This is a genomic window from Tautonia sp. JC769 (assembly GCF_040717455.1).
GTDB lineage: Bacteria > Planctomycetota > Planctomycetia > Isosphaerales > Isosphaeraceae > Tautonia.
Genome location: NZ_JBFEFH010000011.1, coordinates 1 through 188489, shown reverse-complemented (window position 1 = coordinate 188489; position 188489 = coordinate 1). Strand labels below are relative to the sequence as shown.

The window sequence follows — 188489 nt, the reverse complement described above, 5'->3', positions numbered from 1 at the left end:
GCCTTCGCGAATCATCCATGACTTCGCCAGGGCGTCCGGATAGAATCGCGCGGAGCGATGCCACGCGGGCCGCTCCCCACGTCGGGAGATCGCCCTTCGTCGACGCAACCGCTTGCCCGGGAGATGACCGCGATGAGACTCCGATTCCCGATCGCCGCCGCGTGCGGCACCGGCCTGATGGCATTCGTGCTCGGCCCCCTCGTCTCGGCGACCGGCCAGGACGAACCGCGCCCCGAACCCAGGCTCGAACTGCCCGGCGACCAGGCGAGGCCCGATCGGGGCGGGGATCGAGAAGGCCCCCCGGTCGATCGCCTGCAGGCCGAGCTGGCCGAGCTGCGCCGAATGCTGGAACGAGAACGCGACGCCCGCCGCCAGGCCGAGGAACGGCTCGAACGCTCCCGGGGGGAGGAAGATCGTGCCCGGCGGGGTGAAGGCTACCAGGGTGATCCGTTCGGCCCGGGGTTGCGCGAGCGCACGGAACGCGTCGAACGGGAACACGTGGAACGCGTCGAACGGGAACGGGAACGGGAGCAGGACCGCGATCGGGAACGGGAACGGGAACGGGGCGATCGCCGAGAGACGCCGGGGATTGTCGCCGTCGCCGAGGCGAAGGTCGAGGCGGCTCGGGCGGTCCTGAACGTCGCGGAGCTTCGCCTCGATGTCGCTCGGCGGAAATCAGCAGACGCGGACGGACCGGGGGGCCGCCAAATCATGAGCGACGAGCAGGCGACGATCCTTCGCCTGGCCGTCGCCGAGGCCGAGGCCGCCGTCGCCGAGGCCCGCGTCAGGGTGCTTGAGTCCGAGTACAACCTCGGCCAGGTCGCCCGGGCGGCCGAGGATTCCGGCGAGGACGCGGTCGTGAAGGTCGAGTCGGAATTCCGAGTGGACGATGCCCTGGAGACGGCCGAGCAGGTCATCGGCATCATCCGCCGCTTCCAGGCCGAGGGGCGTCCTCGCTGAGTCGACCTTTGTTTCCCAAATCGCCCGCCCTCGGCTCCCGGACGCGACAGGCCGGGGCGGGTGACGGGGTTGTCCCGGCTCGTCCCCAATCGATCCCCCCCTTGCTCCGATGGCGCAGCACACCCTTCCCGACCTCGGAGCCGAGGGCAAACCCCGACGCGACCCGGCCGAGCCGTTCGTCCCCGGCTGGAGAGGGACGCCGGGCAGGGTGCCTCCGCTGGCCCCGGTGGCCGTCGCGCTGGCGTCGGGGATCATCCTCGATCGGTTCGGCGCGTGGTGCGGGACCGCGACCTGGGCGGCGATGGCGTTGTCGGCCTCGCTCGTGGCCCTGGTCGGCTTGAACAGGAAACGGCTCTGCTACCCTGCGCTGCTGCTGGCGATCGCGGCCCTCGGCGGGGCCTGGCACCACTGGCGGTGGTCGGACCTGGCGGCGGACGACCTGGCGAGGGTCGTGACCGAGGAACCGAGGCCCGGCTGGGTCCGCGGGATCGTGTTGACCGTCCCCGAGCATCGGGCCGGCTCGGTCGCCGAGGAACGCCCCGGAGACGACGGCTACACCCGGTTCGAGCTGCGGATCACCTCGGCCAGCGACGGCCGGCAGTGGCACCGCGCCTCGGGCAAGGCGCTGGTCACGCTGGGAGGACGGGACGATCGCCTGTCGATGGGGGACGCGATCGAGGCGGCCGGCTCGATCGCCCTGCTGCCCGGACCGCTCAACCCCGGCGAAACCGACCCGAGGCTCGCCCCTCGCGCCCAGGGGGTCCGCCTGAAGCTGTCGACCGAAGGGCCGGACGGCGTCAGGATCGACCCGGAGGGGGCACCGTCGCTCCGGCTCCGCTGGCTCGGCCGGGTCCGGGCCGCGAGCGAGGCGCGCCTGGCCGATCTGCTCAGCGATCGGACGGCCCCGGTGGCGGCGGCCCTCTTGCTCGGCAGGCGGGGGGGGATCGACGGCGAGACGTCGTCCGCCTTCTCCCGGACCGGGACGGCGCACCTGCTGGCGATCTCGGGGTTGCACCTGTCGGCCGTGGCCGGGGTGGTGGGGCTGCTGGCGGTCGTCCTCGGGTTCAATCACAAGGATGCGGCGAAGATCGTGCTGGCGGCGACGATCGCCTATGCGACGCTCGTCGGCTGGACCCCTTCGGTCGGTCGGGCCGCGGCGATGGTGGGGGCCGTCTGCGTGGCCGCGATCGTCGATCGGAGCAGCTCGCCGGCGAACACGATCACGCTGGCGATTTTGGCGACGATGGCGATCAATCCGGCCTCACTGTTCCGGATCGGCTGGCAGCTGTCGTTCCTGGCCATCGCGGTCCTGATCCTCGGGGTGCCTCCGCTCGTGCGATGGATCGAACGCAGGTGGTTCGCCCCCGACCCGGACGACGACCCGCTCGATGCCCTGGAGCGCAGGCTCGAACCGGCCTGGAAAGGCGTTGCCCGCCGCCTGGCCCTGGTCCCGGTGCTGGCGCTGGTGGCGTCGGCGGCCGTCTGGCTGGCGACGATGCCCCTGATCGCCTGGCGGTTCAACGTGGTGGCGCCGATCGGCATTCTCTTGAACCTGCCGATGATCCCGATGATCAGCGGCGCCGTCATCCTCGGGGGATTGGCCCTGATCGGCTCGATCGCCTGGCAACCCCTGGCGATGCCCGCGGCCCGGCTCTGCGACGGGCTGCTGGGCCTCTCGCTGGCGATCGTCGACCGGTCGGAGGCAGTCCCCTTCGGTCATGTCTTCGTCCCCACGCCGCCGACCGGCTGGGTGATCGCGGGTTATGTGATGCTCGCGATGGCCTGCCGGGCGTCGGCGGCGCGCTGGCCGTTGCCGATGCGTCGCGCGGCCTGGATCGGCGTCGTCGTGGTGGGGTCAATCGGGGCGGTGGTGACGATGACCCCGCGGCGGCCGTCGTCGTTCGAGGTCGAATTCCTGGCCGTCGGCCACGGGCTGGCGACGGTGATCCGGGGGCCGGACGGGTCGGCCTCGCTCTACGATTGCGGCCGCTCGGGCGACCCGAGCGTCGGCCGCCGGATCGCCGCGCCGGCGCTCTGGGCGCGGGGCATCCGTCGGATCGACCGCCTGGTGATTTCCCATGCCGACGCGGACCACTACAACGGCGTTCCCGACCTGATCGATCGGTTCGCCATCGGCGCGATTGTGGTGCCCGACGGGCTCGACGAGCGGAACAATCCCGGGGCCGGGGCCTTGCTCGATCAGGCCCGATCGCGTCGGATTCCCATTCACGAGGTCGCGCGCGGCGATCGGTTCGAAGTGGTACCGGGCCTGGTGGCGGAGGTCCTCCATCCGGCCCGGGGCTGGCTGCCCGACGCCGCCGACAACGACCGGAGCCTGGTGCTCGACCTGGCCGTCGGCCCCGATCACCTGTTGCTGACCGGCGACCTCGACGGGGCGGGGCTGGCCGAGCTGCTGGCGATGCCTCGCCGGCCGATTGCGGTGATGCTGGCCCCCCACCACGGCGGCCGGTCGGCCAATCCCCCCTGGCTCTACGACTGGGCCAGCCCCTCGGCGGTCATCTCCAGCCAGCGGGCGACCCGGCCGGGGGCGTCGGATGCGCTGGAAGGGCTGGAGGATCGGGGGATCTCGGTGTTCCGGACCTGGCAATCGGGGGCCGTCCGCGTCTCCTGGGACGCCGATCGGATGGCCGAGGGTCCGAAGCTCTCGGGATGGAAGCCTCCCGACCCGCCGCCGGTCCCGGGTGGCGGAGGTTCCGAGCCGAAGCGGCGGATCGTTTCGGCCGCGATCCTGCCCCTCGGGTCGTCCTGGATCGTGCGGGGGTTGGTCTGCGTCGGGGGAATCCTGCTCGGTGTCTGGCTCTGCGGGGCCTCGGCGGTGGTCGTCTGGGGAGCATGGTCGCTGGTGCTCCCTGGGCGAGGGAACGGGAGCGGCCAGGAAGTCACGTTCCCGGCCCCCTGGCGGTCGGTTTCGATCGTTGCCCGGGATGGGGTCCGGCTCCGGGCCTGGCAACGGGGGCCGAGGGAGGGCGTCTCGGCCCTCGGTCCTGGCCGCGTCGCGATCATCGTGCATGGCCTGGCCGAAGCCTCGCCGAGCATGCAAGGCAGGGCCGAGGCCATCGTTCAACGCGGTTGGGCCGTCTTGCTGCCGGATTTGCGGACCTTCGGACGGAGCGAAGGGGACCGCGCCTCGTACGGGGCCAGGGAGGCCGGGGATCTGGTGGGCTGGGTCGACCTCTTGCGCGACGAGGATCCGGGCGCCCGGGTGGTCGTCTGGGGCCGATCGATGGGGGCGGCCGTCGCCCTGCGCGCCGCGGTCGAGGACGACCGGATCGAGGCGGTCGTGCTGGAGGCGCCCTACGACGATCTCCGCGAGGCCCTCTCGCTGCGGTTGAAGAGGCTCCGGTTCTCGGGCGCCGCCCGGCTCGGCGGGCTTGTCCTCTGGCAGGCCTCCCGGATCGCCGGCGCCCGGATCGATCTCCCCCGGCCGATCGACCTGGCCCCCCGATTCCAGCGGCCGGCCCTGATCCTCCGGGGAGAGGCCGACACCGTCACCCCTGCCCCGGCCATCCGTCGGCTGGCGGACGCCTTCCCCGACGATCACCGCCCCGAGGTCGTCCCCGTCGCCGAGGCCGAGCACGCCGAGGTGTTCGACCGGGGGGGCCCGGCCCTGGTCGCGAGGATTCTCGGGTTCCTCGACCGGTCGCTCGATCGACCCGGGCTTCGATCGGCCGATCAGGAGTCGGTTTCCCCGAGCGTCGAGCGGAGCGACCGGATCTGATCGGCCGGGCCGTCCCCTTCGAGGTCGGACCACTGGCCGAAGACGAGGACCGTGCGGCGAGGGGTCCGATAGCATCGGATCGAGCACGAATTGGTCGCGTCGAGGCTCATGAACTCGACCTCGTGGCCGACCGCCTGGTGCCCGTCGATCGACTCGATGACGGGGAAGGCATCGAGATCCGGATACTCCTGCTCCATCGCGTCGAGCGCCTGGCCGGCGACCTCCGAGGGCTCCGGGCAGGTCTCGTCGATCGCGACCAGGGCGAAGGCGACGCCGTTCGGCGAGTGGACCGAGACGGTCGTCTTCTCGCCGTCGGAATCGACCTCGACGTTCCAGTCTGCCGGATACTCGAATCGGATGCCGTGTTCGTCGAAGCGGCCCGTCATGAGCAAGGGGTTCCTTTACTGGTCCCGGCCCCGGTCTACGAGACGCCCTCTTGCATCTCGACTCAGGCGGCCCGAGCGTGATCCAACTGCTGCCCTGATCCTATCGTATCGAGCTCCGGCCCTGACCGCGACCTCGCCCGCGGCCTCCGGTGCCCTTCGGTTGGCCGGTCGAGGGGGAGGCGGCGGGGTGTTGATCGGCGGATCGCGTCCGTAGAATAGCCACCGTGATGCAGCCAGGCGGCGAAGGGGGCGACACCATGCAAATCACCGTTCTCGTCGAACCGATTCCGGGAATCGGTTTCCGCGCCTCGGGTGGGCCGTCGATCGGCATGGAAGCCGTGGGGGCGACTCGGGATGAGGCGATCGGGAACCTTCGTGCTTTGATCGCCAAGAAGATCGTCGCCGGAGCCGAACTGGTGCCGCTGGAAATGGAGGGGACCGACCCCGGTGAGAACCCCTGGAACCAGCATGCCGGCGTCTTTCGCGATGACCCGCTGTTCGAAGTCTGGCAAGAGGCCATCGCCGAGGCCCGCCGAGACGAGGATCCGGGGCCGAAGCGGTGATGAGCCTCCTTGTCCTTGATACCGATCTCTTGTCGCTCTTCCAGCGTGGTCATCCCTCGGTCGTAAGCCGATGTCAATCTCACCCGCCGAATGCCCTGGCCGTGACGATTATCACGGTCGAGGAGCAGCTTTCGGGCTGGTACACGCTGCTCCGGAAGGCAACACGCCCCGAGCAACTCCCGGCGGTCTACGCCCGACTTCAGACCAATGTGCAATTCTTCTCGGCAGTCACAATCCTCCCATTCTCAGCCCAGGCTGCGGACCGCTACCGTGACCTGCTGAAGGACAAGCTGGGGGTAGGTCGCATGGATCTGCGCATCGCATCGGTCGTCCTGGAGCATTCGGCGACCCTGGTCACGAGGAATCGTCGGGATTTCGGACGCGTCCCCGGCCTGACGATCGAGGACTGGACGACCTGATCGCCGCTCCGGAAGTTGGCCGATCGGGGGCGAGCCTGCTAGAGTAAAAGGCGGTGGCGCGTCGGCCGGGGCGGCCGACCCGGTCGGAGTGCGCCCCGGCCGTCGCGGGTCGGATCGCGGACGACGTTCGTTTGACCTGATCGATCGAAGAGAGCCAAGCACCGATGCGAGTCCTGTCGGGAATCCAGCCGTCTGGCCCGTTGCACCTGGGGAATTACTTCGGGGCGATCCGCCAGTTCCTCGAACTGCAGAAGGGCAACGAGGTCTTCTACTTCGTCGCCAACTATCACGCCCTGACCAGCACCCGAGACGCCGAGAAGCTGCGCGCGTACACCGACGACGTGGTCGTGACCCTGCTCAGCTTCGGCATCGACCCCGACGCCGTCACGCTCTTCGTCCAGTCGGACGTGCCCGAGACGACCGAGCTGGCCTGGCTCCTGACCAGCGTGACGCCGATGGGATGGCTGGAGAAGTGCGTCAGTTACAAGGACAAGGTGCAGCAGGGTATCCCGGCCGAGCACGGGCTGTTCGCCTACCCGGTCCTGCAGGCGGCCGACATCCTGCTCTACGACGCCGACCTCGTCCCCGTCGGGCAGGACCAGAAGCAGCACCTCGAAATCACCCGAGACATCGCCGATCGGTTTAACAATACGTATGGCGAGACGTTCAAACTTCCCGAGCCGTACATCCTGAAGGATGTCGCCGTCGTGCCCGGCACCGACGGTCGGAAGATGTCCAAGAGTTACGGCAACACGATCGACCTGTTCGACGACCCGAAGCTCATCACCAAAAAATGCAAGCGCCTGATCACCGACAGCCGCCCCCCCGAAGAACCCGGCGACCCGAGCAAGCTCGACGAGTTCCCCCTGTTCCTCCTCTTCCGGCTCTTCGCCCCGGCCGAGGAGTGGGAGGACATCAAGCGGCAGTACCTCGAAGGCGGCCTCGGCTACGGGACGGTCAAGGTGCGCCTGGCGGAGCTGATCATCGACCGCTTCGCCGAGGCCCGCGAGCGCCGGGCCGAGCTGCTCGCCCACCCGGAGCGACTGGCCGAGGTGAAGGCCGCCGGCGCCGCCAAGGCTCGCCGGGCCGCCCGGGCCGTCCTCGACCGCGCCCGGCTCGCCTGCGGCATGGCCTGATCGGCGGGCGGGTCGATCCGGGGGCCGGCGGCCCGATCCCCGGGACGAGCCGCCGGCCTCGATTGCCGGTCAGGCGACCCGGCCCCGACGCCCCCGCCCGGCGACCGCGACCACCCCGGCCAGGCCGAGGCCGAGCAGGGCGAGGCTCGCCGGCTCGGGGATGACCGCGTATCGGATCGCGAAGTCATCCATGGCGAAGTAGGCCGGCGTGTTCATGCCGAACGTCCCGACGTCCGAGGACGTGAGCCGGAAGCCGAGGCTTTGCGCCCCGATCAGGGACGACAGATCGACGGTGGCCCAGTCCTCGAGAATGTAATCGAGGCTGTTGTCGTCGGACCGGAAATCGGCGAGGTAGAAATCGACCTCGCCGAGGACGTCTCCCGAGGCGCCTGCCCCCGAATAACCGACGATCGTCAGCAGGAAGAAGTCGGGATCGTTCCCCGTCGGCCCGCCGAACGCCTTGCCGAACTGGTCGCCATCCCGCATCGAGAGCGCGGTATACGTCGTGTTGGTGAACCTTGCGGACATGCCCACCGGGGCTCGGCCCGGGGCCGGCTCGGGCAGGTCGAACCGGACCGAGGACGGCGACTGGCCGTAGGCGACGGCGTAGTTCCCGTCTCCCGAGGCATCCCCGCCGGCGAAGCTGCTGAACTGATTGCCGAAGCCCGCCGTCGTGTTGTCGGTCCGGTTCGAGTAGGACCAGCCCGACCAGGTCTGCCACGTCGGGTTGTACGAGTTGCGGAAGAAGACGCCCTTGCTGGTGAAGCCCCCCGACCCGTCCGAGCCGTTGTCGAACGACTCGCTCCCCAGCGTCAGGTCGCTGAAGTCGACGGACAGGCTCTCGGCCCGCGCCGACGGCGCGGAGAGCAGGAGCATGAGGGCGAGGGACGGCAGAACACGCGTAGTCATCATGGCAAATAGACTCCTTGATCCATCAGCCCGGGCGGCGGGACCGATCCGCCCCGGGCTGACCGCGATCGCTCGAGAGATGGTCAGAATTCGTCGGCCGAGACGACCTCGCCGCCGGCCCGGGTGCAGATGGCGGCCAGCGGCCGGGGCGCGATCGTTTCCTTCAGGAATCGCGCCGACCCGTCGGCGAACAAGGCGTTCGCGCCGCCGGGGTGCTCGCTGCGGATGTCGTTCTCGAAGGCGGGTGCCTTGTTGATGGGGAAGGCCTGGTCCATCACGTTCCGGGCGTGGAGCCACTGGCCGTCGCTGAAGGCCGAGTCCTCGGAGACGAGTAGGGTGCCCGACGTGCCATCCCGGATCATCGGGATCGAGACGGGCGAGTCGTAGAGCATCGTCCCCTTGGGCGGGTTGTTCGGGCTGGTGATCCGCTCGCCGTAAATCCCGCCGTAGTCGCACCCGCCCCGCCCCTCGACCCGAGGCTCGGGCCGCGACGAGCTGGGGCAGAGGTAGACCGACAGCACCGTCGCGCCGGCCGTGGCGTTGGTCGGGTCATTGTAGGGGAGGTCGATGTTCAGGCTTTCATAGAGCGATGCCTGCTCGATGTGGGGCAGGAGCAAGGCCGACCAGGCGATCCAGCGCAGGCTCGGGGTCGAGGCCCGGAGCCAGCCGCCCGGGGCGAAGGTCCGATGGGCGTCGTGGTAGCCGTGGAAGGCGATCCCCATCTGCCGGAGGTTGTTCAGGCACTGGGCGCGGCGGGCCGCCTCCCTTGCCGATTGCACGGCCGGCAGCAACAACGCGATGAGCACGCCGATGATCGCGATGACCACCAGCAACTCGATGAGCGTGAAGCCACCAGCCCTGACCGGGTGCATGCGGGCACCGCGGCGAAGGTCACGTCGGGTCATGGGCGGTGATCCGGGGGGATCGATCGGCGGGCGCCCTGCGTGAGAGTCGACCTTGCCCGATTCGCGAAGCCATGCCACGATGGCCCCGGAGGCGAGTCACAGGCGATCCCAAGGCGGGCGGATCCGGCGGTCGAGACCCCGGTGGGTCCTCGGAACGGGGGTCGAATCGGAAAATCGACGCATTCCGTCCGGCGGGCTCGTCCCTCGCAGAGCCTGGGCCGGATTCGACGCAAGGTAGGTCTTCTGACTCCCGGGCCTTGCGGATCCGAGCCTTCTCATCGGGCCGATCGGCGCCGCAACGCCGAATGGGCCTCGACAATGGCTGAAGGAGGGGTTGGATCCGCTTTGGAACGCCCGGTCACAGCGGCGGGGCCGTCCCGGATTCTCACCGGGTTCCCTGTTCACCGCTCCCGCAGGAAGCGGGATCGGTCACCTTGGGCCTGTCAACGGAGATCGGATGGTAACGCCGATTCTAGGCGCGCGTCAACCTCCCGGCCAAAATCGCGCCGAGCGGGAGGCGGGTGCTCCCCGATCACGCCTCCCGGAAATTCCCGAACAATCCTCAAGATCCCCCGTCGTTCGGGTCGATCCAACCCGATGAACCCGAAATGCCCAGCCTTCGGATCGGGGCGGGAGGGCGGTTCGATCATCATTCATCGCGGACCCTTCGCGGGAGGAACCAGGATGCGGCGGTCGGTCGTGGGCGTCGGGTGGCTCGTGATCGCCGTCTCGGGCTGCGCGGCGATGGGGCCGAGGGCGGGCCATGGCCCCGATTCCGAGACCTGGGAGCTGCGCCGAGAGCTGAGCCGATCGGCCCGGCAGGCGACCGAGGTGCACGACTTCCCCCGGGCGCTCGGCCTGCTCGCCCGGCTGGCCGAGCTCGACACCCGATCCGCCGACGCCCCCGCCCGCATGGGACGCATCAACGAGGACCTCGGCCAGCTCGACCGGGCCTCCGAGGCGTTCCAGAGGGCCCTCGATCGCGACGCCGACGACATCGATTCCCTGATCGGCCTGGGGAGGGTCGAGCTGGCCCGGGGGAATGCGGCCGAGGCGGTCGCCCGCTTCGACGAGGCCATCGAGATCGACCCGGGCCAGGCCACGGCCCACATCGGTCGGGGCCAGGCCCTGGAACTCCTCGGCCGCGGCGACGAGGCGCTCGCCGCCTACTTCCGGGCCCTGCGGCACGAACCCGACGCCGTCCGGGCCCTGAGCCGGGTGGCCACCATCCAGCTCGACCGCAACCAGCCCGAGTCGGCCCTGGCCCGGCTCGATCACCTGGTCGAGCTCTCGCCCGAGGACCCCGAGACCCGCCACCAGCGGGGGCGGGCTCGCCTGGCGCTCAACCTGACCGGCGAGGCCGTCGCCGACCTCCGGTTCGCCTCGGAACACCTGCCCGATCGGGTCGACGTCGCCTATCTGCTCGCCCTGGCCTACGAGCAGGCCGACCGCACGGAAGACGCCCGGGCCGCCGCCGACCGCGCCCTCGAACTCGACCCGAACTCGACCCTGGTCCGCGAGCTGGCCGATCGCCTGCATCGCTGACCCGATCGACCAGGACCGCCGCGCCTCGAACCGAACCGGAGGCTCCCGTGGGCTGGAAGGCGTCTTGCATCCTCGTCAACGACCGGGAGCCGGGCTACCTGGGCACCCTGCCCGCCCATGACGCCGAGGCGACGCGACGGCTCATCGACGACCTCGGGCTCGGCCCGGCCCGCAGCAAGGGGATGACCTCGTTCGACGAGGGGATGTATCCCCGGGACCTGGTGATCGGGGCCTACGACGGGGCCGCCGTCATCGGCTCGCCGACCGTCGGGGAGCACTGCTTCACCCTCGGCGACGACCCCTTGATGCGTCGGGTGCTCGACCGGTTCCCGGAGGCCGAGATCGCCCGGATCGGCCTGCACAGCGTGGTGAACTTCTGGAGTTACGAGTTCTTCGACCGCGGCCGATTGCGCCGAGCCTACGGCGGATCGGCCGACGACGGCGTGCTGGTCGACCTCGGGGAGCTCTTGCCCGAGGAACGCCCGCACTTCGAGCGATCGGCGATGCGGGACGGCGAACGCGTCTTCCTCGTCGAGGTCAACGGCACCACCGAGGAATTCGACCCGTCGACCTACGGCGAGGAACTCGTCTTCGACGTGATGGGGCGATTCTTCGGCGCCAACATCGCCCGGTCGACCGGAGAGCACGATCCCTTCGCCCTGGTGATGGAAGCCTTCGAGCCGCCGAGGCCCCGGCGCTGGTGGTGGCCCTTCGCGAGGGCCTGACCCGGCGGAACTCCTGTTTTTCCCCCTTCGATCAACGAGCACTCGAGACCCGGGGCATCCGGAGAATCCGGTCGTGCCCGGTATCGACGATGTACAGCCAATCCCCCTCGACGCACACCCCGTGCGGGTGCAGCAAGGTCAGCGAGGGGTGGCCGACGCCCCGGCCCAGCACGGTCGAGAGGGTCTCCGTTTCGGGGTCGTAGCGACGGATCGCGCCATTCAGGTCGTCGGCGATGTAGACCGAATCGTCGGGCCCCACGGCGAGATGCTTCGGCCCGTTCAACCGGGCTTCGAGCGCCGGCCCATCCCGGAACCCGGCTTCCCCCGTGCCGGCCACGGTCCGGATCGTGCCGTCGGCCTCGACCACGCGCAGGGCATGGCCGCCTCGCTCAAGGATATAGACACGCCCCTCGGAGTCGGCCGCGACCGCCCGGGGGTCGACGAGCGGCGAGGAGGCCGCCGGTTTACCATCGGTCGGAACGCCTTTGCGACCATCTCCGGCCACATTGGAAACGTTTCCCGAAGCCAGATTCACGGCCCGAATTCGGCGATTGTTCAGGTCGGCAAGATACAATGCCTCATGATCGGGAGAGAAGGTGATGCACATGACGAAATTGAACGTTGCGTTTGAGGCCGGGCCATCGTCTCCCGAATCTCCGACCGTTCCCGTCCCGATCACGGTGTCGATGGTCCCGTCGTCGGGGTCGATCCGCCGCACGCAGTGGTTCCAGCTATCGGAAATGTAGATGGCGTCATCCGGCCCGACGGCGACGTTGTGCATTCCGTTGAATGTGGCCGCGCGGGCCGGCCCGCCATCGCCTTTGTATCCGGTCGAGCCGTCTCCGGAGATGGTCTGGAAGTCTCCCTCTTGCGTGAGGCGGTGGACCCGACCGCCCCCGAGTTCGACGATAATCATCGTCCCGTCGGCGAGGAAATCGACGCCGAACGGCTCCTCCAAGGGGCCGGGGTCGGCCTCGGGCGGGGCCCCTTCCTCGGGCAGGAGGCGGCCGAGGATCAACTCGACCGCCGAGTCCGATCGAGTCGGCTCGTCGCTCGCCATACCGGTCAATCCCAACATGACGATGCCGAGAACGGCCAGGACGTCCAGCTTGCGGAATCGCATCAACGGTGCTCCGGATCCATCGGGGAAGAGGTGTCGAACGGAGGAAGCCGCAGGTCAGACATCACACAACGCCACGGCCTCGGCCAGGCTCGTCAAGGGGTCGCGCTTCGGGATGAATTCCTGGGCAAGATAACCGTCGAAGCCGGTGTCCACGATCGCCCGGCAGATGGGGGGATAGTTCAACTCCTGGGAGTCGTCCAGCTCGTTGCGCCCGGGGTTGCCCGCAGTGTGGTAGTGGCCGAAGTACGGGTGATTGGCCTCGATGGTCCGGATGATGTCGCCCTCCATGATCTGCATGTGATAAATATCATAGAGCAGCTTGAAATGATCGGACCCGACCCGCTTGACCAGCTCGACGCCCCAATCGGAACGGTCACACATGTAGTCGGGGTGATCGACCTTGCTGTTGAGCAGCTCCATGTTGATGATCACCCCCGCCCGCTCGGCCTCGGGGACGACCTCTCGGAGGGCCTTGGCGCAGTGCTCCAGGCCGGCCCGGTCGTCCATGCCGTTGCGATTGCCGGAGAAGGTGATGACATTGCGCCATCCTTCTTTGGCGGTCGCCTCGATGGCCTCGTGAATCGCCTTGAGGCAATCCTCGTGGTTCTTCGGGTCGTTCAGGCCGACGGCCAGGCCGTGGGTCGAGGTCATCGTGCAGACGAGGCCGTGGCGCTTGAGGGCGTCGAACTCGTCGGGGCGCATCAGGTCCAGCCCGACCAGGCCCATCTCGCTGGCCGCCGACGCCAGCTCGTCGATCGGGAGCCGGCCGTAGCACCACCGGCAGGCCGACTGCTTCAGCCTCCCCCGGGAGACCGCCGTGCCGCGAGGGGGGTCGTCGGCCCCGGCGGCCCCGGACGGGTCGATCGCCCCGACCGTCGCGGCGGCGGCGGCCGTCGATCGCAGCAGGGACCTCCGGGTCATCGGCACGCGGTTGCGGTCGTCCTGGCGACGCATGGTCATCTCCCTCGATGGCTCGGGCGGACGGCTGACTCGGCCACGCACGACCCGCGGCCTCGCGCATCCGACCGCCCCAGTATAGCCGTGGCCCATGGCGCCGCCACCCGTCGATCACCCGGCGGGGGATCGGGCGGTTCGCGAGTCAATCCTGGCAGGCGTCGACGGGTTTCAAGGCGGGGTCGAGGTCTTCGGGGTGCCGATCGACGAAGGCCCGGTAATCGTCGGGGCTTGGGTCCCGCGCGCAGGCGATCCCCTGGCGGTAGGCCGCCCTGACGAGCAGGTGGATCGCGGCGGGGGCGGTCAAGGCGAGGAAGAGGAAGGCGAGCACGGCCTTGGTGATCGTCGCCACGTCGGGCGACTCGATCCCCAGCGCGATCAGCAGGAACAGCAGGCCCAGGGTCGACGACTTCGCGGGCGGGTGAACCCGCTGGAAGAAGTCGGGCATCCGCAGGACCCCGAGCGAGGCGACGACCATCAGGAACGTCCCCACGACCGTCGCGATCATGATCAGGAGGTCACTCACCGAGCCGGCCCTCAAGATACGCGGTCAGCGTGATGGTCCCCAGGAACCCGAGCAGCGCGATCACCAGGACCACATCCATGAACACGCCCGTATCGAAGAGGATCTCGACCAGGAGGATGGCGCCGATCACGTCGAGCCCCGCCGTATCGAACGCGAGCACGCGGTCGTAGATCGTCGGGCCGATGATCATGCGGACCCCGCTGAGCACCACCCCCACCGTCAGCGCCACGATGGCCGCCATGATGACGACTTCTTTCATCGACCTGCCTCGCGAATGGCCTGGGGCGGTTCTCGGTCCATCAGCCGGAAGACCTGGCGGGCGAAGCGCCGATAGTCTCGCTTCATCGTGTCCACGTCTCGGGCATAAAGCGTGTGAATATACAGGGTCTCGCCATCGGGGTCGAAGTCGATCACGAGCGAACCGGGGGTCAGGGTGATCAGGTTCGCCAGCAAGGTCGTCCCCGCGGGCCCCAGCCCGGGGACGTTCAGCGCGAAGATCGCCGGGCTCAATTCGGGTGATGGCCTGAGCACGTCTCGGGCCATGACGACATTGCACGCGATCATCTCATACGAGTAATACCAGGCCAGCTTGAACGCCGACCAGACGCGTTGGAGCAACCCGACCCGGCGCCGCCCTTGGTCCCGGGCATTCGGTTCGAGCCGATCGCTCCCGAAGACCGATCGGCTCAGCGCGAGGGCCCCGGCGCCGACCAGCAGGCCCAGGGCGAAGGTCAGGGCGTCGAACCGGCCGAACAGGAGCATCCAGAGTCCCGAGAGGAGGAGAATGCCCAGCAGTCGTCTCATCGGCCAAGCTCCCCGGGTTGCCCACCCGACGTCGGACCAAGCACGGCATCGACATAGGGCGTCACCGCCAGGAGCTGCTCGGCCGCCCGCTCGCAGCAGAGCATCAGCGGGATGACGCAGAGGCCGATGGCCACGGAGAGCCCGGCCAGGCCGAGCACCCCGGCCAGCATGCCCGGGTCGCGCCCCAGCTCCGGCCGCCGCTGCCCCTCGGGCTTCCCCCAGTAGACCGACTGCCAGATCTTCAGCATCGAGGCCAGCGTCAGCAGGCTCACCACGATCGCCGTCGCGGTGGTGACCCAGTATCCCTGCCGGAACCCCGCGATCGCCAGGAAGAGTTTGCCCCAGAACCCGCTGAACGGCGGCATCCCGGCCAGCGCGAGGGCGGGGACGAAGAACCCGGCCGCCGCCCAGGGATGCGTCGTGGCCATCCCACCGACCCCCTTCAGGCGATCCGACCCGCCGACCCGCTCGGCGATCCCCCCGGCCAGGAATAATCCCGACTTGACCACGATATGATGCACAACATAAAAGAGGCCCGCCGCCAGCCCGGCCGGGCTGAACAGCGCCAGGCCGAAGGTCATGTATCCCACCTGGCTGATGATGTGGAACGCCAGGATTTGCCTGATCCGGTCTCGCCCGAGTGCCCCCAGCACTCCCAGGAACATCGTCACCGCCGAGACGCCCGCCAGCAGGCTGAAGAACCCGGCGTCCGCCTCGGTGAAGACCAGCGGGACGACCCGAAACAGCGAATAGACGCCCACCTTGGTCAGCAAGCCGGCCAGCATGGCGCTGTTGGGGATCGGCGATTCCGGATACGACTCCGGCAGCCAGAAGTAGAGGGGGACCAGCCCGGTCTTCAGGGCGAAGACGGTCACGACCAGCCCAATCCCCCCCCAGAATTGCGGCGGCAAGTCCCCCTCGGCGATCAGCCTCGAAAGCGACGCCAGGTTCACCGTCCCGCTCGTCCCGTAGATGATCCCCACGCCGGCCAGGAACAACAGGCCGCCGACGAAATTGACGACGACGTACGGGAACGCCTTCCTGAGCTGCCCCGGCCGAGCACCCATCGAGATCTGGACGTACGAGGTCGTCAGCATGACCTCGAAGAAGACGAACAGGTTGAACAGGTCGCCGGTCAGGAAGCACCCCTCGACCGCGGCGACCATCACCTGATGCAGGACGAGGAAGAACGGCGATTCCCTCGGCGGCTTCAACCCCCCGGGCGCGTAGACGAGCACCGCCAGGCCGACGACCGCCCCCAGCACGGTCATGATCGAGCTGAGGCCGTCGGCCACCCAGACGATGCCGACCCGGGGCGCCCAGCCCCCCATCGAGAGGGTCAGGATCTCGCCCCGCCAGGCGGCGAGGTAGGCCAGCAGGCCCACCACCCCGAGCAGGATCACCTGGCCCGCGAGCGTCACCCCGAACCGGACGCGGGGCCATCGCCCCAGCACCAGGGCCAGCAGCGCCGTGACCAGCGGGATCAAGACCGGGAGGCCGACCAGATTCGTCACGAGCCCGGCCCCCCCTCGACGGTCTCCGACCCGGTCTCCCGGGCGATCCGGGACGCCAGGACGATCAGGAAGGCCGCGTTCCCCAGCCCGATCACGATCGCCGTCAGGACGAACGCGTGCGGCAGCGGGTCCGCCAGCTCCTCGACCGGGAGGCCGTGCAGCAAGGGCGGCATCGCGTCGGCCGAGATCCCGGACGAGACCAGGATCACCAGGTTCGCCGCGTTCGAGAGCACCACGAACCCCATGATGATCCGCTGCAGGTCGCTCGACATCATCAGGTAGAGCGACACCGACGTCAGGATCGCGATGAACAGCGCGCCGAATCCGATCATGGCACCGCCCTCGTCCGCTTCAGGCCGATCATCACCACCAGCGCCGTGCCCATCGACCCGATGATCACCAGCACCACCCCCACGTCGAACGCCAGGGTCCCGGAAAGCTTCAACACATGATCTCCCGGCAACCGGTAGGAGACACTCGAGAACGTCAACGGCGGATGACCCCAGAACATGGGCGCCAGCCCGGAGCCCAGGGCGATCGCCAGGCCGAGGACCAGCGCCGGCCGCAGCATCAGGCGGTAGCGTCGCCGGGCCGCCTCGGCGCCGAAGGCGAGCGTCTCCAGCACCACGGCCATCGTGAGGACCAACCCGGCGACGAACCCGCCGCCCGGCTCATCGTGCCCTCGCATCAGCAGGTGAAGCGAGAAGACGATCGCCGCCGGATAGACGGCCCGGGTCACCTCCCGGAAGATCAGCGAATTCACGGAGCACCCCCCCGGGCCGTCGCCCGCCCGCTTCGGTCCCGGCCCGACCGCCGCCGAGCCCGGTACAGGACCACCACCCCCAGCGCCGCGAGGGCCAGGACGAGGATCTCCCCGAGCGTGTCCATGGCCCGGAAGTCGGTCAGGATCACGTTCACCACGTTCTCACCCAGCTTCTCCGATTCCGAGAGCCTCAGGTGCTCGGCGCCGGCCCGGTCGGGCCGCGATCGCGAGGCCGCCCCCCAGGCCAAGGCCGCCAGGGTCAGGCCGACGAGCGCCGAGACCGCCGCGTGCAGCACCCTCCGGGGCACCGGCCTCGGATCGGGCCCGAGGTCGGGCAGCTGCCGGAAGATCATGAGCAGGAGGATCAGGGCCACCGCCTCGGTCAGGATCTGGGTCAGCGCCAGGTCGGGCGCCTGGTAGATCATGTAGACCACCACGATCCCGTAACCGGCCACGGTCAGCATGATCAGCTTCGAGATCCGCCGCCGCAGGGCGATCAGGAAGACCGCCGCCGTCAGGATCATCAGGGCCGGGATCAGGCCGACGAACGTGTCCGGCCCCCAGGGCCCGACCAGGTCGGCCGGGGTCGCCCGTCCGTAGCCGAGCCCGGCCACCCCGCTCGCCACGAAGGTGAGCAGAATGACCGCGAGATACCGCGGGTGCCCCCCCGCCTGGGCCACCCGGGTCCACCACTCGGCAATCGCGACGACACCGCCCGCCAGGGCCTCGGCGATGACCTTCGGCCCGGGGACACCCGGCAATCGCCTGGCCGCATGCCAGCCGAAGAACAGGACCAGGCCCGCGGCATAACTGATCAGGCTGATCACCAGCAGCGCATCGACATAATGCCAGATGGCCGGGCTCGACGGCCACTCGTGCCCCGGGGCGAGCACCTCGCTCAGCAGCCAGTGGGGGACCAGGCCGCCGACGACCTGCACCGACAGCAGGATCCCCGGCACGACCAGCAGCCAGGCCGACCGCTTCTCGGGCGGCGTCCCTCGCCCGGGAGAGGGGACATGACTGCCGAGGAAGACCCCGATGAAGATCTTCAACGAATAGGCAACCATCAGGGCGCTGCCGACGATCACGGCCGCCAGGGCCGGCGTCAGCCGTTCGAACTCGCCCCCCATCACGATCCCATAGAATTCTTCCTTGCTCATGAACCCGAGGGTCATCGGCAAGCCGGCCATCGCCAGCGTCCCGATCCCGAACAGGACCGCCGCCGGCCGGCTCCGGCTCCACCACCGCTGCGATTCCAGGAGCCCCAGGTCCCGCGTCCCCGACGCCTTGTCGAGCCAGCCGACCAGGAAGAAGAGCGCCGCCTTGTAGGTCGCGTGATTGAGGATGTGCAGGAACTGCGCCTCCGACCCCTCCCGCCCCGCGTAGCCGTAGAAGGCCGTGATCAGCCCCAGGAACCCCGCCGTGCTGAACGCGAGCAGCTCCTTCAGGTCGGTCGCCCGCAAGGCAAGCCAGCCGGTCACGACGTAGGTCGTCAGCCCGACGGTCGCCAGCAGCGGCAGCCAGACGTCCGACTCGCCGAAGACCGGCAGCAAGCGGCCGATCAGGAGGATCCCCGCCTTGACCATCGCCGCCGAGTGCAGGAAGGCGCTCACCGGCGTCGGCGCGGCCATCGCGCCGGGAAGCCAGAAGTGGAACGGGAACTGGGCCGACTTGGTCAACGCCCCGAGCAGCATGAGCACCAGGCCGATCCGGTGGACCGGGTCGGCCAGGATTGTCTCCTTCTGCGCCGCCAGGGCCGACAGGTCGAACGTCCCCGCCCGGCCGCCGATCAGGGCGATCCCCGCCAGCAAGGCCAGGCCGCCGGCCCCCGTCACCAGGAACGACTGCACCGCCCCGCGCCGCGACCCCTCCTCGTCGTAGTGCATCCCGATCAGGAGGAACGAGGTGATCGTCGTCACCTCCCAGAAGACGAACAGCAGGACCAGCGAGTCGGCCAGCGCCAGGCCGATCATCGCCCCCATGAACGCCAGCAGGGCCGACCAGAACAGCCGCGACGATTTCTCGCCGAAGTACCCCCGCGCGTACTGGACCGTCGCCAGGCCGACCCCGGCGGTCAGCAAGACGAAGAAGATCCCCAGGTGGTCGACCCGCAGGTCCAGCGAGAAGAGGCCCGGCAGCCCCCCCATCGGCACGACCCGGGGCGCCCCCCCCGCGACCTCCGGCCACGAGCGGGCCGCCAGCGCGAAGACCCCGGCCGGGGCCAGCAAGGCCAGGACTCCCGCCCACCGCGGCGGGACCATCAACGCGATCAGCGCGGCGCAAAACGGCAAACCAATGATCGCAACCAGGGTTTCTGTCATGATCAAATTTGCTTGCGAACCAGGTGGGTGAGCCGCGAGGCCCGTATCCTACAGCATTCCCCGTGCCAAGGCGAGGGCCTCGCCCCGTCGGCCCGGGGCGATCGGCATTGACGACCGGGGCCTCCTCGGCCATAACGCTCTTTTGTCTGCGCACGGCAGCGTGCCGAGGATGCCGGCCCGAGCCGTTCCGACAGGAGGCAAGGATGCGAACCCTGTCCCGACCGCACCGCCAGGTGCTGTTCACCCTCGGGATTCTCGTCGCGACGATGGTGCCGACGGCCCTCGTCGCCTTCACCGCCTGGCAGGTCAACCGGCCGGGCCACCGCCACGACGTCGAGGCCGAGCTGGGCCGCCAGCTCGGCCTGAAGGTCACCCTCGAAGGGGTCCGATACCCCAAACCCGGCGAGATCATCTACTCCGGGGCCGTCCTCTGGCAGCGCGAGCCGAGGCGCGAGAAGCAGCTCGTCGAGGTCGCCCGGGCCGAGACCCTGAAGCTCTCCCGAGAAGGCCGGCGGCTCGTGCTCCGGGCCGAGGGCCTCGCCCTGGCCGCCGAAGGGCCCCGGCACGCCATGGAGCAGGTCGGCGAGCTGCTCAGCCGGGCCGCGGCCGACGAGGCGTGGGACCACGTCGCCGTCTCGGCCGACTCTTGCGCCATCGACCTCGGCGACGGCCTCCAGTACGGCCTCCGCGACCTGGCCGCCTCCTTCCGGATCGACGCCGGGGCCCCGACGGTCGAGGCCAGCTACCGCGTGGTCACGCCCTCGGGGTCGGCCAATCGTTGCGAGCTGGTCCTGGTCCGGGACCGCCGCGGGAACGAGCCGGAGACGATCCTGACGCTCCGGACGGCCGAGGGGTTGCCGCTGCCCGCCTCGGTCCTCGACCCCTTCTTCTCCTCGGCCGATTGGATCGGCTCCGCTGCCCGGATGCAAGGGGAACTGCGCCTGTCCCGGATCGGAGCAGGGGACTGGCGGGCGAGCTTTTCGGGAGAGCTGATCGACGTCGATCTCGCCACGCTCGTCTCCGGACGGGTGACCGAGCACCGGCTCGACGGCCTGGCGCACCTGATCATCGACGAGGCCGAATGGGGGCCCCAGCCCCTCGGCCCCGGTTCCGGCTGGCGATCCGTCTCCGGGGAACTCCGGGCCGGCCCCGGGGCGATCAGTTCCGGATTGCTCCAGGCGCTCCAGGCCGAGATGCGCTTCCCGCTCGCCGAGCGGTTCCAGCTCCTCCGCACCTCGACCGCGGCCGACCAGGCCATCGCCTTCGGCGACCTCGGGGTGCGCTTCGCGATCGAGCCGGACGGGTCGATGCTCGTGGCCGGGGCGCTCGGCGATGCCTTCGAGCAGGATGCGATCATGATCGAACCCGAGCGGCTGGAGCCGATCGCCTTCGCCCCGGCGACCGAGGCGGACGTCTTCGGGCTCCGCCGCACCCTCGGCCCGGTCGACCCGGGCAACGCGGTCCTCGTCCCGGCCGACCCGGCCTTGAAGTTCATCGACTACCTGCCCCAGGGGGGCGCCGGTGCCGACCGGTCGGAGGTCATCCGGGCCAACTGAGCCGGCGCGGGGCGCTCACTCGTCGTCGTCGAGCGGGACGAGATCCCCGGGGATGATGTCCGGGGATTGCTGCGCCGCCGACCTCGGATCGCCGGACACCTGGGGCCACTCGAGCCGATAGACGATCGGGCCGATGGCGACCTCGTCGCCGTCGGCGAGCGCCGCCTCCTCGATCCGCTCGCCATTGACCCGGACCCCGTTGCGGCTGCCGAGATCCCGGATCACCAGCCCGCCGGCGATCTGGGCCACGCAGCAATGCCGCCGGGAGATCCGGGCATGGACCACGGGCGCATCGCATTCCTGGTGGCGGCCGATCAGGACCACCGGCCGCTCCAGCGGGATCGGTCGGATCAGCCCGGAGACGAGGGGGACGAGTCGGGCGGGCGGCATGACGCGTCGGGCTCCGAGGGCTTCGCATCCAGGGGGACATCCATCGCGGCGTCATGATCGCCGTCGTCCGGGGGCACCTGCACGATCACCTGGATCCGGCACCGGTCGGCCATCGAGGCGGGCAGCATGTCGCGGACCGCGGCGGCCAGGCGATGCTCCGACGGGGTCGGCGCATTCGGGGCGGCGACCGGGCGGGACGAGGGCGAGTCGAACGCTGCCGAGAGTTTCACCTGCTGCTCCGCCGGGATCGTCTCGGCCAGGGTCAGTTCCTCGGAATGCCCGGCCTCCATCCGGTACCGCAGGTGGGCGATCGAGAGCTCGTCGCCGGGGCGCAGCGTCCCCTTCTCGATCCGCTGGCCATTGATCCGGATGCCGTTGGTGCTGCCGAGATCTCGGACGATCACGTCGGCGGTGTCCTGATCCTGGATCATGCAGCAGTGGCGCCGAGACACCCGAATCGATTCGAGCCGGGCGTCGCATTGCGGATGGCGGCCCACGATCACCATGGCCCGATCCACGAGAATGTCGGAGCCCTCGTCCAGTGCGACCAGTCGTATGGGCATGAAATAAAAGCCCCCGGCCACCCGGCCTGTCGATTCGAGAACGTCCCAAGCCCGGGAGAAATGGCCGTTTGCGATCACAGAACAACGGCAAGGGACCGGCCGTCATTTTAGCCCGTCCCGATTTCCAAGTCCAAGTGGAAAGGGGACGCCGGGCTCGCGCGACGGCTCGGGTGTGGAGTCGGCGAAACGCGGCCTCATCCGGGTCCGACGCGATCGTTTCAAGAATCTTGCATCGCCGGAGCAATCCGTCAAGAAGATTCCGCGGACTTTTCGAGCAAATGGTGTGCCGGAGCATCTCCTGTCGGCCCGAGGGTCCCTTGCCCTCGGTGCCAGGCGACCGCGTCCGCCAGCGACGCCCGGATCGGCCGGGGGGCCAGGCCCAATTCCCGGAGCGACCGGCCCGCGTCGAAGTGCATGGCCCGGCGGGTCAGCCGCACGCCGGTGACGGTCGCCTGGGGCATCTGCCCGCTCACATGATCAGCCCAGAACTCGCTCACATGGGCCGAGGCGATCGCCAACGCGTAGGGGACCCGCAACCGGGGGGGCCGCACCCCGGTCAATTCCCCCAGGATGCCGAGCAGGCCGAGCAGGGTTAGGTTCTCGGCCCCGAGCAGGTATCGCCTCCCCGGCGTCCCGCGCCCCATGGTCCGCATCAGGCCCTCGGCCACGTCCCGGACGTCGATCAGGTTCAGGGTGCAGTCCATCACCGCCGGCAGCCGGCGGTTGCAGAAGTCGAGCATCAACCGCGTCGGCGGCGAGATCCCGCGGTCGCCCGGGCCGACGGGCATCGTCGGGTTGGCGATCACGACCGGCCGGCCCTCGCGGGCCCGGCGCATCGCGGCCTGCTCGGCCCGGAGCTTCGAGAGGCAATAGGGCCCGACCGCGTCGTCCTCGGTGACCTCCACGTCCTCGCCGATCGGCCCGCTCGATCGGGCCCGGGTCAGGATGCTCTCGGTGCTGCAATGCAGGACCCGCTCGGCCCCGGCCGCGAGGCTGGCGTCGAGGACGTGGAGCGTCCCCCGGTAATTGACCTCGTCGAACGTCGACCGGTCCCGGGCCCACAGGTTCGGATTGGCCGCCAGGTGGTACACCCATCGCCCGCCGACGACCGCCCGATCGACCGCCGATCGGTCCCTGATGTCGGCGAAGACCACCTCGACCCCGCCGGGCAGGTGCCCGACCGCCGCCCCCGGCCGCTCGACCACCCGGACGCGGCGCCCCTCGGCCGCGAGCCGATCCACGAGGTGGCTGCCGATGAACCCGGCGCCTCCGGTCACGATCGTCAGGTCGTCCATCGTCGTCGTCAAGCCCCCGGGGTCGTGATCGGCCGGCCGGGGGCCGATTGCGTCATGGGGCCCCGGCCCCTGCGCGCCAGCAGGGCCTCGATGGCGTCGGCCGCCTCGGCGGCCCCGTCTTCCTGCCGGACGAGGCGGCCGATCTCGGCCGCGCGACGGGCCGGGCCCGGGTCGTCGAGCAGTTCCCGCAACGCCCCGGCGACCCGGGCCGCCGTGTACCGCTCCTTTGGGATCGCCCGGGCGATCCCGAGCCGCTGCACCCGGGCCGCGTTGTCCTGCTGGTCGAACCCGAACGGGACGACCACCATCGGCCGGCCGGCCCGCATCGCCTGTGCGGTCGTGCCGACTCCCCCCTGGTGGACGATCGCCGCGCAGCGCGGGAAGAGGCTCGAATAAGGAGCATAGCCGAAAGCGGCGACCCCCTCGGGCAAGTGCTCGGGGAGGGCGTTGACCCCCTCCGGCCCGATCAGGAGGATCGCCCGGGCACCGATCCGACGGATCGCCTCGAGGCTCTCGGCATAGAACGACCCGGGAGACCAGACGGCCGCCGACCCGAGCGTGAAGGCCACCGGGGCCGGCCCGGCGTCGAGGAACCGCTCGACCTCCTCCGGCGCAGCCTCCTGCGGGCCGTTCCGGTCGAAGTCGCAGAACCCGGTGACGACCGTTTGAGAAGGCCAGTCAACCTGGGGCCGGGCGAGTTGGTCCGAGAACAGGGCCAGGACGAGATCGGGGGAATGCTGCCCCTCGAAGATCGGGTTTTCCCCGGTCGGCGGCAGGCCCAGTTCGGCCCGGAAGGCGTGCCAGGGTTTCGCCCAGGCGATCGTCTGCCGACGCCCCAACCGGAACAGGGCCCTGTGAAACCGGGGACCGAGCCATCGGAACCGTTCCAGCCACGACATGATCGGCAAGACCGGAGGGTCGTGGCTCGACATGAACGAGAGCGGTGCCAGGACCGACGAGGTCCAGGGGATGCCGTCCCTCTCCGCGAGGAGCCGGACCGCGAAGGTCAGGGGGTGCGCGACCATCAGGTCGGCCCCCTCGACAGCCCGGCTCGTATCGTCGAAGCTCTCGCGGAGCGCGGGCATCATCAGCTCGGACAGGACGACCTTCGCCCCTTCCCGCGAATCAAAAAGCCGGGCGAGGAGCGCCTTGCGCTCGTCCAGGTCGGCGGCGGCGTCGGGCCGAACCGGGGCGAACTCCAGCCCCTCGGCCTCCACTTTCGTCCGCCAGTATTCGCTGGTGGCGATGACCGGCCGGTGCCCCCGCCGCTTCAGTTCGAGGCCGAGGGCCATGTAGGGGTGCAGATCGCCGAGCGAGCCGAACGTGACCAGCACGATCCGATTCCCAGGCGATCGGGACGCCGGGGGTCGATGATCGGCGTCGGTCTGATTCGGTCGCTCGGTTTCGACGTTCATGACGAGGGGGCATCCTTGGGGACTTGGGCCGGCGGCTCGACCACCCGGTAGAGCAGGTGGTTCGGCCCCATCGGGACGGGGGGGGTCAGCACCCGGCTCGACACGAGGCCCTCGAACAGGGTTCGAGTCACGACCGGCGAGAAGCCGTAGCCGCCGGCCTTGCGGTGCCGCTCGACCTCGGACCAATCGACATAGACGTGCGTGATCCCCTGGCGGCGCAGCTCGTCGAGCACCTCGGCGGGGGACCGACCGGCGACGATCCCGGCCAGGCGTTCCCGGTTGAAGACGGTGTTGTACCGGATCTCATGCCGGAGGGAGAAGACCCCCGCCTGGCCGACGACCAGGGTCGTCGAGCCGTCGGGCAAGGTCGCGTCGAGCCGGGCGAGCGACGGCGTGGCCATTTCCATGGCCTCGCGCCGCAGGCGGTCGAGGTCGCTCGTCCACTCCGTCGGCCCGCAGAGGGGGGTGGTCAGGAAGACCAGGTTCGTCGCCGTCGCCAGTCCGATCACCCCCGCCATCCAGGCCGGCCAGGGACGCGAGCGGGTCCAGTCGGCCCCGATCCCCGCCAGCACCGCCGCCGCCGGCAAGAGCGGCAGCCAGAAGCGGTCGAGCCGGTGCGTCAGCAGGAACCAGGTCGCGAACAGGTAGAGGACATAGGCCGAGAGGGCAAGGATCAACCCTTTCGGACTTCGCCGCAACAGGGCCAAGGGAACGAGCAACGCATAAAGCGGCGAGTTCCAGTCGGACCGGCCGATCACGTCCAGGGTCGAGGACAGGAAGGCCGCGGCCGTGATCGGCCGGGGGCCGTGGGCGCCTTGCCAGCGGGCGTCGAGTTCCGCATCCCACTCCGAGCCGCCGAAGACCCCATAGGCGAGCGGATAGACCGGGTTCCCGGTATCGGCCACGTTCCTCGCCAGCCAGGGGCCGACCGCCACGACCACCCCCAGGCCGAACGCCACCGGCAACCGCCACGACCGCCGACGCCACCCGTCGGCCAATGCCACCAGGCCGAACGGGACGACCGCCGACACCAGGCCCGGGTACTTGCAGGCCATCGCCCCCCCGGCCAGCAGGCCGACGAGCAGCCAGCAGGCCGACGACCGGCGGGCCTGCTCCTCCTGCCGGGGGATCGTCCAGGCCATCGCCGCCACGAACACCAGGGCCGCATGGTACGAGCAGAGCGGCCCCTCGACGAACGGGAAGGTGGCCAGGCGGAAGACCCAGGGGGTCGTCAGGTAGACCAAAGCCGCGACCCAGGCCGATCGGCCCGAGGCCCAGCGCCAGGCCGTCGCGGCGATCAGGGCCGCCGTCGCCGGGGCGAAGGCGGCGATCAGGAGCTGACCGGCCAGGGCCCCGAGCCACCAGTCATCCAGCACGAGCATCCCGAGCAGGTGGAGCATCTCGACGGCCGAGGGCATGCTCGTATAGACATTGTGGGGCAGGAAGGCGATCCGGCCCGCCTCGTACGCCTCCTTCGGCCCCTGCAGGTGGTATTCCAGGGCGTCGTACTCGATCGTCGGCTGCATGGCCCCGAGCGCCATCAGGGTCAGGACCGGGGCGAGGAGGACCGCCAGGGCGATCGGGAAGGGTCGGCCCGGTTGGTTCGGCCGGCCGGGGGATTTGCGGAGCAGGTCGCGGCCCCACAGGACCACGCCGACCAGCAGCAGCCCGGCCAGTCCGATCCGCACCGGCCAGGGGGCCAGCCCACCGACCCGGCCGAGGCCGAGGGTCAATGCCGCCAGCAGGGTCGCCCCCGAGACGAACGCCAGGGGCCACCGGGCCAGGGGAGTGAGGCCCCAGACCAGGCCCAGTAGGCGGAGGGTCCCATCCCCGACCGCCACGGCCGCCCCGGCGATCAGGAGGGCGGCGAGGACGATCGGGAGACGCTGGCCGAGGTGCTCGGGGTCGGCCAGGTTGGCCGCGGCCCGGGCCAGGTGCTCGTCGGCGGCGAGCAGAAAAAAGGCGCGGCGGAGGCTCTGCAGGGTGGCGCCGCCGGGGTCGCCGGCCGCCTCGGCGCGGGCCTGGGCGTCGAGCCGCTGGGCCTCGATGCTCGGCAGGGGGACGACCATCAGCCAGGCCAGCGCCGCGGCCTGCGCGGCGAGGACCAGGGCGATCGTCCAGGAGGCCCGGGGGGCAGGGGTCTGCGTCAGAGTGTCGGCCCGATCGACCACGGAGCGAACTCCTCCTCACCGACGCCCTGCAGCTCGCTCTTGGTGGGGGAGCCGTCGGCCACGTCCAGGATCAGGTCAAACAAACGCCGGCCGACCGCCTCGACCGGCTCTCCGGCCAGGACGGTCCCGGCATCGAGGTCCATATCGTCGGACAATCGCTCGAACATCGGCGTATTCGTGGCCACCTTGACGCACGGCGAGGGCTTCAGGCCCGAGACGCTGCCGCGGCCGGTCGTGAAGACGAGGACGTTGCAGCCGCCGGCGACCATGCCGGTCAGGCTCGCGGGGTCATATCCGGGGGTGTCCATGAACACGAGGCCGGGGGTCGTGACCGGTTCGGCATAGTGGAGCACGTCGACCAGGGCGGTCGCCCCCCCTTTGGCCACGGCGCCGAGGGACTTCTCGTAGATCGTCGTCAGGCCCCCTTCCTTGTTGCCGGGTGAGGGGTTGTTGTTGATCTCGGCCCCGAAGACGCCCGTATACCATTCCCACCACTTGATGCGTTCCAGGAGCTTGCGGCCGACATCCTCGTTGACGGCGCGGCGGGTCAGGAGGTGCTCGGCCCCGTAGATCTCGGGGGTTTCCGCGAGCACGGCCGACCCGCCCTGGGCCACGATCAGGTCGGCGGCCACGCCGAGGGCCGGGTTGGCCGTGACGCCAGAGTTGCCGTCGGAGCCGCCGCATTCGAGGCCGACGACCAGCTTCGAGGCCGGTTGATCGGTCCGTTTCCAGGAATCGGCCGCGGGCATCAGGCGGCTGACGGCCTCGACCGCGGCCTCGACCGTCCGGGCGATGCCCCCTTGCTCCTGGATGTTGAGGACGCGGGGCGGCCCCGGGCCGTTCGACTCGCCCCGGGACCGGGCGCCGCCGAGCGTGACCAGGTGGCGCGACTCGACCAGGTGGCCGGCGAAGCCGACCTCGCAGCCGAGGCCGATCAGGACATAGGCGGCCACGTTCGGATGGGTGGCGAACCCGGCCAGGACGCGCTGGAGCTGCTCGTGGTCGGGGCCTTCGAATTGGAGGCCGCACCCCCCCTTGTGGGTGATGGCGAAGACGCCGTCGATGTTCGGGTAGTCGCGCTTCCAGCTTTCGTCGCGGAAGCGGTCGGCGACGTACTTCGAGACGCTGGCCGAGCAGTTGACGGTGCTGATCACCGCGACGTAGTTCCGGGTGCCGACCCGGCCGTCGGGCCGGAGGATGCCGCGGAAGGTCCGGGGGGCCTCGTTCGCGGGGGGCTCGGGCCGCTCGGTGGCGAAGGCGTAATCGCGTTCGAACAGGTCGGCCCGCAGGTTGTGGACATGCACCCAAGTCCCGGCGGGGATGTCGGCCGAGGCGAAGCCGATGACCTGGCCATACTTCAGGACCGCCTGGCCCTGGCGGATCGCCGTCAGGGCGACCTTGTGGCCGGGCCGGATCGGCTCGGCCGTCTCGACCGCCAGGCCGTCGAGCGTCAGGAGCGTCCCGGCGTCGATCCCCCGGGCCGCGACGGCCACGTTGTCCTCCTCGCGGAGCCGGATCACCGCCGGTGCCCGATCGCCGATCGCAGTCGCCATGCCGAGGTCCTTCGAGGGTCCGTTTCGATCGCCGATGACGACCCGAAGGGGATCGGGTCCGATCGTTCGGGCGAGACGCGGGATCTCAAGTCTATCGCCCCCGGCCCCTCACCGCGAGGGCGCCATGGATCGGCCTGGGGAGTTCCCCGGGCCGATCGAGGGTCCGCCCCGCCTCGCTCCGGCACGCACCCCCCTCCGGTCCTGCCTGGTGCGCCCGGGTGCGCCCGCGAATCCGGGCATGGTGCGCCCGAGGTGATCGCCAAAAACGCATTCACGCCAACGGGTTCCGCCCGATCTCTCGATTCGTTTCGGGAACCCGTTTGTCTCGGGGACGAGCCAGTTCGGGGAGGGTTGCGCCCGATCGGTGCGGACCCGTGGTCAGGGTCGGTGCGCCTCGGTGCGCCGGAAAGGTTCGGCGGAATCGCTTCTCTGGAAACAGGTTCCGAGGAGTGTGGCCATTCGTTTCGGTGATTCCTGCCCTCATGGGACGTCTCGGAGGTTCCGGGACGATCGGTCCGGAACTCTCTCTCGTGGCCGGTGCGCCCGGGGTGCGCCGCCTGGTACGCCCCGGGCGCGTCCCGCAGGAAACCAGTAACTCGTTTCCGAAAAAGAGATTGCGGCGATTGGTCTCGGTCCGTTTCGGGAGCTGCGCTCCTCACCGGCGTGGCAGTCAGGGCACGCGTGATCGGCGGCCGCGGCGGGGGGCGGGGCGCTCGGGGAACCAGCGGGGGGAGGTGATCCCGAGCCATCCCAGGACGTGATCGTCGAAGGTTGGGGGGCGGAGCGCACGCCAGAGGCGGCCGCGGGCCGACCCCACCGGGTATCGGCGGGCCTTGCGCCCGAGATCGGTCGATCGCCGGTGCGGGCCGGGTCGGGGAGGGAGTGCCTCCGGCGGGATCGTCATGGCGGATCCTCTCGTCTGAATCGGGATCGGTTCGATCGCGACGCCCGGGAGGTTGGACGCCTCGGCGTCGCCGGAGTTCCCGGCCCCCTCGGGGACCGCCTCGGACGTCGCCGGTCGCGACCGGGAGGGGACCCGGCATGGCGGCGGCCCTGTCGGTTCGAATTGCCAAGGAGCGCGGGACGGGGGCGAGCGAGCAAGAAACGTCGAAAGTCGTTTGACCAGAAACGCTTGCAGAGTGCCGTCGAGTCCTCCAAGTCGCGACGCTGGGCTTCGCAAAACGGGTCGGAGCGGCTTCGAGGACTCGACGGCACCCTGCTGCTGCTTCCACCCTCAACCGAGGCGATGCGTTTTTCCCGGGCGGCCCCGGTGGCTCGCCGACCGGGGTCGCGGGGCGACGAGAGAGCTCAGTGCGGTCCCCGTGGCCTCGTGCGGCTGCGCCGCCCCGATTGGCGAGCAATCGGGGACACCCAGGACGCGCCAATCGAGGGTGGTAGAGGTCGTACGAAGAGAAAAAAATAGGGAGGCGGGGGTCGAATCCGAATCGCCCCATGATGAGAAGTATCGAGAAAATGGGCCGCGCCAGTCACACAAAATGGCGAGAAAGGGCGAGGGCGAGGGGCTGGGTGGCGTCGGAGGCGGAGTCGAGATGCGGGTCGTCGGCGGCCATCCGGGCGAGGAGGACGTGGACGGCGCCCCAGAGCAGATCGAAGCGGACGAGGCGGAGGGAGGACTCGGAGGCGTCGGGGTCGTCTCGGTAGCGGCGGCAGACCTCGACCTCGACCGAGTTCTCGCGACGGCAGTTGACCGGGCGGGCCTCGTAGGCGAGGCATTGCCGGGTGGCCTCGTCGAGCAATGGGCAGGGCTGCCGGCTGCGGGCGAGGGCGGCGCGATGGGCGTCGGCGGTGGGGGCCTCGGCGGCGAGCTGTCGGAGTCGCCCCGCATCGCGATCGACCCGATGGCGGAGGGCGGCCTGTTCGCCCGGGTCGAGGTGTGCCTGGACGTGCTGCGCGAGGATCTCGGCCTCAAGCTCCGTCACGGCGACGTGCTGGTAACAGCAATGATCGCAGCCGAGTTGACAGGCCGGCTCCCGGATGATCGCCAGCCCCTGAGCCTGACGCTGCCGACGCCAGGCGCCGTCTCGGTCGCCGACCCAGGCGTCGAGCACCCGGTAGAGCCACCGGCCCATCGGCTCGTTGGGGTGCTTCGCGGCGGTCGCCGTCACCCGGTCTTCGATCTCGGCGACCAGGACGTCGAGCGACCAGGGGTCGGGCGGCGGGAGGCCGGGGGAAGGTCGGAGGCGTCGGGCCGGGGGGCGTGTGGACCGACGTGGAGCGGGGCGAGTCGGGTCGGTCATGGCCGGGGAATTCCATCGATCACAGGGACGAATCGCGAGCGGACTTCTCCCAGGAAGGCAGTGAGGCCGGTACCTTCACCTCGTTCCAGAAGCCACGATAATGTTACGTTTCGGAGGCAATCGGCTTCGCGGTCGGGGTCGATGCCGAGGGCTTTGAGGATGCCCTTTGCGTTGTGAGTCGCCCCCGCTTTGGCCGCCGTGAGTCGCTCGGGGGATCGTCGCGGGTCGTACCCAAGCTCCTTGCGGACGTCCTCGATCAAGCCTTGCTCGCGATCGTCGGCCGGTTCGAACGCCGCGAGGATCCAGCATTCACGCTTCGTGACCGGGAGGCCGATGACGACCGGCACCACGCCGAGCGGAGAATGCTGCCGGGCCTGTTCCAGCCCCTTCTTGCGTTGATCGGATTGAGCATCGCCATCGCGCACCAGGAGGACTCCCCCGGCGGGGATCCGGAGGTGTTTGATGAGGCGGAGGGCATTGCGCGGTCCGGGCATCGAACGCGGCCGGTTCGCCGCCGAAGTGCCCGAATTGGGGAGGCAGGCCATGATCGCGGGCGAGTCGATCGACCTTCGACCATGGAACAAAGTCGTCTTGCTCGGCGAGGCCTCGCCAGTGCCGGACGAAGGGCAGATTCTCCTCATCGATCCATTCCACGGCGTCGATGATGACCCGGTCGGCCAGCGATCCGGCCGTCACGAGATCGGCGCGGGCCTCGCAGACGACCACGATGTCGAGGCGGCTCACGCCGATCCCTTTCCGATGGGCAGGTCGCGTACCCATTGCTCGCCGACGTAGCTCCAGAACTCGCCAGGGGCCATGGAATCCTTCCATTCCTCGAAGTCGGGATGGTCGGTCATCCGGGCGCAGGCGGTCGTGCCGTCGGGGTTGAGGGAGGTGAGGCGGACTTCCTCGGGGCGGAGATAGTTCAGGAGGATCGGGGAATGGGTGGTCGCAACCAGTTGAACGCTCGGATTTTCTTCCAGGAAGAAACGTAGGGCATTAATCAACTCGTGCTGGGCCCGAGGGTGAAGCCCGCGGTCGAGGTCATCCACAAGGAGGATCGAATCCCGGCCCCGACACCCTGCCACGGCAGCGAGGATTCCCAGGGTGAGTAAAGTCCCTTCACTCGTCGCGGCCGCCTCGATATTGTCGCCCGATTCCATGTCGAAGACGAGGACATCGAGCGGGTAAGGAGCGGGGCCTACGGTCACTTTCCGATCGAACCGGATTCTGCGAACCGCAGGGACGATTGTGCGAATGGTTCGCTGGACCCAGCTGAAATCGTCGGGGCGATTGAGGGCCATGTATGCCAAAACACTCGCAAGGCCGTAACCATTCCGGGGCAGGAGAGGTGGAAATCGATCGCTCCGAGAGGACATCGCCAATGTGTCGGCTTCGAACCGAAAGAGGGCGGAGGTCATGGAGAAGGGCTGATCCCCCTGGAATTCGATCGACGAATCCCAGGGGAACGGCTCGACTTTGCTGTGGGCATGTCGCTCCGGTGGGTTCAGCGAGAACGTCCAGGCACCGCCCATCCCGCCGCAGATGACGCGGATCGAGCCCTCAGAGTTGACGTAGCGAATGACATAAGGATCAACCGAATCGTGGTCGGGGTCGTTCGGTGGGATCCGTTGGCACGCGGCGTGGATCGCCTCAAGGATGCTGGACTTCCCGGAAGAATTCGGCCCCACGATCACGGTCAACTGGCCGAGATCGAGTTCAATCTCGCGCAATGCCTTGAAATTTTCGATGCGGACCCGTTCGATCATGGGGAACACTCATCAGTTCCTGAGAGTACCGACATTTCCATGTGACGGGGTACCCGGGGGCCGGTGAAGGGCTATGTGGGCCCGCATCAACGGCTCCCTACGCCAGGGGGGTTTCGGTGTAGAAGATGGCGCGGAGGCGGCCGGGGGCGGTGTCGTCGGGGACGAGGCGGTCGACGATGAGGTCGCCGGAGCGGCCGTCGGAGAGTTCGAGGGTGTAGAGGACGCCGGGCTCGACGGCCGAGGCGTCGGGGACGAGGAGGTAGCCGTTCCAGTTGGAGCGGGTGCCGTCCTGGGGGCCGAGGTATTCGATGTAGACGTTGGCGGGGTCGAGCCGGGGCTCGGAGCCTTCCTTGAGGATGCCGCGGAAGTGGTGCATGGTCCGATCCTCCGCCGGTCGGGCGGGGCTCCCGACGCGGTGAGGGGCCGGGTCGGGAGCGTCGCGGGGCCGGGTGGTGAAGCCAGGCGGTCAGTCGGTCAAGTCGGTCGGGGTCGGGGTCAGGATCAGAAGGAGTCGCACTGGATATAGGCGTTGATCACGGCCAGCTCGCCCTCCTTGCCGGGCAGGGAGTTGCCGTGCTCCATGCCGATCACGCCGTCGAACCCCTTGGCATGGATGTGCTTGAAGATGTTGGTGTAGTTCATCTCGCCGGTGGTCGGCTCCTTGCGGCCGGGGTTGTCGCCGGTCTGGAAGTAGGCGACCTCGGGCCAGGCGGCGTCGATGTTGGGGATGATGTTCCCCTCGCTGATCTGCTGATGATACAGGTCGAAGAGGATCTTGCACGAGGGGTGGTCGACGGCCCGGCAGATCATGTAGGCCTGGGGGATCTGCCAGAGGAACATCTCGGGATGGTCGCGGAAGTGGTTCAGGGGTTCGAGGACCATGATCAGGCCGCTCGGCTCGCAGATGTCGCAGCAGCGGCGCAGGAGCTCGATGGCGTTGGCGGTCTGGTAGTCGAGCGGGAGGCGGTGGTCGAAGATGCCGGGGGCGATGGTCGTCCACTTCGCGTTGACCCGCCTGGCGACCTCGAGGGCGTCGCGGACGTCGGCCAGGACCTTCTCAATGTGCTCGTCCTTGCCGGAGGTGAAGATCGGGTCGGTGAAGCTGGCGGTGGTGACGAAGACCCCCATCTCCATGCCGAGCCGCTCCATCTCGCGGGCGATCGCCTCCTGCTCCTCGACCGGCCGGCGCATCATGCCGTTGTCTTCGAGGGCGCGGAAGCCGACGTCGGCCATGAACTTCAGCTCGTCGAGCACGCCGCCCGGAGCATGGTTGCGGAACATGCCGAAGTGCGGGGCGTACTTCAGGCGGAAGTCGCGGCGGGGGACGTCGGGGGATTCGTCCTGCGAGGCGGCGCGGGCAGGCGAGACCGCTCCCAGGGCTGCCCCGGCGGCCAGGCCGGCGGCGACGAAATCACGGCGGTTGAGGGGCATCGGTGCTGTTCCTTTCCGTCGATCGGCCGAGGGGCTCGTCGGCGATCCGGACCCGAGCGGATCGGCGAGCGAGGCGGCCATGATCCTCGTTCCTTTTGAATGTACCAGGACGATCGGCCGCGACAATGGGCCGTCGGGGGAGGGGGGCGGGGATCGGCCGGCCCGGGAATCGGCGGGCCGCGGGGCGGCGGAGACTCGCCTTGGCAAGATCGAGGGTTCGGCTATGATCGCGGGCAACCGCCGATCGAGCCCGTCTGCGAGACGGCGGGCCGACTCGTTGTTCCGTCAGGGAGGACGGCATGAAGGCCCTCGCCCTGGTCGAGGCCCCCGACCACGTCTGCTGCCGATACCGCGTCCGGGCCTTCGCCGAGGCCCTGGCGGCGGCCGGATGGTCGTTGACCATCGAGGGGCTGGCCCGGGGGGCACTCGCGCGGCCCGGGCAACTGCGCACGGCCCGGCAGTACGATGCCGTGATCCTGCAACGCAAGCTCCTGAGCCCGTGGGACCTGGCGGTGTTGCGGCGATCGAGCCGCCGCCTGGTCTTCGACCTCGACGACGCGGTCTTCTGGCGCGATTCGTACCACGCGAAGGGGGTGCGGAGTCCGGCCCGCGAGCGGAGGTTCGCGAGACTCGTCCGCCAGGCCGACGCCGTGACGGCAGGGAATGACTTCCTGGTCGGCCGGGCCTTGCTGGCCGGGGCCGACGCCGAGGCGGTGCGACGCCTGCCGACCTGCGTCGATCCGAAGCCGTGCCCGACGCGGACGCATGGGGCGGGGTCGCCCGCACGCCTGGTCTGGATCGGGTCGTCGAGTACGTTGCGGGGTCTGGAAGAACGACGGGGCCTTTGGGACCGGATCGGCCGGGAGGTGCCGGGGGTGGTGATGCGGATCATCTGCGACCGCGTGCCCGAGTTCGGCGCCCTGCCGGTCGAGTTCGTCCCCTGGTCGGAGGCGACCGAGGCGCAGGCTTTGGCCGAGAGCGACATCGGGATTGCCTGGACGCCCGACGACCTGTGGAGCCGGGGCAAGTGCGGCTTGAAGGTCTTGCAGTACCTCGCGGCGGGCCTGCCGGTGGTGGCGAACCCGGTGGGGGTCCATCCGGAAATGATCGCACAGGGGCATTCCGGGTTCCTGGCGGCGACCGATGACGACTGGGTCGAGGCGGTGGCGCGGCTGGTCGGCGATCCGGGCCTGCGGGGGCGGATGGGGGCCGAGGCGAGGGGGATCGTCGAGGCCGATTACGCGGTGGATCGCTGGGCCTCGGCGTTCGTGGAGGCGGTGACGGGGTCGTCGGGAGGCATGCCGGCGCGACCGCATTTCGATGCGATCGGCGGCGGGCGGTCGCTCCCCTCGGGCCGGGTCGAGGGGGCGGGACGATGAGCACGGTCGATCGCGGAACCGGGTCGCGGCGGATTGCCGCCGACCACCAGAAGGCACACGGCCCGGAGGGGCGGATCTTCCAGCCGCCCGACTGGGTGTGGGCCCATGCCGGCGAGGTGGGCTGGTGGGTCCGGCCCGACTGGCGATCGGTCTTGCTGACGCCCGAGGGGGCCTTGCGGATCGAGGAATGGCGGGCGGACGGCCAGGTCGAGACGATCAAGACGGGGCCGCACCGGATCGTGTCGAGGGTGGCCCTGCCGACCGGGCCGGTCTACGTGAAGGAATTCCTCGTGCCGACCTGGCGGGAGGTGCTGCGCCAGTGGTTCCGCCGCGGGAAAGGGCGCAACGAGGCGAAGCAGGCGAGGAAGCTGGCGGCGATCGGCGTGCCGACCATCCGGCCGGTGGCGCTGGGCGAGCGACGCATTCGGAAGTTCCTGTTCGAGAACACGCTGATCTCTCCGGAGATCCCGGACGCGATCCCGCTCGATCGGTTCCTGCGCGAGGCCTTGCCGACGATGGATCGGCGGCGCGCGGTGACGGTCCGGCATCGCCTGACCGAGGCGCTCGGTGCCCTGACGGCCCGCCTGCACGCGTCGGGGATGAGGCACGACGACTTCCACCCGGGGAACGTGCTGCTGCGGCTCGACGAGGGAGACCGTCCCTGGCTGGCGATGATCGACCTGGATGCGATGCGAGTGGGCAAGCCTCTGGGCGCGAAGGCTTCGGCGGCGAACCTGGCGCGATTGAACCATGCGTCGCTCCTGCTGGCGACCCGGACGGATCGACAACGGTTCTTGCGGGCATACGTCGAGGGGCGCGGCGCGGTGATCGGCGACCTGGGGCCGTTCACGAAGCGCGTGGTGGGCCTGACGCGGCGGTGGGCGGAGCGACTCTGGAGGCGTCGGGCGCGGCGCTGCGTGGGATCGAACACGGATTTCCAGGCAGTCCGGGGGCGGGACCGCTGGGCGGTGGCCTCTCGGGCGATCGACCGGGAGACGTTGGATCGCCTGACGGGAAACCCCGACGGGCCGTTCGCCGATCCGGATGCCGTGTTGCTCAAGCATTCGAGGACCACGACGGTGGTCGAGCTGACGCTGCCGGTCGACGGGGTGCCGACGCGGGTCGTCTACAAGCGTTTCAACCGGAAAAAGAGGCTCGAAGCGTTGCTGACGGCGGTCCGGCCGTCCCGGGCCTGGCGGGCCTGGCGGGCGAACCACCACCTGAGGAGCCGGGGGCTGCCGACGCCGCCGGACCTGCTGGTGATGGGGCGCGACCACCAGGCGGGGCAGTTCCGCGTGCCGTCGGGGCCGAGCGAGACGTACCTGATGACGGTGAAGGCCGAGCCGTCGGTGACGTTGAGCGATTACCTGATCGCGGGGCTGCCCGGGCGGCCCGAGGGGGATCGGATCGCCGCCCGCCGCCGCCTGGCGGGGGCGCTGGGGAGGCTGCTGAGGGATCTGCACGACCGGTGCTTATCTGATCGGGATCTGAAGGCGTCGAACATCCTGATTGAAGGGGACCCCGATGCGATCCGGCCGCAGTTGAGCCTGATCGACCTGGTGGGAGTGCGACTGATCAGCCCCCTGCCGAGGAACCGCCGGGTGCAGAATCTGGCCCGATTGCTGGCGAGCCTGGCCGAGCATCCCGAGTGGACCCGGACCGACTCGCTCAGGGTGCTGCGGGCCTACCTGCCGCAGCACGAGGCGGCGGCCGGGCGCTGGAAAGGCGTCTGGAGGCAGATCGACCGGCGCATCCGCCGCAAGCGGGCCCGCAACCTGAGGCGGGGGCGACCTTTGTCCTGACCCCCGCATCTCCCCCTGATTGAGCATCTCTCGACCACAACCCGACGAAGGAGGCATCCATGACGCAGAACTCGTTGACGCAAGCACGTTTCGTTTGGAAGCGTCGCGGTGGGGGCCTCCCGGGCGTGGTGGGGCTGGCGGTCGTCGTGCTGCTGGGCGGGTGTTCGACGCTGGCCAACCGGCACGGGGGGGCGAGCACGTCGGGGAATCCGCTGATCCCGACCCGGTATCAGGCCGAGGTGGGGGCGTTCCGGGTGGCCTCGAACCTGCCGATGAGCGAGGATGACCCGGCCTTGCTCGCCCTGGCGGGGCTGCAAGGGCGCCTGGAGCGGGTGCTCGGCGTCCGGGTGGGTGAGGATGAGCCGCCGATCGACGTCTACATTCTCGATGACGACCAGGCATTCACGACCTTCTTGACGTTCCACCACCCGGAATTGCCCAATCGCCGGGCGTTCTTCCTGGCGGTCGGGGACGTGGCCGCGGTGTACACGGCCAGGGGGACGCACCTGGAGGAGGACCTGCGGCACGAGGCGACCCACGCCCTGCTGCACCGGGCGGTGGGGCACCTGCCGCTCTGGCTCGACGAGGGGTTGGCCGAGTACTTCGAGGTGGAGCCGCAAACCTTGCCCGCCGAGGCGGTCGCGCGGTTCCGCAAGCTGGCGGCCTCGTACCGCGAGGGGTGGCGACCCGACCTGGAGCGGCTGGAGTCGGTCGAGAATGTCGCGGTGATGTCGCCGACCGACTATCGGGAGGCCTGGGCCTGGTCCGTCTTGCTGCTGCACGGCCCGCGTCGGCAGACATTGGTGACGCACCTCGAGACGCTCCGGACCGAGGGGGAACGGGCCCTGTCCATCTCGGAACGGTTGCGCAACGACCTGCCGCAACTCAATCGGCAGTTCCTGGCCCAGGTCTCGCCGGGGGGCCGGGGGGACGCGACGCGGTTGACGCGGCTGCAAAGCCCCCCGACCTCCTCGCGATCGGCGCCGAGCGGCGGCGGGGCGCTGGGCACGCCCCGGGTGATCGTCATCGAGCCGACCGAGGCCGGGCGACCCTTCGCGGTCGAGCCGCCGAGGGGCCCGATCGGCCGGTTGCGGGAAGGGATCGGCAACTTCTTCGACCGGCTCATCCCTTGAGTTCGATCGGGAGCTGATTGATCTTCGCCGCGAGGATGAAATCATTCTCCGAGAGGCCGCCGATGGCGTGGGTGGTCAGCTCGATGGTGATCTTCCGGTAGCCGACGAGGTGCAGGTCGGGGTGGTGCCCGTCATCCTCGGCCAGATCGGCGACCGCGTTGATGAAGGCCATCGCGGCCTTGAAGTGTTTGGCCGTCCACTCGCGGCGGATGAGCTTGCCGTCGGGGGAGATCGACCAGCCCTCGACCTTCTCGACCAGGGCGTTCGCCTCGTCCGGGGAGAGCGGGGGGACGCCTCCCTCGCAGGGGAGGCAGCGTTTTCGGGTCAGTTCCTCGGCGCTGGTGGGTGTCATCGGGATCGGCTCCGTGGGGCGCTTGAAGGTCCGGGATCGACGGGATTGATGGCATTGATCCGAATCGGTCAACGCGCGGGTCAGGGGGGCGTTGGCCGAGCGATCGCGGCGCGCAGGTCGCTGGCCGCCGCGTAGGGTGGCTTCTTGTCCTCGTCGCGATCGACGAGGGAGTTGGCGAATCGCATCCGCTGATCGTCGATCGATTCGATCAAGGGGGTCAAGGCGGTGACGATGTCATCGCGCTCGGCGGCCTCGGGAGAGAGCAGGAGCAGGGCATCGTAGGGGGGGATGGCGCCGAGCGGGTCGTCGAGGAGCACGAGGTCGTAGGTGTCGATCCGCCCGTCGGTGGTGAAGGCGGAGATGACGTCGACCTCGCCCCGGTAGGCGGCCTCGTACATGAAGGTCGAGTCATACGTGACTTCGCGTCCGAAGTCGAGGCGATAGCGTTCTTGAATGGCGAACCATTCGGGGCGTTCGAAGAACTCGTAATCGCCGCCGATCTTGAGCGACGGGGCGTGGCGGGCGAGGTCGGCGATGGTCGTGATGCCGAGGGCCTCGGCCTGGTCGCGCCGCATGGCCATCGCATAGGCGTTCTCAAATCCGAGGCGGCCGAGGGTGCGGATGCCCAGCTCGGTCGAGAGCCAGGTGGAGACCTCGTCCAGCACGGTCTCGCGATCGGCGGAGCCGGACCGATTCATGGCATTGGCCCAGATGGTCCCGCTGTAATCGACGAAGACGTCGATCTCGCTCCGGGCCAGGGCATCGAGGCCGACGCTCGACCCGAGGCTCTCGTTCCGACGCGCCGGGATGCCGGCATCCAGAAGGACCTGCTCGAACAGGGATGCCAGAATATACTGCTCCGTGAACGTCTTCGCGCCGATGCCGACCTGGTCGGACCGGTTGACCCCGCGCCAGTGGGCCAGCAGGGTCGGCGCCACGAGCCCCCCGCCGAAGACGAGGGCCAGGGCCAGCATCGAGGCGACGGCCAGGGCCCGGCGACGCTCGGCGGTGGCCTTCTGCAGGGCGCCGATGAGCACGTCGAGGATCACGGCGAGCACGGCGGCGGCGACGCAGCCGAAGAGCACGGCCACGCGGTTCCGGGTCTGCAGTCCGCTGAAGATATAATTTCCGAGCGATCGCTGGCCGATGGGGGTGGCCAGGGTGGCCGTGCCCACGACCCAGACGGTGGCCGTCCGCAGGCCGGCGACGATGACCGGGGCGGCCAGCGGCAGCTCGACGCGGAGGAGGGTCTGGCGGGGGGTCATGCCGATCCCCTTCGCGGCCTCGGTCAGGGTGGGGTCGACCCCGAGGATGCCCGTCACCGCGTTGCGGACGATGGGCAGGAGGCTGTAAAGCGAGAGGGCGAGGATCGTCGGGTAGAAGCCGAAGAAGGAGAAGCCGGTGCCCACGGTGCGCTCGGCCAGGTCGCTGAGCATGGCGAGCAACGGGACCATCAGGGCGAGCAGGGCGAGGCTCGGGACCGTCTGGATCACGCCGATGACGGTCAGGACCGCGTAGCGCAGCCGAGGCCGACGGGCGATGAGGATCGAGAGCGGCAGGCCGACCAGCACGCCGATCGCCAGGGCGATGACGGTGATCTTCAGGTGGTGCGACAGGTTCAGGGGCAGGATTTCCAGCTGCCGGGCGAGGTTCTGGTTCATGAGGGGCTCCCGGTCTGGCCGATCAGGTGCCCGAGCCGGTCGGCCTGGCGCCGGGGGGTCTCCATGAGCTGGGCGACGTAGGGGTCGCTCGGCTCGGCGATCAGGTCGGCGGGCTCGCCGAGCTGCCGGAGCGTGCCGCTGCACATGACGGCGATCCGGTCGGCGAGCAGGAGCGATTCGGTGATGTCGTGCGTGACCATGACGGTGGTCAGGCCGAGATCCCGGTGGATTTTCAGGTATTCGAGCTGGAGGTGGTCGCGGGTGATCGGGTCGAGCGCGCCGAACGGCTCGTCCATCAGGACGATCTTGGGCCGACCGGCCAACGCCCGGGCGATGCCGACCCGCTGCCGCTGGCCGCCCGAGAGTTCGGCGGGGGGTCGGGAGCGGTAGGTGGCCGGGTCGAGCTGCACGAGCGCGAGCAGCTCGTCGACGCGGTCGGCCCGATCGGCCCGGGGCCAGCCGAGCAGGCTGGGGACCATCGCGATGTTCTCGGCGACGGTCAGGTGCGGGAACAGGCCGATCCCCTGGAAGACGTAGCCGATCTGGCGGCGGAGCATGACCTGATCGACCGAGGCGATGTCGCGGCCGTCGACGACGATCGACCCCGAGGACGGGGTGATCAGGCCGTTCATCATCTTCAAGGTGGTCGTCTTGCCGCTCCCGGATTCGCCGAGGATGACCAGGAACTCGCCGGCCCGGACGCCGAGGTCGAGGTCGAGGACCGAGTGCGAGAGGCCGTCGTCGAAGGACTTCGAGACGGAGGCCAGCGCGATCATGAACGTCGGATCAGCGATGATACGGACTCCTTCGGCGGCCGGGGCCGATCGAGCGGGGCGGGGGTCGGCGGGGCCGGCTTGGACTTGATCAATACCAGCCTGGATCGTATGGTTTCGCCCATCGTGGAACAAGCCGGGATCGATTTGCGCGATCGAGTCGGGACAGGGAAGGCCCATTCGAAACGTTGCGATGCGCATGAGAGCGGAACGGATTGCAGGTCGGTTGCGGGGCGGCAGCCTCGTCGTCGCGACGCTGGCAGCCTGCGTGTTGGTGGTCGGGATGTCCGGATGCGCCTCGATGAGGCGATTGAACGTCAACCGCGACCTGCGCCCCTGCACGGACGGATTCGCCCAGACCGCCGACGGCTGGATGCTCGGGATCCGCCACTATCACCCGGAGCGGCCCGACCCGGACAAGCTGCCGGTCGTGCTCTGCCACGGCCTCGGCCTGAACGGGACCTTCTGGACGATCACCGACGGCCACCTGCCGTCGAAGCTGATCGAGCGGGGGTATGAGGTCTTCGTGGTCGACATGAGGGGATCGGGCGGGAGCTATCGGGACGGGACCCTCGGCTGGGTGAACTCGGGATTGCGCCAGACCTTCATCCCGGAGCTGGGGAACGACGAGTGGACGATGGACCACCAGGCGTTCTACGACGTCCCCGCGATCCTCGACTACGTGCAGCAGCAGACCGGGCGGTCGCGGGTCAACTGGATCGGCCACAGCCTGGGCGGCATGCTCATGTTCGCATTCCTGGAGAAATCAGACCAGGCCGAGCGGATCGCGAACTTCGTGGCCATGGGGAGCCCGGCGTGCGTGGCGAAGTCGACGGAATCGCAGCGCATGCTGCGGGCGAACCGGGGGCTCCGCATGCTGATGATGGCCATCAGCACCGGCCGCATCGCGCGGCCGATGTCGATCGCCCGGCCGCCGGGGCTCGACCAGATCGACCGCTTCTACTACTCGGCCGACAACGTGGACCGCGAGACGGTGAACCGCTTCTACGGCTCGACGCTGGAGGACCCGGGGCCGGGGGCGCTCAAGCAGCTCGACACGTACCTGGCGACCGGCCGGCTGATGTCGGCCGACGGCTCGATCGACTACTTCGCCGGCCTGCCCGAGGTGACGACGCCGACCCTGTTCGTCGCCGGCGACGGGGACATCCTGGCCGACCTGCACTCGAAGTGGCGGACCTATCAGGAGCTCGGGAGCAGCGACAAGACCTTCCTGCGGTTCGGGCGATCTGAGGGTCACGTGGCCGACTACGGCCATTGCGACCTGGTCTGGAGCCGTCACGCGACGAACGAGATCTTCCCCGAAATCATCGACTGGCTCGAACCGCGACAGTCCCGCGTGCAGGCCAGCCCCCAGCAGTGAGGGGATTTGAGCCGAGCTCGCCCCAGGGAGGTGTTGCATGTTCCTCGCCGCGGCCGTGCAGATGAATGCGACCGCCGACCCGTCGGCGAACGAGGATCAGGTGGTCCCCCTGATCGAGCGGGCGGCGGCCCATGGGGCGCGCTTCATCGCCACGCCCGAGCACACCCGGATGCTCGCGCCGATGGCGGAGATGGTCCGGCTGGCCGAGCCGCTGGGCGGGCCGACCTGCCGGCGGTTCGGCGCTCTTGCGCGGCGGCTGGGGGTGGTGCTGCTGATCGGCTCGATCAACGAACGCGGGGGCGACCCGGACCGGTGCTCGAATACGAGCGTCCTGTTCGGTCCGGACGGGGCGATTGCGGCGGTTTACCGGAAGATCCACCTGTTCGACGTCGATCTGTCGGATACGGTGCGGTCGAGGGAGTCGGACCGGGTGATCCCGGGGTCGGACCCGGTGGTCGCAACGACGCCGCTGGGGAGGATGGGCCTGTCGATCTGCTACGACCTGCGGTTCGGGAACCTGTATCGGCGCCTGGTCCGGGACGGGGCCGAGGTGCTCTGCGTGCCGTCGGCGTTCACCCTGACCACCGGCCGGGCACACTGGGAGGTCCTGCTGCGGGCGAGGGCGATCGAGTGCCAGGGCTTCGTGATCGCGCCGGCCCAGTGGGGGCGGCACGAGGACGACAGCCTCCGCGAGACGTTCGGCCATGCGATGATCGTCGACCCGTGGGGCCAGGTCCTGGCCACCGCGGCCGATGGGCCGGGGCTGGCGCTGGCGGAGATTGACCTGGAAACGGTCACCCGGATTCGACGGGCCGTCCCGGTGAACAACCATTTCCGGACCGATCTCTGATTCGTCGCGATCGTAGCGATCGCACCAATGCTGAGGGCGATGCGAGTTCGACCGCCGGCTCGTGCCGGGCGGGCGGTCGAGGATTGGACGCGCGAGGGGAGCGCGGTCGAACTGATGGAGGGCGATCGTCCACGGTTACGATCGACCGACGGTCCTGGGGGCAGGGGGATCACCGTGGTGGTGATGGCCCGGCCGCCGGTCGCTCGGGGGCGATCCGATGCGCCTGCTTGCGCGAACAAGCGTCATCAGTGCCTACATCGCCGGGCTGATTTACGCGACCCTGGTCGTGAGTCCGCAACCCAACCCCGAGCCGAACCCGGAACTCTTGCGGACGATCGCGGCGTGCTGGGCGATGGGCGGTGAGACGATGGTGGTCAACCTGCTCGGGAACCTCGCCCTGCTGGCCCCGCTGGGGATCATCGGCCCCTGGTTCTGGGGGGCGGCGAAACGGTGGGAACTGCCGGGGGTGCTCATCGCCGGTTTTGTACTGAGCGTCAGCATCGAGGCAACGCAGTATGCCTGCGGTCACCGGATGGCCGATGTGGATGATGTCCTGCTCAACACGATCGGGGCGGGGCTGGGATGGGGGCTGGTGAGAGGCGTCGACTCGGTGTGCCGGGCCGGGACCGAAGGGGCGGTGTGGCTGGTGGGGGGGAAGCCGGCCCGAATGGGGATGGGGGTGCGACCATCGACCCAGGCGATCGCTGATCGTTGATCTCCCGAGCGACCGGGAGATCAACGATCGTACAATCGTTCCGATCAGTCGAGCGGCAAGACTTCGATGCTTCGGAACTGGGTCGGGTGGCTCTCGGCCTGGATGGCGATGTGCCCCGCGGTCAGGACGAGGTCGTCCCCCTCGATGAGGCGCCGGGCGTCGGGGTCGTCGGGGTCGAGCTGGGGCTTCTCGTATTCGAGGACGAGCTTGCCGTCGACGAGGTGGCGGATGACCTCGCCGCCGCGGACCTCGATCTCGACGGTGACCCACCGGTCGCCCCGGTAGGTGTCGGACGAGGAGTCGGTGCAGTGGCGGGTGAGCAATTCGCCGTCCATGACGACGTGGGTGCCGGGGGTGCAGAGATTGGCCGTCGGGCGTTCGCCTTCGTCGGCTCCACCAAGGAGCTGGACCTCGATCGAGACGGGGAAATCCTGATCCCTGTCCATGCTCGCGGCGGGTTGGGAATGGAGCATGAGACCGTTGTTTCGAATGGCCCAGCCCGGCCCGCCGGGGCACTGGTCGCCGACGAAGCGATACTCAGCGCGGAGGCGATACTTGGAGAAGGATTGATCGGAAATGAGGTGGCCGAATCGATTATCGAAATCCTCATAATCGTCATAGGAGACGGTGAGCAATCCATCGACCACCTGGAAGGTGTTCTTGAAGTTGTCTCCGGCGTCTGACCCGGCGAATTTGGGGGTCCAGCCCTCCAGGTCGGTGCCGTTGAAGAGGGGGATCCAGGCCTCCTCGGGCGTGGGCTCGTCCGCGATCGAGGGGGCTGAGGGCATCCCGCCGAGGGCGAGCGCGAGCATGAACGCGATGGTCGGAGCGACGGAGCGTGACATGATGGGCCTCGGGGTCAGAAGTCGAACTGGTCGATGTTGTCGGTGGTGAAGATGAACGGCTCGCCGAGGAGGATGTTGTCGCCCCGGAGGCTGACCGGGCCGAGCCGACCGGCGTCGAACTGCTCGTCGCCGGGCGAGAGGGTCCCTTCCTCGAGCGCCTTGGCGGCCTGGACGGTGAGGTAGCCGAGGTCCATCGAGTTCCAGAGGATGACCGCCTCGGTGATCCCCTCGTGGACATAGCGGCGGTTGTCGTTCGGCAGGCCGAGGCCGATGACCTTCACGTCGTCGCGGCCCGACTGCTTCACGGCCTCGGCCGCGCCGGGGACGGCGGGGGTGCAGATGGCCATGATCAGCTCGACATCGGGGTAGGCGTTCATGATGTTGTTCGCCTCGTCGTAGGCCTTCTGCTGGAGGTCGTCGCAGGGGCGGAGCACGGCCATCTCGATGTCGGGGTACTCCTCGGCGCGGCGCAGTTCGATCTGTTCCTGCCAGGAGATCATGTTGGCGGCGGTCAGCGAGGCGGTGATGATGGCGAACTTGCCGGAGCCGCCCATGATCTCGGCGGCGGTGTCCATCAGGGCGCGGCCGATCCCCTCGGGGGTGGCCTGGTTGACGAAGAAGGTGCGGGCGTCGGTGGCGGCGTCGGCGTCCCAGGTGATGACCTTGATGCCGCGGTCCTGGGCCTTCTTGAGGACCGAGGCGATGCCGTCGCGATTCTCGACGGCGACGGCGATGACGTCGACCCCCCGGGTGATCCAGGTGTCGATGATCTGGTTCTGGCGGGCGGGGTCGGGGTCGGTGGGCCCGTCCCAGATGAGGTCCACGCCGAGTTCCTTCGCCGCCTCCTCGGCCCCCTGGCGGCAGGCGATGAAGTAGGCGTTCCCCTTGCTCTTGGGCATCATGGCCACGGTGATCGGCCGATCGGCGGGGCGCGCGGCCTGGCCGCCGGCATCGGCAACGGCCCCACCGGGGCCGACCAGGCGATCGGTGAGCGATCGGACGACATAGATATTACTGGCCGCGATGATGACCCCGGCTGCGAGGATCACGCCGCAGATCACGGCCACCTGCGAGTTCTTCACGGTCCACTCCCCTTCGGAATCGACGTTGGATTGATCGTTCAACGGTGGCGTCCGGGCCGGCCGGCGATCGAGGCCGATGGCGGCCAGCAGCAGCACGCCGGTCAACACCCCCGAGAGTTCGCCGGGCTGGTCGGCCAGCCTCATCCCATTTTGCAAGACGGCGATGGCGAAGAGGCCGAGCAGGGTGCCGAGCACGCTGCCCCGGCCGCCGAAGATCGACGTGCCGCCGAGCACGACGGCCGTGATCGCCAGCAGTTCGTAGCCAAGCCCGGCGTCGGCCTTGGCCTGGCCGAGGTGGGAGACGTAGATGATCGCCGCCAGGCCGGAGGCGGCCCCCGAAAGTACATAAACACTGAAGACGAGCCGATCGACCCGGACCCCGGCATGGCGGGCCCCCTCTGGCGAATACCCGATCGCGACCAGGCCGCGGCCGATCGTGCTGCGATGCAGGAGCACCCAGAAGCCGACCGCCACGGCGAGGAAGATCGGCACCTGGGTCGGGATGCGGTCGAACACGTATCCCTGGCCGAGGAACAGGAACGACCCGGGGAACTGGGTGAAATTATCGACGCCCCCGGTCATCCCCTCGGCCAGGCCTCGGAACAGGGAGAAGGTGCCGAGCGTGACGATCAAGGGAGGGATGCGCAGACGCGTGATCAAGACGCCATTCAACGATCCGGCGAGCGCGGCGAGGGCCAGGGTCAGGGCCGCGGCCACGGGGATCGGCAGGCCGGCATCGCGCCAGAGTTTGCCGAAGACGACGGCCGAGAGGCCCATGAGGGAGCCGACGGAGAGGTCGATTCCGCCGCTGACGATGACCGGCGTGAGGGCGACGGCGAGCAGGCCGATCTCGACGCTGAGGCGAAGGACCTCGAAGCCGTTGGCGATCGTGAAGAAGTTGGTCCCGATCAATCCGAAGATGATCACTTCCACGGCCAGCAAGATGAGAAGGGCAACCTGGGCCGGTTCCAGCGCATTGGGCCGGGGGAGGCGATCGCCGCCGCTGGTGGATTCGGTGGTCATGGCCATGTCAGCGTCCTCCCCGATCGAGGGCATCGGTGGCAACGGCCAGGAGAATGATCATCCCTTGAATCGCTTTCTCCCATTGAGGCTCGATCCGAAGGAAAACCAGAGCAGGGCCGATGATGCCGAGCAGGGCCACTCCGATCAGGGCACCGAGCGGCAACCCCCGGCCTCCCGAGATGGCGACGCCACCCACGACCACGGCGGCGATCACTCGCAGTTCGAGGCCCATCCCGGCATTGGGATCCACATCCACAAATCGAACGGCGCTGAGCAGGGCAGCCAGGCCGGTTAATGCCCCCATGATCGTGAAGACGCCGAAGACGACCCAGGAGGGCCGGACCCCCGCCAGGCGGGCCGCCTCGGGATCGGAGCCGGTCGCATAGACCGCCCGGCCGGCCGCGAGGTTACGCAGGGCCCAGGCGAAAACGAGGAAGACTGCCAGCGCCGCGCCGAGGATGATCCACTGGCCGGCCTCCTGGCCGGCGCCGAACCACTGGAACGCGTCGGGCAGGTTGCGGACGAAGGCCCCCTGGCGGCCGTACCGCAGGGCCTCGCGACCGATGACGAGGGTGGCCAGGGTGACGACGATCGAGGGCAACCCCACCCGGGCAATCAGCCAGCCGTTCACGGCCCCGAACGACGCGCCGACGAGGAGCGTGCCGACGACGACCAGGGGGATCGGCAACCCCGCCTGGGCCATCAACCCCGCGGCAATCCCGCACACGCCGAACTGAGAACCGATGGAAATGTCGATCTGGCGGCAGAGGATGACCATGGTCATGCCCATGGCGGCCACGACCACGGGGGCATTGCTGACGGCCATGGCCATGAGCTGTTCCGCCCGGAAGAAGCGCGGGGCGGCCAGGGCGAGCAGCGCCAGCAGCCCGAGGAAGGCGACGGAGACCGACAGTTCTCTCCGGTAGCGTCCGAGCCTCATCGCGACGCGGCCTCCCCGACAGGGTGGCCGAGGGCGAGGTGGAGGAGGACTTCCTGGGTGGCGTCGGCGCGGTCCAGGGTGCCCACGATGGTCCCGCCGTGCATGACGGCGATGCGGTCGCTCATGCCGAGAATCTCGGGAAGTTCTGAAGAAATCATGATGATCGCAAGCCCCGACTGGGCGAGCTCTCCCATCAGGCGGTGGATCTCGGCCTTGGCACCCACGTCGATCCCCTGCGTCGGCTCGTCGAGGATGAGGACGCGGGGCTTGCACGACAGCCAGCGGGCGAGGGCGACTTTCTGCTGGTTGCCGCCGGAGAGATGGCCGACGGGGGTGGCGATCGACGGCGCCTTCACGCCCATCCGGCGGGTCATGGTGGAGGCAAGCTCTCGCTCCAAGGCCCGGTCGATCAGGCCACCCCGGGAGAGGGTCCGGAGGGTCGCCAGGGTGGTGTTCGAGGCGATCGTCATCGGCGGGATGACGCCGTGGTGGCGGCGATCCTCGGGGACGTAGGCGATGCCCAGGGCCACGGCCTCGTCGGGGGCCTTGATCGCTTCGGGGCGACCGGCGAGGCGGATCGTCCCCTGGTCGGCCGGGGTCAGGCCGAACAGGACGCGCGCCAACTCCGTCCGGCCCGCGCCGACGAGGCCGGCGATGCCGAGGATCTCGCCCGATCGGACGAGGAACGTGACGCCGTGGACCCCGGACGCCCGGCATCCCAGCCCCTCGGCCGATAGCACGACCTCGCCCGGCGTCACCTCGACCTTGGGGAAGACGGCGTCCAGCTCTCGGCCGACCATCATGCGGATCAAGGCGGCCCGATCGACCTCGGCCATCGGCTTCGTGCCGACGAGGCGGCCGTCTCGCAGGGCCGTCACCCGGTCGGCGACGAGGGGGAGTTCTTCCAGGCGGTGAGAGATGTAGATGATCCCGACCCCTTGCGCCTTGAGCTCTCGGATGACCCGAAACAGGTGCTCGACCTCCTGGTCGCCGAGCGAGGCGGTCGGCTCGTCCATGATGAGGATGCGGGCGTCGGCCCCGAGGGCCCGGGCGATCTCGACGAGCTGCTGCTCGGGCATCGTCAGGCGGCGGACGTCGGCGTCTGGGTCGATGGCCGCGCCGATGCGGTCGAGCAGGAGGCGGGCCCGCCGGTGGCGTTCTCCCCACCGGATGCGGCGCCAGGGGCCGCCGGGTTCGAGGCCGATGGCGATGTTCTCGGCCACGGTCAGGTCGGGGAAGAGGGCCGGCTGCTGGTAGATGGCGGCGATGCCGAGGGATCGGGAGCGGACGGGGTCGTTCTCGACGACGAGCCGGCCGTTGACCTCGATGGTCCCCTCGTCCGGGTCGTGGGCGCCGGTGATGACCTTGATGAGGGTCGACTTGCCCGCGCCATTCTCGCCGACGAGGGCGTGGACCTCGCCGGCCCGCAGGTCGAACGAGACGCGATCGAGCGCCTGCACCCCCGCGAACGATTTGCTGATGCCGCCGAGGCGGAGCACGGTCTGCACGGTCACCCCCTCGTCCCGGCTCGATGAACGAGCACGTCCCGTTCGTACGATCGGATCAGGTCCAGCCAGTCGAGCCCGATCGGGACGCCCTGGCGGAGGCAGTAGGCATCCCAGACGGCCCCGGAGGGGAGGAGCTTGCATTCTTCCATCAGGGCCAGGCGGCCGGTCAGGTCTCCGGAGGCTTCCAGCGATCGGAGAAGCTCGATCGGTTCGAGCAGGGCCCGGAGCAGGGCTTTCAGGAGGTTGCGGGTGCCGATCACCCAGGCGGCCACGCGGTTGATGCTGGCGTCGAAGAAGTCGAGCCCGAGATGGACGCGGTGCAGGTAGTCGCCGCGGACGACTTCCTGGGCGATCGCGTCGAGTTCATCGGAGAGGGTGACGACATGATCGCTGTCCCATCGGACGCCTCGGCTGACGTGGAGCAGGGCCTCGTCGAGGAAGCTGAGGACGGCCGAGATCTTGTCGGAGAGGACCTCGGTCGGGTGGTAGTGGCCGGCGTCGAGGCAGAGCAGGATCCCCCGGCTGACGGCATAGGCCAGGTAGAACTCGTGCGAGCCGACCGTATAGGCCTCGGCCCCGATGCCGAAGAGCTTCCCCTCGACGGCGTCTCGGTTGAAGGTCGGGGCGATGTGATCGGCGAAGATCGCGTCGAGCGATTCGAGCAGGCGTTCGCGGGGGGCCTTGCGGTCGGCGGGGGTGTCTTTCGAGCCGTCGGGGATCCATAGGTTGGTGATGCAGGCGGACCCGGTCGCCCGGCCGAAGGCGGCGCCGATGTGCCGGCAGGCGATCCCGTGGTCGATCCAGAAGCGGCGGACGGTGATGTCGGGGTGGGCGAGCGTCAGGCCGTCGGCGGCGAAGGGGTGGGCGAAGAAGGTGGGGTTGAAGTCGAGGCCGATCTTCCTGTCGCGGGCCCAGTCGATCCACCGGGCGAAGTGATCGGGCGTCAGGCCGTCGCGATCGACGGGCGGGCCGGTCTGCTCGGCGTAGCTGGCGTGGAGGTTCAGGCGGTGCGAGCCGGGGATGAGGCGGAGCGCCTGATCGAGGTCGACACGCAGCTCGTCGGCGGTGCGGGCCCGGCCGGGGTGGCGTCCGGTGACGGCGAGGCCGCCGCCGATCTCGCCGGAGGTCCCCTCGAACCCGGCGACGTCGTCCCCTTGCCAGCAGTGGAGCGAGACGGAGAGGCGGCCGAGGACGTCGAGCGCACGCTCCACGTCGACGCCCAGCTCGGCGTAGCGTTCCCGGGCGATCGAGAACGCGTCGTCAATCTTCCGGTCCATCGGCCCGACCCCTTCGCACGAACGACTCTCAAGGAGAAGAGCCTCAGTGTAAGGGGATCGGGCCGCCGATGCGAGCAGTCAGGCCGATTGCGATTGAATCAGGCGAGCAATTCGTCGACAACGTGGCCGTGGACGTCGGTCAGCCGGAAGTCGCGGCCCTGGAAGCGGTAGGTCAGGCGTTCGTGGTCGAAGCCGAGCTGGTGGAGGATGGTCGCCTGCAGGTCGTGGACGTGGACCGGCTTCTCGACGATCGAGAAGCCCAGCTCGTCGGTCTCGCCGTGCGAGTAGCCAGGCCGGACGCCGCCACCGGCCATGAAGATGGCGAAGCAGTCGGGGTAGTGGTCGCGGCCGAGGATGTTGCCGCCGGAGGTCCGCCCTTCGCGGAACGGGGTGCGGCCGAACTCGCCGCTCCAGATGACGAGCGTCTCGTCGAGCAGGCCGCGGGCCTTCAGGTCCTTGATGAGGGCGGCGACGGGGCGATCCATCGTGGCGCACTTATTCGTGAGGCCGTCGCGCAGATCCTCGCCGGGGCCGGTGCCGTGGAAGTCCCAGCCCCAGTCGAAGAGCTGGACGTAGCGGACCCCTTGCTCGACCAGGCGGCGGGCGAGGAGGCAGTTGTTGGCGAAACTGGCCGCGCCGGGCTGGGCGCCGTAGGCGTCGATGGTGGTGGGAGATTCGCGGCTGATGTCCATGACCTCGGGGACGGACATCTGCATGCGATAGGCCAGCTCGTACTGGGCAATCCGGGTGCTCGTCTCGGGGTGGCCGAGTTCCTCGGCCTGGAGCGCATTCAGCTCGTTCAGGGTGTCGAGGCTGCGACGGCGGAGCGAGCGGTCCATGCCGGGAGGGTCGGAGACGTAGAGGACCGGATCCCCCTTCGATCGGCACTGGACCCCCTGGTAGACCGACGGGAGGAAGCCGCTGCCCCAGGCCCCCTGGCCGGCGCTCGGCTGCACGCCGCTGGAGATGAGGACCACGAAGCCGGGCAAGTCCTGGCTCTCGGAGCCGAGGCCGTACGTCACCCACGAGCCGAACGACGGGCGCCCTTGGCGGGGCGACCCGGTGAACAAGAGCAACTCGGCCGGGGCGTGGTTGAACTGCTCGGTATACATCGACTTGACGAGGCAGATCTCGTCGGCCACGTCGTGCAGGCGGGGGATGGCGTCGGACATCCAGATGCCCGACTCGCCCCGGGGGGCGAAGGTGCGCGGGGTGCCGAGCAGCTTCGGCGTGCCCGAGGTGAAGGCGAAGCGGCGGCCTTCGAGGAAGCGGTCGGGGCAGTCCTGGCCGCTGTGCTTGACGAGTGCGGGCTTGTAGTCGAACAGGTCGAGGTGCGGCGGGGCGCCCGACATGTGCAGATAGATGACGTTCTTCGCCTTCGGGGCGAAGTGCGGCGGGCGGAGGGCCATCGGGTCGCCCGACGAACGGTCGCGGGCCTGTGCCCCGTCGTTGAGCAACGAGGCGAGGGCGACCGCCCCCAGGCCCGCCGGCATCTCCCTGAGGAAGTGCCGCCGGGTGACGTGCTGCAGGCGTTCGGTGCGGGGGTCCATCGCGATCGTCCTCCGGGCTTCGGCGCGGCCGATGTGATTAACGCTTCAAGACCATTTCATCGAGGTTCAGCAAGACGTTGGCCACCACGGTCCAGGCCGCCAGCTCGTCGGGGGCAGCACCTTCGGGCAGGGGGCCGAGCGGGTCGGTGGCCATCGCCAGGGCCGCCTCGGGGTCGCCTGAGAAGGCGAGGCGGGCATCCTCGACGAGGGCAAGGAGGTGCTCACGCTCGGCCTCCGAGGGGTCTCGGGCGAGGCAGAGCTGGAAGCCGCGGCGGATGCGATCGTCGGCCGTCTCGCCCCCCTCGCGGACCATCCGGCGGGCAAGCGCCTGGGCCGCCTCGACGTAGACCGGGTCGTTCAGGGTGACGAGGGCCTGGAGCGGGGTGTTCGTGCGCTCGCGCCGGACGGTGCAGACCTCGCGGTTGGGGGCGTCGAAGGTGGTCATCGACGGGTACGGATTCGTACGCCGCCACTCGGTGTAGAGTCCGCGGCGGTAGCGATTCTGGCCGGTGCTGGTCTCGCGGTCGATGGCGCTGCCGAAGGCGGCGTTCAGGCCGGTGGCCGGCCGGGGGGGGTTGACCGGCGGTCCGTGCATCTGCGGGCTGAGCAACCCGGAGACGAACAACGCCTGGTCGCGGATCATCTCGGCCGAGAGGCGGAAGCGGGGGCCTCGGGCCAGGAAGATGTTGGCCGGGTCGCGTTCGAGCAAGTCCGGATCGACCCGGGAGGATTGCCGGTAGGTGCTCGACGTGACGAGCAGCTTGAAGAACGCCTTCAAGTCCCAGCCGGTCCGGACCAATTCGGTCGCCAGCCAGTCGAGCAATTCGGGATGGGTGGGGGGTTCCCCCTGCGAGCCGAACTCCTCGCCGGTCGGAACCAGACCCTGGCCGAAGACCTGTTCCCAGCAGCGGTTGGCGACGACCCGGGCGGTCAACGGGTTCTCGTCGGCGACGAGCCATCGGGCCAGGCTGAGCCGGTCGGGCGCGGCCCCATCGGGCAGGGGGTGGAACGACTCGGGGACGCCCGGCGCGACTTCCTCGCCGAGGTCGAGGTAGTTCCCCCGGAGCTGCACGCGGGTCGTGCGGCGATCGTCGCCGGCCAGTTCCCGCATGATCGGGACGGTCGTATGAGGGGCGAGCTTCCCCTTGAGTTCGGCCAGCCGCGAGCGCTCCGCCTGCAACAGGGGGGTGACGCCGAGGAAGTGATCCGCCAGTTGCTTCGCCTGCTCGTCCGAGCGTTCCGACGCATCGACGCGCAGGATTTCGAGGATCGGCTCGGGGACCTTCGGGGCATCCGGGAAGGGTTCCTCCCCGGCGAGGACGGCCCGCTCCCAATCGTGCTGGGCCTCCTTCAACTCGGGGGTCGCCGTCGCGAGCGTCTCGCGGAGCGAGGCGGCCTCCTGCTCCCACTCGGCCTTGTGGGCGAGCTGTTCCTCGGTGAAGAGGGGAAGCAATGGGGCCTCGTCGCGGAGGTCGGCGTCGGCGGTGTTGTTCAGAATGGCATAGAGGCGGAAGTAATCGACCTGGGAAATCGGGTCGTATTTGTGGGTGTGGCACTGGGCGCAGGCCATCGACGTGCCCATCCAGACGGTCATGGTCGTGTTCACGCGATCGACAATGGCGGCCGAGCGGAATTCCTCGTCGTCGGTGCCACCCTCGCTGTTGGTCATCGTGTTGCGGTGGAAGGCGGTGGCGACGAGTTGCGACTCGGAGGGGTCGGGCAGGAGGTCGCCGGCCATCTGTTCGAGGGTGAACCGATCGAAGGGCATGTTGGCGTTGAAGGCGTCGATGACCCAGTCGCGGTAGGCCCAGATCGTCCGGGACGGGTCGTCGGCGTAGCCGGCCGAGTCGGCATAGCGGGCCAGGTCGAGCCAGAGCCGGGCCTGGTGCTCGCCGTAGGAGTGCGACGCAAGCAGGCGGTCGACGAGCCGTTCGAACGCGTCGGGGGCGGGGTCGGCCAGGAACTCGGCCACCTGCTCGGGGGTGGGCGGCAGGCCGGTCAGGTCGAGCGCAACCCGGCGGATGAGGGTGGCCCGATCGGCCTCGGGAGAGGGTGCGAGCCCCTCGGCGTGGAGGCGGTCGAGGATGAAGTGGTCGATCGGGTTGCTCGGCCAGGAGGGGTCGGAGACCTCGGGGAGGTCCGGCCGCTCGGGCTTGGCGTAGGACCAGTGGACGGCGTACTCGGCCCCTTGCTCGACCCATCGGCGCAGGAGTTCGGCCTCCTCCTCCGTGACGGGATTGGCGACCGAAGGGGGGGGCATGACGTCGAGGTCGTCCTCGGATTCGACGCGGTAGATCAGCTCGCTCTCGTCCGGATTGCCCGGGACGATCGCGGCGTATCCCTTGCTGGCGTCGAGGGCATCGTCTCGCACGTCGAGCCGCAGGTCGGCCTTCCGTTCCGCCTCGTCGGGGCCGTGGCAGAAGAGGCATTTGTTCGAGAGGATGGGCCGGATGTCGCGGTTGAAGTCGATCGGCCCGTCGGCGGCAAGGGCCCCGGAGGTCAGGGCAATGGTGGCCGTCAACGTCCCGATGAGTGAGCGAACGATCATGCGAGCAACTCCTCGACGACATGGCCATGGACGTCCGTCAGGCGGAAGTCGCGCCCCTGGGTCCGGAAGGTCAGGCGTTCGTGATCGAGCCCGAGCAGGTGGAGGATCGTCGCCTGCACGTCGTGGACGTGGACCGGGCGGTCGACGACGTGGAAGCCGAGGTCGTCGGTCGCGCCGAGGGTCAGGCCCGGTTTGACCCCGCCGCCGGCGAACCACATGGTGAAGGCCTGCGGGTGGTGGTCGCGTCCCAGGCTGCGGCCGAGCGTGGCGTTTGACTCGACCATCGGCGTGCGGCCGAACTCGCCCCCCCAGACGATCAGGGTGTCCTCCAACAGCCCCCGGCGCTTCAGGTCGAGCACCAGGGCCGCCGACGCCTGATCGGTCTGGCCGCATTGGGAGCGGAGGCCCCCCTCGACGTCGGAGTGGTGGTCCCACCCTTCGTGGTAGAGGTTGACGAAGCGGACGCCGCGCTCGATCATCCGCCGGGCCAGCAGGCAATTGTTGGCGAACGACGCCTTGCCGGGGGTGACGCCGTACAGGTCGAGCGTGTCCTGAGACTCGCCCGAGAGGTCCATCAACTCCGGGGCGCTCGACTGCATCCGGTAGGCCATCTCGTACGAGGCGATCCGGCTGGCGATCTCGGGGTCGCCCACGCGGCCGAGCTGGCGGTCGTTGAGGGTCCGGATCAGGTCGAGCGAGTCGCGCTGCAACTGATCGTCGAAGCCGGGGGGGCTGGAGACGTTGAGGATCGCATCCCCCTGCGACCGGAAGACGACCCCTTCATACGACGTGGGCAGGAAGCCGCTCGACCAGTTGGCCGCGCCTCCGCTGATGCCGCTGCCGGAGGAAAGCACGACGAAGCCGGGCAGGTCCTCGGCCTCGCTGCCGATCCCGTAGGTGACCCACGACCCCATGCAGGGGCGGCCCGGCAACGGGGAGCCCGAGTTCATGAAAATCTGGGCGGGGGCATGATTGAACTGGTCGGTATGCACCGACCGGACGATGGCGATGTCGTCGACCACCTTGGCCAGGTGCGGGAGCATCTCCGACAGCTCGGCGCCGCTCTCGCCGTGCCGGGAGAAGCGGAAGCGGGGGGCCATCAGGCTGGCATCGGGCCGGATGAAGGCGTAGCGCTGGTCCTTCACCACCTCGGCCGGGACGGGCTGGCCGTCGTACTCCGCCAGGGTCGGCTTGGGGTCGAACAGGTCGAGCTGGCTCGGGGCGCCGGCCATGAAGAGATAAATGACCCGCTTGGCCTTCGGCGCGAAGTGGGGGGGCCTGGGGCTCAGGGGGTTGGTCACGTCGAAGGCGGGGACATCGGAGCCGATCGCCCGAGCGCCGCCGGCGAGCATCGACGCCAGGGCGATCTTGCCCAGGCCGACGCCGCAATCGCGGAAGAAGTGGCGGCGGGTGACGGCCCGCAGCGTCTCTCGGGCGGCAAGAGGTCGGAGGTCGCGGTTCCGCGAGGGCATGAGTCACTCCACGGTGATGGTTTCGTCGAGGTTCAGCAGGGCCCGCGCCACGGTCGCCCAGGCGGCCAGCTCCGCCGCCCGATCGGATTCGGAGGTCCCGGCGAGGGCCTCGGCGTCCAGCTCTCCCGCCGCGATCCGGTCGTGCTGGGCCTGGTAGAAGTCGAGGATGGCGGCAAGCTCCGACGCATCGGGCTCCCGCGAGAGGCAGAGGCGGAAGGCGCGGGCGGCTCGGGCCTCGGCGTCCGCTTCGGGCAACTCCGAGACGACCCGCCGGGCGAGGGCCTGGGCGGCCTCCAGGAAGACGGGGTCGTTGAGCAGCGTCAGGGCCTGGAGGGGGGTGTTCGAGCGCTCGCGGCGGGTGCAGGTCACCTCGGAGGTCGGCGCGTCGAAGGTGGTGAACGCGGCGTAGGGGGCGGTGCGCTTGGTGAAGGTGTAGAGGCCGCGACGATAGCGGTCGGGGCCGGTGCTGGTCGGCCAGCCGGGGCCGCCGTAGGCCAGGGCGGTCACCCCTGCGGGCTGCGGCGGGTACACGCTCGGGCCGCCGACGGTCGGGTTGAGTAAACCGCTGGCCGAGAGGGCGAGGTCGCGGACCAGCTCGGCCTCCAGCCGGAAGCGAGGCCCCCGGGCGAGCAGGACGTTTTCGAGGTCGCGATCCACGAGCGACCGATCGACGGCGGACGATTGCCGGTAGGTCGCGCTCGTGACGATCAGGCGATGGATCGCCTTCTGGCTCCAGCCTTCATTGACAAAGGTGACGGCCAGCCAGTCGAGCAGGTCGGGATGCGACGGGGGCTCCCCCCGCGTGCCGAAGTCGTCGAGCGTGGGGACGATCCCGCGGCCGAAGTGGCCGGACCAGAGGCGGTTGACCGTGACCCGGGCGACGAGGGGGTTGTCCTCGCTGACGAGCCATCGGGCCAGGCCCAGGCGGTCGAGAGGCTGGTCGTCGGGGAGCGGATGCAGGACCGAGGGGACCCCCGGCTCGACCGCGTTGCCGGTCGGCTGGAGGAACTCGCCCCGCTGGTGGATCTGCGTCGTCCGCGAGTGCTCGGGCCGACGCTCCTGCATCACCATGGTCGTCGGGAGTTTGGGCATCGCCTTGCGGAGGGAGGCGATCCGCTGGTGCTGCTCCTCCAGCTCGGGGGCGACCGACAGGTAGTAGGCGGTGATCTGATCGGCCTGTTCCGGGGTTCGCTCGTGAGCCGGGATGCGGGCGATCGCCTCGATCTCGGCCGGGAGCCCGGAGGCCCGCACCGACCCGGAGTCGGTTGTGGTCGAGAGGCGGAAGCGGCCGATGGTCATCTGGTGGATGTATTCTTGCCGGAGCGTGAGGACGAGGCGCGTCTTCTCCCCTTCGCCGATCGGCTCCGCAAACGCGAAGACGGCGGCGTGAGGCTCGCCGATGGCCCCCTTGACGTTCCAGCCGGTGTCGTACACGCCGTCGATCGCTTTTGCGGCCGGGTGGCCCTTCTCGGCGTAATCCTCGGAGGCCTGGGCGATGGCGACCCGCTCCGGCGTATCCTCACCGGATGACGCCTCGACCTCGAACTCGGTCAGCAGGAAGTCGCCGACCGAGAACAAGGGGGCACGGCCCGGGCCGCCGTCGGGAAGGCTCTCGTGGGGCAGGACTTCGAGGCGAAGCCCGGTGATCCCTTCCAGGTCGGTTTCCAGCTCGACCGTGTACACGTCCTGATTCGGCGTGTCGCCGCTGACCAGGACCGAGCGGTCGTCGAGCACCTCCATCGTCGCGCCGTTCTTCGAGGCGAGGGAGGAGGGGGCGATCGGCGTCCAGTCGAAGGTGGTGAGATCGGCTTCCCAACGGGCCATCGAGGCGGCGCGGTGCTGCCGACGGCGTTCGTCTTCCGTCAGGGACTCTCCCCCAGGGGCGTCGTCGGGGACGGGGAAGAGAAAGGGGAGGGAGGCGACGACCGCGTCGATCTCCGCCTGCAGCTCGGCCCTGCGGCGGAGGATTTCCGGGTCGGGCAGGGCCAGCTCCGGCTCGTCGGCGTTGTTGAGGAAGGCGAACAGTTGATAATATTCGCGCTGGGTGATCGGGTCGAATTTGTGGGTGTGGCACTGGGCGCAGGCGACCGTCAGGCCGAGCCAGGTCGAGCCGGTGGTGGCGACGCGATCGACGACGGCGGCGTAGCGGAATTCCTCGACGTCGATGCCGCCTTCCTCGTTGATCATCGTGTTCCGGTGGAAGCCGGTGGCCACCCGCTGGTCGATCGAGGGGTCGGGCAGGAGGTCGCCGGCGAGCTGCTCGATGGTGAACTGGTCGAAGGGCAGGTCGTCGTTCAGGGCATCGATTACCCAGTCGCGGTAGGGCCAGATGGAGCGCTCGCGGTCCTTCTCGTAGCCGTTGGTGTCGGCGTAGCGGGCCAGGTCGAGCCACCTGCGTCCCCAGCGCTCGCCGTAATGCGGCGAGGCCAGCAGGCGATCGACCAAATTCTCATACGCCTCGGGCGATGGGTCGTTGACGAAGGCGTCCACCTCCTCGGGGGTCGGCGGAAGTCCGATCAGGTCGAGCGCGAGGCGGCGGATGAGGGTCGTGCGGTCGGCCTCGGGGGCGGGGGAGAGCCCCTCGGCGTCGAGCCGGGCGAGGATGAAGTGGTCGATCGGGTTGCGGGGCCACGACGGGTCGCTGACGCTCGGCAGCTCGGGAAGCTCGGGGGCCTGGAAGGCCCAGTGGTCGCTCGACGGGGCCTCGGCGGGGTCGTCGGCGTCGGGCCAGTCGGCCCCCTGGTCGATCCAGGCCCGCAGGAGGCCGACCTGATCGGGCGTGAGCGGGTCGCCCGAGGGGGGCATGGTCGAGAGGGGGTCGAGCCCGGCGACCTTCTCGATCAGGTAGCTCAGGGCGCTGTCGCCCGGCTCGATCATGGGGCCGGAGTCGCCCCCGGCGAGGCCGTCGGCCCGGTTATCGAGCCGGAGCCCGCCCTTGCGCTGGTCGGCGCCGTGGCAGTTGATGCAACGGGCCTCGAAGAGGGGCCGGATGTCCGTCTCGAAGTCGATCGGCCGATCGGCGGGCGGCGGGAGGGCCGGATCGTCGTCCTGGGCCGGGGCGGGCAGGCCTGCCACCATCGGGACCAGCAACGTCGGCGCAACCGAAAACCGTCTGAGCCAGTTCAGGACCATCGGACCACCATCGTTTGGTTCAATGCGATTCGAAGACGACGCGCACGAGGCGGGACGAGGCGTGGGGTGGTTCGAGCCGGGCAGGGGGGAGGCTCGCGACCTCGCGATTGTGGGGGTCGTGATTCATTCGTGTAACATTGTCGAACAAACGGCCGGGAGATTCAATGAGAAATCCCTCGGTTCCGGGATCGAGCCGGGTGGCACATGTTCAGGATCCGGCCAGCGTCCCGCACGCGGCCCGGATGTCGGCCCCCCCGGAATAGCGGCGCACGACCGGCTGGCCGAGGTGCCGGGTGAGGGCGTCCCGGAATCGGGAAAGCTCCTCGGGGGAGGGGGGCCGGAAGCGGCCGGTCGGGTCGGTCACGTCGATCAGGTCGAGCCGGATCGGGGTATCGCCCACGACCTGCGCAAGGGCCTCGGCGTCCTCCTCGCCGACGTTGACGCCGGAGATGCAGACGTAGGAGATCATGACCCGTCCCTTGCGGGCCTCGGCATGGCGTCGGGCGGCGGCCATGACCTCGGCGACGGGGGTCCGGGCGGCGACCGGGACGAGCATCTGGCGTTTTTCGTCGATGGCCGCCCCGATGCTGATCGAGAGCCGCATCGTGCGCCGCTCGGCCGTGAAGCGGTCGATCTCGGGGACGAGGCCGACCGTGCTCACCGTCATCGCCTTGGCCGAGAGGGAACCGCCGAAGGGGCAGCGCAGCAGGTCGGCGGCGGCCATGACCCGGTCGTAATTGAGGAACGGTTCTCCCATGCCCATGAACACGGTGCCGGTGACGCGGCGGCCTTGCGATCGCGCCAGGTCGCGGGCCTGGACCCACTGGTCGATCATCTCCCAGGTCGCCAGGTTGCGGCGGCGCTCCATGCGGGCGGTGGCGCAGAAGGCGCAGGCCATCGGGCAGCCGACCTGGGACGAGAGGCAGATGCTGACCGCCCCCGGCTTGTGCAGGGGGATCAGGACCGTCTCGACGGCGAGTTGGTCGTGGGTTCGGAACAGGATTTTCTGGAAACCATCGGCCGGGGACGTCTCGATCCGTTCCCGGGTCAACCGAGGCAGCGGAGGCCAGCCCTCGAACAGGCGGCGGGGGAGCTGGAACCGCCGGTTCCAGGCGATCGGGTCGTGTTCCCCGTGCCCGATGATCGCCGCCAGGAGGCGACGGGCGGCCTCGGGGGTCGTTTGACGGGTGGCGGCGTGGGCGACGAATTCCTCAGGAAGGCCGTTGCGAGGGTCAACCATCACCGAAGGGTCGCTCCCGGGGATCGAACATCGTTCCGAGGTTCCTTCCACATTGCTCATCGAGCCGATCTTCCTATAAGTATGAGGAAGTGGAGGCCAGGGGATGAATCCCTCGGAGTCCCGTTTCTCGAAATCGATTGCCGATCAAACCTTCCTGGATCGACGATCGTAACCAATGAGAACTGGCGTCATGAAGGCCCGTCCAGTGCCGGGGTCTGGTTTTCGGCGTGAAACGAGGTCTGACACCGACCGTGCCGCTCGATCCCGAAGGTCCGGATTGGATCGGGGTCAACGAGGCCGATCGCCAGCATTCGATCATTCAGGAGAACTCAGCGTATGAAGCGGAACACAGTCGCCTGGGCGGCACTGGTCGTTTCGACCGTCGCCCTGATCGGGTCGCAGAACTGGTCGCGCACCGTCCCCGCCGGCCCTCAGATGCCGCAGGAAGGGCTGGAAGAGGCCAAGAAACTGTCGAGGGCCTTCGAGTCGGTGGCCGACTTCGTCAGCCCCTCGGTGGTGCAGATCAGCGTGCAGCGCGTCCCCCAGATGCGCCGCGAGGGGAACAACGGCCGCCCGCCCCGGGGAGAGGGCGGCCCTCGGGAGATGACGCCCGAGGAGATGGAAGAATTCATGGAGCGGTTCCGCCGCTTCTTCCCGGAAGGCGGCCCCGGGATCCCCGAGGACTTCTTCCGGTTCGAACCCCAGCAGATGCCGATCGAAGGCACCGGCTCGGGCTTCATCTACGACGACCAGGGGCACATCCTGACCAACAATCACGTGGTCGAGGGGGCAGGGGAGGGTGACATCCTCGTCAGCTTCTCCGACGGCAGCAGCGCGCAGGCGACCATCGTCGGGCTCGACCCGGCGACCGACGTGGCCGTGATCAAGGTCAATCCGGCCGAGCTCCGGAACGAGCCGCGCCCCGCGCAGATCGGCACGAGCGAGGATCTGCACGTCGGCCAGTGGGTCCTGGCGATCGGCTCCCCCTTCGGACTGAGCCAGACGGTGACGGCCGGGATCATCTCGGCGACGAACCGGCAGGCGGTCGGCATCCTCGACCCGAGGGAGGGGTATGAGGATTTCATCCAGACCGACGCGGCGATCAACCCGGGCAACTCCGGCGGCCCCCTGGTCGACATCGAAGGCCGGGTCATCGGCATCAACTCGGCGATCGCCACGCGAAGCCGGGCCAATGCGGGTGTCGGCTTCGCCATCCCGATCAAGCTGGCGTCCTACGTCGCCGATGCCCTGATCGAAGAAGGCAAGGTGCAGCGGGCCCGCCTCGGCGTGGCCATCTCTGCGTTGACCCCCGAGCTGGCCGATTCGTTCGGCATCGACCCGGACCTCGACGGCATCCTCGTCAACGAGATCGTCCCCGGCAGCCCGGCGGACAAGGCCGGCTTGCGGCCCGGCGACGTGATCGTCGGCTTCAAGGGGCGAGACGTCCGCAGCGTCCCCGGCTTCCGCCTGGAGGTCTCGACCAGCTCGCTCTCCCAGGGGCACGAGCTGACCTACATCCGCGAGGGCCAGGAGCAGACGGCCGTCATCAACCTGGCCCCTTCGGAAGAGGTCGAGATCGCCGGCCTGTCGCGGGCCCCGAGCCGGGGAGGCCCTCGGGAAACCCCGGGGGTCGAGCTGAACCGGTTCGGCCTGGAGCTCCAGGATCTCTCGGCCGACCTGGCCGAGCAGTTCGGCTACGACGCCGGCACCCAGGGCGTCCTCGTCCGCAACGTCGCCCCCGACTCGCCGGCCGCCGCGCAGGGGATCGAGGCGGGCGACCTGATCACCAAGGTCATCAAGGACCGCAAGCCCCAGGACGTGACCAGCCTCGACGACTTCCAGGCCATGCTCGACGACTCGGACAGCCTGGCCGTTTATGTCCAGCCGGCCGACGCCGCCGGCCGATTCATCGTCCTGAAGGCGACCGAGCCGGATGGCGATGGCGACGGTGAGGGCGAGGGCAACAGCGACAACTGATCCCTCGGCCCGGGGCGGGAGGCAGAACCCCCCGCCCCCGTGCCCCTCGAAGACGCCCGGCCGGTCGCGCCGATCCGGACACCCCGGATCGGCGTTGACCGGCCGGGCGTCTTGCGGTACCTTCCGCCCCCGGATCCGGAAGCCCCGGCGTGCTGAAGGCTTCAGGACCTTTGAGGAGTGTCCCCCCGATGTGCACGGAAGCGACGGCAGCCCGGCGATCGGCCAGGGTGATCCTGGCCCTCTCCGGACTCGTCCTGCCCCTGGCCGTGGGCTGCGGCAGTACCCGGATGACGAACACCGCCCGGACCGGGACCGAGCAGCTCCTGCTGACCAACTCCTGGGACCAGGCCCTGCGTCAGGTCGACTTCCGCCCCCTGATCGGGGTGCCCGTCTTCCTCGACACGACCCACGTCGAGGCCGTGGACAAGGGGTGGGTGACCTCCAGCCTCCGCCAGGCGTTACTCTCCCAGGGGGTCTTGCTCCGCGAGACGAAGGAAGACGCCCAGTGGGTCGTCGAGGCCCGAACCGGGGCCTACGGCACCGATGACTCGCAGTTGCTCATCGGCGTGCCGCAGATGAACGTGCCGATGACCATCCCGGGCATCCCGGCCGGCAACGTCCCGGAGATCCCGCTCATCAAGAAGAGCGACCAGCAGGCGGTCACCAAGCTCGCCCTGTTCGCCTACGACCGCGCCAGCGGCCAGCTCGTCTGGAATTCGGGGACCGTGCTGGGGACCTCGGACGACAAGAACGTGCACATCGGCGGCCTCGGCCCGTTCCAGTCCGGCTCGCTCCGCGGCGGCACCGAGTTCATCGGCATGACGATCCCGCTGACCGAGGCCGAGCAGGACCTCCCCCCGCACGAACGGACCGGAGGGGCCGTCCCGTTCACCGATCCGGCCATTCAGGTCCCGGTCGGCGTCCTCGATCGCGGTGATTTCCTCCCTCGATAACCCACCTTCCGCCGCCTTCGGGATCGCCATTCCCCTGGGCGGCCCGAGACGCCCCCGCCCCCTCCTGTCCTCCTCTTCGGACGCGGTCCGACTCGACGCGAGGCGGTGAGGCAGCCTATAACGATCCGGGGGGAACGCGGTCGCGGCCATCGCGGCCGGCCGTCCCCCCTCGCGACGCTGTCGCTGACGCTGCCTCGACCCCTTTCGCCAAGGACCGCCCCCCGTGATTGCCCTGCTGCTCCGGGCTCGAATCGTCCTGTTTGCCGCAACGACCCTGGCGCTGATCGTGCTCTGGTTTTTCGGCAAGGAAATCACCTACGACCAGTCGATCGAGTCCTTCTTCGCCGCGGACGATCCGAACGTGGTGGCCTATCGCCGGGCGTCGTCCCAGTTCGGCAACGACCAGTTCGTCTTCATCGCCTATCACGACCCCGAGTTGCTCTCGCCCGGCGGCATCGCCCGGGTGGCCGAGCTGGCCGAAGAGGTCCGATCGGCCGAGATCGAGGGGGTGGTGTCGGTCCAGTCGCTCGACACGATGCCGTTGTTCTGGCAGCTCGACGACGCCTTGCTCGCCCTGGAAAAAATCCCCGAGAAGAAACGCCTGTTCCTGCCCAGCCGGGCCGAGGTCCTCGACCTCATCAAGCGCGGGATCTCGGGGGAAGGGGGGGGCCAGTGGGCCACCCCGACCATCGCCGGGGCCCTGCGATCGACGGCCGACCAGCCCGAAGCCCTGGCCGAACTGAAGGGGCGGATCACCGCTCATCCGTTGCTCCTCGGCACGCTCGTCGACGCATCCGGGACGTACACGGCCCTGATGACCCGCCTGAAGTCGGCCGGCGAGCACGACGTGAAGCAGACCGTCGAGGCGATCCGGGCCATCGCCGACGACTTCGCCGATCGGCACGACCTCGACCGCGACCCGGCCGTCGTCGGGCCCCCGGTCCTGCTGGCCGACGGCTTCCGGGCCATCGAGGTCGACGGCCGTCGCCTGGCGACCGTCGGCATGCTCCTGATCGGGGCCGTCACCCTGATCGCCACCCGGAGCCTCTGGTGGGCGCTCGTCCCCCTGATCGCCGGGTGGACGGTCTGGCTGGCGACCTCGACCCTCCTGGCCGTGCTCGGCCTGAAGCTCTCGCTGTCGAGCGGGCCGATGATCGCCCAGATCATCGTGCTCACGATGCCCGCCGCCAGCCACCTGGCGCTGCACTTCCGCGACGACCTGCGCCGGATGGCCGACCGCCGCGACGCCGCCCGGGAGACCCTGCAGATCGTCTCCGAGCCGATCTTCTGGTGTGCCCTGACGACCACCATCGGCTACGGCGCCCTCGCCACGAGCAACGTGATGCCGATCCGGCAGTTCGGCACCGTGCTGGCGTTGGCGACGGCCGCGGCGGCCCTGCTGACCCTCCTGATCTCCCCCGGGGCCATGATCCCGCCGTTCCGGATCATGGAGATCCCGGTCCGGTTCGGCTCGACCTCCCGCATCTCCGGGGCGATGACCGGCCTGATCGCCCGGGTCTACCGACGCCCGGCGCCGATCGTCTTCGGCACCCTGCTCGTCGTCCTGCCGCTGGCCGCCGGGATGCCGTTCCTGCAATACGAGTCGAACTACATCAATGCCTTCCGCGCCTCGACCCGGGTGGTGCAGGACTACCGCTTCATCGAGGAGAACCTGGGGGGGATCGGCCTGGCCGGCCTGATCGTGCCCACCGACGGCACGATCACCCCCGAGACGCTCGACCGGATTCGGGCCCTCGACCGGGCCGTCCTCGACATCCCCCCGCCGCGCGACAGCGAGGGGATCGCCTACGTCACCTCGCTCGCGACGGTGCTCGACCCGGACAATCGCCTGGCCGGACTCGACCCCGGGCGGGCCGCCTGGCTCCTGGAGACGAAGCTCGACCTGATCGCGGCCACGCCGCAGGCCGAGCTGCTCGGGAGCTTCTGGGATCCGGAGACCGGCTGGGCCCGGTCGATGGTCCGCCTGTCCGAGAGCCAGGCGGCCCCCGCGAAGATCTTCCTGTTCGATCAGGCCGAGTCGCTCGCCCGGAATCAGTACGACGATCGCGCCTATTTGACCGGGCTGTCCCACCTCCTGACCCAGACGACCCGGGGGGTGATCGCGACACAGTGGACGACCCTGACCCTGGCGACGCTCGGCATCCTGCTGATGCTGACCCTCGCCTTCCGGGGGCCGAGGCTGGCGGTGCTGGCCATCGTCCCCACCTTGCTGGCCGTCGGCCTGGTGCTCGGCCTGATGGGGTGGCTCGGGGTGAAGCTCGACCTGGCCACCGCCCTGGTGGCGAGCGTGGCATTGGGCCTGTCGATCGACGACACGTTCCACTGCCTGCTCCAGTTCCGCAAGCGGAGGCGCTCGGCGTCGTTCGAGGACGCGCTGTTCGCCAGCTACTCCGTCACCGGGCCGGGGGTGCTGCTGTCGAGCCTCGCCGTCGCGCTCGGCTTCACGGTCCTCTGGTTCAGCGAGTTCGTGCCGTTCGCCACCTTCGGCCTGATGGTGGCCATCGCCACCGTCGGCAGCACGATCGGCAACATCATCCTCCTCCCGGCGTGCCTCAGCCTGGCCCACCGCTGGCGGCACGGCCCGGGCCGCGGCCCGATCGCCCCGACCGCCGAGCCCGGCGACGACCTCGCGCAGCCAATCGAGACATCCTCACGTTCAAAGTCGTGACGCGTCCGGGGCTGGTCATGCCTTGTGTTGCTCATCTCGGCCCTTTCTACTAGGAACCGGATCGGCGCGAAGGCCGCCCGGGGGGTCGGGCGAGGGTCCTTCGCCGATCCCGGGGCCCCGCCCCGCCCTCGACCGACCGATCGGGCCGCCCCCGCCCTGAAACCCAGGTGAAAGGATCGCCATGCGATCAATCATTCGCGCCGGCACCCTGTGCGTCGCCCTGCTGTCCTTCGGCTCGATCGTCGGCTGCGGCGGCGACGCGCCGACCATCGACGACGAGACTCCTCCCCCCGCCGTCGAGCCGGGCCAGGTCGACCCCGGCCCGCCGACCGCCGCCGAAGGGGGAAACTACTGATCGTCATCGACTCCCGTCGGGACGACCGCCCGGCTGCATGCAATGGCACTTGTGTGCTCAAGCGATCGCCCCTCGCGGCCGGGCCGTCGCGCTCCGGTTGCCCGGCCGTCTACTTCCCAAGACCGGGGCGAGGGGGGCGATCCGCGGATTCCCCCTCGCCTCCGCCCGGAGGGCGATTCCGCCGCTTAATTCATCTCTCCCAAGGAGTTCCGTCCCGGGGGCGCCGCTTTTCCAACCTTTTTATAGCGCCCTTTTTCCGTTTTTTTCTTGACCCGGTCGGGTGGTCACATTCCAATCGGAGAGGTCGATCACATCTCAGCATCCTGATATTCTTTCAGGGGGTCGTGGTCGATGGATGAGCGGTTGGGCGCGACCCTTCGCCCGAAGGGGGCGTTCGAGGGTGCGCGCCGCCCGGACCCGAGCCAGGGGGAATCCATGCGACGAATCAAGATCCGTCGAGCATTCACGCTGATCGAATTGCTGGTCGTCATCGCCATCATCGGTGTGCTCATCGCGCTGCTGCTGCCGGCCGTGCAGTCGGCCCGCGAGGCGGCCCGTCGGGCCCAGTGCGTGAACAATTTCAAGCAGATGGGCATCGCGCTGCACAATTACCACGACACCATGGGGTCGTTCCCGATCGGCCGGATGGGGGTGGGTTACACCTATCCGCCGGCCGTGACCGGCGTGCCGCAGCGGCGGACCTGGGCCTTCAGCATCCTGCCCTACATGGAGCAGACGAACCTCTTCGGGGCGATCAACTTCGACCTGCCCTTCTACTTCGCCGAGAACACGACGGTCATCCGGACGCCCCTGGCCATGTTCCAGTGCCCGAGCGACACGCCGAGCATCCAGGAGCCCGACACGCCCTACCCGCGCGGCAAGGGCAGCTTCGCCGCCAACTGGGGCAACACCCACTTCTGGCAGGACGAGCGGCCGACCGACCCCACCGGCCTGAACCCCTGGAACACCGGCCCGCTCGGGATCCAGGGCATGCCGGTCGGGGCCGTCAACCTGACCTTCACCGGGGCCCCGTTCATGGGCAACCGCTCGACCAGCCTCCGGAATTTCCGGGACGGCACGAGCAACACCATCCTCATCGGCGAGGTGATCATGGGCACCAACGCCGCCGGCGGGGCCTACGACCACCGCGGCGACATCTTCAACGACGACCTGAACTGCACCATGTTCAACACCTACACGCCCCCCAACTCCCAGATCCCCGACTGGATGGGGGGCGACGCGAACGGCCGCCCCTGGTGCAGCTTCGGCCTCGTCGGCGGGGTGCCCCCGTGCACCGGGGGCCAGCCGGCCTTCAATGCCTCCCGGAGCCGGCACCCCGGCGGCGTCAACACCCTGCTCGGCGACGGCAGCGTCCGGTTCGTCAAGGACACGGTCAACGTCATGACCTGGCGGGCGATCGGCAGCCCCGCCGGCGGTGAAGTCATCAGCGCCGACACCTTCTGACCCCGACCCGATCGGGGCCGGTGCCCCTGCCTCTCCCCGCCGGAGCCCCCCACTTGACTCTCCCGCAGACCAGGACACCGGCCTCGAAGGCTCGGGCCTCTCGCCCCGGAGGCCCGAGCCGCTCCCGATCAGGCGAACGCCCCCCCTCCGCTCGACTCGCGATCGACGTTCTACGACGTACGGCCCGATCCCGACCGAATCCTGCATGAAGGGGGGCCGGCCGTCCCCGCTCGGATCGCCCATCGTCGTCCTGCGCATCCGGGCCATCGGCGCCGGACTCATCCTGAGAGCGCCTGCAGGTCGGCCGGGCAAGGGGCCCGACCACCGCACGAAGACCCCATGAAAAAACCCGCCGAAAGGCGGGTCTTTGTGGAACGTCCGGAACTGATCGATCGTTGGGGAGAAGCTCCCCGACAAGGACTCGAACCTTGAACCTAGCGGTTAACAGCCGCTCGCTCTACCGATTGAGCTATCGGGGAATCGACAAGGGGAAGGATACCGGATCAGGGACCTTGAATCAAGGGGGCAGTGGCCCGGGTCCTCCGATCCGGGGGGGATCGCGGTTCCCGATCGCTTCCATCGCGGTCGCGGTCGTGTTGCGGGACAGACGAGGGACGATGGAAGCGATGCGAACGGGCGATCAGCTGGAGAGGTTCTTTTCCTTCGAACCGCCCTTGCTGTGCTGCTCAACCGCCTTCTCCAGGAGGCCGACGATCAGTGCGTTCAGCGATGCCTTGTCTTCCTTGGCCCAGCTCGCCAATTGCTCGTGCAGCGCTGGTGGCATCCGGATCTGAAAGTGAACCACTGTCTCTGGCATCGATATGCCTCCTTGGATCAGTGACCGTAAAACGGGGGGGAGACTCGCCTCAGGGACAATGCGAGCGGCACTCGACAGGGCCAGTCCGAACAGGCCGGCGGCTGAGGCAAGCCAGGATGGGAGAATGTCATCTATTCTAACCTCTGATTTGCGTTCTCGCCTAGTATCTTCTAACCTCGATTTTCCCGATCGGTCGATCAGTTCCGGTGTTGCGTCCCTGGGTGCCCGCATCATGCCGCGCGATGCGCCGTGCCTGGATGGACACATGATCGTTCGGATTCCCGGGCACTCGGTCACCCTGCCCATCGCGACGACAGGACGGTGTTTGAGCAATGGCGGAGTCCCTCGATCCACACGCGACCAGCGACCCGGAACTCCCCCAGGAGACCCCGGCCGAGGCGGCGGTGATCCGCCAGTTCGTCGAGCACTGGGGGATGATGGCCCGCTCCTGGGGCATCAATCCCACGATGGGGGAACTGTTCGCCTTGCTCTACATCACCGGGACCGACTGGACGGCCGACGGCCTGAGGCACCGCTTGAAGGTCTCTCGGGGCAACGTGAGCATGAACCTCCGCGAGCTGATCGCCTGGGGGGTCGTCCACAAGGTCCACCGCCAGGGGGAGCGGCGCGAGTACTTCCGGGCCGAGACGGACATCTGGACCCTCTTCCGCCGGATCCTCCTGGAACGCAAGCGGAGGGAACTCGACCCGACCCTGGTCGTCCTCGATCGGGCCGTCGACCAGGTCTCCGAGGACCCCGAACTGGCCCCGCGATACCTGAAGCGCATCGCCGCCCTCCGACGCTTCTTCGCCCTCGTCCACGCGCTGGCCGCCCGGGTCGATGCGCTCGGCCCGGCGGAACTCGAAGACCTGGTCATGCTGCTCGAACACCACGAGGCGACCGATTCGGATTCGGATCTGGATCCGTCGACACCTGACCGCCCCGCCTGATCGATCCGAGTCGCCCCTCCCCGGGCGACCGAGGGTCGGCCGAAAGCCCCCCTCCGCTCTGGGTTTGCGCCCCATGCTCGGCCCCGGCCCCCGGTCGTGTCGAAAGAAATTCCCCGAAAATCGAGCTGACACCCTTTTCAGACGCAATTGAACGACTAAAACGAAGCTGTGCCCGAGGACGGGCGACACGAACCAGCGAGCGAACGGTTCCCGTCAAGTCGCTTGCGCGTTTTGGGCGGAAGGCGTGAGCAACTCACCTCGGGGGTGAGGACTTGTCGGGACCGTAACGATCCGGGGGGCCTGGCGGCGTGATTCTCGCGTCGCCTGCCCCCCGGTTTTTTTTCGTTGATTCGGGGCGTGGTTTCGGGTCCCGAACGCCTCCCGACGGCGACGATCCGACGGTTCCCGGCGGGTTTCGCTGGCGGAAGGGTCCCGTTGCGCATAAACTGGTGCCTGAATGGCTCGACAGCCACGACCATCCCCGGACTCGCATCGACTGAGCGAGCATCGTGCCAGGCGCCCCGAGATCGGCCGAGCGGCCGATCGACTTCGGATCGCGGAGTGGCCGGTTTCGGTCCGCGAGGCATCCGATTGCCTCATGCCCGGGCCCGTCCGAGGGTGGTCGCCCTTGGCCGTCGTCCTCCCGGCCGTTGAGGCCCGGAGCATTTCGAGTCGGAATTTCCTGGAGCCGAGCCGAGATGAGTAGCGCGTCGGAGGACAATTTCTTCCCCGGTCTTGAAGGTGTGGTCTCCAACGAGACGGCCATCGCCGACATGCAAGGAACGGAAGGCCAGGGCGGCCTGGCGTATCGGGGATATGCGATCGAGGATCTCGCCGAGAAGGTGTCGTACGAGGAGGCGGCCTTCCTGCTGCTCCACGGCGACTTGCCAACCCAGTCGCAGCTCGACGAGTTCAACGGTCGGCTCCGGGCCTCCCGGTCGATTCCCGACTCGCTCGTCTCGCTGTTCCGGGCGGTGCCGAAGACCGTCCACCCGATGGACACCCTTCGGACCGGCGTCAGCGTGCTGGCCCACTACGACGACGACGTGAACGCCGACCCGAAGGATCACGACGCCAACGTCCGCAAGGCCGAGCGCCTGATCGCCCAGATGGCCACGGCCGTGGCCGCCGCCGCCCGGATCGCCCGCGGGCAGGAGCCGATCGCCCCGCGATCCGACCTGAGCCACGCGGCCAACTTCCTCTACATGCTCAACGGGACCGAGCCGAGCGCCGCCGAGACCGACGCCTTCGACCTCTCCTTGACGCTCTACGCCGAGCACGAGCTGAACGCCTCGACCTTCGCCGCCCGCGTCACCGCCTCGACCCTCTCCGACATCCACTCGGCCATCGTCTCGGCCGTCGGCACGCTGAAGGGGGCCCTGCACGGCGGCGCCAACGAGCGGTCGTGGGAGGTCCTCGAACGGGTCGGCGCCCCCGAGAAGGCCGAGCAGTGGATCAAGGACGCCCTGGCCCGCAAGGAGCGGATCATGGGCTTCGGGCACCGCGTCTACAAGACCGGCGACCCCCGCGCCGTGATCCTCAAGCGCCACTGCCAGCTCGTCGCCCAGGAGCTCGGCGACGACCGCTGGGAACGCACCGCCGAGCCGATCGAGCAGGCCGTCACCGGGCAGAAGGGCCTGCCCCCGAACGTCGACTGGCCGAGCGCCCGGTTGTACCACTACCTGAAGATCGAGGTGCCGATCTACACCCCCATCTTCGCCATGGCCCGCGTCGCCGGCTGGGCGGCCCACGTCATCGAGCAGCTCGACAGCAACCGCCTGATGCGGCCTCGGGCCCGATACGTCGGCGCCCCGCAACGCTCCGTCTCGCCGATCGGCGACCGCGGCTGAGGCTGAGGCCCGTCCCCCCGCCCCGAGCTGTTCGTTGCCCGTTCGGGGTGATCGTCCGGGTCTGCACGGCGCCCCTTCCTGCAAGATACCTGCAGGGGGGGCCCCGTCCCCCGATCCGAACTCCCTCGCCCCGTCCCCCGATCGCGGGAATCGACGGGCCGACGGGAGCCGCCCTATCGCGCCGTCGCTTCTTCCAGCGGTTCCGTCTCGGCGAACGGCAGGTCGACCACCTGGGAGACCGGCGAGAGCCGGTCGTAGCCGCCCAGGTTCCAGACCAGCTCGGTGTAGTGCTGCACGTCGAGCATCGTGAGCGTCTGCACGGCGCGGAGCGTGAGGATCTGGTCGCTCCAGAGGTCGGTCCGGAGCATCACCTCGGTGAATCGGGTCCGGAGCGTCTCGATCGGGTCGGGGCCTCCCTGGCCCCGGATCACCCGGACCCAGCCGCGGAGCGCCCGCCGGTGGCGTCGCAGATAGCGTGCGATCCGCGGCCGTTGCTCGTCGTCGTATGTGGGGAAGCTCGGCAATTCGAGCAGGTCGTCCCACGGCCGCCGGACGTCCTGGATCCGGTGCCAGAGCGGGTCGCCGAAGTCGGGGGGCTCGGGGAGCCCTTCGGGGAGCTGCCGGGGGTCGGCCTCGGGGTCGGCGGCATGCGCCACGACCTTCCGCATCGCCACCACCGAGAGGCCGAGCGTCGCCACGTCGTCGTGGTCGGCCACCCAGGCGGTGACGAGGGCCCGGATCACCTCGCCGCGCCGGTCGGTCAGGTGCGGCAGGTCCCGTTCGAGCACCAGGAGCAGCTGCTCGAAGTCCCAGTCGAACTCGGCCAGGAGCTGGTTGAGCCACTCGACCCGGTCGCGTTGCCGGTTGCGGAACCGCTCGGCCATCACCCGCTCGTGACGCGAGGCCCCGATGAAGTCGAGGTCGATTTCCATTAGGGAATCGCTGCCGACGCTGATGGGCACCTGCGGCAGCGGCAGGCCGAGGTACTCGATGTCGAACCGCGCCCGCATCCAGAGCGCCTCCAGGAACGCCGGCTTGCGCATCCGGTGGATCTTCCGGACGGCCGCCTGGTACGACTCGCCCGGCTCGTCCGGGGCGGTCGTGACCGTCGGGTTGAGGATCTCCCGGATCACCTTCACGATCCGGACGGCCATGTACCCGACCCCTCGGAATCCCCACCAGACCAGCCGGAAGGGCAGGATCAGCAGCCGGCCGCCCGCCAGGTACGACTCATAGAGGTGGAACAGGTTGATCGTCCGCTGCGAGATCGGGGCGCGGTGCAAGGGCAGGCTCCGGAACGCGTTCCGGAGATTCCGCTCCCGATCGCTCTGCAGGAGCGAGGCGACGGCGTCCCCGTAACGGGCCCGGATCAGGTCGTCGCGCTCCGGGTCGGCGATCAGGAAATCGACGGCCGTGAAGTCGACGGTCTCGAAGAACTCGTCCGCCTCCGGTCGCCTCCGGCTCGGGGCGAGCCGCTCGACCAGCGGGATCCGCCCCTTCGGCTCGGGTATGGGGATCTCGCCCTCCGGCCGTTGCAGGCGGGCGGACAGCCACTTCCGGTAGCGCTTGCGGACCCCCTCGGGGCTGCTGGCCAGCCGGTCGAGCGGCACGGCGTTGCGGTTGTAGTCGATCAGCAGCTTGGCCGTCTCCTGCACGATCATCCGCGTGATGTAATCGAACCAGAGATACGGCCCGCCGAGCAGGCTCGCCGCCGCCCGGCTCATGTCGAGCCGGTCGAGCCGGCGACGCCCCCTGAGGAAGTAGGGCAGGTTGCTCAGGCTCAGGTTCCTCAACGCGAGGTTGCCGAGCAGCTGGGTCGAGGCCTTCGTGTCGTTCCGGTGGAACGGCGAGCCGTCCAGGTAATCCTGATAGAGCAGCTTCAAGGTCGAGAAGAAGTCCGTCTCCGAGGACTTCAAGCCCATCTCCTGCATCTGCCCTTCCAGCGTCCAGTGCTCCTGCGCCCGCTCGAAATCCGAGCCGCCGGGCAAGGCCGGCTCCCGCGTCTCGGGCACGTCGTCCGAGGTCCGCAGCCGGACCTCGGGCAGGATCACCCGCTCGTTCAGGAACCGCTGGTCGCGTTCCTTCAGCTGCCGCTTGAGCAGCTTCGTCTGCGCCGCGAACTGCGCCTCGACGACCCGCTCGCAGAACTCGGCCGCCTGGTTGGCGATCTTGCGGAACCAGCCGCCCACCTGCATCAGCACGAAGCAGATGACGCCGATGACGATGACCGGCAGCCCGAGCTTGTCCGCGAACCATCCGAGCATGGCGCGCAGCCGCAGGCCGAAGCCGTGCAGCACGCCGACCTCCTGGGGAGATGCCTCCGCGGCCTCGACCGCCCCGCTCCCGCTCGGGACCAGCAGGTAGACCAGCGCATAGAGGGCCGAGAAGGTCACGCCGAAGGTCAGGAGGCGGAAGGCCGGCCGCCTCGTGGCCGAGATGATCGTCCGCCCCAGCTTGTCGAGGAAGAGCGGGGGGGAGACCGTCGCCTGCAGGTCGGCCACGTAATAGATCACGTCGAGCGTGCGCTGCATCAAATGGCCGAGGTAGTTGGCCGCCAGGGCGGCGGCCTCGGCCGGGCCCTGCTTGCGGTGCTCGAGGACCGGCCGGATGATCGGCAGGCGTCGGATCACCGGCAGGTCGACCAGCTGCAGGTAGTGGTCGACCGAGTTGACGAAGCCCTGCCCCATCTGCTCGATCAATTCCTCGGGGGTCAGCTCGATCAAGCGCTCGACCACCTCCTCGATCGGGATGTCGCGCGACTGGTCCTGCACCCGTTCCGACCAGTCGGCGGTCGGGATCTCGGCCACCCGGGCCTCCAGGTCCTCGATCGCCGCGTCGGCCAGGGCGAGCCGATCGGCCTCGCCCAGCGTGCCGAGGTGCTCCGGGGCCCTGCGCTCGTAATGGCGGCGGATCACGTGGAGCAGGTGATGGTTGCGCGAGTCCTCGCTGATCTCCGGCTTCAGCTCGAACAGGATGATGTTGCGGTTGAACAGCCGGGCATAGCGCCGGACCAGCCGATCGGTGAACCGCAGGGCGAAGATCACCAGCCTCACGAACCGGATCAGCGGCCGCATCACCCGGAGGAACCGCAGCAGCCGAGGGACCCGGAGCACCCGCAAGAACTGGATGTTGGCGATCTGGTGCGAGACGGTCAGGGCATGGGTGAAGAACCCGAACGGGATCGACGGCAAGAGGTCGATCACGAAATGCCGGGCCAGGTACCGCAGCTTCCCCGTCGCCAGCGAGATCTTCAACGCGAACTCGGAGAGGAACACCACGCAGATCGCCAGGTCGGTGTAGGCGAAGAAGGCTTCCAGCCGGTCCGTCATCCGCCCCGTCTGGTCGATCGCCGTCTCCACGACCAGGAGCACGGTGAGCACCAGGATCAGGACCAGGATCACCGCGTCGAGCCGCTTCGGGAACCCGGGCCCGAATTTCGCCTGCATCCGGGCCGAGAGGTCTTTCTCCTGCCACTCGTTGCGGGCGGTCCGGGCCATCCGGCCGAAGCGTCGGGCCACCCGCCGCAGATGGCCGACGGTCGGCCGATCCAGCCCCTCCGCGGCCCCGTCACCCCCCGAGGCGAGGCAATCGTCGCGCAGCCGGAGCATGTCGTCCCGAGAAAGGTTCAGCAGGCGGACCCCCTGCGCCGTACCGACCTCCTCCAGCATCGAGAGGATCTCGTTCGCCTCCTCCCGGGCGTCCGTCAGCAGCTCGTCCCAGGCCGCGGACCGGGCCTCCGAGGCGAGCTGGCGGAGCTGGCCGGCCGCCGCGTCGGCCAGGGCGTCGCGACGCCCGATCAGGGCGGCGACGTGCCGCCTCGGCCCGGGGACGCTCGCGACCTCGTCTTCGGTGCCACCCGGTGCCCGCGGGGCGGGGATCGCGTCCGGGAGCCCCTCGACCTCGGCCTGGAGGCGCGAGAGCAGGAATCGCCTCGACCAGAGTTCCTCGGGCGTCCCCTCCGGGACCGCCCCGTCGAGCAACTGGGAGACACGGCGATCGAGCAGCGACAGCCGGAGCCGACTCGCCCTGTGCTCGAGCGCCCGGCGATCCGGCCCGAGCGCGGGCGTCCCCTCGGCGTGGAGCTGCTCCTGCAGGCGATCCAGCTCGATGCCCGCCGAGACGGCCGGATGCACCGGCACGTTGCCGTCGACCAGGGCGATCAGCTCCGACTTCCAGGTCAGGTCCCTCCGGAATCGGTCGAGCAGCGCCGCGCGTCGGATCGGCTCCAGGTCGGGCCGGGTGAGCAGCTCCGTCAGATACCCCTGCTCGGCCCGGAGCCATTTCGCGATCTGCGCCGAGAGCTTCGCGATCGCCCCGGGGTTGGCCCGCTGCAGCTCCGCCAGCCGATCCGTCGTGGTGTCGCGGAGCCGTTCCAGCAGCTCATCGACCTCGGGATCTCGGGGATGGATCGGGTCGGTGGCCAGCTCGTGGAGCATCCTGCGGAGCCGGGTCCCCTCCTGGACCGCGACCAGCAGGCGGCCCGGGGCGACCGAGCCGTTGCCGGACAGAACCTCGGACGACCGGGACAGCCAGGAGTTCCGCCACTCAATCGGATCGCTCAACGTTCTGCTCCGCGAGGCAACCGGCACCGACGCTTCAGCATCGCCGGGCGAGACGGGGTTATTGTCCGGTCTTCACGCATGAGGGTAAAGCCTCGAACACGCCGAGCGATGATGCCCCGCCCGGCGAGAGGCCCAGCTTGTCCCCCGGGGCGGGAACGACTAGCCTAGGCGACGTGGCCGGGCGTCCCCCGGCCCTCTCGCCGTGCTCCCGCCCTTTCCCCGAGGATCCTTCGCGTCGTGAGCCATCCTTTCGCACTCGAACGGGCCGTCGCCGCCCAGGCCGTCCAGGAAGCCGCCCGGCTCTGCCGGGCCGTCCGGGGCTCGCACGGCCCCGACCCGGTCGCCAAGGGGGACAAGAGCCCCGTCACCGTCGCCGACTTCGGCAGCCAGGCCCTCATCTGCGCGACCCTCAAGGCGGCCTTCCCCGGCGACCCGGTCATGGCCGAGGAGGACGCCGCCGAGCTGCGGTCGCCCGACCGCGCCGCCGTCCGGGACCGCGTCGCGGCCGAGGTGGCCGCCCTCCGGCCCGGCACCGACGCCGAGACGGTCCTCTCCTGGATCGACCACGGCAACCTCGACCGCTTCGCCGGCCGCTTCTGGACCCTCGACCCGATCGACGGCACCAAGGGGTTCCTCCGGGGGGAACAGTACGCCATCGCCCTGGCCCTGATCGTCGACGGCCGGATCGAGGTCGCCGCCCTGGCCTGCCCGAACCTGGAACACTCGCGGTCGGCGGTCGGCCCGGTCGGCGCCGTCTTCCTGGCCGTCCGGGGCTCGGGGGCCGTCATGCTCCCGCTCGACGGCTCCGACCAGGAGCGGGCGATCCGGGCCTCCGACCGCACCGATCCCTCGCGCGCCCGCCTCTGTGAATCGGTCGAATCGGGCCACAGCGCTCACAACGAATCGGCCGTGGTGGCCGCCCGCCTGGGAGTGACCGAGCCCCCGGTCCGGCTCGACAGCCAGGCCAAGTACGCCACGGTCGCCTCCGGCGTGGCCGACGTCTACCTCCGCCTGCCGACCCGGGCCGATTATCAGGAAAAGATCTGGGACCACGCCGCCGGCGCCCTGATCGTGACCGAGGCCGGGGGGACCGTGACCGACATCGACGGCAAGCCGCTCGACTTCACCCTCGGCCCGACCCTGGCCAGCAACCGCGGCGTCGTCGCCACCAACGGCCCCCTGCACGATCGCGTCCTGGCCGCCCTGCGCGGCTGAGCATTTTATTCTCGACCGGACGAGAGACAGCCGGCCGGTGGTGCTGGCTGTCCTCGTCGGGGTCGCGATCGGTCGATCCGACTCGCCCGAAGACCGGAGAACCCCCCATGCGATCTCGCCGCCGATTGCTGATCGGTCTCGGTATCCTCGGTCTTGCCGTGCTGGCCCTCTTCGGCCGATCGGGGGTCCGAGCACGAGAAGCCATGGAACGGCCGAACGTCCTGATCATCCTCGTCGATGACCTGGGCTTCGGCGACCTCTCCAGCTTCGGCGCCCCGGATCTCCAGACGCCGAACATCGACGCCCTTGCCGCCTCCGGCCTCCGGTTCTCCAATGCCTACGCCAACTGCCCGGTCTGCTCGCCGACGCGCGCGGCCCTGCTCTCGGGCCGGACGCCGGACGTCGTCGGCGTCCCCGGCGTCATCCGGACGCACAGGTTCAACAATTGGGGCTATCTCGATCCCGACGTGCCGCTCCTGCCCGAACTGCTCGGCGAGGCCGGCTATCACACCGCGATCGTCGGCAAGTGGCACCTCGGGCTCGAATCGCCGAACACGCCCGGCGAGCGCGGGTTCGACCACGTCCACGGCTTCCTCGGCGACATGATGGACGACTATTACACCCATCGCCGCCACGACATCAATTACATGCGCCTCGGCGACGCCGAGATCGACCCCGAAGGCCACGCCACCGACCTCTTCTCCGACTGGGCGATCGACTACCTCGACTCCCGCAAGGATCAGGCGGCCCCGTTCTTCCTCTACCTCGCCTACAACGCCCCCCACACGCCGATCCAGCCCCCCGAGGACTGGGTCGACCGCGTCCGCCGCCGCGAGCCGGGCATCGACGAGGGCCGGGCCCGGCTCGTCGCCCTGATCGAGCACATGGACGACGGCATCGGCCGCGTCCTCCGGGCGCTCGACGCCAACGGCCAGGCCGAATCCACCCTCGTCGTCTTCGCCAGCGACAACGGCGGCCAGCTCGACGTCGGCGCCCGCTGCGGCCCGTATCGCGGGGGGAAGGGGGACCTCTACGAGGGCGGCATCCGGATCCCGATGGCCGCCCGCTGGCCCGGCCAGATCGCCGCCGGGTCCTCGACCGATCGCGTCACCCTGACGATGGACCTGTTCCCGACCGTCTGCGAGCTGGCCGGCGCGACGATCCCCGAGGCGACCGCCGGCCGGTCCCTCGTCCCGTTATTCCTCGGCCGATCGATGCCCGAGGACAATCGCGCCCTCGTCTTCGTCCGCCGCGAAGGTGGCCCTCGCTACCTCGGTCAGGACTACTACGCCATCCGACACGGGCCGTGGAAGCTCGTCCAGAACCACCCCTTCGAGCCGTTCCAGCTCTATAACCTCGAGCAGGATCCTCAAGAAACACGCAACATGATCGAGCAGGAGTCCTCGAAGGCCCAGCTCCTCTCTCGGGCGCTCATGATGCACCTCCAGCGGGCCGGCCAGGTTCCCTGGCAACGCTCCGCGTCGCCCGACCCTTCGGACGATCGCTGACTCACGTCTCGACCCGTCACTCGAGCACGCCCCGCCTCCCCAACCCTCGCCCCCTCCTGGGGAAGTGGGGGCCGAAGCCCGGGTGAGGGAGGCTGAGGCAAGACGCGATGCTTGGCTCCGAACGCAAGGACCCCTCACCCCAACCCTCTCCCCGCGAGCGGGGAGTGGGTGGCCGCCAGGCCGGGTGAGGGGGCCGGTGCCAAGTCGTAAACCGTCGCGTCCCCAGCGGGGACCGCGATCAGGAGCCCGTGTAGCGTGGCCGGGGCGGGAGGTGCCCGACCTTCGGCCCGACGTCGTCCTTCCAGTCCTCGAGACGAGGCCCCTTGAGTCCCTCGGCCCGGGATCGCAAGGTCGCCATCTGCTCGTCGCCGAGTTCTTCCAGCGATTGCGCGATCCGGACGTCGTCCTCGAGCTGGCCGATCGTCGTGCAGCCGACGGCCGTGCAGTGGATCGGCAGATTGAGGACGTAGCTCAGGCAGTCGCGCACGCTGAACTGTTGCAGCAGCTTCGCATTGGCGAAGTTCTTCATCCCCTGGATGCCCAGCCCTTGCTCGACGGCCAGGGGGAGCACCTGCCGCTCGAAGCTCAAATAGTGCGGGTCGGCCGCGTGCAGGGGCATCAGGATCGTGTCCCAGCGGTCGAAGGCCCGGAGCATCGCCAGGTGCGCCGCGGGGTTGGCGTGGCCGGTGAAGCCGATGAAGCGGCACTTGCCCGCCTCCTTGGCCGCCTCGAACGCCTCGATCGCCCCGCCGGGGGCGAAGACCTTCTCGACGTCCGCCTCGTCCTGGATGCCGTGGACCTGCCAGAGGTCGACATAATCCGTCTTCAGGCGTTTCAGCGAGAGATCAAGCTCGGCCGCGGCCCCTTGCTTCGTCCGGTCGGTGGACTTGGTGGTCAGGAAGACCCGGTCGCGGCAGGCGGGCAGGACCTCACCGAAGATCTCCTCCGAATGGCCGTCCCAGTAGCTGTGGGCCGTGTCGAAGTAGTTGATCCCCAGCTCGACGGCCCGTCGCGTCAAGGCGATCGCCTCGTCGTCGTTGCCGATCACCGGGAACCGGCCGCTGGCCAGGCCGATGACGGTCAGCTCGGCCCCGGTCTTGCCGAAGGTCCGCTTCGGGATCTCGCCGGCCTCCTCCGACCGCAACGGCCGAGCCCCGATCGCCCGACCCCCGAGCCCGGTCGCCAGCCCGGCGGCCAGCCCGCCGATGAGCGTTCTCCGTTTCATCGTCCCATCCTCCAGCAAGGGTGTCTCGATGCGCCTCGCACGCCGTCCGTCCGATCGGCTCGCGTCGGGCGGGAAGCCCTGCCTGCAACCGCCGGGCCGTCCTTCGGGGACGCCGAAGCGCAAGGTTTGCACCCCGGCATCCCCAGGTCCGACGCTCCGGCGATTCAGCTCAGGTGCGTATTGGCCAGTTGGACGAGGTTCGCCACCGGCAGGCCGCGCGGGCAGGCCCGTTCGGCGGCGGCCAGGTCGGCCTTCGCCAGGTCGCGCGCCTCGGCCGGCAGGGCCTGATAGAGCGCCCGGGCCTCGGACCGCTTGCCATAGGCGGCGTAGTAGCGGAGATACCGCAGGACGGTGGCCACCGGGACCCCCTTCGCGGCCGTCTCGCACAGGTGCCCGCAGCCGTGGCAATACAGGTGCGCGGTTTTCTGCCGGTGCTCTTCGAGCAGGCGGGCCTCCTCGATCGTCAACGGCTCCCGGCTGGCCGCGACGTTCTCGCGCAGGTCGCTGAAGTTGGTCATCTCGGAGACGACCACCTGCATCCGGTCGTCGTACCAGACCGACTTGACCGCGGCGACCTCCTTCTTGATCCCCGCCTCGCGGAGCCGCTTCATCGTCTGGTCGATCGCGAAGAGTTGGCCGTCGTTGTCGATCGCGTCGACGACCGCGTCGGCCCCGCGCTGGGTCTTCATGGCGACGAGGCCGATATTGGCCTTCGACGCCTTGTCGATCGCCCGCTGCAGCTTGTCGTGGTCGACGGCGCGGAAGCTGTACTGGATCATCACCTGGTCGATCCAGCCGACCTCGGCCGCCTTCTCCAGGATCTCGGGCAGCATGGCGTCGTGGCACGACAGGCCCGCGAATCGGATCTTGCCGGCCGCCTTCAGCTTCTCGAAGGTCGCCTTGACGTTCGGGTCCGAGAGCATGCCGATGTCCTGCCCGGCGATGCCGTGGATGTAGTAGGCATCGACGTAGTCGGTCCGCAGGCGTTCGAGGCTCTTCTCCAGCTCGCTCGGGAAGACGGCGGCCTGGTCGGGGACCCCTCGGTAGCGGGTCGTCTTGGTGACGAGGTACGTGTCCTTCCGCAAGCCGGTGCGTTCGAGGACCTGGCCGAGGACCTGCTCGGTCCTCGTGTTCTCGTACGACTCGGAGGTGTCGATGAAGCGGACCCCCGAGAGCAGGGCCGCCTGCACGAAGCTCGGCGAGACGGACCAGCTCGTCCCCATCCCCAGCTTCGTCACCTTCTGCCCGGTCTTGCCAAGGGTCACCAGCGGCACCTTCGGCTCGTCGGCCGCCGCCGCGTCCTGGCCGAACCCTCGCAGGGCCGGGGCCGAGGCCAGGGCCGCTCCCGTCGCCGCGCTGGTCTTCAGGAACCGCCTCCGGCTGCCGTCGCAGGTTCCGTGCATTGCCAGTGCCTCCTCGATTTCAGGATGGAAAAGGGGGAATCCGACGGGCGTGACACCGGTGACGGCGTCTCGGTCACCCGGCCGACTCGTCTCGGAGTCGCCGGCCGCTTATTGTCGTCGGACGACGGCCCCGGGTCAACAATTCTTGAATCTAGGCCCGAGGCGCGCATCGATCGGCTCTCGCCCTCGACCCGCCCGGCGTGCCGCCCCGTCGCCCGCCTTGCCCGTCGCCTCGCGCTCGCCAGGAACAATAGACACGGGGGCGGACCCGCCACGACAGGTCCGCCCCCGCGGGGGGAGCAAGAATGAGGAGAGGAGAGGAAGGACGGCTTGCCGCCGATCACCCGCCCGGGGGCAGGGGTGGCAGGTCGATCGGCGAGGTCTCGGGGATCGACTCGCTCGGCGGCAACGGGGGTAAGCCCGTGGTGTCCGCCGGGAGTGATCGCGAGGGGAGGGGAGGGAGCGAGGCAGGCTTCGTCGCCGGGCCGGTCTCGGAGATCGGGACCGATCGGCTGGCCGGGGTCAAGACCCCCGACGCCCGGCTCACGGCCGGATCCAACCGCCCGGGAGTCGAAGGCGCGGCGGAGGTCGGGGTTCGAGCCGGGGCGGGGGCGGCCCCCGACGCCAGGTTCGGGGTCGGCTCCGCCGTCACGCCCGATCCGGCATCCCGGCCGGGTGGGGTCGACGAGAGCGGGACCGGGTCGCCCACCGGCGTCGTCGGGCCGACCGGCATGGCGGGCGGGCCGAAGCTGCCGTACGGGGCCGGGAAGAACGGGCTCGGCTCCGGGGCCGTCGAGCCGGGGGTCGACATCGGCGGCAGGGGATCCTGGACCGGCGGGCTGACGACCGGCTTCGGCGCGACCGGGCCGTCCGGCTCGATCGGGATGCGCCGGTGGGCCTTCTGCTGGTCGATCGCCTGCACATACGCCTTCGGCGGCTGCGGCCCTTCGGCCACGGCGATGTTGTTATAAGCGAGCAGGGTCCCCTTGGCCTCTTCCAGCGCGGCGATCGCCGTGTTGTAGCTCGTCTTGTACCGGGCCTCGATCGCCACGGCGTTCGACCAGCGGTTGACGGCGTCGAGGTAGCGGTCGATGTTGATCGTCCCGGCCTCGAAGAACGCCTCCTGGGCCTTCAGGCGACGCTCGGCCGCCTCGCGGAGCTGCCCGGCGTACTTCAAGAGCTTGTAGTTCGCGTCCACCTCGACGAAGAACCGCGCCAGGGCGTGCACCGACTGGTGGACCGTCTGCTGCAGGAAGGACCGCTGGCGGAGCAGGGCATACTGGGCCCGCCTCGTGTCGGCCAGCGGCCTCCGGAAGCCGATCGGCATCGAGAAGGTCAGGCCGACCTGCCAGGTCTGGAAGTTGTTGTGGAAGGACGGGGCGGGATTCACCCCCGCCGCCGCCTGCTGCTGGGCGATGATCGGGTCGATCGCCAGCACCGAGCGCCCGGTCATCACCGCGAACGCCTCGTCCAGGTCCTCGCCCAGGCCGTTGAACTGGTAGAGCATGTCCAGGTTCAAGGAGGGCAAGAGCTGGTTGCGGGCGAGCAGCAATTGCAGCTCGGCCACCCGGACCAGGAGCTGCTGCTGCACGATGTCCGGCTGGTAGCTGACCAGTTGCGCCAGGCTGCTCTCCCAGTCCGGCTGCACCCGGGCGGTCGTCCAGTCGGTCACGGGCACGATCCGGCGGCCGTCGTACGGCGGCAGGCCGAGCAGCTCGCGGAACTGACGCTCGGTGGTGATCAGGTCGGCGGTCGCCTGCACCAGTTCGAGCTGGAACTGGCGGAGCTGTTCCTCGGCCTCGGCCACGTCCGGCTCAGACCCGGTGCCGACCTCTCGCTTCACCACTTCCCGCTCGTAGATCGCCTCGCCGAGCCGGACCGCCTGCTGGCGGCTCCAGTACTGCACCTGCTGCTGCGAGAGGGCCCAGTACTGCTGCTCGACCGAGCGGACCATCGCCATCACCTCGGCCTTGAACCGCCAGACCGAGGCGTCGGCGTTCAGGCGTTCGATGACGATCGGCGCCCGGTTGGCTTCCAGGCCGCTCGGCCCGGTCTGGTCCGATCCGCCCAGCAACGGCTGGCTGAATTGCAGGGTGGTCCGGGCCCCGTAGGCCGACGGGTAGGTCTGGATCGGCGAGTTGCCGTAGGTGTAGTCGACCTGGTTCGCCACCCGGAACGTGGCACCCGTGGCGGTCCGCTTCGACAGGGCGGCCTCGAAGCTGGGAACCCCCTGCGGCGCCCCCCGCTGTCGGACGAGGGCCAGGACGTTCGTCTCCGCGTCGAAGAAACCGGCCTGAATGGAGTTGTTGACCAGGAAGTCCCGGCTCTCGTAGAAGAACCGGGTGGTAAGCTGGCCATCGAACACCGACAACGCCCGGGCGATCTGCGTCTCCTGGATCGCCGGGTCGTAGATCGTCGCCAGGGTCCCGGCGCCGAGCGCCGCCCCGGCCTGGGTGTTCAACGGCGTCGGGGCGAACCCCTCGACCGGGATCCCCTGGGCACCGAGCGAGATGACGCGGATGACCTCCGAGTTGTCCATCCCGAGCTGGATGGCCTCCTCCAGGGTCATCGGCCACGGTTCCATGGCCTCGGCGTTGTCCGGCGTGCGCGGCGGCACGATGTCGGGGAGCTGTACGGGGAGGTCACTGAAAAAGGCCGCCTGCTGAACGGCGTTGTCTTCATCGGCCACGGCGGAAATCGGGTCGTGCGGGACCTGCTTCGTCTGGTCGATGTAGGGGATCCTTTGGCAACCGGCCAGGGCCAACCATGCCGCGGCCACTGCCGCTCGCACGTACCGGTTACCGAATCGGGTCAATCGCATGGCCAGACCGTCCTTGTGATTCGCGCCATGGGACGAAGGGAGTGACCCGATCGGCCGGGTCTTCGCGGTTCAGACCGCTACGAGCCATTACCGGCGACGAGCGGCCTCGCGGTCCTTCGGTCCGCCGCCCGCAGGCAATCGGCCGTTCGGGAAATGGAGCAGGACGCCCCACGCCCCTCGGGCATGATCGCCGTCTCTCGGGTTTCCCTCAATTCGACCAGGGGATGAATCGGTCGAAACAGATGTGCGTCTTGAGGGGACCTGGAAGATTCTAACGATTTTCCGGGTCGTGCCTAGGGCAACGGTCAACCGGGTCGCGCGGAGCGCAGGCCCGGCAACTCCATCAGGACACTGAAGCGGCCCCGCTTCCCGATCGAATCGCAAAAATCTTGCAATTCCACCCCCGGTCGCGGGGCCACCGTTGTTTGGATTTCCTCGATTCGAGGAATCCTGGGGGCGATCACGGACGTTCCACGATCGACTCACCCCCGGCTCGGGTGGCCATTGCTCTCCAGAGGGCCGGATCGACCCCGTCCCGGACGAAACGGGTGCTGCCATCCATGAACAGCACGTGGACGCCTCCCGGATGCGGACTCCGGGCCGACATCACCCCGGTCGCCATGTCACCGGGAATGCCGAACGGCCTCGTCATGCTGCAATCGGGATGCAACCAGTTCGGCGGGGCCACATGGTTGTACAGCGTGTCTGCAAACCGACCATCGCTCCACCACCGGCCGTTGAGGGGCCAGTGCTCCGGCGGTGCCGATCGAAGGACCGAGCAGGCGTCCCTCCCGCCATCGAGCGTCGGTTGCCTTCCTGAATTGGCAATCCCCGAGTACCAGAAGTCTCGCCTCGAATCGAAGCGATGGTCGCGGCCCGATCCCCGGAGCCGCTCGCTGAAGCCGGCCGTTTGGCTCAGGCCGTCGCTGATCTCCGAGACCCGTTTCGCTCGAATCAGCGAGAAGACCCCGCCCCCCGGCCTCCCCTCGCTCTCCACATCGTGAAGCGTCGCCCCGACGCAGGCCCGATAACTGTTGCCCGGCGACGCTCCCGAGGGGTCCGACGGGCAGAGGAAGACACCCACGACCGTTTGCACGGCCGTCTCATTCATGAAGCCCTCCGAGGGCCTTTGCAGAAGTTCCAGGTTCAGGCTCTGATAGAGCGCCTCCTGCTCCAGATACGGCAAGAGCTGCAACTGGGCCGAGAGGGTCCTTGAACTGACGGTTTCCCCCCCCGGATTTGGCATCGCCCCCGACGGGAACGCCCCGATCTGGGACTCGTGGTTCGCCATCGCCACGCCGATCTGCTTCAGATTGTTCATGCACTGCGCCCTCCTGGCCGACTCCCGGGCACGTTGCACAGCGGGGATGATGAGCGTGACCAGCAGGCCGATCACCGCCAGCACGACCAGAATCTCGATCAGCGTGAAGGCCGAGCGCTGGCGGATCGCATGGGGAACCATCACGTGACCTCATAATGCCGGGATCAGACGTCTCATGTCACTCAGAATTGCCGGCACCAATCGAGACGCCCGCAACCGGCAACCTGAGCAGGGGAGCCTCCTCGAAATCGGTCTCGATCACCAGGACCGACGTCCAGACGTCCTCGACGAGCGGCGGGGCGAGCGTCACCTCGACCGAATGCGTCAATGCCGGGAACGCATCGAATCGAACGGACTTGAGGAGTCCCTCCTCCTCGGATCGGACACCAAGGATCGAGAATTCGAGCCCCTCGCTTGAACTGACGAGGAAGGAACGCGTCACGGACTCGCCCGTCTCCCGACGCCCGATGAACAGGCGTTCCGGACGCGCGGCGACCCCCGATTCGACCCGCCAGGTCGTCGGCACCTGCAAGATCGCCCGCTCCTCATTCCCGCAGGTGAGTGCCACGGAAAGCAATCCCTTGCGATGTCCCTGCTCCTCGCCGGCGGCCACGCTCACCTGGACGCTGCCGATTCGAGCATCACCCGGGAAATCGTCCCGGGTGTGTTCCGCCGAGGAGGGCGAGACCAGCGATTCAACGCGGCAATCCATCTCGGGCAGGTCGGAACTGGCCTCGATCCGACAGGCGGCACACAGGCCGTGGTGTTCGAGGAAGACGGGGATCTCCAGTTCCTGGCGACCGCCGGGACGAATGCGACGCAGATCCAGCGAACGACGATCCGCGCGCAGAGCGTTGCGTGCTTCCCAGTGGAAGGTCGCTTGAGACACCGGTTGAACGGGATCGCTACTGTGAATCACCACCCGGGTCCCGCCGTCGTTATCGCCGTTCACCAACTGAATCGTGACGGTGAGCCTCGATTGGCCGCCCGGTTCGATCGTCTTCGAATCCACCCGGACATCGCTGCATTCGCAACTGGGGATCAACGTGTCGATCGTCACCGGTTCCTCGCCGCGATTGCGGAGCGTCACGCTCGCCTCGACGCTCTGGTTCGGTTGCATCAGCACGATGCGGCCGAGGTCCTGGAACTCCGGTTCCACCACCAGGGAAGGTGACCGAGTCCCCGGGGTCGGTCGCTCGTCGGGAGCGGTCACCGACTCGGGGGAACACCCCGCTCCGCACGAACCGGCCAGGAGGATCGCGACGGCCGCGGACCTCCGGCGAGCCAGGGAACGACCGAACCGGATGACGACGAACGCCGGCAGGGCGACTCCCAGGAAGATCAGCGCCGCCCGGACCCGGGCGTGCCAGGCCCGCCTCGCCGCAATCGACTCCTCCGGCAAGAACTCCTCCGGACCGAGGAGCAACGCCTTGCGGCTCCAGATCGATTCGAACGTGTCGATCGGCAGGTCGTACGTCGAGGGGGCATCGCAGAGGAAGACCTTGCCACCCTCAACCTTGTAGAGCAAGACATAGTGGTGATCGTTGATCACGGTCAGGCAGACGAAGCGCTCGGGACGCCAGTCGAGATTCTCGAGGCTCGTCTCCACGGCCATCGTCCTGGCCCCATACGACCGGGCAACCTCGTCGAGTTCGAGCATGGAATAGCCGTCCGGGCCCGGCTCCCCGAGCTGCTGCTCCAGTTCCTCGAACGATCCCGGACCGATTCCCAGGGCACCCAGCGCGACCATCAGGCTGTAGCTCCCGCAGTAGACGTCCTCGGGACGAGGATTCTCAGAGGAGGAAACCTGCGCCAGGAGCGTCAACGCGACCGCGCACACCGTGGGTGCCATCGGTTCAATCCTTCACGAGAAAGCCCTCGCCGGCGACGATCTCGGCGAGCCGATCGAATTCGATCCGAGGGGGCTTCACCCCGGGGTTGGGGAAATAGCGTTTCCCCGCAATCCTGTCATTGATGAAAACGTCTCGGGGGAGCATCGCGATCAAGGATCGAGGTGAGACGTCCCCCGCGGAAACCGGTCGCCGCAAATCCACCGAATCCAGCGTGATCGAGAGCGATTGGTGGAGCTTCGTGTCGCTTCCCGGCTCGAATTCCTTGAACTCGTACCGCTTGAGGATGCAGAGGCCGTCCTCATCACGACCCCATTCGTAGGAGCGTTCGACGTCCCTCTCGTCCCGGTTCGCTCCGGAATAGCGGGAATGAACGACATTGCCATCCCATTGCAAGGAGAAGGTTATGGTCGACGTGCCCCCATCGGCAATCTCTCGTGTATGACGAATGTGGCCGCCCTCACGAGCGATCGAGACGCGGTCTCCCGGGCCGATGACGGGGCCTCCTCGCGCAATCATCTCGGCCCAGCTTCGCCCGGAACTCGGGACCGGCGAACGACATCTGAACCAGAGGTCATGGGGGTTCACGTTGAGGACATGGAGCGAATGATATTCGCTGACTCGCCTGGAACGATGAAGTGTGTTCGTCTTATGGTTGTAAGCGTATGTCTGCTTCCTGTCGAAGAGGAAATACTGAGTCGGAGCCGATTCCAACGCCTCCACCAGGGGGGACCCGAAGACGTTCCGTTCATCAGGAGCCTGGGCCCGGTAGACCCAGAGAGATGTCTCTCCTTTCCAGATCGTCTTGCCCCTCGCGCGGACGGGCTGCGGGTTCAGATTGTGCGGTGCGGGAGGCGGCTGGTATTCGATGTCAAAGTCGAGCCTCCCCTCTTGATAATCGGGGGACTCCAGGTTGAGGACCTGCGCCGCCATGATCAACTGATACAGCTCGTCCTCGATCGGACTCGGCTCGCGCCCCTCGCCCCGGGCCAGACCCGAGAGTCCGAGCCAGGGGGCCAGGAGCACGACGCCTCTGAGAATCATCGGGTGCGACATCGAGACGGGTTCCGACGGGAGGAAGCCGGGCGAAATCCGGTGAACGAGGTCTCATTGAAATAAGAACCGCTCGGACCTTAGAAAACACCAGGGCCGGGAGTCGGGTCAGTCTTTCTCACGTTCTCACACGCTTCCGGCGCGCGAACCCAATCGATTTCCAAGTTATTCTCACACTTGTCCGTCTCTGGATTCCATTTGCAGGTGTAGATCACCCCACAGTCGTCATTCGGCGTCACCTGACAATCCGAAGTGGTGCTGGGATTGGTGCAATCTTCAGTTCCCGCGCCTGGCACGGGTTCCTTCCCCGTGTTAGAGTCACGTTGGCAAGAAGAAGCCGTAGAGTATCGCTCCTCGCAGCTGTCGTTTTCGTCAATCTGGCATTCGTCCACGAATTTGCATGTCCGATTTTGTTCGACACTACCACCGAAAATGCCGACCATGTCCTCGCTTGGCAGCGTGCGGCATGGCTCGTCAACGTTCGAAGAGGCTGCCGAGAAACATACCAACGCAAGCAACGCGGCTGAGCAGAGGAACATTCTTGACCGCAACGTGATGGCTGCCATGACCTGATTCTCCGCAACGTTCGCAACCTCGCCTCTGCTCGGCAAGCACGAATGGCACGGGAACGGAGGCGAGTCGAAGTGGACCCATCAATCCGTTGATGACGGTGTTCGAACCGAACCACCATGAAAGCCAATGAAATCCCGCGAATCATGCGAGACGCCAACTCGCCTTCTTCGGGTTCATCAGGAGTCTAATAAGCGGGGGGGGGGGGGGGGGAGTCAAGTTTTTTACTTGAAAAAATATCGTTCTTCAGAATCGGTTTTGTGTTGCTCCGGAAACGTAAGCAGGTCTCCCGTCTCGACTGGCAAAGCGCGGCAGGGCAGATCAGGAAGCGAGGACTGGAACCGGGTGCCGATTCCCCGTTCCTGCAAGAGCGATCTGCTCGCCCTCATGGTCCTGGACGCCAGGGCAGGAGCGTGCCGAGCCCCGTGCAGCCTCGCCCAGGGCGGCGACAGCATAAGGGCAACGGTTATTCCGCGGACGCTGTTGCAATCGAAGCGCACGCGACCGCTCGCCCGGCAGTCTCCGGTCAGACATTGCCGGCGAGCCTGGCGTGATCAGGATGCGCTCGCACGTCCTCCCGACCCCATCAAATCCACCATCTGCCTGCCTTGAGCCGTTTCGACTCAGGGTTTCTTCGGATGATGGTTGTTGCTGCTCGGCCCCGACTCGTCGATGACCTTCTGCAGATCTTCGAGCGCGATCGCGCCGACCTCGTTGCCCAGCAGGGCGCTGAGCTGCAGGCCGACGAGCGTCTCGCTCGGGTGGGAACGATCGCCGAGCATTTGCAAGAACGGTTCAGCACCGACCAACACGGCTCGGGGCCGCCCGTGGACCGTCAAGACGTAGCGAACGTCGGGATGCTGAAGTTCGTTGAGAATGGTCGGCAGATTCTGGTGCAATTCCCGACTGCCGATAATACGGACGGGGGAATCGGCCTTCTTCTGGCCTGCCATGAAACCCGGCCTCCACCGAAGTGAGCAATCTCAGAGTACAAAGAGTCCGGGCCGTCCCTGAAGCGAAGCAAGCGACCCTACCATCCTGAGCGAGATGTCACCGAGCGATTCGGTTCTCTCGAACACAGCGGCCGAATGGCCTTTGGGCCTTAACCCAAAAACGCCGGAGCAAGAAGTCCGGCGATGGATGAACGTGATTCGAGTGGAGGATAGGGGACTTGAACCCCTGACCTCTTGCATGCCATGCAAGCGCTCTCCCAACTGAGCTAATCCCCCGTGCGTTGTGTTTGGTAAGTTAACAGGTCGGCTCGGGAAAGTCAACGGTCCGGAGGCCGAAGGTTTTCATCTTCTGCGCGATTCCCGGAAAATTGGCCGGTCCCCGCAGGAAACCCCGACATCAATCGCAACGAATCCCGCCCACATTCCCACGGATCGCCCCCCCATGGACCCCGCCACGACCGCCGATCGACGCGTGCCGCCCGCCCACCTGGTCCTGACCAACGACGACGGGATCGACGCCCCCGGGCTCGACGCCCTCCGCATCGCCGCCGAGCCGATCGGCGAGGTCCGGGTGGTGGCCCCGGCCGACCCCTGGTCGAGCAAGGGCCACGCCGTCACCGCCGGGGGAGAGCCGATCCGCGTCGAGCGGCGGGGCCCGAACCGGGTCGCCGTCGGCGGCACCCCGGCCGATTGCGTCCGCCTGGCCCTGCACCACCTGGCGCCGGGGCCCGCCTGGGTGCTGGCCGGGATCAACCGGGGCGGCAACCTCGGGGCCGACGTCCACCACTCGGGCACGGTCGCCGCGGCGCGTGAGGCCGTCCTGCACGGCTTCCCGGCCATCGCCGTCTCGCACTACATCCGGCGCGATCGGCCCCTCGACTGGCACCGCGCCGCCTCCTGGACCAGGCGGGTGCTCGAAATCCTCATGGACCGCCCGTGGATCCCCGGGACCCTCTGGAACGTGAACCTCCCGCATCCGGGGCCCGACGGGCCCGACCCCGAGCTCGCCTTCTGCCCGATCGACCCCTCCCCCTTGCCGCTCGGCTTCGCCGTCGACGGGGACGAGGCGACCTATAATGGCGACTACCACGGCCGGCCTCGCGTGCCCGGGGCCGACGTCGAGACCTGCTTCGGCGGCCGCATCGCCATTTCCTGCCTGCGGATCCTGCCCGATCCGGCCCAGGTCATCGGCACACCGACCGAGGTCATCGCCTTCCCGACCGACCGACCCGGCGCATCGGGGCCGCACCGGCGGTAGAATGGACCGTCGTCCGGGCAACCGGACCGGATCGGGGATCATTCTTCCTTTCCCCCCAACCTTGGCGCAACGGGAGCAACGGAGAATCATGACGACACCCCTTCGACGATGGTCGCTGTGGGCCATCGCCGCGGCGACGGTCGCCCCGGCCGGTTGTGGCCAGCCGCCCCCGATGGTTCCGATGACCCCCGCGGGAGTCGGGGGCGACCCCCTGGCGGTCAATTTCGACGACGAGCAGTACAAGGCCCGCGCCCTCGGCGAGACGCCGCCGTCTCGCGAGTCGACCGTCGCCTCGTCGGTCCCCGCGCCCGGCGACCTGCCCCAGATCGTCCGCGAGCCGACCGAGGTCGGCCAGGAAGTCGAGCTGGAGAACGGCCTCCGCTACACCACCCTCAAGGCCGGCGACCCCGAAGGCCCGAGGGCCGAGGTGGGCAAGTCCGTCACCGTCTTCTACCGGGGCTCGCTCGCCAATGGCACCGAGTTCGACTCGAACATGGGGGGCCAGCCCACCACCTTCCCCCTCAACCCGGGCAGCCTGATCCAGGGGTGGATCGAGGGGATCCCCGGCATGCGGGTCGGCGAGCGCCGCCGCCTGATCATCCCCGCCCAGCTCGGTTATGGCGATCGCGGTTCCCCGCCGAAGATCCCCCCCAACTCCGAGCTGACCTTCGAGGTCGAACTCGTCGGCGTGCGTTGAGCCACTTGCGAGCCTCGCTCGCTCGGTCCGATGACGCTGCTGCCCCCCACCATCCTCTCCCCCGCGTTCTCGATTGATCAATTCAATCTGCCGCACCCTCTCCCCGCGGGCGGGGAGAGGGCCGGGGTGAGGGGTCCTCGGCCAGGACTCCACTCTTTGCGAGCCGAGAAACCGACCACGCCAACCCGGAATCCCTTCGATGGGTTTCCGGCCCGGTCCGCCTTGCGTGATCCGGCCGCCTCGGCTACGTTCCCCACCTCGAATCCCGCTCGAACACCCGGGAAGCCGCGCAGGGATCCGCGCGCCGAATGACCTTAAGAAGACACCGCATCGCTTGCGAAGGAGAGGCCGGCATGGACGCGGGCCCGCACGTTCCCCCCAGAGCCTCGACGCCCGGGCGGCCATCGCCCGATCCGGACGTCCGCGCCGCCCTCGTCCACGACTGGCTGACCGGCATGAGGGGCGGCGAGAAGTGCCTGGAGATCCTCTGCCGGGCCTTCCCCGACGCCCCCCTGTACACGCTCATCCACGACCGCGGCCGGATGAGCCCGGCGATCGAGTCGATGAGCATCCGCACGTCCCCCTTGCAGCGGATCCCGGGCGTCCTGCGGCACTACCGCCACCTGCTCCCGCTCATGCCCCTGGCCGCGCGGTCGTGGCGGCCCGAGTCGGTCGACGTGGTCATCAGCCTGAGCCACTGCGTGGCCAAGGCCGTCCGCGTCCCCCCCGGCGTGCCGCACCTCTGCTACTGCTTCACCCCCATGCGCTACGCCTGGGACGGCCGCGCCGCCTACCTCGACGGCTGGAGCGGCAAGCCGGTGCGCAAGGCCATGGCCGGCGCGGCGCTCGACCGCCTCCGCGCCTGGGACCGGGCAACCGCCCGGGGCGTCTCGCAGTTCGTGGCCATCTCCGAGACCGTCCGCCGGCGGATCGCCCGCTGCTACGGGAGAGACAGCCGCGTCATCCCCCCCCCCGTCGATACCGACTTCTACACGCCCGACCCGGCCGCCCGGCGCGACGGCCCGTATCTCTGCGTCTCGGCCCTCGTGCCGTACAAGAAGCTCGATCACGCCGTCGCCGCCTGCTCGGCCTCGGGCCGCCCCCTGGTGGTCATCGGCTCCGGCCCCGAGCGGGCCCGCCTGGAGAAACAGGCCGGGCCTTCCGTCCGCTTCCTCGGCTGGCAATCCGATGAGGTCATCCGAGACCACTACCGGCGCTGCCGCGCCTTGCTCTTCCCCGGCGAGGAGGATTTCGGCATCGTCCCGGCCGAGGCCCTCGCCTGCGGAGCCCCGGTCATCGCCCTGAACCGCGGCGGCGTGGCCGAGACGGTCGACCCCCGCGTCGGCTGGCTCTTCGACGAACCTGGGCCCGAGGCCCTCTGCCGGGCCATCGAAGGGTTCGAGGCCGCAGGCCGGCCGCACGACCCCTCGCTCGCCCGCCGCAAGGCCGAGGCCCTCGCGCCCGACGTCTTCCGCGATCGCCTCCTGGGACTCATCGACGAGATCCGGTCGTCGCCGACCGCGATCCCCGTCCCCCACGTCCCGATCCTCCCCGGCTCGCCCCGCGACCACCTCCGACGCCCCGGCCGGGTCGCCGGCTGATCGCGGGCCCGGCCGGCCTCGGCGCCCGCCGGGAAGGCCCCGAGACCGAGCCGTCTCGTCCTGTCCTCGTCATCCCAGATCGCCTCAGCCGGCGACCGTCGGGTGCCGCAAATCCCGCACGAGGCATGCGTCCGGGGCCGAACCCGGGGCACCCGACGACGGGGGTCGAGGAACGTCATCCGGGCCATGCGGCATCACTGGCCGTCGGCCTTGCCCGGGGCCCGATCCGCCGCCTCCGAGTCCGACGGGTCGGCGCCGAGCCTGGCCCCTTCCGACCGCTTGCTGCTCTCGCCGCAGCGTTTGTTGTAGCAATCGACGAGCGTCTCGCAGACCTCGTCGAGCGAGTCGGTCACGACCAGCAGGTTCAGGTCCTCGGGCGAGATCATCCCGGCCGGCAGCATCGTCTGCTCGATCCAGTCGAGCATGCCCCGCCAGTAGTTCGAGTCGTACAGGATGATCGGGAATCGGTTGATCTTCGTCGTCTGCACCAGGGTCAACGCCTCGAACAGCTCGTCGAGCGTGCCGAACCCGCCGGGGAAGATCACGAACCCCTCGGTGTACTTCACGAACATCGTCTTGCGGACGAAGAAGTACCGGAAGTTGATCGAGAGGTTCGAGTAAGGATTGCACATCTGTTCGAATGGCAACTCGATGTTGCACCCGATCGACAGCCCGTCGGCCTCGGAGGCCCCCCGGTTGGCCGCCTCCATCAGGCCGGGGCCGCCGCCGGTGATGACGGCGAAGCCCGTCTCGGCCAGCTTCCGGCCGAGCGACCGGGCCGCCTCGTACCAGGGGTGGTCCTCCTTGATCCGGGCCGAGCCGAAGACCGCGACCGCCGCCCCCACCTCGGCCAGGGCGTTGAAGCCCATGACGAACTCCCCCTGGATCCGGAGCACGCGCCAGGGGTCGGTGTGCGTGAACTGCCCTTGCTCCGGGGCCAGCGGGGCGGGGGCCTCGGGCCTCGGGTGGTTCAGCAGCTCCTCGTCCTCGGTCGGCTGCCGATGGGCCCGCGACCGCTGCCGGGCGTGCCGGCGGCGGAGGGAGTCCAGATCCTGCAAGGGAGCCCCTCGCCCGGTGCCCGGGCCCTGGGGATCGGGGGTCGCTCCGTTCGGGTCGCGTCGCGCCATGGTCGCTGCGTCCTCCTGCCTGGGCCGTTCGCCTCGCAACTCGCGGATCGCGAACGGCTTCCTGCGGGGTTGGTTCCCTCGGCCCGGCCGGCCGGCACGACCTCGTCGACCCGGACGGCCCTCGGCCTCCATCATACCGACCTCGCCGGCACCGTGCCCCCGGACCGCGGCCGAGCCGCAGAACGCACGCCGGGAATCCGATAGACGAATGAAAGAATTCGAGCGAGTTTGACCCCACCGCCTTCGGCCCGATCCGGGGCCCGGGCCGCGAAATCTCTCCCGAGCCCGAAGCGGCGTCGAACCAACGGGTTGAGGCACGAGGCCGGCCTTCCGGCCGACCAGCCGCTTGACGCCGCCGACCTCTGCCGACACCATGATCCCGAACGCCGGCCATCATTCCTCCGGGGTCTGATCGGCCGGAATCGCTTCCGACGACTCCGTGGAGCCCCAGACCATGCGGTCGACGATCGGGATGGGATCCCTGGCCGTCTTCCTGGCGCTTTCGACGCCGGGATTCGCCCAGTTCGGTGGCCTCGGCGATCTCGAGATCGCCCGACCCGAGGACCTCCAGCACGTCGAGTCGGTCCCCCCTCCCGAGGGGGCCATCATCCTCTTCGACGGCTCGAACCTCGACGAATGGGTCCAGATCGACGGGCAGCCGCCCGCCTGGACGCTGGTCGGAGGGGACGCCATGCAGGCCCCGGCCCGCGGCGGCGACTTCGGCCTCAAGACCCGACGCACCTTCGACGGCCATTATCGCCTGCACGTCGAGTTCCGCGTCCCCTACCAGCCCGAGCTCGCCGGCCAGGCCCGCGGCAACAGCGGCGTGTACAACCAGGGCCGATACGAGGTGCAAATCCTCGACAGCTACGGCCTCGCCCAGCCCCAATCCAACGACTGCGGCGCGATCTACGAGGTCGCCGCCCCCCGGGTCAACGCCTGCAAGGCCCCGACCATCTGGCAGAGCTACGACATCGAATTCCACGCCCCGGTCTTCCGAGACGGCCAGAAGGTCGAACCCGCCCGGATGACCGTCCACCACAACGGCGTCCTGATCCACGACCATGTCCCGATTCCCGTCGACAACACCCGGTCCGGCCTCGGCGGCGACCCGAGCACCCCGGGGCCGCTCCACCTCCAGGACCATTCCGATCCGGTCCAGTTCCGCAACATCTGGCTCGTGCCCCTCGACGATTGACGTGACCCGACTCGTGCCGAAACCGAACTCGAAACCGCATCGAACGGGCCCGGGCACCCGACCCGGCCGAACTGCCGACCGCCGCCGCTGACGACGCATCCTGCTCCCGCACCCGCGGCCGACCGTCGCCGCGGCTCCCGCACCCGGAGGGAGCCCGGCCCGATCGTCCCGTCGGGGATCCCCGACCCTCGCAGGCCGCGTCGACGATCGCCCGACCCTTGCCCTTCGCCGTTTCTGCCCATGTTCGAGCGATCCTCCCGTGACCAGGCCCCTTTCCGTTCATGTGATGCCCTTGAGACGACTTCTGGCGATGTTTGACCCGAAGCGCCGGCCCCACCCGGTGCGACATGCCCAAGCGATGGTCGGTCGATCGGGCTCCGGCGCCGATCTCCCGAGGCGTCCTGTCCGCGCCCCGGGTCCGTTGCGAGGCTTCCGCTCTGTTGGAGACGACCTGAGATGAAAAACACCGAACACTTCGCTCCGAATCGTCGCCAATTCCTGGGGGGCCTCGCCGGCCTCGGCCTCGCCTCGGCCTTCCCGACCGTCGTCCCCGCCCGGGCCTTCGGCGCCTCGGAACGGGTCCGGGTCGGGTTCATCGGCGTCCGCAACCAGGGCTCGAACAACCTGAAGGCGATCCTCGGCCGTGACGATGCCGAGGTCGCCGCCCTCTGCGACGTCGATTCCGGGGTCCTCGCGAAGGCCCTGGGCCTGGTCGCCGAGCGGGCCGGATCGCCCGTGCCCACTGCCTCCGATTATCGAGAATTGCTCGACCGGCCCGACATCGACGCCGTCCTGATCACCACCCCCGACCACTGGCACGCCCTGCCGACCGTCGACGCCTGCAAGGCCGGCAAGGACGTCTACTGCGAGAAGCCCCTGTCGCTGACCGTCGCCGAGGGCCGCGCCATGGCCTCGGCCGCCCGGACGCACGACCGCGTCGTCCAGACCGGCAGCCAGCAACGCTCCAGCGGCGAGTTCCGCCGCGCGGCCGAGGCCATCCGCAACGGCCGGCTCGGCACCCTCCGCCGGGTCGTCGTCGGCCTCCCCGGGGTCAATTTCGAAGGCCCCCCCGTGCCCGACGCCGAGCCCCCGGCCGAGCTCGACTACGACACCTGGCTCGGCCCCGCGCCGTTCCGCCCGTTCAACCCGAAGCAGGTCCACTACAACTTCCGCTTCTTCTGGCCCTACTCCGGCGGCCAGATGACCAACTGGGGCGCCCACCACCTCGACATCGTCCAGTGGGCCCTCGGGCGCGACGAGTCCGGCCCGAGCCGGGTCGACCCCGTCTCCGTCTCCTATCACCCCGAATCCTGGTACGAGGTCCCGACCACCAGCGAGGTCGTCTACACCTACGACGACGGCCTGCAGGTCCGCTGCCGCCAGGGGCTCGGCGACCCGAACGGCATCCGCTTCGAGGGGTCCGACGGCTCGCTCTTCGTGGCCCGCGGCAAGCTGGAAGCCGACCCGAAGGAGATCCTCGACGAGCCTTCGGGCGCCGACGCGACCCGCCTGGAGGTCAGCCGCAACCACTTCGAGAACTGGATCGCCTGCATCAAGGACCGCAACCGGCCGATCTGCGACGTCGAGATCGGCCACCGATCGGCGACCGTCTGCCACCTGGGCAACATCGCCGCCCGGCTCGGCCGGCCGATCTCCTGGGATCCGGCCCGCGAGACGATCGCCGACGACGACGAGGCCGCCGCCATGCTCTCCCGACCCTACCGGGCCCCCTGGTCCCTGACGGGCTAGCCGGCCTCGGGGCATCGCGTCGTCAATCACAGACCAGTCGGGGGCCGCTCTCGATCCGGCCCTCGTCCTGGACCGAGTCAGTGATCGAAACGTTCAGGACCCGCCCGGGCCTCCATCCGCCCGGGCAGGCCCAGAGGGAAGGGAGACCGTCCGTGGTGTGGTTCGTTCGACAACGGTTTGGGACGCCCGGATTGCCCGGACCAGTCGGATCCGATCGGTCGCGACAACGCGATTGGACCTCGATCCGCTTCCTCGGATCCGGGGCTCACCGTCGCCGAGGGCGCAGGCCGATGGAAGGGTACACGCCACGAGGCGAGGGCCGCGATCGCGAGGCATGTCATGTCTGATCCGCGAGGCCGTCACGGCTCGAATCCGGGCCGTCCATCGCGCCGAAGTGACCATCACGGGGCGACCCCGACCGACTCCCAGGACGACCCGCCCCCCCACGTTCCGGTCGCTTCGGGCCAACCCGTTGACCCCCAAGCCGATTCGAACCCCGGCCGCCCGCCGTCGGGGGATCGCAAGGAGCCGATTCGTATGCCGCTGTCGACCCTTCTGGACCGGGCGCGAGGATCCTTGCTCGGCCTGGCCGTCGGCGACGCCCTGGGGGCACCGCTCGAGGGGCTCAGCCCCCAGCAGATTCGCGCCCACTACGGCACGGTCGTCGATTACGTCGATGGCGCCCGGGCCTGGAAACGCAAGCCCTTCCGCTGGCGGCTCCCCGGCCTCTACACCGACGACACCCAGCAGGCCCTCGCCCTGACCGAATCCCTCCTCGCGCGGGGGGCGGTCGACGCCGACTACCTGGCCGCCCTCTACCTCGACCTGGCCAACCCCCGCAACGGCTACGCCGGGGCCCACCGGGGCGTCGGCCGCAGCTTCCGGCTGGTCCTCGAGCAGCTCGACCGCGGCCGACCCCCGCTCGAGTGCGGGCAGGACTCCGCCGGCATCGGCGCCGCCATGCGGATCGCCCCGGCCGCCGTCGCCTTCCTCGACGACCCCGACGGCCTCTTCGACGCCGTCATGACCGCCAGCCTGATGACCCACCGCGACATCCGCAGCCTCTCGGGCGCCTTCGCCGTCGCCGCGGCCGTCCGCCGCCTCCTGGCCCTCGAGCCCCGGTCCGCCAGCCTTTTGTTCCGCGTCGCGGGCGACGTGGCCGCCGCCGAGACCCGGATCGCCGAGCAATTCGGCCACGCCGTCGACTCGATCGACGAGCACGGCCGCAGCCTCTCCCGGGCCATCGCCAACGTCGAGTCCCTCCTCGACCTTCCCCGGCCCGAGGCCCTCGCCGCCCTCGTCGAGGAGGCCAACGCCCACGGCGCCCGCCCGGTCTGCAAGCGGCCGACGATGGGCTTCCCCCCGGCCTGCATCCCCACCTGCTTCTACCTGCTGCTCACCACCGAATCGCTCGAAGAGGCCCTGATCGACGTCGTCAACCTGGGCGGCGACGCCGACTCGGCCGGAGCCATCCTCGGCGCCCTGGCCGGGGCCCACTACGGCCTCGACGCCCTCCCCGGCCGCTGGCTCGACGGCCTCCGCAACCGCGACGGCATCGACCTCCGCGCCCAGGCCCTCGCCCTCGGCTCCTCGGCCGGCCTCGACATCCCCGACCTCGTCTCCACCGAACGCCGCCTCAGCGACGAGGAAGCCCTCTGCCGCGAGAAGCTCCTGCCCCCCAACCAGCACGGCGGCATGAACATCCGCCCCCCTCGCTGATCCGGTTGTCGCCGCCGTTGCTCGTCTCCCCCCGGCCGCCGAGGGGGAGACGAAAACATCCCCGACCAGGTGCAGGAGCCAGGTTCAACCCTCGCCCCCGCTCGCGAGGGCGAGGGTGGCCGAAGGCCGGGTGAGGGGGCGGTCGGCGAGGACGCCCAGGCTTGTGATCCGGACGGGCCCCCCTCACCCCGGTCCTCTCCCCGAACGCGGGGAAAGGGAGACAGAGCGATTCCAACCCTCGCCCCCGCCTTGCGCACGAACCGGGAAGAGGGTCGCCGAAAGTCGGGTGAAGGCGAGCAGTGATCGAGGTCAACCCGCCTCTCCGCCCCTGAAACGTCTCGTGCGCCGAGTTCGTGCCAACCCGTTGGACTCATCCGCTTCACCGCGACGCGTTCCATCACGCCGATCGCCCGATCTCGGCACGCCCGGCCCGATCTCATCGCGATCCCGCGTTCGCTTCCCCGATCCCGATCGGTGGGATAGAATACCCGTTGACGTCCTTGCGGATCAGGCAGAGGGTGGCGTGTCATGGCTGGCGTGAAACTCGACCCGACCATCCGTCGGCTCCGCGAGGCCGAGGGGTTCCTCGAACTCGGCATGCCGTCCCATGCGCTCGCAATCCTCCAGGCCCGGCCCGACTGGGCCACCATGCAGTTCGAGGCCAGTTATCTGACCGGCGAGGCTCTCCGAGAGCTGGGGCGCCACCGAGAGGCCCTCGACTTCCTCGAGACCGCCGCCCGGCTCCGGCCCGAGAACCTGATGGTGGCCGTCGCCCTCGGCTGGTGCTACAAGCGTACGCACCGCCTCGCCCAGGCGATCGACGCCCTGACCCGCCCCCGCCGGTCGAACCCGACGGAGCCGTTGCTCTCCTACAACCTCGCCTGCTACTGGAGCCTCGCCGGCAATCTCGACCGCTGCCTCCAGGAGCTGGCCCTCGCCCTGCAACAGCAACCGGCCCTCCGCGCCCTGATCGCCGACGAGTCCGACTTCGACCAGGTCCGCGACCATCCGGCCTTCCGCCGCCTGGCCGACGAGGACCGGCCAGGCGACCCGTGATCCCGGGCCCCGCATCCGAGGGATGAAGGGGAGCAGGCACGCCCCGTTCCGCGCCGGATCATCTCAGCGCGTCGCCCGCTCCGAGCCCGCCGCCGAGGCCTGCTGCTCGATCACCTCGAAGGGCGATCCGATCATCGCCAGCCATCGCAGCCGCTGATCCTCGGTCAAGACGCCGACGGCGTCGCGGTGCATCCGGTGGTGGGCCGTGATCGGGGCCTCGCCGGGGGCGGCCCCCTGGTTCAGCGTCGCGACGATCCGGCGCTGCTGGTCCTCGGTCAGTTCCAGGCTCGCGGCGATCGTCGGCCGAGACACCAGGGCCGAGGCCCCTTGCCATTGCAGGTCGACCTGGGCCAGCCTCGCCTGCTGCTCGTCCGACAGGTTGGCCGCGATCCACTGCTGCGCGGCCTCGTCCACCGCCCGACGCGCGGCCACGGCATCCGGGCCCGATTGCCCCCGGAGGCTGGCCGCCTGGGCCAGCAACTCGGCGATCGCCCGTTCCAACGCCACGGCCTGCTCGGGAGTGATCGCCAGCTCGCGCTGGATGTCCTGCCGGCTGAGCAGCAAGACCGGCGACAGCCGGGCCCCGATCGCCTCGTCCGGAAGCTGCCAGGACGATGCCCCGGATCCCGGACCTGCACCCGCCCCCGCGTCCTGCCCCGTCCCGGATGCCGACAGGGCCATGCCCATCGCCACCGCCGCCGCGATCGTAAGCGCTCCGAACCGCATGGGGCCGACTCCGTTCTGAGTTCCCGAATCCAAAAGGCAGAGGGACCCTGACCCTTCGCCCCCGTCGGGTCGATGCCCCTCCCGTCCCGGCGCAATCGGTCGTCCGCGACGGTCCGCAGGGCGAGCCTCCTTATACGGGGGATCGCCCCGCCGGAGAACCCCAGCCTCCCCGAACCGTGCCGCTCCCCCTCACGAACGACACAACGCCGAGGAGGCGGGAACCGTGGTCCCCCCCTCCTCGGCGTTGGTGGATGGCGATGATCCTCGGGATCGCGGCGTCGCAGCCGGGCGATCGATCAGCGGCCTCCCCGGCCCCCGCGTCCCCCGCGATCGCCGCCGCCGAAGCCGCCCCGACCCGCCGACCGCATGTCGAGCGTCGAGAAGTCGAACTTCCGGCCAAGCAGGCGGTTGTACTGCTTGATCTGCGACGAGCTCAGGACCTTGCCCATCTTCTGCAGGGCTTCCTTCTCGTAGGTTTCGCTCTGGGCTTCCAGGGCGTCGAGCTTCGCCTGCGTCTCGGGGTCGATCTGCGGGCGACCGCCCCTGCGGTTGTTATTGTCGTCGTCGTCGTCGTCGTTATTGTTGTTATTGGCATTGGCGTTGGCTTGCCCGGCGGCGGGACGGCCGCCAGCGGCGGCCGGCTGACCCGGCTGCCCGGGACGGCCCGGCTGCCCCCCTTGATTCGGCTGGAAGAAGCTCCGGAACAGGTCCCGGCGGGCGTTGTTCGCCTGTTCCTGCTTCATCTCCATTTCCTGCTTGATCAGGGCGATCTGCTCGCGCTGATACGGCAAGAGTTGCAGGGCGTTCTGCACCTCGACCTCGGTCACGGCCATCGGCCCCTTGGCCTGGAAGATGATCTCCTTCAGCCGTTTCTGCTGATCCTTGCTCAGCAGCGACGTGACCGCTTGCTCGCTCTGCTGCTGCATCTGCGTCATCATCGTCCGGAAGGCGTCGCCCCCCGGGAATCCGCCGCCGGGGCCGCCGAAGCCTCCCGGCCCGCCGAAACCTCCCGGCCCGCCCGGTCGGACGCCTCCCGGCCCGGCGAAACCTCCGGGGCCCCCCGGTCGAACCCCTCCGGGGAAGTTGCCGCCGGGTTGCGGGCGTCCGCCCTGCTGGCCGCCCCGGTCACGCTGATTGCGCATCTGGTCGCGCATCTGGCTGAAGGCTTCCCGACGCGTCTCCTGCATCTGGGTGTCGACCGCCTTGAGCCGTTCGAGCTGGGCGTCGGAGATCTTCAATTCCTGCCGGACCGGCTCCTGCTCGATCAGCCACATCGGGCCGCGCATCTGCACGACCCGGGCGACCGTCTCCGGGTCCACCTCGCGCCGTTCGTCCTCACCCTCCTCGTCCGACGGAGGCCGGACCACCCCGGGGATGTTCGGCGTCTCCTCCTCGGCCTCCGAGGTGGCATCCTGCGACGGATCGGCGCCGGGGGTCTGGGCCGGGGTCGAGCCCGGGGTGCCCCCCAAATTGCGCCGGACCTGCGCCGAGGCCGAAGGGGCCAGTGCGAGGAGGCCCGCCGCCAGGAGTGCCGCGGTCAGTGGATACCGTCGGTCGATCACGTTCATCCCCGATGTCCTCCGTCTCGTGAGGGAATCGCCAAAGGCGGGTGCGGGTCCGGCGGCGTGCCGGGTCCGGGTCGCTTCGCTTCGGAGCGGCTCCGATTCAGGGCGTCCTGAGATCGAAGCATCCATCTCATTCTCATTCTAAGCGTTGCGCCGCCCCGATTGGACCCGGAAATCTTCAATTCTCCCTCATCGAGACACCTGGGGATGATTGCTTGGGGCCGTCGCCACGGCCGACGTCGCGCCCGGGGCGGGGCGCCCGGCGTCGGTCGCCCGGTGCATCCAGAGCCATCCGGCCAGCGCCACGACGGCCGAAAGGGTCGCCAACCGGACCACGCCCCGATACAGGGCGAACCGCCTCGACCCCGAGGCGCCGGGGGTCCGCGTCATCGCCTGACGCTGCATCGCGGCCACCCCGTTCATGGCCACCAGGTGCACCAATGCCAGCACCAGGAAGCCGAAACCGAGCTCTCCCCAGGCCCGCCACGGCAGCCTCGGCAGGCCTAGGCTCGCCTCCAGGGGGGTCGGAAGGCTCAGCGGGCCGTCGGGCTGATAGACCAGGAGCGACAAGGCCCGGCCGTCCGACTGACGGCCGTCGCTCACCCGGACCCGCACCGAGACCGGGCCCGGCGTGGCCGATTCCGGCGTCCCCCGGATCAGGCCCCGCTCGGCGTCGAACGCCAGGCCCTCCGGCATCGGGCCGTCGATCACCCAGCGCAACGGGCCGCTCCCCCCGGTCGCCGACAGGGCCAGCTCGTAAGGCCGGCCGACGATCGCCTCGGGGAGTCGTCCCGGGGTCGCGATCGCCAGCGGTTCCGGCTCGTCCCCGGCCGACCCCGCCGCCGCCCCGCTCGAATCGACCGCCCTGGGGATCAGGGCCATGATCACCATGACCAGGAGCAGGATGAACAGGAGCGCCCCGGTCAATTTCGTGACCACCACGGCCACGAACGAATCCTCGCCCGAGCCGCCGAACTCCAGAACACCGTGACCGCCTCGACGTCCGCGACGCATGGTCGTGCGATCTCCTTCCTGTGTGCCTCGGTCCGGGGCTCGCCCTCGCCCGGCCGCCTTCTCGAAATCCATCCGGGGCGATCGGCCGCGAGGCCGGGATCGGCCCCTCCGGCCGCATCCCTCTGGTTTTTTTCCCGTCGAGCAAGGGCCGGGGTAGGGGGGGACTGCGCCTGCGGGTCTGACGCTCGATCAAAGCTACCACCCCTGGATCGATTGCCCCCCCCACCCTGACCCTTGCTCGACCCTGTGTCCGTTGATTCGTCCCGGGCCGCGGGGCCGATCGACGCCCTCGAACCGGCCCCCGTCACCCGTCACCGGTCCGTTTTCGCCCGGCCCCGCCTTCGGTTTCGGCCGATCCCGCCGGAAACTCCAGTCCCCCGGCGGCAATCGGCCCCGGCCACGGAAAGAGGGGCGCGATGCCCTTCGATCTCCTGGCGCGAGTCGGCGCCGCCACCCCCGGCGGCCCCGACTCGAACGGACCGAAGGCCGATCCGACCCGGCGATCAGGCCGCCTTCGAGGCATCCTGGCCGCCACCGCCGCCGAGCGTCCCCGCCCGTTCCTCGAACATCTTGCGGACGATGTTCCGGTACAGGGCGTTCCCCTGTTCCATGCTCACGTGCAGGAGGTCGAGCGCGTCCTTCAGGCTCGTCAGGGTCCGGGCCAGTTGCTCCTGAGTTGACCGGCTCGACCGCTCGAACGCGGCCGTCCACTGGTCCGAGAGCGACTCGACGGCCACCGTCGCCCGGTCCATCCCGCGCCGGATCGGTTCGAGCTGCGTCTCGATCGCCGGCTGATCGTTCAACGCCGCCTCGATCCGGGCCAATGCCGCCAGGACCCGCCGGATCGACTCGTTCGCCTCTCCGACGGCCCCCAGGTCGTCGCCCAGGCGGCCGATCGCCTCGGCCCCCCTCCTCAGCTCTCCCACGGCGGCCGGCAGCGTGCCGACCGACTCGGCGAACCGGTCGACCGACGGCCCGAACCCCTCGCCCAGCCGGTCGGTCAGGGCCGCGATCAGCTCCTCCCGCATCCGATCCAGGTGCGGCGCGAGCTCCTCGCCCGGCCCCTCCGGCCGGCCCAGACGCGGCAGGGCATGCTCGACCACCCAGGCATCGACCCTCGCCAGGTGATCCTCGGCCAGGCGATAGATCACCGTCTGCACGAACATCAAGGCCGCGCTCAGGAACAACGCGAGCAGGGTGCTGTCGAACGCCACCTGCAAGGCCGACGTCACCCCCGTCAAATTCCCGAGGAAGCCGTCCAGCTCCTTGACCATCGGCAGGACTTTGCTGATGTTCCCGAGCGCCAGGCTGATCCCCTCGACCGTGCCGATGAAGCCGATGACCGGCAGCAGGTACAGGATGTATCGGGTCAGGGTGAACCGCGCCGCCGTCCGCTCCTGGTCCAGGGCCGAGACCTCGCGGTTCAGCTCCATCAACTGCCCGACCGTCGGGGCCGACTGCCCCCGGGCGTGGCCGTCGAGCTGCCGCAATCGACTCGGCAGCAACCGCCGATCGGTCGCGGCCACCGCCTCGCCGCCGACCACCCGGTCGAGCTGCGCCGGGGCCTCGGCGAAGGCCCGCTCGTCCCCTCGCAGGCGGTTCCACTCGCGCACGAGCATCAACACCGCCCACGCATAAATGGCCGTCCCGGCGTACTGATGCCAGCCCCGCTCGAACATCAAGGTCGGGTTGAAGACCATCAACCCGACCGGGAACGCCAGGGCCACCGCCAGCAGGGCCAGGGCACCGGCATACGACGCCGACGATCCCCCTTGGGCCAGGTCGTTCGCTTTGCGGGACATGCAGCATCCCTCCTCTTCTGGTCCGCACGCAGTCCACCCGATCGCCGGCCTTCCTGGCCGGCCTCACAACCCGTTCCATCGGCCCGAGCCGCCCCCCGACTTCAGCGGCGGCCCCTGACAATTCGCTCCCGTGCCTCGCCATCGGCATCTCGACGGGGGACCCTCGGCCTGCGTCTCCCCGCTGGCAAGGTGACGATCCGGCCCGATCGACTCGAAGGCCCGCGGGGTCGGACCGCTGGGCCATGATGCGGCCGGATGGGGATCGATCCGACCCTTGCGATCGCCCGCCGACTCCGCTCCCGCTATACTTTCCAATAAAGAAGGAGGGACCATTCATGGCCCAGACGTATACCGGTGAAGTGCGAGGCGGGGTGGTCGTCCTGGATGAGGGAGTGCCGCCGCCTCCCGAGGGGACGAAGGTGCAAATCCAGCCGATCGAACCGGACGAGGCGCTCCGCGACCTCTCCCAGGCCTTGGCCGAGTTCGCCGGGAAGGCCCAGAGACTCCCGCCCGACATGGCCGAGCAGCACGACCATTACCTCCACGGCACCCCGAAGCGATGACGACGCGCTTCGCCGACTCGTTCTTCTTCCTGGCGATCGGGAACCCCAGGGATGCGGCCCATCGGCGCTCCCTGGCGATCTCCTCGAACGATCCCAGACCGCTCGTCACCACGGCGTGGGTCCTGACCGAGGTGGCCGACGCGCTGGCCGCGCCGGGAAACCGTCAGGCGTTCCTCCGATTGCTGGAACGGCTTCGGAGGAACCCGGCCGTCGAGATCATCCCTGCCGACCCCGACCTGTTCGACCGCGGACTCGATCTCTATGCCCGGCGCCCCGACAAGGCCTGGAGCCTGACCGACTGCATCTCCTTCGTCGTCATGGCCGATCGCGGCCTGACCGAGGCCCTCACCGGCGACCACCACTTCGAGCAGGCCGGCTTCCGCGCAGTCTTGCGCGAGGGACCATCCCCCGGCCGTTGACCCTCACTCGACACCGGATCGCATCGGCCGAGCCGTCACGGCAACAGTCGAGCCCGCTCCGAGGCCGTCGGCAGGCGGCACGCCTCGGCCGGGCCGAACCAGCGATAGCGTCGGGCCGCCACCCGGTCGTACCCCCAGTCGCGCACCGGACGGGGGATGACCAACCCAAGCCTGCCCAGCAAGGGCCACGGCCACCGCAACCGGCGCAGCACCCGGAAGGCCGCCCCCGACCGGTCGTACAGCCGGCCGCCGTCGAGCAGCAAGACCGTCGACAGGTCCGGCCTCCCGAATTCCGGGCACCGTTCGCGGAACGTCTCCCCCTGCAGCGGCGCGAGGAAGACCCGCCCCTCGGCGTCCTGGTCGAGCACGAACTGCACGAACCGATTGCAGAGGCCGCATTCCCCGTCGTAAAAGACGATCGGCTCTCGAACCTCGGCCCGCGATTCCGAGCAAGCGGCCATGTGACCCTCGATCTCGACGCCTCCCCCCGCCCCGATCGGTGCGCGATCCCCCGATCGGACCGGGCCTCGCCGCAATTCTTGCACGCCCGTCAACCCGATGCGGGGCGAAGCACGCGGAATCGGATCATCCCGCCCCGTCCGCCTTCCCTCCCGCCTCCTCCCGCAACCGCGTCACGTCTCGCCAGAGCCGCTCGAACCGCCTCCGCTCCGCTTCCGGATGGTGTTGCAAGGCGTCCGCGTCTCGAATCGACTCCAGATCCGGGTCGATCCACCAGTACTCCAGCGTCTCGGCGATCTCCCTCGCCTGAGCCTCATCGGCCCGATCGGCCAGGGCCGACCACCGCTCCAACTCGTCCCGAAGCCAGCCGAGGGCCCTGGCCCGCAACGCTGCCCGCGATTCCGGGCCTTCCGGAGCATCGACCCCCTGGCCGTCGGCGGCCAGCGCCGCGGCACAGGAGGCATTGTAGGTATGCTGGTCCTCTCGGGAATCGGCCAGCGCGGGATCCGATTCCAGCGCGTCTCCCCAGAGCCGGGCCGCCGCGGCGAATCGTTCGGTCTCGTACGCATGATCGGCCAGGGCGAGGCGGATTTCGTTGTCCTCCGGCTCGTTTCCCGCAAGCACGGCCTTCAACGAGGTTTCCAGCACCTCGAACATCGGGTCGCCGACCTGAAGCTCCTCCAGAAGCCGCTCGGCCTGGGCAACCAACGCGTCGTCGCCGAGTTCCTCCGCCACGTCCAGCAGGCTCACGCACGAAAGGATCTGGAACTCCCTCAAGTCCGCGTCCTCCGGGGCCGATTCCAACGCCCTTCCTTGCCATTCGATCGCCCGGAGCAACCGGTCCCGGGCGTCGGCGAACCGCCCCTCGTCCACATCGAGCAGCGCCAGGTCGTCGAGGACGCTCCCGAGCCTTCGCTGGAACAAGGGGATGTCTGGGGCCTCCCGCACGAGCCGCTCCCCGACCTCGATCGCCCGCTCATACGACCGCCGCGCCTCCGACGGGTCGCCGTGGTCTTCCAGCACCCTCCCGAGCGCGGTGTGACTCTCCACCAGGAGGTTCCGGAAATCGACGAGCGCCGGGAAGTCACGCACCAGCGCGGTCCTGATCGCCACGGCCGCCTCGTGCTCCCGCCGCGCCCCCTCCAGGTCTCCCATCTCGGATCGGAGCAAGCCGAGATTGTTGTGATTCCTCGCCAGCCCGGACCGGAACTGGGTCACGGTCGGGTTGGAGTCGACCAGCGTCTGCTGAATCTCCTGCGACGCCTCGAACGCCTCGAGCGCCCCGGCCAGGTCGTCCTGGGTCCGCAGCACGATCCCCAGGTTGTTCAAACTGCCCCCCAGCACGTTCCGCACCTCGATCCCCGTCGGGTCCGAGGCGAGCAGGTCCTTCTGGATCGCCACGGCGGCCTCGTACTGCCGACGGGCTCCGTCCACATCCCCCATCATCTTCAGCACATTCCCGAAATTACTGTGGGTCCTGGCCAGCCCGTTGCGAAACGCGGTGACGGACGGCTCGGCCTCCGCCAGCGCCGACTGATGTGCCACGGCGTTCTCGAATGCCTCCCGGGCCGCCTCCAGGTCGCCGCGATCCGCGAGCACGATCCCCCGATTATTCTCGGCGTCGGCCAGGCTGTTCCGGTATTCGGCGACCGAGGGGAACTCCGTCATCAACCTCGTCCGAATCGCCACCGCCTCGCCATACTCCCGGAGCGCCCCGGCCGGATCCCCGACCGTCGCCAACAGCACCCCGAGATTCTGGTGGCTGGTCGCCAGCTCCGCCCGGAAGTCGTCCCTCTCCGGGTGATCGGCCGCAAGCTGCTTCCAGAGGGCCTGGGAGTCCCTCATGGCCGTAACCGCGTTCTGCGGGTCGCCGATCTGATTGCTGATCTCGCTCAGCTCATACGCCGCCAGGGCCAGGCGCTCCAGGGCCTCGGGCCGGGTGTCGCCGTCGGCTTGGAGCCGGTCGCGCAGGCCTTTGAAGAACACCAAAGGCTCCTGCAGCAAGGTCTTGCGCAGCCCGTCCAGTTCGGGAGAATTCTTCAGGATCGGGTTCTCGGCCACGGCGTCGCGGAAGCGTTTGACGGCGTCGATGGCCCGCTGCTCGCGGTCCTCGGCCCGGGAGCGTTGCCGATCGAGGGCAATGTTCGTCTCGACCAGTTCCAGATTCGTCTCGGCCAGCGCGGCCCGGCCTCGCGTCTGGACCACCGCGACGGCGCCCAGGCCGATCAGGCCGACCAGCACCGCCGCCGCCCCCCCGGTCACGGCCGATCGGTGCCGAGACACCCACCGCGCCAGGCTCCTCGTCCACGGCTCCGGGTACGCCTCGACCCGCTCGTCGGCCAGCCAGCGGTCGAGGTCGTCGGCCAGGGCCCGGGCCGACGCGTAGCGGTCGCCCGGTTCGAGCGCCATCGCCTTCAGGCAGATCGCCTCCAACGCCGGATCAATGGCCGGGTCGATCTCCCTCGGATGGCGAAACTCGCCCCGCCGGACCCGTTGCAACACCTCGGCCAGGTCGGCCCCCTCGATCGGCGCCCGGCCCGTCAGCAGGGCATACAGTGTGGCCCCGAGGCTGTACACGTCCGACGCCGGGCCGAGCGCCTCCAGGTCGCCCCTCGCCTGCTCCGGGCTCATGAACGCCGGCGTCCCGACCGCCGATCCCGGCAACGTCTCGGCCGATCCGCTGGCCGAGCTGGGGATCAACGGCCGCTCCTCGGCCGGGTCGACGCCCGAGCCCTTGCCTTGCGCCTTGGCCAGGCCCCAGTCGACCACCAGGGTCTCGCCGTGCTTGCCCACGATCACGTTGCCCGGCTTGATGTCCCGGTGCAACACGCCTCGTGCATGAGCATATTCGATCGCGTTGCAGATGTCGGTGAACCGCCTCAGCAGCTTCCGCAACTCCAGCGATCGGCGGCCGGGATCGGTCCTCAGCGACCGATCGGCGTGGAAGCGCGCGATCGCGTCCTTGAGCGAGTCCCCCCGGATGAACCGCATCGCGTAGTACGGCCGACCGTCCTCGAAGGCCCCCAGGCCGTACACCGGCACGATCCCCGGATGCTCCAGGCCCCCCGTGATCTCGGCCTCGATCAGGAACCGCTGGCGGCTGGCCGGGTCGTCGGCGTGATGGTCGAGGATCTGCTTGAGCGCGACTTCGCGGTTCAGTTCCCCGTCCACCGCCACGAAGACGGCGCCCAGTCCCCCCCTCGCGTGCGGCCGGAGCACCCGGAAGCGAAGCCCCTCGGCCGCGCTCGACCCGATCGCGAAGCCCGCCCGACCCGCGTGGCTGACGGTGGCCTCCGGGTCGCCCGATGCCGGGGGCACGTGGTCGATGGTGGCGTTCAGGTCGGGGTCGTTCAGCCCCCGCAAGCGATCGCGGGTCGAGCCCCCCACCCGCATCGCCGCCAGGCTGGCGGTCACGTCCCCCCCGTGCTGCTTCAGGACGAGCCCGGCCAGCGCCTCGACCGCCGCCCGCCCCTCGGGGTCGAGCGCCCCGAGGGCTATCAGGTGATCGGCCAGGCCCTTCGACGAGTCCCGGCACCAGGCACGGAAGCCTTCCACCAGTCGACCCTGGTCGATCAGGCCGTTCTGCAAGGCCAGCAACCCGAGCAAGAGATTCCGGTCAGCATCACCGGACATGGCGGCGACTCCTTCGTCCCGAGGGCATGCCCGAGCCTCGCCGAGTGCCCCATCGCACCCCGGCTCAGGCCTTGATGTGTTGAACGGGCGGATCGTCTCGCGATCGCGATTCTCTCCCTGCTCCTCGCCCGACACAACCCCCCGGCCCGCCTCGCGTTGCCCTCCGGCAACCCGCGATGCGTTCCCTCCATTCGCCTTGCCCAATCTTCCCCGTCGAGGGCATTTCTTGTGACTAAGCCTGCCTGAATTCCCGATCCTTTCAGTTGTGCCCCCGACTCCCGATTCGGCCGATCACCTTCGCCCCCGCTCCATCCTGAGCTCCCTGAGCTTCCTCCCGTGACGCGACCCCACCGGCACAACTTCTCGATCCCTCGACCACCTTCCTGGATTCACCTCCTTGGCGAGTCGCAACGCCGCGCGCCTTGCTCCACCGTTCCGCATCGCACCGCGCAGCCGTTTCTTCAAATCGGCTTCGCCCCGCAACCCTCACGAAACGAACAAACGCCCCATTCCTCAACGACATGCGAATCAAAACGTTGCGCCAGATCGGCTTGCCCCCGATCGGCGCACCAGGGGCGCACCGGTTCGCGCACCGACGAGCGCCCCCGATCGGTTCGCTCCTTCGATGCGTCGCCAAACCGAACAAAGCCACTTGCCGAAATGGCAGCGAGCCACTCACCACAGCTCACAACCGAACAAAGCCATTTGCCAGAATGGCGGCCCCCTGTCGCCAGGGGACTCGTTCCGAACAAAGCCACTTGCCAGAATGGCAGCGTCTGGCAAGCGACCCGCTCAGCCTCGATTCCGGTACAGGTCAGGCTCGACCACGGCGACCATCTTCCCCTCGTCGAGGATCCCGCCGAGGAACTGGTTGACCTGCGAGGCCAGGGGGACCGGGTCGGAGACCATCCGGTTGTAGTCGACCTCCAGGATCGACAGGTGCGGCTGCTGGACGGCCCAGGCCTCGAACTTGGAAAGCTGCGCCTGGAACAGGGCGGCCATCTTCTCGTCGGAGATCCCCCCCGCGTCCCGGCCGAGGCGGGCGAGCATCTTCTTCTGGGAGGCGAGCACCTCGGGCATGCTCCTCCTCATGAACAGGACCCGGTAATGGCGGTCGCCCGGCAGGTCGTAGAGCAGCTGGTAGACCATCTTGACCGCCTTGCCGTGGGCCGAGTCGAGCCACGAGGGGTCGTCCTTGGTCTTCTTGGCCGGCTCGAACTCATAATACCCGCGCGGGTTGTCCACATCGGCCTCGCGGATGGCGTCGGTGACGACCGGCATGCCGCCGGCTTCGAGCATCCGCATCATCATCGACGTGCCCGAGCGGGGCAATCCCGAGACGATCGTCACGAACGGGTTCATCGCGTCCCTTCCTCCTTGCCTTCGAGTGCCAGCCTCAATCCGATTCCACCGCCGATTCCCAACGGCCCATCCCCCTCGCCCGGCCTCCGGCCACCCTCTTCCCCGCAAATGAGTGTGAGGGTCCCATCTTCCTCCCTCTCCCCCGCCCTCGGGGGAGAGGGCCGGGGTGAGGGGGCCGTTGCCAGGGGTCGAGGCCGTTGCAAGCCGAACGCCGCACCCTCACCCGGCCCTCGGCCACCCTCTTCCCCATTGGGGGCGAGGGGTGAGATGGCCTCCTGCTCCCCCGAGAGCGGGGGAGAAGCCCGTGGTGAGGGGGCCTGGCTCGCTCGCGGATTCCGAGCCCCGGCCCGGCGCTCCGCACGCCGGCCCCGAGCGATGGCCTCAAGTGTCGCCTCCCGCGACGGTCCTGGGAAGGGCAACCGGCCGGCCGTCTCCGGGCCGACGGGCCGCGACCTGGCGTCGGGCGCCCCGCTCAGGCATGATCGTCTGGATGGATTGACGCAGGGCCGCCCGCACCATCATCCCGGGAGACGACACCCCATGAGGCTCGCTCGGATCATCCGCAGAGGTCTGGCCACGATCGCCCCGCTCGTTGCGTTGGTGTTGGCCGCTCCAGAAGGAACGACCGCCTCGACCGCCCAAGAGGCCGACGCGCTGCTCGTCGGCTTCGGCAAGGCCGACATCACCCCCGAGGTCGGCGCCGACGCCCCCACCGTCTTCGTCGCCGGCTACGGCCAGGACCGCCGGGCGACCGGCGTGCACGACCCGATCTGGTCCCGCGCCGTCGTCCTCCGCCACCGATCGCAGACCATCGCCCTCGTCTCGGTCGACCTGGTCGGCGTGCAGCTCGAACTGGTCGAGTCCGCTCGAACCCGCTTGAATGACATAACTTACGTCCTCGTCAGCTCGACCCACAACCACGAAGGCCCGGATGTGATCGGCCTCTGGGGGCCCTCGCCGGTCGTCTCGGGGGTCGACCGGGCCTACCTGGAACAGGTCGAGGACGGCATCGTCGCCTCGGTCCGATCGGCCGAGGCGGCCCTCGCGCCCGCCGTCGCCTCGTACGGGACGGCCGAGGACGAAGCCTTGCTGGCCGACAGCCGCGACCCGGTCGTCAAGGACGGCGTCCTCCGCGTCCTCCGCTTCGACCCTGCCGAAGGAAACGGCCCGCCGATCGGCCTGCTCGTCCAGTGGAACTGCCACCCGGAGAATCTCGGCAGCCAGAACACCCTGATCACGGCCGACTTCCCCAAGGCGACCGTCCGGACCCTCGAAGCCCGGCACGGCTGCCCCGTGGCGTATTTCACCGGCGCCATCGGCGGCCTGATGAGCGCGGCCGAGGATGTCCTGACCCGACCCGACGGCACCTTCTACGAGGAAGGGGACTTCGCCTTCGCCGACGCCTACGGCGTGGCCATCGCCGACCTGGCCGACCGGGCGATCGCCGGGTCCTCGCCAATCCCTCTCACCCCCTTCGCGGTTTCGAGCGTCTCGGTCTGGCTTCCCCTGGAAAACCCGCTCTACCGCCTGGCGAGGGCCGCCGGCGTGCTCGACCGCATGGGCGACCGCTGGACGGGCGACCCGTACACGCCGGGCCGGTCGCTCGGCCGCCGCAACATCCTCGGCCCCCTGGCGGTCCGGACCGAGGTCGCGGGCCTCCGCCTCGGCGCCTTGCACGTCGCCGCGATCCCGGGCGAACTCTACCCCGAGCTGGTCGCCGGCCGGGTGGAGGACCCCGCCGACCCGAACGCCGACTTCCCCGACGCCCCGATCGAGCCGAGCGTGCTCGACACCCTTCCCGACGGCCCTGTCTTGATCCTCGGCCTCGCCAACGACGAGGTCGGCTACATCATCCCCCGCCGCCAGTGGGACCGCGAGCCCCCGTTCGCCTACGGCCGCGACAAGGCCCAGTACGGCGAGGTCAACAGCATCGGACCCCAGGCCGCCCCCATCCTCCTGCACGCCCTGCAACGCGCCGTCGAGCAACTGGAAGAAATCCAGGAATGACAAACCGCGTCACTCTCCCGCTCTTTGACAACTCCTCATGCTTTTTGACGACTCATCACATGTAGGGTCCGCTGTGCGGGCCTCCCGGTGCGGGGGAGGTCCGCACAGCGGACCCTACAAGGCTGCAGGAGGGGGCTCCGTCCCCCGATCCGGACTCCAAGACCAAACGGAAACGGCTCCAGAGAATGCGATAGCAGACACCGGCCGAGGCTCACGCCTCTTTCGACTCGGTCCGCAGGCATCGGGTCATCTGCCGGACGGCCTGGCGGAGGCGCTGGTCGTTCTCGACGAGGGCAAGCCGGAGGAACCCCTCGCCGGCGTCGCCGAACCCACGGCCGGGGCTGACGGCGACGTCGGCCTCCTCGATGAGCTTCATGGCCAGGTCGATCGAGCCCATCCGCGACCGCCACGGCTCGGGGATCGGCGCCCAGACGAACATCCCCGCCTTCGGCCTCGGGACGTTCCAGCCCTGCCGGTTCAAGCCCTCGACCAGCACGTCGCGCCGCTTCTGGTATTCGAGCACCTGGGCCCGTCTGGCCTCCTCGCCGTGCCGGAGCGCCACGATCGCCGCGATCTGCACCGCCTGGAACAGGCCGTAATCGTAATACCCCTTGATGGATTTCAACGCGTTGATCATCGCCCGGTTGCCCGCGGCGAATCCCACGCGCCAGCCGGCCATGTTGTACCCCTTCGACATCGTCGTGAACTCGCAGCCGACGTCCTTGGCCCCCTTCGCCGACAGGAAGCTGGGCGGCTCGTAGCCGTCGAAGCCGATGTCGCCGTAGGCGAAGTCGTGGATCACCGCGAAGTGGAAGCGGCGGGCCAGGGAGACGATCTCCTCGAAGAAGGCCGTCTCGACCACCGTGGCCGTCGGGTTGTGCGGGTAGTTCAGGATCAGGACCTTCGGCCTCGGGTACAGATGCGTGCACATCTGGGCCACATTGGCCAGGAATTGCCCGGGATCGGTGATGTCCAGCGCAATCACATTCGCATTCGCCAGGGCGACGGCGTGGGCGTGGATCGGGAAGGTCGGCGCCGGGGCCAGCGCCGTGTCGCCGGGGCCGAGCAGGGCCAGGCACATGTGGCTGAACCCCTCCTTCGAGCCGATCGTGGTGACGATCTCCTCGTCCGGGTCGAGCGTCACGCCGAAACGCACCTCGTACCGCTTGGCCACCTCGCGGCGGAGGTTGTCGATCCCCTGGGCGACGCTGTAGCGGTGGTTCCGGGCGTCCCGGGCCGCCTCGCAGAGCTTGTCCACGACCCACGACTCGGGCGGGTCGGTCGGGTTGCCCATCCCCAGGTCGATCACGTCGTCGCCGGCCCTCCGCTTCTGGGCCTTCAGCGCGTTGATCTTCCCGAACAGGTACGGCGGCAGGTTCCTCACCCGCGCCGACACCTCGATCGGCATCGGCCCGAGGGCCTCGGACGTCTGGGACGGGTCGGGGGTATCGTTCAGCATGGGGGGACGGCCTGTCAGACCAACATCGAGCTTCGGCGATCACTCCACCATCGTAACCAAAGTGCCAACTGTTGGAACACTCGGGAACTCCGGGAAATCGCCCCTGCAACGAACTGAGGGCGGCGAACCGGTTCGGGTTCGCCGCCCTCGAAGGATTGGCATTCGGCAGCAGGGGAGTCATCCCGGAAGAGGCTCAGCCCTTCGGGCCTTCGACCTTCGAGCGGAGCGCCTCGTCGGGGTTGTCCATGAACTGCCACTGGCCCTCGTTCCAGGGGCCGCGCTCGTCGGTGCCGAGGCCGACATCCCCCTGGCCGTCGTCGGAGAGGTTGTAGTAGGTGTTCAGCTCGGTCTCGGGTTCGAGTTCCCCCTCGAACTCCTTGCCGAGGCTCTGCAAGGCCATCTGGAACATCTTCTGGTGCGAGATCTCGCGGGCCATCAGATAGGTCAGGGTTTCCTTGCAGCCGGGGTCGTCGGTCAGGTTGATGAGCCGCTCGTAGGCCATCTTCGCGCCGGCCTCGGCCGAGATGTTGTGCTTCAGGTCGGCCACGGGGTCGCCCGACGAGCGGATCCAGTCGCTCGTCCAGGCGTTGCCCATCGAGTCGAGGAAGTGAGGGCCCTTGCCCATGACCGAGAACAGGGTGTCCTCATACGCCTCCTCGCGCTCGGCCCCCTTGGTCAATTGCTCGACCATCAGGCCGACCATCTCCAGGTGGCCGATCTCCTCGGTCGCGACATCCATGAGCAGGTCGCGGATCCCCTTGTGATCGCAGCCGAAGCTCTGGACGAAGTACTCGGTCATGGCGGTGAATTCGCCCGATCGGCCGCCGAACTGCTCCAGCAGCTTCTGGGCGAACTTCACGTTCACCTCGCCGACCTTGACCGGGAACAGCGGGCGCTTGCGATGTACGAACATTTGAGAAACCTCCTCGGCGGTACGGGCGGACTGGCCGGTTGCACGGGGGATGCCCAGTGCAACCGGCATGCCGAGAATGATTCCTCCTGCTCCTTGCCCCAGGCCGTCTCAGCCCGCCTTGGCGGTGGTGGCGACCGGGCGTAGCCGGTGCAGGGTCTGGAAGACGTCGTCGACGATGTCGTCGAGGCTGAAGGTCAGCTCCCAGTCGGGGTAGTGCGAGCGGAACTTGCGCAGGTCGGTCATGTAGCAGATGTGGTCGCCGACCCGGTTGGTCTCCTCGTACGTCTGGGGGATCGTCCGGCCGGCGAGCTGCCCGAAGCGGTCGAGCAATTCCAGGAGGCTCGCCGCGTTCCCTCGGCCGCCGCCGAGGTTGTAGACCTCGCCGGGCCTCGGGTCGCGGTAGAAGGCCTCGAAGGCCCGGGCGACGTCCTCGCTGTGGATCTGGTCGCGGACCTGCTTCCCCTTGTAGCCGATGACGTTGTAGGTCCCGCCGTTCATCGCCACGCGGGCCATGTAGGCCAGGAACCCGTGCAGCGGAACCGCGCTGTGGAACGGACCCGTCAGGCAGCCGCCGCGGAAGACGCCGGTCTTCAGGCCGAAGTAGCGGCCGTATTCCTGGGTCATGATGTCGCCGGCCAGCTTGCTGCAGCCGAAGAGGCTGTGCGTGCTGCGGTCGGTCCGGCAGTCTTCCGCCACGCCTTCGTAGTCCTCGGGCCGGGCGTAGTCGTAGCGGGTCGGCAGCTCGACCAAGGGGAGCTCGTTCGGCGCGTCGCCGTAGACCTTGTTCGTGCTCATGAGGATGAACACGGCCTCGGGGGCGTGCAGGCGGGTGGCCTCGAGCAGGTTCAGGGTGCCGACGGCGTTGACGTCGAAGTCGTCGAACGGCCGGAACTTGGCCAGGTCGTGCGACGGCTGGGCGGCGCAGTGGAGGATCAGGTCGGGCCGGGTGTCCTCGATCACCTTGAGCATCGCCCCCCGGTCTCGGATGTCGAGGCTCCGATGCTCGAAGTTGTCGCACGATTCCCGGAGGTTGCGGAGGGTCCAGGAGGTATCGCCGTCGGGCCCGAAGAAGTCGGCCCGCATGTTGTTGTCGATACCGTAGACGGCGTCGGCCTTGGCGTCGAAGTAACGAACGGCCTCCGAGCCGATCAAGCCGCTGCTGCCGGTCACGAGCACTTTCATGATGTCTTTTGCCCTCGTGGCAACGTGCCGCCGGCGCTGCGGGGACAGGCCGGCGTCGATCCTTCGTGGTCGTCCCTTGGGTGTCGGTCCGGGCGATCGAGTCGAGGCGGAGATGCCCGGTTGCGTCGGGGATGGTAGCCCGATCGGCCGGGGCTGGCAAGGCCATTCGGACCGGATCTCCGGCAGTGATTGGGCTTCCCCCCCGGCCGGGCGGTCCTTTATCATCGGCGGCACGCCCCGGCCCGGTGCCGACCGGCCGGGGCGACTCACGGATGAATCGACACCCGGGCAAGGAGGTCCCCGAACGATGCGCATCTTGATGGTCACCTCGTTCCCGATCGTCGGGCAGACCGACGGCACGGCCATGCTGGCAATTCAAGTCTTCCGGGCCTTGAAGCGCCGGGGGCTGGACGTGGCCCATGCATATTTGAAGCTCCGGAGGCCCTGGGACGTGCCGTTCGAGGGGGAGTTCGAAGGCTCACCCTCGTTCACCCTGACCCCGTCGCGCTGGATCGGCGGGATGGCCGAGATCCGCAGGCGGTTCCCGTTCGACCTCATCCACGCCGAGCATTACGGCGGCGCGACGCGGGCACTGGCCGCCTGCGAACTCCACAAGTGGCCATTGATCTACTCGATCCACTCGTTGCTGGGCGAGGAGGTCGAGCGCGATCGCCTGGGCCGCGGCCTGGTCTTCCGGACCTACCGGACCCTGGAGCGCCGGGTCTGCCGGTATGCAAGTGGGGTGGTCGTGCTCGGCCACGGCGTCAAGAAGATTGTGGTCGAGGAGAAGGGGGTGCCGAGCGACCGGGTGGCGGTGATCCACCCGGGGGTGAACCTGGCCGACTACGCCCCCGGCCCGCCGGCGGAGATCCCCGGCATCGAGCCCGGGCACAAGGTGGTGATGTACGTCGGCAACATCCGAGACCCGAACCAGGGGGTGCCGATCCTCATCGACAGCTTCCCCCGCGTGGCCGAGGCCGTGCCCGAGGCCCGTTGCGTGCTCGTCGGCGGGCCGATCGAGGTCGGCGAGGCGTATCGGGCGCAGCTAGGGAAGTTTGGCGATCGCCTGATCGTCCTTCCGGGCAAGACCCCGGACGAGATCACCGCCCTGACCCGCCGGGCCGATGTGCTCGTCCACTCACGGCTCGCCTGCCGCGAGAACGACTCGGTGCAGACGAAGATGGCCGTCTACCTCGCCTCCGGCCGGCCGATCGTGGCGACGAACTACGGCGACTATCAGCATATTTTGGGCGACACCGGCGCCGGCCTGCTGACGCCGGTCGACCCCGACGCCCTGGCCGACGGCATCACCGAGGTCATCACCGACGCGAACCTCGCCTCCCGCCTCGCCGCCGCGACCCGACCGGCCGCGGAGGAATACATCTGCATGGACCGGAACGTCGATCGTTACCTGGCCCTTTATGAGACGGCGCTTCGGCTCGGCCCGCGACGGCGGGCGAACAAGGCCGGGGCGATCGCGTGACCGGAGCGTTCCCGGCCCATCGGGGGACAGCCGGCGGCGGCTGTCCCTTCAGGACTCCGATCGGCCCTGCTCGGTCAGGAGACGCTCGGCCATCCGGGAGAGGAGCCGTTCGCGGCCGGGGGAGAGTTCGAACGTCTCGGGAGGCCGGGTCGATCGCTCGATCAGGCGGTCGGGGATCGGGGCGGGCAACCCCTTCGGGCCGTCGGCCGAGCGGCGGAGCGGGGGGGGATCGGTCGTGCCGAGGCGGTCGAAGCGGTCGAGCGTCTCGGGCCGGACCTGATCCCAACCGGGCCGGACGGCCAGGCGGCCGAGCGGCAGGAGCGGGTAGAAGTTGTTCCAGGGGCCCCGACCGGCCGGGACGATGCCGCGGGCGATCACCCGGTAGTGGCCCCGGGGAAGCTCATCGGTGGTGATCGACCAGGAGCCGTCGTCGGCCGCGGTCGTCTCGCCGAGTGCCTGGAAGTCGCCGCCGGGGACCGTCTGGGTCATCAGGCGGATCGTCCCGCCGGGGGCGGCCGTGCCGGAGTAGGTGGGGGCGACGGTCGCCGATCGGGTCAGGTCCCCCCGGGTCCGATCGGTCGGGGATGCCAGGAGTCGGCCGGTCAAGGCGGTCGGGTTGACGAAGGTGCCCCCCTCGGCCAGGGTCGGCACGACGTTGAGGTAGTACCAGGTCTGCACCCCGGTGGTCCCCGTGTGGGCCATGCCGGGGCCGGTCAGGTCGCTGTACTGCGCCCGGCCGACGACCGGGGCCTGTCCCCAGAGGTTGCTGCTCCAGGCCTGGCCGTCGAACTCGACCGGGGTGTGCTGGTAATAGACCTCGGCCTCGGCGACGTAGTCGGGGATGGTGACGAACGGGTCGCCCGCCATCCATTGATAGGCCGAGGTGACGTGCTTGGTGAGCCAGCCTTCGAGGTCCCGGGTGTAGCTGCCCTGGCCCGGCGCCCCGTTGCTGGCGGCATGGGGGTCGAGCATGGTGGCCCGGGTGAACCCGGCCGCAAGCTGCGGCGTGATGAGCTTCTCCAGGGTCAGGAGGGCCGCGCTGTTGACGACCGTCCCCTGGCTGTGGCCGATCAGGTGCAGGTCGATCGGCTCGTCCTCGGGGAAGAGGGTCGAGGCGTGCAGGACGATGTTGGCGAGCCTCGCCCCTTGCTTCGAGGCCGCGCCGGGCGTGCGGCTCTCGCCGGCCCAGGTGAAGGTCATGACCGCGTCGTAGCCGATGGCTCGCAGCTCGTCGCTCAGCTGGGCCGCCCAGGCCGGCGGATAGGAACTGGTCTGCACCCCCCCGTGCGTCACGACGCCGAGCACCCGCTTGCGGAACCCGGCGCCGTTGTTGGAGGTGTCGGCCTCGTCGAGAACGCCCGAAGGGTCGGCGACGGCGATCACGAACGGCCGGGCCGGGGTGGGCCGGAGACCTCCGGCGATGGTCACACGCTCGGTCGCGGAGACGACCTCCGAGCCGTCCCCCTCGACCGTGACCCGGGCCGACCCGACCCGGAGGTCCTGGCCCGGGTCGAACCGCTCGTCGGCCGACCGGAAGATCCCGAGGTCGATGGTCCGTCGCGCACCATCGGCCAGCCCCCGGACCTCGAATTGCAGGTCGACCACCTGAGAATCGGGGGTCGAGGCCGATCGGACCGCCACGTCGAACCCGTCGGCGGAGAGGAGTTCCCGGGGTTCGAGGCGGTCGATCGCGGGCAGGGCGGGCGCCTGGTGATGGCGGCCGGAATCGCTGCCTCGAAGTCGGGAGGTCCGGCGTCCGATCCATCGCGCGAGGCTCATGCGTGACTCCTTCGGCGACCATCGGCCGGCCCGAGGCGCGGGCGGGACGCGTCCGATGATTCCGCCCGTAGGGGATCGATCGATCCGAGGGGTGGCGACGAGTCGAATCGCCGGACCGGCCCGGACGCCCTCCGGGCAATCGGAGCGATCGGCAAAGTCGGCCGAAGCCCGGCGGTTCAGAGCGTCGACTCGCCGAAGAGGCGGGCCCGGAAGCTCTCCCACTCCGTCGCCTCTCGCTGGGGATCGGGCTGCCGGGCGACCAGTTCGGCGATCCGCCGGTCGATCAGGTCGAAGTGCCCGGCGAGCACGCGGATGGCGGCCGCGGCCAGTTGCTCGGAGGTCCGGGGGTCGTCCTCGCGGAGCCGTTCGTGGGCCTGGCGACCCAGGACGAGGTAGTGCAGGTCGGTCTCGGCGACGACCGTGACGAGCTGGGGCTTGCGCTGGAAGTAGGAGATCTCGCCGAATGAGGTGGGGGCGTGTAGGTCGACCAGGCGTTCCTCGTGCCCGTCGGACATGACCCGAGTGACGGCGACCGTCCCCTCGATGAGGAAGTGGATGCGGTCGTTCGGCTCCCCTTGCCTGAGCAGGACCGTGCCCGAGGGGGAGCGGTACTCCTCCAACACCTGGAGCAGGCTCCGGCGGGCGTTCGGGTCGAGGTCCGAGAGGAACGAGGCGTGGAGGAATCGTTCGGCGGCGTCTTGAGAGACCATCCGACTTGCTCTCCTCGTTGCCTGGCTGGGGCTTCGGGAGGGAGGCGTGTCCCGACCGAGAGTCGCCTCTGCCCGCCTTGCACCAGAGTCGAAAGAAAACGTCCCGGCAGGTCCGATCGAGACGCACGGGCCGGGGCCCATCCTAACCGGAGTGTGCCGGGTAGGGGAACGCGAGGTTTGCCGGGGGAGAGCCCGGCGAGGCGCCTCGACCCGATCGGGGGGGACGGAACTTCCTGCCCCCGGGATCGTTGCGGGCGGAGAGGGTGTCGACCGTCGGCGTTGGATCGAGACCGAGGGTCCGGTCCTGACGACCGTGGCGGTCGTAGCCGGTCGGCCCGGGATCGCCCCCGGGGTTCGGGCAACCGGGGGGTCGGCCGGGGCCGATGATGAGGGGTGTTCCGAAGCGGGCGAGAAGGAGTCCGTCCGGGTCTGTCTTGATTGAAGTGCGGCAACGGCGGAGGGAGTCGCCATGCGTCTCGGCCCATCGTGTGCCCTGGGGGGAGTCTGCTTGATTCTGATGGCGTCCGGCTGTGCGGGCCCGGCGCGTCGGGAGGGGCTGGCCGTCTCCGGGGCAGGCAGTTTTCCGGCCCGGCTCTTGCGCCCGGCCGACCCGATCGCCCGCCTGAGCCCCGCGCCGCTCTCGGCGGGCCCGATGAGCGATCCGGGTTCGTACACCACGGCCGGGGTGCCGCAGATGGCCCGCCTGGGCCAGGGATCGGGGACAGGCCCGGCCGGCGGGCCCTTGACGGTCGGCGGCGGCCAGCTCGCCGGCCGAGGGGACACGCCCTCGGCCGCGCCCCGGGGCGGAGGAGGAGGGCGAAGCCAGGGTCCGGCCGATCGCCCCGCGACGCAGATGGCCCGGACGGCGCCCCCGCGGAATCAGGACGCCCCGACCGATCGCCCGAGGCGGCCGTCGGACGCGGGCGGCGGCTTGCTCGCCCGGCTGAACGCTCGGGCCGAGGAACCGCAATCGACTCCGACGCAGGCTCCGGCTCCAATACGGGTCGACCGCCCGGATCGGGTCGCGGAGCGGGCCGAAGACCGGGGGGTGCCGCCCCGATCCGACGATCCGAACCCGAGGGTTGTGGAGAATCGGTCGCCCCTGATCGACCCGGATCCGGAAGACGCGGTCCCAATCCTGGCGGCGGGGATCGACCTGGAGACCTACGCGGCGCCGCCGCAGGTCTCGGCCGATCCGGAGGCCCAGCTTGCCTCGACCCGAAGGCCGGTGTCGGCCCTGCGACACGCCCGGGAGGCGATCCGATCCGGCTCGGCCCCGGATCCGGCCCCGGATCCTGAACCTGATCCGGCCCCGGAGGCGGAGGAGGCACCCGAGGGACCGGCTTCGAGGCCGATCGACGCCGCCATCCCGGACCTGCCGGACGTGTTCCCGGACGACCCGTTCGCCTCGGATTCGGCCGACCCGTTCCAGGGACTCGAGCCCAGGGCACCCGCCCGAGCGGACGAGGCCGTTCGCCCGAGTTCGGTCCGGCCGGAGGAGCGGCCGACCAACCCCGCGCCAAGCTGGGTCGACCGGCGAGCGGTTCCGGCCGATCCCTCGGCTTCGCTGTTCGAGCCGACCCGGTTGTCGGACCGCCTGGGGATGCGGATGCAGCGGCTCCGCGATCGCCTGACGCCGAAGGGGCTGCGATCGGTCGAGGATCGAGCGGCGGTCGAGGAGGGTCCGGAGGAGGCGAAGGGCGGTTTCCCTCGACTCTTCCGGAGGCATCGCGACGGCCTGGATCGTTGAGCCGAAAGGACCCGGCGGGGCAAGGCGTCGCCGGGCTTGAGGTCTCTTGACGCGGGATCGGAGCGTCCGGGTTCCCGGGGGAAACCGGGGCCGGACGCTCGATCGCGTCGCAAGGGTCGGACGGCTCAGGCGGCGTGTTCGCGGCGGGTCGGGAGCAAGCCGGCCGACCGGTAGGCGTCGGCGATGACCCCGACGACGTGCCGGAGCGCCTCGCGGGACAGCTCGGGGTAGATCGGCAGGGCGATCGTCTCGTGGGCGGCGGCCTCGGAGATGGGGAAGTCGCCGGGCCGGCCGCCGAGCGAGGCGAAGCACTCCTGCAGGTGCAGGGGGATCGGGTAGTAGATCTCGGTCCCGACCCGGGCCTCGGCCAGGGTGGCGCGGAGCCGGTCGCGGAGCGCCGGGTCGACCCGGATGACGAACTGGTTGTAGACGTGGATCCGCCTGGATTGCTCGACCGGGAGGGTGATCAGGGCACCCAGGCCGGCCTCGTCGAACAGGTCGCGATAGGTCTCGGCCACGGCCCGACGGCCGGCGGTCCAGGCGTCGAGGTGGCGGAGCTTGACGCGGATCACCGCGGCCTGGAAGGCGTCGAGCCGGGAGTTCAGGCCGACCTCGGAATGGTAGTACTTCGGTTCCATGCCGTGGACGCGGAGCCGGGCCATCCGGGAGGCGAGCTCGGGGTCGTTCGTGGTGATCATGCCGCCGTCGCCGAAGCCGCCGAGGTTCTTCGACGGGTAGAAGCTGAAGGCCGAGGCGTGGCCGAGCACGCCGGCCCGCTTCCCCTTGTAGCCGGCGCCGATGGCCTGGGCGGCGTCCTCGAGGACCATCAGCCCGTGCTCGGCGGCGATGGCGTTGATCGGGTCCATGTCGGCCGCCTGGCCGTAGAGGTGGACCGGGATGATGGCCTTGGTCTTCGGGGTGATGGCGGCGGCGAGGCGGTCGGGGTCGAGGTTGTAGGTGACCGGGTCGATGTCGACGAAGACCGGCCTCGCCCCCAGCCGCCAGATGACCCCGGCGGTGGCGAAGAAGGTGAACGGGGTGGTGATCACCTCGTCACCCGGGCCGATCCCCCAGGCCATCAGGGGCAGGAGCAGGGCATCGGTCCCCGAGGCGCAGCCGACGGCGTGCGACGCCCCGCAGTAGGCAGCCAGCTCGGCTTCGAGGGCTGCGACGTTCGGCCCGAGGACGAACATCTGGCTTTCCAGGAGTTCCTGGACGATCGGTTCGACCTCGTCTCGGATGGTCCGGTACTGGGCCTTCAGGTCGAGTGCCGGCACGCTCAAGGGCTCGGCGGCGGGACGGTTCATCGGCGTTCCACTCCTTCGGCGTCCCCGGGCGCTCCGGCCCGGGACCCCCTTCCTCGGGGGAATCGCTCGCCCGGGGAGGGTAGTCGGGACGGTCATGGTCGTCAAGGCAACTCGCCGCATCCTCGGGCCGAAGGGGAGGATTTTGTGAGGGAAGCCCGAAGGGGGCCGTCGGGATCGGCCCCCCGGGCCAGGGAGCAGAGTACGAAGGGGCTCATTCGATCCGGAGGGATCGGATGTCCTCGTAGGTCTTGCCGAACATGTCGGTGGTCCGGACGCGGAGGGCGTGGGTGCCCGGCTCGGGGTTCGCGGGGAGGGTGCCGCGCCAGATGTGGGGCGAGGTGATGACGTTCGGCAGGCGGCGGCCAGGGGGAGGGGTCTCGCCCTCCTCGAGGGCCTTCATGCGGAGGTAGTAGGGGTCCTCGACGGCGGCGTGTTCCAGGGGGGTCCAGGTCCCGGAGTCGCCGAAGGACATCTCGACGGTCGATCGCTCGGAGCCGGCGAAGACGTTGACGAGGACCTCGGTCGATCCGGCCTCGGCCGATGGAACGACCTCGGGGGTGAAGATGGTCATCTGGTGGGTGGCCGGCTGGCGGGCGGCGCGGAACTCGATGTCGTAATTCTGGCCGTCGAAGGTGAAGACCGAGTAGCCGTTCGGGGCGCCGTCGCGCATGGTCGTGTGGGGGATGCCCAGCTCGTTCGGGGCGCCGCCCCACCAGCTGCCGCAGGTGGTGACGTTGATGACGTGGTGGTGCGGCTCGGCGCCGTGGAAGTCGTCGTCCTCACCGATGAAGACGTGTTCCTGATAGTGGGTGTGGGCCGAGACGGACAGGGCGAACGGCCGCTGCTCGATCAGGCGGTACAGCTCGTGACGGTCCTCGACGTTGACCAAGGGGATGTGCATCATCAGGACGACCAGTTGATCCTCGGGGATCATGGCCAGGTCGTTGCGGATGAACTCCATCTGGCGCTCGCCGAGGCCCCCTTTGTAGCGCCCCCGGCCGCCGTCGTCGGGGAGGTACCACATGATGTCGTCGAGCACCATGAAGTGGACCGGGCCGTGGTCGAACGAGTAGTACGAGGGGCCGTAGATGCGTTCGAACGTCTCGTCCGAGAGGTCGTCGTGCAGGGCGTCCTGGTTGGTGTCGTGGTTGCCGATGACGTTGTACCAGGGGAGGCCGAGCAGGGCGATCGCCCGGTTCAGGGGTTGCATGACCGAGAGGTCGTCGAAGACGATGTCGCCGAGCGTGACGCCGAAGGAGGCGTCGGTCCCCTCGGCGAGGATCGGCTCGATGATGTCGTGGGCGATGTACTCGACCTCCTTCACATCCCTCGGCTGGGTGTCGCCGAAGAAGAGGGCGCGGAAGACCTCCGGCTCGGCCTGGGGGTGCAAGGGGAAGTCGACCGAGTCGGGCAGGGGGCCGGTCGGCTCGACGCCGGGGAAGCGCGACTCGGGGGACCCGGCCGGCTTGTGGATGTAGTAGAACTGGGGCAGGTTGTCCTCGTTCAGGGGGGTCATCCAGCCTCGGGGCTTGAGCACGAAGAGGATCGTGTCGTCGTCGATCGGCAGCTCGTAGCGGCCGTCGGCGTCGGTCTTGACGATGGCTCGGCCGTTGGAGACCTTGACGTCGGCGATGCCCTCCTCGTCGTCGCCGCGGAGGCCGTCGCCGTCGCGGTCGTGGAAGACGACGCCGGTGGCGGTCGGCTGGGCGTCGGACGCGGTGTCGTCGTCGTCGGCGCGGAGGGCGGGGGCCAGTAGCGCGGGCAGGGCGAGGATCACGGTGAACCGGGCGAGTGGCAGGATGGTCACGGAGCACTCCTGAAGGGGGGGCGATGCGGTGTGATTCCGGGCACGAGGTTCAGGCCGGGGCGTCCCGTTCGAAGTCGCCTCGGGGCCAGGGCCAGGCCGGATCGTACCACGATTCGATGAGGATCGCATGATCGCCGGATGTTGGATCGGCGCGGACGGCGAACCCTCCCGGATCGTCGGATCGGCATGAGAGACGCATCGCCATCGGTTCGGGGCGAGGATCACGGGGATTCCGGGCCGCGTTCCGGGCGTCGAGGCGGGGAAGTCGGCCGATCCATCGGCCCGGTTGAGGGGGTCGAGGCGGTGCGGTCGGGCGCGGTGCGCTCGATGGTGCGCCCCTCGGTGCGCCGTTCGGGGGCGGCAGAGGGGTCAGCCGGGGTATTGCGGATTTCGTTTAGAGGCTGAGGGTTACGGCGATTGTCGGGCGAGGAATCGGGACCGGGAGGGGGTTCGTTTCGGGATTCGGGGGTGGGAGGGACGTAGGCGGGGCGGTCGGCGTGCTGCGATCGAGAGGCGTCCATGATCTTCGCCTCGCGGGCGTGAGCTTTGGAACGCTCGGCGCGGAGGCGGTCGAGGGCGTGCAGCGACTTGTGGAAGTCGCGGAAGGCCTCGCGGCGGTAGCGCTGGCGGAGCTGGCCGTCCTTGCTCGTATCGACCATCGAGGCGGTCTCGACGGCGGCGGCCTCGGGGGCGTCGATGTCGTCCCAGACGATCGGGCGGAGGGTTTCGAGCCGGGCGATCTGATCGTCGAGCAGGGAACGGAGTTGATCGAGGGCGGAGGGGTTGCCGGGGGTCTCGGTCGCGGGCTGGAAGAGTTTCGGGAAGGAGGCGGCGGTCAGGCACCAGACGAGGCCGGCGGGGCTGGTGCGGTCGCTCGGGGGGGAGGGTTCGTGTCCGAGCAGGTTCATGGCGCTGAGCAAGTCCTGGGCGGTCCAGGGCGTGGCGGCGTCGAGCCGGGCGCGGAGGTGCCGCCAGTGGCGGAGCATCCAGTCGATGCCGAAGGCGGTCTCGAGCAGGTCGGCGACGACGGCCTCGGGTTCACGTTTCAAGTCCTGGGCGCGGCGGCGGACGGCGTGTTGCTTGCGCTCGCGCCAGTCGCGCAGCGCCTGCTGGCGGCCGGGCTTGAGGCGGGCTTCTTCGGCCTCGACGCAGCGCAAATAACGGACGTATTCGATGGCGGCGGAGGCGACGAGGGCCTCCTCAGGCGGGGTCTCGGGCATGGACTTGCTCGTCCAACTCGCGACGATCACTTCCATGCGCTCGCGTTCCTCGGCGTCGAGGGGGCGCCTGGCGGTCAGGCCGTGGGTGGTGGCGTTGGCGGACGGGTCGGCGGGGAGGGGGTGCGGGTCCATGGGAGTTCGATTCGCCTCGATGAAGTGGTGCGTGGTGCGAAGGTGTGCGGGTCGATCGAGCGCAGGCTCATCCTGATATCATCGGGGCGAAGGGGAGGCTTAAGCACAATTTCCGGGGAAATTTCCCGGCGGGGAGTTTTGAGCCACGGATGGAACACGGATGGAACACGAGGAGGGACGGGTGGGGCCGAGCGATCGGGGTCGTGATGGGACGAGCGGTCGGGGTGGCTTACGCCACGCTGTGGTGATTCCTGGTATCCTTGGGGCGAATTCTCGGCGGGCTGTTCAGCGAAACTGGGTGGTCAGGCGGCGGAGGGCGATGAGGTACGGCAGCACAGTCCTGTTTGTCGATGACGTCCCGGCGATCCTTGAGTTTTATCGGCGGGCGTTCGGCTTCGAGACGCGGTTCTACGACGACGACTACGAGTTTGGCGAACTCGACGCGGGGGGGACGGTCCTGGGGTTCGGCTCACACCGCTGCGGGGAACGGATGATGCCCGGTGGCTACTCGCGTCCCGAAGGTGGCCACCCGTCGGGGGTCGAGGTCGCGTTCTTGACGACAGAGGTCTCGGCGGCCTTCGAACGTGCCATCGGGGCGGGGGCGGTGCCCGTGGCGGAGCCGAAGGTGATGCCCTGGGGTCAGACGGTCGCGTATGTCCGCAGCATCGAGGGCACGATTATCGGGTTTTGCACGCCGCTGGAACGGTAACCGCGACCCGGAACAACTACGGCCTGTCGCCGAGGCGGCGGGAGGTACCAGTGGCTCGCCGCCAGGGATTCATCGGGTCAGGCATTCCGCGACACCCAGATCCCCTCGCCGCGCACGGGCCACCGGCGCAAACCGATCGATATATTCAACGTTGAGCATCAGCATCACGTCACGAGGGTTCAGGCATGGACTTCAAGGAGTTCGAGATTGCACTGTCCGAGAAGCTCGACCAGGTCGAGTCGGCAATCCGAGAACGGGGCATGGCCAGCCTGCAGGCCGAGGAATACTCACTCAGGTTGAAGGATGATTGTGAAGTCATTTATCCAGATGCTGCGAGCGACGAACAGCAGGCCCGAGCGGTTGATCTGATGTACCGGATGATCGAAGCGATCGATCCACCGGGCGTCGGGGACGAGGAAGCGCTTGCGGCGTTGCAAGAGGTCCGCACCAGGCTGAAGACGTAGGCAGCATCGGAGTTTGATGGAAGTGATGGTTAACGGTCATGTGGTGGTGTGGGTTCGGAGGAGGGTTTGACGACGAAGGCGCCGCGCTTGTCGCCGAGGGAGTAGCCGGTGGCGGAGTCGTCGGGGTAGAGGTCGGCGAGCAAGGGGGGGGCGTCGGGGTGGAGGATGTCGGGGGAACCGTGGCAGTTGAGGCATACGGATTCCTGGATGTAAATGGCACGCATGTAGGTGAGTGAGCCGTCGAGTTCGCCGACGAATTCGGGGGACTGGTCGGTGAGGCGGTCGAGGACGGAGCGCTCGGCGGGGGTGGGGGTGTTGGTAGCGGTGTTGCGGACGCGGGTGCCGATGCGGCGGATGGTCAGGCCGTCGGCGGAGGCGTCGGCGGCGATCGACGGGGCCTTCTCGGAGCAGACGGGGATGGCGAGGGCGGGGCCGCCCTCGGCCATGGCAGCGGAGAGCTCGCCTTTGAGGGATTCGGAGAAGGTCTTGGTGAGGGCGCGGGCGGATTGGCGGAAGGCGTCCGAGGCGGGGTCGGCGGCCGTCGAGGGGGGAGGGCCAGAGGCGGGGTCGGGCGCCGGGGCGCCGCACCCGGGTAGGAGGAAGAAGAGGGCAAGGGGGCAGAGGGCTTTCAGGGACGTGATCATTTCTGGCTTCATGTCAAGCACGCCTCTCTGGATGAAGGTGGGCAAATGGGCATGGCCGCGTTGGCGTGGGGGGTGATCGGCGGGCGATCGAGGCGTGACGGCAGGGCCACGAGGACGTGGGGGGGCATTCGCCGGATGGACGAAGGCAGGTGCGATCAGGACAGGATGGGATGGACGACGTGGCCGTGGACGTCGGTGAGGCGCATGTCCCGGCCGCTGAAGCGGTAGGTGAGGCGGGTGTGGTCGATGCCGAGGAGGTGGAGGATGGTGGCGTGGAGGTCGTAGATCTCGACCTTGTTTTCGATGGCGTGGTAGCCGTAGTCGTCGGTCGCGCCGTGGATGGTGCCCCCCTTGATGCCGCCGCCGGCGAGCCACATGGTGAAGCCGAAGGGGTTGTGGTCGCGGCCGTCGGTCCCCTGGGCCATGGGGGTGCGGCCGAACTCGCCGCCCCAGACGACGAGGGTGGAGTCGAGCAGGCCACGGGATTTGAGGTCGCGGAGCAGGGCGGCGATGGGCTGGTCGACGGCGCGGGCGTTGTCCTCGTGGCCTTTCTTGAGGTTCGAGTGCTGGTCCCAGCGGTCGTGGCCGAGGCTGGGGCAGGTCAGCTCGATGAAGCGGACCCCGCGCTCGACGAGGCGGCGGGCGAGCAGGCACTGGCGGGCGTAGGACCGGGTGCCGGGGTAGGGGGCGTCGAGGCCGTAGAGCCGGAGGGTGGCGGGGGACTCGCCGGAGAGGTCGGTCAGCTCGGGGACGGCGGATTGCATGCGGAAGGCGAGCTCGGCGTTGGCGATGGCGGATTCGATGGCGTCATGTTCACCAATCTGAGTGAGCAGGTCGCGATCCATCGATCGGATGAGGTCGAGCTTGCGGCGCTGGGCGTCGGGGGAGTCGTCGGCGGGGGCGATGTTGGCGAGGGGGCGGTCCCCGGACTTGAGGATCGAGGCCTGGTAGGAGGCGGAGAGGAAGCCGTTGCCGAAGCAGTCGAGGCCGCCGGGGGGGATGAGGCCGCCGTTGAGGACGACGAAGCCGGGGAGATTCTGGCTCTCGGAGCCGAGGCCGTAGGTGACCCACGAGCCGGCGCTGGGGCGGCCTTGCTGGCCGTGGCAGGTGTGGAGGAAGTAGTTGGCGTTGGTGTGTTCGGAGAAGTTGGAGACCATGGATCGGACGATCGCCAGGTCATCGACGCATGAGCCGACGTGGGGGAAGAGGTCGCTGACGGGGATGCCGCTCTCTCCCCGGCGGCGGAAGGCCCAGGGGGAGCCGAGGACGGCTCCGACGTCGTTGAACTGGGTGGGTTCGACGCGGGTCTGGATGGGTTTGCCGTGCTCTCGGGTGAGGCGGGGCTTGGGGTCGAAGGTGTCGACCTGGGAGGGGCCGCCGTCCATGTAGAGGAAGATGACGCTTTTGGCCTTCGGCGGGTGGTGGAGGGGGGAGGGGGAGGCGGTTTCGTGGGATGGGACGAGGAGGGAGCCGAAGGCGGAGTCGGTGAGGAGGGAGGTGAGGGCGAGTGCCCCGAAGCCGTTGGCGCCGCGGGAGAGGAGGGCTCGACGCGAGAGGGGGGATGGGAGGCGGCTCATGGCGGGGCTCCGGTCGGGTCGGCGGTCGGCGAGGGGAGAGCAAGGGGGATCGAGAGGCGAATCGGATCGTTAATGGCTCAAGCGTTTCGGGGTAGAGGGGTTGGGCTGGAGGTGGTGGGGGAAGGACGGGGACCCCTCACCCCGCGAGCGGGGAGAGGGAGCAACTTCAACCCTCGACCCCTTCGGGGGAGAGGGTGGCCGAAGGCCGGGTGAGGGGTGGAATTCGTTACGTTGTTTCGGCGTTTCGTGTAGGGTGTCGTCGAGTCCTCGAAGACGCACCTCCGGCCTTCGATCTCGGATCGGTGCGTCTTCGAGGACTCGACAGCACCCTACAAGACCTGCGAAGCGTTGCGTCCTGGCACAGGGCCCCTCTCCCGGATCGCGGGGAGAGGGGGAGGGGATGACCTGGCGGAGGCATGTGCGCGTGCCGATCAGTTTGCGTGGAGATGCGGAATGAGGACGCATGGGATTGGACATGTCATTTAGTCGAGATAAAGGAATTCCTTGGCGTTGAGGAGGGCGTGGCAGAGGTCGGCCCAGGAGGAGGAGGATCGGAAGGCGAGGGCGCGGGAGCGTTCGGCGGGCGTGGGGGGGCGGGAGAAGGCGGAGAGGTAAAGGGAGTCGACGATGGTTTCGGGGGCGAGGGAGGGGTCGTCGGTGGCGCGAGCGGCCCAGCGGCGGGCCTGGTCGAGGACGAAGGGGTCGTTCAAGAGGGCGAGGGCCTGGGCGGGGACGTTGGACACGTCGCGCCGGCCGCGGGTGGTGGCGGGGTTGGGGAAGTCGAAGGCGAGGAGGAAGGGGGAGAGGAAGTTGCGGCGGATGCTGAGATAGAGGGTCCGGCGCCCGTCACCGTCGAGCGGGCCGGACTCGCGGGGGCGGCCGCGGCCGTCCATGAAGGGGGTCAGGTGGGTGGGGACGCTCGGGCCGAAGAGGGCGGGGTCGAGGCGGCCGGAGAGGGCGAGCATGGTGTCGCGCAGGGATTCGGCGTCGAGGCGGCGGAGGTTGGCGCGATGGAGGAGGAGGTTGTCGGGGTCGATGGCGTCGGCCTCGGATCGGGGGCGGCTGGACATCTGATAAGCAGACGAGGTCATGATGAGGCGGTGCATGTGCTTGATCGACCATCCGGAGCGGATGAACTCGGAGGCGAGCCAGTCGAGCAACTCGGGGTGCGAGGGGGGGGTGCCCATCACGCCGAAGTCGTCGGGGGAGGCGACCAGGCCGCGGCCGAAGTGGTGCGCCCAGAGGCGGTTGACCAGGACGCGGGCGGTCAGGGGGTTGGCGGGGTCGGCGACGCGGCGGGCGAGGGAGAGGCGGTCGGGGGCGTCGGTCCCGAGGACTTCGAGGAACCCGCGCGGGGCGACCGCCCCGAGGTTCTTCGCGCTGCCCCGGATGTGGATCGGCACGTCGATGCCGGTGCCGTCGGCGGCGGCGAGGGCGAGGGTGGGGGGGGGAAGCTGGTCGGCGATCTCGCGGTAGCGGCGGATGAGGGAGGAGGCGTCGTCGGAGTGTGAGGAGATCGGAACGCGATTTCGGATCGGGCCCGACGAGGCGATGGGGGGGATGACTGGCGGCTCGCGGTGGTCGGAGGTGAGGATGTGGCCGACGGCGAGGTAGCCGTCGCCGGGGATCAAGGAGGAGGTGGCGCCGGTGTAGTCGGACGAGGCGCCGTCGGCCAGTTCGAGGTAGGCGAGGTGGCCGAGCCACATGGAGGCGTCGAGCGTGAGCCAGCGGGGGTCGTCGCCGTGGTCGACGGCGCGGGTGAGGCCACCGTAGATGGGGCTCCGGATCTTCTCGAAGCCGTCAATCACGAGATTGACACGTCCAGCAGTCCCGGCGACCAGGAGGTGAACATAGGGCTGAGTGATGGTGAACGTCTTCGAGCGGAGGACCCCCACCAGGCCGGGGGCGATGGCGCCGCTGTGGGCCCAGCCGGGGGAAAGGTGCAGGAGGTTGCCGTCGGCATCGACCGTCACGTCGCCGGGGCGGGTGGGGCGGGGGCCGAAGGCGTGCCCGGAGGGGAACCACGAGGCGAAGCCGGGGCCGGAGAAGTCGTCGAAGAGGGTGTCGCCGTCGCGAGGGGGGGGGGACGGGGCACGGGTCGGCCGGGGGGGATCGACCTCGGCGGCGAGGGCGGCGCGGAGGGCGTCGAGCTCGGCGAGGGGGGCGTCGAAGACCTCGGGGGCGTCGATGACGGCGTACTGGTGGCGGGTGCTCTGCAGGTGGCCGGCCAGGGAGTAATAGTCTCGGGTGGTGATGGCGTCGAACTTGTGGTCGTGGCATCGGGCGCAAGCGACGGTCAGGCCGAGGAACGTCTTGCTGAGGACGTCGATCTGATTATCGACTCGTGTGCGCATTTCCTCGGTGATGTCGACGGGGGAGTGGGTCCCCTCGGCGAAGAAGTAGGACATGGTGCCGAGGATCGATTCGTTGGTGCCGGTGTCGGGGTGGCGGCGGGGGGCGTCGAGCAGGTCGCCGGCGAGGTGTTCAATGATGAATTGATCGAAGGGGACGTCGTCGTTGAAGGCGCGGATGACGTAGTCGCGGTAGCGGTGGGCGGTGAGGATGTCGTAATCGAACTCGTGGCCGGAGGTCTCGGCGAAGCGGACGAGGTCGAGCCAGTGGCGGGCCCAGCGCTCGCCGTAGCGGGGGGATTCGAGGAGGCGGTCGACGAGGCGATCGAAGGCGTCGGGCCGGTCGTCGGCGAGAAAGGCGCGGAGATCTTCGGGGGTCGGGGGCAGGCCGGTCAGGGCGAAGGCGGCGCGACGGGCGAGGGTGTGGGGCTCGGCCTCGGGAGACGGTTCGAGCCCTTCGGCTTCGAGACGGGCGAGGAGGAAGCGGTCGATCGGGTTGCGGGGCCAGTCGGACTGCTCGACGGCGGGGACGGGGGGATCGGCGATCGGCTGGAGGCTCCAGTGCGAGGCCCGGGCGGCGAGGTCGAAGGTGTCGGAGGGGTCGGGGGAATCGGCGTCACCGCCGGGAGTGGCGTCGTCGGGCCAGGCGGCGCCGTGGGCGATCCAGTCGGTCAGGAGGGCGATCTCGGCGTCGGGGAGTTTGGACGAGGGGGGCATTTGCACGAATGAATCGTAGCGGATGGCCTCGACGAGGAGACTCGCGTCCGGGTCGCCGGGCTCGACGGGGGGGCCGGAATCGCCGCCGAGGTCGAAGACGGCGGCCCGGGTGTCGAGGCGGAGCCCCCCCTCGCGCTCGTCGGGTCCGTGGCAGGAGACGCAGCGCTCGACGAGGATGGGCCGGATGTGCGTCTCGAAGTAGGCGATCGAGCGGGGGTCGGTCGGGTCGTTGGCGTCCTGGGCGGGCAGGGATTGGGAGGCCGGAAGCAGGAGCACGAAGGGGATGAGGAGCCAGCGGGCGGGGAGGATCGGCTGCATCGGTCGGTGCCTCCGGCGCGGTCGGGCGGGCAGCAGACGCAACGCGGCAAGAGGTGCGCACGGCGTCGTGTTCAACATGAGTCCAGCATGACCGATCGGGCGGCGGTTGTCGAGTCGCAGCGAGGGAGGGGACGGGAGGGGACCGCGCGCAGAGACGCGGAGACGCAGAGAAGAGGAGATATAGAGGAGGGAGGGGAGGAGGACACTGTGCCGCCCCGGTTGGCGAGCAATCGCGGCCACCCGGGACGCATCAATCGAGGGTGGAAACGGGAGGAGGTCAAGACTTCGGTCCCGGTGGGTGGGGCGGGACCGACGAGCGGGGCGGGGGGTCAGGAGCGGATGAGGCCGATGACGCCACCGAGGACGACGAGGAGGGAGAGGACGACCCCCCAGAAGACGAGGGAGGCGCGCCAGTCGGGAGCGTCGGCGAGGGGTTCGGCGGGGTGGGGAGGGTCGTCCCCGTCGAGGTCGTCGTCATCTTCGTCGTCGTCGGCGGGGACGGACCAGGTCTGGGAGAGGATGATGCGGGCGTCCTGGGCGAGGGAGCGGGGGACCTGGAGGCGGATGCCGCCGGTGATGAGGTGGTAGCCGTGCGAGGCCATGCGGTGGCCCTCGATGAGGGTCGGAATCGCCTCGGCGTCGAGCCGGAGCCGGGCGGCCTCGGCCTGGTAGGGGAGGGGGAAGGATCCGACGGTGACCCAGTCGATCGCCTGGGCGTCGGAGACGGTGAGCAGGGGTTCGGGGGGCTCGGGGGCGAGCGGCAGGTCGTGCTTCGGGCAGGGGGACCCGGCGGCGAGCGGCCAGAAGGATTCGCAGACGGTGCAATAGCCCTGCGGTTGGAGGCGGTCGCCGCAGTCGGGGCAGAGGTCGGCGTGGTTCGCGCGTTTCGGGCGGGCGCAGCCGGGGCAGAATCGGGGGGGGTCGAGGCGGGGGCGACCCCGGAGCGCATCGCCGCCGGGGTCATCGAGCGTCCCGGGCCAGTCGTCCCGCATGGGTGATCCTCTCGGGGCGCGGGGCGAGCGGAGGAAGATGGAAGGGAGGCCCCGCAGGTCGGTCGCGATCCTCGTCGTCGCCTCCCAGTGTAGTCGGACGGGCCGGCGAAGGGTACCGCGGGGCCCGGCGATCAGCGCGCCGAGTGGTCGGGATCGGGCGGGGCGGCCGAGGCGAGGGCATCGGCCCCGAGGTCGCGGAAGGCGACGAGCCGGACGCCGCCGGAGCGGTCGGAGATGGCGAGCAAGCCCCGGTCGGCGCTGTAGGCGAGGCCGATGGGGATGATCGTGCCGAAGTTGAGCGGGCCCCGGAGTTCGAGCCGGCCGACGGCGCGACGGTTACGGCCGTGGACCAGTTCGAGGGCCGAGCCGTAGGGCAGGGTGGTGACGAGCAGGGGGCCCTCGGTGCCGGGGGGCTCGGGGATCAGGAGCGTCTCGCGCGTCGAATCGACGGGCATGAGGATTTCATCATCCTCGATGGGGGTGGGGGAGAGGTAGGGGACCTCTCGGGCGGCCAGGGGGACGCGGCCGGTGAGGGCGGGGGCGGCCGGGTCGGACAGGTCGATGCAGGCGATCGTCTGCGACCGGGCCAGGACGACGGCGGCGAACCGGCCGGAGTCGGAGAGGATGATCCGCTCGGGGTCGTCATCGGGTTCGAGGAAATCGAGCTGGGCGACGATCTGGTGTTCCTCGGTGGAGTCGCCGACCGCGACGACGGACAGGGCCGGGGCGGGCTTGCTGTCGTCGCCGCCTTCGGAGCGGCCGGAGGTGATGACGTAGGCGAAGTCGCCGTCGGGGCTGAAGGCGAAGTCGTCCGGGTCCCAGCCGACCCGGAACTTCGAGCCGAGGGGCTCGCCGTCGTGCGAGAAGGCTTCCCAGTAGCCGGCTTCGAGGTGGCGGTCGTCGGCCGTCGGGCGTTGCAGGACGAACAGGCGGTCCCCCTGCTCGTGGACGGCGACGGGCCGGCCGTGGAGGAGGAGGTCGTGCGTCATGGACACATTTTCATCCTCGTCGATCTGGAAGAGGACGAGGCGGTTGTAGCGCGGGCAGGCGACGACGAGCAGGCGGCCCTCATCGGCAAACGTGAGCGCACCGGCGCGTTGATGGCCGGTGCGGAAGCGGGCGACCTCGGCCAGCTCGGCCGAAGCGAGGCGGAGGGTCGGGGCGCGGCCGTCGGCGTCGAGCAGGGTGGAGGCGCCCAGCGTCGCCCCGCCGAGCAGGACGACCGCGAGCAGGACGACCGGCCAGGCGCGGCCGTCGCGGCGAGTCGGGTCCGTATCGTTGTCTTTCGCTTTGTCTTTGCCCTTGCCGAAGCTGACCTTCGACTCGGTGCCGGCGCGGATGCGGGCGAGATTCGATCGGTGGCGGTAGATCAGCATGAGATAGAGCACCACGATCAGGATCACGAGGGGATAATCCTGGGCGGCCGGCGGGGTCGAGTACCGGGAGAAGTGGACGACCACGAAGATCGTGCCGCCGAGGATCGAGGACATCGACACGTATCGGGTGATGACCAGGACGACGACGAAGGCGATGGCCGCGGCCAGGGCGGCGATCGGGTCAAGCGCGATGACCGCGCCGAGGCTGGTGGCCACCCCCTTGCCGCCCCGGAGGCGGAGGAAGGCGGAGAAGTTGTGCCCGAGGATCGCGGCCAGGGCGACCGGGACGGCCAGCACGGGGACCGCCCGGCCGGTCAATGCCTCGACCAGGGCGGAGAAGCCGAGGGTCGGCCCGAGCCCCTTGAGCAGGTCGAGGAGCATGACCAGGACGAAATAGCGGAATCCGAGGATGCGGCCGACGTTGGTGGCGCCGACGTTCCCGGAACCGACCGTGCGGATGTCGATCCCCTTCACCCCTTTGGCGACGAGGTAGCCGAAGGGGATCGAGCCGATGAGATACGCCAGCGCGACGGCCAGGGCGGAGAGGGCGAGGGTCATCGTCGGGGTCATCCGATCTTGAGCCGGGGTCGGTCGGGGAGGCCGAGGAACTCGGGGCGGCGGGCCTCGAACATCTCGTTGGCGGCGGCGTAGTCGTCGTGGCGGCCGATGTCGAGCCAGGTGCAGTCCTGGCGGAAGCAGTGGACGGGGTGGCCGGCGGCGCGCATCTGTTCGAGCAGGTCGGGCATGGTCAGCTCGCGTCCGGGGGCGAGGAAATCCCAGGCGACGGGGTCGAGCATATAAAGACCCATGCTCACCTGGAACGAGAATTCGGGCTTCTCGCGGTAGCCGGCCAGGACGTGCGGGTCGTTGGCGAATTCGAGCACGCCGAAGTCGATCCGGACCGTCCGGGGGAAGGAGGCGATGGTGGCCTTGGCCCCCTGCGAGCGGTGGAAGGCGGCCATGGCGGAGAAGTCGAGCGTGGTGAGGATGTCGCCGTTGAGGACGAGGACAGGTTCCTTGGGCCGGTCGACCATGACCAGGCCGCCCGCCGTGCCCAGCGGGGTGACCTCGCGCTGGTAGTCGATCGAGGTGCCGAAGCGGCGGCCGTTGCCGCAGAAGGCCTCGATCAACTCGGTGAGATATCCGGTGATGATGGTCACATCATGGAAGCCATGCCGCGAGAGCTGGCGGAGCACGACCTCCAGAATCGGCATCGGCTCGGCCTCGCCGAGGGGCATGAGCGGCTTCGGGAAGACGTGCGTGAAGGGCCGGAGCCGGGTCCCCTTGCCACCTGCCAGGACAATTGCCTGCATCCTTGCGAATCCTCCGTCGAGAGAACGGCCGGGCCTGGGAGAATCAGGCGGCGGCGGTGGATCGGGGTTGGGGTCGGGCCGTCGTCAACGTGCCCGGCGATCGCCGCGAGGCGGCGCGTTCGGCGGCCACCTCCTCGAACAGGGCGATCAGGCGATCGAGATGGACGTCGAACGATTGCGCCCGGCCCAGCTCGACCGCCGCCCGGGACATGGCCCGGCGGTGGGTGTCGTCGCAGAGGGCGTCGAGGGCATCGGCCAGGGCGGTCAGGTCGTCGGCCCGGGGGACGACGAACCCCTCGACGCCAGGGGTGATGACCTCGCCCGCGCCGTTGGTGGCGGTGGTGATGACCGGCAGGCCGCAGGCGAGGGCCTCGAAGACGACGAGCGAGCAGGGGTCGTAATAGCTGGGCAGGACGAAGGCATCGGCGCCGTGGAACGGCTCGCGGATGTCGCTCGCGAAGCCGATGAGGTGGACGGCGTCGCCCAGGCCGAGCGCCTCGACCTTGCGGCGGTACGGGGCGAGCTTCCCGCCGCCGCAGACGGCCAGGTGGACGGGCCGGGCGGAGGGGTGGCGATCGCGGCGGAGCCGGAGGGCGGAGAGCAGGGGGTCGAGCCCCTTGAGGCGGAAGTTGTGCGCCACGAAGAGGGCGACGAGGGCATCGTCGGGCAGCCCGAGCCGCGACCGGAAGGCGCGGCGGGCCGACGCGGGGTCGTCGACCCGGAGGCGGGCGGCGTCGATGGCGTTGGGGATGACCCGGATGCGATCGGCGGGGACGCGGTACTGCCGTTCCAGGTGCCCCTGGACGAACCTGCTGACGGCGACGACGCGGGCGCCGCGCCGGGGGTCGTACTGGCGGCGCTCGATGGAGCGGTAGAGCCAGTCCTTCGGGTTCGCCCGCTTGCTGAGGCGGTAGAGGGAGCGTCGCCACCCTTCGGGGAAGCGTCGGGAGTTGTGGTCGAGGCTGGCGGGGTGGATGCCCCCCTGGGGGATGATCACGTCGTGATGCCAGGTGTTGATGAATCCGACGGAGCAATCGAAGGTCGCCCGTTGGAGCGCGGCCTCGGAGTTTTTGCCGAAGCGGAGCATGCGGGCCCATCGGGTCGGGCCGGTCGCGGGGACGGGGACGATGCGGACCTCGGGCGGCACGGCCCCCTCGGCGCAGGAGGCGGTATAGAGGTCGACCCGGTGGCCGCGCTCGACGAGGCGTCGGCAGAGGTCGGCGACGTAGGTCTCGGCGCCCCCCTTGGACGGATCGACGCGCTGGTAGGTGATGGCGAGATGCATGGGGGTCTCCCGAGGCGGTCGCGGCCCGGATTGGTCAGCCGACGCGGGCTTTCTTGAGATTGTGCGCGTGGTATCGGGCGGCCCGGGCCCGGATGAGGCGGGCATCGAGGGCGGGCCGGCGCAGGTCCATCCGCCGGCGATAGCGGAGCCAGAAGCGGAGGCGGTCGCGGTCGTCGATCCCCTCGACGTCGAACGTGGAATAGAGCAGTTGCGCCAGGTCCTTCCACCGCCACCACGGGCCGGAGAGGCGGTGCGAGGCGAGGCGATGCAGGTCGATCAGGTAGAGGGGGGAATCGGCCCGTTCGAGGTCGATGTAATAATGGCAGAGATAGAGATCTTTGTGGAACGTCCGCGCCCGGTGGAGACGGGCGGTCAGCTCGGCCATGGCGGCGATGAGTCGGCGCTTCCAGGAGGCGAAGGCAAGCGGGTCGAGGCGGGCGGCCATGACCGGGACGGCCTCGTGGAGCGGGAGGAAGCCGGTCAGCTCCTCGACCATCAGGTAGCTTTGCACCCGTCCCCAGGGGCCGATGGTCTCGCCCGCGGCGACGGGTTCGGGGACGAGGAGGCCCAGTTCTCGCCCTTTGTGGAGGTGACGCCACTCGGCCCCGGCGGGGGAGTGGCGGCCGTCCGGGTGGAGCAGGGCGGCGAGCCGGGTCGGCCAGGGGAGCTGGTAATGGCGCTTGAGGTAGACGATCAAGGGGCCGCCCGGGGAGTCGAACCGGACGCGGCAGGTCGAGCGGCCTTGCTTGGCGTGCAGGCGGTCGTCGGACCGGATCTGCATGACGATGGCGTCGAGGTCGGGCGGCAGACGGTCGCCGTGGTGCGGGGAGCGCCAGGCCCAGCGGGTCCCCCGGGTGAGGCGCTTCAGCAAGGAGCCGGAGGGGGAGGGGGAAGCGGGGCGTTGGCTCATCGGACGATTCCCTCCCACGACTCGGGCCGGGCGTAGCGGTAGACGCGGACGCCGACGGCGTCGCCCCCCTGTCGTTCGGGGAAGGCGGCGACGGGGACGGCGGCGTAGTCGAGCAGGGCGGCGAGGGTCTCGGCGCGGCGGCTCTCGGCGGTGAGTTCGTCGTCGGAGATGACGATATAGGCGAGTTTTTCGTCGGTCAACGCCTGGCGGATGTGCCAGGGGCCGTACGAGCGCAGGTCGGAGACGAAGGCGGCCCAGCCCCGGGTGTCGAGCACGGCATCGCCCGGCCCGGCCCGCTCGGCCAGCCACCGGCCGGCCTGCTGGTAGCCCCATCGGCTGGCGTGGCCGGGCTTGAGTTGGAGGGCCACGACGCCGACGAGGAGCGAGGCGAGGGCCAGTCTTGCAATCCGTTGCCGACGTGCGGGGGCGAGTGCGCGGCGACCGGCCCATCGGCGTGACAGGTCGAGCAGCCCGAAGGCCGACCAGGGCAGGAGGGCAATGACGAGCAGGGCGCAGTGGCGGTCGGAGAGGTAGCCGGTGGTCATCGCGTGCCTGACGAGGATGGCCACGAAGCCGAGGGCGAGCAGGCCGAGCGTGCGGCGGGCCGGGAGCGATCGGCGAGATCCGCGATGGTGCCAGGCCCCCCAGCAGGCCAGGGGAATGAGCACCCAGGCGGCGGCCTCGGTGGTGCGTCGGAGGACGAGGACCGAGGCGGGGACCAGCCCGAGCGGGCCGGGGGCGTTTGATTCTTCCTTCGGGGCGAAGTCCCAGCGCGGGTCGTCGAGGCCCGGGGGGACCCAGAGCGGCACGTCGCGCGAGACGCCGGTGCCGTCTCCCAGGCCGGTCGCGACGCGGAACGAGAGCTTTTCGGAGATCGTCCCCTTGATGGCGGCGTAGGAGGCGATCAGCAGGAGGAAGGGAATCAGGAGGCCGGCGAGGCAGCGCAGCGGCGAAGGGATCTTTGGGAGGCGATCGACGAGGGCGTCGGCAGCGGACCCCCTCACCCGGCCTGCGGCCCCCTTCTCCCCCGGAGGGGGCGAGGGATGAATTGGCCCCCTCTCCCCGCGAGCGGGGAGAGGGCCGGGGTGAGGGGTCTGGGTTCGGATCGTAAGGCGTGGCGAGCCGGCCGATGGCCCCCTCACCCGGCCTTCGGCCACCCTCTCCCCCACAGGGGGCGAGGGTTGGGAGGGGGCGGCTGCTGTGAGGCGACCTACGGCGGTGAGTTCGACGGCGAGGGAGGTGTTACGTTTTTGGTTCAGATGCGGAATCGGAATCCGACGATCGGAGGCGGTGCGCGAGTGCCTTCGGAGTGTCGCGATCCAGGACACGGCCCCGGCGGCGAGAAGGGCGAGGGGGACGGCGGCGACCTCGGGGCGGGCGAGGTAGCCGAGGCCGGCGCAGAGGCCGCAGCCGAGGGCGGCCCGGGCCCGGCCGGTGGTCAGGGCGAGCGTCCCGAAGGCGAGGGCGGCGACGGCGAAGAGCAGCGCGGTGGCGTCGCTGAGGGTCTCGTGCCCGAGTTCGGCGAAGAGGGGGAGGATCGGGAGGAAGAAGGTCGCCAGCAGGGCGGATCGGCGGCCGACGCAGCGGCGGGCGAGGGCGAAGAACAGGGGGATGGCGGCGAGCATGGCCAGCATCGAGCCCCCTTGCGCGGCGACCCGCCAGGAGTCGGGGCCGTCGGCGATCCGGGGGGCGAGGACCGGGTGCAGGGCGGCGATGAGGGCGGGATAGAGCGGGTGCTGGTCGGCGTTGCGGACCACGTCGGCCCAGGGCTGCTGGCCGAACTCGCGGGCGATCCGGATGAATTTGAGGCCGTCTTGCGAGGGGAGCGGGGTGCGGATCATCCCCACGACGTGCAGGCAGGCGGTGAGCGCGAGGATGGCGATCAGCGTTCGAGATTGGGGGCGGGGGATCACCGCGTCGCCCTCCTTTGGACGGGTGCCGAGTCGGGTCGGGTCGGATGCGCGGTCCGCTCCCTGGACCGCCCGGGCGGGATTGTCGGGGGGTTTGGGAGAACGGTCAAGGTCAGTCGGTCGATCGGGCGGGGGAGGGGCGGCAGCGGTTGGACGGGGAGGGGTCGGGGTGGGGGGCGTCGGGCCGGACGGATCGGGGGCGGAGGGAGTGCCAGAGGTCGGACAGGCTCTGGTCGAAGGAGATCCGAGGGGTCCAGCCGGTGTCTCGGGTGATGGCGGCGATCGAGGCTCGGGAGTCGATCGGGCCGGGGCAGGGGGTCGGGTCGGGGGTGACGATCACGCGGCGACCGCTGAGGGCGATGAGGCGGTCGAGGCCGTCGCCGATGCGGTGCGAGACGCCGGTGCCGACGTGATAGACCTGCCCCGGACGGCCACGCAGGGCCAGGGCGATGAGGGCGTCGGCCACGTCCCGGGCGTCGATCAGGTCGCGGCGGGCGTCGAGGTTGGCAGTTTGGAGATGCAGCGGGTCGGGTCCGGGTGCGGCCAGGGTGGCGGCGAAGCGGCCGAACGCCTGGGCGGACGGCATGCCGGGGCCGATCGGGTTGAAGATGCGGGCGGCGATCCCCTGGATCGGCCCGGGGCTGGCGACGGTGACACGGGAGGCGGACCACTTGCTCAGGCCGTAGGGGGAGTCGGGCCGGCAGGGGGTGGACTCGTCGGCGGGGAGCGCGGATTCGGGGACGGGGCCTAGCTCGGCGGCCGAGCCGGCGGTGACGACGCGGCAGGGGCGGCCGATCGCGAGCAAGGCCCGCAGCAAGGCGAGCGTGCCCCCTGCATTGACGCGGTGCAGGGTGGCGTCGTCGGCGGGGGGAGTCTGGCCGGCCAGGTGGAGGACGACCGAGGGCCGGGCGGCGGCGAGGGCCCGGGAGAGGGAGGCGGGGTCGTTCAGGTCGGCGCGGAGGAACGACTCGGCGGGCCAGGCATCGGGGAGGCGTCGGCCGAGGGCGAGAACGCGGGAGATTCGGAGATCTGAATCGGTGATTCGGTTCAAGACATGGCGGCCGAGGAATCCGGAGCCTCCGGTGACGAGCCAGGTGGACATGGGGAATGCTCCGGATCGATCGGACGAAACGTCAGGCCGCGCGGAAGGTCGACGGCCGGGAGAGGAGGCGTCGGCTGGCCTCGAAGACGGCGTCGGGGTGCAGCTCGGTCATGCAGCGGTGGTGGCCGAGCGGGCAAACCGGCTTCTGGCACGGCCCGCAGGGGACGGGCTGTTGCAGGTGGACGGCCAGGGGGTGATAGGTGCGGGTCCAGGCGATGTGCGTCGGGCCGAAGAGGCTCACGACCGGCACGCCGAAGCCGGCGGCGAAGTGGCGGGGGCCGGAGTCGGTGGTGACGAGCAGGGCCGATCGGCGGACGCTGGCCTTGGTCAGGCCGATGCTCACCGGTTCGTCGGCCAGGCTGACCACGTCGGGATGGGAGGACTCGGCGACGATCGCCCGGGCCGATTCCCGCTCGGCGGGGCCGCAGACGACGAGGACCTTCACGCCCAGCTCGCCCACCAGGCGGCGGGCGAGGGCGGCGAAGTGGCCTTCGGGCCAGTTCTTGGCGGGTCCGAAGGCGCCTCCGGTGTTCAGGCAGACGACCGGGCGATCGCCCAGCAGGCCGAGCCGCTTCCAGGCGAGGTCGGCGGACTGCTCGTCGGCGTCGGTCGTGAACAGCTCGCAGGAGAGGGAATCGACCGGGCAGTGCAGGTGCCGGGCGAGGGCGAGGTAATACTCGACGATCGGCACGGGGGAGAAGCGGCCTCGGGGGTCGCGGGGGGCGTGGAGGTGGTCGGTCAGGAGGAGGCCGCGGCCGCCCCGGGCGTAGCCGACGCGACGCTCGACGCCGCCGAGCCAGGCCATGAGGGCCGATCGGATGGAGTTGGGCAGCAGGACGGCCAGGTCGAACCGCTCGTGTCGCAACCGGGCGATGACGCCGGGCATGCGCTGGGTGGGGTGTTTCGATTTGGGGTGGAAGAGGATGAGGTCGTCGAGCCAGGGGGCGCCGGCGAGGGTCGGGGCGACGTTCGGCTTGATGAGGCCGGAGATGCGCGCGGACGGGAACCCCTGGCGGAGGGCGCGCAGGGTCGGCGTGGCCATGACGGTGTCGCCGACGAGGTTCGGGCAGAAGACAACGATCCGCATCGGGGAATCCTTTCCCGAAGTCGGAAGGGAGGGAGGCCGAGGGTCGGCGTCACGGCTCCGGGTCGGGGCGAGCCATCGCGGCGATCCGGTCGAGCGAGGCGTTGAGGAGGTCGGCCCCGTCGAGCGGTTCGAGACCGATCCGGACGGCGCGCAGGGGGACGGGCCCCAGGCGGTCGAGGCGAAGCTTGACCGAATCCTTCTGCGTGGTCAAGGCCAGGCTGGCCCGGTGGTCGCGGGCCCAGGAAATGAGGGAATCGACATCCGAGCGATCATAAGGGTGATGGTCGGGGAAGGCCCGGAAGGCGACGAGGTCGGCACCGAGGCCGAGCACGGTGCGTCGGAATCCTTCGGGATTCCCCAGCCCGCAGAAGGCGACGACCGGGCCGGACCGGGCGAGGTCGAGCGGGAAGGATCGGCCGGCGTCGTCGATCAGGTCGCGGGGGGCGTGGCGGGCCTCGGCCCAGGGGAGCGGGCCGGCGCGGCGTTCGGCCTCGGTGCGAATCGAGCGGCGATCGTCGGGAGAGACGAGGTCGGCCCGAGACAGCACGACCACCCCGGCGCGGCGGAGGGAGCGGACCGGCTCGCGGAGCAGGCCGCGGGGCAGGAGGTGGCCGAGGCCGAAGGGGTCGAGGGCGTCGATCAGGACGATGTCGAGGTCGCGGGCGAGGCGGCGGTGCTGGAAGCCGTCGTCGAGGACGAGGATCTGGGACTCGCACTCCTCGACGGCGATCCGGGCGAGCGAGACGCGGTCGGGGTCCTGGAAGTGGGGGACGTCGGGCAGGTTGGCGTCGAGGACGAGCCCCTCGTCGTTCAGGCCGTCGGTCGCGCCGTAGCCTCGGCTGAGGATGGCGACGCGGAGGCCGAGGGCGCGGAAGTGTCGGCAGGCGTATTCGACCATCGGGGTCTTGCCGGTGCCGCCGACGGTGATGTTGCCGATCGAGACGACCGGCACGTCGGCCCGCTCGACCGTGTCGCCGCGATCGAAGCGGGCGTTGCGGGAGGTGATGCCCAGGCGGTAGCCCTCGGCGGCGACGCGGAGCGCGGCCCTGGCCAGGGTGGCGCGGGGGCCTCGGGTCTCGCCCCGGATGAGTCGGTGAAAGGCGATGCGATCCATCCGTGGACGGTCCTTTGATGCGGGGAGGGAGGACGAACGAACGGTCAGCGGTAGATGCGGGCGGCGAGGTTCGAGACGTCCTGCTCGGCCACGACGCGGCGGATGAGGCGGGCGATCTTGCCGCCGCCGGTCGCGGAGGGCTCGATGGGGGAGAGCGGCGAGAAGTCGTCCGGGTCGTTGCAGGCGAGGCGGAGGTCGATGACCGGGGCGATGGCACGCGACGCCTCGCGGAGGATCACCTCATTGAACAGGGCCAGCCCGGCCCGCTCGGCGGGGGAGAGGCCGGGGATGGCGTCGTAGATGGTGCACACGGCGACCGGTTTGTGCAACGCCTGGAGGCGGTCGAGCATGGCCCGATAGGCGGCCTGGAAGGTTTCTCGGATGGCGTTGAGGGCGGTCAACACCTCGGCCACCGAGTCGGCCGGCTCGTGGAGGATCCAGGAGCGGGCGCCGAGCGCGTCGTTCCCGCCGGTGCTGACGACCAGGTGGGTCGCGTCGTCGGGGAGCCCCCTGAGTTGTCGGGCCACGTCCTCGGTCACCGCGCCATCGACGGCGAGCAGCGTTGCCCGCCAGCTCGGGAGCAGATGCTTCTGGAGATGATCGAGGACCGACGGCCCGCCGGGGACATACGCGGCGTTGTCGAAGATCGAGTCTCCGAGGAGGACGACGTGGGGCATGGCGAGAACTTCCAAAAGCACGACCGGGAGGCAGGCGCATGGAGGGAAGCTTGAAGCCTGATCATAAATGCTGTCGGCCGGTCTCGCTATGCCTGCATGTCTGGGTGGCGGGAGTGGTCGCGACGGGCGTGGACATGTGGGGACGCAGGTTGAGCTGTCGCGTGGCCTGACAACGCCCTTGGTCTCAGGAACGGGATCGACACACCACGGCCACCCCGATCGCCGCGCCGGTCAGCGCGGCCAGGAGGTTGCCCAGTGCCCATTGCATGGTGACGGCCGACGACCCGGGGACGACCGTGGCCGCCCAGCAGCCGAGCCACAGGATCGATCCGCCGACTGCGGCGGCGAGGAACCACGGCCGATGCCGTTGCTGAGCCATGATGGGCTCCCTCCGAGGCCGCCCGGGCGAGGAGTGATCCGATCATCCGGAGCCGAAGTCAGTCCGATCAGGTCAGGCGAGCGGCTCTGGCGTGCGGAACGCCAGCCAGACGCCCGCGAGGCCGAGAAGGATGCCACCGAGGAGCAGCGGCCCCAGTTCATCGTGATGAAGCAGGCGGGCGACCAAGGGAGCCGGAGGCGGGGAGTCGCGATCTCCTTCGCCGAGCGTCGTGAAGCCGAACGCCATGATAATCATGAAGCCGCCGACCACGATGGCGGCGAGGCCGCCGAGCTTGGAGGCAACTTCCATGGACAGGCTCCACGAGAACTCGACAGGAGGATTGGGAGCGCCTCGGCCCGAGCATTCGGTGCGACGAGAGGGGGACTGCGATCGAGACGACCTCAGCCACCCCTCGATCTCGCATGGAGGTATCAGGCAAGGCCGATCGCTCAGCCCATGGCCTTGATGATGGCGTCGGCCATCTCGGAGGTGCCGACGGCGGTGGGGTCGTCGCGGTGGGGCTTCATGTCGTAGGTGACGTCCTTGCCCTCGGCGATGACCTGGGCGACGGCCTTCTCGAGGCGGGCGCCGGCGTCGGTCTCGCCGAGGTAGTCGAGCATGAGCTTGCCGGAGAGGATCAGGGCGACCGGGTTGACCTTGTTCTGGCCCTTGTACTTGGGGGCGGAGCCGTGGGTGGCCTCGAAGACGGCACCCTTGTCGCCGACGTTCATGCCGGGGGCCATGCCGAGGCCGCCGACCAGGCCGGCGCCGAGGTCGGAGAGGATGTCGCCGTAGAGGTTCGGCAGAACGAGGACGTCGTACAGCTCGGGCTTCTGGACGAGCTGCATGCACATGTTGTCAACAATGCGCTCGTCGAACTCGATGTCGGAGTTCTGCTTGGCGACCTCCTCGGCGGTCTTGAGGAAGAGGCCGTCGGAGAACTTCAGGATGTTGGCCTTGTGGACGGCGGTGACCTTCTTGCGGCCGTGCTTGCGGGCGTAGTCGAAGGCGTACTGGACGATCCGGCGCGAGCCCTCGACGGAGATCGGCTTGATGGAGATGCCCGAGTCGGGTCGGATGGTCTTGCCGTTGAGGCGCTTGATGGTGCCGATCAGCTCGGCGGTTTCGGGCTTGTCCAGCTCGAACTCGATGCCCGCGTACAGGTCTTCGGTGTTCTCGCGGACGATGACGAGGTCGATCTTGTGGTCGGAGAAGGTCGTGCGGACCCCTTCATAAATCTTGCAGGGGCGGACGCAGGCGTACAGGTCGAGCACCTGGCGGAGGTAGACGTTGACCGAGCGGAAGCCGGTGCCGACGGGGGTGGTGATGGGGGCCTTCAGGGCGACCCCGGTGCGCTTGATGGACTCGATGACGCTGTCGGGCACGGGGGTGCCGAGACGCTCCATGACGTCGACGCCGGCCTCCTGCACGTCCCAGTTGATCTTGACGCCGGTGGCGTCGATGCAGCGTCGGGTGGCCTCGGCCAGTTCGGGGCCCGTGCCGTCGCCGGTGATAAGGGTGACTTCGTAAGCCATGGGGGCGATGCTCGCTCGTCTCGCGAACCAAAGGAATAAAAAAGGGAGTGACCACGGAACGGGGCCTTCGCCGCGCAACCAATTGCCGGAGTCCGTTGCCGTGGGCCGTTGCGAGACGAAGGGCGGCTCGGGGCGGGGGAGCGGCTTGCGAGCGAGGGCGAGGAGTGGCTATCCTGGCAACTGGCCAGTACGTTACGTAAGGGGTTCAAGCTACCGAGCCCCATTGCCAGCGTCAAGCGATGCGGTCCGAGTGGTCGAGGGTCGATCGGAGAATCGATCAGGACACTCGGGCTTGCGTTGGCGGGAGTGATCGCCGCCGCGGTTCCGGTCGCGGCGTGGGATGGCTGCCGATCGCTCTTGCCGATTGCCGATGCCGCGACCGCCCGAGACCGTCCCCGTTGCATTGACACCTGTTGAGATTCGCACCGATGATCTGCCCGCCGCTCTCGCCGGACCCGGTCGTCCAGGACTGGATCGCCCGACACCGTCGGCCGGTCAACTTCGTGCTGCATATCCTGGCGATCCCGCCGACGATTTTGGGAGTGCTGTACATCCCGGTCTACGTCACCCTGCTGTCGGTGCCGGTGTTCGTGCTGGCGTTCCTGCTGTTCGACGGCGGGTTCCTGGTCCAGTTCCTCGGGCATGCGATCGACCGATCGGAGCCGGGGGAGGTGACCGCCTTCAAGAAGGTCTGGCGACGCTTCTGCGAGCAGCGCGCCCGATCGCGCTCGGCGGCGGTCGGCGGGGCCGCGGGCCGCGACGCGCGGTGAGATCAGGGAACGATCCGATCCGACCCGACTCGATTCGATTCGATTTGAGACGACGACGCCTCTCACGGAGCAAACGTCCGCATGACCGGGACCGACGGCATCAACCTCGACGCGTACATCCGCAACATCCCCGATTTCCCCAAGCCGGGGATCCAGTTCAAGGACATCACGCCGCTGCTGGCCGACCCGGGGGCGTTCCGGGCGGCGATCGATCGGCTGACCGAGCCGTTCGCCGGCCGGCAGGTGGACGGCATCGCCGCGGCCGAGGCGCGCGGGTTCCTGCTGGCGGCACCGATGGCGCTTGCGCTCGGCGTCGGCCTGGTGCCGATTCGCAAGGCGGGCAAGCTGCCGTTCACGACCGTCCACGCCGAGTACGCGCTGGAATACGGCACCGACCGGCTGGAGATGCACAGCGACGCCCTGGAGCCGGGCAAGCGGATCCTCGTGGTGGATGACGTGCTCGCCACCGGCGGGACGATGCAGGCCTGCTGCGACCTCGTCCGCAACGCCGGGGCCGAGGTGGTGGCCTGCGCCTTCCTGATGGAGCTGGGCTTCCTCGGCGGCCGGGCGAAGCTGGAGCCGACGGAGATCGTCAGTGTGTTGAGCTATTGATCCGCGATCGCCCCGGAGAGCCCGGTTGAGTCATTGGGCCGGCCGGCGGAACGGCCTCCGAGGGTGGCACAGACAATCTCCGAGTGGCCCGAGGCATGCAGCGACACGAAGCGTCTCGATGAGGCCGCGCGTGGAGGACATGCGAGGCTTCCGCTTTGGCCTCCTGCGGCTTCGCCGCCCGGACAACGTGCCGTTGTCCGGGCCACCCGCGGATAGGGTTCTGTGGACGAATAGGCGTGTTTGGAAGCGGAAGTTCGTCCGTCTACGACGTCTTCGGCGGCTTCGGGAGGCGACGGTGAGATCGGTTTTCATCTTCCTCCGGGACACGAGTGAGGCAGAAGTCGCGACGCACCTCGATCGAGCGTACCCTGCCCAGCGGGAGCCGTGGCTGGTGAACTCGGCCGGTGATCCCTGTCTGTACGTCAATTTCTATCGCGACGTATCCAGGGAATTCGATCCGGAGAATTGGTCGGATCTGGTCCAACGGTTTGGTGGCGAGCCGGCGGTCGTGGTCATGGCCGATGTATCAGGTAGACATCCGGGCGACGAACAAGTCTTCGATTTTGTGACCGACCTCCTGAGCCGCTTCAGCGGGTCCGCGCAGGATGACTATACGGAGCACCTGTGGTCCCTCGACGAGTTGCGGGCCGGGTTTCAGGTCTCGGGGCATCCGTTCTTCGACTATATTGGCTGGCATGCCCAATCCCAGGCGACGGGTGGCCGGGGCAAAGCGTAGCGTGCCCCGGTGTCGGGGGCTGACTCCGAGCACAGATCGCCCAGCTGATGCAAGTATAGTAATTGTCAGTAGACCCTAGCTAGATACGTGCGAGGGGGTCCTTCCCCAAGACGATCGCAAGATAGACGATCGCTATAAGAGCCAGCACAAAGAGGATCAAGCGACCAAAGGGCACCCGCCAATTGCCAACAAACTCCGCCGACTCCGGCGACCGGAATCGTTTGTATATGCTCTGGCTCAGAAGTCCAAAACCGAGAAATGTGAGGAGAACGAAGAACCTCAGGATCGCGCGGATGATCTGATCTTGAAATATATCGCTCCAATTTATTTTGTCCATTTTTGGGACTACCTGGGAACCATGCCGCAGATGGACCGGGCAACGTCCAAGTGTGGTCCGTGCCGCCAAGCGCTAGAAGGTAATCAAGTGAAGTCGAGCATGAAAGACAGATACGGCATCCGCTTCGGCCTCGTGCGGCTGCGCCGTCCGGAGAACGACTCGTTGTGGCGACCCACGGAACGAGATGGGAAACGTATGTAGCGAGGAAAAGACGGTCGACGGGTGGCCGGGGCAAAGCGCAGCGTGCCCCGGTGTCGGGGGCTGACTCGACCGGGGCACGCTGCGCTTTGCCCCGGCCACCCGTCCGCCGCCGGTTTTGGATCGTCGGCAGGCTACTGACCTTTGCGAGAGGTTCCAGGCCGATCGGCGACGTAGGTCGATGTCGGCTTGCTCGGAGTGACCGGCGGTTTCGGCTGCGTCACGGCCCGGAGCGCTTTCTTCACACCGGGAGGGACGATGGACTTCGCCTTCGAGACGAACGAGGGCCTGGCCTTCGGCCTGGGGGTTGCGGCACTCTGGGCCTCTCGCTGGGCTCGCGTGTTCGGCAGGTCGATCTCATGCCACTGGAACTGCGGGAGCCCATGGTGAAGCTCCTTGTACCAGAGGTTCCCGTAGAGTTGCGTCCGCTGGCCGTTCAGGTGGTTGTAGTTCGCCTTCACGGCATGCATCGTGTCGTTCGAGGGCGCGAAGATCACGATGGAATTGTTCGATCGCTGCTCGGAAACGGTCTCGCACCATGGCCAAGGGACCCAGCAGCGGTCAATCTGGGGATTCCCGGCCCAAAATTCCTTCACATAGTTGTAACGGTCGGTGAACTTCAGGTAGTGAGTGTGGTGCTGGAGTTGATCGGCGTTCGGGTGCGGGTTGATGTTCACCATGTAGGTGAGGGCTTTCCGACGAACGTCGGGGTGCGGGCTGATCTCATAGCCATCCAGATACTTCTGGATGCCATTGTCCGCGTGTGTTTTCTCGAAGGGCAGCTCGAATTTTTCGGCGAGGGCCTTATTGAACTCCTCGGCTTCGAGGAATGCTTTCAATTCCTGGATCATGGGCGTTTGCGGCTCGATGAGCCGCAACGTCATGCCGAACCCCTCGCAGGCGGGGTTGTTGCGGCCGTGCTGGGCCGACTTGGATTTGTGCCACTCGAGATATGCGTCTTTATCGGTGATGCAACCGGGAAACCCGATGATTCGGTAACCTCGGGAGAACAGATCATCGAACAGCGATTCATCGTCCGGTTGCGGTGGGACCCGAATCTCATCCGATGACACGATCGCGTCGAAATGCTCGTTCGACAGGAAGTTCTCGATGATGAGGTGGCGGAACGGCACGTCCTGAAACTCAGCCTCGCGGATTTTGCTAATCAAATACCCGAACAAGATGACACACTCCTGGTGGATGAGGCAGGGGAGATTCCTGGCGACCGGCGCATCGGTTTTCTGCAGGGAGGGACCTTATAGAATTAGCATTGCGATTGCAAGAAAGTCAACATGACTGTGTGGCTGAGACCTTGAGTAGCATTATCCAGGGGGGGGCTGCCCTCGTGAGTGACGGCTCGCCGCGGGTGGTCCTGGTGGCTCCAACCGAGCGTCGGATCGCAGACGGGACCCAGGCAGGGGCGATCGGGTTGAGCAGGAGTTCGGTGAGGGGATTGGTTACGCCTGGGAAAGTGCGAGGGGAGGCAGGCCATCGTGTGGACAGATTGTAAGGGACACTGATGAGGCGCCGAAGTAACCTGGACGATCGCGGCAGTCTGGACGGGGATTCCTCACCCCGGCCCTCTCCCCGCCCGCGGGGAGAGGGGGAAGGAGGAACGGTCGGGAAGGGATCAATAGAAGGCGCCGATGAAGAAGGTGAAGATGCGTTCGCGGTCGTCGGGGCCCTTGACGACGGGGAAGGCGATGTCGAAGGCGAGGGGGAGGGGGCCGAGGGCGGGGAGGGTGACGCGGAGGCCGGTGCCGACGGAGACGCGGTAGTCGGTGATCGAATAGCCGTTCTCGACGGTGCCGGTGTCGGAGAAGACGACCATCTGGAACTGGTCGTTGGCGGTGAGCGGGAACTGGTACTCGATCGAGCCGAGCAGGCTCATGGTGCCGCCGACGTTCTGGCCGAGGACGTAGGGGCCGACGCCGCGATAGGCGAAGCCGCGGAGGCTGCGGAAGTCGCCGGCATAGAAGCGTTCGTAGAGCGGGGTGTCGGGGCCGGAGATGCCGAAGAAGCCCCGCATGCTGAGGATGTGCTTGCCGGTCATGTCCGGGCGCTGCCAGACGGTGAAGTGCTGGCGGCCTTCGACGGTGAACTTGGGGAAGGTGAAGGTGCCGAACCCCTGTTCGTACGCGAATTCGAGATATGAGCCGTTGCTGGGCAGGAACGGGTCGTTGCGGTTGTCGAAGTGGAGGCTGGGCCGGAGGGTGGTGAGGAAGGTGTTGCCGGAGACGGCGTAGAACTCGGCCGGGGCGGGGGTCTGGAATCCGGAGACGTTCACGTTCTCAGCCCGGACGGCGAAGTCGGCGTAGGTCTGGGTGCCGAACTGCTTGCCGAGCGCGAACCGGCCGCCGGCGCGTTGCTCGAAGAAGTCGGGGTAGAAGCGGGAGAAGGCGTAGCCGGACGTGTTCAGGCCGATCCGCTGGTTGAACAGGTCGGGCTCGCGGAAGCTGACGACGGCGCGGTTGATCTGGGTGCCGGGGGAGAGTTCGAGGCGGAATTCCTGGCCGGCCCCGCGGAACGCCTGGCCGTTGAGCAGCTCGCGGAAGGAGCGGGGGACGTTGAACAGGTCGAAGTTGCGCTCGTGGACGATGAAGTTGCCGCTGAGGCCGCCGAAGCTGGTGGCGCCGAAGCCGAGCAGGATGCGGCCGGTCGGGGCCTCCTGGACCTCGACATCCAGGTCGGCGAACGACCGGCCGGAGCCGCGCGGCTCGGCCTGGGTGGCGATGTCGGCGAACGAGCGGTTCGGGAACGGCTCCTGGCGGTCGGGGCCGACGTCGGAGAAATTCATGCCGGGGGTCGACGGGAAGGTGCCGATGGGGGCACCATCCGCCTGCGGAGGCATCGGCCGGCCGCCGAGGCCCGGCGGCAAGGGCTCGACGAGCGGAGGCACGTCGATCGGCGGCAGGGCGTCGGGGGACGGCTCGAAGGCCCCGCCGGAGCCGAACGGGGCGACCGCCGCGGGGCCGTCGCCGGGGGCGAGCGGCTCGATGTCGATGGGGGGGATCGGCGGCAGATCCGGGACGCCGCCGGGGGGTCCGAGGTCGTCGACCTCCTCGAACTGGGCCCGCCGGACGGAGTCGTCGCGGGCGGGCTGGTAGTGGACGAGCGGCACCGGGGCGTCGGCGGCGGCGGGCTGGACCTGGGCGAGTTCGAGCGGCTCGTCGGGGGTCTGGAAGCGGGCCTGGCGGACGATCTCGTTGAGGTCCGGCAGGGCGACCTCGCCGTAGGGGGTGTCGGGCCCCCGGCGATTGGTGATCGCCATCTTGATCGGTTCGCCTTGCTGGGGATCGGTGACGAAGAAGTTCAGGTTCGCCAGGCGCTTCTGGGCGGATTCCATGCGGCGGCCGTCGAGCGGCTCGCCGGGCAGGAGGCCGGCGGCGGCCAGCTCGCGGAGGATGACCTTCGCCCGGGTCCGCTCGTTCCCCTTGATGTTGATGGCGCCGAGGAGGTAGCGGTCCCCCTCGTTGATGTTATAGACGAGGTCGACGACGCCGGGGGTGTCGGTGAAGCGGGGCTCGGGGAGGATGTCGACGTCGATGCAGCCGATGGCGGTGTAGCGCTCGGTGAGGGTGAGCATGTCGCGCTGGCGGAGGTTGTCGCGGAACGGCTGACCGGAGTGGAGGACCAGGCCCTCGCGCAGCTCCTGCTCGGTGATCATCTCCTGGCCTTCGAAGCGGATGTCGCGGACGGTGTATTCGGGGCCTTCGGAGATGACGAAGCTGAGGCGGAGGTCGCCGACCCGGCCGCCGTGGCGGGTGACGGGGGTGCACTGGCATTCGAAGTAGCCGATGGCCTGGTAGGCCTCGACGATCCGGCGGGCGTCCTCCTCGGGGCCTTCGGCGTTGTAGCCGGGGCCGAGGAAGCCGAGGATCGGGGGCTTCGACTGGATCTTGGTCTTGAGGGTGGCGTCGGAGAAGACGGTGTTCCCCTCGAAGTCGACGGCGCCGACCTTGAACTTCGGCCCCTCGAAGATCTCGAAGACGACGCGCGTGTCGCCGGCCTTGGCCCCTTCGAGCAGGCGGACCTCGGCCTGGAGGTAGCCTTTTTCCTCGTAGAGGCGGCGGATCTGGGCGACGGCGGACTGGGCGCGGATGCCGTCGGCCCGGGCGCCGGCCTTCAGGCCGGTGGCCTCCTCGAGGTTCTTCTGGCTGATGGCCCAGCGGCCGCGGAACTCGACGGCGTCGAGCACGGGCATCTCCTCGACCTTGTAGAGGAGGATGATGCCGCCGCGGTCGGCGTCTTCGAGGAAGGTGGCGCGGACGTGGGAGAACCACTGGGTGTTCTTGAGCGAGCGGAAGTCGCTCTCGACCGTGTCGGGGTCGAGCGGGCGTCCGGTCCGGGTCAGGAGCTTGGCCCGGATGCGGGACTCGGAGACGGACTCGTTGCCCTGGATGCGGATCTCGGTGACGAGCCGGCCGTAGGGTCCGTCGGCATCGGCGCCGAGGGCGACGAGGCAGACGCCGAGGGCGAGGGCCGCGACCGACCGCCGCGCGGGGCGGCGGGACCGCGACGGCTCGCCGACGAGCGGGTCGGGGCGGCCTGCCGTCCGAGGGGGGTGCGGTCGATAACGATGGCTTGCGCTCATGGGCTCTCGATCCCGAGCGATCCGACGGCGACGGGCCGACCCGAAGGGGGATCGGCTGATGCCGTCGGCCTGGTTCTGCCGATAGGACGATGGACCGAGACGCGACGCAAGGCGGGGGAAGGAAGGTGGTCTCCCCCAGAGCATCAACAGGACGTGATCGCAGCAGATGTGACGAGCGTCGAGACTCGATCGCTCCGCAGACCGTTCCCGTCCGTGGGACGACCCGAGCGGTCTTCTGAGTCTTCGAGGCGGACTTGTACCGCGATTGGAGCGGCTTGGCAAGGTCGGAACCGGGGCCGCGAGGGCTTCGATCGGTCCGTCGGCGCGTTGCCGGGCGGCTCGGGTCGCGGGGCGGAGTCCGCCTCCGTCAACGAAACGGACCCCGAAGCCGGGGAAGTTCCCGGGCCTCGGGGTCGCGACGGGCAAAACCGCATCTCGGAGCATTCAAGGCCGGCGAGGGGTGGCTGAGGGTCCACTCCCCGCCGGAAGGGTCACTCAAGGAGCAGGTCACTTACTGGGCGATGTCGCTCTGGTTGACCGGGAGCTGCTTGAACGGCGTGTCGAGGTACTCGCCGGCGGGGGTCATGACCTTCGCCCAGACGGTGCCGTCGATCGTGTCGGAGATGATCTTGGTCGAGCCGTCGCACATGACGGCGATGATCACGCCCGGGTGCAGGCTGTTGGGGAAGGGGTAGCCGCCTTCGATGCCGACGGCGCGGCCGCCGTTGAGGTTCTCGCGGGTGTTCTTGTTGTTGGCGAGGGCCCAGCCGGGGCCGTCGACGAACCTGCCGCCGGTGCCGGCCCGGGGGGCGAGTTGCCCGTCGGTGCAGTTGGTCGAGCCGGTGCCGCTGGTGCAGACGTCGTCGGAGGCCATGAAGGCGACGAAGTTCGGGTGGCCGGAGGCCCAGTTGGTCACGACGGGGCTGCCGCTGACCTGGGCGTAGGGGCTGGTGGTCGAGGCGCCGGCCAGGGTGTTCTCGGTGAGCATGACCGTGGTGCTGGAGCCGTCGGTGATGGCGGCGACGGTGGTCTTGTGGTCCCAGGGCTTGTTCCCCTGGATGCTGCCCGGCCAGAAGACGCCCGTGCGCTTGGCGTTGTTGCGGGCCATCTGGGCATCGGCGCCGAAGAGGACGGAGTGGCCGGTCACGGGGGGGGTGCTCTGGCCGTTCCAGCCGCTGCCGCTCCACCACCAGCGGTTGAAGCCGGAGTTGACGACGTAGGAAAGGTTCCCCTGGTCCTGGATGACCGTGTCGTCGTTCGGGCAGGTCAGGATGCCGATGTCGGCCGAGGAGACGGTGAGGTTGTTCGTCGTCGTCCCGGCGGTGCTGAAGTAGACCTGGCTGCGGTTGAAGTCGTTGAACAGGGCCTGGTTGTCGATGTAGGGGAGGATCTCGACGACCCAGCTATGCAGGGGGCCGAGGTCGTGGTTGGGGTGGGTCGGCTGGGGGGCCAGCTCGAAGCTCAGGTCGCCCGCCTCGTAGGCCGCCGCGAGCGGGGTGGTGTTATTGTTGTCGGCCTCTCCCCAGACGACGGAGTTGGGGAAGGTGTTCTTGGCGTTGAAGTAGCCGATCAGGCCGAGGCCGATGTTCTTCTGGTTGTTCATGCACTGCGTGCGGCGGCCGGCCTCGCGAGCGGCGTTGACGGCCGGCAGGAGCAGGCCGACGAGGACGCCGATGATGGCGATGACCACCAGCAGCTCGATCAGGGTGAAGCCGGGACGACGGTGACGGATCGACATGACGGTTTCCCTCACTACTCCGAGATGGGTCGACGGGACGTGTCTTACAAGTGTATCGGCCAGGGGTGCCCCGGGACAAGGCAATCAACGCTGATTGGTGGTGTCCCGGGGCAACCGGCGGCCCGCAAACGAACCGAGAACAAGCGGACGATCACTCGATCCGCCGGCTGTAGACGATGACGTCGCGGTAGTCGCCCGGCCGGAGCGGATTGAAGCCGGTCGCCCGGGTCCGATCCAGCACGAAGAACGAGCGATACCGCACATTCGAGCCCGAGGAGAGGCCCAGCTCCGGCCCCAGCTCATCAGGAATCAACTGGGCCCGGTCGCCGGGCTTGACGACCTCGAACAGGCCCACCGTCACCCAGACGGCGTACTGGTGGGTCCTCGGGGTCGTCAGGTTGGACACCTTCTGCAACATCTCGGACCGGGTGGACGGATTGCGCCGCATGTCGCGGTTGACCCGGCCCGCGGCGTTGCCGGTCGGCTCGGCGACCGTGAAGGTCTGGACGCTGCCGCTGACCGGCTCGAACTGGGTGAAGGTGGTCCCCACGGCCGAACCGCCGAGGTAGGCCGAGGCGCCGCTGAATCGGCTCCGCATCTCGGTCCCGTCGATGGGACTGGTCCAGAGCGGGAAGAGGCCGGGATAGTCGCCGATGACCACCGGGGCTACCGACGACAGGGCGGTGCCGGCGTTGGTGATGGGCGTATACGAGGTCGTCTGCGTTCTGCTGACGGCCGCGTTCGAGGCAGTGAGGGGATCGACCGTCGGATCCGCCCAGTCGGGGATCTGGAACCAGCGCCTCGGGGGGATCGGCGGGACGATCGCCTTGCGATCGGTCCCGATGAGCCGATACGGGTTGGCGTAGAACAGCTCGATGTCGCCCGAGGCGGTGATGTCGGCCGGGAGGGGAGGCTCGTAGGCGACGCCGGGGTCGAGCGGCAGGGCCTCGGTCACGTCGTACTGCGAGTCCTTCAGGCCGGGGTTCTGGACGTTGAGGTCGCCCGGCGCCACCGCGACCTGCAAGGGGGGCGTGGTGAAGGTGGACGGCTCCATCGTCGCCGGCCGCATCAGGGTGCGCTGGATGTCGTAGTGGGACAACGAGCGGTAGGGCAGGTCGCGGGCCACCTTCGAGCCGAGCGGGGCCGCCCCGGCCCCCTGGGTGCCGGTGTCGCCGTCGCCGTAGGCGAAGAGGAAGCCGGAGCCGCCGTGCCGCTGCTTGAGGAAGTCGGCGAAGGAGCGCTTCATCCGCATCCAGGGGTAGCTGGCGGAGGTGGGGGCGCCGTCCAGCTCGGTGCCGTCGACGTCGGAGGAGAAGGCGGTGAATCCGCGGTTCTCCATCGGGTACGAGGCGACCGGGCGGCCGTCGAGGTCGACGGCGGTGACGACCTGGGGCAGCTCGGTGGCGTTGGCGATCAGGCTGCGCTGGAGGTTGGTGGTGTCGAGCAGCCTCGGGTCGTCGATCAGGCCGAAGAAGACCTCCTCATCGAGGATGAGGTTGAGGTTGATCTGGCCGGGCCGGCGGTCCTGGCGGAACCAGTCGAAGTTGAGGCCCTGGGCGACCGGCCCGATGGCGTCGAGGACCGGGGTGGGCACCTCGAACATCTCGAGCATCTTGTACCAGCCGGCGCCGGTCGGCCCGCCGACGGTGTGGAGGGTGATGCCGCCGCCGAAGGAGTTGGTCGGGTCGACGATCGCGCTCGGGTTCGACGAATAGAAGAACTCGTGGGCGAGGTACGGGTAGGTGCGGACCTGGGCGTGGTTGATCGACGGCGAGGCGCCGGGGATGACCGAGGGATAGTTCAGGTCGGTCGGCACCCAGTCGAACCGGCCACCGCTGCGCGGCGGCGGCACGGGGGAGAAGGCCCCGAGCTGGTCGACCGTGCCGTTGTCGTCGGTGTCGGCCGGCAGGGGGACCTCCAGGAGGTCGGGCGGCCGCTCGGCGAAATGCTTGGTGAACAGACCGGGGGGGCAGGCCGGGACGAGCAGCAGCTCGGCCACGCTCATGAAGTCGCGGTCGTTGAAGGGGAAGTAGTCGTACGACTCGTTGTCGGCGCTGCCCGAGGCGCCGGCGTTGGCGTTGCGGCCGCCGAGGGTCTGGAAGATGCGGCCCGAGGTGTCGACCTCGGACGTGTTGGGGGTGTCGAAGTAGGTCCGGTAGTTGTTCGAGCCGCTGGTGCTGGACTCGGCGGGCCGGGCCTGCTCGGAGCTGCCGTAGAGGAACAGGGGGCGCGACGGGTTCTCGGGGTCGGGCACGAGCTGGCCGCCGCGGAAGGGCTGGGGCCGCTGGATGGAGTAGATCGGGTGATCCGCGGGGGTCACCTCGTCGTCCTCGTTGGTGGAGGTGTCGACCTGGCCCTCGCCCTCGGAGGCGCCGAAGGGGAAGCGGATCGAGTCGACGACGACCATGGGGTTGCTGCTCGGGTCGGGCGGGAGCAGGGGGTTGGCCGGTCGCCGGAGGTAGAGCCAGAAGTAGCGGCCCTCGGGGTTGTGGGTGGTGAACGCCTCGTCGTTGATCGAGGGGATGAGGTCCCAGGCGTCGTTGCCGAGGTCGTGGTCGATGTTGGGCCGGTTGCGCTCGAAGTCGGGCGTGGTCGGCAGGGCCGGGCCCTCGGTCCGGGTGCCGGCGATGACCCAGCGGTCGTGTCGGCCGTCGGTCCGGATGGAGGGGATGCGATCGGCCGCGGGCAGGGCGGAATTGATGTAGGAGTCGCGGTAGGTGGTCGCGTCGGTCCGGTCGGGGACGGTGCCGGAGCCGACCAGGACGGCCTGCGACTGGCCGGCGGCGACGGTCACGCCGTCGCCGTCGGGGGCGACCGGCCGCTTGTCGGCGTCGGGCAGGACGGCGTCGGGGATCTGGCCGGTGATCGGGTCGGGCCGGACGAAGACCGGGTGGTGGTACGGGTTGCCGGCTGAGTAGCTCGGGTCGTGGTCCTCCTTGACGAGGACGAAGTCCCAGCCCTGGAGGTCGAGGTCGGTGGCGTCGGGCGTGGGGTCGCCGGCCTTGCTGAGCATGTTGACCATCTCGATGAAGAGACGGTTGGCCCGGGCGTTCTGGAAGGTGCTGCCCGCGGCCTCGGCGAAGCTGAACTGGAAGCCGAGGACCTCGTTCAACGCGACCGGCTGGTATTCCATGCCGTAGTGGACGAGCGGCCGGGCGTTGGCGTCGCTGAACCAGGGGTCGGCGGAGCCGTCGGCCCGATAAGGGAGGTGGATCGAGGGGGGCAGGTCGTAGTCGTCGTCGTCGCCGTTGTCGGTGTAGAGGTTGCCGCCGACGTCGACGCGGCGGGCCGGCAGGTGGACGAGGTCGGGATTCGACCAGATGGTGATGGCGTTGTCCGGGTCGCGGAAGTCGACGATGTTGACGACGAACTGGCCGAGCTTGGCCAGCTCGTGCGGGGTGTCGATCGCGTGCGGCGGCAGGATCGTCTTGAGCGTCTGGTACGTCTCGCTGATCCACTTCTGCCGGACCGGCTCGAAGGGGTCGTAGGAGTGCGGGAACGGGTGGTTGAGGTTGATGCGGCGGCCGCCGTGGGTCAGGCCGGGGTTGGCCTGGTTGAGGTTCTCGAAGCTGGCGGAGACGAGCGGGCCGAACCGCGTGTTGCTGATCGGCGGCACGCTTGCCGGGTCGCCGGGGGAGAGGGTGGCGGCGTTGACGGGGACGAGGCGATCGATCGGGTTGTCGTTGGCGAAGGAGTAGTCGATGCGGTCCCAGGCCTCGACGCTGAACATGCGGCGGCGGGTCTGGGCGTCGACCGCGTGGACGAAGCTGACGGGGGCCAGGTCCTTCAGCCGGCTGTCGAGCGAGAGGCCGTCGACGTCGCCGTAGCGATAGAGCCACTCCAGGTCGTTCGGCCCGAACGGCGCGTCGGTCGAGTCGGGCCAGTAGAGGTTCATCTCGTTCGGGTCGTTGAGCATCGGGCTGCCGAGCGGGTAGGTGTTCACGGCAGTCGACGCGTCGGTGACGAACTGGGCGCCCAGGTAGGGGAAGATGGGGTTGTTGGCCAGGTCCAGCAGCGGCTCGTCGCGGAGGCGGCCGAAGGGGTTGGCGTTGATCGTCGGGCTGAAGGTGCCGACGTAATTGCCCGAGCCGGCGGCGTCGAAGAGGTCGGTCGGGGGCACGGCCTCGCCGGTGGCCGGGTCGCGGGGGGCGAAGCCGGCCGAGGCGTTGCTCAGGTCAAACGGCATGGCGCCCATCATGAAGCCGTTGTTGCCGCCCGGGAGCAGGTGGGCCTGGAAGCCGTGGTAGCGGTTGTGCCGGGTGTCGGCGAGGATGTACGACGCGGGGAGGCCGGTGTTGGTGATCAGGCGGACGCCGTCGTCGGTGTCGAGCGGCACGCCGGGGGGCCGGAAGTAGTGCATGAAGCTGATCCGGCCTCGGCCGTCGGGCCCGATGTCGGCCGGGACCAGGGGGTCGCCGAGCAGCGGGATGGACGGCACCTGGTTGTAGCGGGTGACGCGGCCGATGCCGGTGGGGTCGATCGGCGTGACGAAGCGCCGGATGCGCTCGGAGGCGAGGATCGGCATGTTCGCCGCGTCGTGGGCGTCTGAAAATAAGCTCAGGGCGGCCTCGGGCCCCTGGTCGACGGCCCGGGCGGGGAAGGGGTCGTAGGTGTCGAGGTTGTTGTCGATGCCGTCGGTCAGGTACTGGCCGTTCGGGTACGGGGACTGGCCGGGCCGGACCGGGTTGGGGATGTCGAGGTTCGACGAGGCGACGGGGACCTGGCTGGTGCTGAAGTTCAGGGCGCGGTCGAGGGCCGGGGCGATGGGGTCGGCCGTCGGGTTCGGGAACAGGCGCATCTCGGGCGGGATGGCGTCGGGCTCTCCCCAGCGGCCGGGCACGGGCCGGTTGGTGAAGCGGTCGACCGACTGGCCGCCGTTGCGGGCGACGAGGAAGTCGGCGCCGTCGACCGTGTTGTTGTGGAACCGGACGAGGTTGCCGTCGATCAGGACGTTGTTCTGCTCGCCGCTGTCGTTGTTCTGATTGATCCGGGTGCCGGTCAACAGGCTGCGGAGCTGCGAGAGGGCGACGGGGATGTGGCCGAGGCCGGTGGTGGGGTCGGCGGCGTTGTCGAACTGCTGGTGGAGCGGCTTGGCGTCGTCGGGGATGTTGTTGCCGGAGCCGTCGTCGGTGGGGTCGAAGGTGTTCTGGAGCGGGTACTGGATGTTGATCTCGCTCGGGCTGTAGCCGAGGTGCGAGGCGTGGTCGTAGAGCGGCAGGCCGGCCTCGTCGAAGTTGGGCGTGGTCGGGTCGTCGACGGCCAGGCGGGCGTTGAGGTTGCCGGCCGAGTTCAGGGGCAATCGGCCGTTGGTGCCGACGACCATGAAGGAGAAGAGGGGCTTGTACAGCGTGCCGTCCTCGGACCGCTGGACGGGATAGCCGAGGTCGAGCCAGACGGAGTCGCCGGTGCCGTCGCCGTCGTTGTCGACCGGGTAGTCGATGAAGCCGTTGGAGTCGGGCAGGAGGTCGGGGAAGCCGGCGGTCGGGTGGTCGACGGGCCGGGGGGTGAGGATCTTCGAGATCGCCCGGACGGCGCGGCGGTAGGCGGGGGTATTCTCCGAGCCGGGGGGGAAGTTGCTCGGGTGGACCACTTCCATGTCGCTCAGGCCGGTGCCGTCGACCGCGAGGATGCCGGGGCGGTGGAACGACGGGATGATCGTCTGGCCGTCGGCGCTCTGGGCGGCGAGGAACCAGTTCTCCAGGTCCGGGGCGTCGTAGTCCTCGTCCATCGGGAGGAGGTTGACGTTGAACGGCCGGGGGGTGTAGACGGCGTCGCCTTCGAGCAGGCCGCCGCTGACCCGGAAGTTGGCGAACTGGCCGGGGTTGCGGTTGCCGGGGTCGTTGCCGGCGGTCATCGCCTGGTTGACGTTGCCGGCGAGGGCGGCCATGCCGGTGCCGTTGAAGGCGTGGCGGTAGCGGCCGTCGAGCGTGAAGACGGCGCCGTTGGCCGGGATCGACATGCCGATGACGCCGTTCAGGCCGTCGGTGGTCGTACCGGGGACGTGGGAGCCGGTGATGGTCAGCTCGTAGGTCGCGCCGGAGTTGTCGCCGTCGACGACCTCGAAGGTCTGGGACACGGTGCCGGTCGTGCCGGGGATGGTGAGGATCCAGCCGCTGAAGTTGTAGCCGACGTAGCTGGGCACGTTCGTCGTGATGACCCAGCGGGCCGGCTCACCCAGGGCGACGGGGACCACGGTGACGGTGCCGACGGTCGGGAACGAGCCGTTGGGGTTGCGGTTGTAGAAGCCGTTCTCGACCGCGTCGTTGCCGTACTGGTCGCGTTTGAGGCCGTGCCCGTAGAGGGAGGACATGGCGTTGGTCGTGTCGTTGATGAGCTGGCGGATGCCGAAGCTCACCAGGTCGTCGGCCAGGGGGCGGTTGAGCTTCTTTCTGTAGGCCTGGGCGGCGCTGCGGGCCTGCCCGCTGAAGGCGGCGAACGACACGCCGATGACCGCAAGCAGCCCCAGCATCGACAGGACCAGGATCAGGACCACGCCTCGTCGTCGGGAGGCGGGGGATCGGGGTCGTCGGGCGATCATGGCTTCGGTTCCTCCTGGTCGACGGGTCCGGGTCCCTTAGAGTGATTCGTAAACGACGTCCGAAGGGCGCATCGGATTGGATCGGATCGGATCGGGATTGATTGAGCGAGGCGGCGTTCCGAGAAGGGGGGCCGATCGATCGACGGATCGAAAGGCCCCGGCGACGGCCGGCCGAAGGGTGTTCTTGGGGTCAGAGCTTGTCGGTGAAGTCGTGGCGAATGGTGATGACCTTGAGCACCTGTTTGTCGGGCGAGGCCAGCCGGATCTGGATCTGGATGCCCCGGAGCGGCTCGGGATAGGGCGGCGGATACGACGGATAGACCGGCCGGGAGCCGCTGAGCGGGGGATAGAGCGTGGGGTCGATCCCCTTGAAGGGGGCGAAGGCGTAGTCGGTGGACCAGGTGTCCCAGACGCGGCGGAGCCGGACGGTGTTGGCGTTGCTGTCGCCGATCGGGAACAGGAGGCCGAACTTCTGCTCCATGTGGTAGTCGGCCCGGTTGTCGGCCGGCAGGGGGGGGATGCGCCCCTCGTGGCCGAGCGTGGTGATCTCGCCGGGCAGGGTCAGGGTCTCGTCGCGGCCGAGCTGATTGGCGTAGCCGAGGTCGTAGTAGTCGGTGGTCAGGTTGAGGCCCAGGAGACTGGGATCGCTGTAGAAGGGGGCGTTCGGGTCGAGCACCTTGATGTCGAAGCTGCGGACGTTGGTGGCGAGCAGGTCGTCTTGCCAGGCGGAGGCGGGGGGGATGATGTTGCCGCCCGCGCCGTCGCTGTACCAGTGCGATTGGGGCTGGAGGAGGTCATCGAGGCCGCCCCGCACCCGGGTCAGTCCCCGGGCCTGCTCGCCGGGAGCGAGCCCGAAATCGTTGAAGGCGAGCCGCTTGTTGGCGGCGTTCCAGAACGGGTTGCGGGTCTCGGCCCAGGTGGGGAAGCCCCAGAAGGTCCAGTTCTGGGCGACGGCGGTCGGGGAGGGGAGGTTGTCGCCGTCGGCCGGGTCGAGGGGCGAATGGTTCGTGGTGGTCAGCGGGAACGGCGGGGTGGGGATCGCCAGGGTCGGGCCGATGTTGATCTGCCCCACCAGATTCGCGCTGCCCCGGGAGAAGGCGTTGGGGAAGATGAACGGGAAGGCGAGGGTGTCGGCCGTGTCGACGCCGAGGGCGGGACGATTGGGCCGAAGCGTGGTGTTCGTCGGGGTGAGCGTGGGGGAGAAGTCGGCGACCCCATCGGGAGACGGCCCGGGGAGCCCCACGAAGTCGTCGGCGGCCCCGTCCTGGTTGAAATCGTTCGTGAACCGCGGCCGGGCGAAGCGGTTCTGGCGGTTGGTCAGGTCGCCGAGCGAGTTGGGGATGGGCGGCTCGTTGTTCGCGGCGGTCAGGGCATTGGAAGGGCGGACCGAGATGTCGTTCACGCCTTGCCAGCTCACCTCGGGAGCATTGGCGCCGCTGAGGCTGAAGCCGTCGGAACCGACTGCGGCGAAGCGGAAGCTGGTGGGGTTGGCGACCGGGATGCGATCGGCGTAGACCGTCTGGTTCGGCACGACCAGCAAAACGCGGCGGTAGAGGTTGCCGTGGCGGAGGAAGTAGATGATCTCGGCGGTGTCGCTGGTGATGGTGGCCGGCAGGTAGCGGGGCTGGCCGGCGAGCGCGACCCCCGCGGGCCAGACGCCGCGGGGCAGCATGACGCGGCCGGTGAAGGGCTGGCCGGGGGGGGCCTTGGCGGTGAAGGCGAGGTAGTCGTCGGTGTCTTCACCCTGGGGGTCGGAGAACGAGTTCTCGCCGTACTCGAAGTAGCCGAGGTTGTCGGCCGGGTCGAGCGGGGGGGTGAAGCGTGCCGTCGCGCCGCGGAGGTCCTGCTGGATGACCGTCTCGAGGCGGCGGGCCTCGGAGGCGAGCTCCTGGTCCTTCTTCATCCCGGTCATGGCCTCGGTGGCGGCGGTGAAGACGCCGACGATCACCGACATGATCAGGAGCATCAGGGCGATGGTCACCAGCAGCTCGACGAGCGTCAGGCCCCGGCGTCGCAGGGCTGAGGTCGGCCGCGTTGTCGGACATCGCATGACGGGTTCCTCACTCAATCACTTCAAGAAGGAAGGGCAGGGGCGCCGGCCGAGGGGAGACCAGCGAGTCGGGCCGGGCCGGATGAACGGACGAACGATCGGAGGATTGCGGATGATTCGGGCCAGAGCCCCGGCCGCCCGCGGGTCATCGGCTGTAGAGCATGACCGGGAAGACGTTGACGACGTACGGGCAGATCAGGGCGGCCTCGGGGACGACCGACTCGCCGCTGGCCAGGAGCCGCGTCTTGGCCTGCAAGGGGGTATCGACCCGGACGATGATGCGGAGATAGGGTTCATTGGTGGCGGCCGTCGCGACCGGGTCGGGCTCGACCTCCCCCTTCTGGACGATCCGATACCAGTGGATGCGCTGGCCGGAGTACTGCGCCCCGTTGCGGCCGGTCCCCGGGATGGTGCGCGGGTAGAACGTGTTCGAGTCGGCCTGGAACCGCGCGTAGGTCACGTCGGCGATGAAGTTGCCGACGTTGACGATCGGGTCGGGGCTGGCGGCGGGCCACCGCAGGAGCACGGTGCGGTCGTCGGCGGAGCTGTAGCCGGTGCCGGCAACCGCGGGGATGGGATTGGGAATCGGGCTGACGGCATTGGGGGTGCTGGTGTAGCCCCAGATGGCCTCGACGGTCCGCTCGCCGGACGGGACGAGCAGGCCGGTATTCGGGTCGTCGTTCATCCCGATCGGTCTGCTGTGGAAGACGACGATGTTGCCTTCGAAGATCGACGGGTCGCCGGCGACGCCCAGGCGGCCGGTGAGCATCCAGCTGAAGGCGTACTCGCGTTCCGATGCGTACCCGGTCCCCGTGGGCAGCAGGTTGAACGGGACGACCGGGACGCCGCTGCGGCCCGAGGTGTCGCCGGTGACGACCGGGTCGTCGAGCGAGGTGAAGACGTTGCCGGCCACCTCGGCGATGGCCTGGAGCGCGGCGGGCGTGCTGGGGAGCGAGTAGGTGTAGGGCCAGGGGATGCCGGCGTTGTACGCTTCGAAATTGGTGATCCGCTGGAGCCCGTGCGCCGCGGTCCCGGCCCGGAGGTAGCCGATCCCGGAGCCGAACCGGCCCTCGGAACCCAGGTTCCCCCGCAGGCCGAGCGGTGTGTGTTCCGGGGCGAACCCTTCGGTCTGGAAGTGGGTGGTGGCCCAGAACAAGGGGTCGTAGGCGACCGGGAGGCCGGGGGCGAAGAAGTCGGAACTCACCCCGGTGTTCGGCGTGCCGTTGATGGTGTCGTAGTCGTACGTGAGCGGGGTGATCGCGAACGGGAAGCCCGCGAAATTGGCCGCACGCCACTCGGGGTACCAGGGCAGGTTCGGATGGACGAATGATTCCGGATTGACGAGACCCTTGGCGTCGCCGAGCGACCGGGGCAGGCCGCGGACCTCGGCGTCGTCCTTGGCGGACATGGCGAGGATGGTCGACCGGGCGTCTCGCGTGGCGTCGCGGAGGCGCAGGAGGCCGATCGGGAAGAGCGTGGCCACGGAGACCATGCCGATGCCCAGGATCATGATGGCGATGAGAATCTCGGTCAGGGTGATCCCGGACCGGTCGTTGGATCGACGGTGCATCAACACCTCGGTCACCTCCCCGTCTGCTGATGGAGGGCGGCTTCTTCGTAAGGGGCGTTGACATTCGACGGGTTGAACGTGGTGATCTCGCTCACCGAGGAATGCCCGGAATTGGGTGAAATCGTGACCATGCGGCGATACCCTTCGAGGAATTCCGGCCTCGGCAGGTTGTACTCGCGCGGCATGGGCAGGAGCGGCTGGACGGCCGACGTGGCCCCGACCGGCGGCGCATGGACGTCCTCCCGGGCGGCGATCCAGAGGAAGTAGAACGGGAAGCCGGTGGTCATGGATTGCCGCAGGCCGTACGGGGTCGACGGGACGACCTGGCCATTCGGGTAGATCATCAGGTCGACGATCCCGGTGACCGGGTCGATCGGCACCCTCGACCGCTCGGGGATGATGTTCGGGTCGGCCAGGCCGAGCGTCGTGAAGTCGATCACCGAGCCGGACGGGAGGGTGTATTCGCGGGAGTCGCTCGCGGCGCTGGGGCGTCGGGAGATGACGTAGCGATAGCGGCGGACGTTGGCGAAATCGAGGATCGTTGTAAACGAGGCGCCGAAGGGGTCCGCCAGCGGCCGGAGGATCGGGATTCCCGTGCCATCGGCCTCGCCGTTGACGCGGGCCCAGCCGAACGCCTGGAGGATCGGGTCGTCCTGCTCGTACTCGGGTCCGATCGCGGCGGGGCCTATGAGCATTTCCATGGGATCATCGATGAATCCGGCGATTCCACCGTTGTCGAGGCCGTTATAGCCCGGGTCGATGACGCCATCGCCGTTGTTGTCGATGCCGTCGAAGTGGGGGTCGACGTAGCCGTTTCCGTTGTCGTCGCGGCCATTGACGAGGTGGAGAATCTCGTAGTTGGGGTCGGTCGAGATCGGCAGCGCCTGGACCTGATTCCCGGCCACCTGGCCGTTGTCCGTGCGATTGATGAAGCGTTCCGGGTTACCAGCCTGGGGACCGACTGTAATCGGCCCGGCGATGGTGAACTGGTTCCCTCCCCCACCAATCCGAATCGTTTCCCCCTGCCGGATGTTGAAGTACCAGGCGGTCGGAGACGAGGGGATGCCGGTGTTGTCGGTCTTGGCCCCATAAACGGAGAGCCGGCGAATCTCAACACCAGCCGGGGTGACCGGCGGTCGGAAGATCTCGACCACCGGCACCACCAAGCCCTCGGAGTAATTCGGCGGGGTGGTGAGGGTGACCATCCGGTTCGACACGACGACGCCCGAGGCGAGGTCGGTCAAATCGGGGTCGGGCAGGAAGCGGACCCCCTGGGGCTGGCCGGTGCCGGCGGCGCGATCGCGGGTCATGGTGAGGTTGGCCTGCACGATGCTCGCCCCCTCGCTGACGGCGCGTTCGGCGAAGGTGACGTAGGCGGTCGGCAGGGTCGCGGCGCTGAGGATGAGGATGATGGAAATGACCACCAGCAATTCGGTCAGGGTCACCCCCGAGCGTCGGGGCATGCGCGGGGCAATCATCAGCGTCCTCCCGTGCCCAGGGCGTTCGGTGAATGGTTCGAAAGGTCGTCGACGCCCCAGCGGTCGCGCAGGGGGACCGTGAACGGGCTGACGCTGGCGTCGGCCGGCAACTGATAGAGGGCCATCTTCTGGGTCAGGTTGGCGGCATTGGAGAGGTCGGCCGGGCCGGCCGCGCCGGGAATCCGCTGGTAGGGGTCGGACCGGGACGCCTGGTTCTCGATCAGGGTCATCCGCGCGGCGTTCGTGGCCGCATTGCCCGCGGGCAGTGCCGAGGGATCCTGAGTCGATCCCGAGTAGGTCACCCCGAAACTGCCGACGCCGAGCTGGCGGTCGGGGCCGGCCGAGAGGATCAGATGCTTGAAGAAGTACGCGCGACGCTTGTAGAAGTGCGTCCGGTCCCAGAGGAACCCGCGAGACGGGAAGGGCTGGGAGACGGAGCCCTCGGGCCGGTCGGCGTAGGGATCGATCAGGCTGAAGAACTGCTGCTGGAAGACATTGGCCCGGGCACTGATCTGGGCCGAGGTGTCGGGGTAGCCGGTCGTCGGATCGGCCCACCAGCCGGGAGCCACGAGCAACTGGTTCGGGTCGAGGGGGTTCTCCTCGCGAGGCTGGCTGAGGTCGCCGACGACATAGGGGGCGTCTCCCCGCTGCAAACCCTGGCGGGGGGCACCGTAGTCGGAGACGTAGTAGACCGGCCAGCGGTAGAACTGGAGCGGCTGGCCCCAGGCGTCGACGAACTCGGGCAGGCCGTCGCCGTCGGTGTCCTGGACCTCCTGGGGGGTGAAGTCGTCGGCGCTGAAGACGCTGCCGAGCGGCCCGACGCCGCTGACGAGGATGGCGTAGAGCATCTCCGATCGGGCCGTGATGTGCCGGTGGTTACCGAGACGGGTAATGATGTCATCATTCAAGGCGTCGAAGTCGGCCTGGGTCATCCCGAATTCCGCGGGAGAGCGTTCGTCGATCAGGCCGTTGCCGTCGTCGTCGACGCCGTTGTAGCCGCGGGGCGGGTAGCCGAGCTGCCGGGTCAGGCTGCCGATGGCCGAATACGAGGCGCCGAAGATGCCCTGGCCGGCCGGGGGGCTTGTGAAGCGGAGCTGGGTCGTGTCGAGGCCGCTCATGTTGCCGAGCCGGGTCAGGCCCGTCCCGAACTGCTTGAGGTCCTTATCCCAGGCCTGGTTGATCTGCATGGCGTGCCCGAGCGGCAGCACATAAGGCGCGTAGGAGGCCGGGATCTGGGGGAAGCCGGACCCCGAACTCGGCCCGGGGGCCATCGACGAGGGCTTGAACGGCAGGCCGGCGAAGTTCAGCGGGTAGAAGTCGTCGCCCTGCACGAAGAAGACGTCGGGCAGCTCGCGCTTGAGATAGTCGATCTGGGCGATGAGCCGGGCCCGGGGCTCGGAGTCGACGAAGTTGACCGTGCCGCTCATCGGCTCGGTGGCCACCGACATGGCCATGAAGCGGTGGCCGTTGTTCGGGTCCTGCCGCTGGGAGACGAGGGCCTCGACCCGGTCGGTGACGGCGAGGTCGAGCTTCTGGATGAGCGACTGGGTGGCCCGCTCGTTGGCCCGTTTCAGGCCGTCGAACGAGGCGACCAGGAGGAAGGACATCATGATGCCGATGATCAGGATCACGACGCCCAGCTCGACCAAGGTGAAGCCGGCGCGGCGTCGTGCCGAGGATCGGGATTGCATGGCATCCTCCCCTGGAGAACGGTCTTTCGGGTCGCGGCCGAGGTTCATCCCTTCACGCCTTCCTGGTTCGGTTCAGCTTAATGCGATCGGCAGATCATCATTCGAGCGTGCCGTTGGAGATGTTGGTGACGTTGTCGCGCTCGCGCGTCCGCCCGCCGCCGGGGAGGCGATCGCCGGTGCCGCTGTCGGTGTACTGGCCGCCGGTGCCGAACAGGCGGTCGCGGCCGGCGGAGATGATCTGGTACGACTGGGGCTGGTGGAACGTGGCCGGCTTGTTGCCGGTCGCCACCGGCAGGCTGCTGGTGTAGGGGTTCGGCAGGGGAGAGCCCGTGACCCGGGGAGCCGAGCCGCCGGCGACCGGGAACGAGACCGAGAAGGGAAGGGCGACCGGGTTCGGTTCGGAGATGGCGCCGGCGTTGAAATTGACGTCGTTCGGGTCGTAGCCGTTGCCGTTGTAGGAGCTGAAATAGGCGAAGTAACGCCCGGCCGGCCCCTGGCCGAGCGGGTCGATGTAGCCGGGGATGCCGTCGAAATCGTCGTCGATGAGCCGCTCGGCGCGGAACTCGAAGAACGGCTCGGAGCGATTCTGGCCGACCGGGTCGACGGTCCCGTCGGGGAGAAAGGCGGGCCGGAACGGATTCCTCGGGTTCCCGCCGAAGCCCCCCACGCCTTCGAGCGTGTAGGAGCTGCCCACGATCGTGTGGGTCGGGATGCCGCCGAGGAAGAAGGCGAGGCACTCGTGCCCTTCCAGGTAGATCGGGTTCTGGTCGCCCACGCCGTTGCCGTTGAAGTCGTAGAAGCCGCCCGGGATCCCGGACGCGGCGGCGTTGGTGGTGAATTGGGTCCTGTTGAAGAACTTCCTCATCACCGAGATCGACTTCTGCGCCAGGGCCGCGTAGGTCTGGTCGCCGACGCCGGTGACCACCTGCGGGTTGCCGCCGAGGTTCGGCGGGGGGCTCTGGTAGCTCATCCCGGCATAGAAGGGGACGCTATTCAGATCGGCGGGAATCGTCCCCACGTCGTAGCCGCCGTCCTCGACCAGGATGATCCGGCTCGGCGGGAATTCGCCGTACTTGGTCTGGAAGCTGGCCAGGGCCTGGGTGAGCGTGTTGATCTCCCCCCCGACGCGGGCATCGTTGGCGCGGCCGACGGCGCTCCAGATGACGGGGACGAGCAGGCCGATGAGGACCCCGATGATCGTGATCACGACCAGGAGCTCGACCAGGGTGAAGCCGGTCCGACGGCGTTCGGCGGGGGTCATCGTCGCATCCTCCGAAGTGCGGGGGCCGATCCGAGAAGGGAGTCGGGAAGCCAAAAACATACGGTCTCGATCGAGGTCAGTGACACGATGGTTCACGAAAATTCATCTCGATTTCGCAAATCCATCCCCCTGACCCCCCACGGCGGCGGGTGCTCATGCATTGATGCCGGATGGTGGCCGAGGCGGGCACGACCCGAGGGGGCGGAGATGGGAAGCACGGTCGGCCCCCCTTCGGGCCCTGATTGGCCCGAAGGGAGGGGGATCGATCGGCGTCGGCCGATGGATCGGCGAGGCGACGCGGGGCGGCGGATCAGCCCGACAGCTCGCTGATCAGCTTGACGAGCGGCATGAACAGGGCGATGACGATGAAGCCGATGATGCCGCCGAGCACGACGATCATGATCGGCTCGAGCAGGCTGACGAGCGACTCGACGGCCGCCTCGACTTCTTCGTCGTAGTTGTCGGCGATCTTCATGAGCATGGTATCGAGCTCGCCGGTCTCCTCGCCGACGTCGATCATGTTGACGACGATGTCGTCGACGATCCGGGCCTCGCGCAAGGGCTGGGCGATGGTCTCGCCCTCCCGGATCGAGTCGTAGATGCGGTTGAACGCCCGCTCGAAGACCGCGTTGCCGGCGGTGTCTCGGACGATGTTCAGCGACTCGAGGATCGGCACGCCCGACTGCACGAGGGTGCCGAGGGTCCGGGTGGTCCGGGCGACGACCGACTTCTCGAGGATCGTGCCCATGACCGGGATCAGGAGCTGGATCCGGTCGCCGATGTAAGCCCCCGTCTTGCTCCGGTACAGGAGCTTGACGAAGACCCACCAGATGGCCGGGATCAAGGGGGCGAGATACCAGTAATTGACGACCACGTGGCTGCCGTTGATCAGGGCCACGGTCATCTGCGGCAGGTCGACGCCGAAGTCGATGAAGATGGCCTCGAACTTCGGCACGATCCAGTACATGATGAAGCCGACGATGAGGATGGCCACGAAGATGACCACCACCGGGTAGACCATGGCCGACTTGATCCGGCGCTTCAGCGACTGGCTCTTCTCCATGAAGTCGGCCAGGCGCTGGAGGATCGCCTCGAGGGCACCGCCCGCCTCGCCGGCCTTGACCATGTTGCAGTAGAGGCGGTCGAAGCACTTGTGGTGCTTGGACATGGCCTCGGAGAGGGTCGAGCCGCTCTCGATGTCCTCGATGACGTCGGCCAGGGAGTTCTTCAGGACACCGGGCTTGGCCTGGCCCTCGAGGATCTTCAGGCTGCGGAGGATCGGCAGGCCGGCGTCCTGCAGGGTCGAGAGCTGCCGGGTGAAGGTCGTCAGCTGCTTGGACGAGACCTTGCCGATGGTGAACGACTTCTTCTTGCGCCGGCCGGCCGGCCGCTTGGCGGCGGTCGTGCCCTTCTTGGCCTTCTTGGCGGCCCGCTCGCTGATCTTGGTGACGAAGTAGCCCTTCTGGCGGATCAGCTGCTGGGCCTCTTCCTGGGTCGAGGCGTCGATGGAGTCCTTGACTTCCTTGCCGGTGTGGTCCATCGCCTCGTACTGAAAGGTCGGCATCTCCTCGTCCCCCTGGGTGGTCCCCGGTCGGTCGGTTTGCGGGCGGCGGTCGGTTCGGGCTGATCTGATTCGGTTCGATTCGATCGGTCGCGAGCGGGTCGGGAGCCCCCGAGGGGGGGACTCGGGTCAGTCCTCGGTGATGGTGGCCTTGAGCACTTCCTCGACGGTGGTCAGGCCGTCGTTGATGGCCTCGAGGCCCGACTCGCGCAGGGTCTGCATGCCGTACTTGCGGCACGCGTCCCGGAATTCGTCGAGCGAGGTCTCGCGGACGACCAGCTCGCGAAGGGACTCGTTCATGATCACCAGTTCATAGAGGCCCATGCGCCCCTTGTAGCCGGTGTTGTTGCAGCGATCGCAGCCGCGGCCGTAGTAGAATTTCTGCGCGGCCCCCTCCTCGGGAGAGAGGCCGAGTTCCATGAGGATTTCCTCGCTCGGGCGGAACTCGGTCCGGCAACTGGCGCAAATCTTCCGCACGAGGCGCTGGGCGAGCACCCCTTCGACCGTGGCGGTGATGAGGAAGGGGGGGATGCCCATGTCGCGCAGCCGGGTGACGGCCGACGGGGCGTCGTTGGTGTGCAGGGTGGTGAAGACGATGTGGCCGGTGAGCGACGCCTGGATGGAGATCTCGGCGGTCTCGAGGTCTCGGGTCTCGCCGACCAGGATCTTGTCGGGGTCTTGCCGCAGGATGGCCCGGAGGCAGGCGGCGAAGGTCACGCCGATCTCGGCGTTGATGGGGCACTGGATGAGGCCGTCGATGTCGTACTCGACCGGTTCCTCGGTGGTGATGATCTTGTCCTCGACCGTGTTCAGCTCGTTGAGGGTCGCGTAGAGCGTGGTGGTCTTGCCCGAGGAGGTCGGTCCGGTGACGAGGATGATGCCGTTGGGCTTGTGGACCAGCTCTCGCCAGCGGCGGAGGGTGTCCTGCGTCATCCCGATCTTCTCGAGGTCGAGCTGGACGACGGAGCGGTCGAGGATCCGGAGCACGACCGACTCGCCGAACATCGTCGGCAGGGTCGAGACGCGGATGTCGACCGAGTTGCCGCCGATGTTCAGCTCGATCCGGCCGTCCTGGGGCAGCCGGCGTTCGGCGATGTCGAGGTTCGACATGACCTTCACGCGGCTGGCGATGGCCGGCGCGAGGTGGCGAGGCGGCGGGACCAGCTCGTACAGGACGCCGTCGACGCGGTATCGCATCTTGTATTCATCTTCGAACGGCTCGAAGTGAATGTCGGAGGCCTTGTCCTTGATCGAGAGCAGCAGCACCATGTTCAGGAGCTTGCGCACGGGTGCGGCGTCGGCCATCTCCTCGATGGCCTCGAGGTCGATGGTGCTCTCGCTGCGGTTCTGGAAGCGGGAGAGGTCCTTGTCGGACTCGATCTGACGGATGACGTCGTTGAGCGACTCCTTGTCGGACCCGGCGTACAGCTCCTCGATCTTGGCCATGACCTCGGATTCCGAGGCGATGACGCCGCGGACCTCGACCCCGAGGAACGAGCGCAGGCTGTCGAGCGTCGAGGGGTTCTGGGGCTCGGCCATGGCGACGGTCACGGCCTTGTCCTTGCGGCCGATGGCCACGGGGACGACCTTGAAGGCCTCGGCCATCGACTGGTTGACCGTCTCGACCACTTCGGGCGGGACGGTCGTGTCGGAGAGCTTGATGACCTTCATGCCGAGCTGCTCGCCGAGGGCGCGCAGCACCTGCTCCTCGCGGACGAGGCCGAGGCGGACGGCGACCTTGCCGATCAGCTCGCCTCCGGAGTTCTTCTGCTCCTCCAGGACTTTCCAGAGGGCCTCCTCGTCGAGGTAGCCCATGTCGACCAGGATCGTTCCGAGACGTCGAGCCATGGCTGGGAATCACCTTCGGGCTGCTCGGCCGGAGCCGGGAAGTGAGCGGGACGGGGTCATCAACCGATTTGTTCGCGGGGGTCGTGTGGCCCCCCGACGATCGCTCGGGATCGCCGGGGCCACGCGATCGGGGGACGACGCGAGGGCAATCGGGGAGGTGAGGGTCAACGCTTCTTGCCGCCCTCCTCCTCCTCGTCCTCCTCATCCACGTCGTCGAAGATGCCCTTCTTGGCCAGCTCGATGCGTTCGCGCAAGTCGTTGGGCTTGCGGGCCTTGTAGATGATCTCGGTTTCCTCGACGAGCCCCTGCCGCCAGAGGTTGAACAGCGAGTCGTCCATCAGGATCATGCCGTGCTTGCGGCCGGTCTGGATGGACGAGTCGATCCGGTAGGTCTTGTTCTCGCGGATCAGGTTGGCGATGGCCGAGGTCACGACCAGGCACTCATACGCGGCGACGAGGCCCTTCGGCTTGCGCGGCAGGAGGGTCTGGGCGAGGATGCCGATGATCGCCACCGAGAGCTGCGTGCGGATCTGGTCCTGCTGCTCCTTCGGGAAGACGTCGATGATCCGGTTGACCGTGCCTTCGGCCGAGTTCGTGTGCAGGGTGCCGAAGACGATGTGGCCGGTCTCGGCCGCGGTGATGGCCGCGGAGATGGTGGCCAGGTCGCGCATCTCGCCGACAAGGATGATGTCCGGGTCCATCCGCAAGGCGCGGCGAATGGCCTCGGGGAAGTCCGGCACGTCGATGCCGATCTCGCGCTGATTGACGAGCGACTTGTTGTGCTGGTGGAAGTACTCGATCGGGTCTTCGATGGTGATGATGTGGCGGTCGAGGTTGTTGTTGATCCAGTTGATCATCGAGGCAAGACTGGTGGTCTTGCCCGAGCCGGTCGGCCCGGTCACGAGGATCAGGCCGCGAGGGCGTTGGATCAGCTCCTCGATGACCCAGGGCAGGCCGAGTTGCTCGAAGGTCAGGAACTCGTTCGGGATGCGCCGGAGCACCAGGCCGATGTTGCCGCGTTGCTTGAAGATGGCGACGCGGAACCGGGCCATCTCGCCGAAGGCGAAGCCGAAGTCGGTGCCGCCGACCTCCTGCAGCTCTTGCTGGCAGCGTTCCGGGGTGATGCTCTTCATCAGGGCCACCGTGTCGGGTGGCTCGAGCACCTTGGTGGCCAGGGGGCGCATGTGGCCGTGCAGCCGGAGCATCGGGGGGCTGCCGACGGTCAGGTGCAGGTCGCTGGCCTTCTGGGTACAGACGGTCTGGAGCAGCTTGTCGATCAGCAGCGTGCCCATGGACTCCGGTTCCTCACGTCGATCGAGATCGAAAAGGGAAGGGTTTGGCCCCGAGGCTCGAAGGAACGCCGGGGCTTGACTGTGTCTTGCAACCCAACTGTCAGACGAAAGGCCGACCGTGAATCGAGAGTTGCGACGAGAGGACCCGGGAGCCCGGTTCGCCCTCATTATTCGGAAGCATGCCGAAACGGATCAAGCATCCGAAGGTGATGATCACGAGCGGGCACCGGGCCTGGGGGGGGGGTCCCCCCCCAGGGGCCTCGGCGAGCCGGGTCGTTGGGACAGCGGAACGGGCCGATCCGACACACGGCAATCGGGCCGAAGGGGAGGACCGGCCTCGGCCCCTCCTCCGAGAGCACTCAGGAGGAGCTGCTGGCGTCGTGATGGGTAATGCGAAGCACCTCGTCGATGGTGGTGACCCCCTTGAGGGCCTTGATCATCCCATCCTCGAAGAGGGTGCGCATCCCCTGCTTGCGAGCCAGTTTACGGATCACCTGGGTCGGTTCACCCTTGAAGGTCATCTCCCGGATCTGGCTGGACATATTCATCAGCTCGTAGATCGCCAGACGGCCGCGGTAACCGGTCTTGTTGCAGTGCGAGCACCCTTTGCCGCGCATGAAGTTCGCCTTCGAGGCGATCTCCGGGCGGATGCCGAGGCTCTTGAGCAGGTGGGCCGGCGGCTCGTATTTGGCCCGACATTTCGGACAGACCTTGCGCACGAGCCGCTGGGCCATGATGCCGATGATCGAGCTGGCGACCAGGAACGGCTGAACACCGATATCGACCAGACGTGTCAAGGCACTGGGCGCATCGTTCGTGTGCAGTGTACTGAAAACCAAGTGTCCTGTCAGTGAGGCCTGAATGGCGGTGTTCGCCGTCTCCTCATCGCGAATCTCGCCCACGAGGAGGATGTTCGGATTCTGCCGGAGCATGGCCCGGATGATCCGGGCGAAGGTCATCCCGATGCGGGCCTTGACCTCGCACTGGTTAATCCCAGGCAGGTAGTACTCGACCGGGTCCTCGGCGGTGATGATCTTCGTGTCCGGGCGGTTCAGCTCGTTCAGCGAGGCGTAGAGCGTCGTCGTCTTGCCCGACCCGGTCGGCCCGGTCACGAGGAGGATGCCGTTGGGCCGCTTGATGAGGTTCTGGTAGCGCTTGAAGTCCTCCTCGCCGAAGCCGAGGTCGCGGAGGCTGACCTTGATGTTGTCGCGGTCGAGGATCCGCATGACCATCGACTGGCCGTGGTTCGTGGGCAGGACGCTGACCCGCAGGTCGATGTCCTTGCCGGTGACGTGGACCTTGATCCGGCCGTCCTGGGGCCGTCGCTTCTCGGCGATGTCGATCGAGCCCATGATCTTCAGGCGGCTCATGATCGGGCCGAGCAGCCGGCGCGGGGGGCTCTCGATCTCCTGGCAGACGCCGTCGATCCGGTACCGGATGCGGATGCGGTCGGCGAACGGCTCGATGTGGATGTCCGAGGCCCGCATCTGGACCGCTTTTTCGAGGATGAGATTGACCAGCCGGATGACCGGGGCGCTGTCGTCTTCCTCGGCCCCGCCGACCCCCTTGCCGGCCGCGATGTCGTCGGCGTAGTCGATCGCCGTGTCGGTGAACTCCTGGAGCATCGAGTCGACCGACTCGGATTCGGTCGTGGCCCCGCCGTAGTAGCGGTTGATGGCCTCGACGATCGCCTCGCGAGGGGCCAGGGCGATGCTGATTTCCCGGTTCAGGACGAAACGCAGCTTGTCGAGCGTCTCGAAGTCCATCGGGTCATGCATGATGACCTTGATGGCGCCCCCTTCCTGGGCCAGGGGCATGACGACGTTTTCCCGGGCGAGGGACTCGGGGACGAGCTCGACGACCTGGGCCGGGATCTCGATTTCTTGCAGGTCGACATAGTCCAGGCCGTTCTGTTCGGCCTTGGCCTTGGTGATGTCTTCGATCTCGGCGTAGCCGAGCCGCACGAGCGACTCCTCAAGGGCGTCGCCCATGCCTCGGGCTTCGTGGATCTGGTCGGCGCCGACGATCCCGCGTTTGACGAGGATGTCGGTCCAGTCCTTGGTTTGCTTGGCCATGGCGAGGGACTCCGATCGACGGGGCGCGCAGCACGCAAGGGCTCGGGAGCCGATGCTCCCGGGCGGGGGACGAGACGAGACGGGACAAATCGGAACGGTACCGTTCGAATCGGGACCGATGTTCCGGGAATCGGCCGGATCGGGTCCGGCGATGAGACATGCGAATCGATTCCAAAGGCGCTCTGGGGGAATTCCCGGACGTCAGATGATGATACACGATAAAGAGAGAATGGAATGGTCCGAGACTAGCATGCCCGATCGCCCAACGCAAGGACCCGATTGGCGTTCGGCGAGGGCTCGGCCGATCGTGAGGCCCGGACGCGACGACGCCCCCGACCGGCCCAGGCGGGGCCAATCGGGGGCGTTGATGGTGGAACAGACGCGTGTCGAGATCAGATTCGGAGACGATCAGCGATCACGCGAGACGGTCGTGCCGTCGTTGATGGCGGCCTGGGCGGCGGCGAGCCGGGCGATCGGCACGCGGAAGGGGGAGCAGGAGACGTAGTCGAGCCCGACCTTGTGGCAGAAGGCCACGCTGGCCGGGTCGCCGCCGTGCTCGCCGCAGATGCCGATCTTCAGCGGGCCGTCCTTGGTCTTGCCCGTCGACCGGCCCTTCTTGACGCCCATCTCGACGAGCTGGCCGACGCCGGTCTCGTCGAGCGACTGGAAGGGGTCCTCGGGCAGGATCTTCTTCTCCAGGTACTTGTTCATGAACGACTTGATGTCGTCTCGGCTGTAGCCGAAGGTCATCTGGGTCAGGTCGTTCGTGCCGAAGGAGAAGAACTCGGCGTGCTCGGCGATCTTGTCGGCCGTCAGGGCGGCGCGAGGCACTTCGATCATCGTGCCGACGAGGTAATCGACCGAGGTGCCGGCCTTCTCGATCGTCTCCCGGGCGACGCGGTCGGTCTCCTGCCGGAGCAGGGCCATCTCCTCGACCGTGCCGACGAGCGGGATCATGATCTCGGGCAGGACCTCGATCCCCTTCTTCTTGACGGCGATGGCCGCGTCGATGATGGCGCGGACCTGCATCTCCAGGATCTCGGGGTAGCGGACGGCCAGGCGGCAGCCGCGGAAGCCGAGCATCGGGTTGAACTCGTGCAGCGACTCGACCCGGTCCTTGACCTTCTCGACGTCGATGCCGAGCTGGCCGGCGACCTCGTTCTGGCCGGCGTCGTCGTGCGGCAGGAACTCGTGCAGCGGCGGGTCGAGCAATCGGATCGTCACCGGGAGGCCGGCCATGGCCTCGAAGATGCCGATGAAGTCGTCACGCTGATACGGTTCGAGCGAGTCGAGCGCCTTGCGGCGGTCTTCTTCGGTGTCGGCGAGGATCATCTTGCGCATGTCGGTGATGCGCTGGCCCTCGAAGAACATGTGCTCGGTCCGGCAGAGGCCGATCCCCTCGGCGCCGAACTCGCGGGCCTTGGTCGAGTCCTTGGGGTTGTCCGCGTTCGTCCGGATCTTGAGGGTCCGGTACTTGTCGGCCCACTCCATCAGGACGGCGAAGTCGCCGGCCATCTTGGGGGGGATGGTCGGCACCTCGCCGATCATGACGTCGCCGGTCGTGCCGTTGATGGTGAGGTATTCGCCGGCCTTGACGACCTTGCCGTCGACGGTGATCTGGCCGGCCTTCTCGTTGATCCGGATGGCCTCGCAGCCGACGACGCAGGGCTTGCCCCAGCCGCGGGCGACGACGGCCGCGTGGCTGGCCTTGCCGCCGGTCGAGGTGAGGATGCCGACGGCCGCGTCCATGCCGGCGACGTCCTCGGGGCTGGTCTCCTTGCGGACCAGGAGGAGCTTGACGTCGGGGTTCGCCTCGCGCTGGGCGACGGCGTCTTCGGCGGTCAGGACGACCTTGCCGGAGGCCGCGCCGGGGCTGGCGGCGATGCCCTGGGCAACCGGAGTGACGCCGGCCTTCGGGTCGAGCTGGGGCAGGAGCAGGTGGTTCAGGCTATCGGGATTGACCCGCTGCACGGCGGTCTTCTCGTCGATCAGCCCCTCGTGGACCATGTCGACGGCGATCTTGACGGCGGCCGACCCGGTGCGCTTGCCGGTCCGGGTCTGGAGCATGTAGAGGGTGCCGTCCTCGATCGTGAACTCGATGTCCTGCATCTCCTTGTAGTGCTGCTCAAGCTTCCCACGGATTTCCATGAGCTGCTTGTAGACCGCGGGCATCTCGCCTTCGAGGTCGGCGATGTGCTCGGGGGTCCGGATGCCGGCGACGACGTCTTCACCCTGGGCATTGATCAGGAAGTCGCCGTAGAAGACGTTCTCACCGGTATTCGGGTCTCGGGTGAAGGCGACACCCGTGCCGGAGGTATTGCCGGTGTTGCCGAAGACCATCGCCTGCACGTTGACGGCGGTCCCCTTCAGGCCCGAGATCTTCTCGATCCGGCGGTACTCGATCGCCTTCTTGCCCATCCAGCTGCGGAAGACGGCCTGGACGGCCTTCCAGAGCTGTTCCATCGGGTCCTGGGGGAAGCCGGTGCCGACGTTCTTCTCGTAGACGGCCTTGTAGCGGCGGACCAGCTCCTTGAGGTCGTCGGCCGACAGGTCGGTGTCGAGCTTGACCCCCTTCTCGTCCTTGAGCGACTGCAGCTCGTGCTCGAAGTGCTCGTGGTCGACGTTCATGACGACCGAGCCGAACATGTCGATCAGGCGGCGGTAGCCGTCGTAGGCGAAGCGAGGGTTGCCGGTCTTCTGGGCCAGGCCCTCGGTCGAGGCGTCGGACAGGCCGAGATTCAAGATCGTGTTCATCATGCCCGGCATCGACAGGGCGGCGCCGGACCGGACGCTGACGAGCAGGGGGTTGCTCGGGTCGCCCAGCTTCGATCCGTAGGCCTCTTCCATCTTGGCCAGGGCGGCCTGGACCTGGGATTCGAGGCCCTCGGGGAAGGTTTGCCCGTTTTTGTAGTAAAGGTCGCAGACTTCGGTGGTGATCGTGAAGCCCGGAGGCACGGGAATTCCGATGGCGCTCATCTCGGCGAGGTTGGCCCCCTTGCCGCCGAGCAGTTCCTTCATCTTGGCCGTGCCCTCGGCCTGACCCGCGCCGAAGGAATAAACGTGTTTCTGGGGATCGGACATCGGATGCGATGACTCCCGGTTCGCCCTGGATCGCCGGCGCCCGGGGTGCGAGCCCTCACGCGAGGACCGCGACGCCGGACTCGGCGCGATTCAAGCGTAAGTCCATGAAAGGGCATAGCTTATCGTGCCGATTCCGGATCGTCAAGTCGTTCGGCGGGCCGCTCAGAGCGTGGCCGAGGTCCGGGGGCGATCGGATCCGATCAGGACCCGGCCGTCGCCGTGCTGCGGGCTCCAGTCGTCCCAGCGCAGCCGTTGCATCCGCCCCAGGCGCTTGAGGATCCGTCCTCGGTCCGGGCCGGAGAGGGAGACGAGCCCCTCGTCCCGTTCGACCCAGAGGCTCTCGGTCGAGCGATCGTAGAGCAACGGTTGACGGCCGTAGAAGTAGCCGGCGAATCCCATCCGCAGGCGCCGGCCGTCCAGCACCGTCTCGAAGACCGACGAGCCCGTCGCGGGCGGCCTGGTGAAGAGAATCAGGAGGGGCTCCCCGTCGACCTCGTCGTTGATGACCAAGACCTTGTCGAGCACGATGACCGGGTAGGCGCATGACCGGCCCTCGAACCGCATGACCTCGACCTCGTGATCGTCGGGAATCCGGTCGGAGATGGGACCGCCGCCGACCTCGACGAGCGGTTGATCGACCCCCTGGAACAGGTCGCGCCCGATCGACTCGCTCAACTGGTCGCGGTCGAGATCCCCGGGCTGGAGGTGGAACCAACGGTGGCCCTGCTCGGCATGCCAGCCGGCCCAGAGCCGCGCCCGAGGCCCCTCGACCCGGTACCAGTGCCCCGGGGGCTCGGCGGCCGACAGGTTGGGGCTGATCCCGACGTAGCCGATCACGACGTTCTGGCCCGCCGCGGTCCGTTCCTGGAGCAAGGCGCTGGTTTCATCCCAGAGCGAAGGCCCCTGGTACGCGATGAAACCGAAAAGCGACGCGATCCCGCAGAGCAAGGCACCGCGAGGTGCGGGGCGAGGCGGTGGCGTCGAGGGCCGGGAGGCGGCGTCGTCGATCGGCGGTAGCGATGGGGTCGACATCAGATACGGCTCCACGGGCGGGAGAGGCTGGACTGCCTGGAGGTCGTCTGAGCAGACGGACAACAGACCCGGGACCGGGCGAACGTCACAAAGAGCAGCACAGCACGTCGGCGGACGCTCGACGGGCGCCTCCTGGTTATGAGGGCGATGCCCCCGCCTGTCAAGCGGCCGCGCGGCGGCGCGACGAAGAATCCGCAGTCACGCTCGCACGTCGTTCGGGATGGTCGTGGTCACGCAGCATTGGTGGCGCGTTCCGCGACGCGAGGCTCGACGATCCGGAGCCGGGGAGGGGAAACAACGAACGCCGGGCCCGGCCCCCTCGAAGGGAGCCGGACCCGGCGTGCTGCGATCGATCCGCCAGAGCAATTGCAGGCGAGGCAGGGCCGAGGAGACAGGCCTGGCCGATTCGGGATCAGGCCTTGGCCATGCTCTTGGCGTCTTCCTGGGCCTTCTTGATGATCTCATCCTGGAGGCTGGCGGGGACCCGCTGGTACTTGTAGAACTCCATGCTGAAGGTGCCCTTGCCCTGCGTCATGGAGCGGAGGTCGTTCGAGTAGCCGAACATGGCCGAGAGCGGGACCTCGGCGTAGATCACCACGAAGCCCTCGCGAGCCTCGGTGTTGGTGATGATGCCTCGCTTCGAGGAGACCTGGCCGGAGACCGGGCCCTGGAACTCGATCGGGCACTCGACCTCGACCTTCATGATCGGCTCGAGCAGGACGGGGTCGGCCTTGCGGAAGGTCTCCCGGAAGGCGTCGAAGGCGCAGATCTCGAAGGCCATGGCCGACGAGTCGACGTCGTGGTAGCCGCCGTCGTCGAGGGCCATCTTGACGCCGATGACCTCGTAGCCGGCCAGCGGCCCCTTGACCAGGCCGCGGCGGAAGCCCTTCTCGATCGCCGGGATGTACTCGCCGGGGATGCGGCCGCCGGTGACGTTGTTCTCGAACTCGAACGGCTCCTCGAAGGGCTCTTCCAGCGGGATCAGCTTGCCGATCACCTTGCCGTACTGGCCCGAGCCGCCGGTCTGCTTCTTGTGGGTGTAGTTGTACGGCGTTTCCTTGGTGGGCGCCTCGCGGTAGCTGACCTTCGGCTGGCCGATGGTGCAGTCGACCTTGTACTCCCGGCGGATCCGCTCGACGTAGATCTCCAGGTGCAGCTCGCCCATGCCGGAGATGATCGTCTCGCTGGTCTCGTGGTCGACGTGCACGCGGAAGGTCGGGTCCTCGCGCATGAACCGGTTCAGGGCCTTCGAGAGCTTGTCGTAGTCGGCCCGCTTGTTGGGGATGATCGACAGGTCGATGACCGGCTCGGCGGCGTAGATGCTCTCCAGCGAGTAGTTGATGCCTTCGGAGCAGAACGTGTCGCCGGTGGCGCAGTCGATCCCCATGACGGCGACGATGTCGCCGGCACCGGCGGCCTCGATGTCCTCACGCTCGTCGGAGTGGACGCGGAGGATCCGGCTGATCCGCGCCCGCTTGCCGGACCGGGTGTTGTAATAGAACTCCCCCTTCTTGAGGGTGCCCTGATAGATCCGCATATAGGTGACCTGGCCGAACGGCTCCTCGACGAGCTTGAAGGCCATGGCGACCAGGGGCTCGTTGTCGTCGGGCTTCAGGACGACCTCGGCCTGCTCGTCGAGGTTGTCGCGGGCCTTCACGTCGCGGTCGAGCGGGCTGGGCAGGAAGTTGGTGATCGCGTCGAGCAGGGGCTGGATGCCCTTGTTCTTGTAGGCGGTCCCCATCAGGACCGGGGCGATCTGCTGGGCGATCGTCGCCTCGCGGATGATCTTCAGGACCAGCTCCAGCGGCGGCTCTTCCTCCTCGAGGAGGATGGTCATCAGCTCGTCGGAGTAGAGCGAGAGGGCCTCGAGCATGCCCTGGCGGCGCTGCTTCGCCACCTCGACGAGGCCGTCGGGGATCGCCTCGCGGCGGACGGTCTCCCCCTTCTCGCCGTCGAAGTAGACGGCCTCCATCGAGAGCAGGTCGACGACCCCCTCGAAGTTCATCTCCAGGCCGATCGGGATCTGGAGCGGCACGGCGGTCAGGCCGAGCTTCTGCTCGACGGTCTCGATGACCTTCTGGGGGTTGGCGCCGGTGCGGTCGATCTTGTTGATGAAGACCAGGCGGGGGACGCCGTACCGCTTCATCTGGCGGTCGACGGTCAGGGTCTGGGACTGGACCCCCTCAACCGCCGTGACGACGAGGATGGCGCCGTCGAGCACGCGGAGCGAGCGCTCGACCTCGACCGTGAAGTCGACGTGGCCGGGCGTGTCGATGATGTTGATCTTGTGATCTTTCCAGGCCACCGTGGTGGCGGCCGAGGTGATCGTGATGCCCCGCTCCTTCTCCAGCTCCATGTGGTCCATCTTGGCGCCGTCGCCGCCGCCACGGACGTCTTCGATCTTGTGGATCTTGCCGGCGTAGAACAGGACCCGCTCGGTCAAGGTGGTCTTGCCGGAGTCGATGTGGGCCGAGATGCCGATATTACGCAGGTCGCGGAGATTATCCATGGGCCGGTGACGCCTCTGCATCGAGGGGAGCAAACCCCTCAACAGAACAAGAAGGAAAGAAATCGAGAGGGAAAGATCAGCCGGATCGACGGGAACGACCGCCACCCCGCGGCACCTCTTGCAATCAAAAGGTCGGGCGAGCAGGTGGTTTTGCCACGACGCGATGACCGGATTGGCGATCAATTCATGGTAAGGATCGCGTGTGTCAGGCGTGTGAATGGGGCGTGCAGGTCTGGTGAGTGTACAGAGCACCTATTCTAGCGATCGTAGCATTTCGGTCAAGCAGTTCAACGCGGTTCCGCGAAACCGAAGCGGGATGAATCGCTCGTCACGCCGCGACGATGTCGAGGATTTCTCTCGGGTGCCACGCCCGGCCGATCGCCCCGGGGCCGGGCGAAAAAAATCCCCCGCACGCGGAAAATTTCCGGAGACTGCGTTCGAATCGCTCATGGAAGCCCACGCCCCGGGACCTCGGACCGGCCCGAGCCGTCGCGGCCCTCCCGGGAATCGTTTTGACATGATGATGCCCTCGCGATAGTGTTCTCCGACAGCTGTCCGACCGGGCAAGTCCGCGAGAGGCGGGGACGCAGCGACGACCCGGTTCCGACCGAGAGGGGCGAGTTCATGAGGGTGAGCCAGACCGGGCCGACGGCACCGCCGATGCGAGCGGCGGGGGATGGGATGCTGCGGCGGGGGTGGCTCCTTGTCCTGCCGGGGTTGCCGCAATGGTGGCGCGGGGAGCGGTCGAGGGGCCTGGTCCTGCTGGGTTGGTACAGCTCGGCGGCGGCGGTGGCGGGATTCGCCTGGGGATCGGTGGTCGGGGCGATGCTCCTGGCCGTGGCGTTCCTGGTGCATTGTGCCTCGGTGGCCGATGAGGTCGGGCAGTCCGCCTTCCCCGGATTCGGGGCGTGGGCCCCCTGGTATTCGGCCGTGGTGGGCCTGGGGGCGGTCGGCTATCTGCCCGGCCTGGTCGTGGCGCTGCACCTGGCGCACCCGGCCTGGACGGACGAGGGGGGATACCTGGTCAACCGTCGCGCGTACGAGCGGCAATCGCCCCGCCCCGGCGAATGGGTCTGGCTCGATCGCCGGCCGGCCGGGCCCTCGAGCGGCGGCATGGCGCGGGTGGTGGCCGTCGCGGGCCAGGTGGTCTCCTGGTCCCGGGGCGAGCTGTTCGTCGAGGGCCGGCACCCGGCCTTTGATCCGGGGCAACTGTCCCTGCCCCCGAGGACTCAGGGGCGATTCGAGGTCCCTGAGCGTGCCTTGCTGGTTGTCTGCGAGGGCTCGTTGCCTGCCGTCGGGGCCTTGTCGCCCGAGATGCCCTCGCCCCCGGGCCTGGAACTGATCCCCGCCGAATGGGTCGTCGGCCAGGCCTGGGCCCGTTCGTACCCGATCTGGCAACGCCATTGGCTGGGGGCGCGTGGGGGCGGGATCTGGAAACGGTTCGTCCTGACCGATCGTGGCTCTGGCACGGAACCGTCATCGGGGCTGACCTGAGCCGGCGAGGGCCGGACGCCCCCACCGGGCCCGGTTCAAGCCGCCCGGACCGGGGGCCGAGGCGCCGCGTCCTGAATCCGGGCTCCCCCCGCCCGGCGAAAAAAAAGACGAGAGCCCCCGGCTGTCCCCGTCGGAGTGTTGGTATAGTTGGGAATTGCCCGATTCCAACCAACGGTGGTCTGGAGGGCTCAGGGAGAACGACTCCGGGCGGATCGATTGCCGATGCAACACATCTGGGCTCCCTGGCGGGCACAGTATATTGAGCAGGGCCAGGCTCAGGAAGGGCGGGCAACCGCCTGTTTCCTCTGCCGAGGGCTGGAGCAGCACGACGATCGCGCCAACCTTCTCGTCTGGAGACGCCCCCACTCGGCGGTTTACTTGAACCGTTACCCGTACAATAATGGCCACCTGTTGGTTGCTCCCCGATCGCATCAGGGGCAGCTCGGCGATCTCCACGGCGCGGAGTTGCTGGAGCCGATCGAAACGGTCCAGATCCTGATCGGGGTGCTCGACCGCATGTTCCGTCCCGATGGTTACAATGTTGGGTTGAATCAAGGGCGATCGGCCGGGGCGGGTCTACCCGGCCATCTGCACTGGCACATCGTCCCGCGATGGGATGGCGACACGAACTTCATGCCCGTCCTGGGTCAGGCCAAGGTTATCATCCAGGGGCTCGCCGAGTTGTACGATCGCCTGGTCGCGGAGCTGGCCCGAGACGGCATGATTGACGGGGCCGCCGGTCCGGGTCGGGCCGACCGCCTGCCTGATGACGACGCTGGATGATGACGCGAGAGGCAACGACGGAATTCACGGGCGTCGGGGAACTGATTGCCTCGGAGAAATCGGATCATGATGTTGGTGGCGATTCGAGCGGTCTTCATCCTGGTGGCCGGCGGCCTGGCGGCGCGGCTGGCCACGCTCGCGAGCGGCCCCCCCTGGGCCCCCGCCGTCCTCTTTCCCCTCGTCATGGGCGCCGCGGCGCTCGTGGTGGTGATCGACGTCCTCACCCCTCGCAAGCGGATCCAGACGATCTCGGCCGTGTACTTCGGCCTGATCGTCGGGCTGATCCTGAGCTACTTCCTGCAACTGGCCCTGCAACCGACGATTGACATGTTCGGCGGCGGCCTGGCGACCGAGATCGTCCAGGTCGTCTTCGCGCTCGGGACCGTGGGCATCTGCTACATCTGCGTGAGCACCTTGTTGCAGACGAAGGACGACTTCCGATTCGTGATTCCCTACATGGAATTCTCGAAGGAGGTGAAGGGGGCCTGCCCCTTGGTGCTCGATACCTCCGTCATCATCGACGGCCGGATCGCCGACGTGGCCGAGGCGAGGGTCCTCGATCAGCCGCTCGTGGTCCCTCAGTTCGTGCTCCAGGAGCTGCAGGGGATCGCCGACAGCTCGGACAAGCTGCGGCGCAACCGGGGGCGTCGCGGGCTGGACATCCTCAACCGGCTCCAGAAATCGCCCGAGGTCGAGATCCGGATCTTCGACACCGAGCTTCCCGAACTGGCCGGCATCCGGGAGGTCGATCAGCGCCTGGTCGTCCTGGCCAAGCATCTCGACGGCAAGGTGGTCACGAACGACTACAACCTCAATAAGATCGCCCGGCTCCAGGGGGTCGACGTCATCAACCTCAACGACCTGGCCAACGCCCTGAAGCCGGTCGTCTTGCCGGGAGAATCGCTGGCCGTGAAGCTGATCAAGCGCGGCGAGGAGGCGGGGCAGGGGGTCGGCTACCTCGACGACGGCACGATGGTCGTCGCCGAGCAGGGCTCGGGCCACCTCGGCGAGATGGTCCGGATCACCGTCACGAGCGTCTTGCAGACCAGCGCCGGCCGCATGATCTTCGGCAGGATGGAAGGGGTCACCTCCGGGCAGGGCCATGGCGCCCACCGCGCGGGCCATTGATCCGATCACCCGGCGATCACGGCTCTCGCTTAACGCGAAACCGGGCGGCCCGAGACTCGATCGA

The 188489-nt window shown here is 68.8% G+C and carries 136 protein-coding genes, 2 tRNA genes, 1 pseudogene and 1 riboswitch; of the genes and pseudogenes, 43 read left to right on the top strand and 96 right to left on the bottom strand.

Annotated features, from left to right (window positions below; genetic code table 11):
- Positions 1 to 132 precede the first annotated feature (132 nt).
- The gene (locus AB1L88_RS13500; RefSeq protein WP_367097191.1) at positions 133 to 960 is read left to right on the top strand and encodes a hypothetical protein; all 828 of its coding nucleotides are present in this window, start codon (positions 133 to 135) and stop codon (positions 958 to 960) included.
- 208 nt (positions 961 to 1168) lie between these two features.
- Complete coding sequence (locus tag AB1L88_RS13495; protein WP_367097190.1) at positions 1169 to 4699, top strand: ComEC/Rec2 family competence protein; 3531 nt, start codon at positions 1169 to 1171, stop codon at positions 4697 to 4699.
- Here AB1L88_RS13495 and AB1L88_RS13490 read toward each other — a convergent pair.
- Positions 4654 to 5085, bottom strand: coding sequence for a hypothetical protein (locus AB1L88_RS13490; RefSeq protein WP_367097189.1), 432 nt, complete (start codon positions 5083 to 5085; stop codon positions 4654 to 4656). The two genes, AB1L88_RS13495 and AB1L88_RS13490, sit on opposite strands and share 46 nt — an antisense overlap.
- A 257-nt stretch (positions 5086 to 5342) precedes the next feature.
- Between AB1L88_RS13490 and AB1L88_RS13485 the strand changes: the two genes are divergently transcribed.
- The 3 genes from AB1L88_RS13485 to trpS all read left to right on the top strand — a co-directional run bounded on the left by AB1L88_RS13485 (position 5343) and on the right by trpS (position 7203).
- Positions 5343 to 5648, top strand: a complete 306-nt coding sequence (locus tag AB1L88_RS13485) for a type II toxin-antitoxin system HicB family antitoxin (RefSeq protein ID WP_367097188.1) — start codon at positions 5343 to 5345, stop codon at positions 5646 to 5648.
- A complete protein-coding gene (locus tag AB1L88_RS13480) occupies positions 5648 to 6067 on the top strand; it encodes a type II toxin-antitoxin system VapC family toxin (RefSeq protein WP_367097187.1) in 420 nt (139 codons plus the stop codon). Before AB1L88_RS13485 ends, AB1L88_RS13480 begins: the two co-directional genes overlap by 1 nt.
- A gap of 164 nt (positions 6068 to 6231) precedes the next feature.
- Positions 6232 to 7203 (top strand): tryptophan--tRNA ligase, encoded by a 972-nt coding sequence (gene trpS, locus AB1L88_RS13475; RefSeq protein WP_367097186.1) that lies wholly within the window; start codon positions 6232 to 6234, stop codon positions 7201 to 7203.
- Between the two features lie 69 nt (positions 7204 to 7272).
- On the opposite strand, the gene AB1L88_RS13470 is transcribed toward trpS, so the two are convergent.
- Together AB1L88_RS13470 and AB1L88_RS13465 are read right to left on the bottom strand one after the other, a co-directional pair.
- Positions 7273 to 8115 carry a DUF4465 domain-containing protein gene (locus AB1L88_RS13470; protein ID WP_367097185.1) on the bottom strand — a complete coding sequence of 281 codons (843 nt, stop codon included), beginning with the start codon at positions 8113 to 8115 and terminating at the stop codon, positions 7273 to 7275.
- 80 nt (positions 8116 to 8195) lie between these two features.
- The gene (locus AB1L88_RS13465) at positions 8196 to 9017 is read right to left on the bottom strand and encodes a DUF1559 domain-containing protein (protein ID WP_367097184.1); all 822 of its coding nucleotides are present in this window, start codon (positions 9015 to 9017) and stop codon (positions 8196 to 8198) included.
- Between the two features lie 215 nt (positions 9018 to 9232).
- A riboswitch (cobalamin riboswitch) is annotated at positions 9233 to 9469 on the bottom strand.
- Between the two features lie 232 nt (positions 9470 to 9701).
- Here AB1L88_RS13465 and AB1L88_RS13460 point away from each other — a divergent pair.
- Both AB1L88_RS13460 and AB1L88_RS13455 read left to right on the top strand, forming a co-directional pair.
- Entirely contained in the window at positions 9702 to 10562 is an 861-nt protein-coding gene (locus AB1L88_RS13460) for a tetratricopeptide repeat protein (protein WP_367097183.1), read from the top strand.
- Between the two features lie 47 nt (positions 10563 to 10609).
- Entirely contained in the window at positions 10610 to 11287 is a 678-nt protein-coding gene (locus AB1L88_RS13455; protein ID WP_367097182.1) for a hypothetical protein, read from the top strand.
- Positions 11288 to 11318: 31 nt separating this feature from the next.
- Here AB1L88_RS13455 and AB1L88_RS13450 read toward each other — a convergent pair whose 3' ends face one another.
- The 9 genes from AB1L88_RS13450 to mbhE form a co-directional block, all read right to left on the bottom strand.
- A complete protein-coding gene (locus AB1L88_RS13450; protein WP_367097181.1) occupies positions 11319 to 12410 on the bottom strand; it encodes a hypothetical protein in 1092 nt (363 codons plus the stop codon).
- Positions 12411 to 12464: 54 nt separating this feature from the next.
- Positions 12465 to 13364 carry a TIM barrel protein gene (locus tag AB1L88_RS13445; protein WP_367097180.1) on the bottom strand — a complete coding sequence of 300 codons (900 nt, stop codon included), beginning with the start codon at positions 13362 to 13364 and terminating at the stop codon, positions 12465 to 12467.
- A 145-nt stretch (positions 13365 to 13509) separates the two neighbouring features.
- Positions 13510 to 13890 carry a monovalent cation/H(+) antiporter subunit G gene (gene mnhG / locus AB1L88_RS13440; protein ID WP_367097179.1) on the bottom strand — a complete coding sequence of 127 codons (381 nt, stop codon included), beginning with the start codon at positions 13888 to 13890 and terminating at the stop codon, positions 13510 to 13512.
- Positions 13883 to 14149, bottom strand: a complete 267-nt coding sequence (locus AB1L88_RS13435) for a monovalent cation/H+ antiporter complex subunit F (protein ID WP_367097178.1) — start codon at positions 14147 to 14149, stop codon at positions 13883 to 13885. The genes mnhG and AB1L88_RS13435 overlap by 8 nt, the downstream gene beginning before the upstream one ends.
- A complete protein-coding gene (locus AB1L88_RS13430) occupies positions 14146 to 14694 on the bottom strand; it encodes a Na+/H+ antiporter subunit E (protein WP_367097177.1) in 549 nt (182 codons plus the stop codon). Before AB1L88_RS13430 ends, AB1L88_RS13435 begins: the two co-directional genes overlap by 4 nt.
- Positions 14691 to 16208: a proton-conducting transporter membrane subunit gene (locus AB1L88_RS13425; protein ID WP_367097176.1), complete on the bottom strand. Its 1518-nt coding sequence runs from the start codon at positions 16206 to 16208 to the stop codon at positions 14691 to 14693. The genes AB1L88_RS13430 and AB1L88_RS13425 overlap by 4 nt, the downstream gene beginning before the upstream one ends.
- A complete protein-coding gene (locus AB1L88_RS13420) occupies positions 16205 to 16540 on the bottom strand; it encodes an NADH-quinone oxidoreductase subunit K (RefSeq protein ID WP_367097175.1) in 336 nt (111 codons plus the stop codon). Before AB1L88_RS13420 ends, AB1L88_RS13425 begins: the two co-directional genes overlap by 4 nt.
- On the bottom strand, positions 16537 to 16971 hold the full coding sequence (locus tag AB1L88_RS13415) for an MnhB domain-containing protein (RefSeq protein ID WP_367097174.1): 435 nt from the start codon (positions 16969 to 16971) through the stop codon (positions 16537 to 16539). The genes AB1L88_RS13420 and AB1L88_RS13415 overlap by 4 nt, the downstream gene beginning before the upstream one ends.
- Positions 16968 to 19292: a hydrogen gas-evolving membrane-bound hydrogenase subunit E gene (gene mbhE / locus AB1L88_RS13410; RefSeq protein WP_367097173.1), complete on the bottom strand. Its 2325-nt coding sequence runs from the start codon at positions 19290 to 19292 to the stop codon at positions 16968 to 16970. Before mbhE ends, AB1L88_RS13415 begins: the two co-directional genes overlap by 4 nt.
- Before the next feature lie 203 nt (positions 19293 to 19495).
- On the opposite strand from mbhE, the gene AB1L88_RS13405 reads away from it, so the two are divergent.
- Positions 19496 to 20848: a hypothetical protein gene (locus AB1L88_RS13405; RefSeq protein ID WP_367097172.1), complete on the top strand. Its 1353-nt coding sequence runs from the start codon at positions 19496 to 19498 to the stop codon at positions 20846 to 20848.
- A gap of 15 nt (positions 20849 to 20863) precedes the next feature.
- Here the strand turns inward: AB1L88_RS13405 and AB1L88_RS13400 are convergent, their stop codons facing one another.
- The 12 genes and pseudogenes from AB1L88_RS13400 to AB1L88_RS13345 all read right to left on the bottom strand — a co-directional run bounded on the left by AB1L88_RS13400 (position 20864) and on the right by AB1L88_RS13345 (position 33693).
- A complete protein-coding gene (locus AB1L88_RS13400) occupies positions 20864 to 21238 on the bottom strand; it encodes an FHA domain-containing protein (protein ID WP_367097171.1) in 375 nt (124 codons plus the stop codon).
- Positions 21199 to 21801, bottom strand: a complete 603-nt coding sequence (locus tag AB1L88_RS13395; protein WP_367097170.1) for an FHA domain-containing protein — start codon at positions 21799 to 21801, stop codon at positions 21199 to 21201. The genes AB1L88_RS13400 and AB1L88_RS13395 overlap by 40 nt, the downstream gene beginning before the upstream one ends.
- 248 nt (positions 21802 to 22049) lie before the next feature.
- Entirely contained in the window at positions 22050 to 23108 is a 1059-nt protein-coding gene (locus AB1L88_RS13390; protein WP_367097193.1) for an NAD-dependent epimerase/dehydratase family protein, read from the bottom strand.
- A gap of 131 nt (positions 23109 to 23239) precedes the next feature.
- A pseudogene (locus AB1L88_RS13385) lies at positions 23240 to 24511 on the bottom strand (glycosyltransferase); the annotation flags it as partial.
- Entirely contained in the window at positions 24508 to 26682 is a 2175-nt protein-coding gene (locus AB1L88_RS13380; protein ID WP_367097169.1) for a hypothetical protein, read from the bottom strand. The gene AB1L88_RS13380 and the pseudogene AB1L88_RS13385, both read right to left, overlap by 4 nt.
- A complete protein-coding gene (locus tag AB1L88_RS13375) occupies positions 26658 to 28235 on the bottom strand; it encodes an altronate dehydratase family protein (RefSeq protein WP_367097168.1) in 1578 nt (525 codons plus the stop codon). The genes AB1L88_RS13380 and AB1L88_RS13375 overlap by 25 nt, the downstream gene beginning before the upstream one ends.
- Positions 28236 to 28905: 670 nt before the next feature.
- Positions 28906 to 29139, bottom strand: coding sequence for a hypothetical protein (locus AB1L88_RS13370; RefSeq protein ID WP_367097167.1), 234 nt, complete (start codon positions 29137 to 29139; stop codon positions 28906 to 28908).
- A gap of 583 nt (positions 29140 to 29722) precedes the next feature.
- Positions 29723 to 30493, bottom strand: coding sequence for a YkgJ family cysteine cluster protein (locus AB1L88_RS13365; RefSeq protein WP_367097166.1), 771 nt, complete (start codon positions 30491 to 30493; stop codon positions 29723 to 29725).
- On the bottom strand, positions 30490 to 30987 hold the full coding sequence (locus tag AB1L88_RS13360; RefSeq protein WP_367097165.1) for a hypothetical protein: 498 nt from the start codon (positions 30985 to 30987) through the stop codon (positions 30490 to 30492). The genes AB1L88_RS13365 and AB1L88_RS13360 overlap by 4 nt, the downstream gene beginning before the upstream one ends.
- Before the next feature lie 246 nt (positions 30988 to 31233).
- Positions 31234 to 32262 (bottom strand): AAA family ATPase, encoded by a 1029-nt coding sequence (locus AB1L88_RS13355; RefSeq protein ID WP_367097164.1) that lies wholly within the window; start codon positions 32260 to 32262, stop codon positions 31234 to 31236.
- A 97-nt stretch (positions 32263 to 32359) separates the two neighbouring features.
- Entirely contained in the window at positions 32360 to 32638 is a 279-nt protein-coding gene (locus tag AB1L88_RS13350) for a hypothetical protein (RefSeq protein WP_367097163.1), read from the bottom strand.
- 125 nt (positions 32639 to 32763) lie between these two features.
- A complete protein-coding gene (locus AB1L88_RS13345) occupies positions 32764 to 33693 on the bottom strand; it encodes a TIM barrel protein (RefSeq protein ID WP_367097162.1) in 930 nt (309 codons plus the stop codon).
- A 299-nt stretch (positions 33694 to 33992) separates the two neighbouring features.
- Here AB1L88_RS13345 and AB1L88_RS13340 point away from each other — a divergent pair, with 299 nt between their 5' ends.
- Genes AB1L88_RS13340 through AB1L88_RS13330 form a run of 3 tightly spaced genes read left to right on the top strand, consistent with a single transcriptional unit; the run spans position 33993 to position 38007 of the window.
- Positions 33993 to 35072: a glycosyltransferase family 4 protein gene (locus tag AB1L88_RS13340; protein ID WP_367097161.1), complete on the top strand. Its 1080-nt coding sequence runs from the start codon at positions 33993 to 33995 to the stop codon at positions 35070 to 35072.
- Positions 35069 to 36874 (top strand): lipopolysaccharide kinase InaA family protein, encoded by a 1806-nt coding sequence (locus AB1L88_RS13335; protein ID WP_367097160.1) that lies wholly within the window; start codon positions 35069 to 35071, stop codon positions 36872 to 36874. The genes AB1L88_RS13340 and AB1L88_RS13335 overlap by 4 nt, the downstream gene beginning before the upstream one ends.
- A gap of 59 nt (positions 36875 to 36933) precedes the next feature.
- Positions 36934 to 38007, top strand: a complete 1074-nt coding sequence (locus AB1L88_RS13330) for a hypothetical protein (RefSeq protein WP_367097159.1) — start codon at positions 36934 to 36936, stop codon at positions 38005 to 38007.
- Here the strand turns inward: AB1L88_RS13330 and AB1L88_RS13325 are convergent.
- The 3 genes from AB1L88_RS13325 to AB1L88_RS13315 all read right to left on the bottom strand — a co-directional run bounded on the left by AB1L88_RS13325 (position 37997) and on the right by AB1L88_RS13315 (position 40796).
- A complete protein-coding gene (locus tag AB1L88_RS13325; RefSeq protein ID WP_367097158.1) occupies positions 37997 to 38359 on the bottom strand; it encodes a 4a-hydroxytetrahydrobiopterin dehydratase in 363 nt (120 codons plus the stop codon). The genes AB1L88_RS13330 and AB1L88_RS13325 overlap by 11 nt on opposite strands.
- An 80-nt stretch (positions 38360 to 38439) precedes the next feature.
- Positions 38440 to 40020: an ABC transporter permease/substrate-binding protein gene (locus AB1L88_RS13320; RefSeq protein ID WP_367097157.1), complete on the bottom strand. Its 1581-nt coding sequence runs from the start codon at positions 40018 to 40020 to the stop codon at positions 38440 to 38442.
- Positions 40017 to 40796 (bottom strand): ABC transporter ATP-binding protein, encoded by a 780-nt coding sequence (locus AB1L88_RS13315; RefSeq protein ID WP_367097156.1) that lies wholly within the window; start codon positions 40794 to 40796, stop codon positions 40017 to 40019. The genes AB1L88_RS13320 and AB1L88_RS13315 overlap by 4 nt, the downstream gene beginning before the upstream one ends.
- A 298-nt stretch (positions 40797 to 41094) precedes the next feature.
- Here AB1L88_RS13315 and AB1L88_RS13310 point away from each other — a divergent pair, with 298 nt between their 5' ends.
- The 3 genes from AB1L88_RS13310 to AB1L88_RS13300 all read left to right on the top strand — a co-directional run bounded on the left by AB1L88_RS13310 (position 41095) and on the right by AB1L88_RS13300 (position 43739).
- Complete coding sequence (locus AB1L88_RS13310) at positions 41095 to 42174, top strand: alpha/beta hydrolase (protein WP_367097155.1); 1080 nt, start codon at positions 41095 to 41097, stop codon at positions 42172 to 42174.
- 37 nt (positions 42175 to 42211) lie between these two features.
- A complete protein-coding gene (locus AB1L88_RS13305) occupies positions 42212 to 43024 on the top strand; it encodes a carbon-nitrogen hydrolase family protein (RefSeq protein ID WP_367097154.1) in 813 nt (270 codons plus the stop codon).
- 217 nt (positions 43025 to 43241) lie between these two features.
- The gene (locus tag AB1L88_RS13300; RefSeq protein WP_367097153.1) at positions 43242 to 43739 is read left to right on the top strand and encodes a VanZ family protein; all 498 of its coding nucleotides are present in this window, start codon (positions 43242 to 43244) and stop codon (positions 43737 to 43739) included.
- A 44-nt stretch (positions 43740 to 43783) separates the two neighbouring features.
- Here the strand turns inward: AB1L88_RS13300 and AB1L88_RS13295 are convergent, their stop codons facing one another.
- The 10 genes from AB1L88_RS13295 to AB1L88_RS13250 form a co-directional block, all read right to left on the bottom strand.
- The gene (locus AB1L88_RS13295; RefSeq protein WP_367097152.1) at positions 43784 to 44584 is read right to left on the bottom strand and encodes a DUF1080 domain-containing protein; all 801 of its coding nucleotides are present in this window, start codon (positions 44582 to 44584) and stop codon (positions 43784 to 43786) included.
- A 14-nt stretch (positions 44585 to 44598) separates the two neighbouring features.
- Positions 44599 to 46695 carry a substrate-binding domain-containing protein gene (locus tag AB1L88_RS13290; RefSeq protein ID WP_367097151.1) on the bottom strand — a complete coding sequence of 699 codons (2097 nt, stop codon included), beginning with the start codon at positions 46693 to 46695 and terminating at the stop codon, positions 44599 to 44601.
- 1 nt (position 46696) lies between these two features.
- The gene (locus tag AB1L88_RS13285; protein ID WP_367097150.1) at positions 46697 to 47629 is read right to left on the bottom strand and encodes an ABC transporter permease; all 933 of its coding nucleotides are present in this window, start codon (positions 47627 to 47629) and stop codon (positions 46697 to 46699) included.
- A complete protein-coding gene (locus tag AB1L88_RS13280; protein WP_367097149.1) occupies positions 47626 to 49137 on the bottom strand; it encodes a sugar ABC transporter ATP-binding protein in 1512 nt (503 codons plus the stop codon). The genes AB1L88_RS13285 and AB1L88_RS13280 overlap by 4 nt, the downstream gene beginning before the upstream one ends.
- A gap of 2 nt (positions 49138 to 49139) precedes the next feature.
- Entirely contained in the window at positions 49140 to 50414 is a 1275-nt protein-coding gene (locus AB1L88_RS13275; RefSeq protein ID WP_367097148.1) for an L-rhamnose isomerase, read from the bottom strand.
- Positions 50415 to 50512: 98 nt separating this feature from the next.
- Positions 50513 to 51964 (bottom strand): DUF1501 domain-containing protein, encoded by a 1452-nt coding sequence (locus AB1L88_RS13270; protein ID WP_367097147.1) that lies wholly within the window; start codon positions 51962 to 51964, stop codon positions 50513 to 50515.
- Positions 51965 to 52001: 37 nt separating this feature from the next.
- Complete coding sequence (locus AB1L88_RS13265) at positions 52002 to 54512, bottom strand: PSD1 and planctomycete cytochrome C domain-containing protein (protein WP_367097146.1); 2511 nt, start codon at positions 54510 to 54512, stop codon at positions 52002 to 52004.
- Positions 54509 to 55984 (bottom strand): DUF1501 domain-containing protein, encoded by a 1476-nt coding sequence (locus AB1L88_RS13260; RefSeq protein WP_367097145.1) that lies wholly within the window; start codon positions 55982 to 55984, stop codon positions 54509 to 54511. Before AB1L88_RS13260 ends, AB1L88_RS13265 begins: the two co-directional genes overlap by 4 nt.
- 3 nt (positions 55985 to 55987) lie before the next feature.
- Positions 55988 to 59116 (bottom strand): PSD1 and planctomycete cytochrome C domain-containing protein, encoded by a 3129-nt coding sequence (locus tag AB1L88_RS13255; RefSeq protein ID WP_367097144.1) that lies wholly within the window; start codon positions 59114 to 59116, stop codon positions 55988 to 55990.
- 208 nt (positions 59117 to 59324) lie between these two features.
- A complete protein-coding gene (locus AB1L88_RS13250) occupies positions 59325 to 60356 on the bottom strand; it encodes a radical SAM protein (RefSeq protein WP_367097192.1) in 1032 nt (343 codons plus the stop codon).
- 336 nt (positions 60357 to 60692) lie between these two features.
- Here AB1L88_RS13250 and AB1L88_RS13245 point away from each other — a divergent pair, with 336 nt between their 5' ends.
- The 5 genes from AB1L88_RS13245 to AB1L88_RS13225 all read left to right on the top strand — a co-directional run bounded on the left by AB1L88_RS13245 (position 60693) and on the right by AB1L88_RS13225 (position 67794).
- Entirely contained in the window at positions 60693 to 62333 is a 1641-nt protein-coding gene (locus AB1L88_RS13245) for a trypsin-like peptidase domain-containing protein (RefSeq protein ID WP_367097143.1), read from the top strand.
- A 188-nt stretch (positions 62334 to 62521) separates the two neighbouring features.
- On the top strand, positions 62522 to 63286 hold the full coding sequence (locus AB1L88_RS13240; RefSeq protein ID WP_367097142.1) for a DUF6655 family protein: 765 nt from the start codon (positions 62522 to 62524) through the stop codon (positions 63284 to 63286).
- A 223-nt stretch (positions 63287 to 63509) separates the two neighbouring features.
- Positions 63510 to 65975 carry an MMPL family transporter gene (locus AB1L88_RS13235; RefSeq protein ID WP_367097141.1) on the top strand — a complete coding sequence of 822 codons (2466 nt, stop codon included), beginning with the start codon at positions 63510 to 63512 and terminating at the stop codon, positions 65973 to 65975.
- Between the two features lie 181 nt (positions 65976 to 66156).
- A complete protein-coding gene (locus AB1L88_RS13230; RefSeq protein WP_367097140.1) occupies positions 66157 to 66330 on the top strand; it encodes a hypothetical protein in 174 nt (57 codons plus the stop codon).
- Between the two features lie 435 nt (positions 66331 to 66765).
- Positions 66766 to 67794 carry a DUF1559 domain-containing protein gene (locus tag AB1L88_RS13225; protein ID WP_367097139.1) on the top strand — a complete coding sequence of 343 codons (1029 nt, stop codon included), beginning with the start codon at positions 66766 to 66768 and terminating at the stop codon, positions 67792 to 67794.
- Between the two features lie 406 nt (positions 67795 to 68200).
- Here AB1L88_RS13225 and AB1L88_RS13220 read toward each other — a convergent pair.
- Positions 68201 to 68273: transfer RNA gene (locus AB1L88_RS13220), tRNA-Asn, on the bottom strand.
- Between the two features lie 161 nt (positions 68274 to 68434).
- On the bottom strand, positions 68435 to 68611 hold the full coding sequence (locus AB1L88_RS13215) for a toxin-antitoxin system HicB family antitoxin (RefSeq protein ID WP_367097138.1): 177 nt from the start codon (positions 68609 to 68611) through the stop codon (positions 68435 to 68437).
- A 332-nt stretch (positions 68612 to 68943) separates the two neighbouring features.
- Between AB1L88_RS13215 and AB1L88_RS13210 the strand changes: the two genes are divergently transcribed.
- Complete coding sequence (locus tag AB1L88_RS13210) at positions 68944 to 69561, top strand: transcriptional regulator (RefSeq protein ID WP_367097137.1); 618 nt, start codon at positions 68944 to 68946, stop codon at positions 69559 to 69561.
- A gap of 698 nt (positions 69562 to 70259) precedes the next feature.
- Positions 70260 to 71411, top strand: coding sequence for a citrate/2-methylcitrate synthase (locus AB1L88_RS13205; protein WP_367097136.1), 1152 nt, complete (start codon positions 70260 to 70262; stop codon positions 71409 to 71411).
- Positions 71412 to 71584: 173 nt separating this feature from the next.
- Here AB1L88_RS13205 and AB1L88_RS13200 read toward each other — a convergent pair whose 3' ends face one another.
- Entirely contained in the window at positions 71585 to 75973 is a 4389-nt protein-coding gene (locus AB1L88_RS13200; protein ID WP_367097135.1) for an ion transporter, read from the bottom strand.
- Positions 75974 to 76210: 237 nt separating this feature from the next.
- Here AB1L88_RS13200 and AB1L88_RS13195 point away from each other — a divergent pair, with 237 nt between their 5' ends.
- Complete coding sequence (locus AB1L88_RS13195; RefSeq protein WP_367097134.1) at positions 76211 to 77188, top strand: 3'(2'),5'-bisphosphate nucleotidase; 978 nt, start codon at positions 76211 to 76213, stop codon at positions 77186 to 77188.
- Between the two features lie 107 nt (positions 77189 to 77295).
- Positions 77296 to 78696, top strand: coding sequence for a sulfatase (locus AB1L88_RS13190; protein WP_367097133.1), 1401 nt, complete (start codon positions 77296 to 77298; stop codon positions 78694 to 78696).
- 238 nt (positions 78697 to 78934) lie between these two features.
- Here AB1L88_RS13190 and AB1L88_RS13185 read toward each other — a convergent pair whose 3' ends face one another.
- The 8 genes from AB1L88_RS13185 to AB1L88_RS13150 all read right to left on the bottom strand — a co-directional run bounded on the left by AB1L88_RS13185 (position 78935) and on the right by AB1L88_RS13150 (position 90168).
- The gene (locus AB1L88_RS13185) at positions 78935 to 79921 is read right to left on the bottom strand and encodes an aldo/keto reductase (protein WP_367097132.1); all 987 of its coding nucleotides are present in this window, start codon (positions 79919 to 79921) and stop codon (positions 78935 to 78937) included.
- A 164-nt stretch (positions 79922 to 80085) separates the two neighbouring features.
- Entirely contained in the window at positions 80086 to 81324 is a 1239-nt protein-coding gene (locus AB1L88_RS13180) for an aldo/keto reductase (protein ID WP_367097131.1), read from the bottom strand.
- A gap of 340 nt (positions 81325 to 81664) precedes the next feature.
- Positions 81665 to 84145, bottom strand: coding sequence for a TolC family protein (locus tag AB1L88_RS13175; protein WP_367097130.1), 2481 nt, complete (start codon positions 84143 to 84145; stop codon positions 81665 to 81667).
- 460 nt (positions 84146 to 84605) lie between these two features.
- Positions 84606 to 85607: a DUF1559 domain-containing protein gene (locus AB1L88_RS13170; protein WP_367097129.1), complete on the bottom strand. Its 1002-nt coding sequence runs from the start codon at positions 85605 to 85607 to the stop codon at positions 84606 to 84608.
- A 37-nt stretch (positions 85608 to 85644) separates the two neighbouring features.
- Positions 85645 to 87318, bottom strand: a complete 1674-nt coding sequence (locus AB1L88_RS13165; RefSeq protein WP_367097128.1) for a cysteine peptidase family C39 domain-containing protein — start codon at positions 87316 to 87318, stop codon at positions 85645 to 85647.
- Between the two features lie 4 nt (positions 87319 to 87322).
- The gene (locus tag AB1L88_RS13160; protein ID WP_367097127.1) at positions 87323 to 88360 is read right to left on the bottom strand and encodes a hypothetical protein; all 1038 of its coding nucleotides are present in this window, start codon (positions 88358 to 88360) and stop codon (positions 87323 to 87325) included.
- Positions 88361 to 89562: 1202 nt separating this feature from the next.
- Positions 89563 to 89892: a type II toxin-antitoxin system prevent-host-death family antitoxin gene (locus tag AB1L88_RS13155; protein ID WP_367097126.1), complete on the bottom strand. Its 330-nt coding sequence runs from the start codon at positions 89890 to 89892 to the stop codon at positions 89563 to 89565.
- A gap of 203 nt (positions 89893 to 90095) precedes the next feature.
- Positions 90096 to 90168 (bottom strand) — tRNA-Ala (locus tag AB1L88_RS13150).
- Between the two features lie 166 nt (positions 90169 to 90334).
- Here AB1L88_RS13150 and surE point away from each other — a divergent pair.
- From surE to AB1L88_RS13135, 3 genes are all read left to right on the top strand, one after another.
- Positions 90335 to 91150 carry a 5'/3'-nucleotidase SurE gene (gene surE, locus AB1L88_RS13145; RefSeq protein ID WP_367097125.1) on the top strand — a complete coding sequence of 272 codons (816 nt, stop codon included), beginning with the start codon at positions 90335 to 90337 and terminating at the stop codon, positions 91148 to 91150.
- An 88-nt stretch (positions 91151 to 91238) separates the two neighbouring features.
- Complete coding sequence (locus AB1L88_RS13140; RefSeq protein WP_367097124.1) at positions 91239 to 91847, top strand: FKBP-type peptidyl-prolyl cis-trans isomerase; 609 nt, start codon at positions 91239 to 91241, stop codon at positions 91845 to 91847.
- 353 nt (positions 91848 to 92200) lie between these two features.
- The gene (locus AB1L88_RS13135) at positions 92201 to 93448 is read left to right on the top strand and encodes a glycosyltransferase (protein ID WP_367097123.1); all 1248 of its coding nucleotides are present in this window, start codon (positions 92201 to 92203) and stop codon (positions 93446 to 93448) included.
- 194 nt (positions 93449 to 93642) lie between these two features.
- Here AB1L88_RS13135 and AB1L88_RS13130 read toward each other — a convergent pair whose 3' ends face one another.
- Positions 93643 to 94575, bottom strand: a complete 933-nt coding sequence (locus AB1L88_RS13130) for a TIGR00730 family Rossman fold protein (RefSeq protein ID WP_367097122.1) — start codon at positions 94573 to 94575, stop codon at positions 93643 to 93645.
- Positions 94576 to 95029: 454 nt separating this feature from the next.
- Between AB1L88_RS13130 and AB1L88_RS13125 the strand changes: the two genes are divergently transcribed.
- From AB1L88_RS13125 to AB1L88_RS13110, 4 genes are all read left to right on the top strand, one after another.
- On the top strand, positions 95030 to 95773 hold the full coding sequence (locus tag AB1L88_RS13125) for a DUF1080 domain-containing protein (protein ID WP_367097121.1): 744 nt from the start codon (positions 95030 to 95032) through the stop codon (positions 95771 to 95773).
- 456 nt (positions 95774 to 96229) lie between these two features.
- Positions 96230 to 97522, top strand: coding sequence for a Gfo/Idh/MocA family oxidoreductase (locus tag AB1L88_RS13120; RefSeq protein ID WP_367097120.1), 1293 nt, complete (start codon positions 96230 to 96232; stop codon positions 97520 to 97522).
- 537 nt (positions 97523 to 98059) lie between these two features.
- The gene (locus AB1L88_RS13115) at positions 98060 to 99241 is read left to right on the top strand and encodes an ADP-ribosylglycohydrolase family protein (protein ID WP_367097119.1); all 1182 of its coding nucleotides are present in this window, start codon (positions 98060 to 98062) and stop codon (positions 99239 to 99241) included.
- Positions 99242 to 99769: 528 nt separating this feature from the next.
- Entirely contained in the window at positions 99770 to 100297 is a 528-nt protein-coding gene (locus tag AB1L88_RS13110) for a tetratricopeptide repeat protein (RefSeq protein WP_367097118.1), read from the top strand.
- Between the two features lie 63 nt (positions 100298 to 100360).
- On the opposite strand, the gene AB1L88_RS13105 is transcribed toward AB1L88_RS13110, so the two are convergent.
- From AB1L88_RS13105 to AB1L88_RS13090, 4 genes are all read right to left on the bottom strand, one after another.
- Positions 100361 to 101023 (bottom strand): hypothetical protein, encoded by a 663-nt coding sequence (locus tag AB1L88_RS13105; RefSeq protein WP_367097117.1) that lies wholly within the window; start codon positions 101021 to 101023, stop codon positions 100361 to 100363.
- A gap of 296 nt (positions 101024 to 101319) precedes the next feature.
- Positions 101320 to 102591, bottom strand: coding sequence for a hypothetical protein (locus tag AB1L88_RS13100; protein ID WP_367097116.1), 1272 nt, complete (start codon positions 102589 to 102591; stop codon positions 101320 to 101322).
- Positions 102592 to 102777: 186 nt separating this feature from the next.
- Positions 102778 to 103602, bottom strand: coding sequence for an Ig domain-containing protein (locus tag AB1L88_RS13095; protein WP_367097115.1), 825 nt, complete (start codon positions 103600 to 103602; stop codon positions 102778 to 102780).
- 503 nt (positions 103603 to 104105) lie between these two features.
- Positions 104106 to 105404, bottom strand: a complete 1299-nt coding sequence (locus AB1L88_RS13090; RefSeq protein ID WP_367097114.1) for a MotA/TolQ/ExbB proton channel family protein — start codon at positions 105402 to 105404, stop codon at positions 104106 to 104108.
- Positions 105405 to 105739: 335 nt separating this feature from the next.
- Here AB1L88_RS13090 and AB1L88_RS13085 point away from each other — a divergent pair, with 335 nt between their 5' ends.
- Both AB1L88_RS13085 and AB1L88_RS13080 read left to right on the top strand, forming a co-directional pair.
- On the top strand, positions 105740 to 105967 hold the full coding sequence (locus AB1L88_RS13085; RefSeq protein ID WP_367097113.1) for a hypothetical protein: 228 nt from the start codon (positions 105740 to 105742) through the stop codon (positions 105965 to 105967).
- Positions 105964 to 106386 carry a PIN domain-containing protein gene (locus AB1L88_RS13080; protein ID WP_367097112.1) on the top strand — a complete coding sequence of 141 codons (423 nt, stop codon included), beginning with the start codon at positions 105964 to 105966 and terminating at the stop codon, positions 106384 to 106386. The genes AB1L88_RS13085 and AB1L88_RS13080 overlap by 4 nt, the downstream gene beginning before the upstream one ends.
- Positions 106387 to 106421: 35 nt before the next feature.
- Here the strand turns inward: AB1L88_RS13080 and AB1L88_RS13075 are convergent, their stop codons facing one another.
- From AB1L88_RS13075 to AB1L88_RS13065, 3 genes are all read right to left on the bottom strand, one after another.
- Positions 106422 to 106847, bottom strand: a complete 426-nt coding sequence (locus AB1L88_RS13075) for a DCC1-like thiol-disulfide oxidoreductase family protein (protein WP_367097111.1) — start codon at positions 106845 to 106847, stop codon at positions 106422 to 106424.
- Between the two features lie 124 nt (positions 106848 to 106971).
- Complete coding sequence (locus AB1L88_RS13070) at positions 106972 to 110478, bottom strand: serine/threonine-protein kinase (protein WP_367097110.1); 3507 nt, start codon at positions 110476 to 110478, stop codon at positions 106972 to 106974.
- A 792-nt stretch (positions 110479 to 111270) separates the two neighbouring features.
- Entirely contained in the window at positions 111271 to 111840 is a 570-nt protein-coding gene (locus AB1L88_RS13065; protein ID WP_367097109.1) for a sulfotransferase family protein, read from the bottom strand.
- Between the two features lie 540 nt (positions 111841 to 112380).
- Between AB1L88_RS13065 and AB1L88_RS13060 the strand changes: the two genes are divergently transcribed.
- Positions 112381 to 113847, top strand: a complete 1467-nt coding sequence (locus AB1L88_RS13060) for a neutral/alkaline non-lysosomal ceramidase N-terminal domain-containing protein (protein ID WP_367097108.1) — start codon at positions 112381 to 112383, stop codon at positions 113845 to 113847.
- 211 nt (positions 113848 to 114058) lie between these two features.
- Here the strand turns inward: AB1L88_RS13060 and AB1L88_RS13055 are convergent, their stop codons facing one another.
- The 3 genes from AB1L88_RS13055 to AB1L88_RS13045 form a co-directional block, all read right to left on the bottom strand.
- Complete coding sequence (locus AB1L88_RS13055; RefSeq protein ID WP_367097107.1) at positions 114059 to 115306, bottom strand: aminotransferase class I/II-fold pyridoxal phosphate-dependent enzyme; 1248 nt, start codon at positions 115304 to 115306, stop codon at positions 114059 to 114061.
- Between the two features lie 193 nt (positions 115307 to 115499).
- On the bottom strand, positions 115500 to 116219 hold the full coding sequence (locus tag AB1L88_RS13050) for a manganese catalase family protein (protein ID WP_367097106.1): 720 nt from the start codon (positions 116217 to 116219) through the stop codon (positions 115500 to 115502).
- A gap of 108 nt (positions 116220 to 116327) precedes the next feature.
- The gene (locus tag AB1L88_RS13045) at positions 116328 to 117401 is read right to left on the bottom strand and encodes an NAD-dependent epimerase/dehydratase family protein (protein WP_367097105.1); all 1074 of its coding nucleotides are present in this window, start codon (positions 117399 to 117401) and stop codon (positions 116328 to 116330) included.
- 307 nt (positions 117402 to 117708) lie between these two features.
- Here AB1L88_RS13045 and AB1L88_RS13040 point away from each other — a divergent pair, with 307 nt between their 5' ends.
- A complete protein-coding gene (locus AB1L88_RS13040; RefSeq protein WP_367097104.1) occupies positions 117709 to 118884 on the top strand; it encodes a glycosyltransferase family 4 protein in 1176 nt (391 codons plus the stop codon).
- A 48-nt stretch (positions 118885 to 118932) separates the two neighbouring features.
- Here the strand turns inward: AB1L88_RS13040 and AB1L88_RS13035 are convergent, their stop codons facing one another.
- Both AB1L88_RS13035 and AB1L88_RS13030 read right to left on the bottom strand, forming a co-directional pair.
- A complete protein-coding gene (locus AB1L88_RS13035; RefSeq protein WP_367097103.1) occupies positions 118933 to 120663 on the bottom strand; it encodes a hypothetical protein in 1731 nt (576 codons plus the stop codon).
- Positions 120664 to 120839: 176 nt separating this feature from the next.
- A complete protein-coding gene (locus AB1L88_RS13030; RefSeq protein WP_367097102.1) occupies positions 120840 to 121373 on the bottom strand; it encodes a cyclic nucleotide-binding domain-containing protein in 534 nt (177 codons plus the stop codon).
- 469 nt (positions 121374 to 121842) lie between these two features.
- Here AB1L88_RS13030 and AB1L88_RS13025 point away from each other — a divergent pair, with 469 nt between their 5' ends.
- The gene (locus AB1L88_RS13025; RefSeq protein WP_367097101.1) at positions 121843 to 123123 is read left to right on the top strand and encodes a hypothetical protein; all 1281 of its coding nucleotides are present in this window, start codon (positions 121843 to 121845) and stop codon (positions 123121 to 123123) included.
- A 125-nt stretch (positions 123124 to 123248) separates the two neighbouring features.
- Here the strand turns inward: AB1L88_RS13025 and AB1L88_RS13020 are convergent, their stop codons facing one another.
- From AB1L88_RS13020 to AB1L88_RS13010, 3 genes are all read right to left on the bottom strand, one after another.
- Entirely contained in the window at positions 123249 to 124430 is a 1182-nt protein-coding gene (locus AB1L88_RS13020; protein WP_367097100.1) for a DegT/DnrJ/EryC1/StrS family aminotransferase, read from the bottom strand.
- 211 nt (positions 124431 to 124641) lie between these two features.
- Positions 124642 to 126237 (bottom strand): calcineurin-like phosphoesterase family protein, encoded by a 1596-nt coding sequence (locus tag AB1L88_RS13015; RefSeq protein WP_367097099.1) that lies wholly within the window; start codon positions 126235 to 126237, stop codon positions 124642 to 124644.
- Positions 126238 to 126458: 221 nt separating this feature from the next.
- Positions 126459 to 127589 (bottom strand): hypothetical protein, encoded by a 1131-nt coding sequence (locus tag AB1L88_RS13010; RefSeq protein ID WP_367097098.1) that lies wholly within the window; start codon positions 127587 to 127589, stop codon positions 126459 to 126461.
- Between the two features lie 319 nt (positions 127590 to 127908).
- Here AB1L88_RS13010 and AB1L88_RS13005 point away from each other — a divergent pair, with 319 nt between their 5' ends.
- Together AB1L88_RS13005 and AB1L88_RS13000 are read left to right on the top strand one after the other, a co-directional pair.
- Complete coding sequence (locus AB1L88_RS13005; RefSeq protein ID WP_367097097.1) at positions 127909 to 128298, top strand: VOC family protein; 390 nt, start codon at positions 127909 to 127911, stop codon at positions 128296 to 128298.
- Between the two features lie 185 nt (positions 128299 to 128483).
- Positions 128484 to 128762 carry a hypothetical protein gene (locus AB1L88_RS13000; protein WP_367097096.1) on the top strand — a complete coding sequence of 93 codons (279 nt, stop codon included), beginning with the start codon at positions 128484 to 128486 and terminating at the stop codon, positions 128760 to 128762.
- Between the two features lie 29 nt (positions 128763 to 128791).
- Here AB1L88_RS13000 and AB1L88_RS12995 read toward each other — a convergent pair whose 3' ends face one another.
- From AB1L88_RS12995 to AB1L88_RS12920, 16 genes are all read right to left on the bottom strand, one after another.
- On the bottom strand, positions 128792 to 129406 hold the full coding sequence (locus AB1L88_RS12995) for a DUF3365 domain-containing protein (protein ID WP_367097095.1): 615 nt from the start codon (positions 129404 to 129406) through the stop codon (positions 128792 to 128794).
- A gap of 155 nt (positions 129407 to 129561) precedes the next feature.
- On the bottom strand, positions 129562 to 130983 hold the full coding sequence (locus AB1L88_RS12990) for a DUF1501 domain-containing protein (RefSeq protein ID WP_367097094.1): 1422 nt from the start codon (positions 130981 to 130983) through the stop codon (positions 129562 to 129564).
- A 482-nt stretch (positions 130984 to 131465) separates the two neighbouring features.
- The gene (locus AB1L88_RS12985; protein ID WP_367097093.1) at positions 131466 to 134369 is read right to left on the bottom strand and encodes a PSD1 and planctomycete cytochrome C domain-containing protein; all 2904 of its coding nucleotides are present in this window, start codon (positions 134367 to 134369) and stop codon (positions 131466 to 131468) included.
- A gap of 329 nt (positions 134370 to 134698) precedes the next feature.
- Positions 134699 to 135361 (bottom strand): hypothetical protein, encoded by a 663-nt coding sequence (locus AB1L88_RS12980; protein ID WP_367097092.1) that lies wholly within the window; start codon positions 135359 to 135361, stop codon positions 134699 to 134701.
- A 131-nt stretch (positions 135362 to 135492) separates the two neighbouring features.
- Entirely contained in the window at positions 135493 to 137295 is a 1803-nt protein-coding gene (gene plsY, locus AB1L88_RS12975) for a glycerol-3-phosphate 1-O-acyltransferase PlsY (RefSeq protein WP_367097091.1), read from the bottom strand.
- A gap of 8 nt (positions 137296 to 137303) precedes the next feature.
- On the bottom strand, positions 137304 to 138050 hold the full coding sequence (locus AB1L88_RS12970) for a sugar phosphate nucleotidyltransferase (RefSeq protein ID WP_367097090.1): 747 nt from the start codon (positions 138048 to 138050) through the stop codon (positions 137304 to 137306).
- Positions 138051 to 138093: 43 nt separating this feature from the next.
- Positions 138094 to 139335, bottom strand: a complete 1242-nt coding sequence (locus tag AB1L88_RS12965; RefSeq protein WP_367097089.1) for a glycosyltransferase family 4 protein — start codon at positions 139333 to 139335, stop codon at positions 138094 to 138096.
- A gap of 34 nt (positions 139336 to 139369) precedes the next feature.
- Positions 139370 to 140245 carry a lipopolysaccharide kinase InaA family protein gene (locus AB1L88_RS12960; RefSeq protein ID WP_367097088.1) on the bottom strand — a complete coding sequence of 292 codons (876 nt, stop codon included), beginning with the start codon at positions 140243 to 140245 and terminating at the stop codon, positions 139370 to 139372.
- A complete protein-coding gene (locus tag AB1L88_RS12955) occupies positions 140242 to 142158 on the bottom strand; it encodes a glycosyltransferase family 39 protein (protein ID WP_367097087.1) in 1917 nt (638 codons plus the stop codon). Before AB1L88_RS12955 ends, AB1L88_RS12960 begins: the two co-directional genes overlap by 4 nt.
- A gap of 109 nt (positions 142159 to 142267) precedes the next feature.
- Complete coding sequence (locus tag AB1L88_RS12950; RefSeq protein WP_367097086.1) at positions 142268 to 143257, bottom strand: NAD-dependent epimerase/dehydratase family protein; 990 nt, start codon at positions 143255 to 143257, stop codon at positions 142268 to 142270.
- 31 nt (positions 143258 to 143288) lie between these two features.
- A complete protein-coding gene (gene waaF, locus AB1L88_RS12945) occupies positions 143289 to 144344 on the bottom strand; it encodes a lipopolysaccharide heptosyltransferase II (RefSeq protein WP_367097085.1) in 1056 nt (351 codons plus the stop codon).
- Positions 144345 to 144393: 49 nt separating this feature from the next.
- Positions 144394 to 145458: a tetraacyldisaccharide 4'-kinase gene (gene lpxK, locus AB1L88_RS12940; protein WP_367097084.1), complete on the bottom strand. Its 1065-nt coding sequence runs from the start codon at positions 145456 to 145458 to the stop codon at positions 144394 to 144396.
- A 44-nt stretch (positions 145459 to 145502) separates the two neighbouring features.
- Complete coding sequence (locus AB1L88_RS12935) at positions 145503 to 146135, bottom strand: SGNH/GDSL hydrolase family protein (RefSeq protein WP_367097083.1); 633 nt, start codon at positions 146133 to 146135, stop codon at positions 145503 to 145505.
- Positions 146136 to 146319: 184 nt separating this feature from the next.
- On the bottom strand, positions 146320 to 146514 hold the full coding sequence (locus AB1L88_RS12930; protein ID WP_367097082.1) for a hypothetical protein: 195 nt from the start codon (positions 146512 to 146514) through the stop codon (positions 146320 to 146322).
- A 72-nt stretch (positions 146515 to 146586) separates the two neighbouring features.
- Positions 146587 to 146823: a hypothetical protein gene (locus tag AB1L88_RS12925; protein ID WP_367097081.1), complete on the bottom strand. Its 237-nt coding sequence runs from the start codon at positions 146821 to 146823 to the stop codon at positions 146587 to 146589.
- Positions 146824 to 146963: 140 nt separating this feature from the next.
- Positions 146964 to 148049: an isocitrate/isopropylmalate dehydrogenase family protein gene (locus AB1L88_RS12920; protein ID WP_367097080.1), complete on the bottom strand. Its 1086-nt coding sequence runs from the start codon at positions 148047 to 148049 to the stop codon at positions 146964 to 146966.
- A 428-nt stretch (positions 148050 to 148477) separates the two neighbouring features.
- Here AB1L88_RS12920 and AB1L88_RS12915 point away from each other — a divergent pair, with 428 nt between their 5' ends.
- From AB1L88_RS12915 to AB1L88_RS12905, 3 genes are all read left to right on the top strand, one after another.
- Positions 148478 to 148819, top strand: coding sequence for a hypothetical protein (locus AB1L88_RS12915; protein ID WP_367097079.1), 342 nt, complete (start codon positions 148478 to 148480; stop codon positions 148817 to 148819).
- An 81-nt stretch (positions 148820 to 148900) separates the two neighbouring features.
- On the top strand, positions 148901 to 149431 hold the full coding sequence (locus tag AB1L88_RS12910; protein WP_367097078.1) for an adenine phosphoribosyltransferase: 531 nt from the start codon (positions 148901 to 148903) through the stop codon (positions 149429 to 149431).
- Positions 149432 to 149822: 391 nt separating this feature from the next.
- Entirely contained in the window at positions 149823 to 150167 is a 345-nt protein-coding gene (locus AB1L88_RS12905; RefSeq protein WP_367097077.1) for a hypothetical protein, read from the top strand.
- Positions 150168 to 150836: 669 nt separating this feature from the next.
- Here AB1L88_RS12905 and AB1L88_RS12900 read toward each other — a convergent pair.
- The 16 genes from AB1L88_RS12900 to fusA form a co-directional block, all read right to left on the bottom strand.
- Positions 150837 to 151883: a hypothetical protein gene (locus AB1L88_RS12900; protein WP_367097076.1), complete on the bottom strand. Its 1047-nt coding sequence runs from the start codon at positions 151881 to 151883 to the stop codon at positions 150837 to 150839.
- A 449-nt stretch (positions 151884 to 152332) separates the two neighbouring features.
- Complete coding sequence (locus AB1L88_RS12895; protein ID WP_367097075.1) at positions 152333 to 155296, bottom strand: POTRA domain-containing protein; 2964 nt, start codon at positions 155294 to 155296, stop codon at positions 152333 to 152335.
- A 511-nt stretch (positions 155297 to 155807) separates the two neighbouring features.
- On the bottom strand, positions 155808 to 157034 hold the full coding sequence (locus AB1L88_RS12890) for a DUF1559 domain-containing protein (RefSeq protein ID WP_367097074.1): 1227 nt from the start codon (positions 157032 to 157034) through the stop codon (positions 155808 to 155810).
- Positions 157035 to 157185: 151 nt separating this feature from the next.
- Positions 157186 to 163572: a hypothetical protein gene (locus AB1L88_RS12885; protein ID WP_367097073.1), complete on the bottom strand. Its 6387-nt coding sequence runs from the start codon at positions 163570 to 163572 to the stop codon at positions 157186 to 157188.
- A 190-nt stretch (positions 163573 to 163762) separates the two neighbouring features.
- On the bottom strand, positions 163763 to 165622 hold the full coding sequence (locus tag AB1L88_RS12880; protein WP_367097072.1) for a prepilin-type N-terminal cleavage/methylation domain-containing protein: 1860 nt from the start codon (positions 165620 to 165622) through the stop codon (positions 163763 to 163765).
- Positions 165623 to 165767: 145 nt separating this feature from the next.
- Positions 165768 to 167192: a type II secretion system protein gene (locus AB1L88_RS12875; RefSeq protein ID WP_367097071.1), complete on the bottom strand. Its 1425-nt coding sequence runs from the start codon at positions 167190 to 167192 to the stop codon at positions 165768 to 165770.
- Positions 167193 to 167203: 11 nt separating this feature from the next.
- Positions 167204 to 168670, bottom strand: a complete 1467-nt coding sequence (locus tag AB1L88_RS12870) for a type II secretion system protein (RefSeq protein ID WP_367097070.1) — start codon at positions 168668 to 168670, stop codon at positions 167204 to 167206.
- The gene (locus tag AB1L88_RS12865; RefSeq protein WP_367097069.1) at positions 168670 to 170361 is read right to left on the bottom strand and encodes a type II secretion system protein; all 1692 of its coding nucleotides are present in this window, start codon (positions 170359 to 170361) and stop codon (positions 168670 to 168672) included. The genes AB1L88_RS12870 and AB1L88_RS12865 overlap by 1 nt, the downstream gene beginning before the upstream one ends.
- A gap of 97 nt (positions 170362 to 170458) precedes the next feature.
- The gene (locus AB1L88_RS12860) at positions 170459 to 171622 is read right to left on the bottom strand and encodes a prepilin-type N-terminal cleavage/methylation domain-containing protein (protein WP_367097068.1); all 1164 of its coding nucleotides are present in this window, start codon (positions 171620 to 171622) and stop codon (positions 170459 to 170461) included.
- 310 nt (positions 171623 to 171932) lie between these two features.
- Positions 171933 to 173186 (bottom strand): type II secretion system F family protein, encoded by a 1254-nt coding sequence (locus tag AB1L88_RS12855; RefSeq protein ID WP_367097067.1) that lies wholly within the window; start codon positions 173184 to 173186, stop codon positions 171933 to 171935.
- 126 nt (positions 173187 to 173312) lie between these two features.
- Positions 173313 to 175031 (bottom strand): ATPase, T2SS/T4P/T4SS family, encoded by a 1719-nt coding sequence (locus AB1L88_RS12850; protein WP_367097066.1) that lies wholly within the window; start codon positions 175029 to 175031, stop codon positions 173313 to 173315.
- Positions 175032 to 175195: 164 nt separating this feature from the next.
- Complete coding sequence (locus tag AB1L88_RS12845) at positions 175196 to 176323, bottom strand: PilT/PilU family type 4a pilus ATPase (RefSeq protein WP_367097065.1); 1128 nt, start codon at positions 176321 to 176323, stop codon at positions 175196 to 175198.
- Positions 176324 to 176682: 359 nt separating this feature from the next.
- Positions 176683 to 178398, bottom strand: coding sequence for a GspE/PulE family protein (locus AB1L88_RS12840; RefSeq protein WP_367097064.1), 1716 nt, complete (start codon positions 178396 to 178398; stop codon positions 176683 to 176685).
- Positions 178399 to 178806: 408 nt separating this feature from the next.
- Positions 178807 to 181479: a pyruvate, phosphate dikinase gene (ppdK, locus tag AB1L88_RS12835; protein WP_367097063.1), complete on the bottom strand. Its 2673-nt coding sequence runs from the start codon at positions 181477 to 181479 to the stop codon at positions 178807 to 178809.
- Positions 181480 to 181641: 162 nt separating this feature from the next.
- Entirely contained in the window at positions 181642 to 182511 is an 870-nt protein-coding gene (locus AB1L88_RS12830; protein WP_367097062.1) for a DUF3179 domain-containing (seleno)protein, read from the bottom strand.
- A 412-nt stretch (positions 182512 to 182923) separates the two neighbouring features.
- On the bottom strand, positions 182924 to 185020 hold the full coding sequence (gene fusA / locus AB1L88_RS12825) for an elongation factor G (protein ID WP_367097061.1): 2097 nt from the start codon (positions 185018 to 185020) through the stop codon (positions 182924 to 182926).
- A 630-nt stretch (positions 185021 to 185650) separates the two neighbouring features.
- On the opposite strand from fusA, the gene AB1L88_RS12820 reads away from it, so the two are divergent.
- The 3 genes from AB1L88_RS12820 (at position 185651) to AB1L88_RS12810 (ending at position 188425) form a co-directional block, all read left to right on the top strand.
- Entirely contained in the window at positions 185651 to 186514 is an 864-nt protein-coding gene (locus AB1L88_RS12820; RefSeq protein ID WP_367097060.1) for a hypothetical protein, read from the top strand.
- Between the two features lie 222 nt (positions 186515 to 186736).
- The gene (locus AB1L88_RS12815) at positions 186737 to 187297 is read left to right on the top strand and encodes an HIT domain-containing protein (protein ID WP_367097059.1); all 561 of its coding nucleotides are present in this window, start codon (positions 186737 to 186739) and stop codon (positions 187295 to 187297) included.
- Between the two features lie 66 nt (positions 187298 to 187363).
- Complete coding sequence (locus AB1L88_RS12810; protein WP_367097058.1) at positions 187364 to 188425, top strand: PIN domain-containing protein; 1062 nt, start codon at positions 187364 to 187366, stop codon at positions 188423 to 188425.
- The last annotated feature ends 64 nt before the right edge of the window (positions 188426 to 188489 follow it).

What these genes read in the sequence shown, in the direction of transcription:
- AB1L88_RS13500 (WP_367097191.1), top strand. Translation starts at nt 133, where the DNA reads ATGAGACTCCGATTCCCGATCGCCGCCGCGTGCGGCACCGGCCTGATG.
- AB1L88_RS13490 (WP_367097189.1), bottom strand. Translation starts at nt 5,085, where the DNA reads ATGACGGGCCGCTTCGACGAACACGGCATCCGATTCGAGTATCCGGCA.
- AB1L88_RS13485 (WP_367097188.1), top strand. Translation starts at nt 5,343, where the DNA reads ATGCAAATCACCGTTCTCGTCGAACCGATTCCGGGAATCGGTTTCCGC.
- AB1L88_RS13480 (WP_367097187.1), top strand. Translation starts at nt 5,648, where the DNA reads ATGAGCCTCCTTGTCCTTGATACCGATCTCTTGTCGCTCTTCCAGCGT.
- trpS (WP_367097186.1), top strand. Translation starts at nt 6,232, where the DNA reads ATGCGAGTCCTGTCGGGAATCCAGCCGTCTGGCCCGTTGCACCTGGGG.
- AB1L88_RS13470 (WP_367097185.1), bottom strand. Translation starts at nt 8,115, where the DNA reads ATGATGACTACGCGTGTTCTGCCGTCCCTCGCCCTCATGCTCCTGCTC.
- AB1L88_RS13465 (WP_367097184.1), bottom strand. Translation starts at nt 9,017, where the DNA reads ATGACCCGACGTGACCTTCGCCGCGGTGCCCGCATGCACCCGGTCAGG.
- AB1L88_RS13460 (WP_367097183.1), top strand. Translation starts at nt 9,702, where the DNA reads ATGCGGCGGTCGGTCGTGGGCGTCGGGTGGCTCGTGATCGCCGTCTCG.
- AB1L88_RS13450 (WP_367097181.1), bottom strand. Translation starts at nt 12,410, where the DNA reads ATGCGATTCCGCAAGCTGGACGTCCTGGCCGTTCTCGGCATCGTCATG.
- AB1L88_RS13445 (WP_367097180.1), bottom strand. Translation starts at nt 13,364, where the DNA reads ATGCGTCGCCAGGACGACCGCAACCGCGTGCCGATGACCCGGAGGTCC.
- AB1L88_RS13435 (WP_367097178.1), bottom strand. Translation starts at nt 14,149, where the DNA reads ATGAAAGAAGTCGTCATCATGGCGGCCATCGTGGCGCTGACGGTGGGG.
- AB1L88_RS13430 (WP_367097177.1), bottom strand. Translation starts at nt 14,694, where the DNA reads ATGAGACGACTGCTGGGCATTCTCCTCCTCTCGGGACTCTGGATGCTC.
- AB1L88_RS13420 (WP_367097175.1), bottom strand. Translation starts at nt 16,540, where the DNA reads ATGATCGGATTCGGCGCGCTGTTCATCGCGATCCTGACGTCGGTGTCG.
- mbhE (WP_367097173.1), bottom strand. Translation starts at nt 19,292, where the DNA reads ATGACAGAAACCCTGGTTGCGATCATTGGTTTGCCGTTTTGCGCCGCG.
- AB1L88_RS13405 (WP_367097172.1), top strand. Translation starts at nt 19,496, where the DNA reads ATGCGAACCCTGTCCCGACCGCACCGCCAGGTGCTGTTCACCCTCGGG.
- AB1L88_RS13400 (WP_367097171.1), bottom strand. Translation starts at nt 21,238, where the DNA reads ATGCCGCCCGCCCGACTCGTCCCCCTCGTCTCCGGGCTGATCCGACCG.
- AB1L88_RS13395 (WP_367097170.1), bottom strand. Translation starts at nt 21,801, where the DNA reads ATGCCCATACGACTGGTCGCACTGGACGAGGGCTCCGACATTCTCGTG.
- AB1L88_RS13375 (WP_367097168.1), bottom strand. Translation starts at nt 28,235, where the DNA reads ATGGCGACTGCGATCGGCGATCGGGCACCGGCGGTGATCCGGCTCCGC.
- AB1L88_RS13370 (WP_367097167.1), bottom strand. Translation starts at nt 29,139, where the DNA reads ATGACGATCCCGCCGGAGGCACTCCCTCCCCGACCCGGCCCGCACCGG.
- AB1L88_RS13365 (WP_367097166.1), bottom strand. Translation starts at nt 30,493, where the DNA reads ATGACCGACCCGACTCGCCCCGCTCCACGTCGGTCCACACGCCCCCCG.
- AB1L88_RS13360 (WP_367097165.1), bottom strand. Translation starts at nt 30,987, where the DNA reads ATGCCCGGACCGCGCAATGCCCTCCGCCTCATCAAACACCTCCGGATC.
- AB1L88_RS13355 (WP_367097164.1), bottom strand. Translation starts at nt 32,262, where the DNA reads ATGATCGAACGGGTCCGCATCGAAAATTTCAAGGCATTGCGCGAGATT.
- AB1L88_RS13350 (WP_367097163.1), bottom strand. Translation starts at nt 32,638, where the DNA reads ATGCACCACTTCCGCGGCATCCTCAAGGAAGGCTCCGAGCCCCGGCTC.
- AB1L88_RS13345 (WP_367097162.1), bottom strand. Translation starts at nt 33,693, where the DNA reads ATGCCCCTCAACCGCCGTGATTTCGTCGCCGCCGGCCTGGCCGCCGGG.
- AB1L88_RS13340 (WP_367097161.1), top strand. Translation starts at nt 33,993, where the DNA reads ATGAAGGCCCTCGCCCTGGTCGAGGCCCCCGACCACGTCTGCTGCCGA.
- AB1L88_RS13335 (WP_367097160.1), top strand. Translation starts at nt 35,069, where the DNA reads ATGAGCACGGTCGATCGCGGAACCGGGTCGCGGCGGATTGCCGCCGAC.
- AB1L88_RS13330 (WP_367097159.1), top strand. Translation starts at nt 36,934, where the DNA reads ATGACGCAGAACTCGTTGACGCAAGCACGTTTCGTTTGGAAGCGTCGC.
- AB1L88_RS13325 (WP_367097158.1), bottom strand. Translation starts at nt 38,359, where the DNA reads ATGACACCCACCAGCGCCGAGGAACTGACCCGAAAACGCTGCCTCCCC.
- AB1L88_RS13320 (WP_367097157.1), bottom strand. Translation starts at nt 40,020, where the DNA reads ATGAACCAGAACCTCGCCCGGCAGCTGGAAATCCTGCCCCTGAACCTG.
- AB1L88_RS13315 (WP_367097156.1), bottom strand. Translation starts at nt 40,796, where the DNA reads ATGATCGCGCTGGCCTCCGTCTCGAAGTCCTTCGACGACGGCCTCTCG.
- AB1L88_RS13310 (WP_367097155.1), top strand. Translation starts at nt 41,095, where the DNA reads ATGAGGCGATTGAACGTCAACCGCGACCTGCGCCCCTGCACGGACGGA.
- AB1L88_RS13305 (WP_367097154.1), top strand. Translation starts at nt 42,212, where the DNA reads ATGTTCCTCGCCGCGGCCGTGCAGATGAATGCGACCGCCGACCCGTCG.
- AB1L88_RS13300 (WP_367097153.1), top strand. Translation starts at nt 43,242, where the DNA reads ATGCGCCTGCTTGCGCGAACAAGCGTCATCAGTGCCTACATCGCCGGG.
- AB1L88_RS13295 (WP_367097152.1), bottom strand. Translation starts at nt 44,584, where the DNA reads ATGTCACGCTCCGTCGCTCCGACCATCGCGTTCATGCTCGCGCTCGCC.
- AB1L88_RS13290 (WP_367097151.1), bottom strand. Translation starts at nt 46,695, where the DNA reads ATGGCCATGACCACCGAATCCACCAGCGGCGGCGATCGCCTCCCCCGG.
- AB1L88_RS13285 (WP_367097150.1), bottom strand. Translation starts at nt 47,629, where the DNA reads ATGAGGCTCGGACGCTACCGGAGAGAACTGTCGGTCTCCGTCGCCTTC.
- AB1L88_RS13275 (WP_367097148.1), bottom strand. Translation starts at nt 50,414, where the DNA reads ATGGACCGGAAGATTGACGACGCGTTCTCGATCGCCCGGGAACGCTAC.
- AB1L88_RS13270 (WP_367097147.1), bottom strand. Translation starts at nt 51,964, where the DNA reads ATGGACCCCCGCACCGAACGCCTGCAGCACGTCACCCGGCGGCACTTC.
- AB1L88_RS13265 (WP_367097146.1), bottom strand. Translation starts at nt 54,512, where the DNA reads ATGATCGTTCGCTCACTCATCGGGACGTTGACGGCCACCATTGCCCTG.
- AB1L88_RS13260 (WP_367097145.1), bottom strand. Translation starts at nt 55,984, where the DNA reads ATGCCCTCGCGGAACCGCGACCTCCGACCTCTTGCCGCCCGAGAGACG.
- AB1L88_RS13255 (WP_367097144.1), bottom strand. Translation starts at nt 59,116, where the DNA reads ATGGTCCTGAACTGGCTCAGACGGTTTTCGGTTGCGCCGACGTTGCTG.
- AB1L88_RS13250 (WP_367097192.1), bottom strand. Translation starts at nt 60,356, where the DNA reads ATGGTTGACCCTCGCAACGGCCTTCCTGAGGAATTCGTCGCCCACGCC.
- AB1L88_RS13245 (WP_367097143.1), top strand. Translation starts at nt 60,693, where the DNA reads ATGAAGCGGAACACAGTCGCCTGGGCGGCACTGGTCGTTTCGACCGTC.
- AB1L88_RS13240 (WP_367097142.1), top strand. Translation starts at nt 62,522, where the DNA reads ATGTGCACGGAAGCGACGGCAGCCCGGCGATCGGCCAGGGTGATCCTG.
- AB1L88_RS13230 (WP_367097140.1), top strand. Translation starts at nt 66,157, where the DNA reads ATGCGATCAATCATTCGCGCCGGCACCCTGTGCGTCGCCCTGCTGTCC.
- AB1L88_RS13225 (WP_367097139.1), top strand. Translation starts at nt 66,766, where the DNA reads ATGCGACGAATCAAGATCCGTCGAGCATTCACGCTGATCGAATTGCTG.
- AB1L88_RS13215 (WP_367097138.1), bottom strand. Translation starts at nt 68,611, where the DNA reads ATGCCAGAGACAGTGGTTCACTTTCAGATCCGGATGCCACCAGCGCTG.
- AB1L88_RS13210 (WP_367097137.1), top strand. Translation starts at nt 68,944, where the DNA reads ATGGCGGAGTCCCTCGATCCACACGCGACCAGCGACCCGGAACTCCCC.
- AB1L88_RS13205 (WP_367097136.1), top strand. Translation starts at nt 70,260, where the DNA reads ATGAGTAGCGCGTCGGAGGACAATTTCTTCCCCGGTCTTGAAGGTGTG.
- AB1L88_RS13190 (WP_367097133.1), top strand. Translation starts at nt 77,296, where the DNA reads ATGCGATCTCGCCGCCGATTGCTGATCGGTCTCGGTATCCTCGGTCTT.
- AB1L88_RS13185 (WP_367097132.1), bottom strand. Translation starts at nt 79,921, where the DNA reads ATGAAACGGAGAACGCTCATCGGCGGGCTGGCCGCCGGGCTGGCGACC.
- AB1L88_RS13180 (WP_367097131.1), bottom strand. Translation starts at nt 81,324, where the DNA reads ATGCACGGAACCTGCGACGGCAGCCGGAGGCGGTTCCTGAAGACCAGC.
- AB1L88_RS13175 (WP_367097130.1), bottom strand. Translation starts at nt 84,145, where the DNA reads ATGCGATTGACCCGATTCGGTAACCGGTACGTGCGAGCGGCAGTGGCC.
- AB1L88_RS13170 (WP_367097129.1), bottom strand. Translation starts at nt 85,607, where the DNA reads ATGGTTCCCCATGCGATCCGCCAGCGCTCGGCCTTCACGCTGATCGAG.
- AB1L88_RS13165 (WP_367097128.1), bottom strand. Translation starts at nt 87,318, where the DNA reads ATGGCACCCACGGTGTGCGCGGTCGCGTTGACGCTCCTGGCGCAGGTT.
- AB1L88_RS13160 (WP_367097127.1), bottom strand. Translation starts at nt 88,360, where the DNA reads ATGATTCTCAGAGGCGTCGTGCTCCTGGCCCCCTGGCTCGGACTCTCG.
- AB1L88_RS13155 (WP_367097126.1), bottom strand. Translation starts at nt 89,892, where the DNA reads ATGGCAGGCCAGAAGAAGGCCGATTCCCCCGTCCGTATTATCGGCAGT.
- surE (WP_367097125.1), top strand. Translation starts at nt 90,335, where the DNA reads ATGGACCCCGCCACGACCGCCGATCGACGCGTGCCGCCCGCCCACCTG.
- AB1L88_RS13140 (WP_367097124.1), top strand. Translation starts at nt 91,239, where the DNA reads ATGACGACACCCCTTCGACGATGGTCGCTGTGGGCCATCGCCGCGGCG.
- AB1L88_RS13135 (WP_367097123.1), top strand. Translation starts at nt 92,201, where the DNA reads ATGGACGCGGGCCCGCACGTTCCCCCCAGAGCCTCGACGCCCGGGCGG.
- AB1L88_RS13130 (WP_367097122.1), bottom strand. Translation starts at nt 94,575, where the DNA reads ATGGCGCGACGCGACCCGAACGGAGCGACCCCCGATCCCCAGGGCCCG.
- AB1L88_RS13125 (WP_367097121.1), top strand. Translation starts at nt 95,030, where the DNA reads ATGCGGTCGACGATCGGGATGGGATCCCTGGCCGTCTTCCTGGCGCTT.
- AB1L88_RS13120 (WP_367097120.1), top strand. Translation starts at nt 96,230, where the DNA reads ATGAAAAACACCGAACACTTCGCTCCGAATCGTCGCCAATTCCTGGGG.
- AB1L88_RS13115 (WP_367097119.1), top strand. Translation starts at nt 98,060, where the DNA reads ATGCCGCTGTCGACCCTTCTGGACCGGGCGCGAGGATCCTTGCTCGGC.
- AB1L88_RS13110 (WP_367097118.1), top strand. Translation starts at nt 99,770, where the DNA reads ATGGCTGGCGTGAAACTCGACCCGACCATCCGTCGGCTCCGCGAGGCC.
- AB1L88_RS13105 (WP_367097117.1), bottom strand. Translation starts at nt 101,023, where the DNA reads ATGCGGTTCGGAGCGCTTACGATCGCGGCGGCGGTGGCGATGGGCATG.
- AB1L88_RS13100 (WP_367097116.1), bottom strand. Translation starts at nt 102,591, where the DNA reads ATGAACGTGATCGACCGACGGTATCCACTGACCGCGGCACTCCTGGCG.
- AB1L88_RS13095 (WP_367097115.1), bottom strand. Translation starts at nt 103,602, where the DNA reads ATGCGTCGCGGACGTCGAGGCGGTCACGGTGTTCTGGAGTTCGGCGGC.
- AB1L88_RS13090 (WP_367097114.1), bottom strand. Translation starts at nt 105,404, where the DNA reads ATGTCCCGCAAAGCGAACGACCTGGCCCAAGGGGGATCGTCGGCGTCG.
- AB1L88_RS13085 (WP_367097113.1), top strand. Translation starts at nt 105,740, where the DNA reads ATGGCCCAGACGTATACCGGTGAAGTGCGAGGCGGGGTGGTCGTCCTG.
- AB1L88_RS13080 (WP_367097112.1), top strand. Translation starts at nt 105,964, where the DNA reads ATGACGACGCGCTTCGCCGACTCGTTCTTCTTCCTGGCGATCGGGAAC.
- AB1L88_RS13075 (WP_367097111.1), bottom strand. Translation starts at nt 106,847, where the DNA reads ATGGCCGCTTGCTCGGAATCGCGGGCCGAGGTTCGAGAGCCGATCGTC.
- AB1L88_RS13070 (WP_367097110.1), bottom strand. Translation starts at nt 110,478, where the DNA reads ATGTCCGGTGATGCTGACCGGAATCTCTTGCTCGGGTTGCTGGCCTTG.
- AB1L88_RS13065 (WP_367097109.1), bottom strand. Translation starts at nt 111,840, where the DNA reads ATGAACCCGTTCGTGACGATCGTCTCGGGATTGCCCCGCTCGGGCACG.
- AB1L88_RS13060 (WP_367097108.1), top strand. Translation starts at nt 112,381, where the DNA reads ATGAGGCTCGCTCGGATCATCCGCAGAGGTCTGGCCACGATCGCCCCG.
- AB1L88_RS13055 (WP_367097107.1), bottom strand. Translation starts at nt 115,306, where the DNA reads ATGCTGAACGATACCCCCGACCCGTCCCAGACGTCCGAGGCCCTCGGG.
- AB1L88_RS13050 (WP_367097106.1), bottom strand. Translation starts at nt 116,219, where the DNA reads ATGTTCGTACATCGCAAGCGCCCGCTGTTCCCGGTCAAGGTCGGCGAG.
- AB1L88_RS13045 (WP_367097105.1), bottom strand. Translation starts at nt 117,401, where the DNA reads ATGAAAGTGCTCGTGACCGGCAGCAGCGGCTTGATCGGCTCGGAGGCC.
- AB1L88_RS13040 (WP_367097104.1), top strand. Translation starts at nt 117,709, where the DNA reads ATGCGCATCTTGATGGTCACCTCGTTCCCGATCGTCGGGCAGACCGAC.
- AB1L88_RS13035 (WP_367097103.1), bottom strand. Translation starts at nt 120,663, where the DNA reads ATGAGCCTCGCGCGATGGATCGGACGCCGGACCTCCCGACTTCGAGGC.
- AB1L88_RS13030 (WP_367097102.1), bottom strand. Translation starts at nt 121,373, where the DNA reads ATGGTCTCTCAAGACGCCGCCGAACGATTCCTCCACGCCTCGTTCCTC.
- AB1L88_RS13025 (WP_367097101.1), top strand. Translation starts at nt 121,843, where the DNA reads ATGCGTCTCGGCCCATCGTGTGCCCTGGGGGGAGTCTGCTTGATTCTG.
- AB1L88_RS13020 (WP_367097100.1), bottom strand. Translation starts at nt 124,430, where the DNA reads ATGAACCGTCCCGCCGCCGAGCCCTTGAGCGTGCCGGCACTCGACCTG.
- AB1L88_RS13010 (WP_367097098.1), bottom strand. Translation starts at nt 127,589, where the DNA reads ATGGACCCGCACCCCCTCCCCGCCGACCCGTCCGCCAACGCCACCACC.
- AB1L88_RS13005 (WP_367097097.1), top strand. Translation starts at nt 127,909, where the DNA reads ATGAGGTACGGCAGCACAGTCCTGTTTGTCGATGACGTCCCGGCGATC.
- AB1L88_RS13000 (WP_367097096.1), top strand. Translation starts at nt 128,484, where the DNA reads ATGGACTTCAAGGAGTTCGAGATTGCACTGTCCGAGAAGCTCGACCAG.
- AB1L88_RS12995 (WP_367097095.1), bottom strand. Translation starts at nt 129,406, where the DNA reads ATGATCACGTCCCTGAAAGCCCTCTGCCCCCTTGCCCTCTTCTTCCTC.
- AB1L88_RS12990 (WP_367097094.1), bottom strand. Translation starts at nt 130,983, where the DNA reads ATGAGCCGCCTCCCATCCCCCCTCTCGCGTCGAGCCCTCCTCTCCCGC.
- AB1L88_RS12985 (WP_367097093.1), bottom strand. Translation starts at nt 134,369, where the DNA reads ATGCAGCCGATCCTCCCCGCCCGCTGGCTCCTCATCCCCTTCGTGCTC.
- AB1L88_RS12980 (WP_367097092.1), bottom strand. Translation starts at nt 135,361, where the DNA reads ATGCGGGACGACTGGCCCGGGACGCTCGATGACCCCGGCGGCGATGCG.
- plsY (WP_367097091.1), bottom strand. Translation starts at nt 137,295, where the DNA reads ATGACCCTCGCCCTCTCCGCCCTGGCCGTCGCGCTGGCGTATCTCATC.
- AB1L88_RS12970 (WP_367097090.1), bottom strand. Translation starts at nt 138,050, where the DNA reads ATGCAGGCAATTGTCCTGGCAGGTGGCAAGGGGACCCGGCTCCGGCCC.
- AB1L88_RS12965 (WP_367097089.1), bottom strand. Translation starts at nt 139,335, where the DNA reads ATGCATCTCGCCATCACCTACCAGCGCGTCGATCCGTCCAAGGGGGGC.
- AB1L88_RS12960 (WP_367097088.1), bottom strand. Translation starts at nt 140,245, where the DNA reads ATGAGCCAACGCCCCGCTTCCCCCTCCCCCTCCGGCTCCTTGCTGAAG.
- AB1L88_RS12950 (WP_367097086.1), bottom strand. Translation starts at nt 143,257, where the DNA reads ATGTCCACCTGGCTCGTCACCGGAGGCTCCGGATTCCTCGGCCGCCAT.
- waaF (WP_367097085.1), bottom strand. Translation starts at nt 144,344, where the DNA reads ATGCGGATCGTTGTCTTCTGCCCGAACCTCGTCGGCGACACCGTCATG.
- lpxK (WP_367097084.1), bottom strand. Translation starts at nt 145,458, where the DNA reads ATGGATCGCATCGCCTTTCACCGACTCATCCGGGGCGAGACCCGAGGC.
- AB1L88_RS12935 (WP_367097083.1), bottom strand. Translation starts at nt 146,135, where the DNA reads ATGCCCCACGTCGTCCTCCTCGGAGACTCGATCTTCGACAACGCCGCG.
- AB1L88_RS12930 (WP_367097082.1), bottom strand. Translation starts at nt 146,514, where the DNA reads ATGGCTCAGCAACGGCATCGGCCGTGGTTCCTCGCCGCCGCAGTCGGC.
- AB1L88_RS12925 (WP_367097081.1), bottom strand. Translation starts at nt 146,823, where the DNA reads ATGGAAGTTGCCTCCAAGCTCGGCGGCCTCGCCGCCATCGTGGTCGGC.
- AB1L88_RS12920 (WP_367097080.1), bottom strand. Translation starts at nt 148,049, where the DNA reads ATGGCTTACGAAGTCACCCTTATCACCGGCGACGGCACGGGCCCCGAA.
- AB1L88_RS12915 (WP_367097079.1), top strand. Translation starts at nt 148,478, where the DNA reads ATGATCTGCCCGCCGCTCTCGCCGGACCCGGTCGTCCAGGACTGGATC.
- AB1L88_RS12910 (WP_367097078.1), top strand. Translation starts at nt 148,901, where the DNA reads ATGACCGGGACCGACGGCATCAACCTCGACGCGTACATCCGCAACATC.
- AB1L88_RS12895 (WP_367097075.1), bottom strand. Translation starts at nt 155,296, where the DNA reads ATGAGCGCAAGCCATCGTTATCGACCGCACCCCCCTCGGACGGCAGGC.
- AB1L88_RS12890 (WP_367097074.1), bottom strand. Translation starts at nt 157,034, where the DNA reads ATGTCGATCCGTCACCGTCGTCCCGGCTTCACCCTGATCGAGCTGCTG.
- AB1L88_RS12885 (WP_367097073.1), bottom strand. Translation starts at nt 163,572, where the DNA reads ATGATCGCCCGACGACCCCGATCCCCCGCCTCCCGACGACGAGGCGTG.
- AB1L88_RS12880 (WP_367097072.1), bottom strand. Translation starts at nt 165,622, where the DNA reads ATGCGATGTCCGACAACGCGGCCGACCTCAGCCCTGCGACGCCGGGGC.
- AB1L88_RS12875 (WP_367097071.1), bottom strand. Translation starts at nt 167,192, where the DNA reads ATGCACCGTCGATCCAACGACCGGTCCGGGATCACCCTGACCGAGATT.
- AB1L88_RS12870 (WP_367097070.1), bottom strand. Translation starts at nt 168,670, where the DNA reads ATGATTGCCCCGCGCATGCCCCGACGCTCGGGGGTGACCCTGACCGAA.
- AB1L88_RS12865 (WP_367097069.1), bottom strand. Translation starts at nt 170,361, where the DNA reads ATGCAATCCCGATCCTCGGCACGACGCCGCGCCGGCTTCACCTTGGTC.
- AB1L88_RS12860 (WP_367097068.1), bottom strand. Translation starts at nt 171,622, where the DNA reads ATGACCCCCGCCGAACGCCGTCGGACCGGCTTCACCCTGGTCGAGCTC.
- AB1L88_RS12855 (WP_367097067.1), bottom strand. Translation starts at nt 173,186, where the DNA reads ATGCCGACCTTTCAGTACGAGGCGATGGACCACACCGGCAAGGAAGTC.
- AB1L88_RS12850 (WP_367097066.1), bottom strand. Translation starts at nt 175,031, where the DNA reads ATGGCTCGACGTCTCGGAACGATCCTGGTCGACATGGGCTACCTCGAC.
- AB1L88_RS12845 (WP_367097065.1), bottom strand. Translation starts at nt 176,323, where the DNA reads ATGGGCACGCTGCTGATCGACAAGCTGCTCCAGACCGTCTGTACCCAG.
- AB1L88_RS12840 (WP_367097064.1), bottom strand. Translation starts at nt 178,398, where the DNA reads ATGGCCAAGCAAACCAAGGACTGGACCGACATCCTCGTCAAACGCGGG.
- ppdK (WP_367097063.1), bottom strand. Translation starts at nt 181,479, where the DNA reads ATGTCCGATCCCCAGAAACACGTTTATTCCTTCGGCGCGGGTCAGGCC.
- AB1L88_RS12830 (WP_367097062.1), bottom strand. Translation starts at nt 182,511, where the DNA reads ATGTCGACCCCATCGCTACCGCCGATCGACGACGCCGCCTCCCGGCCC.
- fusA (WP_367097061.1), bottom strand. Translation starts at nt 185,020, where the DNA reads ATGGATAATCTCCGCGACCTGCGTAATATCGGCATCTCGGCCCACATC.
- AB1L88_RS12815 (WP_367097059.1), top strand. Translation starts at nt 186,737, where the DNA reads ATGCAACACATCTGGGCTCCCTGGCGGGCACAGTATATTGAGCAGGGC.
- AB1L88_RS12810 (WP_367097058.1), top strand. Translation starts at nt 187,364, where the DNA reads ATGATGTTGGTGGCGATTCGAGCGGTCTTCATCCTGGTGGCCGGCGGC.